Below are 230,686 nucleotides of genomic sequence, written 5' to 3'. Positions count from 1 at the left end.
CTGCACCTGCGTAATCACGACGATGCCGCCCGCGTCTCCGGAATGAACGAGGTTGCCTTCATCGACAAGCCGGATGCCCGTTCGGCCATCAAACGGTGAGACGATCGTCGTGTATCCGAGGATCGCGGTCGCGTTCTCGATCGCGGCGGCATCGGCTTTGATCTGTGCCGTCTGCTGCGCGACAAGCGCGACCTGCGTGTCGATCTGCTGCTGCGAGATGGCCAGCGTGCCGACCTTCTGGTAACGCTCGAGATCCTTTTTCGTGTTGGCGAGCAGCGCTTCGTCCAACGCCTTCTTCGCGATGGCCTGATCGAGCTGCGCCTGATAGGTTACGGGATCGATCTTCGCCAAGACGTCGCCCTTCTTGACGTCCTGGCCTTCCTTGAAATTGACGCTCAGAAGGCGCCCGTCGACCTGGGCGCGCACGGTTGCCGTGTTGAGCGCTTTGACCGAGCCAACGCCTTCGAGATAGACGGGCACATCCGCCGTCTCGGCGTTCTTCGCAATGACGGCCACCGGGCCGCCGCCCATCCCCGCGCCGCGCCGGTTGGCGTTCGCGCTCTCGGACACCGGCTGGTGCGTCGCATAGTAAACGCCGCCGGCGATAGCGCCCACAAACACAATCGTAGAAACCCACCGCAGTAGCGTCATCGCCGCTCTTTTCCGCTTGAACCCCGTCGGGCGCCGTGACAGCACGGCACACATCGGCTTTTCGTCCTAACACCCGGATATGAAACGTGCAGTTCGGATGAATCCGTTGCCCCATCGCGTGTGACGTGAATATACGGGCGCCCACACTGCGACATACAACGTACAGTAGGGCGCCGTGACCTAGTCTATCCGGTCGATCTTTCGAATAAGGCCTACTTCCGAGGCCGTTTTATGCTCAGGAGAGCCCCACCGCCGAGCCGCGCCTCAGCACGATACCCAGTATTGTTAAATTAACGACATATTTCGGGGGAGAGCCACGCCGCGCCGAAGCGACCGGCCGGATATGTCATCCTCGAACGGACGATCCCCGGGGGAGGCCGTTCGGGGATCCAGCGTGAGAAGCGCCGAAGGCACGATATTGCGTCTTCGACGAGTCTAACGCTGGTCCCCCGGCCTTTGCCGCGCTCGGCCGAGGATGACGAACAATCTCGGCTGGTCGTCTTACCCCGCCGCCTTCGGCTCGAATTTCAGTGCCACACCATTCATGCAGTAGCGGAGGCCAGTCGGCTTTGGCCCGTCGTCGAAGACGTGACCGAGATGGCCGCCGCAGCGGCGGCAATGAACTTCCGTTCGCGTCATGAAGTAGCTGTTGTCGGTCGTCGTCTCGACGGCGTTGTCGAGCGGCTTCCAAAAGCTCGGCCAGCCTGTGCCGCTGTGGAACTTCGTGTCCGAGGAAAAGAGCGCCAACGTGCAACCTGCACAGAGGTAAGTTCCGGCTGCATCATTCTGATCCAGAGGCGAACTTCCGGCGCGTTCCGTGCCTTGCTTGCGCAGAACGTCGAACTGCTCCGGCGTCAGCTCCTTCTTCCACTCGGCATCGGACTTCGTGACCTCGAACTTCTCGGCGGTCCCTTCAGCGGCAAACCCCGAAGCGGACTTGAGCGTTGCGAACCCCCCGGCCAGGGCTATGCCCAGCCTCGAAAAATCGCGCCGTGAAAACATGGCTCGTCACCTTGGTTTCGTTTCCTTTTTTCGGCGCCCTAAACGCCGTCTTGCCGGAGAGTACGAAGCCTCTCTCTTTTTCGTTTCAGCCGTTGGCCGGCTTTTCTGACCTCAAATCTGTATCTCGAGCCGCTTCTCGACGGTGATTTCCGAAGGGCTGAGGCGGCACCTATAGCAGAGCATTTCGACTCCGGAAGCTGCGGCTGTCTGAAATGCCGCGGCATAAGCGGGGTCGATATCTGCCGCGACCGAGAATTGCTCGGCGTCGCTGCGCTGCACAAGAAACACCATGACGGCGCGATGGCCTTCCTCGACCATGCTGGCGAGCTCGCGTAAGTGCTTGGCGCCCCGATCCGTTTTGCTGTCGGGGAATTCGGCCTCGCCTGCATTGCGCATCAGGTGCACGTTTTTCACCTCGACGTAGCAATTGTGAGGACCCTTGCCGCCCGACAGCAGAACGTCGATCCGGCTGTTGACGCCATATTTCACTTCGCGCCGCAGCGACCCATAACCGGCGAGTTCCGGGATCAGTCCCTGCTGAATGGCTTCCGTCACGAGGCCATTGGGACGGCCTGAATTGATGCCGACGAGATGCGGCCCCTGGCCGAGATCGGCCTCGATCATTTCCCAGGTATGGCGATATTTCCGCGTCGGGCTGTCGCTTTCGGACAGCCACACCCGTGATCCGGGCGTCGTAAGCCCGAGCATGGAGCCCGTGTTGGGACAGCTGGCCGTGATCGTGACGCCGTCGGCTAACGTCACGTCCGCGAGGAAGCGTTTGTAGCGTTGAACGAGAATGCCGGGAATGAGGGGATGTGCAAATTTCATTGCCACGCCATATCGGCGAACGAGAGCAACCAGCAAGTGTTTTCGTGCCGCGACTTCAGATGCTAAGACGAGAAGGCAATGCAGACATCGGCGAGCGGGACCTTGGCTGAAGAACGGATCGTGACGGCAGCACTGCTCGTCATCGGCGACGAAATCCTTTCCGGACGAACGAAGGATCGGAACATCGGCGCGGTTGCCGAGCATCTGACCAATATCGGCATCAGGCTCCGCGAAGTTCGCGTCGTGCCCGACGACGAGGACGCTATCGTCGCCGCCGTCGATGCCCTCAGAAACCGCTACGATTATCTCTTCACGACCGGCGGCATTGGCCCGACCCACGACGACATCACGGCGGACACCATTGCCAAAGCGTTCGGCGTGCCGATCGGCGTTGACGCGAGAGCCGAGAAAGTTCTTAGCGACTACTACGCGGCCAAGGGACTGGGCCTGACGCCTGCGCGCCTGCGCATGGCGCGGGTACCGTCGGGAGCCGACTTGATCGAAAATCCGGTTTCAGGCGCGCCGGGCTTTCGCATCGGCAACGTCTTCGTCATGGCCGGCGTGCCAGTAATTGCCGAGGCGATGCTGCAAAGGGTGACGCCGGACCTGAAGACCGGCGCCAAGCTTCTGTCCGTGACCATTCCGGTCAACCGCCCGGAAAGCGAGATCGCCGACGTTTTTTCCGCCCATCAGCAGCTTTATCGCGACGTCCAGATGGGAAGCTATCCGTTGCTTCGCGACGGCCGCCCGGCATCCGATCTGGTGTTGCGTTGCTCGGATGAGGACCGTCTCGCCGAAGCCGCAGCCACGCTGAAGGTAGCCTTGCACCTGTAGCGAAGCCGTCGCCCGCGTTCGGATCTTCGAAACAAGCGCCGGTTGGCGATGGGCCGCAAAACGCGGCCCGTTTGCTCAATTCAGCCGTACCCGCTCGCTCTCGTCGAACTCAGCGGAGCGCGCGTTCGACGTCGTGGGCGCGTCGCCGCCAAAAAGATCGTACTGAACGTCGAGAGCATCGAGGAACGCTGCGGCCATGTCGAGAAGCGGCCCGAGAGCAATGCGCTTCGCGACAAGAAAGTTGTCATCGATCGTCAGATCCGAGGCGACGCGTACGGCCGGTGCGTCCGGCGCGATGAGGCCGCGGCTGCGGACATAGGCAACGATGCCGTCGGCGGTGTCGAAGTCGGTGCTCCGCGCATCGCCGCTTTCCTCGACCGCGTCGAGCAGAATGGCGGTGCCAGAGACGAAGAGCTTCGCAATGGTGCGGAAGCGGTCGTCGCATTCGGCGAGCGAGCTTGCGTGGGAGCGGGCCTTCAGCACGCGGGCGACGAGCATGAGCTCGAGGCTACGAACCTCCTCCGCCAGCGAGCGCTGCCGCACGATGAAGTCGCTCGGATCGGAAGGCGTCTCCGCCAGTGCCCGCCAGTCGCCGCCGCGCGCCATCAAGTCCTCGCCGGCGGCCAGCGCGGCATCGAGATGATCGGCGAGCATGTAGACCGACAAGGGGGCCCGCATCTGGTGTGCCATCTCTAACTCCGCATTCCTCAAGATTTATCTGGGCGGAAAATGCCCTGATTCGTGAGGCACTAACCAGCTTCACGGGAATCGGCCGAGGGACAATGGGGAGCGATGAGGATAAGGTGTGGACCGTGCTGACGAACTTATCACGAATGCGATAAAAACGGCGAAAAACCGGGCATCTTTTGGCGATCCGAGGGAATCTCGCTTGCGAGAGACCGGTCCTGAATCGCACGATTAAGCCGAGGATTAGCGCCTCTCAATCAGCATAAGGCGCCGCGATATTCACAACTCTGTCACCGAAAGAATACGAAAACGGCGTTGCGGCACCCCTACAACCCGAGTTTGAGCCTGCGCCGAGGCCAAAAATGTCTCGGCATCGACCTTCCGGACAATGCGCCGGACAGGCGTTTTTTCCGGTGCGCTTCGCGGCACGAGCACTTTCAGTTCCTTTGTGACCGCCTTCTCGGCTGGCTTTCGGCTGACCTTCGGAACCGTGATGACCTTGCGGCTGCGGGACTCCTTCAGCCGGATATCGAGCCTTGGCGCAACCTCGCCGAGCCTCCGTGCACGAAGCACCATCGATTTCGTCGCGTTCTTTCCCACAACGCCGGGAGCAGCTGTCGCCTCAGGCTCCGGCGCCGGACCTTCGCTGAATTCGGACGGCGTCAGAGGCATCGGCACGTCCAGGAGAGCCACCTGATCGAACGGCGGCGGTGCGGGCGCGATCGGTTCCGCGGGTGCTGTGACGAGCTGCGGCGACAGCGTCGCCGCAATACTCGGCTTTTGCAGCACCGTGGGCGGTGGCGTTGGTGCGAGGGTTGCCCCGATGCTCGGCTTCAGGGGCGTGCGGACTGAAGGCTTTGGCGCTTCGGCTGTTTCGGCGATCTGCCTATAGGCAGCAGCAACAGCTCGGGAGACGTTGGTCGTTGTAGACTCGGCGGATGATCGCCGCGAAGCGTAATCGCGGGCGGGCGCCGGCTTCGGCACATTTGCGGCCGGCAGAGGGCGAGCCTCCGCGTGAGGGACTTCGGAGACCGGAAGGGTAGGGGCCGGCTCCGGCGCGGTAGCTGGGAGCGGCGCCGCGGCCGCTTTCGGTGTAACCGCGTTTTCCACGCGCTTCAGCGCCGCGTTCGATGATCTTTGCGCTCGGGAGCGGCGGCCAAGCCAGGAAAAAAACCGGAAAACGAGGCCGCTGGCGATGACGAAGAGCAGGGCCCAGGCGAGGACGGCGACTTCCGGCGGCAAGGGAACCTCCAACGGCAACGCTACGCTGAATAACGTCCCCAAACGCTCGCGCGCGTCAACTGTCAGCACAAAAATTATTCACGCGAGCGGCGCCGAACGGCAGCGCCATGAAAAAAGGCGCGGCCTACGGGCGCGCGCCTTTCCAAACCAGTTCTGATCTTTGACTGATCAGAACACTTTCGAGAATACGAAGTAGAGCGAGCCGGCGAGAACGACCGAGACCGGCAGCGTCAGCACCCAGGCCATGATCAGGTTGCGCACGGTCGCCCACTGCAGGCCCGAACCGTTGGCGGCCATTGTTCCGGCGACACCCGACGACAGAACGTGGGTGGTCGAAACAGGCAAGCCGTAGGCATCGGCGGCGCCGATGGTCGCCATGGCGACGAGTTCGGCGGATGCCCCCTGCGCGTAGGTCAGATGCGTCTTGCCGATCTTCTCGCCAACCGTCACGACGATGCGTTTCCACCCGATCATCGTGCCGAGACCGAGCGCGATCGCGACCGCGACCTTCACCCAGAGCGGGATGAAGCGCGTTGCCTTGTCGAGCGAGCCCTTGAACGCGGTGATCGCCTTGACTTCGTCGGGTTGCAGGTTGTTTGCCTTGTCCTTCAGCAGGAAGCGAAGGGCTTCCGACGCCAAGTACATGTCGTTACGGACGTTCGAGACGGCGCCTGCGGGCACCTTGTCGAGCGTGCCGTAAGTATCGACCTGCTGGGAGATTTCGCGCACCAGAACCGCAAGGCTCGGATACGTGCCCTCGTTGATCGTGCGCGCCGAGATGTAGGCCTCTACGGCCGGGCGCGGGTTGCCGAGTACGTTATAGCCCGACGCCTGTTTTTCGATCACGGTGGCGGCAGCCGCAGCGTTCGCCTTGAACTCGACGATCTGCGTCGGAGCCGGCGTCCGGTTCAGAGCGTAGGCCATCGGAACGGTACCGATGAGGATCAGCATGATGAGGCCCATGCCCTTCTGTCCGTCGTTCGAGCCGTGCGCGAACGAAACGCCAGTGCAGGTGAGGATCAGCAGGCCGCGGATCCACCACGGCGGCGGCTGCTTGCCTTCCGGTTCCTTGTAGAGCGCGGGATTGCGGAGAACGAACTTCAAGATGAGAAGCAGCAGTGCCGCGAAGCCGAAGCCGACGAGCGGAGATACGAGCAGCGAGGTGCCGATTTCTTGAGCCTTGCCCCAGTCGACACCCGAGGTGCCGTTGCCGCCATGCAGCAGCGAGTTGGCGACGCCGACGCCGATGATCGAGCCGATCAGCGTATGTGATGACGAGGAGGGGAGCCCGAGCCACCACGTTCCGAGGTTCCAGATGATGGCCGCAATCAACAGCGCGAAGACCATCGCGAAGCCGGCGCTGGAGCCGACCTGCAGGATGAGCTCAACGGGAAGCAGCGAGATAATGCCGAAGGCGACGGCGCCCGTCGAAAGCAGCACGCCGAGGAAGTTGAAGAAGCCGGACCAGAGCACGGCGACGTTGGCGGGCATCGAGTGCGTATAGATGACGGTCGCGACCGCGTTGGCCGTATCGTGGAAGCCGTTGACGAATTCGAAGCCGAGCGCGATCAGCAAGGCGACGCCGAGCATCAAGAGCGGCAGCCAAGTCGTAACCGGAACCTCGGCGGCCGAGATGTCCTGATAGAGACTGTAGGCGGTGAAGAACAGGCCACCGGCCAGCAGCGCAAGAAAAATGAATACCGTAATAGTGCTAGTGCCGTGATCGAGATTGGGCTTGCTGCTTGGTGTGCCCGCCCCCGCCAATCCACCGTTCAACGCCACGTCAGACATGATTGAATTGCCCCCCAAATACGCATTTCCGGGGCGAAATAGCGCTGCGCATATTTCAGTATCATGACATTTAGATGTGACGCGAAGAGAAGGAGTTTTGCCTGACTTTCTTGGCGGGAAAAGTTCTTAACTCCCTAGCGCTGCGACGCCGGTTGAGAGCCCACTTTCGCCCAGTAGCAAATCTCCTGCTTTGAGCCGAGTTTGCAGCGCCGGACTTCTCGCGCGTCGCCTTTGGATACCTCGAGCGCGTCGTGCTTTGCGGGATGGGCCGCTGCGATGTCAGGCGCTATCGCCGATATGAGCAACGTCCCCAGGCATGCTGCAAATACGAACGACATCCTTTTCGACAATTCGCGAAACGTGAATGCGCGCATAGCTAAATCCCCCATTTGAGATCGGCCCGCCGCGGTGCCTCGCAGTAGGTCAATAAATAGTATCGTATAATATAACAAACGAAGTGGCAACTGCGAGCCGGGAGTAGAGCGAGGGTAGTGAACGCCGGACCCAGGCCCCGCGGGCGCGCAAAGCAAATTACCTTCGGAGCATTTCAATTCTTCTTCTTTCTCTTTTCGGGAACCCCTCCGTAGCGTGGCAGAGCAGCTCAGGACCAGGCTGTGAGCACCTCTCGGGGAGAGACCAAGAATGAAGATCGTGAAATTGATTTTGCTCGGAGCGTTCGCTCTGGGGGCGAGCGTGTCTGCGCAGGCCGCGACATCGGCGCCGAAGCTACATGCACATGGCTCGGTTGCGACCCTCGCCAAAGCCGACAAGGACGAGAAGAAGAAAAAGGCCGCCCATGCGCACCACGTGAAAAAGCACAAGGTCGCGCAAGTGCAGCCGAAGAAGCCCAAAGCGCACAAAGTTCACGCGCACAAGGCTAAGAAGGACAAGGACAAGCACTGACCCCTGATCGCGTTCCGGCCGGGGGGCGGGATAGCGTTATCAGCCGTCAAGGGCACTTTCCGTTTTCGCGTTCGGAGAGTGCCCTTGGCGGGTTTTTGTTTTTTGGGGCAAATCCTGAAACACCGTCATCCCGGCGAAGGCCGGGATCCAGACAAGCCAAAAACAAACAAGGCGCCACTTGCGAGGCGCCTTGAAGGAATTCGGTCGTCTTCGACGAGACGCACGCTAGATCTCGGGACGCGTTGGCGTGGGGCTACGAACTGATTTTTGATCGCGTGGAATCTGAGCCCTATTTTCGAGCCTGTTCAAGAGTCCAACCTTCTTCTGGATTGAGAGCCAAGTCGAAATGGCGAACAAAATCGCAAAGGTATGTGCCCCCCAAAGGCAATCCAAAAAAGCAAAATATCAGAAACACCATACCAATGCCGGGGGCTTGATAGCCAGCGTCCACCCCAGCGTTCCAAATCGCGATAGACCAAACTAAGAAAATCGGAATCCAAAGAAGGTACGCCGCTGTTAGCATCCATCTCTCATCGGCGTCTTTGGACAAGTAGGTTCTTTGAGCGTGCCAACGCCTTTGTACTTTTCTGCGGATGAAATACAGCAATAGCAGTAGGCTATAGACTATTGAACACAATGAAATCACTGCCAGCGCGAACGGATTATTCTTGAGAAATGATTCGGCGGGCAACGTAACGAAGCCCGAAATGATGCAGACGAGACCGACCATGTCCACAGCGAACCCGACCGCGCCCGCTATAAGAGCAAACATTTCACCGTTCGGGCTCTGGGCTGCTTTGTTTCGCGATCTCGCTGCCATTTAGTTTCCTCCAATACGCACGAAGAACAAGAGGTGCCGACTGGGCCGGCACCTCGCAAATACTCAGCTGCACCCGCTCGTGCTGCCGCACGTGTCGCACTTCAGGCAGGTGCCGTTCCGCACCATCGTGAAGTTGTGGCACTCGCTGCACGAAACACCTTCATAGCCACGCAATTTCGCTTCCGAGACGCGCTGCTTGAAGAGCTCCGACTTCGTCAGAACCGGACCTGACGAAACCGCCGCGTGCAACTCTTCGCTCGCAACCGAGAGAGCGTTGGCGCCGTGCGTCAGCGTCTGCTCGACGTAGCGCGACGTCACATCGTAGCTCTCGCTTTGAACGGCGGCCGCACCAAGCGACGATGCCTTCGCTCCGGATACGTTCGTCGTCGTCCGGCTCGCGAGGCGAACGACCGGCGCGCCGCGCACGAGACCCTTCGACACCATCTTCGTCACGCTTTCCGGCAGATCGAACGCCAGCTGCTCGTCCGTCGTGTCGTCGCTAGAGCCGAGACCCGTCTCACCGACGATCTCGCGCGGATCGACGTGCGCGAGGTCGTGACGGCCGAGGTACGACACCGCCAATTCGCGGAAGATGTAGTCGAGGATCGACGTCGCGTTCTTGATCGTCTCGTTGCCCTGCACGAGGCCGGCCGGCTCGAAGCGCGTGAAGGTGAAGGCCTCCACGTATTCCTCCAGCGGCACGCCATATTGCAGACCGAGCGAGATGGCGATGGCGAAGTTGTTCATCAGCGAGCGGAAGGCGGCGCCTTCCTTGTGCATGTCGATGAAGATCTCGCCGACGCGGCCGTCATCGTATTCGCCGGTGCGCAGATAGACCTTGTGCCCGCCGACGGACGCTTTCTGCGTATAGCCCTTGCGCCGGCCCGGCAGCTTGTCGCGGCCCTGCGCCTTCTCCTTTTCGAGGTAGATGACGCGCTCGACGATCTTCTCGACGATCTTTTCCGTTACAGTTGCCGTGCGTGCCGCCATCGGCTGCGCCATCAGCGCGTCGGCGGCTTCCTCGGCATCCTCCACGTCGTCGCCCAGGATCTGGCTGTTCAACGGCTGCGAGAGCTTCGAGCCGTCGCGATAGAGCGCGTTGGCTTTAAGCGCCAGCTTCCACGACAGCATGTAGGACTGCTTGCAATCCTCGACTGTCGCGTCGTTCGGCATGTTGATCGTCTTCGAGATGGCGCCCGAGATGAACGGTTGCGACGCCGCCATCATGCGGATGTGGCTCTCGACCGACAGGTAGCGCTTGCCTTTCTTGCCGCACGGATTGGCGCAGTCGAACACCGGCAGATGCTCGGCTTTGAGATGCGGCGCACCTTCGAGCGTCATCGCTCCGCAGACGTGCTCGTTCGCAGCGTCGACGTCGTGCTTCGAAAAGCCGAGATGCGCGAAGAGATCGAATGACGGATCATTGAGCTTGTCGGCCGGAACGCCGAGTTTGCCGGTCATGAACTCGTCGCCGAGCGTCCAGCGGTTGAACACGAACTTGATGTCGAACGCCGTGCCGAGACCCTTCTCGATCTTGGCGAGCGCGTCATCGGTGAAGCCGCGGGCTTTGAGCGTCTGCGTGTTGATCGCAGGTGCTTGAGCAAGCGACCCGTGACCGACGGCGTAGACTTCGATCTCCGCAATCTGGTTTTCGCGATATCCGAGGGCGCGCAGCGCTTCCGGCACTGACTGGTTGATGATCTTGAAGTAGCCGCCGCCCGCGAGCTTCTTGAATTTGACGAGCGCGAAGTCGGGTTCGATGCCGGTCGTATCGCAGTCCATCACGAGGCCGATCGTGCCGGTCGGCGCGACGACGGTGGCCTGCGCGTTGCGATAGCCGTGCTCCTGGCCGAGTTCGAGGGCGCTGTCCCAGGCCCGCTTTGCAGCCTCTCCCAGGCGCTCGTCCTTCAACGACGCGTGGTCGAGCGGAACGGGTGCCGTTGCAAGCTTCTCGTAGAACTCCGATTCACCGTGCGCCGCGCGGCGATGGTTGCGCATCACCCGCAGCATGTCCTGCGCGTTCGGTTCGTATCCCGGGAACGGTCCGAGTTCCGCCGACATTTCCGCGCTCGTCGCGTAGGCGACACCGGTCATGATCGCGGAAATCGCGCCGCAGATCGCACGGCCCTCGGTCGAGTCGTAAGGAATGCCCGCCGACATCAGCAAGCCGCCGATGTTCGCGAAGCCAAGGCCGAGCGTGCGGTAACGGTAGGACAGTTCAGCAATCTGGCGCGACGGGAACTGCGCCATCAGCACCGAGATCTCGAGCACGATCGTCCACAGGCGGCAGCCGTGCTCGTAGGCTTCGATGTCGAACGACTTATCGTCCCGGCGGAAGCGCAGGAGATTGAGCGACGCGAGATTGCACGCCGTATCGTCGAGGAACATGTACTCCGAGCACGGATTCGAGGCGCGGATCGGCCCCGACTGCGGGCACGTGTGCCAGTCGTTGATCGTCGTGTGGAACTGGATGCCGGGATCGGCCGAGGCCCACGCTGCGAAGCCGATCTGCTCCCAGAGATCCTGGGCGCGGATGGTTTTCGTGATCTTGTCGTTGAGCCGGGCGCGAAGGTTCCACTCCTTGTCGTCGGCGACGGCATTGAGGAACTCGTCGGTGACGCGAACCGAGTTGTTCGAGTTCTGCCCGGCGACCGTCAGATAGGCCTCGCTGTCCCAGTCCGTGTCATAGGTGTCGAACGCGATATCCTTGTAACCCTGCTTGGCGAACTGGACGACGCGCAGGATGTAGTTCTGCGGAACGCCGTCGCGCTTGGCTTCGCGGATCGCGATCTTGAGCTTCGGATTTTTCGTCGGCTCGAAGCAGGCGTCGCCCTCGGCTTCGCAGTTGACGCAAGCCTTCATGACGGCCTTAAGCCGCTTCTGGCAGATCTTCGAACCGGTAACGAGGGCCGCAACCTTCTGCTCCTCGCGTACCTTCCAGGTGATGTATTCCTCGATATCCGGATGATCGACGTCGACGACGACCATCTTGGCCGCGCGGCGCGTCGTGCCGCCGGACTTGATGGCGCCCGCCGCACGGTCACCGATCTTCAGGAAGCTCATCAGGCCCGACGAGCGTCCGCCGCCCGACAGCTTTTCATTGGCGCCGCGGAGCGAGGAGAAGTTCGAACCCGTGCCGGAGCCGTATTTAAAGAGACGCGCCTCGCGGACCCAGAGATCCATGATGCCGCCCTCGTTGACGAGATCGTCGGCGACGGACTGGATGAAACAGGCGTGCGGCTGCGGATGCTCATAAGCGGACGACGAGTGGACCAGCTCACCCGTCTGATAATCGACATACATGTGTCCCTGGCCGGGGCCGTCGATGCCGTAGGCCCAGTGCAGGCCGGTGTTGAACCACTGTGGCGAGTTCGGCGCCGCCATCTGCATCGCGAGCATATAGCGAAGCTCGTCGAAGAAGGCCTGCGCATCGCTTTCGGACGTGAAGTAGCCGCCCTTCCAGCCCCAATAGGTCCATGTGCCGGCGAGGCGGTCGAACACCTGCCGCGCATCTGTCTCGCCGCCGAAGCGCTCATTCTCGGGAAGTTCGGCGAGCGCGGCTTCATCCGGAGCCGAGCGCCAGAGCCACGAGGGAACCTGCGTCTCTTCACAACGGCGCAAGCGACGCGCCACGCCGGCCTTGCGGAAGTATTTCTGAGCCAGAATGTCTGCTGCCACTTGGCTGAAGTGCTCGGGAACGTCGAAGCCAGCGAGCTTGAAAACGACAGAGCCGTCGGGATTCTTGATTTCGGAGGTCGCACGCCGGAACGGGATCGAGGCATAAGGCGAGTTTCCGGCTTCAGTGAAACGCCGTGTAATCTTCATAGGTAGGTGCCCCCGAGATTTCGCGGCAGACGGACCTTGGTCCACTTGCCGTATGGAATGGAACGCCTCGAATCGGACCCTGCTTTCCGATACTTGGCGGGATGACAACGCATGACTGACGCACACAAACGGGCCGAGTTCAGAGCGCACACCTCCTGCACCAGCGACGACGGTCGATGACCGCGATCTGCCGGCGTTTTGCCGACCACAAAGGTGTTTGATGGCGACGAGGTGCTCGTGCGCTACTCTGAACGCGACTGGAAAGAACGCTTGAAAACGGTTGGTCTCAACTCGGCGATAGCGCGATCCACAACTCCCCCTTCGGACCGTCGCACGTTCGCCGCACAGTCACAAAGCTAGGACGATTCGAGCCGCACGTCACGCATTCTGGGATATATATTGGGGTGGCAGAGGCAACAGAGCACTACATCTAGTGGTGTTAGCAACTTCCAGCGGGTCGCCCCAAATCCGGCGCAAACCCTTATGTTTCACCTTGATAAAATCGCGTCCGCCATGTGGACGAAGGTGAATGGAGCCGTTTTGCTCAGCCGACGGCCAAGAGCTTAGTGCGATTCCGCATCTCCGATGTTGCGCCACTGCATCGCCTCCCTACCGTCTGGACATGTGCACTGCAGAGCAGCTAAGTCCAACGCCAGCGGCGGCGAGAAAAAGGACCCTAAGGACATGAGCTTACTCAGCGAGATCTTCAGCTGGTGGGGCGGCAACACCTGGGGCACGAGATTCTTCACCTGGCGCAAAGGCAAGCTCGTCGGCCAGGACCAGTTCGGAAATCGCTATTTTGTGCAGAAGAGCGGCGTCGGCCCGCTTGGCGTTCCGGCGCGCTGGGTCATTTATCCGAAGCTCTCCGAGGCAAGCCAAGTGCCCCCCGAGTGGCACGGCTGGCTCCATTACACGGTTGATACGCTGCCGACCGACGAGCGCTATCAGCGGCGCCCCTGGGAGAAGCCGCATCAGATGAACCTGACCGGCACGCCGGGCGCATATCGTCCGAAAGGCTCGATCCTGGGCAAGGGCGAGCGCGCGAAGTCGACCAGCGATTATAAGGCCTGGAAGCCGCACTGATCGCGCCCATCGAAAATTCGCCCGTTTTGAGGCCCAAGCGATGGCCTCGCTGGGCAAGCGCCCCCAACTGGATTTTGAATTGAGAACGCCCTTGCTTTTGAAACTTGCGCCGAGCGTAGGGCCACTCCGGCGCAGAATGGCTGCCGTGTCGCTGCCGTTTATGCTCGCCGCCTTGACGAGCGTCGCATCGGTGCCCGCCCATGCCGATCGCATTGAAAATCAAGTCGCGGTCTTTTCCGCGCTCGACAAGGTTACGGCCCACATTTCGAAATTCGAAGTGGCGATCGGCCAGACGTCCGTCTTCGGTGCTTTGAAAATCACGCCCCGCGCCTGTTATTCTCGTCCGCCGACCGAAGAACCCAAGACCACGACATTCGTCGAGATCGACGAAACGCAGCTCGACGGTTCGGAAAAGCGGATCTTCACCGGCTGGATGTTCGCGGAAAGCCCCGGCATCTATGGCCTCGAGCATCCGACGTATGACGTCTGGCTGACGGAATGCAACAAACCGAGCCGGACCATCGCCGAACAGCCGCCCGCGGGTACGCCGCGCACCGTCACCGAAGCGCCTGCAGATGCGCCGGGTCAGGCTGCACCTGAGACGGGTTTTCAGGATAACGGCGACGCCGCCGCCGATCAGGATTTCCGCCGCCGCGTTCGCCGCTAGAACTGCCAGCGAACTCAGAGCCGCTTTCGCGAACCGTCCATCCTTGGTCAAATCGAATGGCGACTATCGCTGACCGTCACAAGGTCCGTGTGTCCAAAGCCTTTGGAATAGTCGAGAACGGAGATGACGGCTGGCGTGACGCGGAAAATGCAGATGTCTTCTGGCTTTGGCATTGCGAACGTTAGGCCAGCCTGCTGCGGATATTTATTTGGAAGCTTGGCCAGTACTTTCTCGGCCTCGCTTCGATCCGTGACCGCCTCCGCGCGTGCCGCCATCGATAGTCCTTCGATTTGCATGAGCTGGGATGCGTCGTGGCCTATCGTCAGCGACACGCGATTGTCATGCGCGAGATTTGCCGCTTTTTGACTGTCTTTTGCGCAAAGAAAATAGAGCAACAAGCCCTCGTTGACGTAGCCGACAGTGGTGGCCTGAGGCCAGCCGTCAGGCCTCACCGTCGCGACCGTCATGATCCTGTTCTGGTCGAGAAGATTCAGAATCTTTCGTCGGATGCCTTCATCCATAACGAGATCTCCATCGCGTGGCGCAGCCATAGCCATTACGCATACTTCGTGTTCAGGCGCAGCTTCTCACGCTCCGGCGATGCCCGACATGCTCTAGATCAAATGCCTTCGGACGTTGGCAGTTAGAACGCCGCCATCGTCATCCTCGGACGAGCGCGGCAAAGCCACGTCGAAGTCCGGGGATCCAACGTTAAGAGGGTTGAAGACGCAATATCGCGCCACCGGCGAGTCTAACGCTGGATTCCCGATCGGCCTCGCGCCGCTCGTCCGCTCGAGAATGACGAAGGCCGCTATTCCGCCAGTAGCTTGGCCACCTTCGGCGCGAAATACGTCAGCACGCCGGAAGCACCCGCGCGTTTGAACGCAAGCAGGCTCTCGAGCATCGTCTTGTCCGGATCGAGCCAGCCTTTTTCAAACGCCGCAGCGAGCATCGCGTACTCGCCCGACACCTGATAGGCGAACGTCGGCACGCCGAAAGTGTCCGATACGCGGCGCACGATGTCGAGATACGGCATGCCCGGCTTCACCATCACCATGTCCGCGCCTTCTTCGAGATCGATGGCGACCTCGCGCAAGGCTTCCTCGCTGTTCGCCGGGTCCATCTGATAGGTGCGCTTGTCCCCCTTCAGAAGCCCCGACGAGCCGACGGCATCCCGGAACGGACCATAGAACGCGGACGCGTACTTGGCCGCGTAGGACATGATCTGCGTGTGCTTGAAGCCCGCCGTTTCGAGCGCGCTGCGAATGACGCCGATGCGTCCGTCCATCATGTCGGACGGCGCGAGAACGTCGGCGCCCGCTTCCGCTTGCACGAGCGCTTGCTTGACGAGCGCCACGTTCGTCTCGTCGTTTGCGATTTCGTCGCCGATGAGCAAGCCGTCGTGTCCGTGGCTCGTGTAGGGATCGAGCGCGACGTCGAGAATGACGCCGAGATCGAGTTTCGCGGCCTTGATCGCGCGCGTAGCCCGGCAAACGAGATTGTCCGCATTGAACGCTTCGAGTGCGTCCTCGCTGCGCTTCTTCGGATCGGTGAACGGAAAGAGCGCGATCGCGGGAATGCCGAGATCGACCGCCTGGTTCGCGGCCTCCACGATCAGGTCGACGCTCAATCGTTCGACGCCGGGCATCGACGCGACAGGCATGCGCTGGGCCGTGCCATCGACGACGAACAGCGGCCAGATCAGGTCGCTCGCCGACAGCTGGTTCTCGGCGACGAGCCGGCGCGACCATGGTGTCTTGCGGTTGCGGCGCATGCGAATTGCCGGAAAACCGCCCGAAAGGAATTCGGGGCTCCCACCGCCGCCGTTATCGATGCTGCGGGCGGTCGTGCGCGTTCGGGAAGACATGAGCAAAGGTTCCTAGGCAGAAGGCGGCGACTTCCGGGCCGCCTGAAGTTCAGCCGAAATTCGGCCGACATTGGACACGAGCCGCGCTCCTGCGCAAGCCGCGCGATGCAGGGCAGGAATGCCGCCGAAGACATTAAAGCCGATGCTAATCCAATCCGACTTTCGCAGCTAATCGCAGATTTTGGTAAACTTCCGCTCCGCCATGTCGACGTGGAAATGGTTGCGGTGATCCGCGTTCGCTTCCGGCCCGAGCGTCGTTCCAAAAATCCGGCAGGCGGCCTTGTGCGCTTCGTGCAGGAAGGCCTGTACCTCGGCATCCGGAGCAGGGCTCGCAGCGAGCGCCACCTGCGCCGCCTTTTGCGCGAGAGCCCCCTTTTTGCCGGGCTTCACCACCGGCCCGCCCAATCTGTTCGGAACGGCCGCTTCGGACGTCGCCACAAGTTTGGCGCTTCCCGACGCCGGCACCCCTTCGATGATCGTCGAGCGTGCGAGTTCGGCAGCGGCAGCACCGGCCGTCAAAGGCACAGCCAGTGGCAACGCGGCTTGCACGGGATTGGCCGCGGTTCCCGTTCCCGCAGTCTTCGCGGCGGCCTCGTCTGCTGCGCGCTTCGCCGCCTCCGCTTCGGCCAGAATTTCCCGTTGCGGCTTGCCCCAGTCTTCCAGCACTTCGGCGGTCTTCGTCGTCGCGGTTATGAAGCCGCCGATATCGAGTGCATTCGCCAAGCCGTGCTCGCTGAGCTTCGTTTTCTTGCGCCCATACGCGTTGCGGCACGAATAGGAACTCATCGTCTCGATCGTGACGATTTCCGATTTGAGATGCTTGCGCGCGAGCGGCTGCACGTCGTTCTCGAACCATTGGGTGAGCGCTTCCGCGAGATCGCAAGTCACGATCGCCGGCGGCGACAACGCCACCTGCGGTTTCTCGCCGATGCTGACGAGTTCGACGGGGGCGGGCGCGCCGCACGCGCCTTCCTTGATCGGTTCATGCGGCAAGGCAACGGCGTGGATGCGCTTCAACACGATAGCGCAGTGTGCCTTGGCATCCGCGACCTCGGCCGCTGACCACGCGGGCGGCTTCGGTGCGGCTTCAGCCGAAGCTTTCGAATCGGCCTCCGGTTTGGCTTGCTCTCCGGGCTTTGCGCCGGCGTTTTGCGACGAATTGGCGTCCGTGTTTGGAGCAGGCTGCGCCGGCTTCGCGGAGTCTGCCGCCGTTTGAGAAGGCGATCCCGCCGCCTGTGCATCGGCCTTGCCGGCGCCGGATGTGGCATCTGGCGCCGGAGGCACAGCCTTTTGCTTCGCCTGAGCATCGCGAGCCGTGCCGGCGGCAAACAATGACAAAACCAAGATGGCCGCAGCGATGATGAGCCGGAAGCTCGATCGGTGGGTGCTGCCGTATGTGCGCGCGGGCGTCGTCATTTCTGTCTGTACATCCTTGGCGAGCGCTCTAAAAAGCCGGCAACAGGCCCATCCGGCACAGGGTTAATAGTTGCAGAATTCCTCTTGCAGGCCAAGGTGCTAACGAACCTCGGCTTGGGACGCGATTTCGATGCGGCGCAGATTTGCAGAGGGTAAGATGCAGCTTATAGCCGCAAAATATGGCGGGTTCAGATGAAACACGCCATAGCATCGCAACAATCATTCGAATCGTTGACGAAATCGTCGGGACGATACTTACAGAGCTTGCCGTGAACGAACAGAACATTGACCTCAGAACGGCCACGGCCGAGCAGCCGTTGAAGATCGTTGCCGCGCAGTCTCAGGCGCTGCAGACGTTCACGCTTGACCGGCCGAACGCTCTCAACGCCCTCGATGACGAGATGTGCCGGACGCTGGCGAGTATCCTCCCGCGCGTTGCTCGCAACCCCGACGTCTATATCGTGGCGCTGCTCTCGAACCATCCGCGGGCATTCTGCGCGGGCGGCGATGTCCGCGCGCTGTCGGCCGCTGCGAAGCGTGATATCGAGACGGCCAAGACCTACCTCCGCACGGAGTATTCGCTGAACTGGCTTCTCGAATGCTTTTCGAAGCCGACCGTGTCGTTCGTCAACGGGCTGTGCATGGGCTCCGGCGTGGGCCTGACCGCGTACAACACCCATCGGATTGCTGGCGAAGGCTTCAAGTGGGCAATGCCGGAAACGAAGATCGGACTTTTCCCGGATGTCGGAGTTAGCCGCGTCTTGGCGAAGATGCCCTGGCCCATTGGCATCTATCTGGGATTGACCGGCCGCACGATTGGCAGCGCAGACGCGCAATGGCTCGGCCTCGTTACCCATTGCATTTCGTCGACGCATTTTTCGGGCATTCTCGACAAATTGAAGGATGCCGAGCCGGTCGATCCGATGCTCGATGGTTTGCATGAAGTTCAACAGCCCGGCGATTTGCAGAAAGACAAGGGCCATATTATCGAGCATTTTTCCGAACCGACGCTCGAAGGTATTTTGCGATCGCTGACCAACGCCGAGGCCAAAGGATCGGAATGGGCGCGGAAAACGCTGGCGGATTTGGGCAAGTGCTCGCCGATATCACTGGAGATCACGGTCCGCCATATCCAGTCGGCGCTGTCGCTAGATATCCGGCAGACCCTCATCGAAGACTATCGCCTAGCGGTGCGGTGCCTGAAGGGCCACGACTTCCACGAAGGGGTTCGCGCGCTACTTATTGAAAAGGATGGCGATCCGTCGTGGAAACCCAAACGCTACGATGCGAGTATTGCAAGCGCAGTCGATGAATATTTTGCGCCATTGCCAGATGGTGAACTGGAATTGCCAACGAGATCAGAAATGCAGGCAGCACGCGTTTAAGTTTTACTGGCCGCGTTGCTTCGAATTCTCTTCGCTCCGTAAGGGAGAAATTTACCAATCTGGAATTTTTCGCCTGAGTTTTGGTTAAAAATTTATTCCAAAGACACCCCCCTACTATTCTTTTACTATATCTATTTAGCCGAAATTCAGGCCTCCGAGTTATCAATTTGTCAAAACCCGGGCCAACCGGGTGGCGTCAACATTTGTGAGGCAGGGTTATGAGTTTAGCGTACGATATGGCGCGTCACCGCGCGCCGGCCCAGGAAGAAGGGTTTCGCGGTGAGTATCTTCAGGCGCTCCGATTGATCGAGCGTCTGCACCGTCTCCTCCTCGACGTCATCAAGGACGAGTTTGACCGTCGCGGCGGAGCCGAGCTCAATAGCGTGCAGGCCTTGCTCCTCTACAACATCGGCGAGAGCGAGCTGACGGCTGGCGAGCTCAAGACGAGGGGTTACTACCTCGGGTCGAACGTGTCCTACAATCTGAAGAAGCTCGTCGACATGGGCTACATCCACTACAAGCGGTCCGATACGGATCGCCGGTCGGTGCGTGTCAGCCTGACCGACAAGGGCCTCGAAGCGCGGGACATCGTCAGCAAACTCTATCTTCGCCAGCTGGGCTCGGTGCAGACCGTCGGCGAAGTCTCCAATGAGGACGTCAAGGGCCTGAACAAGGCATTGGTGCGCCTCGAGCGTTTCTGGTCGGATCAGATCCGCTACCGGCTCTAATTACGGCTGACGCCAATAACCTGCTCTAAGCGCGGTCGCCGGACCGGCGCACGGGGACTTCTTTGCGAGATGCAGAGAAGTCCCTTTTTTGTTTTGTCCGTGTCCAAGTTGCCCGGACCCGCAGCTACCACATGTCAAATACTCCAAACTCAGATAGTCTGGCTCCAACGAAATTCGCAATCGCAAGCGTCGGGGGACGGCGGTGGACCTGGGGAAGCAGAAGTCTGGGGCAGCGGGCGGCCGTTCGCGCCGACGCCTCGCCAACATCCTGACCATTGGTTTCGTTGCATTATCGGCCGCCGGCGGGCTCGGCGGCGGCGCGTCGGCTCAGAGCTTAGGCTGGTTCAATTTCGGCCCGACCGGCAATGACGGCCCTTCCTATTCGACCAATCGCGCCGATCCGGATTTCGTCCGCGAATGGGAGGCGAATCCGCCGAAGGGGTACGCGACTCTCGCCAAAGCCAACATCGAAGCGACCAAAATGGCGGTTCGCCAGTACACGATGATCGTGGGGAAGGGCGGCTGGCCCCAAATTCCCGAGCCGGCGCCGAAGACGCTTCGCGACGATCTCATGCAGTACGGAACGACCCGTCCCGACGTTGCGCTGTTGCGTGCCCGCCTCGCAGCCTCCGGCGACCTCAGAAGCGCCAATACAACTTCGAATTACTTCGACAACGACGTCGAGAAGGCGCTGCAGCGGTTCCAGGCCTCGAACGGCCTGACGCCGACGGGGATCGCCGATAAACGGACAATCGTTGCTCTGAATGTGCCGGCGGATGTGCGCCTGAAGCAATTGAAGATCAACCTGACGCGCCTGCAGGAAGCCATCCCAACGACGTCGAAGCGATACGTCGTAGTCAATATTCCTGCGGCCCAGATCGAGGCCGTGGAGAATGGCGCGATCGTCGCCCGCTACGCCGGCGTCGTCGGCAAGCCCGAACGTCCGACGCCGCTTCTCAAGACGCCGATCACCGACTTGAATTTCAATCCGATGTGGCGGCTGCCGCCGACGGTTATTTCGGAAGACCTGATCCCGCGTGGGCGCGAGATGCAGAAGAAGGGCCAGAACGTCCTTGTGAAGTTCGGCATCGACGCCTACGCAGGCGGCAAGAAGGTCGACCCGCAAAGCATCAACTGGGAGAAGGTGACGCCGGGCACCTACACGTACAGCCAGCAGCCGGGCAAGGAGAACCCGCTCGGGTTCCTGAAGATCAATTTCGACAGCGCCCATTCCGTCTACATGCACGACACACCGTCAGATCGGATTTTCGGCCGCAACTTCCGTTCCGAAAGCTCGGGCTGCATCCGCGTCCACAACATCGAGAATCTGGCCGCCTGGCTGCTTGCCGACCAGAAGGGCTGGAATGCCGACCGCATCGCCCAGATCAAGGAGCAGGGCGAGCGGATGGACGTCCGCCTCAAAAAGCCCGTTCAATTGCTGTTCGTATATATCAGCGCCTGGGCGACGGAGGACGGCGTTGTCCAATTTCGGCGTGACATTTACCAGAAGGATGGTATCGGCGAGGTCGCATCATCCTATTAACTTCCCAATGGCAGCGTAGGGCTGGTGTGCGCCAGCCTCAACCCGGCTTGCTGCCGGGGGGCCGGCTGCCAAATTAAGGGGCTCGGCCAGACGAAAGTGCTCTCGGAGCCTGACCAAATTTTCATCACCTACGCGACGAAACGGCACTGGTCCTTTGGCGTCCCTGGGTTCATAAACGGACCAAAATAATGAATGCCGTGCTTATGGGAGCGGAAATCGACTGATGAATTACGAGCAGATGCTCTCAGAGGCCCTCGATACCGTAAAGCGCGAGGGGCGTTATCGGGTTTTCGCTGATGTGAAGCGTCGCCGCGGTGCGTTTCCCAAAGCCGATGTCGTCAAAGGCGAAGACGCAAAGCAGATAACCGTTTGGTGCTCCAACGATTATCTCGGTATGGGCCAGCACCCGAAGGTGCTCGCCGCAATGCACGAGGCGATCGATCTCGTCGGCGCCGGTTCCGGCGGCACGCGCAACATCGCCGGCACGACTCATTACCACGTCGAACTGGAACGCGAGCTTGCCGATCTCCACGGCAAGGAGATGGCACTTCTGTTCACCTCCGCCTTCGTCGCCAACGAAGCAGCCCTTTCGACGCTTGCTACGCTCTTCCCGGGCTGCGTGATCTTTTCCGACGAGAAGAACCACGCGTCGATGATCGCCGGCATCCGCAACGGCCGCGGACCGAAGCAGATCTTCGTCCACAACGACCTCGCCGATCTCGAAGAGCGGCTCAAGAAAGTGCCGCGCGATACGCCGAAGATCATTGCCTTTGAAAGCGTCTACTCGATGGACGGGCACATCGCTCCCATCGCCGCGATCTGCGATCTGGCGGAAAAGTACAACGCACTCACGTATCTCGATGAGGTGCACGCGGTTGGGCTCTATGGCCCGCGCGGCGGCGGCGTTGCTGAGCGCGAGGGCGTCATGCATCGCGTCGACATCATCAACGGCACGCTCGCCAAAGGCTTCGGCGTCATGGGCGGCTACATCGCGGCGTCACGGACGCTCTGCGACGCGATCCGTTCCTATGCCCCTGGCTTCATCTTCACGACCTCGTTGGCACCCGCAATCGCGGCCGGCGCAGTCGCGTCGATCCGGCATCTGAAGACGAGCAATGTCGAGCGTGAAATGCACCAGGAGCGCGCGCGCACGCTGAAGCGCCGCTTAGTAGCCGCTGACTTCCCCGTCATCTCAGGGCCGAGCCACATCGTGCCCGTGCTGGTGGCCGATCCGGTCCGCTGCAAGGCGCTGACGGACGTGCTGCTCGACCGCTACGGTATCTACGTTCAACCGATCAACTATCCGACGGTTCCGCGTGGCACCGAACGCCTGCGGCTGACGCCATCGCCTCAGCACACGGACGCCGATATGGAGCATCTCGTCGGTGCTCTTTCCGACCTCTGGTCTCAGTGCCCCTTGGCGCTGATGGAAAGCCTCGCGGAAGCGGCGGAGTAAGCCGGCCGCGATCGTCTCAGGTGCGCTGCAAAACCCCTTGCCCGCGCCTTTATTACGCGGGTTCGGATGGTGTTGAGCGCTGGCGTGAGAGCCCGTACTATGATTGAAACCGCGACCGGCCGGGCTTGCTCCAGGCTACCCGCCAGCGCTACAAAACACTTCCCAAAATAGAGGAAAGCCCATGTCGACTGCACCGGCCGCAGCAACTTCGCAGACCTCCCGCTTCTTCAAGGCGCACCTGTCCGAGACCGATCCTGAGGTCTTCAGCGCGATCCAGAAGGAATTCGGGCGTCAGCAGAACGAAATCGAGCTGATCGCTTCGGAAAACATCGTCTCCCAGGCCGTGCTCGACGCTGCAGGTTCGGTCCTCACGAACAAGTACGCCGAAGGCTACCCCGGCAAGCGCTATTACGGCGGCTGCCAGTACGTCGACATCGCCGAAGAGCTTGCGATCGATCGCGCCAAGAAGCTCTTCAACTGCGGCTTCGCCAACGTGCAGCCGAACTCGGGCTCGCAGGCGAACCAGGGCGTGTTCAATGCGCTCGCAAAGCCCGGCGACACCATCCTCGGCCTGTCGCTCGCAGCCGGCGGTCACTTGACACACGGCGCGACCGTCAACCAGTCGGGCAAGTGGTTCAACGCTGTCCACTACATGGTGAAGCCGGATACGCATCTCATCGACTTGGATGAAGTGCGGAAGCTCGCGCACGAACACAAGCCGCGCATCATCATCGCCGGTGGCTCGGCCTATCCCCGCAAGATCGACTTCGCTGCTTTCCGCGCGATCGCCGATGAAGTCGGCGCGCACTTCCTCGTCGACATGGCGCACTTCGCCGGTCTCGTTGCTGCCGGTCTCATCCCGAGCCCGTTCCCGCATGCGCACGTCGTCACCACCACGACGCACAAGACGCTCCGCGGTCCGCGTGGCGGCATGATCCTGACCAACGACGAAGAGATCGCGAAGAAGGTCAACTCGGCGATCTTCCCTGGCATCCAGGGCGGCCCGCTGATGCACGTCATCGCCGCGAAGGCCGTTGCCTTCGGTGAAGCGCTGCGTCCCGACTTCAAGGTCTACATCAAGGGCGTGATGGATAACGCCAAGGCGCTGGGCGAAGTGCTCGTCCAGAACGGCTTCGCGCTCGTCTCCGGCGGCACCGACACGCACGTCGTGCTCGTCGACCTCCGTCCGAAGAAGATCACCGGCAACAAGGCCGAGAAGTCGCTCGGCCGTGCGCACATCACCTGCAACAAGAACGGCATCCCGTTCGACCCCGAGAAGCCGATGGTGACGTCGGGTATCCGCTTGGGTTCGCCCGCCGGCACGACGCGCGGTTTCGGCGTCGCCGAGTTCCAGGAAGTCGGCCGCCTGATCACCGAGGTTCTCGAAGGGCTGGCGAAGAACGGCGAAGAGGGCAACGCCGAGGTCGAAGCCGCCGTCAAGGCGAAGGCGACGGCGCTCTGCCATCGCTTCCCGATCTACGCCTAAGTCGACGGCGCGAGTAAGATAAATTCAGAACAGGGCCGCGCAGCTTAAGCCGCGCGGCCCTGTCATTTCAGCTAATAATCATGCGCTTTTCCAGCGCGCGGCCGCCTCGGCAACACGCGCCCCGAACTGTTCCGCTGTCTGCCTGTCGTGCTGGGGTGGCGCAACGTCCGGACCTTCGTCCGCATTTGCCTGGGTCATAAGACCGAGAAATGATCCGAGTCTGTTAATGCTGGCTGGAGACCCGGATTTCGTATTGTAACCCGGCATCATTCCTGTACCGACCCAGACCATCCCGTGTTGAGCGGCAAATATTGAGAATTGCGTAAGCGTTGAAAGTTTATCGCCCGACCAGCTGGCCGAATTCGTGAAACCAGCAGCGATCTTATCTTTCCATCCCCGCACTGCCCAAACTTTCGATGAAGCGTCCATGAACTGCTTCATGCCGGCCGAAGCGGTGCCCATGTAGGTTGGCGCTCCAAAGACGATGGCGTCCGCGTCAGCAAGTTCGGCCCAAGGTCCGGCATCTGGCGCAACGAGGTCGTCCGCTTTGTAGATTCGTGCTGTCGTACCTGGCACGGCTTCGGCGCCTTTCGCCACGTGCTGAGCGACTACGGCGGTATGGCCGTACCCTGAGTGATAAACTACGGCAACATTGGTCATGAACCATTCTCCGCTCTTGCGAGATCCCGCTGCCGGATATACGAGATAGGAACTGGTGGTAAAGTACGCACCTTTTAGTAACTAGGGTGGCAAATGCTCGGCACAAATCCCCTGAAGCGGTTCAAGGAAGAAGCAGAGAAGCAGGGCGCGCTCGCTGCAAACATCTATGCGGAAGCCTGTCCGTCGCGTGCGCTACTTGAACTCGTCGCAGACAAATGGACGCTTCTCATCATGCCCGCTTTACGGCGCGGTCCCATGCGCAACGGTGACCTGATGCGGTTGATAGGCGGTGTTTCGCAGAAGATGTTGACGCAGACGCTGCGGACGCTTGAAAGCAATGGGCTTGTTCGGCGCATCGATCATATGGAAGTGCCACCTCGCGTTGAATACGAGCTGACGGAATTGGGGCGTTCTCTTGCTGATACGATACGCAAGCTCGATTCGTGGGTCGAAGTTCATATCGACGAGGTCCACACGGCGCGTGAGGAATTCGAAAAGCGGGAGCGCGTCAGGAATCGGTAACCAGTCTTCCCGTGTCGAGGCGCCCAAGCCAATTCATCCATGTGAATTCGGTTCACAAGCGTGCTTCCATAAGGGATAACGCGCGGCCACGTGCTATACGATTCATGTGCTGCCACGAGGAGCTGAAGGATGCGCTGTCCATTTTGCGGAAGCGAGGATAGCCAGGTCAAAGACAGCCGGCCGTCGGATGAAAATTCGGCGATCCGCCGGAGGCGCATCTGCGCCGATTGTGGTGGCCGCTTCACGACTTTCGAGCGCGTTCAGCTTCGCGAATTGACCGTCCTCAAGCGTTCGGGCCGCAAGGTCCTGTTCGATCGCGATAAGCTCTTGAAATCCATCTCGGTCGCGATGCGCAAGCGTCCGTTCGAGCAGGAGCGGATTGACAGGCTCGTTTCCGGCCTCGTGCGCCAACTCGAAAGTTCGGGCGAAACGGAAATTACGTCTGCCGAGATTGGTGAACTCGTCATGGCGGCCTTGCGCGAACTCGATCCTGTCGCGTATGTGCGCTTCGCGTCCGTGTATCGCGATTTTCGCGACGCTGCGGATTTTCACGCGGTTCTCCGTGAGCTGGCGAGCAATGCCCACGATCCGCTCGATTTGACAGAACGGTTCGGAACGCCCTCCCTCGACGAGATCACGATCCAGAAGAAGCACTGAGCAGGTATGTCGAGTCCCCGAGGTTGTGCGTTCGACGACGAGATGATGGCAGTCGCGCTGCGTATGGCCGAGCGCGGGCTTGGCGCAACCTGGCCGAATCCATCCGTCGGCGCCGTCATCGCGAATGAACAGACGGGCGAGCTGATCGCGCGTGCACGGACCGCCAATCGCGGCCGTCCGCACGCCGAGACGACTGCGATCGCAACGGCAGGCGACAAGGCGCGGGGCGCAACCATCTACGTCACGCTCGAACCCTGTTCGCACTACGGCCAGACGGGCCCCTGCGCCGACGCAATTGTTGCTTCAGGATTGAAGCGCGCCGTCGTTGCCATCGAAGATCCCGATCCGCGCGTCGCCGGTCGCGGTCTCGACCGGTTGCGGGACGCCGGCATCGAAGTCGTTCGCGGCGTCGGCGCAGCCAAAGCGCGGTGGATCACGCGCGGCCACGTCGTTCGCATCACCGAGCGCCGGCCGTTCGTCTCGCTGAAGCTCGCACTCGATGCAAATGGCGATATCGCCCGGGGTTCCGGTACTCAACCCGTCTGGGTGACGGGCGAAAGATCGCGCGCTCACGCCATGGTGCTGCGAAGCGAGTTCGACGCCATCCTTGTCGGAGCTGCAACCGTCAGGGACGACGATCCGGAATTGACGTGCCGGCTGCCGGGCCTCTTCGATCGCTCGCCGGTGCGCGTCGTTCTATCACGCTCGCTCGATCTTCCGGTCGAAGCCAAGCTCTTTCAAAGCGCCGCGAAAGTACCCGTTTGGCTGCTGACGGGCCACGGCGGCGATGCGGATAAGAAAAGCGCGATCGCCGCAAGCGGCACGGACATCATCGAATCCGGCGTCGTCGGCAACACCCTTTGGCTACCTTCGATCATGGAAGCGCTCGTCGCGCGCGGCATCACGCGATTGCTCGTCGAAGGCGGCCCTGCGATCTGGCGTTCCTTCGCGAACGCGTCGCTCGCCGACGAGATCGTTCTTTACATGGCAGGGAAGCCCACCGACGTTGACGCGCAGAATGCAGTCGCGCGCTGGCTCGGCCCCCTCGGCACAACGGTCGTTGAGCGGCGGGCAATCGGCACCGACACGATGTGGCGGCTTCACCGCCTCGCGGACAAGGCCTAGCGGACAAGGCCCAGCTGACAAGGAAGGACGCTGATCAGATGTTTACCGGGTTGATTACCGATGTCGGCGAGGTGATCGCCAGATCGCCTGGCGGCTTTACTTTGAAAACGGCCTATAGGCTCAAGCCGGAAGAAACCGGTCTTTCGATCTGCTGCGACGGCGTCTGTCTGACCGCGACCGCCATCAAGCCGCTTGCCGATGGCGCCGAATTTACCGTCGACGTTTCGAACGAGACGTTGGCCAAAAGCACGCTCGATAAGTGGCAACCTGGCCGGCGCGTCAATTTGGAACGGTCGTTGCGGGCCGGCGACGAGCTCGGGGGCCACATCGTCTCTGGCCACGTGGACGGTATCGCCAAAATCATCGCCATCACCAGCGACGGCGAAAGCAAACGCTTTCTTTTGGAGGCGCCCGAGCATCTTTCCCGCTATATAGCCCCCAAGGGGTCCGTGGCGTTGGACGGCACCTCGCTGACCGTCAACGAGGTTGCGGAAGCCCGTTTTGGCGTCAATCTCATTCCGCACAGCTTGACGGTTACGACGTGGGGCGCGAAAACCCCCGGCGATCTGGTCAATCTGGAAGTCGATGTGTTCGCGCGCTACGTCGCGCGCCTGATGGAGTTTCGCCCATGATGACGGGCTCGACGAATTTGCAGTCCACTCACAGCGGTAGCGCGCTCTCGCCGATCGAGGAGATTGTCGAGGAGATGCAGAACGGCCGTATGGTCATTCTCGTCGATGCCGAGGATCGCGAAAACGAAGGCGATCTCATCATCCCGGCGCAAATGGCGACGCCCGACGCCATCAACTTCATGGCCAAGCACGGCCGCGGATTGATCTGCCTCGCGTTGACCGCGGCTCGCGCCAAGGATCTCAATCTCGATTTCATGGTGCGCTCGAACGGCTCGCGCAACCGCACGGCCTTCACGCAATCGATCGAAGCGCGCGAAGGCATCTCGACAGGCATCTCGGCATTCGATAGGGCGCGCACGATCGCGACCGCCATCGATCCGTCGAAAGGCGCGGCCGACATCGTCTCGCCGGGCCACGTTTTCCCCCTCATCGCGCGCGATGGCGGCGTCCTCGTCCGGGCTGGTCACACCGAAGCATCGATCGATCTCGCGAAGCTCGCAGGCCTCACGCCGGCCGCCGTCATCTGCGAAGTGATGAACGAAGACGGCACGATGGCGCGCATGGCCGATCTTGCCCGCTTCGCCAAGGTTCACGGTCTAAAGATCGGCGCCATCGAGGATCTGATCGCCTATCGCCTTAAGAACGATCGCATCGTGAAGCGAGTCGCGCAAACGCCGGTCGAGACGACGAGCGCCGGCAACTTTGATCTTTACGTCTACGAGACGACGGTCGAATGCGGAGAGCATCTGGCGCTCGTCAAAGGCAATGTTGGGAAGGGCGGCCCGGTCCTGGTGCGCGTCCACGCCGTCAACGTGCTGCACGACGTGCTCGACATCAATGGCCACGGCGAGACCGGTTCCGTCGTCGAACAGTCGATGCGCGCCATCGAAGCCGAGGGCCGCGGCGTCATCGTCCTCATTCGTGACTTGCGTCCCAAATCCGTGTCTGATTGGGTGACGCGGAGAAACACCCCCGGCGCTCTCGCGGACCTGAGCAAGGAACGGCGCCAAGTCGAAATCGGCGTCGGCTCGCAGATCCTCGCCGATCTTGGCGTCAAGGACATGGTGCTTCTCACGACATCGCCGCAGCACGTCTACGTCGGCCTCGAAGCATTCGGGCTGCGTGTGACCGGAACAAGAAAAATCGAGTAGCTCGACACATGGTTCAGAAAGCCCCAGGAGCGGCGCGGGAAGATAATGGCGCGGCTCCCATTCGCGCGCATATCCTTCTCATCGAAGCGCGTTTCTACACCGACATTGCCGATCTGCTCATCGAAGGGGCGATTGCCGAGTGCACCAAACGCGGCGCGACCTACGAGCGGATTGCCGTTCCGGGCGCGCTTGAAATTCCGCAGGTGCTGTCCGCAGCAGCGGAGGCTCGGGAGGCCGGACGAACGGCGTTCGATGGTGCGGTCGCTCTCGGTTGCGTTATTCGCGGAGATACGGGCCACTATGATATCGTCTGCAACAATGCGAACCATTGGCTGATGGATGTGGCCGTGCGCCAGAACGTTCCGGTCGGCAATGCCATTCTCACCGTCGAAACGCGCGAGCAGGCGTTGGTGCGCGCTGAAGGCGGTATTGCCGGTAAGGGCGGTGACGCCGCCCGCGCGTGCTTGCGATTGATCGAGACGAAGCGCGCTTTCTGGGGAACGCCGGCATGACCGCCAAAGGCAAGTCAAAGCTGGCGGAAATTACGCCGCGGACGGCAGCGCGGATCGCGGCCGTGCAGGCGCTTTATCAAATGGACATGGCTGGCACGGACGTCAACGACGTCATCGCCGAGTTCATCGAACAGCGTTTTGAAGGCGATAATCGCGACGAGGTCCTGGCGATCGCGGACCGGGTTTTCTTTGCCGACATTTTGCGGGCGGTTCTGCGTCGTCAGCGCGAGATCGATCCGATGGTGGACGAGCAGCTCGCGACCGGCTGGAGCCTCGTGCGCGTCGATTCCATTCTGCGCGCGATCCTGCGCGGCGGGGTTGCCGAGCTTCTTGACCGTGACGACGTTCCGGCGCGCGTCGCCATAAACGAATACGTCAACGTCGCGCACGTCTTCTTCTCAGAAGACGAGCCGCGAGTCGTAAACGGCGTGCTGGACAAGATCGCGCGACGGGTTCGGGGCCACGAATTCGTAAGGCGGGTAACGCCATCCTGAAGATGTAAGCGCGCGAGCGCTGGGCTTGGAAAAGATGCCGCCATCGCACGCCGCAGAACCAGGAACCGCGGGCCGGATCGAAAGCGAAACCGATCTCATCCAGACCTATTTGGCGCCCCTCGCTGCCGGCGTGCCAGGCGCATTCGGACTTCGCGATGACGCGGGATTGATCTCCCCCGAGCCAGGTACCGATCTCGTCGTCAGCAGCGACCCCATCATTGCCGGCGTACACTTTTTCCCGCATGACGCTCCGGAGGACGTCGCCTGGAAGGCGCTCGCCGTCAACGCTTCCGACATGGCTGCGAAGGGCGCGACGCCGCTCACCTATATTCTGACGCTCGCTCTGTCCGAGGCGCCAGCCCGCGACTGGATGGCGAGATTTTCGGAAGGCCTGAAAAAAGCGCAGGACAGCTTCGGCTGCCGTCTTTTGGGCGGCGATACGGATCGGACGCCCGGTCCCCTCTCGATCGGCATCACGATGCTGGGCTCGGTGCCTGCTGGCAAATTCGTCCACCGTCAGGGTGCCCGAAGCGGAGACCATGTCTTTGTAACGGGAACCATCGGCGACTCGGCGCTGGGGCTCGCCGTTCGCAACGATCCGTCGGCCTTCGAAAAGGTCCTTAGCGATGAAGAACGCGCATTCGTGCTCGACCGCTATCTCCGTCCGCGACCCCGGCTGGCGCTCGCCCGAACCCTCCGGGATCACGCCTCGGCCGCGCTCGATATTTCCGATGGCCTTGTGAAGGATCTTGCCCGGCTCGCCGGACCGTCGGGAATTTCTCTCGAGCTGGATACCGTTCCGGTCTCGCAGGCCGTTTCAACGGCGCTTGCCCATGACGCAGGTCACGCCCGGCTCGTCCTCGCAGGAGGGGACGACTACGAACTCATTGTCGCAGTTCCGCCAGGCTCCGTGGCAGACTTCACACGCGGCGCGGAGATGGCGGGAATCGCCATCGCGCAGATCGGCATCCTTGAAGCCGGTCGGCCGCTCGAAATACGGGATGCGAACGGAACGCCCGTGGACGTCAAGCGGTTTGGTTACGACCACTTTGGCGGGTAAGTCGCGCAGCCTCGAGCACCAGATGATGAGCGGCAAGTGCGCAACACAGACCTGCATTTTGGTGTCTGTCTGCGACGGGTTCGCTTTGCTAGATCGTCACTGTTTGGCCATATGCGTGATGGCAGTTAAGTGGCTGAAAAGGCACGTATGCTGCCGTATAGATGAACACTGTCGAAATTCAAAAGCGTGCCGCGCGGAATTTTTATAACTGGTACGCATCGTTTTACGGAAAGCCGGACAAGCGGGATGAGGGATTTGATTTTGACGTCACGGGCGGGAGCTTCGGTTCTGCGAACAGGCGCGCTGGTGCTGCTTGCTTCGATCCTTCAAATCCTTCCGCAATTCGCGACGCCGGGACACGCCCAGATCAGCATCTGGGATCAGCTGCAGGGACCGAGCTACGGCCGTGGCGCAACCGATGCGCCGCCTCCGAAAGCCGATACGCTTGATGATCTGCGGCCGGACGCAACGCCATGGCGCAGCGACGTCATGGTCAACGCCATCGCGGCGGCAATCGAGCGCTATCAGAAAATCGTCGATAGCGGTGGCTGGCCCGTGGTTCCGCAGGGCCGCATGTTGCGCGAAGGCGACGACGATCCGCGCGTACCCATTTTGCGAAAGCGCCTCAGGATCAGCGGCGACATGCCTGCGAAAGGGTCCTATTACGACTCCGAGACGTTCGACTCCGAGCTGACCGATGGCGTGAAGCGCTTTCAAAAGCGCAACGGCATTCGTGAGACGGGACGCATCGAGCAGTCCGTCTATCCGGTGCTGAACATCACTGCCGAGCAACGTCTCGCGCAGCTCAAGCTCAACTTCGACCGTCTTCGCGGTCTGATGATCGGCGTCGAAGAGCGCTACGTGCTGGTCAACGTCCCGGCATTCCAGCTCGAAGCCGTTGACAAATTTGAGGTGCAGCTTCGCCATCGCGTGATTGTCGGGCGCCCCGGACGCGAAACGCCCGATGTGAAAGCCTCGATCAAGGCGCTCAACTTCTTCCCATATTGGCGTGTTCCGGAGAGTGTTGCGACGCTCGATCTCATTCCGCGGCTTCGCAAAGAGCCGGGCTATCTCGCCGAGGAAGGCATCCGCGTCTATAACGGCGTCAACGGGCCGGAACTCGATCGCAATACAATCGATTGGTCGTCGCCCCAGACCGCCAACTACAAGTTCAAGCAGGACCCGGGCGAAAAGAACGCCCTTGGCTTGCTGCGTTTGGACATGTCCAATCAATACGGCGTCTATATGCACGACACGCCGATGAAGAACCTGTTCGACCAGCGCAGCCGCGCCTTCAGCGCCGGATGCGTTCGCGTAAAGAACGTCTTCGATCTCGGCGATTGGGTCGCGCATTACGAGCCCGGCTGGGAGCAGCCCGGCCGTGTCCGCCAGCAGCTCGACACCGGCCAGCCAATGGAGCTGAAGCTGACGCGCCCGATACCGGTGTACTTCACCTACATCACGGCATGGGCTGAGCCCTCCAACGGCTCGATCGAATTCCGTCCCGATATCTATGGCCGTGACGGCGCCGCGATGCAGACGTCCTATCAGCGCGACGCCGACGATGCGCCGCCCGCATCCGCCGCCGCCGCTCTCGCGCCCTGATCTACCGCAGCAAGCTCGATCCCGGCAGGGATCGGCTTGTGACCTCGCGGAGCACGAAGCTCGAATGCAGGCGGGAGATGCCGGGAAGGCGCGAAAGCTCCTCTTTGTGGATCCGCTCGAAATCCGCGAGATCGCGCGCGAACACCGTAATCAGATAGTCGTCCTGGCCCGACATCATGTAGCAGGACACGATTGACGGCGCCGCCGCTGCCGCCCGTTCGAAAGCCGCCAGCAGATCTTCGTTTTGGCTCTCGAGGCTGATCTGCACGACGACCATCATCGTGAGGCCGAGCGCCTTGCGATTGATTTTGGCCTCATATCCCGCGATCACGCCCGATTGCTCGAGGGCACGGATGCGGCGGGCGATGGCCGTCGGCGACAGCGGGACGCGCTGCGCCAGCTCGACCTGGCTCTGACGGCCGTCGGCAAGAAGAGCGGTTAGAATCGCCTTATCCAGCGCGTCCATGGCTACTTCCGCCATTTTTCTGCGTCCTTCAGCCAATTTTCAGCGATTCTCGTCGTATTTCGGCTCTATGACAACCAGAATTGCTGGGTAACGGCGCGTCTTTTGTGTCAACCATGCAACATAGGGAGCATGAGGGGTCAAAGACGATGCGGATCGGTGTTCCAACAGAAATTAAGCCTGATGAATTTCGTGTGGGTCTTGTCCCAGGCTCCGTTCGCGAGCTGACGGCACGCGGCCACGAGCTCATCGTCCAAGCCGGCGCTGGAGCCGGCATTTTCGTCGACGACGCCATCTATGAGAGGGCCGGAGCCCGCATCGTCCCCACGGCGGACGAGGTCTTCGCCGCCGCCCAGATGATCGTGAAGGTTAAGGAGCCGCAGCCCGTCGAGTGGAAGCGCCTGAAACCCGATCAGATCCTGTTCACATATTTGCACCTTGCCCCGGACGCGCCGCAGGCGATTGGGCTGATGGAGTCGGGTGCCTCGGCCATTGCCTACGAGACCGTGACGGACCCCGCAGGTGGCTTGCCGTTGCTGGCGCCGATGAGCGAGGTCGCTGGCCGTCTTTCAATTGAAGCTGCCGCCGTCGCTCTCCGTCGTCCGACGGGCGGACGTGGCGTGCTGATGGGCGGCGTTCCCGGCGTCAAGCCGGCAAAGGTCGTCGTGCTCGGTGGCGGTGTCGTCGGAACGCATGCCGCGCGGATGGCCGCTGGCCTCGGTGCCGAAGTTTCCATCATCGACCGTTCTCTTCCGCGCCTTCGTCTGCTCGATGAAATGTTCGAAGGCCGCGTCCGCACGCTCGCCTCGACGATGGAGATGATCGAGAACGAAGTGCTCGCGGCCGATGTCGTGATCGGCGCCGTGCTAGTCGCGGGCGCGAGTGCTCCGAAGCTCGTCACGCGTGCAATGTTGAAGGACATGAAAAAGGGCGCCGTTCTCGTCGACGTGTCGATCGATCAGGGCGGCTGTTTCGAAACGTCGAGGCCGACGACCCATGCCCATCCGACGTTCGAGATCGATGGCGTCATTCACTACTGCGTCGCGAACATGCCGGGCGCCGTTCCCGTCACCTCTGCGCAGGCCCTCAATAATGCAACGCTGCCATTCGTCATTAAACTTGCGGAAAGAGGCCTTGCGGCTTTTGATAGAGATCCCCATCTCGCAGCAGGATTGAACGTCAAGGAAGGCCGCATCATGCATCAGGCTGTTGCGGCATCTCTCGGTTTCGACAGCATAGAGACCAGTCGCAAAATTCGTCTCGCTGCGGAATAAAATTCGAGACCCCCGTGCCGCCGGAACCCTCACCGGTGGCCATCCGCCGGTCGCTCCTTCCCCCCAGGAGCGGCCGGCTTTTCTATGCCGGACTTGTTCTCGCGAGCGTTTTATCGGCGACGATTCATCCAATGCCTGCCTTCGAATTGTCGCGAACTCACCTCATGTTTCCTCAATGATTCAGCAAGACTTGTGATCGTTTCGCGGCATAGCGACGGATCATTCCGTGGGCTGCGTTTGGTGGGACAGGAACATCGTTTTCGGTGGGAACGCATCAATGATCAAACTGAACAGATTCATCGCATCGTCGCTCGTCGCCCTGACCATGACGGCAACATTTGTAGCAGCCGGACAAGCAACTGCAGCACCGTTCAACGCGGGCGGAGCAGCGATTTCGAAGTCCGCTGGCCCCGTCACCAACGTTGGCTGGCATGGCGGCGGTTGGGGTTGGGGTCCGGGAGCATTGGTTGGCGGCATTATCGGCGGCGCACTGATCGCGTCGGCAGTTGCCGAGCATCGGGCCGATCGTGTCGACATGGATCGCTGCGCACGGGACTTCCCTGAGTTCAGCTATCGCACCGGCACTTACATCGATCGCCGTGGCGTCGAGCGTGTCTGCCCATATCTTCGCTGAAGTCGCGTCCGGAACTTTGCCGGGATCTTTGCAGCCGTATCTTCCGGCGGCCGCGAGATCCAACTCCTGACCGGACCGAGTATCTCGCGTACGAAGAAAAAATGCGGCGCCGGATATGCCTGATCCGGCGCCGTATTTTATGCGTCTCCGACGACGCGCCGTTATTTCAAGCTCGGGAAATTGAACTCCGCACCCTTGCGGATGCCCGCGGGCCAACGCGCAGTGACCGTCTTCAGGCGCGTGTAGAAGTGCACGCCTTCCGGCCCGTAGATCGCATGATCTCCGAACATCGACCGCTTCCATCCGCCAAATGAATGATAGGCGACCGGAACCGGGAGGGGCACGTTGACGCCGACCATGCCGACTTCGATGCGGTCGGCGAAGGCGCGCGCCGTGTCGCCGTCGCGCGTGAAGATCGCGGTGCCGTTGCCGTATTCGTGCGTATTGATCAGGTCTGCAGCCTCGTCGTAGTTCTGCGCGCGAACGACCGAGAGCACCGGCCCGAAGATCTCCTCGCGGTAGATCGACATATCGCGCGTGACGCGGTCGAACAGCGTGCCGCCGAGGAAGAAGCCGTTCTCGTAGCCCTGAAGCGTGAGGCCGCGGCCGTCCACGACGAGCTTCGCACCTTCCGCCACACCCTTGTCGATGAGGGAGGTGATGCGGCGCTTCGCATCGGCCGTCACCACAGGACCCATCTCAGAGGCTGCATCCGTCGATGGGCCGACCTTCAGATTGGCGACGCGCGGCGCAAGAGCTTCGACGAGCTTGTCTGCCGTCTTCTCGCCGACCGGAACCGCAACCGAGATCGCCATGCAGCGCTCGCCGGCCGAACCGTAGCCCGCGCCCATGAGCGCGTCGACTGCCTGATCCATATCGGCATCCGGCATCACGATCATGTGGTTCTTCGCGCCGCCCAGGGCCTGCACGCGCTTCCCGTTGGCCGAGCCGCGGCCGTAGATGTACTGCGCGACGGGCGTCGAGCCGACGAATGAAACGGCCGCGATATCCGGATGATCGAGGATCGCGTCGACGATCGTCTTGTCGCCGTGCACGATATTGAAGACGCCAGGCGGCAGGCCCGCTTCCTGGAACAACTCCCAGATCAGCATCGGTGCGGACGGATCGCGCTCCGACGGCTTCAGGATGAACGTGTTTCCGCACGCGATGGCGACGGGGAACATCCACATCGGCACCATGGCCGGGAAGTTGAAAGGCGTGATGCCCGCGACGACGCCGAGCGGCTGACGATCCGACCAGCTGTCGATATCCGGCCCGACGTTGCGGCTGAATTCGCCTTTCAGAAGATGCGGAATTCCGCAGGCGAAATCGACGACGTCAATGCCCCGCGCAAGCTCGCCGAGCGCGTCCGCGTGCGTCTTGCCGTGCTCGCGTGAAATGGAACGCGCGATCTCGTCCGAGTTCTTTTCCAGAAGCTCCTTGAATTTGAAGAGCGGCCTCACGCGCTTCATCGGCGGCGTCGTCCCCCACGATTGAGCGGCAGCCTTCGCAGCAGCGACCGCCGCATTCAGATCCTCGACGCTCGACAGCGGAAGCCGTGCAACTTCCTCACCCGTCGCCGGATTGAAGACGGGCATCGTGCGCGCGGCATGGACGGCGGCGCGGCGGCCGTTGATGGCGTTCTCGATCATGTGCATTGAAGGCTCGTTTCTCTTTTGGATTTCCGACGTCGCCGAGGCGCCGCTTAGTTCATCGACTTCAGCACCTTCGTGAAGATGTCGAACAGCTCGTCGATCTCGCTCTTCGAAATGACGAGCGGTGGCGACAGCGCGATGATGTCGCCCGTCTGCCGGACGAGAAGGCCCGCCTCGAACGCCTTGACGAAGCGCTCGTAAGCGCGTTTTCCGGGCTGTGCCGGATCTGGAGCGAATTCGATGGCGCCGATCAGTCCGATGTTGCGGATGTCGATGACGTGCGGCAGCCCCTTGAGTGCATGGACGCGCTCTTCCCAATACGGCGCAAGCTCGGCGGCGCGCGTCAGCAAGCCTTCGTCGGCATAGGTGTCGAGCGTGCCGAGCGCGGCCGCGCAAGCGACCGGATGGCCCGAGTACGTGTAGCCGTGGAACAAATCGATCATCCACTCAGGCCCGTTCATGAACGCGTCGTGGATGTGCGATTTGACGAACACAGCGCCCATCGGGACGGTGCCGTTGGTCACGCCCTTCGCCGTCGTGATGATGTCGGGCGAGATGCCGAAGTAATCGGAGCCGAACGGCACGCCCAGGCGTCCGAACGCCGTGATCACTTCATCCGCGATCAGCAGAATGTCGTACTTGCGCGCGATGGCTTCGAGGCGCTTCAGGTAGCCCTTCGGCGGAATGAGCACGCCGGTCGAGCAGGCGACGGGCTCGACGATAACCGCTGCGATCGTCGAGGCATCGTGCAAGGCGAGGAGACGCTCGAGATCGTCGGCAAGCTCAGCGCCGTGCTCGGGCTCGCCACGCGAAAAGGCGTTGCGCGCAAGATCGTGCGTGTGGCGCAAATGATCGACACCGGCGACGAGCGAACCGAATGTCTTCCGGTTCGGACCGATACCGCCGACCGACATGCCGCCGAAGTTGACACCGTGATAGCCGCGCTCGCGGCCGATCAGGCGCACCTTCGCGCCGTTGCCCTTCGCCCGGTGATAGGCAATCGCCATCTTCAGCGCGGTTTCGACCGATTCCGAACCGGAGTTCGTGAAGAAGACGTGGTCGAAGCCTTCGGGCGCGATATCGACAAGGCGCGTCGCGGCTTCGAATGCCCGCGTATGGCCCATCTGGAATGTGCCGGCGAAGTCCAGCGTCTCGACCTGCGCCTTGATGGCGTCAGCGATCTTCGGACGGCAGTGACCGGCGTTGACGCACCAGAGACCCGACGTGCCATCGAGAACCCGCCGACCGTCATTTGTGATGTAGTGCATGTCCTTGGCGCCGACGAAGAGACGCGGATTTGCCTTGAACTGCTTGTTCGCGGTGAACGGCATCCAGAACGCTTCAAGATCGTTCGGTTTGATTTGGACGTTCATGGTCTCTCTATCCTCTACTTCGCCGGTCGTGACGGTGCTTCCCGCGAAGGGAGCCGCCGTGGTCAAATGTCAAGCCGCGCGCGCGATGGCATCCGTCAATGCCGCCTCGAAAACGTCCATGCCTTCGCGAACCAGTTCGTCGCTCGCGGTCAGCGGTACGAGAAAGCGGATGACGTTGCCGTAGGTGCCGCAGGATAGCAGGATCAGGCCGCGCTCGTTGGCAGCCTTGAGCAGGGCCGCCGTGAGTTCGGGCGCCGGCTCGCCACTCGCTTTGTCCTTGACGAGCTCGACCGCGCACATGGCACCGAGGCCGCGAACATCGCCGATGCAATTGAGGTTGGAGTTGTTCTGCAGCGCCTTGCAGCGATCGATGATGATGTTGCCGATGGCGTTGGCGCGATCGCAGAGCTTTTCGGATTCGATCACGTCGATCACGGCGTGAGCGGCGGCGCACGCTATGGGGTTGCCTGCGTACGTGCCGCCGAGACCGCCAGGGTTCGACGCGTCCATGACATCGGCGCGCCCGACGATGGCGGAAAGCGGCAGACCGCCCGCGAGACCCTTCGCCATGGTGACGACGTCGGCTTTGACGCCATAGTGCTCCATCGCGAAGAGCTTGCCGGTGCGTGCGAAGCCCGTCTGGATTTCATCTGCGATCAGCAGGATACCGTGATCGTCGCAAAGCTTCCTGAGCGCGACCATGAAGTCCTTCGGCACGATGTTGAAGCCGCCTTCGCCTTGCACTGGCTCGATGATGATCGCGGCGATGCTCGACGGATCGGCCGTATGCTTGAAGAGCGACTTCAGGCTCTTCAGGCTCTGCTCGGTGCTGACGCCATGATAGAGGTTCGGGAATTCGACGTTGTAGACGTCGGACGGAAACGGTCCGTATCCCTTTTTGTACGGCACGACTTTGCCGGTCAGCGCCATGCCCATGTGCGTGCGGCCGTGGAATCCGCCCGCGAACGAAATGATACCCGAACGGCCGGTGAACGCCCGCGCAACCTTGACGGCGTTTTCGACCGCTTCGGCGCCCGTCGAGATGAGCATCGTCTTCGCTGGACCCGGAACCGGCGCGATGGCGTTCAGGCGCTCGGCGAGGCTGACGTAGTTTTCATAGGGCGTAACCTGGAAGCAGACGTGGCTGAATGCCTTCAACTGCGCTTCGATCGCTGCAACGACGCGCGGGTGCTGATGCCCGGTGTTGACGACCGCGATGCCCGCGCCGAAATCGATATAGCGCTTGCCGTCTTCGCTCCAGATCTCGGCGTTCTTCGCCGTCTTGGCGAAAATTTGCGTCACGTTGCCGACGCCGCGCGGAACCGCAGCGACACGACGGGCCTGGAGTTCGGCTGAAGTAGCCATGGACGATCCTTCGTATCCGGTATTGAGCTGAAGTTCTTGGCGGTCAGCGGAGCAATAAACGAATTGGCCCGCCGATACTTGACTGCTAGGCGCTGATCCCGCCAAGGCAGATGAATTTCGTCTCAAGATATTCGTCGAGACCCTCCTGCGCGCCCTCCCGGCCGAGACCCGACTGCTTGATACCGCCGAACGGCACGACCTCGTTGGAGAAGACGCCTTCGTTGACGCCGACCATGCCGGCTTCAAGCGCTTCCGCCACTCGCCAAGCCCGAGAAATGTTCTGGCTGAACAGATAGGCCGCAAGGCCGAACGGCGTGTTGTTGGCAATGCGGATCGCGTCCGCTTCCGTCTCGAAGCGGAAGATCGAAGCGACCGGCCCGAAGATTTCCTCGGAAGCAAGCGCCATCTCGGTCGTGATGCCTGTCACGATGGTCGGCGAGAAGAACAGTTTGCCGTGATCGTCGCCCTTGCCGCCCATCTCGATCTTCGCGCCGTGCGAAACGGCGTCGGCAATCAGCGAATGCACCTTCTCGATGGCTTCACCGTTGATCAGCGGCCCGATGGTGGATTTGGCATCCCGGCCCGGAGCAACGACGAGCTTACTGGCGGCAGCCTTGAGCGCGGCGACGAACTTGTCGAAGATACCGGCCTGCACGAGGATGCGGTTGGCGCAAACGCACGTCTGGCCGGCGTTGCGAAATTTCGAAGCCATCGTGCCGGCAACCGCCTGATCCAGATCGGCGTCGTCGAAAACGATCAGCGGCGCGTTGCCGCCAAGCTCGAGCGTGAGCTTTTTGATCGTATCGGCCGACTGGCGATAGAGGATGCGGCCGACCTCGGTCGAACCCGTGAACGTCAGCTTTCGGACGCGGTCGTCTGCGGTCAGAACCTTGCCGCAGCCGGGACCATCGAGCGTCGTGATGACGTTGAACACGCCCGCCGGAACGCCCGCATCGACGGCGAGCTTGGCCAGAGCGATCGCGGAAAGCGGCGTCTCTTCCGAAGGCTTGACGACGATCGTGCAACCGGCGGCGAGCGCGCAACCGACTTTGCGCGTGATCATCGCGATCGGGAAGTTCCAGGGCGTGATCGCCGCGCAAACGCCGATCGGCTGCTTGATGGTGACGTAGCGGCGCGACGCGACCGTGGTCGGGATCGTATGGCCGTAGGCGCGTTTCCCTTCTTCAGCGAACCACTCGATAAAGGATGCGCCGTAGACGACTTCGCCGCGCGCCTCGGTGATGGGCTTGCCTTGCTCGGCCGTCATCAGCTGTGCCAGTGCTTCGGTCTCTGCGATGATGAGATCGAACCAGCGTCGCAGAATTTGCGCGCGTTCCTTGGCGGGCTTTGCAGCCCACGCCGGGAACGCCTTCGCAGCGGCATCGATCGCGCGCTTGGTGTCGTCCGGCGTCAGATCCGGCACGTCCGCGATCTTCTCGCCCGTCGCCGGATCGAGCACCGCGAACGTCTTCGGCGAGTTAACCCACTGCCCATCGATCAGCGCGGAGGTCGGAAATGGGGTCGAGGGTTTGATATTCATTATTGTTGTCTCCGGGAAACGTCAGAACGTGATCGAGACCGACTTCAGGTCGGCGTACTTATGAAGGGCGTGAAGCGAGCGGTCGCGGCCGAAGCCGGACTGCTTGAATCCCCCGAACGGCATCGTGATATCGCAGCTGTCCCAGCCGTTGACCCAGACAAGACCGGCTCGGATCTCTCGCGCGGCGCGATGCGCAAGCGAGATGTCCTTCGTCCAGAGACCGGCGGCTAGACCGTAGTTGGTGTCGTTGGCGATCCGGATCGCATCGTCCGGCTCTTTGAACCGGACGACGGCGAGCACGGGGCCGAAAACTTCCTCGCGCGCCAGCGTGTTCTCGGGCTTGACCTGATCGAACACCGTCGGCTCGACGTAGAAGCCGCCGCTATCGGCGCGCGTACGGTTGCCGCCGAGCGCGAGGGCGCCGCCCTCCTGCTTTGCCGTCTCGATGTAGCGCAGTGCGGTCTTCATCTGCTCTTCACTTACCATCGCGCCGGATGTGGTCGTTGGCTCAAGCGGATCGCCCGCAATGATTTTGCGAGCGACCGTTATGAGCCGGTCGAGGAAATCATCCGCTATAGATTCCTGAACAAGGAGACGAGACCCGGCAGTGCATACCTGCCCTGAATTATAGAATATGCCCCACGCAGCTTCCGTGACGGCGCGGTCAAGATCGGGGCAATCTGCAAAGATGATGTGCGGAGACTTGCCGCCGAGTTCGAGACTGACGCGCTTCAGATTGCTCTGCCCCGAATACTGCATCAGAAGCTTGCCGACGGCGCCCGATCCGGTAAACGCGATCATGTCGACGTCGTTGTGCAGTGCGAGAGCCTTCCCGGCTTCCCCGCCGAACCCTGGCACGACGTTGAGAGCGCCGGGAGGCAGCCCTGCTTCGAGCGCCAGTTCACCGAGCTTCAACGCGGTTAGAGGCGACTGCTCGGCAGGCTTCAGAACGACGGAATTTCCCATCGCCAGCGCCGGAGCGACCTTCCACATCGCCATGTGCAGCGGAAAATTCCACGGCACGATGGCGCCGATGACGCCAAGCGGCTCGTGAACCGCGTATGAGAAGCGATCCGGCGCCTCGGGGCCGACCTCGCCGTAAATCTTGTCGATCGCCTCGGCGTAATAACGGAGCGTCCGCACGGCGTTCGGAATATCGCCGCCAAGCGCATTCGAGATCGGCTTGCCGACGTCCAGGCTTTCGAGAACGGCCACGGTCTCGATATCGCGTTCGATCAGCTCCGCGAGCTTGAGAAGTTTTTTCTTCTTTTCGCGATAATGAAGTTTTCGCCACGATCCTTCGTCGAACGTCCGGCGTGCGCTTTTGACGGCGGCATCGATGTCGGCCACGCCGCCGCGCGCGACGCGATTGAGGATGCGCCCATTCCGCGGCGTGACATTGTCGAACGTTTCGCCCGAAACGCTGGCGACGAGCTTGCCGTCGATAACGGCCTCACCCGGAATCCTCATCGAGTGCGCGACGGCTTCGAAGTGTGCGAGCGATGTCATGACAGATTTGCCTTATGCAACTTGAGCGTACCATTCGTAATCGAGCGCGGTGACGATGCGCTCGAACGCGATGCGCTCGGTCTGCTTCAACCTATAATATACGTCCTGGAAGGGGGCGCCGAAGGCCTCCCGAACAATATTCGACGTCCGGAATTTCTCGAGCGCGTTGACCCAGGCAGTCGGCAGCGCGCTACCCTCGAGCGTCTCGGCGTTGCCCTCGGCGTGTGGGCCGGGATCGATGCCATTCGTGAGGCCGTGGCGAATGCCAGCCAAAATCGCGGCGACGACGAGAAACGGGTTGGCATCCGCTCCGGATACCCGGTGCTCGATGCGCGTCGCGGCGCCGGAGCCGTGAGGAATGCGCAGCGCGACTGTGCGGTTGTTGAAACCCCAATGCGCCGCCATCGGCACGTAGGATTCCGGCACGTAACGGCGATAGGCGTTGGCGGATTGCGCCCAGATTGCCATGAAGTCCGGCATCGACTGGCAAAGTCCGCCGATCGCCTGCCGGAACATCGGCGCCATCGGATCGCCTGCGAAAAGGTTCCGGCCTTGGCTGTCGACCAGGCTGACGTGAATGTGCATCCCCGAGCCGGTCCAGTCATGATGCGGCTTGGCCATGAAGGTCGCGTCGAGATCGTGAGCGCGCGCCGCTGCCTTGACCGCACGCTTCAGCAAAAGGCCGTCGAGCGCCGCCGACATGGCATCGCTGTGCTTCAAGTTGATCTCGAACTGTCCGGGGCCGGATTCCTGCATCACCGCATCGACGGGCAGGCCCTGAGCTTCCGCAATCCGGTAGACGTCGTCGATGAACGGGCCGAGCGTATCCATTTCCTCGAACTGGAACGTCATCGGCCGTTCGGGATCGGCGGAGAGACCGGGCGGCGTCTGCAGCGTGAAGTTGCCATCGGGCGAACGGCGCGTGACGTAGAATTCAAGCTCCACGGCAACGACAGGCTTCTGTCCGGCAGCGGTCAACCGTTCGACTTGTCCTGCGAGCACGCCGCGCGGACACATATCGCAGAATTCAACGGGCACCATCACCGCTTGCCCATGCGTACCCGCGCCTGCCGGAACGGGCTTCAGCGTGCCCGCAAGGATGCGGAATGGAATGTCGTGGTCGCCCGTTTCCCAAAGACGGCCAGTCTCCGCGATCGAATTGCCGCGCGGGTCGAGCACGTAAACCGATGCGGGAAGAAGCAGGCCGTTCTTCGCAGCCCCAACGAGATCGCCGCGCCGGACACGCTTGCCGCGCGCCATGCCGTTCATGTCAAAGAGGATGATGTCGATCCACGTGACGGTTGGATTGGCGTCGAGAAATGCCGTCGCCTCTTCGATGGTGATGAAAGTGTCCGTCGTCATGCGGCCTGTCCTTTGGCGATCTTGCCTCTCGCAGCGTCGCCGAAGCGGCGGAACAGCGCCAGGGATTGGGGATTTGAGTGGATCTGCCACTCGGGATGCCATTGCACGCCGAGCGAAAACGGATGGCCCGAAGGCGCGCGTGCAGCTTCGATCAGCCCATCTTCGGCGAAGGCTTCGGCGACGAGCGGCTTGGCGAGCGTCCTGACGCCCTGTCCGTGCAGCGAATTGACGACGATCGTCTCCTGCCCCAGCCACGTCCTGAGTTCGCCCGTGAGCTTGACCGGATGGCGGGCCGCGAACATCACGTCGAAATCTTTGACCTGCGGCTCGCGGTGATCGGCGTAGTCATCGAGCGCATGCACAGCCTGATGCAGTGTGCCGCCGAGCGCCACGTTGAGCTCCTGGAAGCCCCGGCAAATCGCAAAGATCGGCAGCTTGCGCTCGATCGCCGCCGGAATGAGCGGCAAGGTCACCGCATCCCGGTCGCGATCGATCGCGTCCGGGAGGATCGGGTCTTCGTCGCTGTAGTGCTCCGGGTGAACGTTCGAGATCGCGCCCGTCAAAAGAATGCCGGACGCGACGTCGAGAACCGAGCCGATATCGGCAAGCCCCTTGCCGACCGGCAACAGGAGCGGCTGGCACTCGGAGCCTTCTGCCACCGCGATGGCGTATTTCCTCACCGCGACGTCAGATACCAGGCCGCCGACGGTTTCGGTACTACAAGGAATGACGACGATGGGACGGCTCATGCCGCAAGTTCTCCACGCACGTCTGCGAGCGTCTGATCGAGTGCCTTCTGGATCACCACGCCGGCTTCTTCGAATTGCGCTTCCGTCCAGATCAGCGGCGGCGCGCATACCATGGTGTCGTAAACGGCACGCATGATGAACCCTTCGCGGAAGAAGTGGTCGCGGCAGATAAGGCCGACGCGACCCGGATCGTCGAAGCGTTTGCGCGTTTTCCTATCGGCGACGAGTTCGATCGCGCCGAGCAGACCGACGGTGCGGACCTCTCCTACGAGCGGATGATCCTTGAAGCGCGCAAAAAGCTTGGCGAGCGCCGGACCCGTCGTCTCCTTTACCTTCGGAACGAGCCGGTCGCGCTCCATGATTTCAAGGTTCTTCAACGCCACGGCGCACGCAACGGGATGGCCCGAGAACGTGTAACCGTGATTGAAGTCGTCGTCCTTCGACATCAGCGCTTCGACGATCTTGTCGTCGACGAGAACGCCGGAAAGCGGAATGTACCCGGACGTCGCGGCCTTCGCGAACGTGATCAGGTTCGGCTTGAGCCCATAGAATTCCGACGCGAACCAGGTACCGACGCGGCCGAAACCTGTGATCACTTCATCGGCGAGCAGCAGGATGCCGTATTTGTCGACAATGCGCTGCACTTCGGGCCAATAGGTGGACGGCGCAATCTTGACGCCGCCTGCACCTTGAACCGGCTCGCCTGCAAATGCTGCGACGTTCTCCGGTCCGCAGCGAAGAATTTCTTCCTCGACGGCGCGCGCCGCGCGAAGTCCGAATGCCTCCGGCGTCTCGCCAGGGAACGAGTCCCCATACCAGTAGGGGTCCATCACATGCCGGAACCCTTCGTAGACCGGATAGCTGTGCTGATGGACGTGACTCATGCCGCCCATCGAACCGGCGGCGATGGTCGAGCCGTGATAGGCGTTCTTGCGGCTGATAATGATGCGCCGTTTCGGTTCGCCCTTGAGCACCCAGTAATGACGGATGAGGCGGATCGCCGTGTCGTTGGATTCCGATCCCGACGAGCCGAAAAAGACCTGATTGATGTGCGGTGGCGCCAGTTCCGCGAGCTTGCGGGAAAGGGCGACGACCGGCGGATGCGTCGTCTTGAAGAACGTATTGTAGAACGGTAGCTCGACCATCTGGTCGTAGGCGGCCTGCGCCAGCTCTTTATTTCCGTAGCCGATGTTCGTCGTCCAAAGGCCGGCCATCCCGTCGAGGATGCGCTTGCCTTCGCTGTCGATGACGTACGGACCTTCGCCCTTGACGATCACGCGGACGTTCTGTGCGGCCCGGAGCGACTGATGATCGGAGAACGGGTGCAGGTGGTGCTGTGCGTCGAGGTCTTGGATCTGCTTGGTCTGAAATCGGTTGGACACGGGTCTTCCCTCCAGCGGAATAATAGATGAAGGCCGGTATGCCGGCCGGCGCGAATGAAAATGCTGGGAGACGTCAGTGCGGCGTATAACCGATGCGGGCACAAAGCCTCAAAAGCTCGCGCTTCGGATGAGGAGCGCGCTTTCCGGAACGCGCGGTCTCGTTGCAACCGGTGGAAGCCGATGCACCATTTGAAAAAATAGCCGGGAGCCGGATATCCGACGGCGCCATTCCAGTTATTCCCTGGCCGGTCGCACCATTTTCGATGCGGCGCACTCGATCACTAACGATAGCGTTACTTGCGTCTTCAACGGCTTGGAGAGTATTCTCTACAGTGTAGAAGTCAAGGGCCGTCGGAATGACAGAGCTGAAATCTAGGGCGCGGCGGGGAGTAGAGAAATCGGAAATTCTCGACGCCGCGTTTACCTTGTTCGCGAGCGCCGGCGAGCAGGGATTTTCGATCCGCAAGCTCGCCGCCATCGTCGGCGTCGATCCGATGACAATCCTGCATCATTTCCGCTCGAAGGAAGAACTGCTTCGCGCCATCGCCGACCACGCCTTGCGCGGAGTCGAAATACCCGCAGCGACGACAAATTGGCAAAACGACCTCAAGGCCGTCGCCAACGCCTACCGGATGCTCGCGCACCGTCATCCGCGCGTTTTTCATCTTCACTTTCGCTATAACGCGACCGGCCCCGCCGACCACATATCGAGCGAGATCGTTTATTGCGCATTGCGGCAGGCCGGACTTGCCGACACCCAGGCAGCGGGACTGGGGCTCGCATTTTACGCGTTCGTTCTGGGCTTTGCGCTCGCCGAAACCGAAGGCCTGCTGCGTCCGATAGGTGAGAGCGAAGAAACGGAACTCCAAGCCCTCGACGCCGAAACGTACAAAGCGACTCGCGCGCTCATTCCCGCGCTGAAGACGCTCGACCCCGATGCCGCGTTCGACGATGCGATGAACGCCTTCATCTCGGGCGTCGCCGATCTCTCGAGGCACCGGCCTGACCAATCCTCACTCAACCCAAAATCCGGTGCTGCTTCGCATTAACGTGCACTGCAAACAGGCGGATGATGGTCGAGTAAGCACGATTTGAAGCTTGCGCAGAAAGCGTCAAAGGACATTATTGAGGACAGCGAACGGGAGATCGGAGAGGGCCATGTATAGGGTGCATGCTGGCGGAACGACCTACACATTCTCGTCCCTGAAAGAGCTTTTGGCCAAAGCCACGCCACCGCGATCGGGCGATGTGCTGGCGGGCGTAGCGGCGACATCGGCCGCCGAGAACATCGCCGCCAAGATGGCTCTTGCCGACGTGCCCCTGAAGCAGTTTCTCAATGAGGCGATCATTCCGTACGAAGATGATGACGTTACGCGCCTCATCATCGATACGCATGATGCGGCTGCCTTCGCTGCCGTCGCGCATATGACGGTTGGCGAATTTCGTGACTGGCTCCTTTCGGAAAGCGCGACGCCGCAGAAAGTGTCCGCGCTCGCCCCCGGGTTGACGCCGGAGATGGTCGCCGCCGTCTCGAAGATCATGCGCAATCAGGATCTCGTGCTCGGAGCCAAGAAGGCGCACGTCATCACGCGTTTCCGCAATACGATCGGACTTCCGGGCCACATGGCCGTGCGACTGCAACCCAACCACCCGACTGACGACAAGAAGGGCATCGCCGCCTCGATCGTCGATGGCTTGATGTACGGCTGCGGGGATGCGGTCATCGGCATCAATCCCGCGAGCGATAACCTGACGGCGATCACCGATCTCCTGGTGATGATGGACGACATCATCCGCCGCTTTGAAATTCCGACGCAAAGCTGCGTGTTGACCCACGTGACGACCACGATCGACGCCATCGCCAAGGGCGCGCCGGTCGATCTCGTATTCCAGTCGATCGGCGGCACGGAGGGCGTCAACGCGTCCTTCGGCGTGACGCTCGCGCACCTGAAGGAAGGTCGCGAAGCCGCGCTCAGCATCAAGCGCGGCACCGTCGGCGACAACTGCATGTATTTCGAAACGGGGCAGGGCTCGGCCCTGTCGGCGGACGCGCATCACGGCTGCGATCAGCAGACGATCGAAGCCCGCGCCTATGCCGTGGCCCGTCAGTTCAAGCCACTTCTCGTTAACACTGTCGTCGGCTTCATCGGTCCCGAATATTTGTACAACGGCAAGGAGATCATCCGCGCCGGACTCGAAGATCATTTCTGCGGCAAGCTGCTCGGCCTGCCGATGGGATGCGATATCTGCTACACGAACCACGCCGAAGCCGACCAGGACGATATGGACATCCTGCTGATGATGCTCGGCGCCGCGGGCGTCAACTTCATCATGGGCATCCCGGGCGCTGACGACATCATGCTGAATTACCAGTCGACGTCGTTCCACGACGCGCTCTACGTGCGCGAGGCGCTGGGCCTCAAGCGCGCGCCGGAGTTCGAGGCGTGGCTCGCCCGCATCGGCGTGACCGACACAACCGGCCACCTCGCGCCGCACAGTTCCGGCAATCCGCTTCTCACACACGCACAGGCGCTGGCGGCATGACCATGACAGAGGATCCCTGGGCAAATCTGAAGCAATTCACCGACGCGCGCATCGGCCTTGGCCGCTCGGGCGCCGCGATGCCGACGCGCGAAGTTCTGAACTTCGCTCTCTCGCATGCCATGGCGCGCGACGCGGTGACGTCGCCGATCGATTGGACTCCGATCGAAAAGGGTCTGTCGGCGCTCGGCCTTCCGACGTTGCGAATAGCGAGTGCCGCCGGCGATCGCTCCGAATATCTGCGCCGCCCCGATCTTGGCCGCCGCCTGTCTGATACCTCGCGCGAGGCGCTCGTGCGCGCCTCCGAGATCGAAGCCACGAAGCCCGATCTGGTCATTCTCGTCGGCGACGGACTGTCGTCGCTCGGCGTCGCCGCCAATACGCTCGCGTATATGTCGGCGTTCATGCCCTATGTCGTGAAGTCCGGCTGGAAACTATCGCCCGTGCTGCTGGCCGATGACGCCCGCGTCGCGCTGGGCGACGAAGCCGGTGAGATCCTCGGCGGCAAGGCTGTGCTCGTGCTGATCGGCGAGCGGCCGGGCCTGTCCTCGCCCGACAGCCTCGGCGTCTACCTCACTTTTTCGCCGCGCGTCGGCATCAAGGACGCCGACCGCAACTGCATCTCGAACATTCGCCAACGCGGTCTGTCTTACGATGAAGGCACGTTCAAAACCGCGTGGCTGCTGCGCGAAGCCTTCCGGCGCGGCCTGACCGGCGTCAACCTGAAGGACGAATCCCAGTTCCTGATTGATGCTGAACCGGGCCCCGAACTGATCAAATAGTTCGGCACGTTGCTTCCGCGCACGGTGGGGAAGAGGTTCGCTCTTCCCCTCATTTCGCGAGGGCCCTGCTGATGATCCTCAAACCGCCGTAAAGCAGTTGTCGACGAAGAGGTGGGCGCCGTTGACGAAGCTCGCTTCGTCGCTCGCCAAAAAGAGTGCGGCCCGAGCAACTTCTTCCGGTTCGCACAACCGGCCCTGCTGAACCGCGAGCGCGGCTTCGGACGCGTCGACGCCAAGTTTCGACAGCTCGGCGACTTCGCGCAGCCCGTGAGGTGTCGCAACGAAGCCCGGGCAAACCGCGTTACAGCGGATACCTCTGTCGCGGTATTCGACGGCGATCGACCGCGCGAACATATGGCATGCGCCTTTCGACGTATTGTACGCGGTCTCCAAAGGCGTTGCCGCGATGGCCGAGATCGAAGAGGTGCACACGATCGAGCCGCCGCCCATTTCCAGCATTCCGGGCAGCACCGCTTGCGTCATCAGATACATGCTCGTGACATTGACGCCCATCAGCCATTCCCACTCTTTGAGCGACGTCTCGAGGAACGGCTTGATGATGATCGTGCCGGCGTGATTGAAGAGCACATTGGCTTGTCCGATGGCCGAAGTCACCTTCGCGACTGCCTCATTCACTTGCCCCTGGTCCGCCACGTCGGCGGCGGCGAAAACGGCCTTTCCCCCGGCGTTGTTTATCTCGGCGACGACCGCGCGCCCGGCCTCTTCGTTGCGGTCGATCACGCCGACGGCCGCACCTTCCGCCGCGAACAGTCGGGAAGAGGCGCCGCCCATCCCCGTCGCTCCGCCTGAGATGATCGCAATCTTACCCTTTAGCCGGTCTGCCATTGTCTTACTCCTGTCGAGACGTTTGGTGGCATGTGTAACAGATGCGGGCCGGATCGATTGATCCGGCCCGTACCATTTTTTGACATCTAGAGGTCTTAGCCCGTCAGTGCGTTTCGCCGACAGCCGCCTCGGCCGCTCTGATCTCAGCCTGGCGCTTCGCGATCACATCGCCGATCGGCGGTCCCTGGAAGCGCTTGCGCTCCAGGAGAAACCAGATCAGCGCCGTCAGGACGACGAACCCGACCGTGATGTTGAGCGCCCAGTCGTTCGGCGGCTGCACACCGATGACGAAGATCAGGATCATCGAAAGAATGGAGAGAACCGCAAACAGGGAGTAGGCCGGCCTTCCAATGTTCCACGGACCCATTTTGGGCCACTTCGACGTGCCGTAGGCGAAGAGGCCGAGGGCAATCGGAATGGCGAAGGAGAAGAACAGGAAGATGACCGTGCACGATACGACGATCGTGTAGGCCGACGTTCCGGCAATCGAGACAACCGAGGCACCCCAGACGAAGAGCCAGGACAGGATCGCTCCGGTCCAGATGGCAATGACTGGCGTGCGGTGCTTCGGTGAAACCTTGGCGAGAGACTTGGAGAACGGCAGGCCGCCGTCACGCGCGAACGCGAAGATCATCCGCGAGGCGGATGTCACGGTCGCCAATCCGCAAAGCAGCTGCGAGACGAAGATCGCGAGATAAAGCGCTTCTTTGATACCACCCGGGACGCGCTGGTCCATGGCCCAGAAGAAGACGTTCCAGCCCTGTTTCGCGGCGTCGTCCATGTTGGGGATCATCAGCACGAAAGCCCCGAGCATGATGTAGCCGAAGACGGCCGACCAGAGCACTGAAGTCACCATGCCCTTCGGCACGGATCGCGCGGCGTCGACGGTTTCCTCCGACGTATGCGCGGAAGCGTCATAGCCCGTAATCGTATAGATCGGCAGTAAGAGGCCGAGCAGGAAGACCCAGCTGTCGGACACCGACGGCCAGACACCGCCGCCCGCATCGCCCGAATAGTTGTGGAATGTGAACAAGCGGCTGACATCCCAGCTCGGCGCGAAGATCAAACAGACGGCTGCGAGCGCCAGAGACGTCGCGAAGATCAAGTAGCCAGAGAAGTCCGTCAGTTTCATCGTCAGGCCGATGCCGTAGTGGTTGATCAGCGCCATGCCGCCGGTGATGATGGCGAGGAAAATCGTCTGGTTCGTCAGGTTGTTCTCGATGCCGAGGTTCGGAAAGGCACCTTCGAAGAACGTCCACGTACCGGCGTTGATCGCGCCGAGGACGGTGATGAGGCCGAGAAGGTTGAACCAGGCGGTCAGCCATCCCGTGAAGCGGTTGCCGAGGATAGAACCCCAGTGATAGAGGCCGCCGGCCGTTGGATATGCTGAGCTGATCTGAGCCATGCAGATGGCGAAGACGCCGGAAACCAGACAGCCGATCGGCCAGCCGATGCCGATGCCGATTCCGCCGGAGCCCGACGTCGCCTGCGCCAGCGAGTTGATGCCGCCCGAGAGAATGCAGATGATGGAGAACGAAATCGCGAAGTTCGAAAACGTATGCATGCGCCGGGAAAGTTCCTGCGCGTAGCCCATCGAATGTAGGACTTTTACGTCCTCATCGACCACTTTCGGTTCGGTGGATGACATGTGAGGTCCCCAAGAAATTGTTCCCTTTGGGAAATCTTGGGCGACGTGACGCTTTTCGTCACTCAAGCGTGACGGCGTCCAATTCTTCCGTGGCCACTCTGGTAGCAAGCCGAGAAAAGGTCAATCGCTGGGCAAGGCCAAATAGTGGGCAAACTTTGCCTCGGCCGCACGACAATCATGCGGTCCGAGGTTCGGAAGCGGGGTCCGCCAGACGGTCGAACGTCTATTGATCAGATCTGACCTTTGCGACTTGATCCGTCAGCGGCTCTATCCGGTAGATCGAGGCTTCGGAACTGTCGGTCAACAAATAGATGTACCCGTCCGGAGCGACAGCGACGTCGCGAATACGCCCAATCTTATGGTGGAGATAGCGTTCTTCCTTGACGACTTTTCCCGAGTCCATTCGGAGCCGGATCAGGCATTCCCCGACGAGCGTTCCGATCAGGAAGTCCCCGCGCCAGTCGTCGGGCATGACGTTGCCATAGTAGGAAACAAGACTGGCCGGAGCGACCGATGGTACCCAAACATATACCGGGTCGACCATGCCTGGAGCCGATGTTTTGTCCGAAATGACTGACCCATCGTAGTTAACTCCATAGGTTACGAGCGGCCATCCATAATTGCTGCCGCCGGTAATGAGGTTCAGTTCGTCGCCGCCTTTCGGACCCTGCTCGATTGACCAGAGCTGACCGTCTCCGACGTTACCGATCAATCCCTGCGGGTTGCGATGCCCGTAGCTGTAGATCTCCGGTAGCGCGTCGCTGCGTCCGACGAACGGATTGTCTTCCGGGATCGAGCCGTCGACATTGATGCGGATGATCTTGCCGCCGTCGTCGAGCAGATCTTGCGAGCGCTCTTTCTGGAAGCGGTCGCCGATCGTCAAATAGAGAGCCTTGTCCGGCCCGAACGCCAGACGTCCGCCGATCTGGTCGAGCCCGCTTACGGCTGGCCGGCTCTCGAAAATGACCTGCTTGTCGACGAGGTTCATGCCATTGAGGACGGCGCTGGCAATTCGTATCGTTCCGGCTTCCGGAGTTCCGTGCATATAGGAGAGAAACAAACGGTGGTTCTTCGGGAATTCCGGATCGACGAGTACGTCCAGAAGCCCTGAGTGGCTGCCCGAAAGAACCGTCGGCACGCCTGCGATACCTGCCGGCAGGAGCATGTCGCCCTCGATGACGCGAAGGCGTCCGGGCCGCTCGGTGACCAGAATTCGGCCATCAGGCAGGAAAGCCATCGCCCAAGGGCTTTCGAGTTTGTCGGCGATTTTGCGCAACTCGAACGGGAACTCGCCGTCTTCGATCTCGCGAACATCGGATTGAGGCGGGAGCGAATCGATATGCCGATCATCGCTGCCGATTTCCGCGCGGGCGGTTTCCGGCGCACCGAGGACGAATGCAGCAAAAAAAGCCGTGGCAAATCCGGAGCGGATGCCAAGCCGCCGCCCTAGGGCCGATGTCACGCTGTCCAAATTACCCCCGTCCTTTTTCTTCGTCTTTTCGGATGATTACAGATTTGTGATACTTTTAAGACTATGCAGAAAGAGGGCGCAAGCAAGCCCAAAAAATGAACGTTCAATTCATCCCGTCAAATTCAAGCGTTCATAAAAAGCTCTGTGGCCGATCTCTCGCATCGCGATCGCCTGCCGGAATGTGGAGGTTCCTCGCCCGTCGAACGATCGAACTCCAGAACTTTGCCGTGCCGTCTTCAGCGTGCGAGAGTTACGGGCAACCCGATGCTGCTGGCTCAGAATTCGCATTCTGACGCCGCGCGCTATCGGCCCTTGGATACTCGTCAATGGATCTCGGCTTAAGCCGCTTGCCGCTTGCATTTCTGATCTCCATCGCTCTGCTCGGGGCATGCCTTGCGCTTCGTATCGCCGATCCCGAGCCGGTGGCACGCCTCAGGCTCTCGGTTTTCGATTCCTACCTCCGCGCATCGCCACGCCAGGCCGACCCGGCATTCCCCGTGCGCATCGTCGCGATCGACGAAGCCTCGCTCGCGCGGATCGGCCAATGGCCATGGCCGCGCTCCAAACTCGCCACGCTCGTATCGAAGCTCGTCTCGGCCGGCGCCGCATCGATCACGTTCGACATGGTCTTCGCCGAGCCCGACCGGCTTTCTCCGGAAGAGCTTCTGCGCTCCCTGGCGGATGATGTCGGGCAGGTGACTGCACTCGCGGACTTGGGACGGCTTCCGTCCAACGACACGCGTCTGGCGGCCGCCATCGAAGGCGCGCCCGTCGTTTTGGGGGTCGCCGGAAACGCGGACAGGTCCGGCAAGATAAGTCCTTATCCTGCAGCTGTTTCCTACGCGGGCGACGATCCTTTGCTCTTCGTCCACACCTTCGCAGGCGGCGTGGAAAATCTGCCGGGCCTCACGAAGAGGGCCCGCGGTGTCGGCGCCGTCAATTGGTTGCCTTCGAGCGATCAGGTCGTGCGGCGCATACCGCTTCTCGTTTCGATCGGCGGCTCGCTCTATCCCTCTCTCTCGCTCGAAGCACTTCGGATCGGCACGAAGCAGTCGACGATATTCATCAAGTCGTCGGGCGGAAGCGGTGTCGAAGCCCTCGGACAAAAAACGGGAATAGAGAGCGTCCGCGTCGGCGACACTGTTCTTCCGTCCGATGGACGAGGCGAGTTGTGGCTGAAGTTCGCGCCGAGTGATCCGAGGCGTACGATATCGGCGTTGAGCATTCTCGACGGCACCGCAAATGCCGCCGATATAAAATCCCGGCACATGATTATTGGCGCAACCGCGACGGGCCTTCTTGACCTCAGGGCAACGCCGCTCGAGCCTGCTGTTCCCGGTGTCGAAGTTCATGCACAAGCTCTAGAGCAGATGCTCTCGGGCAATCACCTCGTCCGCCCGGCCTATGCTACAGGCGCTGAACTCGCATTCCTTTTGCTCGTCGGCACACTGGTCGCTTGGCTGATCGAACGATCGGGCGCTCTGCGCGCCGCAATCGCCGGATTGGCTTCGATCGCCGCCATTATAGCGGTCTCGTGGTACGCTTTCGTGGATGGCGGATTGCTATTCGACCCCGTTTATCCCTCGCTTTCCGTGGCGCTTCTTTATTTCGGCGTTTCGCTCACGAGCTTCGTAAAATCCGAAATTCAGCGCGGCGAGATCCGTTCAGCCTTCGGCCATTACGTGGCGGCACCGCTGATCGAGGAACTCGTGAAAAATCGGGATAAGCTGAAACTCGGCGGCGAAACGCGCGAAGTCACGCTCCTCTTTGCCGACGTTCGCGGCTTCTCGAAAATTTCGGAAGGGATGCGCGCGGATGAATTGATCCGCTTCGTCAATCGCCTTTTCACGCCGTTGACGGATATCATCCTTGGCCACGGCGGCACCATCGACAAGTTCATGGGCGACGCGGTTATGGCGTTTTGGAATGCGCCGGTGCACGATTTAAAACATGCTGCCAACGCCTGCCGCACGGCGCTCGCCATGCTGGATGCCCTTGGCTCTCTCAATGCGAGCTTTGAAGCGGAAGCCGCCGCAGCGGGCTTGCCGTTTTCGCCCGTGCGCATGGGCGTCGGATTGAACACGGGAGAATGCGTCGTGGGCAACGTTGGTTCGCCGCAGCGCTTCGACTACTCGGTTCTCGGCGATGTGGTGAACGTCGCCGCCCGCTTCGAGGAAGCGACGAAAACGTTCGGCGCCCGCATCGTCGTGGGTGAACGAACGGCTGCGCAAGCGAGCGAATTTGCCTTTTTGGAGCTCGGCGCCGTCACTCTGCGCGGCAAAGATCGCGCCGAAAACGTTTTCGCGCTACTCGGTGACGAAACGTATGCCGCGTCCGAGGAATTTCAAAATGTGAGCCGCGCGCATGCCGCCTATCTTGCCGCTCGCCGGTCGGGTGACAACGCTCGAACAGAGGAAGCGCTTGCGGCCTGCACGCGCTTCGCCCCGCCAGACATGATCGCCTACTATCGCACCCGAGCTGGCGAAAAAATTCGCCCCGAAGCGTTGAACGGCTAGCAGTGCACTGAGGCGTAGAGATCGAAAATCAACGGCCGCGGCCGCCATAATTTCCGCCGTCGCTACCGCCGCGATGACCGCCGAAACCGCCCATCCCGCCGCCGATGACAATGCCCATGCCGGTCATGCAACCCGGGCAATCGTCACCATATCCTCCATCCCCTTTCGGCTTTCGGGTCACAACTTTTTGCTTCTTCGGTTCGGTCTTGCGCGGTGTCTCGGCCTTGCGCGTCTTGATCGGCGGCTTGGTCTGGATCGGCGCATGCGAATTGATGCACGGCTTCGCGGGGACGTCGGGAAATGAGGCCTCGATGATCTGCGCGCGCGTCAAAAGCGGATTGGGGTCGATCGAGGGCGTATTAATGACAAACGGAAACGCCGTATCGAACGCAACCGAATTGCCGTCGGGAAGCTTCGACCAATTGTAAGGACCCGAGACCGTGCCGTCGCCGTCGATGCGCATCATCTGTCCCGGCTGATCGAGAACCCGGCAGACGCTCTTTTTGCCGGTCGCCTCGAGCGCGCCTTCGTGCAGCAGCACCCACACCGATTTATCAGGCAGAATGTAGGTATCGAAAATCGTGCCACGCACCGTTATCGATGCGTTCGGCGTGTTGATGACGTAGGTCGGCTTCGTCGCAATGCCGGTGATGAAGCGAAACGCACCCTTCGCCATGTTGAGAATGATCGAGCCGGTCTTCTTGTCGCTGTCGTAGACGAATTTATCGAGCACGAGGCGCGATCCTGGGCCAAGCGCGAGCTTCGTGTCATCGTCGAGCTTGAATTCGCCTTGCGCGTCCGTGTTGACCTCGATGATCTCGTCCTGATGAACATCGTCGCCGCGCGCGAGCTTGCGCTGTTTCTCCGCGAAGTCTGCCATGACGATGTTGGTGATCACGATGGCATCGCCGATGCGCTCGCCCGAAGCAGCGCACGCCGGCTGAAGATGCGTCGCGACGATACCGCCGGTGGCTGTCAGGGCGACAATCGCAAGCTTCTTCCAAGAGGATCTCGGCATGGCATGGTCCCCAATGCAACTCTGTAAGCGCTATGCAGTCAAAGAATAGCACAGTTGCGCTTGGCAGGCTTGTTTATCGGATGTTCAATTAATGTCGATGTTCCCCGCGTGACATGCCCCGATTTGCAATGGGGAAAATTCTTTAAACTCTGATGGATTCCAAATAGCGCTGCAACTATAACTGTCAAATTGGAACTTCTGAAAAACGTGTCGACAGCCAAGCGGCAATGATGGCCGCTTCGATCCTTGCCGATGTTCACGAATTCCTCGAACCAATGACGCATTGAACAGTTGTGGCCTTGCGAAACGCAATTGCGATCGCATGTCATGAATGTCTCATTCGTGATGACTATCCAAACTTCGAAAAAGCAAGCGCCGTGCATTGCCCGGACGCGGAGCAAGGGAACCCCCATGATTGACTGGAAGCCGTTGAGCCGTTTGGCCGCTGTTCTGTTCGCGGGCGTGGTGACATTCGCCACTGAAGTCCCGGCAGAGGATTTGAAGCCGATAGAAATTCCCGGGGACCGAGCCTATCCCGAGAGTATGTCGGCGGCGTCCGACGGAACGATTTACATCAGCAGCCTAGCTTCCGGCGGCGTGGCACGCGTGAAGCCCGGATCCGCGAAAGCCGAACCCTGGATCAAACCGGGTGCATTCGATACCCGCTCGACGTTCGGCGTCCTCGTCGATGAACCTGCGAAAACTCTTTGGGTTTGCTCCAATGACGCCTCAGGCCTGGGCGTTCCCGGACCGTCGAGCGTCGCGGGCGCGCATTTGAAAGGCTTTGACCTCGTAACCGGCGAAGGCAAACTCAGCGCCGCATTTCCCGGCAAGGCGACGATCTGCAACGACATGGTCGTCGCTCCCGACGGCACGGTGTACGTGACGAACACCGCCGCGCCGCAAATTTTGCGCCTTAAGCCCGGAGCCAAAGAACTCGAAGTTTGGGTCGAGAACGATCTTCTCGTTCCGAAAAATGGCGCCGGTCTCGACGGCATCGCATTGGGCGAGGACGGCAACCTCTACGTCAACACTTTCGGTGGTGGTGAATTCTTCCGCATCGATGTGAAAGATGGAACACCCGGCACGGTGTCGAAGCTGACGACATCACGCCCGCTGAAGTTTCCGGATGCTCTGCGGCGGCTCACGGGCAATACGTTCCTTATGGCGGAAGGCAGCGGCACACTCGATCGGGTGACCGTGGACGGCGATAAAGTCACTATCGAAACGTTGAAGGATGGCCTCAACGGCCCGACGTCTCTCGCGAAAGTCGGCAACACCGTCTGGGTCGGCGAAGGTCAGCTTCCCCACCTCTTCTCACCGAAAGAGAACGGACCGCCGAAGCTGCCTTTCCAAGCCGTGCCGGTAACGATTGGCAACTGAACAATGCTGCCCGGGCTTATGTCCGGGCGGCTTCGATCTCTCATACAGGAGTTCAGCCATGCAACCTGCCGTAACAAAGCGCGCTGCAGTTTTTGCCGTGCCGCTAGCGCTCGCTCTCGGTTTGCAATTTGCCGACACGCCCGAGGCGAGCGCTGAAACTTGCCCGAGCGACAACGCCGGCCTCAGTCTGCCGAAGGGGTTCTGCGCCACCGTCTTCGCCGACAATATCGGCCACGCTCGCCAGATCGCCGTCGGCAAGGATGGCACCGTCTACGTGAATACGTGGAGCGGCGTCTATTACAAGAACAACGACCTGCCGTCCGGCGGCTTCGTCGTTGCGCTGAAAGATACGAAGGGGTCCGGTACCGCAGACGTCGTCAAGCGCTTCGGTGAAACGCAGGCGGAAGGAGGCAAAGGCGGCACCGGCGTCGCTCTCTACAACAATTACGTCTACGCGGAGATCAACGATCGCATTGATCGCTATCCGTTGAAGGATGGAGAGATCGCGCCTGAAGGCAAAGCCGAAACGGTTCTTTCCGGCATGCCGATCAATGGCGACCATCCCATGCATCCGTTCATCATCGACAGCGACGGCAATTTGTTCGTCAGCATGGGGTCCGCGACCAACAGCTGCGAAATCAAGAACCGCATGCCGCACACGATGGGCCATGAGCCGTGCATCGAATTGGAGACGCGGGCCGGAGTCTGGAAATACGACGCCAAAAAGATTGGTCAGAAATTTTCGCCCGCCGAGCGCTATGCGACGGGCATCCGGAACGGCGAGGGCTTCGATTTCGATTCCGCGGGCCAGCTTTACGTAACGCAGCACGGACGCGACCAGCTGCATGAGAACTGGCCGGAACTCTACACCGCGCAACAGGGTTTCGATCTGCCGGCTGAGGTCGTTGTCGCATTGAAAAAGGGCGGCGATTACGGCTGGCCGCATTGCTACTTCGACGGCGAGCAGCAGAAGCTCGTGCTCTCTCCGGAATACGGCGGCGACGGCGGCAAGAAAGTAGGACGGTGCGCTGAAAAGCTCGGGCCCGTCGCATGGTTCCCCGCGCATTGGGCACCGAACGATATGAAGATCTACAAGGCTCTCGCGTTCCCCGAGCCCTATCGCAACGGCATGTTCATCGCATTTCACGGCTCGTGGAATCGCGCGCCCGCTCCGCAAGGTGGCTACAACGTCGTCTATCAGCCGTTTGCTGAAGGTAAGCCCACGGGCAAGTTCATCGTCTTTGCGGACGGCTTCGCTGGCGCTGAGAAAAATCCGGGCGGCGCAGCGCACCGGCCGTCGGGACTTGCAGTCGGGCAGGACGGCGCACTCTATATTTCGGACGACGTCAACGGTCGCGTCTGGCGCGTCACCTATTCCGGCGATCCGAACTCGAAGACGCTTGAAGCGGCGCCCGAAATTCAGGCACAGGCGGCCAACTCGGGTCAGGCTTTGCCGCCGGAGGGTATACATCCCGAGGCCGGCGCCGTAGCGGCGCTGCCGGTGCCGCCGGGCTCGACCGCCGATCAGGTCGCGCTCGGAAAGAAAGTCTTCGATGGTGACGTCGGCGGCGCGACATGCGCCGGATGTCATGGCGCGGGCGGCGTTGGCAGCCCGGTCGGCGCCGATCTCACGTCGGGAAAATGGTTATGGAGCGATGGTAGCGTCGAGGGCATCACCAAAACTATTTTGGCAGGAGTGCCCGAGCCGAAGGAGCATCCCGGCGCCATGCCGCCGAAGGGCGGCGTCGAGTTGTCGGATGAACATGTGAAAGCCGTCGCCGCTTACGTCTGGGCGCTCGGCAATCAGAAAAAGTAGCAGACTTGAGCGCGCTGCCTTTCGAGGCGGCGCGCTCATCTCCGATCAGAACAAGCGTGCGCCGTTCGGCACCTTGATGTCGGGCTTGAACATCACGACCTCGCCGCTTTCATCCGGAAACCCGAGTGTCAAAACTTCCGACATGAACTTGCCGATCTGGCGCGGCGGAAAATTTACAACCGCCGCCACCTGCCGCCCGACGAGCGACGCGCAATCATAATGCCGCGTGATTTGCGCGCTCGATTGCTTCACGCCGATGCCGCTGCCGAAATCGATTTTGAGCTTCAGCGCCGGCTTTTTTGCTTCCGGATAAGGCTCGGCGGCAACGATCGTACCGACGCGGATATCAACTGCGAGAAACTGATCGAACGTGATCGTCGCCGCAGCGGTGGCATTGGGATCTTGAACCAGATGCATGGTACGGCCTCTGCAATTATGAAAGCTTGCCTGTTAGAAATTGCGCTTCACCGTTTCCAAACGACCAGTCGGCATCCGTATTGATGACGAAGTTGACCATCACATCGCTCGGCGCGATGCCGCAACGGCTGGAAAGCGCCTCCGTCAGTAGACGGTAGAATTCCTGCTTCTCTTCGGTTGAACGCGGCCGGCTCGTCACCTGAATGAGAACGACTTTCTCGGTACGTTCGATGCCGAGGCCTGTATCCTCGATCCGCACGCGGCTCGGCTCGTGCTCGTGAACAATCTGATACCGGTCGCGAACCGGCACCTTGAACGCTTCCAACATAGCGTCGTGCGCCGCATCGAGCAGCGTCGCGATCTCGGCGTCGGTGCGGCCCTTGATGAGATCGAATCGAAGAAATGGCATAGGGTAATTTCCTTAAGGTACGATTGCTGAAAAACGTTACGAGCGGACGCCGGTCTCGACGACGAGACGGCCGCGCACTTTTCCGGCGAGAAGATCGCCCGCCGCTGCGATCGCCTGATCCAACGGAATGATGCGGGTCATGCCATCGAGCTTGCCGAAATCGATCTCGCGGGCAAGACGCTCCCAAGCCGTCATGCGATCCGTAATCGAGCGGTAGACGGAGTTGATGCCGACGAGTGTAACGCCGCGCAGAATGAAGGGGGCGACTGTCGTACGGAAGTCCAAGCCTTGCGCAAGGCCACATGCGGTGACGACGCCGTCGTCCTTCATGCTCGCGCAAACGTTCGCAAGCGTGTGGCTGCCGACGCTATCGACGGCTCCCGCCCAGCGGGCCGATTGCAGCGGTCTGCCCGGCTCCGACAGCGTTTTGCGATCGATGATCGTCTTCGCCCCCAGACCTTTGAGGTACTCGGCTTCTTCGACACGGCCGGTCGAAGCGGCGACATCGAAACCGAGACGCGAAAGAAGGAGAACGGCAACGCCGCCGACGCCGCCACCCGCACCTGTTACGATGACCTCGCCTTTGTCTGGCGTGACGCCTTGGCGCTCGAGCGCCATGACACAGAGCATCGCTGTGTAACCTGCAGTGCCGAGCGCCATCGCGCGCGCCGGGCTCAAGCCTTCGGGAAGCGGAATGAGCCAGTCGCCCGTTACGCGCGCATATTGGGACAAGCCACCCCAGTGACTCTCGCCGACACCGAAGCCGTTGAGCAGAACCGCATCGCCTGCTTTGAAACGCGCGTTGCTGCTCTCTTCGACGACGCCTGCGAAGTCCACGCCCGGCACCATCGGGAACGAACGGATGATTGGCCCCTTGCCGGTAATGGCAAGGCCGTCCTTGTAGTTGAGCGTCGAATGACTGATGCGGACGGTGACGTCGCCCTCAGGCAGCGCCGTCTTGTCGAGTTCTGCAAGACGAGGCGTTGCGCGCTCACCGTCTTTCTCAATCAGGATCGCCTGAAACATTTCGCGCCTCCGTGGGGTTCGGCGCGTTTACTCCCTTGCACGCATTGGACGCAAGATGCGAAACGGCCGCCATCGCTGGCGGCCGTCACTTTCGCATGAGAGCTATGCAGCGCCTCACATTTTGACGCGCTTTTTCTCCGGATCGTAGAACGGGAACGGCACGACCGTTGCCTTGAAGCGTTTCTGCAGGCCGTCGAGCCGTCCGATTTCGAGCGCCGTTCCGAGTGCGGAATGCGTAACGTCCACGCGCGCGAATGCCAGCGTCTTCTTGAGAAGAGGGGATCGCATCGCGCTCGTCACCGCGCCGACGTTCGCCCGGCCGACGAAAACAGGATCTCCGTGCGAGGGCTTCTCGTTGCCCTGGATCTCGAGGCCAACCAGTTTTCGGAGCGGATTGGCCCGCCGCTTCTCGATCGCCGCCTTGCCGATATAGTCCTCTTCCTTCTTCGTCGGAACGGTAAAGCTGATGCCGGCTTCGAGTGGATCGGTCGTCGAGTCGAAATCATGACCGCCGAAGACGAGGCCGGCTTCGATGCGGACCATGTCGAGTGCATCGAATCCGAACGGCTGAATTTTGAACGGCGCGCCGGCTTCCATAATCTTATCCCAAACCGCAGGCGCATCCTTGGGATGGCAGAACACTTCGTATCCGAGCTCGCCCGTGTAGCCCGTTCGCGAGACGAGAACCGGAATGCCCGCCACGCCACCGATGCGTCCGACCGTGAAACGGAAAATACCGAGTTCCTGCATCGTCGGCCGGCCGGGCGGTGTCTCGATGATCGACTGCAGAATTTCCCGCGACTTCGGTCCTTGGACGGCGACGTTGTTGATTTCGGCTGTCGCAGTCTTGAGGTGCACATTGTAGTTGGTCTTGGCGAGCTGCTCTTTGAGCCAGATCAGGCTTGCATCGTCGCCGCCGACCCAGCGGAAATTGTTCTCGGCCAAACGGAAGAGCGTTCCATCGTCCACCATACCGCCGTGCTCGTAGCACATGGGCGTATAGTAGATTTGCCCGACCGAAAGCTTGCGAACGTCGCGCGTGATGAGCCCTTGCAGGAACTGCTCGGAATCCGGCCCAAGCACTTCCATCTTCCTGAGCGGCGACAGGTCCATGATGACCGCACCCTCGCGGCATGCCCAATATTCTTCGATCGCGCCTGCGTTCGCGTAGCAGTGAGGAACCCAGAAACCGCGATAGTCGCCGAAGTTGCGGGTGAGGGCTGACGTGCGCGGGTGAAATCCCGATTCTCTTGTCAGCTGCATTGGTGCATCCGGTGCCATTCTGTATCCGATCGAGCGCTTGAACGGGGTGTTCTTCGGGTAGACCCGAACGTGTATTTCAGTGAGGTTCCAGCCGTTCGACGCATCGATGTCGGCTGGGCAGGCAGAGGTGCCGCAGACGAGGTCCGTCAAAGCACGCATCATCACGTAGTCGCCGGGACGCGACCAAGGTTCGTCGGACCAGATGTTGTTGTGGCAGTCGACGTTGGTGTTGAAGAAGAAGTTGATCGCGGGCCAGCCCCTGTAGCTGCCGATCGGGTAATCCTTCAATGCGTTATTGAAGTTATCCGAGCAGTTCGGATGCCCAAAGTAGCCCATGTCTTCATAATAGCGCGTCGTGCACGCGAGGTTGAACGTATCGTGCCGGCCGACGGTGTCCTGCACGACCTCGACCAGCGGATTGCGGTCGCGATCGAAGAATTTCGAGAACAGACCGGGCTTCGGATAAGCCATGCCGGTCATCGACCGCGTGGTGGTGGAATCGAGGCCGAGCACGTTGCCCTTGTCGAGTTCCTTGCGGTTGAAAGCCAGGAAGTCGGAGCATTGGCGCCCCGCGACGTCGATGATCTGAATGTATTCGCCTTCGCAAACCTCGAAGCTTTCGGCGCTTGCGATGTTGATGCGAATATCGAGACGCGGCTCGGCGATGGGGTCCGGCAGCTTGGCTTCGTTGAGAAGGCGCGGATTGGCGCGTTGGATGAAGACCAGAATGTCGGTCGCAGGCGTCTGATCCCAGACGACCATCGGTTCCGCCGGCGCGCCGAAGACAGCGAGGACCGGCCGTTCCACCTGCAGCGCGACGACGTCGCCCGGAACGCAATCCGGTCCGAGCACGCTCGCAGCCTTGGCGTGTCCGATGTCGAGCCCGCGCCGGAACAATCCGAAGCGAACGCGTTGTGCGTCTTCGCTATCGGCTTCGAGCGCGCGCTGAATGCCAGCGGGCTTGCCGCGTCCTTTGAGACCGAGCGCCCCAAGATCGCTCTTGCCGCCCGGCGCGAATGCCGCGATCTCGACGCCTTGCCCGCCTTCGAGCGGACTGAGCTCGACACGGTCTCCCTTGTCGAGTTCGAAAACGGCGGTGCCGCCGCCTTTCAAAACGTACCGTTCGACGCCCGGCTCCAGTGACGATTGTCCTGGAACGAAGAGTTTCGGCCGGGCAGGGGACGTGAGAACCGCATCGCTGCTCATCTTGCCCTCTTATCGGAATGGGGTGATGGACCAGCCGCGCGCGGCCGGTCCACTTTTCGGCTGCTGATGATGCTGCCAGTTTTACTCGGCAGCGACCATTTTCGTCGGTTGGTTGAGAAACGCTTCCATCGAGTCGTCGGCAGCTTTCATCCAGGCCGTGTGATGGATGGGTGCCTGCGTGCCGGTCAGCACCGATTTGTGCGAGCGATCGCGATAGGTCAGGATATCTTCCATCTTGTGATGTTCCCACTCCTTGAACATCCTCGCGACGGTGTCGACGTCGAGGCGCGGATAGTCCGTCGGCGTGATGAGATCGCGGACATACTCTGTCTGGAAGTCGATCGCAGCGGTGGCGTCCGGGAGGGCTTCTTCCATCTCGGTCCACTTCTGGATGTCGGCGAACATATCCGACTTCGGCGGCAACTTGATGCGTCCGAGCACGACGTCGCGCGCATACCATGCCTGCGCGTCGAACATATTGAACGTGTAAAACTGATCCTGCATGCCGATGTACATCAGCTTCGGATTGTCGATCCAGAAAATGCCCTTGTAGAGGTTCGGCGGATAGAGCCGGTTGCGGGACTTGAGGCGCAGCGAGTCTTCCATGAACGGATGGTGATGCAAGTAGCCCGTACACAGAATGATCGCGTCGACGTCCTTTTTCGTGCCATCCTTGAAGATGGCGGTTTTGCCTTCGACGCGTTCGAGCAGGGGAACTTCGTCCATGCGGGCAGGCCATTTGAAGCCCATCGGCTTCGTGCGCCACGAGAAGGTGACGGACTTGGCGCCGTACTTGTAGCACTGAATGCCGATGTCTTCCGACGAGTAGCTGGCGCCGACGCACAGAACGTCTTTGCCAGCAAACTCGTCCGCGGAGCGGAAGTCGTGCGAGTGCAGCGTGCGCCCAAGGAAGTGAGTGAGACCCGGGAATTCCGGAATATTCGGCGTCGAGAAATGGCCGCTGCCGCAGAAGACGTAGTCGAACTCCGATGACGTGAGCGTATCGGCGACGAGATCCTTCACCGTGACGGTGAACTTTTGCGTTTCTTCGTTGAAGGTGACGTTGCGAACCGCAGTGCTGAGCTTGATGTAGTGCATGATGCCGCTGCGTTCGATGCGGCCCTTGATGTAGTCGTGCAGCACAGCCCGGGGCGGAAACGACGGTATCGGACGCCCGAAGTGCTCTTCGAACGAGTAGTCGGCGAACTCCAAGCATTCCTTCGGTCCGTTCGACCAAAGGTAGCGGTACATGCTCGCGTGAACCGGCTCGCCGAACTCGTCCGTGCCCGTGCGCCACGTGTAGTTCCAGATACCGCCGCAATCTTTCTGCCGCTCGTAGCAGACCATTTCGGGGATATCGGCTCCTTTGCGCCGCGCGCTTTCGAACGCGCGCAAAACTGCCATGCCACTGGGACCGGCACCGATAATAGCTATTCGCTCTGCCATGTTGTGTCCTTCCGAGAATACATTCGCTAGGATTTTCTTGCTTGCTAAGTATGTTGACTAGGCTTTGTCGCGCGGATGCGTGCGGAGGCGGAGAGGGTCGTAGAACGGCATCCGCACTACGGTCGCCGGCCAGTCCCCACCGTCATGAACAACGAGTTCCGTGCCGAGCTTTGTATAAGCAGGTTCGATTTGCGCCATCGCCAGCGACTTCATCAGATGCTTGCTGTACGTCGTGCTGGTGACGACCCCGACCTGCTTGCCATTGGCCGTGATCTTGGAGCCGGGAGCGATCGCTTGCGTATGGTCGACCTCGAGGCCGGCAACGAGGGTGCGCTCCTTGCCCTTCTTCTCAACGAGCGCCTTCTTGCCGATGAAATCCAGCTTCGAGAGATCGACGGTCCAATCGGCTTTCACTTCCCAAGGCGTCGTATCTTCGTTCGTCATCTCGTATGGGAAGAACAGCAAGCCGCCTTCGAGACGCACGATGTCGAGGCATGCCCACGACACCGGAATGAGGCCTTTGTCCTTGCCGGCAGCCAGGATGGAATCCCACATCTTGTGAGCATCCTTGGCGGTGCAGAAGACTTCATAGCCAAGCTCGGCCGAATAACCGCCGCGAGCCAGACGGACGGGAGTACCAAACAGCGTCGACTTTCCGTGCTTGAAGTAGCCAAGCCCTGCAAGATCCATCGGCGTGTGCGGCGCAAGGATTTCGAGCGAAAGTGGGCCTTGCAAAGCGAGAATATGCACATCGTCATCCCGCTCGACCTTGACGTCGTACTTCGGCGCGAGCGCTCTGATCGCCTCTTCGACCTTTCCTGCGCCGTGCGAGAGACGGTACTCGGTCGGGCTGTCGACATAGATGAGAACGTCGTCGATTAGGCCGCCATTTTCATTGACGATATTGGAAATATGCGAGTCGCCGGGCTTGGCTTTGGAGACGTCGGACGTCAGCACGTAATTGAGCAGCTTCGTCGCGTCGGGACCCGACACGTTCAAGATCTGCAGCGAGGAAACGTCGAAAAGGCCGGCCCGGCAACGCACGGCTTCGACTTCCACATAGGGATCGGTTGCATACGTTTGCGGAAGCGGCATGTTGTTCCACGACACGGAGTCGAGATCCCCGCCGTTCGCCCGGTGGCGATCATTGAGAATGGACTGGCGTGGCAAATCGGCTAGGGACATGAGCACTACCTCTTGCTTGTTTTTTGATAGGTTCTGCGTGGGGTCTGTCGTCGAAAGGATTACTTAGTCCGGACCTCCGCCAGGTGAGGTCGGGGCGCCGTCGTCGTATTTCGAAAGGTAAGCGATTGCCATTTCGCGGAAGCGGCCAAGGCTTTTGTATTCAACGAGTTCAGGCGGTAGCGAACGTAGAACGCGCGGCAGGCGGCGGCCCCATTTCGGCACCGTCACGATCTGCTCGAGGCTCATCAGATAGCCGCGAATGGAGAACAGGATCGCGTTCGACCGCGGCAGTCTGAAGAGCCCCTGCATTTCGACGCGCAGATGCAGCTTCTTGCCGATGTTCTCCGGCGTGACCGTCATGCGGTCTTGGCCCCACTTGTGAAAATTTTCCGGGCTCGTATCGAGACGCGGATTGATCGTCATCGTCCAATTCAAGCGGCGAACCGGCTTGCCGATCTGCAGATTGAGAAGGAATTTGAGTGCGCGCTCGAACACGCCGGCTTCGTGCGCCAGTGGCACGGGACCGTGCCATTCGAAGAAGTTCATGCCGACGTCGAAGTCGAGCGACCAGTCGGCCTGTGAGGTGATGATGCCGGCATCCATCCAGAGCTGGTTATCGCGCTGGTCTTGGATCGAGAAATCGCCTTGCACCTGCCGTCCGATATATTCCATCGGCTCGAAGGGCAGCGTGCTCGCATCGAGGAACGTGAACTTCTGGTCGATGCCGAGCGGCCGGTTGATCCAATGCCACGCGGAGCCGTTGCGGTGCAGCGTGAAATGCTCGGGGTAATCGCGCGCGAGCGACGTCATGAGGAGCTCGAGCATGTCCCACTGCGCCGTCATCATGTGYGGCAGAGCCTGACATCGGAGGGGATCGGCTTCGAGAACTAGGGCGCGATCGCGCATTTCGGAAACGTAGTGCTCGTCGACATCGAAGAGGAATTCGAAGGGAGATCCCTTCGGACCCGGTGTGTGCGGTTCGATGTTGACCGAGTACCGATATTGATCCTCGATGAATGGAAACGGAAAGCGTCGAATGTTCTGAGGACTGTTCGTGTACGTGAAATCGTCTCGAAAAGTCTCGTCTTTGAATGTCAGTCCCATACCAGGGTCTCCCGGGAAGAATTTTTGAAATTGCGCATCAGAGATCGAGCGTGATTGATCCGGTCGGAATGCGAGACATGCAGATCATGATCTTCTTGCCGCTGACCTTCTCAGGCTCGGTCAGGTAATGGTCGTTGTGCTCGATGAAGCCGTCGCAGGAGAGAACCTCGGTCTGGCATTGACCGCATGCTCCGCCACGGCAGAGAAACGGTGCGTCGACGCCATTCTCTTCGAGAGCTTCGAGAATGCTCTGGTGGCCGCTCACTACGATTTCGCGACCCGAACGGGCGAGCTTGACGACGAACGGCTTGCCTGGAGGCGGAGCACTGAACTGTTCGGAGTGCACGTTCTCGTCCGGCCAACCGAGCAGCTTCGCGGTTTGCAAAGCCCAATCGATCATCGGCTTTGGCCCGCAGGCGTACATATGCGTGCCGAGACGCTGACTGCTCAAAACGGTCTCGAGCGGGATCAGCTGGCCCTGATCCTGGCGATAGACGTTGACGCGCGAACCGTAACGCGATTGCAGATATTTGCAGTAGGCGCCGTCTTCGAGCGAACGAACGCCGTAGTGAAGCTCGAAATCCGCATGAAGCCCGTCAAGCTCATTCATCATCGCCATGAAGGGCGTGATGCCGATGCCGCCCGCAACGAACACATGTTTCTTTGCGAGCTTGGCCGGAGGAAAGAGATTGAGCGGCTGCCCGATCTCGAGTTCCGAACCGACCTTGACGTTCTCGTGCATGAACCTCGAGCCGCCGCGTGACGGGTCGACGTTCAAGACGCTGATCTGATAGCTTGAGGTATCGGTAGGCGAACCCATGAGAGAGTAGGGATTGCGCATCAGTCGATCGCCCGAGTGCATAACGACCGATATGTGCGAGCCGCCCGAAAATTCCGAGAGCGGAGCATTATCGATATCGACCAGCCGAAAGCGCTTGATGCGGTTTGCCACCGGCTCGACCTCGGCGACACGAACGCGCCGGAGAATATTTCCGCTCATTGGTACAAGGCCTCCGTCGGAGGAATGTCGCCTGGAACTTCCGCGTCGATGCACACGCCCTGGAATGCGGCGAGGCGGCGGGAATAATGATCTCGGACCAGCAAGGTGATGCCGCAATGGCTGCACTTCACTGGGTTCGTCGTAACGTTCTCGATGAAGGTCTTGCAGTGGACGCATTGCACGCGGCGCATCAGCGTGCCGCGATGTTCGGTCCGGATCGACAGATGATCGATCGAGAAATCGCCGCCTGCCTGCACGACGAAGCCGATGAGAGGTTCGGAGCCTGCCGCATACAGGCGCAAGCCCATGGGGGCTCCGTCGAGCAACTGCCGCAGACGCGCGATGCCGTCCGCGAGGGTTGCGATGAATTCGATGGTCGCTGGCTGAAGCTCGCGAGCTATCGCTTGCCGATCCTTGTCCGCAAGAGTGTCGGCGAGAATGACGGTCGTGCGTTTCGCGAAGTTTTCGTCAGCGCGCGAAAGCAACTCGGCGACCGCCTCCGCCCCGGCCCGGTCCGAGACGATGATGTTGCTGCGCGCATTGAGATCCGGGGTAAGACCCGGATAGATTGGCCGGCTTTTGATCGTGCTTAGTGTCATCAAGAGCTCCCTGTTCCCGTCAAAGCCACGTGGGGCCTGCGGAAAGTGATCAGAGCAGACCGGAGCGGTGGAGGAAACCGCCCCGGCCCACATTTTCTTTAGGCAGGTAGCTGGAAGAACCAGTTCGAGGCGAGGACGACGACCAGACCGGCCGCGAGGACGAAATAAGGCAGCACCCCGGCTTTCCGCTTTTTGAGGTCGCCCTGAGTGAGCCCCAGATCCTCCAGCATGTGGGAGGGGAAGACGCCCTTATCCTGCACGTAGTGCCGGAAGCAGAAGACCGGAATGATCAGCGACGCGGTGATGAACCCAGCCCAAAGGGCGGCAGGGTTCCAGACCTTCGCACCGGCACCCATGAAGACGGCGTTGACGAAGGCGAACAGCGCACCGAGAGCGAGCACGAACGTCGGTGCGCGCCACGGACGAGGAACGTCTGCGTTGTCGATACGATGGATCCAACCCGAATTGAGGTTCAGGAAGTTGAAGATGATGTACCCACAGTTGGAAACCGCGAGGATGAAGAAGAAACTCGTGGCGTCCGCACAGGCGATAGCGAGGACCGCAAGATTGATCACGAGATCGGTCCACATCGCGCGCGTCGGTGCACCATGTTCGTTGACGTGGCTGAGGTAGCGCGGCAGCCAGCCGTCGCGCGAACCCTGGTAAAGCGTGCGTGACGAACCTGCCATCGCGGTCATCAGGCAGAGCATGAGGGCCAGGATCATCAGCATCACGAGCAGGCTCGTGAGCAGTCCGCCGTGCCCGACCATGTTGGCCATGGCCGCTGCCACGCCGGAGCCATCGACGATCGACGGCTCAAGCATGCCTTCGAGACCCAGAACCCCTTGGAAGGTGAAGGGCACGAGCGTGAAGAGCACGAGGCAAAGCAGACCCGAGTAGAAGATTGCCTTGAAGGTATCCCGGCCCGGATCGCGGAACTCACTCGTGTAGCAAACCGCCGTTTCAAAGCCATACGTGGACCAAGCGGCGATGAACATGGCGCCGAGAACGAGTGTCCAGCCGGCGATGTCCCAATGGCCCATCTCTGGTGCGTAGGCGGCCTTCAGCGGTTCAAGAGGCGTGAAGTTCGACCAGTTGATCTGGCCGGTGAGTATGGGAACAACACCAACGATGAGCATCGGTATGATCACTGCGAGGCCGATATATTTCTGCACGCTCGCGGTACCGAGAATGCCCCGGTGCTGAATGGCGAACGTGATCAGCATCAGCACCGCGCCGATGAAGAACGCGGCGTTGAACGAGAACGACACCGGTCCGAGCGTTCCATGGAAAAGGGACCAGTTGCGAACCGCCGGCGTCAGCGCGGCGACGGCATCCGACGAAAGCAGAGCGGCGACAGCGTCCGCAGCCGTTTTGCCGTGGTTGGCTGCAAGCCACTCCGCGATGCGAGGCGAATCCAGCGGGATCGAGTTGGCGTGAGCGCTGACCCACGCGGCGACTTGCGGCGCGTCTGCCGGCGGTATGGCTGCCAGAGAATTCAGAATATACGCCGCCGCGATCGAACATCCGAGCGAGAGCACCGGCGACCAGGCGAACCAATTGCACCAGACCGACAGAGGCGCGATCAGCTTTGAATATCTGACCCAAGCAGCAGCGCCATAGACCGATGCGCCGCCCGATTTATTGGGAAAGAGACCGGCAATTTCCGCGTAAGTGAAAGACTGGATGAAGCCCATGATCATTGATGCGAACCAGACGAGAAAGGCAACCTTTCCCGCGACGCCCGCGATTCCGCCGATCGAAAACAAGACGAGAGCAGGGACGCCACTTGCGACCCAAAATGCTCCCCTCCAGTCGATCGCTCGTACGAGTTGACCGGACGGAGCGTTAAGCTCGCCGCCCGCAGTTAGCGTTCCAGTTTCTGTGGCCATGATCGCTCCGACGAAGCTTGTTTATTGATTGATTCGTACAGTGATTGATCCCTGAGTTGGTCCAGCGAGCATCGCAATCGCATGGCCCAAAAGAACACGTCCCCCCCGTCGGTAGCGGCGTTAACGAGACGCAAGTCGATGATTTTGCGACGCAAACCAATTTAAACCAGAAATTACCGCAATTGATCCGACGGGGCCATGTTATGGAACGACGAATTACCTGCAAGCCAAAAAAATCACCAAAAGGAAACGCTTTTGACCGTTTCGCAGGCACAAAAACCAGATTTCATCGGTATTTAGGGCGGTTAGATATTATATCGCAGTTGCGAACCTACTTTGGGTAATATTGGTCGAATTCGGTTGCATTCTGTCGGCGAAAAGCGAATTCTGTTTGTTATTAGGGGGATCGGTAAATCTCTTCCGAAATTGAAATTATGCGCGCGCCTGTGGATCAAATCGAAAATTGGACGCAACAAACCATCAGTGCTTTCATGGCATTGAGCCGTGCAGAGATAATTTCTGCCGCTCGCTCGTGGCTTCGGGCGGAGGCAACGCTCGAGGGCGCAACGTCTCCCGCACCAGTCATCGCTGCATGCCGTTCGAACTCCGGCATCGCGCATCTGATCCTCGAGAACAGCAATGAAGCGGACGTTGCATTTCGCGAAGCCGAGGAGCATTGGCGGCAAGCGATCGAGAGCGTCGCGACGCTCGACGTGCCGTTGACGGGCACGAGTTCATTTCACTTCCGCCTCGCAGCAAAAGTTCCGCACGCGTTGATGGAAGCGCGCCGGCGACGATATCGCCACCTCGCTGAAGTCGCGGGCGCAATCACGCGCTTCAACCATCTCTTCGTTGATGCGGCCAATATCGAGTCCGGACTGGTCGCCCGTCGGATGAGCGAGCTGGCATCGATCCTGAGCGAAATCCTGGGTCCGGCCTCGGCCGAGGTCTGCCTGCTCACGATGACTGGTGCTTCGCTGAACGGCGCCGCGACCTTCTCCCCTTACGGCCGAAAGAGTGCCGAATTCGCTCGCAGTCCTCCCGCGCTCGCCAACGGCCTCTCGTCGGATCGCGCGATTTTGGAAGCCGCCGTCGCGCTCACCGCCTTGCTTGGACTTCCGGCATTTCTTGCGATCGAGCATCAGCGGAAAGCCGCCGAAACCCATTCCCAGTGTCCGAACCTCACATGAGCCTGAGCTGAAACATGTCTGAAAGCCACGAACTCGAAGCACCGCCTTGGATCGACGACTTGACGAGGCATCCGCTCGTCACGCCGCGCGTGAAGGAGATCGCGACGAGTCTTTTTGCCCGGTTTGCTTCGGGAGAATATCAGTTCGGAACTCGAATTCCGGCCGAACGGGATTTGGCCGATGCCTTCGGCGACAGCCGTGCAACGATACGCCAGGCCCTCGAATTCTTGGCAACATACGGCATCGTCGCGCGCCGTCCGGGAAGCGGAACCTTCGTTTCATATCAAAGAAAACGTTCGCCTCACGAGGGTAGCAACGGACGGACATCCTCGTTCCTCGATGTCGATCAGCTCGCCGAAACGGCCTCACCGTTTGCGATGAATATTGCAAGCTCGATTCTTGCGCCCGAGATGACACGTCTCGCAACGATCTACATGTCGTCGCGCGATATCGCGGATCTTCAAAGCCAGCTCATTCGCTTGGAAGCGATCGTCACGGAAGCCGGCACGTTCGCGGTATACGAACAAGAATTCATGATGACCATCGCCCGTGGCACGCACAACTCGCTGATCACCACGATGTACTCCATTCTGCACGAGGTGCGCCGCAATCCGCAGTGGGCCGCGGCACGCCAGCAGGCGCTGACGCCGGCGAAGATCAAGAGCATCCAGCTCATGTTCCGATCGCTATACGACGCCATCGAACGGCGAAACGTTGAAACCGCCGTCGAGATCATCAAGATCTACGTCGCCAACGCCCACGAAGACATGATCTACGAATCGTGAGCCGTCATCCGGTCGAGCATCTCGGCGGAAGCTGCAAGGTGCTCGCGCTGGTCCCACATCAGGTTCATTTCCCGCATGTGCTTGACCAGGATCGACCGGTGCTTCGACCACCAGTCCGCGACTGAGCCGTACTCCTGAATTCGCGCCTTGCCGTTGATGATCGCGACGACAGGCCAATCCCCGACGAGCGCGTTATCGATCCCGAACAGATCCTTGCCCCACCATATGGCTTCACCGAATGCGTGCTGGCCGATGCCGCCGACCTTCATCGCAGCGAGAACGGAGAACGGCTCGAAAGTGCGCGCCCGCTGCACGGCTGATTTCCAAAGTTCAAGCGTCGAAGCGTATTCCCACGACACCGCGCTCCACGTACCCGGAAAGCGACGGCAGAATTCCTCGTAGAATTTGCCAGGCTCTTCAAAGTTCACATGGCCATCGTTGAGGCGAGGATCGTCGAAGTCCGGAAATTGAAAGACGAACCCTTCCATGAATTCGACGCTCGTCCGCCGGATGAGCTCCGGATAGTTGTCACATGTGCAGGACAGAAGGCGGCCGCGGAATCCGCGCTTGAATGCTTCGATCGTAAGCGCATGGACAAACGGCTCATAGGCCGTATCCCAACAGAGAATGTCTGGCTTCTTTGCCATCATCTCTTCGACGATCGGTCCGAAATCAGTGGTTTCCGGCTCGAATAAGTGCTCGGCGACAAGCTCGATGCCGGCCGCTTCGAAGGCCGCTTTATAGGTCGCTATCGACGGCAGGCCGTGAAGATCGCGCTGCGCGCACAACGCCGCGGTCTTAAGTTCGGGGTGCGTCCGCTTCAGCCATTCGACGCCGGTCACATTGTAGATTGGATGGACCTCGCTCGGCGCAACAATTGTCGGCACGTCCGGGGAAAGGTCACTCGGCAGAAGCGTTGTGACGAGCATCCGGTGTTTATTGATGAGCCGTCTGATGTCTCCCATAAGGTCATTGCCGCCGATCATGAGGATGATCTTTACGCCGTCCTCAAGGATCAGCTTCCGCGCGCCCTGCAGTGCCCGGTCCGGATCATAGTTGGTGTCGAACGGGATGAGTTCGAGCATGTATTTTCGGTTGCCGACTTTCAGGCCGCCGGCGGCGTTGATGCGCTCGACCCAAATGAGGCTGCCATTGATGCCGGGAACTGCCCAAGCTTTGAGCGGCCCCGCGAGCGGAGCGAGGAACCCGATCTTCAAAACCGTTTGAGACCCGATCCCGAAGTCTCTCATTGCAACCGCCAGAGCCGATGCAACAGTGCTTCTGGGTCTAACGGCCATGGTCTGGCTTTACCGGACTTGAAAACTTTCGGGGCACTGGCTCAGCTTCTTGGCAACTTGCCGGGGCCGCGCGCCATCGCGTCAGCCTCCGCACTCAGGAACTTACGCTGCCGCTAAGGCTGGCGCTAGGTCTTGTTGATGGTGTCGCACAAAGAAGTCGGAGTGCCGCTCTCTGCAGCGAAACTCGGGGAACGTCTGAGCCGCTGTTAGCGAGTAGCCCCAGTGGTCGCGATTGCAGACGTTTCGATCTGCGGAGCCGGCTGCGCACCTTTCGTGGCCACCTCGACCTGATCGCCGCGGACTTTCGTCAGGAAGGCATCGAGGCTCGGACCCCAGAGATCCCAGCCTTGGCGATCGTCGGCAATGGAATGGCCGTCGCTGCCATACGCTGGAAGAATATGCTCTTCCGCATTACCCCCCGCACGATTCCAGGCTTGGGCCAAATCCTCCGCGAGGGCCGGTCCGAAATAGCTGTCGTTTTCGGAGTAAAACCAGATCGTCGGCACGTGCGCCTTGCCACCGTATGCCTGAGCCGCCGAAACGAGATCCGGCCTGCCGCAAACGGCGTTGGAGCGGCCATAAGCGTGACCGCCGCGCCCGCCCGCAAAATTCACGATGGCCTGCACCTGCGGAAGATTGCGCGCAGCAAGCGCCAGCGACGCCCAACCGCCGGTCGAGACACCGGCGACAATCGTTTCCTTCGGAGCGACGAACGATTGTTCGCTCATGTATTTGATCGTCGCCGCGATATCGTCGGCGGCGATATTGCCTGACAGGAAATGATTTGGGTGGTCGCATGTGCCGATCGCTTCCGAGAGCGAGCCACCAGTCGCGCCATGCCCGCGACGCTGCGGCAGCACGACGGCGTAACCGCGCTCGACGAACCAGCGCGACAGCCAGTAGTAGACAGGCATGGAGACGGCGAGGCGCGTTGCTTCGTCCGTTCCGTGATTGATCACGACGAGCGGATATTTCTTGTTTGGTCCCGAAGGGTCGGCCTCGGGGCGGAAAACCGTCGCGCGCAGCACGCGTCCTTCTTCGCCGCTCGGTAAAATCCACAGCTGCTCGCGCATGCGCGGCCCTTCAGGCCCGAAAGAGCCGAACTGCCGATCGTCAGCTCTTGCCGGCCAGCACGCGAGCACGGTCAGCGTCATCAGCGCGGCGATCAGAATTGATTGGGTATTCACAAGCCGGGCCGATCTGCCCATCGATTGGGACAGAAAATCTCCCCTCAGGAAATTCATTAAAAGTTCCCCACGCGACTGCAACTTTGCGTCGCACCATTGGAGGGCGCTCACGCGCCGACGTCAAGAGCCTGAGCGACACACCCGGATTTCGTGCACCAAATGCCGATTTTACAGCGCATTTTGCACTCTGGGCGTGACATTCGTGACCGCACCCGGTCGCACAATCTCCGCATTTCACCCGGCGCGGAAGAAGGTCATTTGACGCTGCAAAAAGAAAGCGCCGGGAACATGCCCGGCGCTCGTGATCGTTCGTCGCCTCAGCGGCGTATTATTACCACCAGCACAGGCCGATGCAGTAGCCGTCTCCAGGCACGTGGCGGCGGCGATAGGTCGGCTGAGTGTAGGTCGAGTACGAATTGTAATAGTAGTGACGGCGATACGGATAGTAGCCGTGCTCTGCGTAGTAGCGATCACGCCACTGCTGATAGTCGGACTGACCGTCGGTCGGCACCTCGTGCTCCTCGCGCCAGGCCCGATATTGCCAGCCCCGTTCGCGCCAGTTGTAGCCGTAGTAGCGGTGATGCCGATGACGCCAGTAGCCGTGGCGGTGACGCCAGTAGCCGTGACGCCAGCTGTGGCGCCGGAAGCCGCAGTGGCGGTAACCGTGACGCCACCAGCAGCGATAGCGCGCTTGCTGAACGGTCCCGGACTGCTCGGCCTTCAACGTCAAAACGTTGCTCGTGAGCACCGCGGCCCGCGCCCGCGGAGCATTGGCGCCGAATAGAATGGCCATCGCGCAGCTTAACGCGATGAGCGAAAGCAAATTTTTCATAGCTCCCCTCCCAATCGATTTTACCCCCGGCGACGCCTGACGCCGTTCCGAGGACAGTACCCTCTGGATACAGCACTTGGGAAATGTCCGTACAACCCCAAACCCGGGCAAATGAACCGATCCAAAGCCGCTTGTTACGGCACTGTGGCTCGTTCGCGCCACCATGGCGTTGAACGCTGAGAAGGGAAAGGATGGCAGGAGGGATGACGGCCGGACCGAGCAAGCGTCCGCCATACGCTCAATTGTTGCGGACGGCTTGCCAGACTTTCTCGTCCCAGAGACGAATTCCGCCCGTGATGCCTGCATCATTCGAGGCAATGCGGACATTGTCCGGCAAATCATCGGTGCCGACGTCGGCGGCATTGCCTCCGCCGAGATACAGCATGTCGTAGTGCAGTAGAGAATAGACGATCTTGATCGTATTCCGCACGCGGCGATTCCACTTTTTGTCTCCGTGCGTGCGACGGGCTTCGGCGCCGATGTATCCGTTATAGGTCTCATCCTTGTGAATTGGATGATGCGCAAGCTCGAGGTGAGGGGCAAGCGCGCCATTGGTGAACACCGCGCTCCCAACTCCCGTGCCGAGCGTGAGCACGACTTCAAGTCCGTTCCCCGCCACGATCCCAAGACCTTGCACCTCCGCGTCATTGAGGAGACGAGCAGGCTTCCTGAAGCGCTGTGCTAGAACGGCCTCCAGCGGATAATCACGCCACGTTTCGATCTCGAAATGGGGTGCCGTTAGAACGCGGCCGCGGCGAATGACACCGGGAAAGCCAATGGAAATTCGTTCGCTGGGAGGAAGCCCTGACGTCAGATCGGCAAGCGCGTTCAACAGGATTCCGGGATGACACGGATCGGGCGTATCGACCCGCACCCGCTTCACGAGCATCCGCCCCGCATCGTCGAGAACCGATGCCTTGAGGCCGGTGCCGCCGACGTCGATTGCCAACGTGCATAAGCCGGTTCGACTTGTTGTCTGATTTGGCCTTGCCTCGTTCATCTCTAAACCACGGGTTCGATGGCAGCTTCGTCCGCGAAGATCCGCAGCGTGCCTGCCGGTTTGAGATGCGCGGCGGGCAGACTGGCGTCGCCGCTGCAAAGCCGGTTCAAGATCGAACGTTTCCCTTTTCCTTCGACCAGAAAGGCTACGTTACGGCTGCTCTCGAGGGCTGGATACGTGAGGGTAATCCGCGCCTCGGACTTGGCACCGATGACGGCGGCAACCCAATGGATCCGCTCGGCGAGCGCGGCCGTGCCAGGAAACAGTGACGCCAAATGCCCGTCCGGACCCAGACCCAGAAAAGTCACGTCGAAGAGCGGTCGAGCCGGGTCGAGCCGCTCTGCGCCGTAAAAAGATTTGAGTAGGCGCTCATAATCATAGGCGGCCGCCTCGGGGCTGCTGCTGCCGGTCGGAATCGGATGGACGTTGGCATCAGGGATCGGCACGCGCGAGAGTAAAGCTTCCCGTACCATGCGGTAATTGCTGAGCGCATTGTCCGGAGGCACAAATCGCTCGTCACCCCAGAACCAATGCGTTCGCGACCAGGGAAATGTATCGCGATAAGGCGGACCAGCGAGACATTGGTAGAGTCGCCGCGGCGTCGCGCCGCCGGACAGATCGATGGCAAAATCGCCGTGTTTCGTAGTGGCCAATTCAAGCAGCCAGTTCGCAACCCTCACCGCCAACGCGTCCGCATTGGCGAGAATTTCCAGGTTCGCCACGAACGGGTTGGTCAAGGACGTCTCCTTCTGTCCGGTCCCCAAACTTGGGATGTCCCGGTCACGAACTTCTTGCATTGGCAGGAGCCAAAACAAATTTTTGCACGGCTTTGGCGAAGCCCTCATTCTCGTTGCTGTCCGTGACGGCACTCGCCCGTGCTTTCACCTCGTCGCTGGAATTGCCCATCGCGATGGAAAGGCCGCTTTTGGCGAACATGAGAACGTCATTTGGCATGTCGCCGATCGTGGCGATTTTGGCGGGCGCGATGTCGAGAAACTTGGAGAGCGTCGCCACCACTGTTCCCTTGTTGGCCAAGGGATGGGTCACGTCGAGATAATACGGTTGGGAACGTGTGGCGCTCGCCGCGTCTCCTAGCGTGCGCTGCGCCGTCTTCTCGCACGCGGCGACGCGGTCCAGATCGTTCGACACACCGACAACTTTCACGGTGTGAGCAAAGTGCGCGTCGGTAAACGATGCGACGACCGTTGGGTCGAATTTGACCGTCCACGTCTCGCGCGCCACATGCGGCGCATTCGGATCGCGGATCAGCCATTCGTCTTCCGTATAGACCCAAGCGTCGAGTCCCTGGTCGAGAAGAATGGCGACGGATTGCTTCGCCGTCTTGGGATCGAGCGGGTGACTTTCGATCACCGAAAGATCCGGATTGACGAAGACGCCGCCGTTGAAACCGGCGATGGGATTTCTGAGTGCCAACGGAGAGATCAACATCGACATGCCACGTGGCGGCCGGCCGCTCGTGATCGCAAATCCGATACCGGCATCGCGTAGCTCGCGAACGGCAGCCTTCGCCGCGTCCGTCAGCACTTTGTCGTGAGTAACGAGTGTGCCGTCGACGTCGGCCAGAAGAAGTTGGATCGCCCGCTGACCGCTCATGGCTTGTTGCATCCAGTGGGACTGATCGGCCGCCACTCCCGGCCGCCGTCATTGTGCAACAAATCGTTGGCGGTCTCCGGACCGTCGCTGCCGGACTCGTAGTTCGGAAAATCGGCCTTCTCGGCAGCCCAGGCGTCGAGGACCGGTTGCACGATGCGCCAGCCGTGCTCCACCATGTCGGCGCGCATGAAGAGCGTCGGATCGCCGATCATCACGTCATAGAGCAGCGTCTCGTAGCCGACATTCGGTTCCTTCGCGAACCAGTCGCTGTAGTGAAAGTCCATCTTGACGGCAGCGAGGTTGACAACCGGCCCGGGCCGCTTGACCTCGAATTGCAGCGAAATGCCTTCGTCCGGGGCGATGCGCAGCACCAGCCAGTTGGGCCGCAAGCATTCGACGGGCGTATATTGAAATGCGGTGTACGGTGCTTGCTTGAAGCAGATCGCGATTTCCGTATCCCGTCGCGACATGTGCTTTCCCGTGCGCACATAAAACGGCACGCCTGCCCAACGCCAGTTATCGATATCGAGTTTCATCGCGATATAGGTTTCGACGTTCGAATCTGTCGCTACATTGGGCTCATGCCGGTAAGCCCCGACCTTTTTGCCCTTCACCTTGCCGGCTCCGTATTGGCCGCGCACGGCGCATGTCGCAGACACCGGCGCCATTGCCGCAAGCACATCGGCCTTTTTATCGCGGATCGCCTGGGCATCGAAACCGGTCGGAGGCTCCATCGCGACCATCGAAAGCAACGAGAACACGTGATTGGGGACCATGTCGCGCAGTGCCCCGGTCACCTCGTAGAACGACCCGCGCTGCTCGACGCCCACCGTCTCGGCCGCGGTAATCTGTACATGATCGATACGGTCGCGATTCCAGATCGGCTCGAACAGTCCGTTGCCGAAACGGAAGGCCATGATGCTCTGGACCGTGTCCTTTCCCAGAAAGTGGTCGATCCGAAAAATCTGGTCTTCGTTCAGTGTGCGCAGGATCTGCGTATTCAATTTGCGGGCCGAGTCGAGGCTATGGCCGAATGGTTTCTCGATGACCACGCGGCGCCAAAACTTCGCCTTTCCATTTTTGTCCTCGGTCTGCTGTGTGAGCTTGGCGTCGCCGAGGTAATCGATCACCGTGCCGAACAGGCGATCGGCAACCGCGAGATAGAAAATGGCATTTCCTTCGGTGCCGTGCGCCTTTTCCGCATTGGCAAGCACACCGCCAAGCTTCTGATAAGCTTCGGGCTTGGTCAGATCGCCCGCGACATACGACATCTTGTCAGCAAGTCGCTTCCAAGCCGCGTCGTCGATATGATCGACTTCGAACTCGGTTACTGGATTTCCAACATAGCTCTTGAGAGTGTCGTAAAGATAGTCTCGCCAGCTGTCGGATGTTCCCGGCTTCCGCCCCACGCCTATGAGCGCGAATTCTTCCGGCAGCACCCTGGTGCGCGAGAGATTATAGAGCGCGGGAACGACCAGCCGTTTCGTAAGGTCGCCGAAGGCGCCGAAAATGACCATGGCGCACGGATCAGCCGGCTCAGGCTGCCGCGCTGGTGGACACTGAAGGACTTGCGCGGCGTGGTGTTTTCGGATCGGAGCCTTTAACGACATCGAGCTAATCCGTTGGGTTTTACGATGCGGCCCGCCCTTGCGAATTCATTGTCTTCGGTTCGGGATCAAGCGGCTCGCTTCCTTCGATATGGCCACCGAAGCCCAGGCGCATCGCCGAAAGCATCTTCTCTCCGAACGTGTGCTGCCCACGTGACCGGAAACGCGCGTAAAGCGCCGTCGAGAGAACTTCCGCAGGAACGGCTTCTTCAATCGCGGCTTCGACGGTCCAGCGGCCTTCGCCGGAATCTTGAACGAAGCCGGAGAAACTTTTGAGCTGCGGGTCTTTCGCCAGTGCCGCGGAGCTAAGATCGAGCAACCAGGATGTAATGACGCTTCCGCGCCGCCAGACCTCTGCGATGTCCGGCATGTTGAAGACGAAGCGCTCGTCGTCCGGCAGGTCATTGGAATCTTTGTTGCGAAGGATGTCGAAGCCCTCGGCATAGGCCTGCATCAATCCGTATTCGATGCCGTTGTGCACCATCTTCACGAAGTGCCCGCTGCCGTTCGGTCCTGCGTGGATGTACCCGTGCTCGGCGCGGGGATCGGCTTTTTCCCGGCCGGGAGTGCGCGGAACGTTACCCAAGCCGGGAGCAAGCGCCGCAAAGATCGGATCGAGGTGATCGACAGCCTCCTGCGGGCCGCCGATCATCATGCAATAGCCGCGATCGAGACCCCAGACGCCGCCGGAGGTGCCGCAATCGACGTAGCGGATCCCCTTTTTGGCGAGCGCCTTCGCACGCCTGATGTCGTCCTTGTAGAAGGAATTGCCGCCATCGATGATGATGTCATCCGGCGCCAAAAGGCCGCCGAGATGCTCCACGGTCTGCTCTGTTATTCGGCCGGCAGGCAACATCAGCCAGACAGCGCGCGGCTTCTCCACGAGCGCCTTCGTCATGTCCTCCAGCGACTCGACTGCCGTCGCACCTTCCTTGGCCAGAGCATTGCGCGGCCTGGCGTCGGCATCGAACACGACGCAGCGGTGCCCCGACTTCATCAGCCGGCGAGCGATGTTACCACCCATGCGACCCAAACCGATTACGCCGATTTCCATTTCAGTCATCCTCAAAGCTCGTTACCGAGCGCCTCGTCGACGGCACGCGCGAACTCCGCAAGGCCTGCATCAACGTCCTTGACGTGAACGCGCAGCGCACGCCGCCCTCGTTCGACCAGCACATCGAGATCGCCGCGCGCCTGCGCCGCCTTCACGACGCCGAAGCTGTACGAGTGGCCGGGCACGTCGATATCGATTGGATCGTCGGCGGTAAGTTGGAGAAAAACTCCGGAATTCGGACCGCCCTTATAGGCTTGGCCGGTGGAATGCTGGAAGCGGGGGCCGAAGCCGAGGCAGGTCGCGGCGTGGGTACGATCGCGGATGCGCGAACGCATCGCCGTCATGGCTCTGATATGCGCCTCGTCGCGCCAGATGTAGGGGAGCAAAGCCACATAGTCACCAGCCTCCACGCGTCCGAAATGGCTCCTCAGATATCCGGCCAGAGTATTGTGCCGGCCGAGCTCGGCGGCATTGCGCGGATCGGCGTAGAGCGCGATGCCGTTCTCGCGAAAGATCGGCTCTTCGTCGGGCAGCCTGTGCGATTTCTCGTAAGCTTCCGTCAGCGCGCTCGTCTTGATCTTGCTCGCTTCGACATCCGGCTGATCGAAAGGATTGATACCGATGATCTCACCGGCCACTGCGGTTGCGATTTCCCACCGGAAGAACTCTTGGCCGATGTGCCAGAGGTCCTTGACGCGGATTTTAGCAATCGGGTGGCCAGCTCTTTCGAGCGCATCCACGGCTTGCTGCTGTGACGACGCCGCGCGTCCGTCCAGTTCGAGGTAAGCGAAGAAGCGGTCGTCACCATAATGCTCGGGAGTGGTCGGCGGCTCGTCCGCCAGCGGAATGAGACCGCGACCATCTTTGCCTGTGCTTTCGGCCAGAAGCTGCTCGAGCCACGCACCGAGATCGGCGATTTCCGGCGAGGCAATGATCGTGACCTTGTTGCGGCCGAATTGCTGTGCCGCAACGCCCAATGCGATGCCGAGCTTCACGCCGGGATTTTCGGAAGGCGGAACATCGGCGCCGCAAGCGCGCTCCATCGGTAGTGTCGCTTCGAGAAGCCGCTTGACGTCGAGACCCATGGCGGCGGCCGGCACCAATCCGAAGTTCGAAAGTACGGAATAACGGCCGCCGATCGAGGGCACGCCGTGGAAGATGTGAGCGAACCCGAGTTTCTTGGCGCGCGCTTCCAGCGACGAACCCGGGTCCGTGACAGCAACGAAATTCCGAGCCGCCTTTTTCTTGGTCCCGACAGCGGTGGCGACGCGATCGAGGAAGTAGTCCATAAAAAGGTTTGGCTCCAGCGTACTGCCGGATTTGGAAGAGACGATGAACAGCGTCTTGCCGAGTTCGACGGAGCCTTCGATGGCCTTGATCTGCGCGGGATCGGTGCTGTCCAGCATATGGAAGCGCGGCCAGTCGGACTGGTGACCGAACGTCTCGCTCAACACTTCCGGACCGAGACTCGAGCCGCCCATGCCAAGCAGAACCACATCGGTGAAGCGGCGTTCTTTCACGTCTTCCGCGAAACGCCGCAAGGGAGCGGAGTCGCCAAGTTCATTCTCGACGACGTGCAGCCAGCCGGTCCACTTGTTTTCGTCCGTTCCGGTCCAAAGCGATTTGTCGCCGGCCCACAGTCGCCGAATGAGTCCTTCCCTACGCCATTTCTCGAGCTCATTTTCATAGGCCGCTTTCATCTCCGGGGTACCCGGGACGATTTGCAGGCCGTTCCGATGGCTTTCGAGCAGCGTGCCGCGACGCCGTGCTATCGCTGCAAAGAGCTTGTCGAACGCGTCCGCGAACTGTTGCACGCCGTCCTTCACCAGTTCATCCGTAACCTCCGGCAGCGAGATACCGTGCTCGGCGAGCGCGGCAAGCACCGCGCGCGCGCCTGCCACATCCTGTTCGATGGCATCGGGTGTTGGATTTCCGTGGTCGCGATAAGCGTCCATCGTCGCGGGCGGAACGGTATCGACCGTCTCCCGGCCGATCAGACTGTCGACATAAAGCGTGTCTTTGTAGGCCGGATTTTTCGTGCTGGTCGAAGCCCAGAGGAGACGCTGCGTCCTCGCGCCCGAAGCAGCAAGATCGTTCCAGCGCGAACCTGAAAAGAGCGCCTTGTAACGAACGTAAGCGAGCTTCGCATTGGCGATCGCCGTCTTGCCCCGCAGCTTTTCTGCGGCCTTTCGGTCATCGAGCTTGTCGAGCCGCTTGTCGACGGCAGTATCGATGCGGCTGACGAAGAAGCTCGCGACGCTGCCGATCTTTGAAACGTCGCCTCCCGCCTTTTTCAGATCTTCAAGGCCGGAGATATAGGCTTCTACGACCTGCTCGTAGACGCTGACGGAAAACAGCAATGTGATGTTGATGTTCAGTCCGCGACCGATCAGCTGCCGGATGGCAGGTATGCCAGCAGGCGTCCCCGGTACCTTCACCATCAAGTTAGGCCGATCGACGGCCGCCCATAGGCGCATCGCTTCCGTGACCGTGGCCTCCGTATCGTTGGCGAGATAGGGCGAGCATTCGAGGCTCACATAACCGTCGCGATTATCGGCTTTGTCATAGACTGGACGCAGCACGTCCGCTGCGGCGCGGATGTCGGCAATCGCCAGATGTTCATAGATGGTGGAAATGCTGTGGTCGGCCCGCGCCTGAAATTCCTTCAGCGCCTCCGCGTACTCATCGGTCTCGCCGATGGCCTTTTCGAAAATCGAGGGATTCGATGTGACGCCCTTCAATCCATCGCGCTCGATCAGTCTGCCAAGCTCTCCGCTTTCGATAAGGCTGCGCTTCATATAATCGAGCCAGAGCGATTGGCCGTATAATTCGAGCTGCTTCAGCGCGTTCATGCCGCTTTCTCCTTGGCCAAGCCGAGCTGTTGCTTCGCCACAGCCAGTACGTTTTTCGGTGTAAAGCCGAACGCCTTCATCACATCCTTGATTGGTGCCGAAGCGCCGAAGCTGTGCATGCCGATCCTGGCGCCGGTCGGCCCCACATAGCGATCCCAGCCGATGACCGAGCCCGCCTCGACCGAAACGCGCGCTTTGACGGCGGGCGGCAGCACGCTGTCGCGATAGGCCTGATCCTGTTGTTCGAACAATTCCCACGACGGCATGCTGACGAGGCGCGCCGCAACGCCTTCCTGTTTCAGCGTTTCGTAAGCTTCCACGCAAAGCGCAACTTCGCTGCCGGTCCCGATCAGGATCACCTGAGGTTTGCCGCGGTCGGCATCGGCCATGACGTAGGCGCCGCGCGCAACGCCTGCCGCGGACGCGTAACGCTTGCGATCGAATGTCGGGACAGGCTGCCGGGTCAATGCCAGGCAGACCGGGCCATGCGCCGATCCAACGATGACACGCCAAGCTTCGGCGACCTCATTGGCATCGGCAGGCCGGAGCGTAACGAGGCCGGGTATGCTGCGCAGCGCCACGAGTTGCTCGATCGGCTGATGCGTGGGCCCGTCCTCGCCGAGGCCGATCGAGTCGTGCGTGAAGATATAGATGACAGGAACGTCCATCAGCGCACTGAGGCGGATGGCGGGCTTCGCGTAGTCGGAAAAGGTCAGGAAAGTCGAGCCGTAAGCGCGGAGCTTGGATAGCGCGAGCCCATTCAGAATGGTGCCCATGGCATGTTCGCGAATTCCGAAATGCAAATTGCGGCCGCCATATTTACCAGCTTCGAAATCTCCCGCCGCTTCGAACGTCAGACGCGTCTTCGTCGAAGGCGCAAGATCAGCCGAGCCGCCGATGAGCGAGGGAACATGCGCTGCGATGGCATTCAGAACCTTAGCCGATGAATCGCGCGTCGCGAGCCCTTTCGGATCGGCGGCAAAGCTCGGGAAATCAGCGTCCCATCCGCCCGGAAGTTGGCCTGTCTGCAATCGTTCTATGTCGCCGCTGACGTCAGGATATTTGGACCGATACGTCTTTACGAGATCCGACCAGTCCGTCCGAAGTTCTCGCCCGCGCCGCCCTATGTTGGCGCTGAAGTGCTCACGCACACCCTCGGGAATGAAAAACTGGGAATCCTCGGGCCAGCCATAACTGCGTTTCGCCAGGCGGACTTCTTCGGCGCCAAGCGGTTCGCCGTGCGCGGCGCTCGTATCGTGCTTATGCGGCGCGCCGTAGCCGATATGGCTATCGACGATGATCAGTGTCGGTACTTCGCGCGTATTCCGGAAGATCTCGATCGCCTCCGCGATCCGCTCGCAGTCGTTGGCATCGCCGACATGCAGAACGTTCCAGCCGTAAGCACGGAAACGCGCGGCAACATCGTCGCTGAACGCCAGGTCCGTGTGGCCTTCGATCGTTATGCGGTTGCTGTCGTAAATCCAGCAGAGGTTGCCGAGCATCAGGTGGCCGGCGAGCGACGCTGCTTCGCTCGCGACGCCTTCCATCATGTCGCCGTCACCACAGAAAGTATAAATGTCGTAGTTGAAGATCTCGAGGTCCGGCTTGTTGAAGTGCCGGGCCAGCCAGCGCTCGCCGATCGCCATTCCGACGCTCATCCCGCAGCCTTGGCCAAGAGGGCCAGTCGTCGCCTCGACGCCGGCGGTGCGATGATATTCAGGGTGGCCCGGACAATGACTGTCCAGCTGGCGGAAGCGCTTGATGTCTTCGAGAGTGACGGCGAGTTCGCGGGAGCTTTGATTGTTCCTTACGCCGGCAAGATGCAGCATCGAATAGAGCAGCATCGAAGCGTGTCCGTTGGACAGCACGAAGCGGTCTCTGTTCGGCCAGTTGGGATCATCCGGATCATAGCGGAGAAATCGCTGCCACAACGTATAGATGACCGGCGCAAGCGCCATCGGCGTGCCGGGGTGGCCGGACTGCGCTTGCTGCACCGCGTCCATGGACAGCGTGCGGATCGTATTGATGCACAGTTCGTCGATGGGTTGATTGCCCGCGGAATAGCTCCCTGTCTTCGTGGCGCCACGGCTCATGACCGCATTCCGTGTCCTCGCAATCGCGGCAGCCTTGCAACTTGGCCCACCGACTTCTCCGGCACCAGAAAAGGCGCGTTGGCTTTAGGGAAACTCCACGCTTCCGAGGCCGGTTAACTTCCCCAAAGGCAAACAGACCCGCCCTGAATTGGTTCCACGTCCAGCCGAAGCCGGAGCTGCCGCATTTTCGATTTTTTCGATTTAAACCGCAGGTACATCAACGATGACCCCGCATGCAATTTTTCAAAAATCCATCTGAGCGCGTTCGTGCGGCGATTGGCGGTCCTGCATATATTCATACCTGAAAGGGCCTCACAAATGGCGTTTAAGGTTCAGGTCGGGCCAGCCCAAATCGCGATCCATCAGGGACAGACGGTCTTAGTCACCGCACCTGATGGACAGGTGAACTCGCCCGGCAATCATGGAATGTATTTTCGCGACACCAGGGTCATCAGCGCTTGGGCGATCTATACGAACGGCGAGCCCTGGGACCTCTTGAATGGTGGCGCTGTCTCGTCGCACGCCGCCCACATCGTCCTCACGAACCAAGCCTTCATGAGCGAGGACGGCCCGATTCCAGCGCGCACGCTCGGGCTGAAGATCGGCCGCCACGTCGAGGGAGGGATGCACGAGGACATCGATATCACCAACAACGGTTTGAAGCCCGTGCGCTTCAATTTGGAAATCGCGATCCGTTCAGATTTTGCCGACATCTTCGAGGTCAAGGGTGATGAAATCGTGCGGCGCGGCCACATCACCACCTCATGGACGCCGAAGCGGCAGCTGCTTCGGATTGCCTACCGCAATAAGGATTTCTGCCGTGAATTGATCGTTCGGGCTGGCAAGGGGAACAACACGCCGGCAACGAATGCGAATGGACGGCTGAGCTTCGATATCGCGCTGACGGCCGGCGAAAGCTGGCATAGTTGTTTGAGCTACGAGCTTATCGATGGCGAAAGCCACATCCGCGCCCCGGGGTCATGCGCCGATGCCAGTGAAACCACGTCCCACGCCAAAAAGGTGAGCGATTGGCAGCGAGCCGTTCTGAAAATCACCACCAGCAACGAGGAGTTCTATCGCTGCTATAATCAAGGCGTTATCGACATGGCGGCTCTTCGGCTCCCGCTGAAGGGCACCGATCGCATGGTGTTCGTTCCGGCCGCCGGCTTGCCTTGGTTTGTCGCCCTATTCGGCCGAGATACGTTGATCGGTTCATTGCAGACGTTGATCGTCTATCCGGAATTCGCCACTGGAGCACTCGAAGTATTGGGGCAATATCAGGCGACGGAACGCGACGACTATCGCGATGCTGAGCCAGGCAAGATCCTCCACGAACTGCGCTACGGCGAACTCGCGCATTTCAAGCTGATCCCGCACACGCCCTATTACGGCACGGCGGACGCGACGCCCCTGTACTTGGTGGCGTTGCACGCGACGTGGCGGGCGACCGGAAACCGCGCGCTGATCGAGCGGCAATTGCCGAACGTCGAGGCCTGCCTGTCGTGGATAGACAAGTACGGCGACCGCGACGGCGACGGTTTCCAGGAATATCAGACACGCTCGAAAGCCGGTTATGAAAACATGGGATGGAAGGATTCAGGCGATGCCGTGATGTATCCCGATGGCACGCTCGTGGCCGGGCCGAAGGCGCTGTGCGAATTGCAGGGTTACGTCTATGACGCCTGGCTGCGCACGGCCGAGATCTACGATGAGCTCGGCAACAAGCGGCGCGCCAACGCACTGCGCAAGAAGGCGGCGGATCTCTACGAAAAGTTCAACGATGCGTTCTGGGACGAGAGTGCCGGCTTCTACGCCTACGCTTTGGACGGCGGCAAGAAAAAGGTCATGACGGTCGCGTCGAACATCGGACAGTGCCTGTGGTCAGGAATTATACCGCCGGAACGCGCCGAGATTGTTGTGAGGCGCCTGATGCGGAAAGATATGTGGAGCGGCTGGGGCATCCGCACGCTCTCGGCGGATCATATCTCGTTCAATCCCTATGATTATCAGACAGGAGCGGTATGGCCGCACGACAATTCGCTGATCGCATTGGGAATGCGCCGCTACGGCTTCGCGGCTGAGGCGGCGATGGTGGCGAGGGATATCAGCGGCGCGGCTAGTCATTTTCTTTTGAACCGGTTGCCGGAACTCTATGCCGGATTGCAACGCGACGGCACGAGTTTCCCCGTACAATATCTCGGCGCCAATGTGCCTCAAGCGTGGGCGGCGGGGGCACCGTTCATGCTGCTGCAGGCAATGCTCGGACTGCAGCAGGATGCGCCGCGTGGAAAATTGTACGTCGACCCCGCTTTGCCCGACTGGCTGCCCGACGTCACATTGAAGGATCTGCGGTTAGGCCGTTCGCGTTTTGATATCCGCTTCTGGCGAGACGGTAAGGAAACCGCCTTCGAGGTGCTGAAGGGAAAACGAAGCGCCGTCGAACGAATGAGCATCGAAGTGTGGGGAAGCATCATGGGTGAGCGGTGTGGCCAAGCCTGATCGGAGGATCGAGGACTATGCGCTCGTCGGCGATTGCGAGACGGCTGCGCTCGTCGGGCGCGACGGCTCGATCGATTGGCTGTGCTGGCCCCGGTTCGACTCGAGCGCCTGCTTTGCGGCCCTGCTCGGCGATCCGGAGAATGGGCGCTGGCTCATAGCTCCCAAGGAGGCGCCGCTTCGGACCACCCGCCACTACATCGATACCTCGCTCATTCTGGTGACGGTATTCGAGACCACGACCGGAACTGTCGAACTCGTCGACTTTATGCCGCCGCGCGACGGAATTGCCGATCTCGTCCGGCTGGTTCGCGGTGTGCGCGGTCAAGTCGATCTGCATACCGAATTCATCCTGCGCTTCGATTACGGCTCGATCGTGCCGTGGGTCGAGCGTCTCGACGGCAAAGGTCTGCGCGCGATTGGCGGACCCGAGATGGCAATACTCCGGACGCCGATTCCGTTGGAGGGTCGAGATTTCACGACAGTCGGCGAATTCACCGTCAACGCTGGCGAGGTTGTGCCGTTCGTCTTGAGCTATGGTCCCTCGCACTTGCAACCCCCGGACGGCGTGGATCCTGAGCGCGCATTGCAGGAAACCAAAGCCTTCTGGCACGCGTGGTCTAACCGCTGCACCTCGGAGGGCTGCTGGAGTGAACCCGTCAGACGCTCGCTGTCGGTACTGAAGGGGCTAACCTACGCGCCGACCGGTGGCATCGTCGCGGCGGCCACGACTTCGCTGCCCGAAGAGGCGGGCGGTGTGCGCAATTGGGACTATCGCTACTGCTGGCTCCGAGATGCTGCCTTCACGCTGCGTGCGCTGGGACGCGCCGGTTATTATGAGGAGGCACGGGATTGGCGTGATTGGCTGTTGCGCGCAGTCGCCGGAAGCCCCGATCAGCTCCAGATCATGTACGGGCTTGGCGGCGAGCGTCGCCTGGCTGAATGGGAGGTGGACTGGCTTTCGGGATTTGACGGCGCGCGCCCGGTCCGGATCGGCAATGCAGCCGCAACGCAGCTTCAGCTCGACGTCTTTGGTGAAATCGCTGACGCGATGTTTCAGGCTCACAAGCATGGTATGGCGCCGGTGAACCGATGGTCGGCGATCGCACGGGCTTTTCTCGATCATCTCGAAACGATTTGGCGCGAGCCGGACGAGGGCATTTGGGAGGTGCGCGGGCCTCGCCAATGCTTCACGCATTCCAAGGTCATGGCCTGGGTTGCATTCGACCGGGCCGTGAAATGGGTCGAGCAGCTTGGCGTGGAAAGTCCTGTTGAGCGGTGGCGCAAAGTGCGCGATGCGATCCACGACGACGTCTGCCGCTATGGTTTCGACAATGAATTGGGAAGCTTCGTTCAGGCCTACGGATCGAAGGTCCTCGATGCCAGCCTTCTCCTGCTTCCGATCGTCGGCTTTCTGCCGCCCTCCGATCCGCGGATCGTGGGCACGGTTCGCGCGATCGAGCGGCGTCTCCTCGTCGATGGCCTCGTCTTCCGCTATGACACCGGCAAAACCGACGATGGATTGCCGCCCGGCGAAGGCGCGTTCCTCGCTTGCAGCTTCTGGTTCGTCGACAATCTGATCCTCCAAGGTCGCGCCGCGGAGGCGCGCAAAATGTTCGAGCGGCTGCTTGCGCTTCGAAACGACGTCGGCCTTCTCGCGGAGGAGTATGATCCGCGCGCGCGACGCCAGATGGGAAATTTCCCGCAAGCGTTCAGCCACGTCTCGCTCGTCAACACCGCCTACAACTTGGATCTCTGCGAGAAGCGTTCAGAAGAACGCGTTTGATGACGCCTGAAGGATGGCCTGCGAGACATGACTGGAGGTCGAGATGGATGATCGAGCCATACGCGCAGCACTGGAACGCCATTGGGTTGCTTCCGACGCGAACGACTTCAAGGTCGAGCATGAGATCTACCGCGAGGATGCGGTGCTTGATTATCCCCAATCGGGAGAGCGAATCCGCGGCCGTCGCAACATTCAAGAAAGCCGATGTCTCCAGCCGAACAAGAAGCGATTTACGGTTCAGCGAATTATCGGCCGCGGCGATCTCTGGGTCACCGAATTAATACTCACCTATGACGGCAGACCATCTTACACGGTGAGCATCATGGAATTCCGCGACGGACAGGTGGCGAACGAAACTCAGTATTTCGCCGATCCGTTCGAGCCGGGACCCTCGCGCGCTCATCTTGTCGAGCGAGCAGGCGAGTTGAGGTCGTCCTGAACGGGGAGGAAGCAGAACTCGGTGCCGTGACGGTTAGACCCCAATATTGTGTATAGCCTAGGTCGTTGGTCACTTGCCGGGAGAACGCTCCGCGCCTGGCACGGACAGCACCCGCTGGAGCAGACCAAGGCTATGCTGTTTTGGCATTGTCGTGAAACCGTAATGTTCCGCCATTAGCCTCCCCGGCACGTCGGTGTGGGGATACGTGTGCTGACGCTTTTTTCTTGCAGTGATGATGCTTCAGCGGGCCGAACCGAGATCCCGACCGGATCGCAATACCCGAAGTCACTGGCGTCGTTGCGCTACGCTGTGGACGCTTGGTCTTGCCCTGACGGGATTGATCGCGACAGCGCGACCCGGAAACGGCCAATCGGCAGCGAATGAAACGCCGATCGAGTTTTCAATCCCGGCGCAACCACTGATCTCGGCGATCAGCCGTTATGGTGATGCAACCGGCAGCGAGGCGCTTTATGATGCAAGCCTCGCGATCGGCCGCGTCTCGGGAGACGTGCAGGGTGTATTAACGCCCTCCGAGGCGCTGCAAAGGCTCTTGGCCAGAACGGGTCTCTCTGCGCGGTTTGTTGCTGAGGGGACCTTCGTTGTTTTGCCGGCGCCGCCAGCAACCGATCAGGCGACGGCGCAATCATCGTCGCCTGCGTATCACCGTTACTATGCGCTCGTTCAAGAGAGCCTTCTGGATGTCCTATGTCAATTGAGTGGCGCTCGTCCCGGGCGATATCGGATGATCGCCGTGTTCTGGATCGCGCCCAGCGGCGCGGTTGAGGACGCCTGGCGGATAGGCACTGCGGGGAGTGCGGACGCTGATCAGCAGATCGATACTGCGCTGCGCAAAGTCAGGTTCAGGGAGCCGCCGCCTGCGGGCTTCGCACAACCGGTCCGGATATTGATCGTGCCGCAAGCCCCCGGCGTAAACCCAGGCTGCGCAAGTGCGGATGCCCGCCTGCGAGCGGCCGGTGGTGCGCGATGAGCGACAACCCGCTGACCATCATGCGCCGGCTGTTCGTCGACGGTTACGATGAACTGAAAGCGCGATTGACGCAGCGCCTGGGCTCCGCCGATCTGGCCGGCGATGCGATGCACGATGCATGGCTGCGCCTCGCTCGAGCGGACTCGGTCGGCGCCGTCCAGAGCCCGGCTAATTATCTGTTCCGGGTCGTGCTGAATGTGGCCGACGATCACCGCCGGCGGGAGAAGCGCCACAGGTCGGCGATTGACATCGAAGATGCGCTGGAGGTTCCGGACGAAGCGGCGACGCCGGAAGAGATATTGCTGGCGCAGTCCGATCTGGCTGCGTTCCAGGCGATTTTGGAGGAGCTTCCGGAGCGTCAGCGTACCATCTTCCTGGCGGCGCGGATCGGCAACATGCCACGCCAGGAGATTGCTGATCGACTTGGCATTTCGCGGCGTTCTGTGGCGAGAGAAATTCTGCTTGCCCACAAGCATTGCCTCGCGCGCTATTTGGAATTGAAGGGCTAGTGTTGCACTTTCGCCCCCCGAAAAATGTCTTAGTAGTAAGGCCCGTTGGAAGCGCCGGTTGGCCCATGAGGGCAACCGCGGCGAGGAGTGCAATAGTGGGATGAAAGACCATCGCCGCACGGATCTGAACCCCATTCAGGACGAAGCCGTCGGCTGGGTGCAGAAACTCGTATCCGGAGAAGCGACGCCGGCAGAGATCGAGGCCGCAGAGCGTTGGCGCGTGCAGAGCCCAGCACACGCCGCTGCATTCGACGCGGCCGAGCGCGTGTGGAGCGAGTTCGGCGCTGCTGGCCGCGCCTTGCATGGTCTCAAGGGGGATTTCGCCAGCACACTGGACACGCTGGGCAAGAGCCGCAGAACTCTAAATCGCCGTGCGGTGTTGGGCGGCGGTGCTGCTACGGTCGCGGTTGCAAGCGTCTATGGCGTAATCGACCCGCCGCTTGGACTTTGGCCATCCTTGTCCGAGCTCAATGCTGATTACCGCACAGGGACGGGTGAGCAGCGCAATGTCACATTCGCGAACGAAATAGCGATCAACCTCAATACGCAGACAAGCCTTGCGGTACGGACCGCGACGGTCGCGGAAGATCGCGTTGAACTGGTTTCCGGGGAGGCGTCTTTCGCAACGCCATTCCGCGGAGCACGCTCCCTCGTGGTGCTCGCAGCGAATGGCAGAACGGTTACGGAATCCGGCAAGTTCGATGTCCGTTACACGACAATCGGCGAACGATCGCCCGTAAGCGTGACCTGCTTTGGAGGCCGGGTGCGGATCGAGCACGGGGCTGACGTCGCGGATCTTCAGCCAGGGCAGCGGGTCCGCTACGACGATGCCGGGCTGGGCCAAGTTGCTGCAGTCGATCCGGTTGTGGCATCGGACTGGCAGCGCGGTATCGTCGAGTTTCATAACACCCCTCTCACCGAGGCCGTTGAAGAAATCAATCGCTATAGGCCCGGACGCATCGTCCTGATGAGCAAGACGCTAGGGGAGAAGCAACTCAACGGCCGGTTCCGCATCGACCAGATGGAGAAGGTTCTGTTGCAGCTGGAATACGCTTTCAATGCCAAACTCCAACGCCTTCCAGGCGGAATCGTGCTTTTGAGCTGAGCCGTTTGCAGGCCAGCGGAAAACTTCTCAAAAAATCTTTCCCGAAGCGTGGCTCAACGGTCTTCGGGATTCAGTCTTGCCAATGAGACCTCTTCGTTACCCGAGGCGGCGGCGAAATTTCGCTGCTGCATCGGTGGCTTATTGTTGGCTGAAGGAGCCGCCCGATGACCGTCACAGTTTCTACGTCCTCCGTCAGCTCCGCCAATCGTAACGCGCGCCGCGCCGCGCTCCTCACCAGTGTGAGCGTGCTCGCATTGTTCATGGCGTCGCCGGGTGCTGCCGCCAATCCGCTGGCGAGCGGGAATAACCTACCGACCCCGTCGGCGGCGGCGATTGCGGCGGCGCAGTCCGGCCAGCAGGAGGCGGCCCGGGCCGCCCGGGCGGCACAGAACTCGCTGACGCGCGCGACGCTGGCGATCCAGGCGATGCAGGCGACGCAACAAGCGGCGCGCGACGCCGCGCGGGCGGGGCTCAACGCGATACCAGGCGGCATCCCGAATGGTCTGGGCGTGGGCGGCTTACAGATCGGCGCCGGTGTGAAGCTACCTGACGGCAGTGTGAACGGACAACTCTGGCAGGGTGCGAAACTGCCGACCCAGTTCACGGACGGCGACCGCACCAAGGTCGGTATCGAACAGACCCAGGCGAAGGCGATCCTGACCTGGGACACGTTCCACGTCGGTGCTGGGACTGACCTGACCTTCGATCAGAAGGGCAATTCCAACTGGGTGGCGCTGAATCGCGTGCTGGGGACGGATGCGAAGCCGAGCCAGATCCTGGGCAATATCAAGGCCGACGGGTCGATCTATGTGATCAACCAGAACGGCATCGTCTTCGGCGGCGCGTCGCAGGTGAATGTCGGCGCGCTGATCGCCTCGACTGCGAAGATCTCCAACGAACAATTCCTCAACAGTGGCATCTATTCGACGCAGTCGGGCACGAGCTACGTGCCGAGCTTCACCGATGCCAGTGGTTTGGTGAAGGTCGAGGCGGGTGCGCTGATCACCACCAACGCGCCAACCTCGGTGACGTCGGGCGGCGGCTTCGTGCTCTTGATGGGCAGTTCGGTCGAGAACGCCGGTTCGATCACGACGCCGCTCGGTCAGACGCAGCTTGCGGCGGGCGATGATTTTATCCTCCGCCGCGGTGTGGGCACTGAAGCGAATGCATTCTCGACCACGCGCGGCAACGAGATCGCGCCGATCATTCGCGCGGGCAGCCTCGCCGGTAGTGTGACGAACAATGGTCTGATCTTCAGCCAGCAGGGCGACATTACGCTGGCGGGCCGCACCATCACCCAGAACGGCATCCTGGTCTCGACCACCTCGGTCAACGCCCGCGGCACTATCCATCTTTTGAACTCGGCGACCGATGCGTTGGGCAGCGTAACTCTCGGCGCTGACAGCGTCTCGACCATTATTCCCGAACTCGACAGTGCAGCAACCGCGCTCAACAGTCAGCGCGACGCGCTGATCGCTGAATCCGCCACGCAGAACATCGCGCGGTTGAATGCAAACTTCGGGGCGTTTGACAATCTGTCGAAGCTCGCCGACCGGATGGATCAGTCGCGCATTGAGATCGTCACCGGCGGCAACACGGTCTTCAGGTCCGGCTCGCTGACCATCGCGCAGGGCGGCCAGGTTGCGGTCTCGGCCGGTAATCGCGTCTTCACCGAGGGCGGCGCCACCATTGACGTCTCGGGCGTGCGCGACGTGCTGTTGCCAATGTCGGCCAACAACCTCAAGGTCAATATCCAAGGCAACGAGCTGCGGGACTCGCCGCTCAACCGCGATCAGAACTACCTGAAAAACGCGGATGCCTGGATCGACATCCGCGACCTGATTTTCGTGCCGAAGGGCACCGGCGGCTACGACAGCGACCGGTACTACACGCCGGGCGGGCTACTCGAGGTTGGCGGCTATCTCGCCAACACGGCGCACAAAATCGGCGAGTGGAGCGCGCTCGGCGGCACCATCACGCTGTCCGCGCCGGAAGTCATCGCGCAACAAGGCTCGATCTTCGATATCTCCGGCGGCTCGGTGCGTTACGCCGGCGGCAACATCCAGACAACGAACTTCCTCGGCAAGGACGGGCGTCTCTACAACGTCAACGACGCCCGCGCCGACATGACGTTCTACGGGCTTGGCGAGGGCTTCGTGCGGTCGAACAGCCGCTGGGGGGTGACGCAGGTCTGGAGCAGCCCGTTCGGCAAGGGGCGGGTGTCGACGCGGTGGGAGGACGGCTACACGGTCGGCCGCGACGCCGGCAAACTCATCCTCTCGACACCGACCAGCATCTTCGAGGGCAAGATTCTCGCCGATGTCGTAACCGGCGATCGCCAGATCAACGCGCGTCCCGTAGGCACCACCGATGGCTACAAGCTTGCGCAGACCCAGGCGGCGCTCAACGGACAGTTGCTGCTCGGCCGGTACACCGCACTTGGTCTGAGCAACGCCTACACTACCGATGTAAAGTTCGGCGATATTGCCTCGATTACCGAGAATCTTGACGCTGCCGCCGTCCTGCCGGCCGAGCGCGCCAACACCGCTTGGCTCGATTCCGGCCTGATCAACGACGCACGCCTTGGCGGTCTGAACATCGCTACCCAAGGCTCGATCATCGTCGATGCGCCGATGACGCTGGCCGATGGCGGGCAGGTCAAGCTGGTCGCTTCCACCGTCGACATCAAGGGCGACATCACCGTGCGCAGCGGCAGCGTCACGGTCACCAACATCCTCAAGCCCGACACACCGTCCGCCAGTCCCATCGTGCTTACGGCGGGCGGGCAGTCGCAATTGGCATTGCACGGCGGCGCAACCATCGACGTGCGCGGCCTTTGGAGCAATGCGCTCACGGATCCGGCCAATCTCTCGGGTCTTGCCTATCTCAATGGCGGCGATGTCGTCTTCGATTCCACGCAGAACGTGACGATCGCCTCCGGAAGCAACATCGACGTCTCCTCCGGCGCCGCTGTCCTGGTCAACGGCAAGACCAAAGGCGGCAAGGGCGGCAACGTCACCCTGATCGCCGCCGACGCCAGCGCTGGAGCAGCCAGCACCAGCGGCACGCTCGTTCTCGACGGCGATATCAAAGCCTACGGCGTCAACGGAGGTGGCAAGCTCAAGGTCGGCACGGCTGCAGTCCTCATCACATCTGCAAACGTAGCACCGGTGGCCGATCAACTGGTCTTGAGTCCGGATTGGTTCCGTAAGGGCTTCGCGCAATACGACATCAACGGATATGACCGTCTGACAGTTGCCGACGGCACGCGGCTAGATGTCGAGATGCCGGTCTATCGCTTCACCAATGGAAGCTTTGCCGCGCACGGGCGCGATCCGAGTGCCGCGCTTGAACTCTGGACGCCGCCGCTATTCCTGGATGATCCGGGCAACCGGAAACTTATCCAGCGTGCTGGGGCCGACGTCGTGTTGCAGTCGAATCGTGCAAACGCTGGCGGTGCAATTGTTATCGGCACGGGCGCGGCGATCAATGCTGATCCGGGCAGCAGCATCACCCTCCAAAGCCCCGGCCAGATTAACGTCGATGGTACGCTGCGTGCGTCCGGCGGCGCGATTAACATTTTCCAGATAAACTCGGCGTCGACTGCTTCAGGGTCGGCGAACCCGGTCCCGGGTCAAAAGTCGATTCTGATCGACGATCACGCCTTGCTGGACGTAACAGGCAGCGCAACCACCAGCGTCGATGTTCGCGGATTGCGTTACGGCATCATTCGTGACGGTGGCAGCATCACGATCGGCGCAGAGACCAAGCGGGACAATGGTGCCGGCATCGCCCAGGCTGCGGATGCATTCGTTGTCGTGAAGTCCGGCGCAGTGCTCGATGCCTCGGGTGCGAGCGGAGTGATTGATCTTCCCGATGCCGCCGGAGGTTTCACAACAGTCGCAGTTGCGAGCAACGGCGGCAGCATCGCGCTTAACTCGTTCAACGGGCTTTATCTTGATGGCACCATGAGAGCCGCATCCGGCGGCGCTGGTGCATCGGGTGGTACTTTGTTTCTGACGCTCGAAACCGCGCGCTACAAAGACGCCCTATCCGTGCCAGATGACGTTCGGTTCATACGCGAACTTGTCATCGGCCAGAACGACGAGCCAAGCATATCCGGCGCGCCTTTCCAGATCGGCACGGCACGGATCAGCGCCGATCAGATTGAGCGGGGTGGCTTCGATAGCTTCTCCGCCTATGCTGACGTGATCCGTTTCGACGGCAACGTCGATCTCTCGCTGGCCCGCAGCATCGAACTCTATCATTCGGTACTGACCGGCGACGGCTCCGGCATGTCGGTAAGGCTGGCGGCTCCGCTGGTGCAATTCAAGCCTGCGGCCAACGTGTCGCTCAGCGGCAATCCGGTTTACCCGAAGGCTATCGGTTTGCCGTCGCAACGGCCGACGAGCGCCACTTTGGTCGTCAACGCCGACCTGATCGATGGCTATGCCATGCAGGCTCGCGGCGTAGCGGGATCATTGCCTCTGCTGGACGGCAACCGTGCGTTTGACTATGCCGGCTTCGACCAAGTGACCTTGAACAGCCGCGGCGACATCCGTGTTGTCGGAGCGCTAGTGGGCGGCAGGATCCTCGAGCTGAATGCTGCCCAGATCTATCCGGTGACGAATGCCGACGCGTCGATCGGGGCAACCGATCTGGTCCGCCTTGGTCGCAGTACCGCACAGACCCCAGACTTGCCCTATTCGGCGTTTGGCAAGCTAACGGTCTCCGGCAAGGTGATCGAACAGGGCGGCGTTCTGCGCGCGCCGCTCGGTAAGATTACCCTTGGTGCAGCAACTTCGTTCAACGCGTTGTCGCCGCCGATTACTGAAACGGTCACGCTTCTGCCGGGCAGCATCACGTCGGCCAGTGGCAGCGGACTTGAGCTGCCCTATGGAGGCACGGTTGACGGCATTACCTATCTCTACGCGGGTGCTGCCGTAACCGCGCCATTCGAGAACTTCGGTTCTATTCTGTCCGGTGTTGTTCTGGCAGGAAAGTCCTTCACGGTCGCCGAAGGAGCCCTCCTTGATCTGTCGGGCGGCGGCAATCTGCGCGGTGCTGGCTTCATAAGCGGCCGCGGCGGTTCGGTCGATGTGCTGACGACCCCGCTTGTCAATGCCAACCCGGCCATGACCTATAGCGCCAAAAATAATCAGGTCTATGCGATCCTGCCGGGCGTGCAGATGGCTTATGCGCCGATCGGCGCTGACGCCGGCGCATCGCCGTCCATCGGACGACAGGTCACGATTCCGAACGGCATACCCGGGCTTCCCGCCGGCACATATACGTTATTGCCGGCGCGCTATGCGTTGATGCCCGGCGCCTATCGCGTCGAACTTGGCGCGAATGCATCGGTTGCATCCGGTGCCCAGCAAATTGCACCCGGCACCTGGGGGATACAGGGCTATCAAGGGACGGCGAACACCGGTGCGCGCGATGCGTTGCCGACGCAAATGATCGTCACTGCGGGCCAGAGTGTACGCACATATTCACAGTACAACGAAACCGGCTATGCCGAGTATCTCCTCGGCGAGGCAGCCCGGCTCGGCTCGCCGCGCCCGACTCTGCCGGTCGATGGAAAGACATTCTATCTCAGCTATGCGGCTCAGCCGTCAGTGACCGCGCCAGCGCTCACTTTCGATGGCAAGGCGGTGTTTGATCCCGGCAAAGGTGGATATGGCGGCACACTGAGGGTTGACAGCCTCTACTATCCGCAAATCAATCTCGAAGTTACCGCTGCAGGGACACAGGGCACAGCAGGCTACATCTCGATCGAGGACAAAGATCTCAACGCCATCGGCGCGACGCGCATGTCGATCGGCAGCTTCCAGAACTATGTTAAGGATCTCGGTTACGTCTCTGCCGGAAGCTACATCAACGGGCTGGTACTGCGCGAAGGCGTGTCCCTGCGCGCGCCTGAGATCATTCTCGGTGCTGGCCGAGGCGGAATTACGATTGAAGATGGGGTGACGCTCAGCACCATCGGACAAACCGGTGTCACGCCCATGTCCGCTGACGGCGGCTTCAGTTACAGGATTTACGACTCTTCGAACAGCATTCTGGCCATCTCGAACAGTCTGCTCAACTTCGTCGGCACGGAGCAGCCGAGCGGCAGCAATCCCGGTATCAGCATTGGCAAGGCCCAGCTCTACACCGAAGGTACGCTGGCGTTTGTAACGTCCAGTGGCAGCAAGCTCGCTCTTGATCGCGACTTGAGATTTGGCGCGAAGTATTTGTCATTCGCGGTGCCCAGCATCAACATTGGCGAGAATACAGCCATAGATGCTGCCGCCGCTGCTCATGTCCTGCCGGATGGATTGATCCTCAATCAGCAGGTTCTGACGCGATTGCTGCAAGGAAACCAAGGCGTCGGCGTGCCCAAGGTGGAAACGTTGATCCTTTCGGCAGGACAGTCGATTAATTTCTTTGGCAACGCATCGCTTAACACCATCGATCCGTCGACGGGGAAATCGAGCCTTGCCGAATTGGTACTCAACACACCGGCGATCTATGGCCTCGGCGCGGCCGGTGACAGTGCAACGATCACCACGGGCACGCTAATCTGGAACGGTGTCAGCGACGGCGTTCAGCGCGGAGGCAGCAGACAGCCCGGCAGCCTGCCACCACCTGCTGTTATCCCGGGTGGGCCAGGAACGGGTAGCGGTACGCTCGACATCGTCGCCGACGAAATCGTTCTCGGCTATCGCAAGTTCCTGCAGCCCGATACGCAACTGACGCTGGACCGGCTCGCGCTTGGATTCTCGAGCGTCAACCTGACCGCCAGCACCAGGATCACGGCGAACAATCGCAATACTCTGTCGGTCTATAGCAGTGGCACCGATGCGGCCTCCTACGTTGGCGGCACGCTCAATCTGATCACGCCGCTTTTGACCGGTGACGCGGCTTCCGTTACGCGCTTCATCTCGGGCGGTGCGCTCAATCTGTCGGCGCCGGGCGGCGCGACGGCCACGACGACTGATGTGCTCGGCGCCGAGATCGGACTCAAGGGCCAAACCGTCACTGTCGCCAGCACGATTGCATTGCCGAGCGGAAAGCTCAGCATCGAGGCCGACGGTGACATCCTTCTGACTGACAGCGCGCGCCTCGATCTGGCCGGCCGCGAAGTTACGATGGTCGACGTAAAGAAATACAGTTGGGGCGGCGACGTTGTCCTGAATAGTGCGCATGGCAACATCGCGCAGTCGGCGCAGTCGGTCATCGACCTGTCAGCGCGATACAATCGCGGCGGTACGCTGTCGGCCACGGCGATTGATGCGAGCGCAGGCAACGTTACGCTTGCCGGAAAGATTCTCGGCACGGCAACGGGTGTCTTTAACGCGAGCGGCACGCTGGTGCCGTATCTCGGCGCGTCGATCGATCTGCGCGCGCAGACCATCGCGGATTTTTCCGCCCTCAACGCGCGTCTCAGCGACGGTGGCGTTTTCGGAGGCCGCAGCTTCCAGTTCAAGAAGGAAGGCTTCAACCTTGTCATCGGCGATGAACTGAAAGCCAACAACATCAACGTATCGGTCGACGGCGGCAGCCTGACGGTCAATGGCCGCATCGACGCCAGCGGCGCGCAGGTCGGAAGCATCCGTCTCAGCGCGCGCGATGAATTGACGCTTGGCTCATCGGCGGTCCTCGACGCCCATGGCACGCAATTGCGTGTCGACAGTTATGGCCAGCCGATCGATGCACCTAACCGGGCAGTCGTCGAACTGACTACCACCAATAATGCCACCGGTGCTGCGGGCTGGATGAGGATCGCATCGGGCGCGACCATCGACGTGCGCTCCGCAGACAGCAACGCGCGCGGGACAGTGACGCTGAACGCGCCGCGTCTCACCGAGACCGGCGGCGACATCGCCATCGACGCCACGGGACCGGTGACGGTACGAGGCGCGAAGAGCATCGCAGTCAATGGCTTCTGGACATATTCGCCAACCGACGCCGATGGAACCATTGTGCAGGACAACGGCGGGACCAACCCGCTCGGCGCCGACGGATCGATCGGTCTTAACCAGATCGATCAACGCAACATTATTTTCATGAACGCGGCTGCGGGCAACACCGGCCTGCAGAACCGGCTAGCTGGTTTGTCGTCCTACGGTTCGGCGTTCCATCTGCGGCCCGGCGTCGAGATCAATAGCAAGGACACGCCCAACGGCAACCTGACGGTCAAAGGCGATCTCGATCTTTCCGGTTTCCGCTACGGCCCCAATGCAAACTCCGCCATCCGTGGTTCGGGCGAGGTCGGCATGCTGGTCATCCGCGCCAGCAACAATCTGACCGTCAAGGGCAGCATCAATGACGGCTTCGCGCCGCCACCCGCGACGCCGGATGACAATGGATGGATGATCTCGACATTTATCCGTCCCGGCGAGCCGTTGCCGTCGGACATTAGCGGAGGCAACGGTCTGGTTTTCGAGATCGAGTATCAGATGCCGGACGATGGCAGCTTCGTGATCACGACCGACGGCAGCTGGTACGATTCATCAACAGGCCCCGTTCCGGCCGGATCGGCCGTTGAGTTCATGTCGTTGACCGCTGGTTCTCCCAGCCCGTTCACGGTGTCTTCAACCGAGCCGCGCCCAGAGCCGGGCAAGGTCTGGGCGGTGGCGCCGATGCTGGCCGCGGGATCGCAATCCTGGTCGATGCGGTTGGCTTCAGGCGCTGACATCGCAGCAGTGAACAGTCGCGCGCTTCAGTCCAGCAAGACGGGCGATTTGGTGCTCGACGATGAGCACTTCAGCGGACCGTCGAAGAAACAGCTTGCGGCCAGTGTGATCCGCACCGGCACCGGCGATCTCGATCTGCTGGCCGGCGGCAATTTCAACATGAAGACCTTGTTCGGCGTCTACACGGCGGGCACTCAGTCGCCAAATGTGAGCCCAGCTTTCAACCAGCCGCGTGGCACGGAAAGCCGCGACAGCGGCGGTGGCGGGTCCGTGCTCGGGGCACGCGGCAGCGATTACGAGTCTCTGGTGGCGGGGCCGTCCAGCGTTTACCAGGCATGGTATCCCGAGCAGGGAGGCAACCTGCTGGTCAAGGCGCAGGGCGACATTACGGGCTTCAACACGGCGAGCAGCGGCAGTCAATTGCCGTCGACCAATGTCGGCAACTGGCTGTGGCGTCAGGGGGGTAACCTGTCGGGCCTGCCGACGGCCTGGTGGATCAACTTCGGCACCTATGTCCTTCCGTTGACGTCAAGCGGCGCGACCCAATACCAGGGAATCGAGCCACAGCTCGCCGCCTTCACCGGCTTTGGCGCTCTGGGAGGCGGCAATATCGCCATCGATGCTGGCCGCAATGCCGGTGTCATTACGGGAATTGGAACATTTCAGGACAAGCTCAGTCAGGGCCTGACTGTCGCTGTCGGCGGCACGGGGCGGCTGATCGACGGGCGTCTGGTGCAGACCGGCGGCGGCGATCTGTCCATTAAGGTCGGCGGGGCACTCAACCCCCTCGACGCGGGTATCAATCCGAGCCGGTCCGACGGCGGGATTTCGCTGTTCGGCGGCAACGACACCTTGCGGGCCGATCTCAATGGTGTCGTCACCAATCTGCGCGGCGCGCTCAACATCGATGCGGGTTCGATCGGCCGCATCGACCTTGGTTATGGCAAAAACCGTTACGAGTTTAAAGTCGATCCTCGCCCGATCGATCTCACCATTCCCAATGCCGCGCGCTCGAATGGCGGGCCATTGCTGGTAGTCGGTGACGCCGCCGCGATGTTCACCTCGCGCGGCGATCTGGTGTTGTCGGCGGTCAACGATCCGGGCCGCACGCCGCAGCAGAACGCGACGCCATACTCCGTCTCCGTGAATGGCGTGACATCGTCGTATACCGGTGGTGGCTATTCCTGGTTCTCGCTGTGGACCGGTAACACCGCGATCGACCTGTTTGCGGCCGGCGGCAATTTGGCGCCGACCACCATCGGCGTGAACGGCCCAACCACAATAACCTCAACCGCTCCAGCACTTAGGACGAGCGGCGACTATCCATCGATCCTGCGTGCGGTTGCTGCGGAAGGGAACGTCTACTACGGCGCACAGCTCTATGATCCGAACAATGCCTACACGACGTCGCTGGTGCTGGCGCCGTCGCCGCGCGGTCAACTTGAGATTCTGGCGCAGGGTTCGATCTTCACGCTCGGCATGCCCATCGATATGTCGGGCGCGGATATGAGCGTGCTTCCGACGCCATTCAATCCCGCGTTTTACGGCGGCGCAACGATGAGGGACCCGCTCTTCGACAATACGAGTCAGGCCGGGGCTGGCAAATTTTTCCCCCTCTCGCTGTTCGCCTTTGGGCCGAACACCGTCGTGGGCGATCTCCATGCCGGCGATACAGAGCCGCAACGCTTCTATGCCGTGACCGGCGACATCGTCGGTCTGCGCACCGGTGAAATTCTCGATTTCACGATCGGTGGAAGCATCGCCTCACCCAAGCCGGTCAACACCTGGTATGTCGCGGCCAAGCCGGTGCGCATCATCGCCGGACGCGACATCGTCGGTGCCGGCCAGCAGCCTCGTGACTACATCAACGGTAGGCCTCAGTACGTTGAGGGCAACTACGGCGCTCAGTCGTCCGGCAACATCATCTATCACGCGAACGAGAGCGACGTCTCGGTGATCTCGGCTGGCCGCGATATCCTCTACGCCAACTTCCAGGTGGCCGGTCCCGGCACGCTGGAAGTTTCCGCGGGACGCAACCTCTATCAGGGCGACAAGGGCGCGATCACATCGATCGGTCCAATTGCGATCGGTGACAGCCGCCTCGGCGCCGGCCTCGCGGTGCAGGCAGGTATCGGTGTGACAGCGCCGGACTATGCCCGGCTCGCCGCGCTCTATCTCGATCCGAAGAATCTCGCGGCCGCCGGCACGCCGCTCGCCGATCAGCCCGGCAAGGTCGCGAAGACCTACGAGCAGGACCTCGTTACCTGGCTCAAGGACCGTTACGGTTTCGCCGGTACGCAGGACGAGGCGAAAGCCTATTTCGACGCGCTGGCTCCCGAACAACAACGCGTCTTCCTGCGGCAGGTCTATTTCGCCGAGCTGCGCGCGGGCGGTCGCGAGTACAATGATCAGACCAGTTCGCGGTATGGCTCGTATCTGCGCGGGCGCAGCGTTATCGCGGCCCTGTTCCCGGATCAGGATGCGAACGGCAAGCCTATCCAGCGTTCCGGCGATATCACCATCTTCGGCGGCTCCGGTCTGCGGACACTGTTTGGCGGCGGCATTCAAGTGCTGACGCCGGGCGGGCGTTCCGTGATCGGCGTCGAGGGACAGGTCCCGCCGGCATCGGCAGGTGTCATTACCCAGGGCTCGGGCGATATCGAACTCTACAGCAAGGGCAGCATCCTGCTTGGTCTGTCGCGCATCATGACCACCTATGGCGGAAGCATCCTGGCGTGGTCTGCGGACGGCGACATCAACGCTGGCCGTGGCGCCAAGACAACGGTTCTCTATACGCCGCCAAAGCGCGTCTACGACAATTACGGCAACGTTACGCTCTCGCCACAGGTGCCGGCTTCGGGCGCCGGCATCGCAAGTCTCAATCCGGTGGCGGGCGTCCTTCCTGGCGATATCGATCTGATCGCGCCGCTTGGCACCATCGACGCCGGTGAGGCCGGCGTTCGCTCATCAGGCAACGTCAACCTCGCGGCGCTACATATCGTCAACGCGGCCAATATTCAGGCGCAGGGCAACACCACCGGTGTGCCGCAGATCCAGGCGCCGAACATTGGCGGCCTGATGGAGGCCTCGGATGCCTCGGGGGCCGCGGCCAAGCAAGCGACCAACCCGGCCCAGTCCGGAGCTTCGGAGCAACCGTCGGTGATCATCGTCGAGGTCATCGGCTTCGGTGGCGGCGAAAGCGATGATGAGAAGGAGAAGCGTAAGCCGCAAAGGCAGAGCAACCTCAACTACGATCCCAACAGTACGTTGCGCGTACTTGGCAATGGCGAGATCACCTCCGAGCAAACAAAGGCGCTGACGGACGAAGAGAAGCGCCTTCTCAGCGAAGGCGAACGACGGAGACTATGAGCGCCCAACTTATGAGGAGTTCCGTCCTCGCGGTTTCCGATCAATGTCGAAGACCCTCAACCATCTCCACACGCGGCTGACGACTATGTCGTTTGCCGCGTGTGCGGACGCGGGATGCGTAGCTTGCGCAAGCATATGCGACCACGCACTCCTCGTAGACGCCATTTCTTCAGCCGCCGGGGTAGGGCCCGGATCGTTCTTGGCGAGACACGTTTGGCTTCATATCCAAGAAGAAGCATTTAGCCGCACCGAACACTCAAGATTCGCCCGAATTTGTCGATTTGAATATTCACGCGATCGTTGCGGCGATCCATAATGCTTGCCCTACCACGCTCTAGAATGCGTGCAGGAGCGGCAGCGCCGGATTGCAGCAAGATCTGTTGCTCCAAATCAGCGGAAATTTTTCGACCCCTGAAAATATCCTCGGCCTCTCTCGAGAGATGGCAAATTTTATTCGGTGGCGGAGATTCGGCGTGGCAGGCACAGGAAAAGATTGCAAGGCATAATACGACTTGGATTTGCATTGCCCCGCGGCCGGCATATGCCGTTATTGACAGCCTCCAGGGGCATTGCCGGCAACTCGGCAAATCCAATTCCGACGTACGTCGCCCGTAATGTCCTGCATCACCATGTCTTGGCCATTTCGACAAGCGCTACTTGACTCCTGTGCTTCGGTGCCAGGTCCGTCAATAGGACCTAAGTAATTGAACGAAATCGTACCTTCGAGGAGGCGGGGACGCGACTCTGGGACTATATCGTAGGGTTTGCAACCTCGATACCTTCCGGCGAAAACCGGTCCGCCGGAGTCGCCTTGGCAGAAGCCGCTCTTTATTGGCCCTCCCTGCTGAGGCGAGAAGCTCAATTGGCTGCTGTCTCGCGCAACCGGCACTGGCCAAGTGAGATTGAACAATCCCAATGTGCCGTTGTCGGCATTCGAATATCCATAACCTGCAATTGTCGTTGCGGCAGCGAACTCCTGCGGTTTTGCGAGCGCTGCCGGTTGCACCGCTTGGGCCGGATAGGCAGTAGCAAGCTCTACGAGGGCCAAGTCGTTTGCGAACTGCGGGCGCGACTGCGCGCCGCCATACTTGCCAAACACTACAACACGTTTGGCAAGCCGTGGTCTTTGATCTCGCGCAAGTAGTTTGGCGTTGCTCGCGTCGGCGACCACGGCCGATATCAATTGAGAGCCTGAATCCGGCGTCCAAACGAAATCTTTATCGGCGCTTCCGGTTTGAGAGGTCGTGCTTTTCTCTCCGATGAAGCAGTGAGCGGCGGTCAGAACGAGATCCGGCGCAACAAGTGTGCCCGAACAAAGATCCTGAGCCTGGTTCGTGAACTGAATGACAAGCTTGATGACTTCGGGAAACTGCGAGATCGAATATCTCTCGCAGCGGCGACCGTTCGTTAGTGAAGCACCTTCGCAGAAGGGCGACTTTGTCTTGAGATTGTCAAAACCGATATCGCAGTCTCTAAGCCCACTATCGAGATCCAAGAAATTCATTGGCGTCACGCCGGAAGTGGCAGACTGCGTAACAATGGCCGCCGCGGGAGCCGAATAGGCGTTTGTAACTTCGACGGGATTTCCCGGGGTAGCCGGCGTTATTAAAATTTGAAGAAGCGGTGCCCCCGTAGACTGCGCAGTTGAGACTGTCGACTGCCTGGCGGCCGCGCCAACTCCCAAGCCCGGATCGACGATCGTTGGATCTCGAGGGGGCGTAATCAGAACGGCCGCCCCCACTCCATTGCCCGGATCCGTTATCGGCGGAGGGGGGCGCCGCATGATCACTGCGGCTCCGACACCGTGGCCGGGATCGGTGATTTCGCTCGCGGGCTGGATGGCAATGAGGTTGCCGGATCTTTTCCAATTGTTCAGCGATGATGGGGAATCGATCCCAGTTCCTGGAACGACGATCTCGTTGAGGTGGGTCTGGGCTAGGCAAGGAAGGGATAGCGATGTCAAAAAGGCAAAACACAGAGCCTGCAGCGGCCGTCGGTCGCTAAAGCGCATGGTTGTCTCCCCAGAATGTACTTCTACCTCGAGCTACAGACCGCCCTTTCCGTTCGGCGTCCCAACGCCTGTACAAAAATCCCAGCCGAGGGCGGAGTTATAGGCGCCATGCGTGCCGAGCGAAGGGCCACAGGTTCCGGTCTGGATATCGGTGAATTTGTTGGAATTGGAGTAAATGAATGCCAGTTCGTCGTTCCCAGAGGCTGCGAACCGACCGGCATTGTTGGTTATTGCGGCGACAATCGGCGCAGCCGCACTGGTGCCGCCGACGACCATCCAGCCTTTATTGTCCCGGGCGGATGAGTTCGTCGAATCGTAAACCCAGACACCGGTCGCTGGATCGGCGACCGCTGCGAGATCGGCCACACCCCGGCGGTTTCCGATGATGGCGGTGAGGGAAGATTGGTACTGCGGGATGAATTCCGCGGAACTCGGACCGGCCCCGGCGCTTGTCCAAGGCGTTTCATTGATAAAATTGCCCGATGCGTCGCGATTGATTGTGGTCCCGCCAACCGCTACGACCAGAGGCGACGTTGCAGGAAAACTAACGCCTGGCACATCACCCGTCGAAGCGAAATAGACGATGCCGGCGCGGTTGAAACGTGGGTCGTAGTTTAACTGGGTCGGAAACTCGTTGCCGCCCCAACTCAACGAAATCTCACCTCCGCCAGCACTCGCGATCAGATCACTCGCCTTATCGACGGCAAGAAATAAGTCGTCATAGGAATTGGTTTTCGCTTCGACCAAATAGATTTTGGCCGCGGGGGCGAGCGCATGCACCCATTCGACATCCAGGCAAATCTCTATCTCCCAACCCTTATCGTTGTCCGGCCGGCTGCCGGAAGCGAATACGACGTCGAGATCCGGCGGCGGCAAGCCGAAGCGCTGGCTGAAAGTCGCGAGATCCTGCTTTATCGCCGGAGCATCGTAGGCGTCGACGATGGCGACGGCTTTCGCCCCGCCGATGACGTCCCTGCGCACAACATTTGGATTACAGCCGTCGCTGCGCGGAACGAGCCCGTAGATGCAGGCAATCGATGCCGGTGTTTCGACGAAATTTGCTGTAGGCGGCGCAGCCGCCGGCGTCGGAGGCTCGATGGCAACGTCCGGGACAAATACTGCGATGTTCGTGAAGGCATGCGCATGACCCTCGAGGCCAGCAATGAGGGGCTGCGGCTTTCGGATGCTGGATTCAGGTCGCCATATGGCGCCGTGCAGGCTCGTATCTTCGGCCCAGGATCGTTCGGAGGCGGCAAAATAAACTGCGACGAATATCAACAAAAATGCTGCCGCGGAGCAACGCATGAACGACCCCCTCAACATTGAATAAAATACCGCGCAGCATTAACAACCAAGAGATCAAAAATCAAGAACAGTGTACTGATAATTAGCGCGCGTATTCGATGGCGCGTCGATGTCTCTTCGATGACAAAGACGGCGCCCGCCAAAATGTGCTCGAACGATGAGGTGATCCTTAGCGGTCCGAAGGCGACCGCGTCGTGTCGTCCGGCGATTGAGGCAATTTCTTTTGATCAAAGAAATCGCTTGGCGGCGGCTGTGGCGTATCGGTGCCTGCGGGTTTGAACGTCCGAATGTTGGTGTGTCCGCGCGAGCCGACATCACCGGGCTTCCCTACGCTTGACCCCGGAATCGTTACGGTGCCTCCAGGCGTTGAGTAAGAACGATCGCCGTCCGCGACAGCAGAGTTCGAAGAGACGGCAATCATCAAGATCATGAGGTAGCGATTGCACATGTTTTGCTTCCCGCTGACGTCACCCTCTGCCACATGGTGTCGGTGGTGAAGCCTTCAAGGCCAATGGCAGAACGTGACGAGCCTCCTTTGAAGTCATCGTAAGACATGCGCAATCGCAGTCGCTTTGAGCAAGGTCAAGTTCACGGCCCAACAACTGGGTCTAGTGATCTCCCGGTGCCGCACCGCAGCAAAATCCTCATGTGATGGTGGCGACGGTGACCGAATATACTCGGCGGCGTTCGGGAGCATGGCGACCTTCGATCGTCAGTGTCCACAGGCCCAATAGCCGCCGATGCGATTTAGACGCGATGGGTCAGAAGCGGACTCCCGAGGCCAATTAGGATAGACGTTGCCCGAGGTCCCGGCCTTTTGGAACAAGTGTCAAACTTGGTAGCGAGGTCAGTCAATAGTCTTACGGCGGTCCGCGTCAACTTGAGTCCGCCATTGCTTTACGAGATCGCGTCGACGACCGGGATAGCGTTCTGTCTTTAGCTTGATCTTCTCGATCCGATCCGTCCGGAATGAGCGGAAATCTTTTCTCATTTCGCACCAGCCGGCAATGATCCGCCGGGAATCGAAAAATGCGATGCCAATCGGCCAGATGATCCGCATGGTTTTGGTGCCTTTCGGGTCGCGATACGAAATGGAAAGTTTGTGTTGGTCGCGCATGGCTTGGCGTACGATGCGAAGATCGACGGCTTCAGGCTGTTTCGGTCTGCGTCCTACGTGAAAGGCATTGTCGTCTAATTTGTGCCGCAGCTCCGAGGGGAGGACTGCAGCGATTTTTGCGAGCGCGTCACGCGCCGCCAGCGCGAACTCATCATCGGTCTGGCGAGATACCCATTGGGCGCCGAGCGCCAAAGCTTGGATTTCTTGCTCCAAGAACATCAGCGGAGGAAGGAGGAACCCGGGTTGCAAGACATAGCCGAAGCCCGGCTCGCCCTCGATTTGCGCGCCCAACGACTGCAAGTCGGCGATGTCGCGATAAATCGTTCGCAGCGACACGCCCGCCTCAGCCGCAAGATCTTTGCCCGATACCGGGTGACGGTGCCGCCGCAAGATTTGCATGACGTCGAATAGCCGTTGGCTTTTGGACATAGAGCAAGTCTAGCACACGTCCTGCCAAAAATTGGCAGCAATTCGCCGCTCGGCCGCGAGCGGCGCGGTTTTGAATGGACCAGACGATATTCACATTGCGACCAGCGCCTTGCCGGCGAGCTTGCGCCCAGATTCGAGCGCCGTGATGAGCGGGATCGCATCGTTCAGAAGCACGGTCTCGGCGACCGGCAAGCGAAGCTTTCCAGCTCCCGCTGCACTGGCAAGGTCGTCAAGGATATCGGCCCGCGCGGTGCAGACGATCGGCTTGAGTTGCCGGTTAAAGATCGCACGGATGAACTTGATCGGCGTTGGATTGATATCGAGATATACTCCACCCTGACGGAGCAGACCAAGCCCGACAGCAACCGTCATCGTCCCCGCCGTATCGTAGACGACGTCGAAGCGTTCATGGATCTTCGACAGATCGGTGGTCCGATAATCGAAGAGAGGCTGAACGCCCAGGTCACGGGCTCGCTGTATCGCCTGCGCACTGCACGTCCCCGCGACGGTCGCCCCGATCATCTTTGCAAGTTGCACCGTGGCCTCGCCGACAGCGCCGGTGCAGCCGTTGACAAACACGTGCTTGCCGGATTTCAGACCAGCCTTGTCCACGAGGCCGTTCCATGCAGTGACCCCCGGTGTAGCTAGGCAGGCCGCGTCCTCAAACGAGACCGAATCCGGCTTCCTGGCAACGAAGTTTTGCGGGGCGATCACGGCTTCGCCAAGCGCGCCGCCATCCTTGATCCGCGCCATGCCGAACACGGAATCGCCGACCTTGAAACGCGTTACGCCTGTGCCGATAGCGGTCACGATGCCGGAGAAGTCGCTGCCCATCACGCGGGGAAATTTCTTCCCCGTCATCATTTTGAGATCGCCATTGCGCACCTTCCAATCGATGGGATTGATGGCAGCGAACTTCACCTTGACCGCAACTTCGCCGAGCCCCGGAGCCTTCAGCTCGAAATCTCCGAGCTTCATTGTTTCGGGGCCGCCATAGCTAAAATATTGAATCTGTTTCATGGCCGATCTGCCTTAGTGCGGTTGGGTAGTCGCCATGTAGGCGGCAAACGGAGCCGCGTCGTAGATCACTACGGTCGACGCGATCTTGCAGTTCTTCACCTTGAGAAGTTCTGCGACGACGGCGTTGGCAACGGGATGGGTGTCCGCGTTGTAAACGACAACAGCCTGCTCATCGTCGCCGTAGACGCCGAGAATCGTGACCTTCTTTAGCATGCGGGCGAACCCGCCATGGAACTCGCGAAACTTCTGGGTTCCGGTAATCTGCCCGATTGGCGAGGTGCAAATAACGTCGTCCGCCGAGACGGAAATAATCGCATCAACGTTCTTGCTGGCGATGGCCTCGACATAGGTCTCGGCGATTTGCAACGCCTTGCCGCTGCTTTGGTTGGTCATGGTCTTTCCTTTCAGTGATTGGGTGCGCTGAAAGAAAGCCTAGGGCAGACCAGTGACAGATTCTGGCAGTAGACAACCAACTGCCCACGCCGCACTAGCAGACGTGGGAAGTCCGCTTTGGGCCAGGAGCGGACCATCAGCCGAAATTGCCATACGATCTTACGTACTGATCCCAGGCGCCTGGCGGATGTATCGAGGGTCAGAGATTTGATCGAACATAAATTTCGCCAGGTCCTCGCGGGTTACAGTTAGGGAGTGCCGGGTATGGCCATATAGTCCCACGTTGAGATGCGCGGATGCGGGACTGTTCTTCAAGAAGGCCGCACGGAGCATCGTCCATTCCAGATCCGACGCCCGTATCGCTTTGGCGAGCCCGAGGATGTCGTCATAGGAACTGGGCATCATGTGCTTGATGAGCAGCGCGGGAAGCCAAACCTTCCAGTCAAAGCCATCACCGGGGTCGACCGCCGTGCCGGTGGAAACGGCGATAAGGCGTTGCACATTCTCCTCCTTCATCGCCGAGATGATGGCTTCCGTAGCGTTTGTGATCGGTAAATCTTTCGGGTGCTGTAGCTTCGTCGGCCCAAGCGCCGACAAGACGGCACTAGATCCGCGGACGGCTTCTTTTAGAAGAGCCGTATCTGTCAGCTCACCGCGGACGATGTGCAATCTCGGATTTTCATAAGTGCTGCCTGATCGCGCAAAGACGGTGGCCTCGACGCCGCGTTTCAAGGCCTCATCGATCAAGTACCTCCCGATCTTTCCGGTGGCACCGAAGAGAGTCACTTTCATGTTGCACCTATGAACAGATGATTTTCGAGACCACGGCGAACTACGCTATGCTCAGCCGTCCGTTGCAGCTCAGCGCGCGCTGTCGATGATCGAGCCTCCATCCGGTGTGAGCGTGTAGCCAGTCAAAAACTGGGCATCTTTGCTCGCCAGGAACAGCACGACCGGCGCGATGTCTTCCTCTGGCGATCCGAAGCGGCCAAGCGGGTTGGTCGGCGGCGGCACGTTTGTCTCCTTGCCCCAGGTGTCAGCCAGAGGCAGGACATTGTTGACGGTGATCTTGTCGGGAGCCCACTCTCGCGCGGCCGTTCTGGTGAGGGCCCGCACGGCCTCCTTAGCCATATTGTACGGGCCATAACCTGCAAAGCCGATGATGCCGGCCATAGAGCCGAAGTTGATGATGCGCCCGTCTCCACTCTTTTTCAGGTATGGGTAGGCGGCCTGCATGGTTCTTAAATAGGCAATCGGGCCCATCTCAAAATTGCGCTGCAATTGCTCAACCGAGAGATCGATGATGGATGAAAAAGGCGCGGAGGGATCGAAGGCATTGTTCACGAGGATGTCGATGTTGCCGAAGACGGCAACAGTCTTCTCCACCGCCGCTTCGATTTGATCCGCATTGCCGATGTCGGCGACCACCCCGATTGCCACCCCGCCGGCGGCCTCGATATCCGCGACGACCGCATCCACGTTTGCGGGGGTTCGGGATACGACAGCAACCTTGGCGCCTTCCGCTGCAAATAACTTCGCCGTGGCGCGGCCGATTCCGCGACCAGCTCCTGTGACAATGGCAACTTTTCCATAGAGGCGGCCCATAGCTTTGTCCTTTCGATGGTGAGTTGACGGTACGGCTCGAGTCAGCGCATCGCCGCTTGCACGTAGGGCGATGGGACTTCGCGAGCGGCGTTCTGCGTCAGGAACGATGCGGACAGCAGAACAAGACCCACCGCAGCCGGTAATGCGCCACTCGGTTTGCGGACGCCGAGATGTGCCAGACCCGACAGCAGCAGGTGGAAGAATATGCCTGCATAAGCGAGGTCACTGAGCGCCACGTTGAAGCGTGAAAGGATGGCCACCGGGCCTAGCACCTTTACGACGATCATGACCGGCACGAGATAAGCGGGGTATCCAAGCCCGGCGAGCACCTGCCGGACCCAATCGCCTTTCGTCACGTACAGAAAAGCTGAACTCAGATAGAGCAGCGAGAGAAGAATTGTGCTGATCCAGTAAATGTAAATTGCGGCCATGCTGTCGTCCTTGTCGCGGTTCTTCACAGGGTCTCTCGTCAATCAATATGAAAGTCGTTGGGTATTTCTCATGCACGAACCCCACTAAGATTTGAAAATGTGCGCCAACACGGATATTGGCAAGTAGGATGAATAACTTGCTGTTAGTATGGAAAAGCAGACCATGGCGAATGAAGAGATCAACATGCACGAAGAGATGCGGCGCGCGTTCGCGCTGCTCTCAGGCAAGTGGAAACTTGAGATCATGTGGCTGCTCAATCAGCGGGTCTATCGCTTCGGCGAACTACGCAAGGCGATCCCCGGCATCACGCAGCACATGCTGACGGCGCAGCTGCGCGAACTAGAAGCAGATGGGCTCATTTCGCGCACAGTGTTCCCGGAAGTGCCGCCCCGGGTCGAATATGAGATCACCAAAAAGGCGCGCGGGCTCGGCCCCACGATGGAGGCGTTGACGGCCTGGTGGACCAAATATGGAAAGAGCGTTCCTGCAAAGTCGAGTGCCCGTGACCGCAAAGTCAAGGGCGGCTGAATCCACCCTTTTCGGGAGTGCGTATTCACTCGGTGAGAGTTCGCGCGCAACCGAAGATGAGGACACCGCCCATTCAAAGCCGGGTTCATCCATGTCCGCTTGGGGTCAGGAGCAGTCGTCGCAGAGATTTCCGATCGCAGTACGCTATCTCGACAGCAGAGAGAAGCTGGCCCCGGTTCTGATGGTACCTAAGGGCCAAAATCGGAAATCGCCTGTCGAGGTCTTCACAGCGGCGGCTCGTAGGCAGACGGCGGTGGCTACCGCCGGCAGGGGTTACGCAGGCACGTTGCTCAGACGCTCCTGAGATGGGTTGGAGAGTTCCGCATCACCGGCGCCCTTAGGCTCCTTGATGCGGAACCACGCCACGTAGAGCGCAGGCAGGAACAAGAGCGTCAGCACGGTGCCGACAATGATGCCGCCCATCATGGCGAACGCCATCGGACCCCAGAACACCTCGGAGGAAATGGGAATCAAGGCCAGGCTCGCGGCGGCCGCGGTCAGCAGGATCGGGCGCATGCGATGCTCCGTCGCTTCCACAACGGCATCCCATGGAGCGCGCCCCTCCGTGAGCAGATCCTCGATCTGCACGATCAGGATCACGGAGTTGCGGATGAGAATACCGATCAGCGCCAGCACGCCGAGGATGGCGACGAAGCCGAGCGGCGCCCCGCTGGGCAGCAGCGCGCCGACAACGCCGATGAGGCCGAGCGGAGCCACGGCTACCACGAGAAATAGGCGCTGGAAGCTCTGCAGCTGCACCATCAGGATCGTCGCCATCACGAAGAGCATCATCGGAACGACCGCAGCGATGGGGCCTTGGCCCTTGGCGCTTTCCTCGACCGCGCCGCCCGTCACCACAGCGTAGCCTGCGGGCAGCTTATCCTTGAACTTTTCGATCTCCGGCGCGAGCACAGCGACGATCGTCGCGGGCTGCGTAGCATCCAGGATACCGGCCTTCAACGTAATGGTTGGCATGCGCGTCCGCCGCCACACAACAGGCTGTTCCAATTCGTAATGGAAGGTGGCCACCGCCGCGAGCGGGACTGGCTGCCCATTCGAACTCGCAAGTTGCAGGTTTTGGAACGTTTCGATCGAGCCCCGTTCGGAGCCCTGCGCGCGGCCCACCACGTCGACGAGATAGATGCTGTCGCGTATCTGCGTGATGGATGCCCCGCCGACGACGCTGTTCAGGGTCGTTGCGATGTCCTCCGACGTGATGCCGAGGAGACGCGCTTTGTCCTGCAACACATCGACCTTGATCACGCGGGCCGGTTCATTCCAGTCGTACGTGACATCGCCGACGCGGGGATCGGCTCCCACGATCGTGGCAAGCTCCTGCGAAAGAGCCCTGACGGTCGCGATGTCAGGTCCGCTCAGGCGATATTGAATCGGACGGCCGACGGGCGGCCCGATGTCGAGCAACTTGACGAACGCATCCGTGCCGACGAACTCCCGTTTCAGATAGGCCTCGAGCTTGGCCTTGAGGCGATTGCGAGCTTCCAGGTTCTTCGTCACGATGATCGTTTGTCCGAAGGAGGGATGCGCTGGCTGCACATCGAACGATAGCACGAAGCGCATCGCACCCTGTCCGACGTAGGACGACCAGTGCGCCACATCGGCATTGCCCGCGAGCGCCTCCTTCTCAAAACGCCCCATCTGGGCTGCCGTTTCGGCAATCGAGCTGTTTTGCGGCAGGTTCCAGTCGACGATCAGCTCGTTGCGGTCGGAGGACGGAAAGAACTGCTGCTGCACGAATCCCATGCCCACGACGGAAAGTGCAAACGCGGCCAATGTCACGAAGATCGTGAGCCAGCGCCGCCGCATGCAGAACCGCAGCAGCGATGAAAAGAGCGAGGATAGCAAGCCAGGTTTGTCGTGGTGCTTTTTCATAGTCTCCGGCAATAACCATACGCCGAGCAGAGGGGTGAACAGCACCGCCACGATCCACGACACGAGCAGCGACACCGCGAGAACGACAAACAGCGTGAATGTGAATTCGCCTGCGGCACTGCCGTTGAGGCCGATCGGGATGAAGCCTGCGACCGTGACAAGCGTGCCCGTGAGCATCGGAAACGCGGTCGATGTGTAGACGTAGCTCGCGGCCTTCTTGAGGGGATCGCCCAATTCGAGACGCGCCACCATCATCTCGACGGCAATCATGGCGTCGTCGACGAGCAGCCCAAGTGCGATGATGAGCGCGCCAAGCGAGATGCGCTGCAGGGTGATGCCAAGGTACTCCATAACCACGAAGGTGATGGCAAGAACGAGCGGGATCGAGAGGGCGACAACAAGACCCGCTCGCATGCCGAGGGAGATGAAGCTGACAATAAGAACGATCACGACGGCTTCGAAAAGAGCTTTCGTGAACCCCTTCACCGCTTCATCCACGATCAGCGGCTGGTCCGACACGAGATGAACGCCTACACCGACCGGAAGCTCGCCGGCAATCCGGGCCATCTCCTTGTGCAGCGCCTCGCCGAACTCCAAGAGGTTGGCTTTGGGCTTCATGCCGATGGCAAGACCAATCGCCGGTTGGCTGTTGTAGCGAAACAAGGACGTCGGCGGATCGGCGTAGCCGCGCTTGATGGTCGCGACGTCGCTCAACCGGAAGAACCGATCATTGATCCTCAGGTTGACGGCCTCGAGGCTCTGCTCTGAGGCAAACTGTCCGCTGACGCGAACACTGATGCGTTCGGCTCCCGTTTCGATGACGCCCGAAGGGGTGATCGCGTTCTGGGCCTGCAAGGCCGCCAGAACCTCCTGCGGGTAACGCCATAGGCCGCTATCTCGCGCGGCGAGAATTCGAGATACACAACCTCGTCCTGCGCGCCGACAATGTCGACCTTGCCGATATTGGGCACTGTCAGAACCTTGGCTCGAACCTGCTCCACATAGTCCCGTAATTGCCGCTGGCTAAGGCCGTCGGCAGTGAACGCGAAAATGTTGCCGTACACGTCGCCGAAACGGTCATTGAAAAAGGGACCCACGACGCCTTGCGGGAACTCGCCCTTGATGTCGAGGATCATGTTGCGGACTTGCACCCACGTCGGCGCGACGTCGGCGGCCTTTGTGGTATCCCGCAGGTTGAGAAAGATCGTGGTCTGGCCGGGAGTCGTGATTGACCGGGTGTAGTCGAGAGACTCGAGCTCCTCAAGCTTCTTCTCGATGCGATCCGTGACCTGCTGCGTCGTTTCCTCGACGGAGGCTCCCGGCCACTGGGCCTGGATGATCATCGTCTTGATGGTGAAGGCCGGGTCTTCTTCCCGCCCCAGGTTCAGATAGGAAAACAGCCCAGCCAATGAGAACACGATCATAAAATAAGTGACAAACGAGCGGTGCGCGAGCGCCCACTCCGACAGATTGAACGACTTCATGAGCCCGACGCTCCGTTCTCGAACTTGACCTTTTGGCCAGGCGATAGGCTGTTGACGCCGGCCGTTACGACGCGAGTCCCGGGTCCAAGGCCTGCGGACACCGTGATGGAGTGCTCGTCTCTGGAAGCGATGGTCACTTGCCGCTCCGAGATGCTGTTGGTCGCCTCGTCGATGACGAGGACCATGGATTGCCCATCCCGCTCGAGAAGTGCCGAGAGCGGTAATCGCACGACGCTCGATGAACCTGCCCATCCCTTGATCGTTGTGGTCACCGTCGTGCCGAGCCGGAACGTGTCCGGTGCGTTTTCGAGCGTAATGCGCACGCGCCGGGAGCGGGTCACGCTGTCGGCTTCCGGAGCGATCTCACGAACGATTCCGGTGACACGGACGCGTTCATCGAGCTGAAGCGCCACGTCGAATTCCGTTCCAGGCTTCACCGCGCCGTTAACGCTTTCCGGGATATCGACCACCGCCTCGCGGACATCGGGCTTCGCTATGGTCACGACGGTCTCGCCGGCGGAGACGACCTGACCTACCTCGGCGCTGACAGCCGTCACCACCCCATCGAAATCGCTCTCAAGCTGCGCATAGCCAAGCTGCTCCTGCGCCTTCGTAAGGCTGGATTGCGCGCGCACCACTTCGGCTTGTGCCGCAATGCGCGTTTGTTCGGCTGCTTCGAACGTTGCCGGCGACGACACGGCGCGATCGCGCAGCGTCTGTTGGCGGCCCTCGGTCGCCGAAGCGTTTGTGAGCTGGGCTTGTGCATTGGAGAGGCCCGCGCGCTGGATGCGAACGGCAAGTTCGAGCGCTGTCGGATCGAGTGCGGCAACGCGTTGCCCCTTGCGCACCAGATCGCCCACATCGACGTCGCGCGTGATGACGCGTCCGATAACTCGAAAGCTCAAATCCGTACGGTAGCGGGGCTCTATGGTTCCGACGAGTGTGAGCAATGACCGGGGCTCGGCGGAAACGACTGTCGATAGCACCGGGCGGGGCGGCGGAGCTGGCTTATCCTGGCTCTCGCTGCATCCCGTCAGCGGAAGGAGCGTCAGCGCGATCGGCAAGATGACGAAGCGGGTCATCGTGAGCAGGAATGCCGGAAGCGACGGTTGAAGTGCGTGTGTCATCAGCCAGCCTCCGGTGCCAGAGCGACGATCTGATTGGGTCTAAGAATCTTTGCGCCGGCGGTGACGATGCGTTCGCCGGGCTTAAGCCCGGCGTCGATGACGACGTTCTTGGTCTCGTAGGCCTCGATCTCGACGGGCTTGAGAGAGACGGCGGAAGAGTTGGGATCCACGACCCAAACCGCGGGCTTGCCCGCGAGCGCCGAGAGAGCAGTCCAGGGGATGACGACTACTTGCCTAGCCTTTGTCGTCGCGGAGCCGGACACCAGCGCTCCCAATGTGAAGGCCAGCGGGGGATCATCGATGGCGACCTTGACGCGGACGGTGCCTGATTTCGTATCGGTGCTGGGCGAAACTTCTCGAATTGTGCCGATCGCTGTGACGGTGGGGTCGGACACCAAAGCGAGGTGGATGGTGGGTGCGGATGGATTTTGGAGGAAGGCCGCCTCGTAGACATAGAAAACCGCATCTCGCGGTCCATCCTGGGCCAGTGTGAACATGGTCTGAGCGGCTTGCGCCACTTGCCCCACTTCGGCAGTCCGCGCGGTGATCACACCCGCGGCACCGGCCCGCAGCTCGGTGTAGGACAACGCATCGCGCGCGGTGCCGAGCTGAGCCTTGGCGGATTCGAGCGATCCTTCGGCGGTGCGCAGAGCCTCTTCCGCCTGATCGTACTCCCGCCGCGTCGTAAACCCGTCCTTGATGAGGGCCTTTTGCCTATCGAAGGCGGTCGCGGTCTGACGCACGCGCGCCTCGGCGGACTGTACCGTCGCCTCCGCTGACACGACGTCGGCGTTCTGTTCCTTTGGGTCGATGCGGGCCAGGACCTGGTCTGGCGTGACGCGGGTGCCGACATCAACCAAGCGCTCGCTGATCCGTCCGCTCACCCGGAAGGACAAGCCCGTTTGCACCCGGGCTTTGATCTCGCCGGTCAGCGCGACGTTGGGGGCATAGTCCGTGAACGCGACCACCTGGGTCCGCACAAGGGGCGGCGCCTTGTGGGCCGCTGAATGCTGATCGTCACAGCCCGAAAGGCCAACAAACAGCATAAAAAACAAGGCCTTTGCAATTTGAGCGCGTGTCATCACACCCCCCGAGTTAGCCCGCATAACTTCACTGACTAATCGGTCATTTATTGTTGACTTTCTGGTTAGTCAATAATAAATAAGATTGACCAGCTTGTCACACATGAAGGGAACCAATGACCGGAACGGCCAGAGCGCGGCGCAAGGCGGAACGTCCGGGCGAGATACTCGATGCGGCCTTCGAGGAATTCGTTTTGCGCGGTTACGAGGCGACCCGCCTTGAAGACATTGCTGCGCGCGCCGGCGTTACGAAGGGAACGATCTATGTGTACTTCGAGAACAAGGAGCGGGTGTTCGAAGCCCTCGTTCGCGACCTTGAGAAATCATTGCGTGAGCAGATCGAACCGTTCTTCGAGGATCGAGGCGAGCCCACGGCACAATCAATTCGTGCCGATCTGACGATGCTTTATCGCGTCTGCGCGAACGACAGGCGTGGCCGCGAGCTGTTGCGGCTGCTAATTGCAGAGGCTGTACGCTTTCCCGATCTTGTCGACGAGCACTACCGGAACCTTGTCGGTCCGATGTTCGAGAGGTTGGGTCAGCGGCTGCGCCGAGGCGCGGCGATCGGAGCCTTCCGCGACGCACCGGCCGTCAATTTCCCCGAGCTTCTCCTCGGGCCCGCGCTGTCGCTTCACATCTGGAAGCTGCTGTTCTCTGACCGCAAGCCGATCGATGCCGAGCAGCACTTCGAGGCGGCACTTGATCTGCTCCTGAGGGGATTGCTACCGCCAAACATCTGAGGCTGGGTGGCCAGAAAAAGTAGTGGGGCATCTCCTTGGCAAATCACGCCGCGTGTGCTCACCGATGCGCTGGCTGCTGGCCGAGCCGAAGCAAAGCGCGCGTTCGATGCCATGACCATGCGGAAGATCGAAGTCGCCGCAACAGAAGCGGCGCGGCGCGGTTGAAGTCTGGTCAATAGAGTAATGCCCAGTGAAGGCGTCGCAGAGTCACCAGGCGCCGCGAATGGAAATCGATTAAGCTATTTTCTCATCCACGGCGCGCTCCTTATCGCCACCGAGAGCGCCGCTTACATCGCCGACCGGTTGCGAAGCGATAACACCGGCGCGAAAGCGAAGCCGACCCCATCAGCGTATGATCTCCAACGCTAACAGCTATCGTTCAAAAGAAATCTCCACAGAATGAGCGCTTTCTTCCGGAAGCCCCGGATTGCTGAGGCTCGAATTCTTCTTGGTGTTACACCGGCACAACCGGATGGCATTCCTGATGCGAGCATCGTCGAGACGGTGATTGAAGTCACCGACAAGAGGAATCTGCCAGACTTGGTCTCCGAAGCCAACCGGCAACGCATCACATCAGCAGAAACATCAAATACTGCAGATTTTGGAAGATCCGTAATTTTACGGAGGGTTTCGTACAGAGGCTAAGGGTCGGCCAGTTGTCAAACAACGTCTGCAACAACGGAAAGGAGTTTGGGCAAATTTAGCAATAGGGGGTAACACGTGAGGCTTTCAGTCATTGTTAGTGCCATAGCGTTCGGTGGTTTAGCGGCTTCGGCAAATGCCGCTGACCTTGGTGGGGCCAATGCGTACGGCGCCTATAGTTCGCCCGGCTCTCCCGCCCCTCTCATCGCCAACTTCTTCGATGGGGCAGCGCCTGGCTCCATGACGGTCGCAGGGATTACCGTCTATGGCGCGGTCGACTACAGCGCCGTTTACAACTCGCACGGCGCGACTCCAACCGGCTCTCTCTATCAGGGCTCGCTTTATCAAATCTCGAAGATCAGCGGGGGGCCGCAATTCAACGCTACCAACAATGCCATGAGCCAATCGTTCGTTGGCGTGAAGGCGAATGAAAAGCTTTCTGACCTTTTCGGTGTCGACTCTCTGACTGGCTGGTCGTTCATCTCTGATGCGCAAATCGGATTCGATCCGGCCTGGGGGGATATTGCCGACGTCTGCAGAACGCTACGTATGAACAACGGCCTCGGCGCTTTTCCTCTTGAGCAGACCGCAAATCTCGATGGCAGCCGTTGTGGCCAGATCTTCAATGGAGTGCTTTACGGCGGTATCAAAAACAACGACCTCGGCCAGTTGACGTACGGCCGTCACAACTCCCTATTGAACGACGCTCTCGGTGCTTATGACCCGGAGGCCGGTTCGTATGCATTTTCGCTGTTCGCTTTTTCGGGAACCGTTGGCGGCGGCGGCGGCGCCACCGAGGATGCGCGGTGGAACAACTCGCTTCGCTATGCGAACACCATCGGTATATTCCGAGTGGCTGGCATGTATCGGTTCGAAGGCATGGAACAGGGGGGTGACGCGTATTCGGGCAATCTTGGCGTCGATCTACCTGGTGCGCTCAAGGGCCTTTCGATCGACGGGGTTTATGCCCACTTCAATAATGCCATCGCAGCCAGCAACCTGTCGGCCGGCGACTGTGCTGCTCTTGCGACCAGTATTGCGGCCTGTCAGAGCCTCGATATCTTGAGCGCCACTGTATCGAATAACGACGTCTGGTCGATCATGGCCAAATATAATTTCGGCCATTTCGGTTTCGACAACGTCACTGCCATGGGTGGCTATGAACACATCAATTTCTCCAATCCTGATAGCCAGCTCAATAGCCTGACCACAATCGGGGGCTATCAGCTGTTTGCGGGAGATGTGAACTACAATAAGTATCTCTCCGACAAGCAGCTCGATCTATTTTGGTTCGGCGGCAAGTGGGCGATCACGCCGAAGCTGACGGCTGCGGCTGCCTGGTATCATTACGATCAGAACACGTTTGTTACGAATTCCGGAACGAGCACCACTGCCTCAAACTGCAACGGCAAGTCAGGGACCGCTGCAAGCGGGAACTGCGCCGGCTCGTTCGATTGGGTTAGCGCCTCGCTGGACTATCAATGGACAAAACGGCTCGACGTTTATGCCGGCGTCTCGTATTCGCAGGCCGATGATGGCTTGGCCAGTGGCTTCACTTACACCAACACTTGGAACCCCGCTTTTGGCGCTCGCTTTCGGTTCTAACGACGCACTCTGAAGCGGCACGCTTTTGCTGAGCGTCTCGCCAAGCCGCAATTCCACGCAAGTATCTCTCTCTTTCGCAATCACACTCCAGGCGCGGCTCCGGCCGCGCCTTTCTTTTTTTCAAAGGCTCGCGGCAGAGCAATTGAATTGCGACCTCATCCCCCGGGAGACTGCCACGGTATTTCTGCGGATGTGTCTGCGCTTGCGTCAATGGGCGGACGGTACCGAGCGGAATTACGCTCTGTAATCGGACCAAGTAATTTTGTCGGTGATGCCAATCCAATTACGAGGACGTTGGCCTGTATCCCCGTCGTTGGGTCCGCGAGCATCGAACCGATCAACCTCGGACAGGGACCATTACGATGTTTAAGCCCGTCGCCGCTTCCATTTCACTTCTCGCGCTAGGATTCGCGACCGCCGCAAGCGCTCAAGGACGATGTGACGGAGACTTCCAGATGGTCAACGGAAGCTGGGTTGCCACGAGATATTGTCAGCGCATGGCGGCGGAGCGCGTCGCGCACGCCGAGCACGCGCACATCACGCACCACACGGTTCGTCAGAGCGACGAAACGCCGGAAGAGTTTTGCCGTTGGCACAACGGCGAAATCGAAACCGAAACCTACTGCTCCAGCTACAACGACTGATCCAAAAGCGACGTGGAGACCGATATGAATCGCATGCTGAGTGCAGGCGCGATTGCGCTCGCGTTTTCCACTTCGGTGGCCATGACGTCAGCGGAGGCAAGATCGCTCTGCGACGGAGATTTTGAGCGCACAGCCAACGGCTGGGTCTCGACGCCCCGTTGTCAGGAGCATGAGGCGGCCAGGGTCGCCCGAGAAATGCATCAACGTCTGACCGATCGTACGGCCTCGCCCAATGATGTGACTCCCGACGAATTCTGCCGCGGCAACAACGATATCAGGGTTTCAACCTTCTGCGCAGCTTACAAAGACTAATAGCGCTCGGTGCCGCCTTGAGGGTGATTCCGGTTGGCTCTAAGTGAACCGACCATCTCCTCCAGGCGCACCGCAATTCTTACGAGATCGGCAATATTGCGAGCTCCCGTTCTTTCCATTACCCACGCCCGATACGTTTCAACGGTACGCGGGCTAATTTTGAGCGCGAGGGCTATTTCTTTGTTGGAGAGGCCTTTTACGGCCATATCCATCACTTGCCGTTGTCGATCGGACAGCTCGTTGATGCGCGCCGCAAGACGGATAGTTTCCTGATCCTTATGGCGCTGATTTTCGGCTTCTCCGATTGCCGAAGAAATGCTCTCGATCAAGCGATCGGGAGAGAAAGGCTTCTCGATAAAATCGTGCGCGCCTGCCTTGAGAGCGGAAACAGCCATGGCAATGTCGCCATGGCCTGTAATCAGCACAAGGGGGACCATCGGCCATTTCTTGGCAAGCTCTTTCTGCAGCTCCAGACCCGTCATGCCAGGCATACGGATATCGCAAACGACGCACGACGGGAGTTGTTCGCCCTGTAAAGCACACAGAAACTGCTCGACGGAGGAAAAGGAATAGACGCCAAATCCGCGATTGCTGAGCATCAGGGACAACGAATCTCGAACCGGTTCGTCGTCATCTATGATCGCGATTGCCGAGGCTAACGTCACTGCCCTGTCCCCCTTGGAAATGAATTCAACCGAATACGAACGAGGGCGCCGTTGCCATCGTTTTCCAGAAGAAGCTCGCCTCCGTGTCCTTCGACGATCGTTTGGCTGAGCGAGAGACCCACCCCCAGGCCGTCCCTTTTGCTCGAAGAGCGGATGCCGGCTTTTCGAAGATCAAAACCCGACGGAAATCCGGGTCCGCTGTCCTTAATTCGGATTTCGATACGGTTGCCGTCGATATTGCTGGCGCTGACATTGATCAATCTCTCTTTCGATGGATCGTTGTCGCTCATCGCATCGACCGCGTTCGATATGATGTTCATCAAGACCTGCTCGATTTGAAGACGGTCGACTGCAGCATTGCGTATGTCACGAGGAATTGCGACCTTCACCGAGGCGCCCGTCCGCTGAAGATTGGGCTCCAAAAGATCAAGCGCTTCCCGTATGAGCAGATGGGGATTTTGCTCGCCGATCTGTCTGCGGCCGAGCCTGATAAAATCGCGAAGGTTTCGAACCACGGCCGCCGTCCGATCGACTTGGCTTGCCATTTTCGATGCCGCTTCTATCGCGATCGAGCGGTCGCCTTCGCCTTTAGCTAAGTATTCCTGGACGAGACGGGTATAGTTCGAAATAGCGGTCAACGGCTGGTTGATCTCGTGAGCGATGGCGGTCGTGACTTCGCTGGCACTTCCCAACCGGAAAATTTGGGAGACCGATTCCTGATTAAGCCGCAGCTCCTGTTCGAAGCGGCGGCGGTCAGTCACGAGGCCGCCGATGGAGAGACCCGTGAACGCAAGAACGAGCATCAAGGACTGGTAGGTCGTCACGCCTGCGAGCTGCGGGCCTGAAATGAGAAGCGCGAGGACGAGGCCGACCTCAGTCGCAAGAAGCCCGTAAGTCGCGCCCTTCAGGCCATGCCTGAGCGCGACCCAGATGATCGGAAAGAACACCACATTGAAAAGGCGGAAGTGGGGAAGGCTGGAAAACCCGAAAGCTAAACCGAGAGCCGCTAAGATCGCGAGTCCCTGAATACCCGCTTCGAGGGTCGGCTTTGGAATGCCGCCCGCATTCGCGACGATCAGGATGAACGGCGTGATGATCGAAATGCCGATCAGGTCGCCAATTGCGTATCTAAAAATACTGTAAGGAATTTCGGCCGTGGTGAGAACGCTTGAGGCAGAAAGGAGCATTACGGAGGCGGACGCGACGAGGGTCGCGCTTACGATGGCGATTGCCTCAAGCGCGAGAACGTCACGAAGCGATGCAAGCTTGATGTCGAATTGCCACCGCGACTGCTGAATCCAGTTAAGCGCCACGGCATATCCTCCGCCGACGATGATTGGCGACAGCAACTGGACGAGAGATGGCAGTTCGCTGCGCAGAATAAGATTCGACGCGGCGACCGCGAGCAGGAGATACGGCCAGAACTGGCGTCCAAACACCAGGAAAGCTGCGAAAGTCAGGCCTGTCTCTGGGCTCCATGGCACGATCCCAAACGACGGCGTGGACGAAATGATGCTCAACCAGCCGAGCACGATGTAGGCGACAATGTACGCAGGGCCGATCAACCATATCGGGGTAGCTTGCATACGGGCCATACGATTCGCATGCATTCTTTCTGTTACGACCACCTGCGACATCGTACTTTTCCTACACTGCCTAGCGCGTCGCCACTCCGTACGTGTCCGGAGGCTTAGCCACGGACGGTGCGCCACGCAAGCGAACGGCCGGAATTTTCCTGAACGATGATGCCTTGGATATATGCGGATGTCGCTGCTCGCTTTGCGCCGCGCAGTGCAACATGACGTGGCTGCAATCAAAGGGTGAAGCCAAAGAGAATCCGCGGAATACGCGATCGCTTACGGGAGATAAATTCCCGAGGTTTCAGCGAGTGCGTCATGCAGTTCTGCATGATCCTCGCATGATTAACGAGCGCGAAGCAGCTCTTGCGGTTACCGGAGAACGTTGAACTGATGTCGCTGCCACGCTTCTCTCTTACGCATCCTCATTCGGTAGTAGCGATCATTATCCTCGTTTGCCTGCTCGGCTTCGGTGCGGTATCGCGCATGCCGACGGACATTTTTCCCGAAATCAACATCCCTGTGGTCAGCGTCGTTTGGACCTACAGCGGCATGAGCGCGGAAGAAATGCAGGATCGTATCCTCATCAAGCACGAGAGGCAGATGGCGTCTCTTGTCGATGATATCGAGCGCATCGAAGCAAACAGCTATACGGGTGTTGGCGTTATCAAAGTCTACCTTCACGAAGGCGCGGACGTGAGCCGCGCCATTACGCAGCTTTCAAGTTGCGCGCAGACGGTCCTGAAGAGCATGCCGCGCAACATCACGCCGCCACTTATCGTTCGTTACAGCGCAACTGACGTTTCCGTCATCCAGCTAAGCCTCGCGAGCCGGTTCTTGCCGGATTCCCGTCTGACCGATCTCGGTCAGCAGGTGCTACGGCCTAACCTGGCGGTCGTGCACGGTGCCCAGGTTCCGTATCCATATGGTGGCAAAATCCGAGTCATCATGGTGGATCTCAATCCCAACGCATTGCAAGCGCGTGGACTGACGCCGGCCGACGTCTCCGATGCGCTGGCGAAACAGAACATCATTGTTCCGTCAGGCGACGTCAAAGTCGGTGCCAAGGATTATCCGGTGACGATGAATAATACGCCCGAGGTAATTTCGGCGATTTCGAATTTTCCCATCAAACAGATCGATGGCAAAACGATTTTCGTTCGCGATATCGCCGATGTTCATGACGGACACCAAATACAAACGAACTCGGTCAGCCAAAACGGCGCGCCGGGCGCGCTCATGCTCGTACGAAAAACGGGCGGGGCATCGACGCTCGACGTCATCAATGGGGTCAAGGCGGCGCTACCGAATCTGCGACGCATGATGCCGGATGGCGTGTCGATCAAGACGATTTTCGATCAGTCGATCTTCGTGAAGGCCGCACTCAACAGCGTTGTGATGGGTGGCTTAATGGCCGCCGGACTGACCGCGTTGATGATCCTCTTGTTCCTCGGCAACTGGCGGCTCACGATCATCATTCTGGCATCGATCCCGCTGTCGATCATAGCAGCGTTGCTGATGCTCTACCTCGCGGGACAGACACTTAATACGATGACACTCGGCGGGTTCGCGCTGGCGGTCGGCATACTTGTCGATAACGCGACGGTCGTAATCGAGAATATCGAGCGGCACGTCGGATTGGGCGAGGAACTCGAGGAGGCCATACTGAACGGAACATCGGAAGTCGGAATTCCGACGCTTCTTTCGACGCTATCGATCGGTGTCGTTTTCGTCCCCGTCTTTCTTCTTACGGGTACCGCGAAATACCTGTTCTCGCCGCTGTCGTTGTCGGTCATCCTCTCGCTTTTTGCCAGTCTACTTCTGTCGTTCACCCTCGTCCCGGTGCTCTTCAAATATCTGATGCGGTCACAGGTCGGAAAGCATAGCAGCGGTCACGCCAATACGAACAAGGGGTCGCGCTTCAATCCTTTTAGCATCATCCATCGTGGCTTCGAGCGCGGCTTCAGTGCGTTCCGCGAACGATATCGCAATGCTGTTTCATGGTGCGTCAACCACCCATTTCCAACGGCGGCATTCTTTGCCGTTCTGCTCGGCGTTACCATGCTTCCGCTGCGAAGTCTCGGAATGGACTTCTTCCCGCAGATCGACGCGGGGCAAATGCGTCTGCACGTTCGCGCGCCACCCGGAACCCGGATCGAAGATACGCAAAAGTATTTCAGCGAAGTCGAGGACACGATACGCAAGATCGTCGGCAACGATCAGATCGACGTCATTCTTGACAACATCGGGTTGCCTTATAGCGGCATCAACATTGCGCTGAGCGATACCGCGACGGTCGGTCCGATGGACGGCGAGATTTTGGTGTCATTGAAGGAAAAGCATACGTCCACGCCCGTTCACATTGCCGACCTTCGCCGAAAACTGCCCCGCCTCTTTCCCGAGCTTCAGTTCTTTTTTCAACCGGCCGACATCGTCAATCAGGTATTGAATTTCGGTCAGCCGGCACCGATCGACGTTCGCGTCTCGGGACACGATGCCGATATGACGTTCGCGCTTGCCTCGAAGATTGCGCGCGATTTGAAATCTGTGCCTGGCATCGTTGATTCTCACGTCTTCCAGGTGCCGGATGCGCCGGCCATCAAGGTCGATGTCGACCGGACGAAGGCGCGAGATCTCGATCTCGAGCAACACGGGCTTGCAAATGATGTGCTTGTCACCCTCAATTCGAGCGCACAAGTCTCCCCGAACTTCTGGCTGAACCCGCACAATAACGTCAGCTATCCGCTCGTCGTCCAAACACCGACATATCGCGTCAAATCGACGAAAGACCTGTGGACACTTCCAGTAACGCCTCCTGGAGGCAAAGAATCCCAGCTGCTGATGAACGTCGCGAAGTTCGGGCGGACGAAAGTCCCGATGGTCGTGTCTCAGCTCAACATCGCGCCAGTGTTCGATGTGGACGCGGATGTCCAGGGCCGCGATCTCGCCTCTGCGGCGGATGCCATTGATAAGCTTCTCTCGAAGGATAGCCCTGACGCTTCAAGCGGCATCAAGGTGACACTCAGCGGCCAGATTGAGACGATGCGCGAGAGCTTCACGGGGCTTTTTGGAGGCATGGGACTCGCGATTGTCCTCGTCTTCCTGCTTCTCGTGATCAACTTCCAAAGCTGGCTCGATCCGCTCATCGTTCTTATGGCTGTCCCGTTCGCGCTCGCCGGCATCGTATGGATGCTATTGATTACTGGCACGCATGTCAGCGTTCCGGCCCTTATGGGCAGCTTGATGTGCATAGGACTGACCACGGCAAACGGTATCCTCGTCTTGACCTTCGCAAACCAGCAAGCCGAGCTGGGCGTCGATCCGATGCACGCGGCCATAGAGGCCGGCTATACGCGCCTGAGGCCTGTCCTGATGACGGCCGGCGCCATGATCCTCGGCATGATTCCGATGGCACTAGGTGTTGGTGAAGGCGGCGAGCAGAACGCGCCCCTCGCCCGGGCGGTCATCGGCGGTCTTTTGCTCGCGACAGTCGCGACGTTGATCTTTGTTCCCACTCTATACCGGCTTCTGCGCCGCGACACTTCTCGGAAAACCGAACACCGGAGGCTGCCCCTTGCGCATGCTTAGAAAAGGCGAAACGTCCGCCAACGTCATTGAATCGGAAGCTTCGGAAGCGGATCCACTCGCGCCCGCGGATTTTCCATCGAAAGATTGCCTCGCAACGGTGGCGGCGGAAGAGTATCCGAAATCGACCGGGCGCTGGATGATGTTGACTGCGCTCGTCATTGTGTTTGGGTTGACAACAGCATTCTTCGAAGTCAGCCGCATCAGGGCGCGTGAGACTGATACTCTCGAGCAGGAAACGCGAAAAGCGGCCTCAACGTTGCCCTTGGTTGATGTGGCGACAGCGAATGCGGGCCCAACATTCAAATCTCTCCTTCTTCCTGGCGATACGGCCGCTTGGTACCGAACGACGCTCTACTCGCGGGTCAACGGCTATCTTGCCGATTGGAAGGTCGACATCGGAGACCGGGTGAAGAAGGGCCAATTGCTGGCAACAATCGAGACGCCTGATCTTGATGCCCAGTTGGCTGCTGCGCGCGCCGAATTGGAAGCCGCGAAAGCGGAGGCGAAGGTCCGGCGCGCTGATGCCGACTTTGCGAGCAGCAGCTATGATCGCTGGCGGAATTCGCCGAAAGGCGTCGTTTCGGACCAAGAACGCGAAGAGAAGAAGGCCGCGAACGACAGCAGCATCGCCAAACTCAATGCCGCGACGGCGCAAGTCGCCGTCGACCAGGCGAAGGTCGATGGATTGATGACTCTTACGCAGTATAAGAACGTCACGGCGCCATTCGACGGCATTGTCACGGATCGTCGCGTCGATCCCGGCGACTTAGTAACCGCGGGAAGCTCGGCGAGCACGTCGCCGCTGTTCGTCATCCAGCAGACGGACAAGATTCGCATCTTTTCGCGAGTCCCGCAGGGCGTGGCCGAGGGACTTTTCGTCGGGTCAACCGTGAAGATCATGACGGCCGATGGAGCGGACCGCGCTTACGAGGGCAAGATTGCGCGAACGTCGGCCTCCGTCGATCCACACGCCCGGACCACGCTCATTGAGGTGGTCTTGCCGAACACGAACTATGCTCTTTCACCCGGCATGTACGTCTGCACAGAATTCCACGTGGCGCAAGCGCCGAGTATCGAAGTTCCGGCCGCGGCAATTCTGTTTCGCGCCAAGGGACCGCAGGTTGCCGTCGTCGAAGATGGAAAGATCACTTTCAAGAACGTGACTATTGCAAGCGATGACGGCGATAACGTCGAACTCGCGTCGGGCATCGAAGTCGGAGATCGTGTGGCGCTCAATATCAATAGCCAAATTTCGGATGGCGACAAAATCGCGATCCACAACGACACGCCCAAGGCTCAGAGCTGATGGCGCGTCGGGGGGGACTTAAATTTCTGCTGGCGATCCTGGCCGGGGGGCTATCGGGTTGCGCAGTTGGGCCGGATTACCTGCTCCCGCGTATCGGTGCGCCGGGAATGTTTACGACCAGCAGCATCGCCGATCAGAGCACGACAGAGTCGAGTGTCCAATCCGCGTCGCCTGCGATCGTTCAGTGGTGGACTCTCCTCAAGGATCCTCAACTCGGATCGCTCATCGAACGTGCGATCGCCGCCAACCCGGACATCGAGATAGCCGCAAACCACATCCGCGCCGCTCGTGCGAATGAAGTCGCCGTTCGCGGTCTCGCTTTGCCCTTCGTCGAGGCCAATGCCGCGGCTGGTCGCGGTACGGGTACAAACTCGACGAAGGGGCGTGTCGCCGGCCCCCTCAATGCGGCGACGAACACCGCCGGTCTTAAAGAGATCACGCACGTCGCTGGTTTTGACGCCGGCTGGGAGCTCGACCTTTTCGGCAAAGACAGGCGTGCCTACGAAGCGGCGCAATACTCGACGGACGTCGCAGTCGAGCAACGACACGCTGTTCTCGTCTCTGTTGTCGCCGAAGTCGCCAAAGCCTATATCGAGACGCGCGGCGTTCAGGCCAAGATCAAAGCCTCGAATGAGAACGTGGCGCGCGCGCAGAGAACTTACGAACTGATGAAGACGCGGTTTGACCGCGGCTTGACGAACGAGCTGGATTTGAAGCTCGCGTCACGTCAGCTTGCAACACTGAAGGCGGAGCTTGCGCCGCTCGCCGCCGACGAATACGACGGCTGCGCACGCATCGCCGTTCTTCTTGGCACGTATTCCGGTGGCATTTGCCAGGAGCTTAAGAGCGTCAAGAAAATTCCGGTAACTCCGGATCGGCTGAAGACAGGCTTGCCCGTTGACGTGATCCGTCGAAGGCCGGATGTGCGAGCCGCAGAGCGGCAGCTTGCCGTCGAGACGGCGAGGATCGGCGTCGCTGTGGCGGATCTATTCCCGCGCGTGCAGATCACGGCTGGCGGCGGCCTTCAAGGACAAGGCATTGGTGTCGTGCCCGTCGTGACCAAGAGCATCTACTCCGTCGGACCGTCGGTCTATTGGCCGCTGCTCGATTTCGGTGCGCTCGACTCGCTCGTGCACATCCAACAGCTGCAGACCGACACGCAATGTCTGACTTATAAGCGCGTGATCATCTCGAGCGTCGAAGAAGTCAACGTGGCGCTGTCACGATATCGGGCCGCGATGGCGACGCTCAGGTCTCTCGCCAAAGCCGTGAAGGAAAGCAAAGGTGCCGTCGACCTTTCGACCGAGCGTTACGATCGAGGCGTGACGGATTCACTCTATGTGCTCGATGCCGAACGTCAGGACGATGAGCTTGAGCTTCAGTACGCCCAGGCGAAGGCCGATGCGGCGATTGCCTTCATTGCAGTTTACAAGGCTCTTGGCGGCGGTTGGGAAATGTTCGACCAGGACTTGCCGGCGCCGCGCGCCCTTCCAGCGGTCCTCGCGGCATACGAACATTTGCACGACCGTTGAAGGACGAGCTCGTCTGTGCTCTTCCTTTTGGCAAAGGGGGCGATTTATTTTGAGGTCGTCGCGATCGGTGAGTTTGGCGAACGAAGCTGAGCGCCGCGTGCCCTATCGAGCGCGAGCTTGTTTACGATAGCTGCATTGTTCATGGGATCGACTTCGAGAACATGATCGAAATCGGCTTCAGCGTTCTGCATGTCACCGGCAACAGCACGGGTGTTTCCGCGCGCGATGTAAGCGTTCAGGAAATTGCCGTCGAGAGCTATCGCGCGATCATAGTCGCGGATTGCATCCTTCGAGCGGCCGACGGCCTTGAAGCTATTCCCGCGATTGAAGTACAACCGCGGCTCATTGGGTGAGATCTCAACCGCGCGATCATAGTTTGCAATTGCGCCGTCAAAATCCCCCTTGGCTTTGTAGATATTCGCTAGGTTGTTGTAAGCTCGCGTGGCAAGCGGGTCGAAATATATCGCTTTGCGATTATCCGCTATGGCGTTGTCGTAATCGTGCTCCGAAGCAAACGCGATCGCACGTGCTTCATAGGCGTCTGCATCTTGCGGCGAGAGCGCGATCGCAGTGCTGAAATCGGAGATCGCCTTCCCAAGGTCATTCGTCGCGAAATATGCGAGTCCGCGATTGATATAGGCGATCTTGACATTCGTGGAATTTGAAGTGCCGCTCTCGATTACCGCCGTGCACGCGAAGATATGCTGTGACGGCGTCGGTGCATCGGAGCACGGGTTTGCGCTTTCGGCAAAGGATGCGGTCGAAGACAAATATGCTCCGGCTAGCATCGCGAAGACACTAGCCGACTTGCGCAACAAACGCATTTCTCATCGTCTCCGATAATTCCGCGATCGGGACAGGGTCGCGGCGATATCAGATGCTGCTTTGGTCTCGAAACAGCCCCGGCAATCCCCTGTTTGCTTGTGTTCCTGCCCGCTGCTGTTGAACTTTCATAGGTCCGTATGAATACGGACCAGAATTCCCCGAGGGCGCGCTACCGATACGACGGCGACCGGTCTCTCACGATATAGCGATATGAAAATAGATATCGGGGGGCCTCTATGGGGAAATCGAAAGCTTTTGGAATGCCACTTGGTTTGGTCGCATTTTGCGTGTCTCCGGCCACGGCCAGCGACTTAGCAGGTTCCGCACTACGGGACCTGAACATGCCGGCCCCAAGCTACCTTAGGGCCACATCAGACGAGGATGCGACTGACGCCATACAAGAGTTTTTTGCCCGCTGGCAGCAAATCGCGCACGCCGCCAAAGCTACGCAGCCCGATTGGATGACGCCGCTCGCGACCGTGACGCCGAGGCTCGAACAGGAGTTTCGTTCCGACCAATTTTTCGAGCAAATGGGCAACGGCGGCCATCTCAACGTCTACGATGGGGGCAAGGGCTTCGAATTCATCCCGACGATGACTAATGAAGTCCTGATCAATCTTCCACCCTACGATCAACGGACGCACGTCAAGCAGGCCTCAGGTTGGGGCGATTGGCCTGCATTCACCATCAAACAACGTCTCATCAGCGCGAACAAGCAAGACGGCGATTATATCGTGACGGCCTTCTTCGGCGTTCAAGCACCTACGGGCGACGATCCGTTCACCAATGATGCCTGGGTGGTGACGCCGACACTCGCAGCGGGCAAGGGATGGGGCGATTTCGACATCCAGGCGACAGTCGGTGTTCCAATTCCCCTCTCACATGAAAGCGAGATTGGAACCTCGATCGTGACGAACGTCGCCTTCCAGTACCACATCGGCCAGTACTTCTGGCCGGAGTTCGAAGTCAACTATACCCATTGGGCCGACGGCGCGCGCAGCGGTAAAGATCAGGTATTTCTGACGCCAGGGCTCATCCTCGGCCGATTCAAAGTTTGCGACGACAGTAATTTGATTGTCGGTGCCGGTTATCAGTTCGCGGTCTCTCCGAAAACCACGTCGCCCGTTCTCACGCCGACTTACGACAGCAACTGGATCATCACGACAAGGCTCTCGTTCTGATGACGTCCATATCGTAGATCTACCGAGGGGCTCGCCAGCCGTTCTGAGATAACGCAATTCGCTTATAGTCGGGCCGTTAAAGACCCCAACTTCGGCCCAGCTTGAACCAAGGCTGGGCTTTTTTCTTCCTTTCGCAATTCCGTCGAAGAACTTCCGCTGTCGCCTCGATAGTGAGCATTGTTGACATGGCCCGCCCAGGCGCGCTGTCGAATCTTTCTCGCGCGGCAGAGATTGGCCGCACTTCCATTCCTACAAATACCTTCCCGTTGCTGACTGGCCGGCGCCGGCGGGGCTGCAGTTCCATATGCTGGGTGCTTTGGCTGAGTTTGAGCGGTTGCTAACTAGCGAAGATGAGCGGTGACGCATTGTAAAACATGAATGTCGCGAGCACGTTCGTAGCTCATCGGTATACAGACATGGCGAGTTCTTCGGCTAAGGGCCAGAAGCGGACATTCGTCGCGAAAAAGGGCGAGCTGCGGGCTCAGCCGTTTGCATTAGGCCGAATGCCTGTGGAGTCTTGGTGATAATTTCAAGCTCCCCACAAGCTTGGTTGCCGAGTTTGAAACTTACGTCAGCCCGCTTCATCGTCTCGGAGACGGACCGAAAACGTCGCGAATTTGTGTCAGTAGCTCAAGGTAACTGACTCAGTCCTGCAGTTTCTAACCGTTCATCGGATGATCAAGGGGGCCATAAAGCGGCCGCCGCGTTCTTACTCTCGATCTCACCCGTGAAGTTTATCGCAAGCGAATTTGGCTCGCTGGCACGTCGACAGAGAGTGATCGCACTGATGACGGCCTCCCCTCCGATTTGCGAAAATCTCGCTGAATTGTTTTTGCACGCGCAGATCTATCATGCGGCGAATCTGTCATCTGAAGCCGAAGCCTTATGTCGCCGCATCCTGGATCTCGATCCCGGGCATGTCTTTGCGCTAAAAATGCTAGTCTTAATTCTTCTCGATAAGGGAGACGACACCCAAATTGAGAGCGTTCTCCAAGAACATCTGAAAATATATCCAAACAACGGGGCAAGCCTGCAAGGGTTGGGGCAGCTAAGGGCGCGACAGGGCGATGACGAGGCCGCGGTAACCCACTTTCGCAGCGCCGGCGAAAATCTGCCTCTTCACGCTCCTCTCTTCAACGACCTCGGCGTGTCTTTGAATCGATTGGGGAGGATGACGGAGGCGCTCGAAGCGTTTGAACATGCAGTTCAAGTCGCGCCCAATTACGAGTTGGCTCACAGCAATCGAGGCATGGCGCTTTTAGATTGCGGGAGATTCGATGAGGCCATGCATGCACTGTTAACGGCGTTGATCAACGCTTCGCCGGACCCAAGTGAAGCTCGTACGTCAATTCTTCAAAATCTGGTGAAGGCCGCAGACAAATCTGGAAAGCTACACCTAGCCGAGCCAGTTGTACGCGCCGAGGTTGAAAACAATTACTCCGCCGGAGCCGCCGAACAACTGGCTTTCCTTTTAGATTCGTCTCAGCGCTCACACGAGGCGAAGAGTGTTCGAAATCATCATGCGCGGCGAGCCGGCGTTAAATGGAGCGGCGCTACAAAGGAATCCAAAGCGACCGTTCTCATACTTGGCGGCGTCGGCGGAAATCACGTGCCGACTCGTTATCTGATCGACTCAGAAATCTTCTCATCAATCTCGGTCAGTCTCCTGACCGTCGATCAGCCCGACGCTCCCCTCGGCTTCGTTGATATTGGAGTACTGGAACGTGCAGATGTAATTTTTAATGCTTTGGGAGATGCGGATGTTGATGACGGGCAACTGCTGTCGGTTCGCGCAGTTTGTGAAAAATTGAACAAGCCGCTTCTCAATCCGCCCGAACAAGTTCTTCGAACAGGCCGTGATCATGCCGTCGAGCTATTTGGTGATATCGCGGCGCTGATCGTGCCAGCTACCTCAAGGAGGACGCGAGCAGAACTCGCCGATCTGTCCATCGACGCTCCGCTGCTTGCGCGGCCGATAGGTGATCATGGCGGTGAGCGCTTGGCCTTGCTGCGCAATGAATCGGAAAAACACGAGTACTTAGCTCGCAATCGACACGAGCAACTTTTGTTCACATCGTTCTACGATTTTCGATCATCCGACGGCTATTGGCGCAAGTATCGACTGATCTTCGTAGATCGCCAAGTGTATCCGTACCATCTTGCGATCGGAGAAGATTGGCTCGTACATTACTGGCGCGCTGGAATGGCGCGGGCAGAGTGGAAGAAGAGAGAAGAGGAACAGTTTCTGGCCGATTGGCGAGCCGTCTTTGGCCCTTCGGCCGCAAATGCCGTTGAGGAAGCCGCCCGTCGACTGAATCTCGATTATTGCGGGATGGATTGCGCTCTGATGAATGATGGCACCGTTTTGCTCTTTGAGGCCAACGCTTGCATGTTAGTGCATCTCAACGAGCCAGCAGCTGCATTTCCATATAAGCATCGGTACGTGCCGAACATCCGCGATGCCTTTACACGGCTGGTGCTTAAGTGCGTGTAGAGACATCCCGCCGAGTACACGACACCGTCTCCGACTAGCTTCCATCAGCCCTCGTCGCACGAGCGTAAATGAGGGAATTTGAAAAAAAGCCTTGTCTAAAGGACACTGGTTAGCCACCAGGATTACAATGATGCAGGCGGTTCTGTGCCTGCGTCGAAATGATGACGCGCCACATTTTCACAGCGCGCGATCTGGCCGAATCCGTGGTGATGATTGCGGAATATCGCCGCTGGTATCGCACGCTGCTCTGAAGGAACACGGACACTGCATCCATTGAGAATGCGTAGCACATCCCCATACGGGCGGCGTGCTGCGTAAAACCCCTTCATCAAGTCTAAGCCCCGAAGCTGCGGCAGCCCCCCGCTTGGGGTCAAATTAGTTGCACGAACGCATGCCGGTTTAGCAGGTTCTCGAATGTCTCGAGGCGATTAAGCTGCTCTTGATAAGGTCACCGGGGTAGGTTCCGAGATCCTTCGGGGACGACACATAGATTCACACGTCTTAGGTTGCACTCGTTGAATTATTTTTTCCGGCCGAAGTCCGTCAGCTCCACCGTATCGTTGCGGATGATATGCCCGCCCTGGCGAACAATCAAACTGCGCTTCGCCCAATGATCCAGCTCGGGGCTATACCATGTCTTCTGCGTGATTTCGCTGAAGCGCGAGGGAGTCCTATTATTCCGCTCTGTGAATTTTGACTCGATGATGAAGGTGTCGAATGCTCCAACCTTGGTCGTCACCGTCTCCTTGCCGATGACATGGGCGCTGCCACTCCGCTTAAACGTTACGCCCGTGTTTGAATTCTGGCTGTTGCTTGTGAACTTCCACTCGGCATTGACTGCCAACGGTAGCCGAACGCCGGTTCCGTCATTCGGTGTATAACGGAAGGCCTCGTCCGAGAGTATGTTCCATGATCGATCGTAAACAATAACTCCCGACCGTCCGTTGCCGACAATGTCAAAGCGTATGGTGACGTCATTTTTTGACAAATCGGTAATCAGGACAGTTCGCGTTGCCGTAAGCTTGCCGCTGATCTCGTCGGTAACTTGATAGGTCCAGTGGTCGCCGACGGCCGGGTCTTGCATGTTTGCGGCCGCTGGCGGAGTCGAGTTTGTCTGGGCGGCAGGGTCATCCGCTGCGCCGGCGGACGAGATTAAAAAGAGGAACATGACTCCCGCGAACAATGAGCGCAACATTGTAAACTCCGGAGATAAAGCTGGCGGGGATAATGACGTTCAGCGTCGGCCGCAATCGACGAGCGCGAGGGACAAGTTCTGGGTAATGTGGCCGTTCTCCTCTACCTTCGTTGTCCTTTTTACCCAATGATCAATCGAAGGCGCATACCATGACGTCAAGGTCTCCAGGTATTTCTTGGTGGGATTGTTGATGTTGTGCGCATTGATCACGGTCTCAATCTTGAATGTATGAAATGTCCCGGCATCTGTTGTTATCGTCTCCTCGGCCTCGACCTTTGATGAGGAGACACGCGCCTCAGTCGCACTGCGTCCTTGGAACACAAATGTGTCCTGACGCCCTTGGAACAGAGCTGTGTCGTGGCTTTTCCAAGTGCTCCCCACCTTCAGTGGCAACTTCACGCCGGTGCCGTCCCCTGGGGTGAATTTCCAGACAGGACCATTTTTTATATTCCAGAGATTGTCGTAGACGAAGGACGCAGCCGAGGGCCCGCCAACTGTTTCGCTCCGCACGCTGATTTCGGTCGGCGTGATATCGGTGATAGTTTCGGTGTAGGTGTTTTTGAGAGTTCCCGTGATCTCATCATGAACTTCGTACGTCCAATGATCGCCAACCATTGGCTGATCCATCGCAGCCGCGTCCGACGTGTCAGCGGCGGACGTACTGGCGTCAGGTCTTCCGTCAGTCGGAGCTGTTTGGGCGGTGGTCGGACCGGATTGAAACGCGGCAAGCGATGCAACGAGGATTGCGGCAGCAAAACACCGCCGCCTCTGACTGGTTCCTTCGAGAAGAGTTCTCAAAGCACCCCCCTGCGCCCTGTGCAGTTGCGGGCGTGCCATAGCACCACCACGTGATTACGCCCATCGTCCAAGTGGTAGAGTTGACGCGCGGTTGCCATAGAACCGCAGCCGGCGATCTTTCCTGGCTGGAACGGGAGCGTGATCCGCAAGGCGAGCGCGAATTGGTAACGATGAGCAAGGGTTTCGCGCTCCTGCAGCCCGGCAAAGCCCCGCGCCGTGTTACGAATGTCCGAGACGACAAGATCCTGTCGAGCTGGTTCTGGAAGCCGTCATTCGAGCAACGCCGTTGCCTGGTGCCCGCGTCTTCCTACTGCGAGCCTGATAGTGGCGAGCCTGCGAAGCGGCATTGGTTTGCGGTCAATCGCGATGAGGACCGGCGTCTGTTTGCGTTTCCGGGAATTTGGCAGCGCTGGGTTGGGCCCGTGAAGAAAGACGGCCCTACCGTCGAGCTGGACGTCTACAGCTTTATGACTACGGCGCCGAACGCGCTGACAGGCTCGATCAATCACGAACGGATGCCAGTGCTGCTGTCGAAGGAAGACGAATTCGAAACGTGGCTATCTGGGTCGCCGTCAGAAGCCTTCACGTTCGCGCGGAGCTATGATCCCGCCGCGATGCGGATCGTTCAAAGCGGCTTCGACAAGGAAGATCTGTTGGGGCGCCCGAGTGCAGAACTACCGATTCTGTTGTGATGAGGGGCCATGATGCCGATGCTCGGTTTCTGTTACGATCCTTCGTAGGCACGACATGGCGTAACTTCAGCTTGGAGAATTTCAGCGGCGCGCTTAAGGCCAGCCTCAAAGCCGTCTTCAAAGCCATCCCGATAGCTTAATTGGTTCGACTCTCCGAGCACTGCGTCGATGGTCTCTTTTGAGTAATTCATCCTATATAGATACAGGTTCTCAAGGGCCGCTTTTGCTGCCTCACGTTGATTTTCCATCAAGCCTCCATCGCGTCGTTGGGAGCGCAAGATGGTTCGCTAATTTGATTGCTGAAATGTTAGCGGTTCCAACCTGGTGTCTGTTTCGCGCACTGTGCTCGTGTCATTCAGGATGGCTGGGGCAACTTTTCCGCGATCAATCCATGCGCGGAGTGACGCTGCGCTGCGCCGGTTAAGGAAAAGCTGAACCCTAACGCCTTCGCGGCTCCGGCTTGTAGAGCGCGTAGAGCCATTCCGGCGCGACACGCTGGCGTAGCGCACGACAGCAACCGCTTCGAGCATAGCGTCTCTATCGGAGAGATCCGGCACCACTTCTTTCATCGCGGCAATCGCGGGCGTCATCAACGCCAGCCGGTATGGGCCGAGATGGCCTGTTCCTCGTTTTGGTCGAGCAAATGTCAGAAGAGGTTGTCGACTCGAAACGAATAGCCAAGACCAAAGATGTAAGATGGTGCGGCGGCGTTCAGACCAAACGCAGCATGAAAGTCAATCTGCTCAGTTTTTGTGAGACGGTAGGCACCGCCTGAATTCAACATAAGTTGGCTTACTCCGCGCTCGGGGTAGTCGCCTACGTATTCGACGAATACATCGGCATGCTCGCCGATCTCCTTCTCCAACGAGAAGGTTGTCTCGGTGATGATCTTATTGTCTGAGTTTAACGGTGAGAAGAATGCGGTATCCATGCCGTTTAGAGCCCACCCGCCGCCAAGTTCCCATGACCAGGGAAACTGCAAATAAGGTTGGACCCCGCGGCCAGCGATGCTTGATGTCCCGGTCGGCAGGGCTGTCCCAACCACGACCGAGAGATCGAATATTTTAGGCACTGGACTTATCTGCCACTTGATGGCCGGAGTTACGTCGGTTGCGCCCGAGTTCGCTTTACCGCTGAGCACAGCGAAGTAGTTCGGAATATCAACTAATACTTCGAGGCACGGCGCGATGCCAAGGCGAAGCCTACTATTGGTGCCATCAAAGATGGTTGCGCCGTCGTGTCTACTCAAATTGACGCCGTTCTCGCTTTGAAAACTACCTGTCGGTACGACGAGACTCGAATTGGTCACATCAGGCCGATCGGTAGCAATTTCGTCTTTGCTCGTTGGGCATCCGTCAGCGGCTATAGTGGGGGCGCTAAAACCCACCAACAACAAAAGCCCCATCATCAGCAACGGAATAAATGATCTGGCAAACATGAGGCGTCCAGCCAAGGTTTGCATCTCGTATCACTTTAACCGGCTCTGGGGTTCCATCGCATTTCGCGAGGCTGACTTCACATTTTCCGTGTGATATTCAAGCCACAAAATTAGCCCGGGGCCATGCGAAACCTCCGGATTCGAACTTCGCTTAGGACTTACAACGACTCCAAAATCTGCTCGGGCGTGTAACCGAGCGCGGCATTCCAGATGATGTGAATTTCACTGTCTGCGGCCTTCACGAGACAGCCCGGCAGGCTCTTGGCAAAAATCTCATCGAGCTTTTTCGCCACGGCGTTGCACGACAGCGAACTTTGGGCTGGCAGGCTGAAACTGAACGAGCCAACCGGGCTCACGTAGCCGTCGCCCAAGCCGATGCTTTGAAGGTAACGATCAAAATCGTCACGCTCGAAGCCGCTGCGACTGGCCGAGAGCTTCGTCTTTTTCAACGCGCCGCTTTTGGCGAGCCGATCCACCTGGCGCAGCGATAGCCGTAAGGCCGTGGCGACTTCGGCGCGCGTGACGTGATCAGGTAGCGGCTTTCCCATGTCATCGAGATTCGGTGAGTCGCGGGTAGCCGACAACCGTCACCTACCGGGTCACCAGCGGGATATTCAGAGACTTCGGGGTCTTTGGTAAAATTCGCTAAGATATTGTTTCTATTGGCTCCGCGGGTAGGATTCGAACCTACGACCATCCGATTAACAGTCGGACGCTCTACCACTGAGCTACCGCGGAATGCCGGAAAGCGCCCCGCATAGCAGAACGTATCCGCGCTGGCGAGACCTTCGGGTCATTTTGTTTGGCGCTTCCAACGTCACATGGCGGCGACAAGTGGAAGCACGCATCTGGAAGGCGAAGACCCGGCGCGAAATCGGCGTGGCACGCGCGGGTTCAGTGTCCTCCCGACGGGGGTGGTTGGTAGCCTTCTTTGGCGGGACGCGCAAGGGCCGAAACCTGCCATGCCTGCGATTGCGTGGGCCCATCCGCGCCGGCCGGATTCATGATAGCGTCGCGGGCATTTCGTGAGAGATGTGCGCGTGCCGTGATGATCCGCGGCCCGAGATGTTGGAATCCGTTCGAATGAGCAGTTTCTCGATTGTATGGCCAGCGATCGCCACGGCGTTTCTGGCGTCTTTGGTCGAGGCGGTCGAAGCCTTCACGATCGTCCTTGCCGCCAGCACGTTCCGAGGATGGCGGCCTGCAATCCTTGGCTCCGTGATCGGCATGGCGGCGTTGGCATTGATTGTTGTCGCGCTCGGACCGCTTCTCAGCCTCTTTCCCATTCACGCACTGCAATTCGTCATCGGCGTGCTGCTTTTGCTCTTCGGCATGCGATGGCTGAGGAAAGCTATCTTGCGCGCTGCCGGCATCATTGCGCTCCACGACGAGACGCTCGCCTTCGCCAAGGAAACGGCGAACATTCGCGGTGAAGCCGAACGCCAAAAATCGCGCCTCGACTGGATTGCGGGCCTGACGTCGTTCAAGGCCGTCTTGCTCGAAGGTCTCGAGGTCGTCTTCATCGTCATCGCGATCGGTTCGGTGCGAGACATGATCTGGCCCGCCAGCATCGGCGCACTCGCGGCATGCGCTCTCGTTCTGATGATTGGACTTGCCCTTCATAGGCCGCTGTCGCGCGTGCCCGAAAATGCGCTGAAATTCGCGGTCGGCATCATGCTATCGGCATTCGGCGTATTCTGGACTGGAGAAGGGCTAGGCATCGCTTGGCCCGGAGAAGACCTCGCGATCCTCGAATTCGTCGGCGTGTTCTCAATCACCGCCTTCGCGCTTTCGGCGTTGTTCCGGCGGACAGGCGCAAGGATTCCTCAATGACGGCGATGCGAGAAATCCTCAACAGCCTGATCGGTCTTTTTCTCGACGACGAGTTCATGGCCATCGCCATTCTTGCCGTTGTTGCGGCGACCGCCTTTCTGACACTCGGACTTGCAGTTCCGGCATGGTGGGCAGGCGCGTTCCTGCTTCTCTCCGTGGTTTTGGTTTTGGCAGGAAGCGTCCTGCGAACGGCGCGAAGGACAGCGCGGCGAGACTGAAGGGGAAATATGGGAGCCGCGCCGTTGGGAAGCGGCACCGCATCCAGAGCCCACCTGAGCGACGCATCGCGGGGCGGTGTCAAAACCGGCGGTTTCGAACACTGCTCCCAAAAGTCTCGGACTGCCGGCGAGAGCAGTTCTTCGGCGTCGAAATGAACCGGTTTTCTATGAAGATTTATGGAGGCCACGCCCGGAATTGAACCGGGGTACGCGGATTTGCAGTCCGCTACGTAACCACTCCGCCACGTGGCCTCTCTGCGTTCGAGCGGCTGTCTCTATCCCGGCTTGAAGCGGAAACCGAGAGTTTCGGAAATGCTTCCGCTGAACCAAGACGGGACACCCGCCGACCGAACGGGCATCTAACATAGACCAGTCTCTCCTTACAAGCCGTTACGGCCGCGAACGAAATATCCACATGCGACGGCGTTCCCATCGCGCTCGGGTGGCGCGTCGTCTATAGAGATATTCTCGACGAAGGAATCTCGCGGGCGGGGAGACGAGCGATGGCGGACGTCGCATTGCAGCGCAGGAATATGGTCGAAAGCCAGATCCGTCCGAGCGACGTGACCGACCGGCGCATCATGGCGGCCATGACGGAGATTCCGCGCGAGAGATTTCTTCCTGACCGGCTTGCGAGCCTCGCTTATAGCGACGAGCTGCTGACGATTGCGCCAGGTCGGGACACCTTGCCACCGCGGGTGCTTGCGAAGCTCATCCAGCTTGCAGAGCTCGATGCCGGCGACAATGTGCTCGTGATAAGCGAGACGGGCTACGCCGCAGCCCTTGTCGCGCAGATGGCGAATAAGGTCGTGTCGCTCCTCGCCGACGGAGAGGCCGTCAAGGCCGCCAAGGAAGCTTACGCTTCGCTCGCAATCGGCAATGTCACAGCTGTCACCGGCGCAGCCGCATCGGGTTGGGCGGCTGCCGCGCCCTACGACGTCGTACTGATCGAAGGCGGCATCGAGAAGGTGCCCCGCGCTATCGAGGAGCAGATACGCGAAAACGGCCGCTTGGTCTCGATCTCGCTAAATGACAAGATTGGGCGCGCCGTCGTCCTGCATAAGCGGGCAGGACTGTTCGCGAGGCGCGATGCCTTTCAGGCCGCCGCGCCTCTAGTTTCTGGTTTTGCAGAGGCTCGGCCAGCGTTCGTCTTCTGATTGTTCGCGTCGTGCTGCAAACGGGTCACAGATAGGTGTGTTTGCGCGTATATCGACGGGATTTATTAGGTAAAGAGTTAAGGGGAAGCCTCGGGGGAAGCGCGAAAAAAGCAACTCTTTCGAGGAAATTAGCGGAGACCACTGGCGTGGCGTGAATAGCGCCATAAGTTATCCGTCGGACTTCATGGGGCTGAAACCGTTTAGTCGACGTTGTTCGAATCGGCTAGACGGAATGATTGGGGGGCCACTCTCTTCAGTAGGGGCTGTGAGTGGTATCAGGTGAATTCAATTGGCTAAAAGCAAAGTCAAAGTAGCACGCAACGACGCGACCTCGGTCGGGCGTTACGCTTCGAAAGCCTTGTTGGCTTTCACGATCGGCATCGCCATGACCGCGACAGTGCACGCGGAGACGTTGCTCGACTCACTGACGGCCACGTATCAGTACAGCCCGACGCTCGACTCGGCACGCGCGACGCAGAGAGCGCGCGACGAGGATATTTCGCGAGCGAATGCCGGCTACCGGCCCGACATCAACTTCTCGGCCAACGTCGGGCGCCAGCACAACACCACGGTGTCTCCGGTGGTTGGCGCAACGACAAGCTCCAACACCTCTCCGCGAGGATATGCCATTGACATGGTGCAGCCGCTCTTCACCGGCTTTCGTGTCACCAACGCCGTCAACGCAGCCGAAGCCAACGACCGCGCCGGGCGCGAAACGCTGAGGCAGACCGAGCAGCAGGTTCTGCTCGACGCCGTGACCGCGTTCGGTGACGTGACCCGCGATCAGGCGATCGTGAAGCTCAACGAGAACAACCTGAAGTTCCTCGACGCCGAGTTGAAGGCGCAGCGGGATCGTTTCAGCGTCGGCGAAGTAACCAGAACCGACGTTGCGCAGTCCGAAGCACGTCGCGCGCTCGGTCAATCGAGCCTCGACCAGGCCAAAGCCAACCTGAAGTCGAGCCGCGCCATTTTCGAACAGGTCGTCGGCCACCCGCCGGCGGGACTTGTGGAAGCAAATCCGAACACCAAGCTCGTCCCGCGCTCGCTCGATGAGGCCATCGCGATCGGCACGAAGGAAAACCCGCAGGTCGTACAGTCTCTGTATCTCGAGCAGGCGCAGCGCTTCACAGTTGACCAGATCCGTGGCGAGCTGCTCCCTCAGGCGCAACTTGAAGCAAATTATACGGATCAGTTTGACCCCTCGCAGGGTATCGACGAGGCGTCCTCGGCGTCCATTGTCGGCCGTGTGAACGTCCCGATCTATCCTGCGGGCGGCGAAGTCTACGCCCGCGTGCGGCAAGCCAAGCACAATCATATTGCGGCGCTTCAGCAGATCGAAGTATCGCGCGCGGCATCGCAGTCGCAGGTTGTGCAAGCCTGGTCGCAATTGCAAGGCTTCAAGGCCCAGCAGGACTCGGACAAGGCTTCGATCGTTGCCAACACCACGGCTCTCAACGGGGTCAGGGAAGAGGAACGGGTGGGCCAGCGCACCGTTCTTGACGTGTTGAACGCGCAGCAGGAACTGCTTCAGTCGCAGGTGAACCTGGAGACAACGAAGCGGAACATTCTCGTCGCGTCCTACACCGTTGTTTCCGCCATCGGCCGTCTAAGTGTCTCCGAGGTTGGCGCCGCTACGGCCGTATATAATCCGGAAGTTCATTACCTCGAAGTCCGCAACAAGTGGTTCGGACTGGACATCACCCACGGCGACGGCCGCCGGGAGCATGTGGACGTGGCGCCGATCAAGTGATCGGCGCCGAACTTATACTTTGCCAGGGCTGGATTTTTTGCCCGAAAGATTTAGATTTCAATGTGTGCCGCCGCCTTGAGAGCGCCGCTCTCCGGGGATAACTGCTCGTGAGATCGTTGCGGATTTTCCGCAACCTGACACCATGCTGGATCTCGGAAGGACCCTGGTGAGTCCAAGAGTGGGCAAGAGCGGGTGGGGTGCGGTGAGTTCGCTATGCTGTCAGCGAAGACGGCCTAATTGCGAAAAAGGTAGGGTATGTCGAGACTTGAATCCACAGCCGAGCCGAGTATGGAAGAAATCCTCGCCTCGATCCGCAAGATCATCGCGGAGGATTCATCGGGTCTGAGATCGCCGTCTTCTTCGCCGTCATCCCCGACGTCTCCACGAACGGGTGCCCCGTTTTCTCCGGCGGCCCGACCAGCGGCCGCGCCGTCGCCCATGCCGCAGCGTGGATTTATGTCGCGCGAGGCTTTCCTGAAGTCGTCGCAGCCGATGGATCCCGAGCCGGAGATCAAGCCGGCCCACACGCCCTCAAGTCCATCACGCTCCATCGATGCGCGGCGTGACACCGGCGCCGCTGCAATCAAGGCCGAGCAACGGTCATTCACGCCCATCGAGAAAAATGACTTCCACGAGGTGGAGTCCGTAGCGAAGCCGCACAACGGATCTGCGGCGCGAGACAGCGTGTCGATTGAAACGATAACGATCGAGACGATTTCGATCGAAACCGTCGCCAAAAAGACCGAACCCGCAGAGAAGCACGTCGTGCTCGATGCCGAGCCGGTCGAAGTCCATCCCGTAATCGAATCCGATGCGGCGCGAATTGAGGCTCAACTGACCGAGCTGTTGAGTGACGATCTGAACGCCCTGCGCGAAGGTCGCGACGCACCGGCCGCAGATGCCATCGTCGCCAAGGAAAAATCGTCGTTCGAAAAGCCGGTGAAGGCGGCGGCAGATCGCAGCGAGCCGGCCGACGCCGCCGATCCATTTGCCTTCGATCTTGGCCCGTCTCCTTTCGCCAAAGCGGCGCCCGAGCCGGCGCCCGAACCCAAGCTTGAGCTCATTCCGGAGCCGAAATTCGAAACCAAGGCCGAGCTCAAGTCTGAACCGAAGATCGAACCGAAGCTCGAACAGAAAATCGAGACGAAGCCCGAGCCGAAGTTGGAACCCGCGCGGCCGATCGAAACGTCGCCAGTGGCGCAGTCACCGGCGACGCCATTCGAACAACCGCGTAGCCCCGCATGGCCGCCCCGTTCAGGCGACCAAGAAACGCCCGTGAACGGCGCGGTTAACGGCTCGCACGCAGGTCATCTTATCGAAACGGCCAAAGACCCGGTCTTCGGACACGCGGAGCCTGCGGCCCCGGTGCCACCGCCGAAGCCGCGTCAGACGTTTGTCGTCCCGAGCGTGTCCGCCACTCTCGGACCGTCGCGCCAGCTCGAACCGCTCTCGAACGCGTTCCGTCCGGTCTTCGGCCTCAGTCACCAGGAAAAGCCGCTTCCGACAGCCGAGCTTGCGCCCGAGCTTGCGCCCGAGCCGCCGCGCGTGCCGGAATCCGTTCGTGAACCCGTTCGTGAACCCGTTCGTGAACCCGTTCGTGCACCGGGACCCGCGCCATCGCCGGAGTTCGTCCGCGCCAATCCCGCGCCATCGGCTGCACCGGCACTTCGCAGCGAAGCGAGCGACTCCGCTCTCCACACCGGGGATTTCCCCCCGCTCTCGACCGAGTTGAGCGGCGATCGTCCGATGGAAGATGCGGTCGCCGATCTGCTGCGGCCCTTGCTCAAAACATGGCTCGCCGAAAATATGCCCAAAATTCTCGAGCGGGCTCTTCGCCGCGAAATGACCGAGCGGCTGCTGCCAGGCCAAAAGAGCCCCCGCGAGTAGTCCATTGATCAGCGCCGGAAATCCATCTCCATGAAAATGGAGGTGCGCCGGCGCTTATCCACACCTCCTGTCGCTACAACAAATTTTTTCTTGCGAGTGGCTTTCGCCACACGGTTGCCGCGACCTCGCCGTAGGTTTTTCTTGAGCGGGGGGACGCTTCGATCACTGCGTAAATGATCGGGACGCCCGCTACGTCACTGGGTTGATGGGGCGCATTTCAAAAAATCTCATCTGTCCAGATGCGACGAACCGGAGGGGCATCAACGGGGCTGCCGACGCGGTTCTGCGAATTTGAAGTTCGTACGCAGAAGAGGAAGCGTCATGACAATGATGAATGGTGCGAAGCACGACGTCGAAGACATTCTGGCATCGATCCGGACCAGCATCGCCGATCGATCTCCGATGTTCGAAAGTGAGAAGCGCGAAGTCCGCATCACGACTCTGCGCGGGCGAAGCGCGATTGCAGATGAGGCCGCGGAGTTCGAGCTGCCGGCAATTTTCAAGACAGCGGCACCGAATACCTCCGAGCGGCCCAATTTACTTGGGAGGCTGAGTGAAGCATTGGCATCAAGTGGACAACATGAGCGCGATCGCTCCCGCACGGTAATTCCGTTCGAGCCGGCCCACGGCCGCATGATCGAGCCGCCGCCGGTCACCCTCCATCCTGCCAAGGAAGATGACGCCGCCGCGGTCGAGAAGATCACCCACGAAAACGACAGCATGAAGCGCAACATGCCGACGTTTTTTGACACCCGCTTGAATCGCATGAGCGCCATGTCGCAGCCGGTCGAGGAGCCGCGGGTCGAAGCCGCGCCGAAGCCCGCCGCCGAGCTTCCGCAACCGCCCCGGCTGCCCGAACTTCACGTATCCGCCGAGCATCCGTCTGAGGGCGTAGATGACGTGGCTGCCCAGCTTTTGCGGCCCATCCTGAGACAGTGGCTAACCGAGAACATGCCCAAAATCGTCGAAAAGGCGCTCTTGAACGAGGCCGGGAACACCCCGCCAAAAGGGCCCTCGCGTCGTTGACGCGAGGACCAACTACAACCGGACAAGTTCCGGCCATTGGGGAGCGACGGTTGACAGCCGGCGAAGGTCGGCCGTACCACCGGGGTCCAAAACCTCGGCCCGATAGCTGATAAGCGACGCTCCCTCCAATGCTTGAAAAGACTTTTCGACCGGCCGAAATCGAGCCGCGTATCAATTCCGAATGGGAGAGGGCCAACGCCTTCAAAGCCGGACGGAGTGCATCAGGCGGCAAGAACGCCGCCTATTCGATCGTCATTCCGCCGCCCAACGTCACGGGCTCGCTCCATATGGGGCACGCCCTGAACAATACGCTGCAGGACATTCTCGTCCGCTTCGAGCGTATGCGCGGCCGCGACGTTCTCTGGCAGCCGGGAACGGATCACGCGGGCATCGCGACGCAGATGGTCGTCGAGCGCCAGCTCGCCGCTGAGAAGCAGCCGTCGCGCCGCGAACTTGGCCGCGAGGAATTCCTGAAGCGCGTTTGGACGTGGAAGGAAGAGTCGGGCGGCACCATCGTCACGCAGTTGAAGCGTCTCGGCGCCTCATGCGATTGGACGCGCGAACGCTTCACGATGGACGAGGGCCTGTCAAAGGCCGTCGTGAAGGTCTTCGTGCAGCTCTACAACGAAGGGCTGATTTACAAGGACAAGCGCCTCGTCAACTGGGACCCGAAGTTCCAGACCGCGATTTCCGACATCGAAGTCATACCTGTCGAAGCGCGCGGCAAGTTTTCTTGGTCGAAAGACAGCGGCGAGCCGTTCGACGCGGCGGCGCTTGCGAAGGTGCTTGCGAAAGAACCGAGCGGGCACATGTACCACTTCCGCTATCCGCTGGCGGAGAAGGTCGCTGGATACGACAAGGACTACATTGTCGTCGCGACGACGCGGCCCGAGACGATGCTCGGCGATACCGGTGTCGCCGTGCACCCCGATGACGAACGCTATGCGGCGCTGATCAAAGCCGGCGCCAAGGTTAAGCTGCCGCTCGTCGGCCGCGAGATCCCGATCGTCGCTGACGAATATTCCGATCCCGAGAAGGGCACCGGCGCGGTGAAAATTACACCTGCGCACGACTTCAACGACTTCGAGGTCGGCAAACGTCACAATCTAGCGCCGATCAACATTCTCGACGCCTTCGGCAAGATCAACGATGAGGCGCCGGAGACTTATCGCGGTCTCGATCGCTTCGACGCGAGGAAGAAAGTCGTCTCCGACATCGACGCGCTGGGCCTGCTCGAAAAGATCGAGCCGACGGGTCACACCGTGCCGCACGGAGATCGCTCGGGCGTCGTCATTGAGCCATGGCTCACGGACCAGTGGTACGTCAACACAGGCGAGCTTGCGAAGCCCGCAATCGCCGCTGTCGAAGGCGGCAAGACCAACTTCGTCCCGAAGAACTGGGAGAAGACCTATTACGAATGGATGCGCAACATTCAGCCCTGGTGCATTTCGCGCCAGCTCTGGTGGGGTCATCAGATTCCGGCATGGTACGGACCGGATGGCAAATACTTCGTTGCGGTCGACGAAGACGAAGCCAAGGTTCTGGCGAATAGACACTACAGCCAGGACGTTCTGCTGACGCGTGACGAAGACGTTCTCGATACGTGGTTCTCCTCTGCGCTCTGGCCGTTCTCGACGCTTGGATGGCCCGACGAGACGCCCGAACTCGAGCGCTATTACCCGACGAGCGTCCTCGTCACCGGCTTCGACATCATTTTCTTCTGGGTCGCCCGAATGATGATGATGGGCCTCCATTTCATGAAGGAGGTGCCCTTCAAGGACGTCTACATGCATGCCCTCGTTCGCGACGAGAAGGGGCAGAAGATGTCGAAGTCGAAGGGCAACGTCATGGACCCGTTGGTGCTGATCGACGAGTTCGGCGCCGACGCATTGCGTTTCACGCTCGCGGCCATGGCGGCGCAGGGCCGCGACATCAAGCTCGCGAAGTCACGCGTCGAAGGCTATCGCAACTTTGCAACGAAGCTCTGGAACGCCTCGCGCTTCGCCGAAATGAACGAGTGCGTGCGCCAGCGCGATTTCAATCCGAAGTCGGCATCGCTGACCTTCAACAAATGGATCGTCGGCGAAGCCGAACTGACATCCAAAGCGGTCACCAGTGCGCTCGAAGCCTACAAGTTCAACGAAGCCGCGGCCGCAATCTATGACTTCGTCTGGGGTCAGTTCTGCGACTGGTATCTGGAATTGATCAAGCCGGTGCTGGCGGGCGACGAAGATGCCGCCAAAGCCGAGACGCGCGCCGTGACGGCCTGGACGCTCGATCAGATCCTGAAGATGCTGCATCCGTTCATGCCCTTCATCACCGAAGAGCTTTGGACGCACATGGTCGAATACGGCGTGAAGCGCGACAGCCTTCTCGTCCTCAGCCAGTGGCCCAATCTCGACGGGCTCGTCGAAACGGACGCCGTCGAGGAAGTGAATTGGCTGGTGAACCTCATCTCCGAAATCCGCTCGGTGCGGACGGAAATGAGCGTGCCCGCCGGCGCGAAAATTCCGCTCGTCATCGTCGGCGCTGACGACAAGATCCGCGAACGCGTCCGCCGCAACGACGAAACATTGCGGCGCCTCGCGCGCCTCGACGAAATCGACTTCGATGAGTCGGCCCCGAAGGGCGCAGCGCTGATCGTGGCCGGTGAAACGACGGCGGCGCTGCCACTCGCTGGCATTATCGACATGGCGGCCGAGAAGCGCCGCCTCGCCAAGGCCATCGAAGGCGCCGAAGGCGACCTGAAGAAGATGGACGCCAAACTCTCGAACCCGCAGTTCATCGAGCGCGCCAAAGAGGAAGCGATCGAGGAAGCAAAGGAGCGGAAAGCCGAGTTGGAAGCCGAGATCATCCGCTTCTCGGCCGCCCTTCGCCGCATGGAAAGCGTCTGAGAAGCGCTTCCGATTTGCGGGCTACTTGTAGAAGGCGCTCGGCGTCGTGCCGAAGTGCCTTCTAAACATCGCTGTGAATGCGCTCTGGCTCGCGTAGCCGCTGTCCACCGCAACGTCGATGATTTTATCGCCGCGAGCGAGACGTTCGAGCGCTGAGAGCAAACGCGCCTGCTGACGCCACTGTCCGAACGTCAGCCCCGTTTCCTTCAAAAATAACCGATGTACGGTTTTGGACGTCACGCCGAAGCGATCCGCCCAATCCCCGGCCGTGCTGATGTCGTCTGGAGACAGCAGCAGAGCTTCGCAAATCGTTCTCAACCGGATGTCGTCAGGCATTGGAAGATGTAACGGCAGCACATTGAGCTCGCGCAGCTCATAGAGGAGAAGCTGCATGAGGCACTCGTCGCGCGAGCCACTTTCGTAATCGACAGGAACCTTCACCGCAGCAACGATCAGTTCGCGCAACAGGGGACTTACCGCAATCACGCAGTTGCCCTGGGGCAGGTGAGGCGAGGCATCCTGATCCACAAAAACGGTGCGGATCTTCACGTCTCCGCGCATCTCCACTTCGTGCTCGAGCCCAGCCGCCAGCCACACCGCACGATTGGACGGGACGACCCAGGAGCCCGCCGACGAGCGTACGATCATGACGCCCGAAACGGCGAAGAGAAGCTGCGCGCGCGGATGGCTGTGCCGCCCCGTCGAAGAACCGCTCGGGTAGTCGACTTCCATCGCGGCCATCGGGCGAGCGGTCGCGTGGAAATTCAAGTGGCGTGAAAGAAGGTCTTCGAGCATGTCCCAATCTCGATAAGATTGGTTACCCTAGCGTGAGACTGACCGATCCGAAAGCCCTACGACCCAAAGCCCATTTCGTAGGACTACGGACATCACATCATGCTTAGCCAAAGACTCGCTTTCCTCTATCCGTTCCTCGCCATCGTTCTGTGGGCCGGCAACGTCATCGTCTCGCGCCTGTCGGCGCACACCATCGGACCACAGGCGATCACGTTCTATCGTTTACTGTTCGCGGTCATCCTCATGAGTACGTTCGTCGGCCGAACGGCGTGGCGAAATCGAACGGCGATCTGGCCTCATATCGGCGAGTTCGCGATTCTCGGCTTTCTAGCGATGTGCCTGTTCCAGAGCCTCTCCTACCTCGCTGCCGAGACGACGACAGCAACGAACATGGCTGTGTTTACGGCACTCACCCCGCTGCTGACGGTGGCGCTGAGTGCAGCGCTGCTTGGCGAACCGCCGACGTATGGCGTGGTCTTTGGCGGCGCCCTTTCCTTCGGAGGCCTTCTTTATCTCGTAAGCGGCGGCGACATCTCCGCATTGCCGAGAAATGGCATCCACCCCGGCGACGCGCTGATGCTGATCGCGGCGTTTGTCTATGCGCTCTACGGCGTGTTGCTGAAACGCTGGGACCTGCCGATCACCGGATGGCAATCGACGTACATGCAGGCGCTCTGCGCATTGACCGCGATGTTTCCTGCATTCCTCGCGACCCCCGCGCCGCTCCGTCAGCTGAACGCCGAAACGCTGCCGTTGATTGCGTATGCAGGCGGCCTCGCGTCGGTCGTGTTGCCATTTCTCTGGATCCGCGGTGTGCAGCAGCTCGGACCGAACCGCTGCGCTGTGTTCATGAACCTGCTGCCGGTTCTGACCGCTGCGGCGGCGATCGTGATGTTGGGAGAGCCGGTGAAACTTTTCCACGTCATCGGCGCAACGCTGACACTTGCAGGGGTCGGATGTGCACAAGCGTTTCGGAAACCGATAATCGCCGCAGCCGACGTGCCACGAGCGAACAGCGGGTGACGAGGTTGGAAACGGCGCGTCTTAGAGCGCGCCCTGTTCCGCACTCGTAAAGCGCTGCACCGCGTTCTTCGCCGCCGTCAGGAACTTGATCCGGAGCTCCGTCAGCTTCCATCCGGCAGGACGTAGCTCGAGCTTGCCAAGATAGACCCGCGTCGGATCGAACTTGTCTTCCATGTCGATCTCGAAGCTCGTCGCGCTCGTGAATTCCGCCCGCTTCACGCGAGCCCACGCGCGCGAGATGCGATCCATGATCGGCAATGTCTTCGCTTCGTCCTCGCTCGCGACCAGATCGCGATACTTGGCCCGGAGCGTGAAGAGCTGCGGAAGTCCCTCGGGCGTCACGTACTTGTCGACAAGACCGTCGACGGCGCTCTGTCCGAGGTAGGCTTTGAAGCGCGTCCAAAGCCCGGTGCTGGCGGCCGGATCACTCTCGGGATCGGGAAGGTTCAGCGCGATGCGTGCAATCGACGGCTTCAGTGTTTCGCGCACCGTCGGCCACTCGATGGCGGTCGAGAGATAGTCGGCATTGCCGTTGCGAACGGCCTCGCGAATGCTCCAAGCCGTCGCGAATGGCGACCCTATGTAGATCGAAGCGGCGAGAGCAGCAAATCCGACGACGAAGTAAACCGGCTTCATGCAAAGTCCTGAGGCTGGCGCGCACATTGGCGCCGTCATGCTCTCTTTACGGACCGATTCTGACGAACTTCGGGCTAGGGAAGCGGTTGCCCACCGTCAGTTTCGAGACTGCCGCTACGTCGCTTCGTCCGCAGCGCGCGTTTTATTGCATATGGATTTCAGGCTCTGCCAGTCGCCGGCATCAAGCGCAGGGCTCGCGGGATAATCGTGCTGCGCGCCGACAAGCCGCGCACGTTCGGCGGCCGGCGGATGCGTGCGGAACCAACTGAAGGCGCCCGGGCTCTTGTCGCCCTCGTCGGCCTCCATCTTCACCACGCGCGTAAAGAAATTGCCGAGTCCTTTCGGAGAGATGCCCGCGGCCTTGAGCAGTTCCAAGGCATGCTTGTCGGCTTCGCGTTCGGCGTCGCGCGAATAGCCGAGCTGCGCCAGCATGAGCCCAACGTTGGCGAGACCGCCGCCCGTCGTACCGCCAAGCATGACTTCGAGCGTCGCGCCGAGGCCGATGCCCCGGATGATCGCGGCCTCGGGATGCATTTCGATCCCGTGACCCATTTCATGCGCCAGAACGCCTGCGGTCTCGTCCGGACTTTGCGATTTGTCGAGCAGGCCCTTGGTAAGGACGATCTGCCCGCCCGGCACGGCAAAAGCATTCATCAAGGACCAGTCATAGACATGGACGTTGAACGGCACATTTGCCGGGGCGCCTTGCGAGAGCCGGTCCGTCAACCGCTTCAGGGCGGCCAGCCCGGCCGGGTCGATGCATTCCTTGTGGCCTTCGGTCATCGATTCGCGCGTCGTCTTGCCGAGCCGTTCGCGCCAGCTGTCAGGCAGCGCCTTGGCAATCGATTTTGCCGGGCTGAAGCCAGACATGTAGCCCAAGAAAAACAGCGCTGCGAGGATCGCGAGGAGAACGAACCACATTCGTTTTTCGCGAAGCCAGGCGGCGCGCGCGGAAAGCTGCGGTGCCCGTTCCCTAAGGTCCGCTGCGAAACGGGCCCCCTGGACGAAAAGCGAAGCGCCGGGCTCGTCTTTCGAAGTCAGCAGAACGTCGATCGCGTTGGGCCGTATTGGTTCTTCGGAGCGCAGCGCGCCGTAAGTCCAGATATGGCGCCGTTGGCCGGAGCCAAGGTCGACCTCGACGCCGGTCACGCCAAGCGACGCCGCGCCGTCTAGCGGTGGCGAACCCCGGCGGGCAATGAAGCGGCAATAACTCGTGGCAGTCGGACTAGGCTCGGCGCCTGATGACATGGAACCACTTCCGCGAAGGTTGGGGCCGATCGATCAACACTAATCGCGCCCGGCCGTAAAGAAATGTCTCGCGCACGACAAACTCGGGCCCTTGTGGCGTCGAAATCTCAGCCCAAATGGCAGTCCAACGGCCATCGTCGACGCAAAGGCCCGGAGCAGATTTTACAGCAGCGCCCGGGGCCGTTAACGATATTTGGCGACTTGCATGGCTGTTGTGGCGGTTTAGCAACTCTCCGAAAACGCCACGCCACTTTCGAGCCACAATGACCGCGCACCTGCTGACAGCTCCGCTGTTAATGCAGCGTCACTTTTTATCAGGCAGAGCACTTTCGCCGAGCCCCCGCGACTGGCATCCCTGCCGCATCCAAAGTCGGATGTGTGGATAGGGCGAGGATGCCCAAAGAGGAATAAATGGACGCCAAGACGTTCGATAAATCGAAGTTGCCGAGCCGCCACGTAACGGAAGGTCCGTCGCGGGCCCCGCACCGTTCCTACTACTATGCGATGGGGCTGAAGGAAGAGGACATCCACCGTCCGTTCGTCGGCGTCGCATCCTGCTGGAACGAAGCCGCCCCCTGCAATATTTCGCTGATGCGCCAGGCCCAGTCTGTGAAAACGGGCGTCACCGAGGCCGGCGGCACACCGCGCGAGTTCTGCACCATTACCGTCACCGACGGCATCGCGATGGGCCACCAGGGCATGAAGTCGAGCCTCGTCTCGCGCGAGGTCATCGCCGATTCGATCGAGCTGACCATTCGCGGCCACTCGTATGACGCTCTCGTCGGCGTCGCCGGCTGCGACAAGAGCCTTCCCGGCATGATGATGGCGATGCTGCGCCTCAACGTTCCGAGCGTCTTCATCTACGGCGGATCGATCCTGCCGGGCCGCTTCAAGAGTCGCGACGTCACCGTCGTCGACGTTTTCGAAGGTGTCGGCATGCATTCCGCGGGCAAGATGTCGGACGCCGACCTGCACGAACTTGAGTGCGTCGCCTGTCCGTCGGCCGGCTCGTGCGGCGGTCAGTTCACCGCGAACACCATGGCCTGCGTGTCGGAAGCGATCGGCTTGGCCCTCCCGGGTTCGGCGGGCGCACCTGCGCCCTATGAAAGCCGCGATGCGCTGGCGCTTGAAAGCGGCAAGGCCGTAATGCGCCTCATCGCCGACGGCATTCGTCCGCGCGATATCTGCACGCGCAAGGCCTTCGAGAACGCGGCCATCGTTGTTGCCGCGACCGGTGGCTCGACCAATGGTGCGCTTCATCTTCCCGCCATGGCGAACGAAGTCGGCATCGATTTCGATTTGTTCGACGTAGCCGAGATCTTCAAGCGCACGCCTTACATCGCCGACTTGAAACCCGGCGGAAAGTACGTCGCCAAGGACGTCTACGATATCGGCGGCGTTCCGCAGATCCTGAAGGCTCTGCTCGAAGGCGGAATTTTGCACGGCGATTGCCTGACCGTGACCGGCAAGACACTCGCTCAAAATCTCGAGAGCGTCCAATTCAACCGCGATCAGAAAGTCGTATTTCCGGTTTCCAATCCCATCACGCCGACGGGCGGCGTCGTGGGCCTCAAGGGCTCGCTCGCACCCGACGGCGCGATTGTGAAAGTCGCAGGTCTCAAAACGCTGAAGTTCCGCGGTACGGCCTTGTGCTTCGACTGCGAAGAAGATGCGTTCCAGGCGGTCGAGGATCGGAAGTACAAGGATGGCGACGTGATCATCATCCGTTACGAAGGGCCGAAGGGCGGCCCTGGCATGCGCGAGATGCTGTCGACGACGGCGGCACTCTATGGCCAGGGCGCTGGCGACAAGGTCGCCCTGATAACGGATGGACGCTTCTCCGGCGGCACGCGCGGTCTCTGCATCGGCCACGTCGGTCCGGAAGCAGCCGTCGGTGGCCCGATTGCGCTCGTCGAGAACGGCGATGTCATCGTGATCGACACCGAGAATGGCACGCTCGACCTCGAGGTCAGTGAGGAAGAGCTGGCGAAACGGCGCAAGAATTGGAAGGCACCGCCCAACATGTATCAATCGGGCGCGCTGAGAAAATTTGCGGACCAAGTGGGACCGGCGAGGTACGGCGCCGTAACCCATGCGGGAGGAAAGGCGGAAGTTCACTGCTATGCGGACATTTAGGCTTGCACTTGCGGGAAGCATTGCGTCTCTTCTGATGCTCGGCTCGGCGATGGCGGAAGACGTTGTCTTCCGCACGCCGGACGATGCAATGAAGCAAGGAATCTCGGCGTTCAACGGCGGCTACTACGAGCTGGCGTTGCCCGCCTTCGAGGCGCTCGAGCCCTCGAAGCCGCAGATCGCGCGTTTCTACATGGCGCGCATCTACGGCGATAACGAAGGCGCGTATACCGATCACGGTAAAGCTTTCAGCTTGTACAAGTCGCTTGCAGACGAATTGCAGGACGTCGATCCCGACGACGATTCGCTCGCTCCTATCGCCGCCAAATCTCTGACTGCCGTTTCGATGTATTTGCGAAATGGCATGGCCGGCGCGGGCGTGAAGCCCGACGTCGAGCAGGCAAACCGCGCTTTGCAGCGTGCCGCCCTCACGTTTAACGATGAAGACGCGCAGTTCGAACTCGCCAAGGTGTTTTTGCGAGGCGAGGGGCCGGATATTTCGGTCGCCGGCTTCGAAGATCCGTCGAGCAAGATTGCGAACGGCCGCCATTGGCTGTCGCGGCTTTCGCAGGCAGGACATCCCGGCGCCCAAGCCTTCCTCGCCGATCTGATGTGGCGCGGTAAGTTCGTCGAAAAGAATCCGACGGCAGCACTCAACCTCATCGACGTCGCCGTCGCCAACGCGCCGCCGAGCGAGCGCGTGTGGATCGAGGATATCTATCAGAACATCTTCTGCAATGCGGGCGAGGGCGTTCGTCAGCAGGCGACGGGACGCGTCGCCGAATGGCATAACCTGTATGGCCGCCGCCCCGCTGTGCGCGACGGCAAGGACGGCCTCGACGATTTATCACCCGAACCGGTGAGAACCTGCGCCAATGGCGAGCTGGTGCGTCCGATGGGTGTCGCGATGCCGATCCCTGCACCGCAAGTGATCTCGTCCGGGCCATCGGTTTCGCCGCAGCGGAACGCCGTCATTCCTGCGGGAGCGACGACGCTGCGTCCGGCGGCAGCGCAGTCCGCGCCAGCCTTGTCGTCATCGTCGCCGATGCTTGGACTGACCCCGGGCGGCGCCACGGCCCGCTGAATTCACCCACGTTCGGCGGCCGCCTTCACGAGCGAAGCTGCCGAACGGATCGCCACGCTTTCAAACGCGTCACGCCGCGAGCTTGATCCACACCGGCACGTGGTCGGAGGGCTTCTCCTGCGCCCGCGTATCGCGATCGATGCCAGACGAACGCAAAAGATCGGCGGCCTGGCTCGACAGCAGCATGTGATCGATGCGGATGCCATCGTCCTTCTGAAATGCGCCGGCTTGATAATCCCAGAACGTGTAGACGCCGGGCCCTGGATGGCACGCGCGCGTCGCATCGGTGAAGCCGAGATTGACGAGCGTTCGCCAGGCGGCGCGGCTCTCCGGCTGAAACAGCGCGTCGTTGACCCAAGCCTGCGGACGTTTCGCATCCTCGTTTTCGGGAATGACGTTGAAGTCGCCCGCAAGGATCAGGGGCATTTCGTCTGCGAGCAGCGCTGCCGCCAGCGCCTGCATCCGCTTCATCCACGCAAGCTTGTAGGCGAATTTCTCGGTTCCGATCGGATTGCCGTTCGGCAGATAAAGCGAGACGACGCGAACCATGCGATCGCCGAGCGCCACGGACCCTTCGATCCACCGCGCATGTTGATCGGCGTCGTCGCCGGGCAATCCCCGCGTCACGTCCTCGAGCGGAGATTTCGAAAGCAGCGCGACGCCGTTGAAGCCTTTCTGGCCATTGGTCGCGACGTTGTAGCCGAGGTCCTGAAATGCCGATGTCGGAAAGCCCTCGTCGACCGACTTGATCTCCTGCAGGCAAACGACGTCGGGCGAATGCTGGCGCAGATAGCCGAGCGCCGATTCGAGCCGCGCTTTGACGCCGTTGATATTCCAGGTCGCGATGATCATGGCGAGGGCGCGCTTCAGTGCGAATTGAACACCGGTTCGCGCCGGGGCGGCGCGGCAAACCGCCGATCAGATGTGCCATCCAACCGGCGACAAATCAAATCCGGATCGCTCAGATCGAGAAACTGGTGCCGCAGCCGCAGGAAGCCGTCGCCACGGGGTTCGTGATCTTGAAGGCGGCGCCGATCAGGTCGTCGACGAAATCGATCTGTGCGCCTTCCATATACTGCACCGAAACCGGGTCGATCACCACGACTGCGCCGTTCCGCTCGATGACGAGGTCGTCATCGGCGTGGTTGCCGACGAGATCGAACTTATATTGAAACCCGGAACAACCGCCGCCCTCGACCGAAACGCGCAAAATGGGCGCTTCCGCCTCGGTTGCGGTGATTTCGGCGATTCGCGTCGCGGCGCGTTCTGTAACGGTAATGGTCATCGGGCACCGATCGGTTGCAAGTCGTTAACCGGCCAGCTCCTACTAGCGGTGGCGGTACGCAACAGATAGGAAAGCGCCAGACGAAGTCAAATCCTAAGCGCATCGAACGATGGTAGCGAGTCTCAAACCGGCCGCCGAGAACCCGGATTACGGGCAGAATCTGAAGCCCGGAGAACGCTTGCCGGCCCCCTATGCCGCGAGCGCCGTTGCCTCCCGCGGCCGCTATCACCCCGAATCGCAATGCGGGAGCCGCAGCCCGTTCCAGCGCGACCGCGACCGCGTTCTCCATTCCACGGCCTTCCGCCGCCTGACCTACAAGACGCAGGTCTTCCTGCCGCACGAGGGCGATCACTTTCGGACGCGGCTGACGCATTCGTTGGAAGTGGCGCAGATCGCCCGCACCGTCGCGCGCCAGCTTCGCCTCGACGAAGATCTGGCGGAGACGATCGCGCTGGCGCACGATCTCGGGCACTCGCCGTTCGGACATGCAGGCGAGCGGGCGATCGATACCGAAATGCACCCCTACGGTGGCTTCGACCACAACGCCCAATCGCTTCGCGTCGTGACGACCCTCGAGCGCAAGTATCTGGCATTCGACGGGTTGAACCTGACCTGGGAAACGCTCGAAGGGCTGGCGAAGCACAACGGCCCTGTCCGCGCGGACTCGCCCGTCGCCAAAGTCGCGCGCCACATCGAAGCGTGGAGCCCTTTAAAGCTCGAACAATGGCCGTCCGCCGAAGCGCAAGTCGCAAGCCTTGCCGATGACATTGCCTACCTCTCGCATGATGTCGATGACGGGCTCCGCGCTGGACTGATCACGTTCGAAAAGCTCGATGGCGTACCGTTGGCGGGACCGATCGCGAACGAGGTGAGGGCGGTCGCGAGAGACGCCGAAAACAGCCGGGCCATTTACGAAGTCACCCGTCGTATGATCACGGCGATGGTTAGCGACGTGGTCGCCGAAAGCCGCCGCCGCCTCGCGGTATCGGCCCCTCGATCGCCCGATGACATCCGCGCCGCCGGGCAGGCCGTGATCGCCTTCTCGGACGCGATGACCCTCGATCTCGCGCACCTGAAGAGCTTCCTCTTCGCGGCCGTTTACCACCACCGGCGCGTGCTCGATGTTATGGAGAAGGCGGAGAACGTCGTCCGCGACCTATTCCGGAAATACAATTCCGATGCGGCGACCCTGCCTGCCGGATGGCGCGAAGCGCTGCGGGGCCTCGACGACCGCCATCGGGCCCGCGTCGCTTGCGACTTTCTGGCCGGGCAGACCGATCGCTACGCGCTCGCGGAACATCGCCGCCTGTTTGACGCCACCCCGGAACTGGGATAGGCGCGCTATACCCCCTCTCCCCATTCCCCTTCGGAATGGGGAGACGGCCGGGGTGAGGGGCAGCCGCTTGTTCAGTGCAAGTTGCGGCCCCTCACCCTCACCCTTTCCCCGTAAAGACGGGGCGAGGGAACCCAAGCATTTAGGATTCCTATGAACGTTTTCGCTGATGTCGTAGCCCGCGTCCAAACTGCGCTGACGGAGCTTCAGTCCGAGGGAGTTCTGCCCAAGGACATTGCCCTTCCGGCCTTCGACGCTGAGCCCCCGCGCGACACAAGCCACGGCGATGTCGCCGTCAACGCCGCGATGGTGCTGGCGAAGCCCGCGAAGATGAAGCCGCGCGATATCGCGGAAGCGCTGAAGGCCAAGCTTGAAGCAGCGCCGGGCATTGCGAAGATCGATGTTGCTGGTCCTGGCTTCTTGAACATCACCTTCAAGAATGACGTCTGGCAATCGCTCGTCCGCACGATTTTGAAAGAGGGATCGGCCTACGGCGCTGGCGGAACGGGCCACGGCGAGAAACTCAACGTCGAATACGTTTCTGCAAATCCGACGGGGCCCATGCACGTCGGCCATTGCCGCGGTGCTGTCTTCGGAGATGCGCTCGCGAACCTGCTCGTCTTCGCGGGCTACGATGTGACGCGCGAATACTACATCAACGACGCCGGCGGCCAGGTGAACGTGCTCGCACGTTCCGCCTTCCTCCGGTATCGCGAAGCGCTGGGTGAGAACATCGGCGCCATCCCCGAAGGGCTTTATCCCGGTGAGTATCTGAAGCCCGTCGGCGAAGCGCTGGCCGCCGAGCACGGCCCGTCGCTCCTCAACATGCCGGAAGAGCGCTGGCTGCCGATCGTCCGTTCATTTGCCATTTCCAAGATGATGGAGATGATCAAGGACGATCTCGCCGCCCTCAACATCCGCCACGATGTGTTCTTCTCGGAAGCGTCGCTGACGTCGAACGGCCGCGATCAGGTCAGGGCCGCGATCGAAGTTCTCCGGCAGAAGGGTCTGATCTACGAGGGCACGCTCGAAAAGCCCAAGGGCCATGACGACAGCGAGTGGGAAGACCGCGTCCAGACGCTTTTCAAATCGACGGCCTACGGCGACGACGAAGACCGCGCGCTGCAGAAATCCGACGGCAGCTACACCTACTTCGCGGGCGACGTCGCATACCACTACGACAAGCTGCAGCGCGGCTTCCGCCATCTGATCAACGTCTTCGGCGCCGATCACGTCGGCTACATCCCGCGGATGAAGGCCGCCGTCGCCGCGCTGTCGGACGGTGCGGCCGATCTCGATGTGAAGGTCGTACAACTCGTCAGGCTCTTCAAAGCCGGCGAGCCCTACAAGATGTCGAAACGGGCAGGCACCTTCGTCACTCTGCGCGACGTGGTCGATGAAGTCGGCCGCGATCCCGTCCGCTTCATGATGCTCTACCGGAAAAATCAGGAGACGCTGGACTTCGACTTCGCGAAAGTGACGGAGCAGTCGAAGGACAACCCTGTCTTCTACGTGCAATACGCGCATGCTAGGGCCGCAAGCGTGCTGCGAAACGCGGTCGAGCAGGTTCCCGGCTTGGACGTGTCCGTCGAGGCGTTGGAGAAGGCCGACCTTTCGCTCCTGACCGATGCGGGCGAACTCGATCTGGTCCGTCGCTTGGCAGGTTTCCCGCGGTTGGTCGAGGGCGCGGCTGCTGCCCACGAGCCGCATCGTGTTGCCTTCTATCTTTACGATCTCGCCAGCGCTCTCCACACCCAATGGACACGAGGCAACGATTCGCCACATTTACGTTTTATTCAGCCAAATGACGGGGTTGCGACGTCGGCAAGGTTGGGGCTGATTTTCGCGACAAAGACGGTGATAAAATCGGGGCTTCAAATCCTCGGCGTCGAGGCGCCCGAAGCGATGCGCTAAAGTCTCGAATCGACGATTAGGCGCAACCACGATTTTGCGCCCCACTTTAAGGGGGTTTCCGCGATGTCATCGCAGAACGCATTTCCCGGGCCGAACGCCGGTAGGCTGGCTGCCCGCCCCAATACGCACACGAGCAGCTCTCAGCCGCCCTGGGTCAATCCACAGGCGCAAACCGGCCGTCCACAGCAGCAGCCCGCCGATAATGGCAGCGGCTGGCCCGGCCATCAGCAGCCCCAGCAGCCGGCATCGGGCTATCCGAGCTTCCCACAACCGGGTTTCGGCGGCCAAGCTCCCGAGCAGCAGCCGGCCTATGGCCAGTGGAGCGAGCTCCAGCCGTCGCAAGCGCCGAATCGCGGGAACTATGGCGGCTACCAGCAGCACGCCGCTGCGGGACAGGCGGACCCCTACGCGCCGCAGTTCGAACCCTACGTGCCGCCGTCGCGGCCAAGCTTCGCCCCGCAGCAGACGGCACAGCCACAAGCCTACGGAAACCAGCAGCAGGCGGCGCAATGGCCAGCCCAGGATCACGATCCGCATGGCTTCGATAACGGCGGCTTTGGCCAGCCGGCCTTCGCGCCGCAACCCGCCCGGCAGCCCGCGCATTCGGCGCAAACGTTCGGCCAGCAGCAGTATCACGAGAACGAATTGAGCGCGGCCGACTGGGCCGGCCCCCACGACAATTTCGCCCATGACCCCTACCAGCAGAATCGCGGCGACGCTCATCTCGGCTTCGGTCAGGCCGAAGGCGGCGAGCTGGAGCCCGTCTATGGCGAGGAAGACGTCGAGTACGAGGATGAAGAAGAAGCGCCGCGCGGCCGCCGCCCGCTGATGATCGTGGCAGCGCTGATCGGCGCGATCGTGATCGGCGGTGGCATGGCTTACGGCTATAAGAAAATCACCGGCGGAGGCAATCCGCAGGGCGACCCGCCTGTCATCAAGAGCGCGGAGTTCCCCTCGAAGACGAAGCCGGCCGATGCCGGCGGCAAGCAGTTTCCCTATTCCGATACGAAGATCATGGGCCGTCTTGGCGACGGCACATCGCAGGCTTCGGCGCAAGAGGCGAACAATTCTGACGGCTCCTCGTCGGGCAGCTCCGACACCACGGCGAACGCATCCGCGACCGACGATAATAACGGCGGCGCGCGGAAGGTTTCGACCCTCGTTGTCGGCCGCGACGGCACCATTCAGGCTCCGCCGCCCGCGTCTGAGCCGGATCACGGACCTCAGCAGGGCTTCAGCGGCGTTCCTGGCACGTCGCTGGTCGACTTCGGCCAGCATCAAGGCACCGCACCGGCCACGAGTGGGCCGCCCGTGCGCCCCACGCCCATGAACGCAGAGGCAGCGCCGGCCGCAAAGAAGGTGAAGCCCGTCAAGGTCGTGACGGTCAATTCTCCCAATACGACCGGCAGCACCGGCAGCGTGGATGACACGGCCGATGCCCCCGCGGCGCCGGTCAAGAAGCTGAAGAAGGTCGCGCGGGCCCAGCCGACGGTCGAAACCGATGCCACGGCGGATGCGCCGCCGGTCGTTCAGTCTTCAAGTGGCGGCGGAGTCGGGTTCGTCGCAGTCTTGGCGTCGATTCCTCGCTCTGACTCGAGCCGCATCGACGCCCTGAAGCGCTTCGCCGATATGCAGCAGAAGTACGGCAGCGCACTGGCGGGTAAAACGCCGGACGTCGCGTCTGCCACCCTGGCGAAGGGCGCCTATGACCGCCTCGTCGTCGGTCCGCCCGGATCGCGGGAGGAGGCGAACAATGTTTGTTCGCAGCTGAAGGCGCAAGGGTACAAGGATTGCTGGGTCACCTCTTACTGATCGCGTAAGCATCCGTGATATGTCTCCGGCTGGTGCACCCGCACCGGCCGGTCGCGTTTAATAGCCAGGACATTCGGCCCCGGAGGGCCAAGCTGCGATGGTCGCAAGCCTGATTGTTGGCCTCTCTGGCGTCGCCTTGATGGACGACGAACGACGCTTTTACCGCGATGTACAACCCGCCGGACTGATCCTGTTCGCGCGCAACGTCGCCGATCGCGAGCAGCTGAAGCGGCTCGTCGAAGACGTCCGCGATGCCGTCGGCCGGAGCGATTTTCTCGTCCTGATAGACCAGGAAGGTGGCCGCGTTCAGCGCCTGAGACCGCCGATAGCGCGCTCGCTTCCCCCCGCCGCCGCCTATGCCAAGTTCTATGCGCGCGATCCGGAAGCGGCGAAACGCGCTGCCTTCACCGTGGCACGGCTGACGGGTGAGGAGCTTCGGACGTTCGGCATTACGATGAATTGCGCGCCGGTCGCCGATCTTCCCGTCGACGGCTCGCACGAGATCATCAGCGACCGCGCCTATGGCTCGACCGTTGGCGAGGTCGTCGCCCTGGCCCGGTCGGTCGCGGATGGGTATCTCGCGGGCGGTGTCGTTCCGGTGATTAAACATATTCCGGGTCACGGCCGGGCGACTGCCGATAGCCATTTGTCGTTGCCCGTCGTCGCGACGGCGCGCCCAATCCTGTCGGAAACGGACTTTGCGCCGTTCAAGGCGCTCGCGAATATCCCCGCCGCGATGACCGCCCATGTCGTCTATTCCGCGATCGATCCGGCCAATCCCGCCAGCACCTCGGAAATCGTGACGAGGGAGGTCATCCGCGGCGAGATCGGCTTTGATAACCTGCTGATGAGCGACGACCTCAGCATGAAGGCCCTGAGCGGACCGATGCGGGCCCGCGCCGAAGCCGTCATTGCCGCAGGGTCCGACCTCGCGCTCCATTGCAACGGCGATATCGAGGAAATGCGCGCGGCCGCGGAAGGCGTGGCACCGCTTCAGGGCCGAGCCGCCGAGAGATTTGAGCGCGCTTGCTCTTGCATCGGCCGGATCGAACCTTACGATAGGGAGGAGGCTCTACAACTCCTCGCCGGCATCCTGGGCCAGCAGACTCCGGTTGTCTGAATCAGTGTAGTGTCGCGGCTGCGCCTCAAAATGAGAGCGGCGCCGCCACAGGAAACATAATCGAGACGCGATGGACGAGACGGCAACGCAAGGCGAAAGCGGAGATTCCGGCTGGGACGCTTCAGGCCTTGAGAACATGCCGGCCGGAGACGATGCCTTCGTCGTCGATATCGAAGGTTTCGAAGGCCCGCTCGACCTCCTGCTGGCTCTTGCCCGCACCCAGAAGGTTGACCTGACGAAGGTTTCGATCCTCGCGCTCGTCGAGCAGTATCTGGGTTTCATAGCCGAAGCGCAGCTCCTGAAGCTCGAAATCGCTGCCGACTACCTCGTGATGGCGGCCTGGCTGGCGTATCTCAAATCGCGCCTTCTTCTGCCGAAGGAAAAGGACACCGCCGACACGGCGACGGCCGAAGAGCTGGCGCAGCGRCTTTCCTTCCGCCTGACGCGGCTCGAAGCGATGCGCGACAAGGCCGCGATATTGCTGACGCGTCGTCGCCTCGACCAGGATGTCTTTGCGCGCGGGGCGCCAGAGCACATCAAGGTTACGCGCGATACGACCTATACCGCGACGGTCTACGACCTGCTCAAAGCCTACGCCGATCAAAGGAAGCGAACCATCCGCGTCGTCCACGTCGTCAAGGCGCGGCGCGTCTGGTCCATCAAGGAAGCGCGGACCCGTCTTGAAAGGCTCGTCGGCGCAACGGAAGGCGACTGGGCGCAGCTCGACCTTTTCCTCGAGCAATACCTGCCGAGGAACGAAGAAGAGCGTTCAGCACTTGCAAGTTCGTTCGGCGCCACCCTCGAGATGGCTCGCGAAGGGCTGATCGAGCTTCGGCAGGATGAGCCGTTCGCGCCGATCTACATGCGCAAACGCGAAGCGGGAGCGGTTTGGGAAAAGATCGGCTAGCAGCGCCGGAAAGATATGGGGGCTAGAAAAAAGCCATGGTTCCGCCGAGACTGACGCTAGTGTCGGATAATACGCGCGAGAAAACCGAAACGGTCCGAAACGACGACGCGGAAGCGGCGCTCGACAGTGGGCCCGCGTCCGCGCTGAGCGACCCTGATGCCGCTGTCGATCATCTTTCGAAAAGTGCAGATCGCGAGAAATTGCGCCGCCTCGAAGCGATGCTTTTTGCTTCTTCCGCGCCGCTCGATGCCAAGTCGCTGGCCCGCGGCCTCGACGCCGGCGATGACGTCCACTCCCTGCTGATCGCGCTGCAGGCTGAATACAAAGATCGCGGCGTGGTGCTCGCTCGCGTCGCGGGCCGCTGGCAGTTCCGCACCGCCGACGATCTGTCGTTTCTGCTTGAACGGCAGCAGAAGGAGGAACGGAAGCTCTCGAAGGCGGCGCAGGAAACGCTGGCGATCATCGCCTATCATCAACCCGTCACCCGCGCCGAGATCGAAGAGATCAGGGGCGTATCGACGTCGCCCGGCACGCTCGACGTGCTGATGGAAACCGGCTGGATCCGCCCGCGCGGCAGGCGCCGGGCGCCGGGCCGGCCGCTGACCTATGGAACGACGGAAGATTTCCTCGTCCATTTTGGTCTCGACAATATCAAGGACCTGCCGGGTCTCGCCGATCTCAAGGCTGCGGGCCTCCTCGACGCCAACCTGCCGCCAGGCTTCACCGTGCCGTCTCCGACGGACGTCGCGGCGCTGATGCCGGATGAGCTTCCGCTGACCGACGACGGCGACGAGGAGGAAGAAGAGCAGGAGACGCTCCCTCTGGAGCTTCAGGGCGACGAGGGTGAAGAGGGCGAGACTGCGAAGGACGAGCCTGCGAACGAAGAGGGCAAGGACTGACCGCCTTCACCGCCCCGCCACTGGCAATATTACTTATCATTAATTTGGACCGCGACGGACGGTTGCTGTCAAGCCAAGCGGGCCTAAACCGCCATGGCGATTACAAATTTTGGGAACTCGGCGTTCTCCCGCCTCATCCGCAATCCTTGCCCCGCCCTGGCGGTTCTGCGATAAGGACTTAGATACGAAGAAGCGTTCAGCTGCTGGCCAGTGCCAAGCTGCCGCCGAGAGGTCTTTCAATGGGTTTAAGCGCGCAACATATCCTCCTTCTCCTCGTCATTGCTCTGCTGCTTTTTGGCCGCGGCAAGATTTCGGAGTTGATGGGCGACGTCGCCAAGGGCATCAAGAGTTTCAAGAAGGGCATGGCCGAGGATGATGATCCTGGGGTCAAGCCCGCGCCGCGTACGATCGAGAACGAAGCCGTGAATCCGGACCGCACGAAGGTCGGATGATCCCGTCACGTTCATAAGTTCGCGGCTGGTCCCGACAAGGTTGCTCGATGTTTGATATCAGCTGGAGCGAGCTTCTGATCCTCGGGATCGTGACGCTGGTTTTCGTCGGCCCGAAGGAACTGCCGGTCTTCATGCGGACGATAGGCCGCTACGCCGGCATCGTGCGCCGCCATGCCAACGAGTTCAAAGGGCAGTTCGATGCCGCCATGCGCGAAGCCGAGCTCGACTCGATGCGCAAGGAAGTCGAGCAGATGCAAAACTCGATCAACTCGGAAGTCATGAAGGCGAAGGCGTCTGTCCACGACGCCAGCGCAGCATCAAACATAGAGCCGAACGCAAGCACGCCTCCGGCGGCATCGTCGCCTGCCCCGCCCGCACCAGCCGATACCCCGCTGTTGACGCCAGCCGAGCCGCCGCGTCCGGCCCCGCCGCAGTCGCCATCCGAAGCGCAAGTGCTGCCCGAGAAATCGTCTTCCACCGCCGAGCGGACGGAGTCCTAGCGCGATGCAGGAGCGGTTACCGCCGTCGGCGACAGGCCCGGGCATCGAGCCCCTGCGCGAAGGCCAGGAGGACATCGACGCCAGCAAAGCGCCCTTGCTCGATCATCTGATCGAATTGCGTCAGCGGCTGATCTGGGCGCTCTGCGCCTTCGTCGTCATGTTCTTCCTCTGCTTCGCGGTCGCCGGCCACATCTACAACGTGCTGGTCTGGCCCTACATGTGGGCATCCGGCAGTGACCACGTGAAGCTGATCGCGACGCACTTCCTCGAACAGATCATGACCCAGGTGAAGCTCGCCATGTTCGGCGCGGCCTTCCTGTCGTTCCCCGTCGCCGCGACGCAGATCTATAAGTTCGTCGCGCCCGGCCTCTACAAGAACGAGCGCCGCGCTTTCCTGCCGTATCTGATCGCCACGCCCGTGCTGTTCGTCATCGGCGCGATGATGGTCTACTTCGTTGCGATGCCGGTGCTGATCCGCTTCTCGATCGGCCTGACGCATATGTCGGGCGAGGGCGTACCCGAGATCGAGCTGCTGCCGAAGGTGTCCGAATACCTGTCGCTGATCATGACGCTGATCTTCGGCTTCGGCATCGTCTTTCAGCTGCCGGTCGTTTTGACGCTTCTCTCGCGTGTAGGGTTCGTGACGTCGGACGCTCTAGCGAGGGGACGCCGTTACGCCATTGTTGCAATCTTCGCTGCCGCCGCGCTTCTGACCCCGCCCGACGCCCTGAGCATGTGCATTATGGCGCTCCCGACGATCGGGCTATATGAAATCTCGATCCTTGCAGTACGCTTCGTCGAGAGACAGCAGGCAAAGGCGAAGGCAGCCGCTTCCTGAGCATTTGCGCCTTTTGGGAAAGCTGTCCAAAGCGACCCTGGACCGGGCCAAAAGCATCGTATAGGACGGCCCGATAGCTCCGACGCGAAGAGGCCTCCCCGTGTTCGACATCAAATGGATCCGAGACAACGCCGCGACCTTCGACGAGGGTCTGCGCCGGCGCGGGCTCGAGCCGCAATCAGCCAGCCTTATCGCGCTCGATGAGAAACGCCGCGCTCTGCTGACGTCGCTGCAGGAAGCGCAGTCGCAGAGGAATGCAGCGTCCAAGGAAATCGGCAAGGCAAAGGCCACGAAAGACGAAGCCACCGCCACGCGCCTGATGACCGAGGTCGCCGAGCTCAAGCAGTCCATCGCCAAGGGCGAGGAGGACGAGCGCCAGCTCGACGCCGAAATTCGCGACGCACTTTCCGTCATTCCGAATACGCCCCGTGAGGAGGTGCCGTTCGGAACGGACGAGACGGGTAACGTCGAAGTGCGCAAGGTCGGCACGCCCGGCACGTTCGACTTCACGCCCAAGCAGCATTTCGAGATCGGCGAAGCGCTGGGCCTGATGGACTTCGAAGCCGCGCAGAAAATTTCTGGCGCCCGCTTTGTCGTGACCAAAGGCGCCATCGCGCGCCTCGAACGCGCCATCGCCAGCTTCATGCTCGATTTGCATACGGGCGAGTTCGGCTACACCGAAGTCAACCCGCCGTTGCTCGTCAAAGATCAGGCGGCTTACGGCACAGGTAATCTTCCAAAGTTCGCTGAGGACCTCTTCAAGACGACGAACGATTTCTGGCTCATCCCAACCGCCGAGATCTCGCTGACGAACCTCGTGCGCGAGCAGATCCTCGACGAAGCGCAGCTGCCGAAGCGCATGACCGCGTGGACACCGTGCTTCCGCTCCGAAGCGGGCGCCGCCGGTCGCGACACGCGCGGCATGATCCGCCAGCATCAGTTCTCGAAGGTCGAACTCGTCTCCGTTGTTACGCCGGAGAAAGCGCTCGAAGAGCACGAGCGAATGACGTCGTGCGCCGAGGAAGTCTTGAAGCGTTTGGGCCTGCCGTTCCGCACGATGCTTCTGTGCACGGGCGACATGGGCTTTGCCTCGCAGAAAACCTACGACATCGAAGTCTGGTTGCCGGGCCAGAACACGTATCGCGAGATTTCCTCGTGCTCGGTGTGCGGCGATTTCCAGGCCCGGCGCATGGATGCGCGCTATCGTCCGAAGGACGGTGGCAAGCCGGTTTACGTCCACACGCTGAACGGCTCGGGCCTCGCCGTCGGACGCACGCTGATCGCCGTTCTCGAAAACTATCAGCAAGCCGACGGCAGCGTCGTCATTCCCGATGCACTTCGTCCCTATATGGGCGGCTTGGCGCAAATACAGAAAGCGTAACGTCTTCCCATGAGAATTCTGATCACCAACGACGACGGCATCAATGCGCGCGGATTGGAAATCCTGAAAGCCATCGCACTCGGGATTTCACCCGATGTGTGGACGGTCGCGCCGGAAACGAACCAATCGGGCACGTCGCATTCGATGACGCTGCACACACCGCTTCGTTTGCGCTCGCTCGATGATCGCACCCACGCCATTGCAGGCACCCCGACGGATTGCGTGATCATGGCCGTGCGTCATGTTCTGAAGGGTCAGCCACCTGATCTGATCCTGTCGGGCGTAAATCACGGATCGAACCTCGCTGAGGACATCACCTATTCGGGCACGGTCGCGGCGGCGATGGAAGGCGCGATCCTCGGCATCCCCTCGATCGCGCTGTCGTTGATGATGGGCTTTGAAGAAGGCTCGCGGCGAGCGATTTGGGATACGCCGCTCGCGCACGCGCCTTCGCTGATCAAGAAGCTGCTGCAGGAGAAATGGGCGCCGAAATCGCTCATCAACATCAATTTCCCGGATGCCAATCCGGACGAGATCAAAGGTGTCGCCGTCACCTCGCAGGGCGTTCGCGATCAGGCGCTGCTCGATATCGATAGCCGCTCCGATCCGTGGGGCACGCCGTATTTCTGGTTCGGATTCGAACGGCGGAAATCGACGCTCATTTCCGGGACCGATCTTGCGGCCATTGCGCAAAACAAAATTTCCGTCACTCCGCTGAGCATCGATCTGACCAATCACGGCGCGTTGAAATCGTTGAGCAGCCGGCTGAAGTGATCGGATTTTGCCCCCGCTACAACTCCGCGAAAGTCGCCAGATTGACGAAATCCCTCCGCGAATAGAGCGCAATCCTCAGCTATTCCGATAAAACTCCGGCGGTGTGCAACGCACCGTCGAAAGTCACCGTCGTTTCCAACGGGCCGCTTTTCTGTGGGGCAGGGCACGCGGCTCTTACCGCAAGCAGTGCAACTCGGGGCATCAAATTTAAATCGCACGGGGGACGTTTACTCCCCGTTAACCGGTTAAAGGTTAATGGATGGTGCGAGTAGAGGTGCGTACCATGATGAGTTGTTTTGGCGTAGGCCGGTGCGGACGCTTGGGCCTCAAGTCCGCGAGCGCCGTTTCTCTAATAATTGCAAGCGTTACCCTCGCGGGGTGCAGCGCGGACGTTACGCGCTTCGATAGCACGTCATTCAATTTTAACGATGATCCGAGCACGGCCAGTGTACCGGTTCCGCCTGAGCCGGTGCACACGAGTTCGTTAAGCGATAACCAATATCTCGGCGGTTCGTCGCCACGCGGACCCTATGGCGCCGGCGCTTCGTCCGTTCAGGTCGCCGCTCTGCCCGACGCTACGGGGGATCATGGCGCGCCCTATGCGCAGCCGCCGCCTGCCACATCACAGCCGGTCACGTCGCAGCCTTATCGCCCGGCAAAGCCATTTGCCCGTGCGCCGCGCGAGGAGACGCAGGCCCGCGACACGGCTCCCGCTTCACAGGCGGCGCCGCTCGCCAAGGGTGAAATGATCGAGGTTCAGCCCGGCGATACGCTCTATGGGCTGTCGCGCCGCCATCAGGTTTCGCTCACCGAATTGACGTCGCTGAACGGTTTGAGCAACCCGAACCTGAAGCCGGGGCAGAAGCTCTATCTTCCGGCCGCTGGCGGCTCATCCGATCGCAGCAGCGTCGCCGCTGCGAAGGCCGTCGAGGCGGCAACGCCCTTGCCCGCGCCGCTCTCTCCCGCCGCGCCTGATGTCGCCGCGCGCTACAACGCGACCTACACCGTGCGACCCGGCGACTCCCTCTATGGCATCGCGCGGTCGAACAAGGTGAAGTTCGCCGAGCTTCAGCAGGTGAACGGCATCAGCGATCCGCATCGCGTGAAGCCCGGTATGGTTCTGAAAGTTCCGGGCGACAGCCCGCGCGATACCCCGGTACATGTCGCCGCGGTGACACCCGCGCCGCTGCCGTCCACGTCGCCGCCTGCCGCGGCTTCAACGCCCGCGCCTTCCGCCGCCCCGTCGGCGACCGCTGAGGTGCCGCCGATCGTGCCGAGCCCTCCTGCGCGCTATGGCGATGCCACGACGATGCAGCCGACCGTCATCAATGGCGAAAAGCGCGTCGCAGCGCTTTCCGACAACAAGGCGACCGACGCGTCTCCTGACATTGCACCCGCGCCGCCAGCACCGGTCGCCGAAAAGGCGGCTCCGGCGGATAAGCCCGCGGCGCCCGAGGACAAAGTCGCGGTTTCAGTTCCGGCTTCGGTCGCCGACTCCGCAGCCAACACCGGCAAGCTGCGGTGGCCGACGAGCGGCAAGATCGTTGCAGGTTTTGGCGGCCGTCCCGACGGAACGCACAACGACGGCATCAATCTCCAGGTGCCGCTCGGAACCGAGGTCCACGCGGCGGAGTCTGGCGTCGTTGCCTACGCCGGCAGCGAGCTCAAAGGCTATGGCAACCTCGTGCTGCTTCGCCACGACAACGGCTGGGTCACCGCCTACGCGCACAATGACGAATTGCTTGTGAAGCGCGGTGACAAGGTCAAGCGCGGACAGGTCATCGCGAAGGCCGGCAAAACCGGCTCCGTTGATCAGCCGCAAGTCCACTTCGAATTGCGTCAAGGCTCGAAACCGGTCGATCCGATGCCGTATCTCGAAAAGCTTTGACGCTGACCTCTAGCGCGGGGCAACGCGCTGGCACTGAGGGAAGACTGGGGGCCGGATCGATCGATCCGGCTCTCTTTTTGTTGGCTCTACGTCATCCTCGGCCGAGCGCGCCATCGGCGCGCCGCTCCAAGGACGACGAAAGAGGTCAGACCTTATCCGTCGAAGTTCGCGTGCGCCCCGCCAGATCCTGCACGTATTGCCACGCGACGCGGCCCGACCGCGCGCCACGCGTCGTCGCCCATTCGAGAGCGTCCCGCCGCAATTCATCGTCCGCGACCGCGATGCCGAAGTGCTCGACATAGGCTTGGACCATCGCGAGATAATCGTCCTGGCTCGCATTGTGAAAGCCGAGCCAGAGTCCGAAACGGTCCGAGAGCGACACTTTCTCTTCGGTCGCCTCGCCGGGGTTGATGGCCGTCGCCCGCTCGTTGTCGATCATGTCGCGCGGCATGAGGTGACGGCGGTTGGATGTCGCGTAGAAAATCACATTTTTCGGACGGCCCTCGATGCCCCCATCGAGCACGGCCTTCAGCGATTTGTAGCTCGTGTCGTCGTGATCGAACGAAAGATCGTCGCTGAAGACGATGAAGCGGAAGGGCGCGGCCTTCAGAATGGCCAGGCACTTCGGCAGCGATCCGATATCCTCACGGTGGATCTCGATGAGCTTCAGTCCGCCGCTGAGGCTCAAGGCATCGGCATGCGCCGCTTTGACGAGGCTCGATTTGCCCATCCCGCGTGCGCCCCAAAGCAGCGCGTTGTTGGCCGGAAAGCCTGCCGCGAAGCGCCGCGTGTTGTCGAGCAGAATGCCCGCGGTCCGGTCGATGCCCTTGAGAAGCTTCAACGGCACGCGGCTAACCTCCGGAACCGGCTCGAAGCTCGCCGTATCGGCTTGCCACACGAATGCGTCGGCTTTGGTGAAATTGGCGGTCCGGAGCGGGGCGGGGCTCAAACGCTCGAGAGCGTCGGCGATCCGTTCCAAGAGCGGGCGATTGGGATCTGCATCTGTCATTAAGGATTTCCAGAAGGCTGAAGGCCCGGCGCGCTATCCGCCGGAAAAAGCGTGTTTAATCGTTGCCCGATCCAGTGCCAACGGCCTTTCATGGGCCTATGCGAGGTTGCAAAAGGGTTTCGGACCACTATAGTCCGCCCGAATTTGAGGGGGCTCATCCCTCCGGACCATTGGGATCCGGGGCGGTAGTGCTTATTTCAATCGCATCCGGAGGACCATTCTTTCCAATGTTTACGACTTCCGCATTCGCGCAGACCGCCGCAGCCAGCCCGATGGACCCACTCGGCGGCCTTCTGATTCCGATGCTGGCGATGCTGGCGATTTTCTACTTCCTCCTGATCCGTCCGCAGTCGCAGCGCGCGAAGCAGCTTCGTGAGCGGTTGAACGCCGTCCGGCGCGGCGACACGGTCGTCACCTCCGGGGGCATGGTCGGCAAGGTTACGAAGGCCTCCGACACGAGCGACGAAATCGAAGTCGAACTTGCCGACAATTTGAAGGTCCGCATCGTCAAGGGCACCCTTTTGGAAGTCCGCACGAAGGGCGAACCTGTCAAAGACGCAACGTGATTGAACGTCTTCATCGTGCGAGAACGTAGCTGCGCCCAGATGCGCAAGTTCTGATCCGCGCATCTCCTAACGTCTGAGACCCTGTTCCGATGCTGCAATTCACACGCACGAAAATCATTCTGATCATTTTGACCTGTCTCGCAGGCTTCGCAATCGCGATGCCGAACTTCTTCGCAAAGGAAACGGTCGCATCGTGGCCATCCTTCGTGCCGAAGAAGCAGCTGCCTTTGGGGCTCGACCTTCAGGGCGGCGCGCATCTTTTGCTCGCAATGGATCAGGACGAGATCAAGAAGGATTGGATGAACAACCTGCGCGATGAATCGCGCAAGCTTCTTCGTGATGCGAAAATCGGCTTCACCGGCATCGGCATCCAGGGCACCCAGCTCGTCGTCAAGCTCGCGAAGCCCGAGGAACGGGACGCGGCCATCAAGCAATTGGACAAGGCGAGGCAATCGATCGGCAGCGCCGTGCTCGGCACCGGCGGTTACGATATCTCCGTCACGGCCGGCAATGACGATGGCACCATCATCGTAAAGCCGACCGAACCGGGCCTCCGCGCGCGTATCTCAAACGCGGCCGCGGCTTCGATCGAAACGATCAATCGCCGCGTCAATAATCTCGGCACCTCGGAATCGACGATCGTGCGGCAGGGCACTGACCGCATCCTGATCCAGTTTCCGGGTCTCAAGGACACCAAGGACTTGAAGGCGCTCATCGGCGAAACGGCCAAGCTGACCTTCCATGAAGTCCATCCCTCGCTCAGCGCCGAGGAGGCCAAGCAGACGAGCATCCCTCCGGGTTACAAGATCTACCCCGGCGACAGGAGCGAAGGCCCCGCAGAATATCTGCTGCGCGAACAGCCTGTCGTCCAGGGCGACGACCTCGCCGACGCCCAGCCGGGCTTCGACAACCGCACCAACGAGGCGGTCATCAACTTCCGCTTCAATCAAAGCGGCGCGCGCAAGTTCGGCAACTTCACGAAGGATAACGTCGGCAAGCCCTTCGCGATCGTGCTCGACAACAAGGTGCTTTCCGCACCCGTTATCCGCGAGCCGATCCTCGGAGGCTCCGGCCAGATTTCCGGCAGCTTCAACGTCGAAAGCTCGAACCGCCTCGCCGTTCAGCTCCGCTCCGGCTCGCTGCCTGCGAAGTTGACGATTGTCGAAGAGCGGACCGTCGGTCCGTCGCTCGGTGCCGACTCGATCGCCGACGGCAAGCGCGCCGGTATCATCGGCGGCATCGCGGTCATCCTTCTGACGGTCCTTGCCTACGGGACGTTCGGCATCTTCGCGTGCGTCGGTCTGCTCGTGCACTTGATCTTGACGCTCGCCCTCATGACGCTCATCGGCTCGACGCTGACGCTGCCGGGCATCGCTGGCTTGGTCTTGGGTGTCGCGATGGCCGTCGACGCGAACGTTCTGATCTATGAGCGCATCCGCGAGGAATTGCGAACGGGCAAATCGCCGATTGCCAGCATCGATGCGGGCTTCCAGCGCGCCTTCGTGACGATCGCCGACAGTCAGCTGACGACGCTGGCTTGCGCGCTCATCATGTTCTGGCTGGGCTCGGGTCCGATCCGCGGCTTCGCCGTGACGCTGACCATCGGCATTCTGACGTCGATCTTCGCGTCCGTGACGGTCGTCAGGCTGCTCATCTCGTTCTGGCTCAAGGCCCAGCCGAAGGGCCGCATCCAAATCGTGCCGGTCTAGGAGACCACTTCCGTGTTGATGAAACTTATACCGGTCTTCAAGGGCTTCGACTTCTTCCCGCACGACCTGAACTTGCCCTTTATGAAGTTCAAGGGGCCCGCGCTCGTCGCATCTATTATCGCGATGGCTATATCCATAGCGCTGTGCGCGACGCTCGGCCTGAACTACGGCGTCGACTTCAAAGGCGGATCGCTGATTGAACTGCAGACGAAGAGCGGCAATGCTGACATCTCGTCGCTGCGTGAGAAGCTCAACGCTCTGGGTCTCGGCAACGTGCAGATTCAGGAGTTCGGCACGCCGAACGACGTGCTCGTGCGGCTCGAGGAGCAGCCAGGCGGGGAAACCGCTCAACAGCCCGCCGTACAGAAGGTGATTGACGCAACGAGCGCCGACTATGTGCAGCGTCGTGTCGAAGTGGTCGGCCCGGCCGTGTCGAGCGAATTGCGCATGACGGGCTTCATCGCCGTCGCCGCGGGTATCTTGGCGATTGTCGCCTACGTATGGTTCCGCTTCGAATGGCAGTTCGCTCTCGGCGCCGTCGTGGCGTTGTCCCACGACGTCCTCTTGACCGCTGGTATCTTCTCCCTGTTCCGGCTCGAATTCGATCTGTCGACCGTCGCCGCGCTTCTGACCATTCTCGGATACTCCGTGAACGACACCGTCGTCGTGTCGGACCGAATTCGTGAGAACCTCCGCAAGTTCAAGAAAATGGAGCTGAACCAGCTCTTGAACCTTTCGATCAACGAGACGCTGTCGCGTACAATCCTGACCGGTGTCACTGCGATCGCGGTCCTGGTCTCGCTCTACATCTTCGGCGGCGAAGTCATTCGCAGCTTCAACCTCGCAATGCTTTTGGGCGTCGTGATCGGCACGTACTCGTCGATCTTCATCGCCGCCCCGCTATTGGGCTACCTCGGCGTCAAGCGGGATTGGAGCGACGCTGCTGCGAAGGCAGTTGCCGCGACCAAGACGAGCCGCGCCAAGGCCTGATAGGCGGCGCGAACGAGGAACGCCGCCGTTATGACGCCCGAGGTCGCCCGCTACCCCTATGAAACGGCGATCACGGCCTACGGCAACGGCGGCTTCCGTTTCGCGGAGATGAGCCATCGCGGCTCGATCATCTGCGTGCCGAGCGGCGTCTATGCCTGGACCGCGACAAGCGCCGAAGCGCTCGACGAGAAAGACATCGACTTTATCCTGAGCCGCCTGGAGCCTCCGATCACGGTTCTGCTCGGCACGGGCGAGAAGCAGCTTTGGCCTTCGTCCGAGGTCTATTCCGCATTCGCGAAAGCCGGCGTCGGCCTCGAGCCGATGTCGACAGGAGCCGCGGCCCGCACGTACAACATCCTGATCGCAGAGAAACGAACGATCGCAGCGGCGCTGATCGCAGTTCCGTAGAGCAATTCCAGCAAAAGTGTGCAACGGTTTTGCGTCTGGAATTGCGTCAAAACAAAAGGCAAGAGCGTTTTCGCGATTCAAAGAAAAGCGGAAACGCTCTAGCGGCCGTCCGAAGTAGCGCCTCCAATCCGCGAGTGACGTGTGAGCAACTCCGATACGCGAGCGATCGACTTCGATGCGGTGCGCCTCGCCGCGCGAACTCATGCGCCTGATCGTTTCTACGCCGCGCTCTTCGCACCCCACGAGGCACGCGAAGATCTCATCGCACTCGCGGCATTTACCGGCGAGATCGAACGCATATCGCGTCTCGTCAGCGAAGCCGCTCTCGGCGAAATTCGCGTTGCGTGGTGGCGAGACTCTTTTCTGAGCCGGGGAGAAAGCGGGCGTTCCGGCAATCCTGTGCTCGATGCCTTTGCGGAGGTCATCCGCCGCCGTGCGCTTTCCCTCGGAGCTATCGAGGATTACCTCGCGGCCCATGCGGACGCTTTTTACGGCGAGGCCCCGGCGGACGACGCCGCCCTGGCGAGATCAATGCGCGTCATCGACGGCACGCCGTTCGTATTTGCGGCTGCGATCCTCGACGTCACCATAGATGAGCCGTTGCTCGCTGCAGCGTCCCGGGCTTCCGGCTTCGCCCGCATCGGCCTGGAACTACCATATGCTCTGATGAGACACCGCGCGCTGCTGCCGATGGCGCGCTCTCCAAACCCTTTCGGACCCGATGAGCCGCAAGACTGGCGTCCGCAAACGGCATGGCTCGTAAGCGAAGGACGCAAAGCACTTGCCGAAGTCCGCCGCCAGCTGAAGGGCAAACCCAAAGCCGCAGCAACGGCTTTATTGCCGCTTGCCCTCGTGGAGCCCTATTTTCGCGCTTTGCAGAACCCTCGACACGAGCCGGCGCGCGACATCTTGGAAATCGCGCCTATCGCTCGATTGTGGCGTATTGCACGCGCGCATTGGTCAGGTCGCGTCTGACGGCCAAGCGAAGAGGGCAGATGGGGTTCATCTCAAGACGTGGGCTGCGGGCACTCGCAGCGGGGCTGGTCTTTTCGCTTTTGTGCACGGCCGGAAGCGTTCTTGCGCCCGATCGCGCCGAAGCCGGCTCGCCCGTCATCACCTGGCGGCTTGAAAACCCGTTCCGCTTCTTCACCGACCCTCATGATACCGAAGCCCATCGCGCCACCTATCGCGCATTGGGCCCGTCGGAACGCTCCACCCCGGTCTTGTCTGGCGAGCACGCGCTGCAAAGCGGCGACCGCGACGGCTGGGCCGCATCGATGTTCGGCAAGACGTGTTGGAACAACAATCGCTTCAAATGCGATGCCTACGACGATTACATCAACCCGTCGAACCATGCCGTCATCGTTCAGGTGACGGGCGTAGATGATGCATCCTCGCTTTCATGCAGATGGCTGACGGCACCGCGTGGCGACGCCAAGAATCCTCGTGGCGACGCCATCACCCAACCGTGCAACGAGCCGGCGCGCTTCGTCGTTCCGTATCCTGGCGGCATGATGGTCACCGTCGAAATCGGCGGCCGCGAGATTGCGAAGCAGCTGATCAAGGTTCGCGACATTCTGATTGCCGGCATGGGAGACAGCTTTGCTTCTGGCGAGGGCAATCCTGATCGCGCCGTCCGCTTTTCCCGCGAGCGCTCGTCGGATTACAGCACTGTCGGATTCTACAGCGGGCTCACTGGATATCCTTCGCGCATCGGCCCTTGGCGCGATCTCGGCGATAAGGCCTTCATCAAGGAGAATGCGCGCTGGCTCGATCAGGCCTGCCACCGCTCGCTCTATTCCGAGCAGTTGCGGACAGCGTTGCAACTTGCCATCGAAGACCCGCACCGCGCCGTAACGTTCGTCGGCGTGTCGTGCGCGGGCGCCGAAATCACCGACGGATTGTTTCTGCGCTACAAGGGCAACGAATGGGTGCCGAACCCGCCGCGCCTTTCTCAGATATCGGCGGTCGCCGAAGCGCAGTGCGGAAACAACCAGACGCAGACTCTCGATCTGCCTGAAGCCTATCACATGAACGGGACCATTCCCGAACTGCAGAACATCATTCTACGCAAGTGCCCGCAGGATGACGCGCGCAAAATCGACCTCGTCTTGCTCTCCATCGGCGGCAACGACATCGGCTTCTCGCGGCTTTTGGCGAATGCCGTCCTCTCCAACGAATCCCTGCTGCGCGAGCTTGGTGGCTGGCTTGGCCAAGTGCACGGCGAGGCGGAGGCGTCCGCTGAGCTCAGTACGTTGGGCGTGCGCTATAAGTCACTCAATCGCGCCATACACAGCATTCTGTACGTGCCCTGGCAGGAGAGCGACCGCATTTTGCTCGTCGCCTATCCGGGCCTCGCCCTCGAAGGTGACGGCAGCCAGATGTGCGCCAGCGGCAACTCCGGCATGGAAGTCGTGCCCGACTTCCAGTTGGACCGGACCAAATTGAAGCTCGGCACTTGGTTTGCCGACAAACTGCACCGGCTCATGCGCGACAGCGCCTTCGAGTTCGGCTGGACATTCGTCGAAACGCACCGCCGCGCCTTCATCGGCCGGGGCATATGCGCGGGCTTGAGCGTCGAAGGCGTGAGCGAGGTCGACGACCTTAGGCTTCCGCGCAAGATCGACGGCGCATGGTCGCCCTACAACCCGGCCGATTATCAGCCCTATGCCGCACGGCAGCGCTGGTTCCGTACCCCGAACGATGCGTTCATGACGGGCAATTTCCACGTTGCCGCCGGTTTGCTGACGAAGGTTCTGCGCATCGAGCCTTTCGCACCGTTCCAGCTCATCCTGGCATCGACGTACTCGGGCGCCTTCCATCCGACCGCCGAAGGCCAGGCCGCAATCGCCGACGCTGTCGTCGACAAAGCGCGCGGCGTGCTGGCGAAATACGGTGCGGGGCCGGATGCCGACCCGGCAGGCTACACCGTGCCGTCCCCCGACGACGTGCCGCCGCCCGCCGTCGCCGAACCCAATGCGCAAATCCCGGACATCAATTCGGTGTTGGCTAAGCAGCCCGCCATCGGGAACGGCGCGACGAGCGCATTGCCGGCGAAGCCCTCGGGCCCGCTCAACGCCCTGCCTGCTGCGGGGCCAGCGGACCCCGATGACGCGGACACGCCTTCCGGCGGCCCGACCGTCGGCGTGACGTCCGGCCCGGAAGACCAAACGCCTTCGGAAGCCGTCGTCGGACGGCCCCCGACGGAGACAGCAGTCGTTCCGGCATCGTCTCCGCCGCCGCCCGCACCAGCGGGTACGCCCATCGAGATCCGTCCGCTCAATCGCAGCACGCAGCCGACGGTATCTGAACCGGCGCCAGCAGCCCCACCGGCAACGCAAACGCCGCCGGCTGACGCGCCGTTCACGCCGCAACGGTTTGCACCGGCTTCCGGCGGCACGACCGGCGCACAATAAAATCCCTAGGCGGACCGTTTCGCCGGCGTCGCATCGCCGAGCCAGACCGCGAGATCGGCAAGCGCGCGGCGCGACATCGCCCGCTTCTTTTCCCGCCCGCGCTCCGGCCCCTTGAGCCGCTGACCCTTTTGGTCGTGCGTCGGGTTAACGTCGAGATCGGGAAGCAAACCGTAGTTGATGTTCATCGGCTGGAATGATCGCGCGGCGCCACGCTCGGCATCGTCGCTGACAATATGTCCGCCGGTGATGTGATTGAGGAGCGCGCCGAGCGCCGTCGTCGCGGGTGGCGCAACTGAAGCGGCACCCGTCGCATCCGCCGCTGCAAAGCGGCCCGAAAGCAAACCGATCGCTGCACTCTCGATATAACCCTCGACGCCGGTGATCTGCCCCGCAAAGCGCAGGCGCGGCATCGCCTTGAGCCGCAGCGAACGATCCAGCAGCTTCGGCGAATTAAGATACGTATTGCGATGAAGGCCGCCGAGCCGTGCGAATTCCGCGTTCTGCAAACCCGGGATCATCCGGAAGACGCGCACCTGTTCGGCGTGCTTCAATTTCGTCTGGAAGCCAACCATGTTCCAGAGCGTGCCGAGCGCATTGTCCTGGCGAAGCTGAACGACCGCATGTGGCCAGCGTCCCGTGCGCGGATCATCGAGCCCGACTGGCTTCATTGGCCCATAGCGAAGCGTCTCGCGGCCGCGCTCCGCCATGACCTCGACGGGCAAACAGCCGTCGAAGTAGGGCGTGGACGCTTCCCATTCCTTGAACGACGTCTTCTCACCCGCGAGAAGTGCATCGATGAACGCCTCGTATTCGTCTTTCGTCATCGGGCAATTGAGATAATCGGCGCCGGTTCCCGCTGGTCCCGCCTTGTCGTAACGCGACTGGAACCACGCAATCGACGTGTCGATGGAATCGCGATGAATGACCGGCGCAATCGCATCGAAGAACGCGAGCGAGTCTTCGCCCGTCAGCGTCGCGAGCGCTGCACTCAGTGCCGGTGACGTCAACGGTCCCGTCGCAACGATGACGTTCGTCCAATCTTCGGGCGGTAGGCCGTCGAGCTCGCCGCGCACGATCGTGATCAGCGGATTTGCCGAAATGCGCGCCGTTACTTCCGCCGAGAAGGCATCGCGATCGACGGCGAGAGCGCCGCCGGCCGGCAGCTTGTGCTGATCCGCAGCCGCCATGATGAGCGAACCCGCACGGCGAAGTTCCTCATGCAGCAAGCCGACGGCGTTGTTCTCCCAATCATCTGAGCGGAATGAGTTGGAGCAGACGAGCTCAGCGAAGCCGTCGGTCTTGTGCGCTTCCGTGGAGCGAACCGGCCGCATCTCGTGCAGCACGACGGGCGTGCCAGTCGCCGCGATTTGGTGTGCCGCCTCCGAGCCCGCGAGCCCGGCGCCAATGACGTGAACGGCGGATGTCTTAACGATATGCACGGCGGCTCCACAGCCTGGGAACGAAGTTCCGGTGAAAATTTTGAAGCGAATTGGCCCGGTGCCGATTGGCGATGTGCACGCGGCACCTCAGTGGCCTATCGGTCGCTATTTAAGCGGGGCCGCCGGGGCTTGCAACGAGTTATGCCGCTGCCGCTGCTTTCGCTCGCGATTGCGGGCCTGCGACGAGCGTCTAAGCCGATTTTAACCCGTGAAATAATCCCACGTCAGCTTCGCGTTGAGCGCGATGATTGTCACCGCGATGATGCCCGCCGCGGCCGTCAGCCAGCGCGGCGAGACGAGATCGCCAAGCTTTTTGCGGCTCGCCGTGAACTGCACGAGCGGCACGATTGCGAAGGGAAGCTGCAGGCTCAGCACGACTTGCGAAAGGATCAACAGCTTTGCCGTTTCCGCCTCACCATAGAAGAGGGTGACGCCAGCCGCCGGCAAGAGCGCGACGGAACGCGTAATGAGCCGCCGCTGCCAGGCTGGCAGCCTGATGTGCAGAAAGCCTTCCATGACCGTCTGGCCGGCGAGCGTCGCCGTAACGGTCGAGTTCATGCCGCAGCACAGAAGCGCGATGCCGAAAAGCGTCGGCGCGATCGCCGATCCAAGCAGTGGATGCAGCAGAGACTGCGCTTGTCCGAGTTCCACCACCTCCGTGTTTCCCGATTTATAGAACGTGGCGGCGGCGAGGATCAGGATCGACGCGTTGATCAGCAGCGCAAAGCACAGCGCGACGGTCGAGTCGATCGTCGCGAATTTCAAAGCTTCTCGCTTCTCTTTCGTCGAAGTACCGAAAGCGCGCGTCTGGACGATGGCCGAATGCAGGTAGAGATTATGCGGCATCACGGTCGCGCCGATGATGCCAAGCGCCAAATAGAGCATCTCGGGATTGCGCACGATGTCCGTCGTTGGCGCGAAGCCGCGAATGACGGCGCCCCATTCCGGATCCGCGAGTGCGATCTGAACGGAAAAGCAGATGGCGATGACGCCGAGCATGGCGATGATGAAAGCCTCAAGGTACCGGAAGCCGAGCCGCTGCAAAAGCAGCACGACGAAAACGTCGAGGGCCGTCAGCAGAACGCCGATCTCGAGTGGAATCCCGAACAGAAGATTGAGGCCGATGGCCGTGCCGATGACTTCCGCTACGTCCGTCGCGATGATTGCAATTTCGGCCAGAAGCCAGAGCGGGAAGGCGGCCCATTTGGGATAGCCGTCGCGGCACGCCTGCGCCAGATCGCGTCCGGAGCCGATGGCGAGACGCGCGCAGAGTGATTGCAGAATGACCGCCATGACGTTCGACAGAAGCGCGACGAACAGCAGCGCGTAACCGAATTTCGATCCGCCGGCGATCGACGTCGCCCAATTGCCGGGATCCATATAGCCGACCGCGACGAGGTAGCCGGGGCCGAAAAACGCAGCGAGACGTCGCCAGTAACTCGCATGGTCCTGAACCCGAACGGTCCGGAAGACTTCGCCCAGCGAGCGTTCCTCCACGGGTTTCCGCCAGCTGCCGTCGGCTGCCCTGGCAGCTTCGGCGGGAGGGGCTACGGTTCCCGTGCGGGCATCCATAAAGTCACCTTTTGCAAATGACAATCATTCGCAACTAGAGTGCTTGAGAAGCGGGCGCGCGTCAAGAACGGCGGCGGCCCGATTGCTGTGACAAATGTGGTTACCGCCGAAATTGGGATAAATCGCGAGATCAGGGGGAATGCGGCGGCATCACGGTGCTGCCGCGGTCTAGCCAACGCCGTGCCCGCGTGGTCCACCATAAGCCGCATGAAGCAGCGATTCCGCCGGTGATGCCCGAAATGTGGTCCCCCTATAAAAACCGTCTGAGGCGCGACCTCGAGCGCTGGCAGTCCAATGGATGGGTCAGCGGTGAGGGTCGGGCAGCAATCCTTGCCGACGTCGAGAGCAGTGGGCGTGAAGTGGGGCTCGCCCCGGCGCTCGGAATTCTCGCCAGCGTCCTCTTCGGGTTCGCCGCGATTTCGTTCGTTGCCGCGCACTGGGAGGACATGCCCCGGCTCGGGCGCCTCCTGTTGCTACTCGCCACCATCTGGGCGGGCTATGGCGCCGCCGGGTGGCTTGGGGCGCGCGGCCACCCTCTGTTCGCAGATGCCGCGATACTGTTCTCAGCCGGAATGTTCGGCGCCAGCATCATGCTGATCAGCCAGATGTACAACATCAGCGGCAATCCGTCGGACGGCGTTTTGATGTGGTGGGTCGGGACGCTTTTCGCCGGTGCGATGCTGCGATCCAATCCGGCACTCGCCCTCGCGATGGTTCTCGTCTGCGTCTGGTCGTTCTTCGAAACGTCGGAGAAGAACGGTGTCCATTGGGCATTCCTCATCGGGTGGGCGCTCGTCACGGCCGCCTTCATTTGGCAACGCTGGCGTCCCGGCCTTCATCTTTCCGCACTCGCATTGGCGATGTTCGTGATCTCGCTCGGCTATCAGCTGAGCGGCGGCCATCAGCATGGTCTCGTTGCCGTCATTGGCGGCCTCGCCGCCGCGGCCGCCGTCGCGATGGAAAAGCTGCAACCGGACCTCGATGCAAAGCTCGATCACATCGCCGCCCCGCTCTTTTCGTACGCGCTCGCCGTCGCCTTCGCCGGACTTTTTGCGCGGCAATTCCTGGTAGTGCCGCCGCTCGGCGATCTTATCGCCCTGGCCGTGGTAGCGCTCGCACTGATCCTCGCCGCTATCGCCTACGCCTTGTCGACCGGTAACCGCGGCGCGCTTTGGATCGGCTACATCGCCTTCTCTGCCGAGATCCTCGCGCTGTACAGCGTCACGGTCGGTTCCATTCTCGGAACATCGCTGTTCTTCCTGGTTGCGGCGATCATCGTTTCACTCCTTGCGTATGTGGCATTGCGCTTGGCCAGGCGGAGCGCAGGTGCAGGGCGTCCGGCATGATCAGCAAACAAAAATGGGTCTGGCCGCTGCTTGCGGTCGTGGCGATCGCCCAATCGGCGGCGCTCTTCGACATGGTCTACGCGCGCGATCGCCTTCTGAAGTCGGGTCAGGAAATCACGCTGGCCGTAAAGCCACTCGATCCGCGCGACATCTTTCGCGGTGACTACGTGACGCTCGGCTATGACATCAGCACGCTCACGAAGTCGACCACGGAAACGGATCCCGACTTCACCGGCTTTTCGGTTGGCGCACCGGCTTATGTCACGCTGGCCTTGGGCTCGGACGGCAAGTGGACCGAAACGCATGTCGGCAACCGGTACCCATCCAAAGTCGCGCCCGGAGAGGCCGTGATCAAGGGACGGGTCAAATCGGCCTGGCAGGACGGAAACACCGCAGTAACCCGCATAATCGTCCGCTACGGCATCGAAAACTACTTCGTTCCCGAAGGCACGGGCCGCGTCTTGGAGGACAAGGTCAGATCGCATGAGATTAAGGCGATCGTCGCGGTTGCCGCCGACGGCACGGCAGCCCTCAAAGGCCTGATCGTCGACGGTGAGCGGCACGAAGACCCACCGCTTCTTTGAGGCTTCAGGCGGGCCCGGCCACCTGCTATGAGGCGGCCGGATAAAAAACCGGAAATGGAGACCTCAAGTGACCGTCACCCGCTATGAAACTTCACCCGTCTATTCGAAGGTCACCGAGGCCAACGGCTTCGTGTTTACCGCAGGCGTCATCCCGACGGATCTTTCCAAGGACGTTGAAGGCCAGACCGCCGAAGTTCTGACCGAGATCGACCGCCTGTTGGCGCTCGCCGGCACGGACAAGACGAAAGTTCTGCAGGCGACCGTCTGGCTCAACGACATCCGCCACCGCGACGGCATGAACAAAGCCTGGAGCGCATGGCTCGATGGCAAGGGCGCACCGGCACGCGCCTGCGTCGAAGCCAAGGTCATCGATCCGAGGATGCTCGTCGAGATCTCGGTCGTGGCGGTCAAGTAAACTCCACGTCCAGATTCGAAATTGCCGAAGCGCGATTGAAGTATTTGCGCTTCGGTAACAACCTGTGCCCCGATTGCCTCTCGCGTGGAAATTCCTTTCCCGTCCGCTTGAAAAGCTATCGAGGAGCACCGCTGAATCTGCGAAATACGCGACGGGGGGTCTGCCCTCGATTGTCTTCGGAGACGGGAAAAAATGATTCGCTTCGGATGGATGAGGCCGGCGCTCGCCGTGGCCGCGCTTTTTGCCTGCGCCGCTCCTGCGTTCGCTGACGACACGGGCGTAGCGGCAATTCACGAACAGCGGCGCGAGGGCGGTCGCACCTGCTTCGTCGACCATTACCACTATGGCTCGAGTGCTGGACAGTCGTCGAAGAAGGCCGCTCTTGCTGTCGGCATTAAATCTTGGGCCGATTTTACCGATTTCGAATATGGCTCGGACTGGGCGCACTGGGGCCGCGCATCGAGCAAGAGCGTGAAGTGCTCTCAAGCCGGCCCCGGCGGTTCGTGGAGCTGCGATATCAGCGCCAGACCCTGCCGCTAGAGACGTAAGATTTTCGGGATCTAAGAAGGCCGCGCTTTCGAGCCGGCCTTTTTTCTTGTTTTCCGAACGAGGATCGCGGCGTCAGCCCCGGCCAAGTGCGCGCGCGAGCACGCGTCGCACGATCGAAACGATCCAGCGAAGAAGAAACAGCTTGATCATCGTGCCGACGACGCCGCTGTTCGAGCCGAGGAGGTTCCCGAGGATCGAACGGATGACGCTTTCGAGGGAGCCGCCATCGGGGCCCGGAACCTGCTGACCACCGCGCCGAACGATATCGGGAAGCCGGCTGTACGGATTATCGTCGTCAGGCTCGGACGCGGGACCGGGATAACGGCCACGCCGCCCAAGACCCGGAATGTCGTCGTCCGGAACCGGAAGAGGGCTGCCGCCGTCGATCGGGCGCGATGGTCCGGGCGTTTTATCCGGTCCACTCCCTTCGAAAGGCGGCCGGTCATTCGGCTTCGAGTAGGTGTTTCCCCCGATAGGCGGAAACGTGTCGCCCGGCATGGGCAACGGGCTTCCGCCTGCGCCGGAAAACCCCGGAATGGTGCTCGCGACCTTTGCAATCGCGGGGCCTGATTGCCTTTGCAGCTCACCGATCACCAAGGTCGCGACCACGGGCAGAAGCTTTTGGACGGTCGGCGCGTCGACTCCGGAGCTCGATGCCGTTCGCGCAGCGATCCCGCGGCTCACATGCTTGTTGCCGATCAGCACATTGAGGATCTGATCACCGTTCGCGACAAGCTCTGGCGAGGTGAAACCCGCGCTGTCGGCCGGTGTCCGGGTCGCGCCTGGAGCCGTAACGAGAGAAACCACATCGGCCACGCCGCCGCGCGAGAGCATGGAGCGTTGAATGCGCGCCTGCAGTTCATCCGTGAGTGATTGAACAGCGCGTTGCGCGCTTTGCTCGTCGATGCCGTAGGCGCCGGCAATTTTTCCAATGAGTTCTTGTCCCGACGCACTCCGGAAGCTGTCATCAATGGTCACGCCGGTCTCCGGTGATTGTCGAAGTCAGACCTGAACTTACTAGCATGGCGGCAAGCGACTGCCAGCCATCCGGATACGTATCCGCCATACAAGTTACTGCCATATCGTGCATCGAGAGCACAGGTGCTCGCAATTTCACTGGTGCGAAGAAGGTACAGTGATACACGCGAAACCGCACAGGCACGTTCCGCGTTCGGAATGCGCTGGGTCTACGTCCGGAGAAGACGTCCGGGGGAGAATGACCCATCTGGGAGAGAGCAATGCGAAAGCTTGTAATGTCGTTGTCCGTGCTCGCCGGACTTCTGTTCGCGGGAGCGGCCCCAGCATCCGCCAATGCGGCTGCTGGTCTAACCGCTATGCAAATTCAGGTCGACAAGTCTCCGGGCCTCGTCACTGAGGCCCGCTATCATCGTGGGTGGCACCGCGGATGGCGCCATCATCGCCGCTGGGGTCGCGGTTTGTATTTCGGATTTGGGTGGCCCTACTACTACGGCTACTATCCTCGCCATCGCTACTACTATGATGACGACGACTATTACGGCGGCCCGTATTACGGGTACTATGGTGGCTACAGGCACCGTCACTGGCGCCATCACGGCTGGGGCCACCGTGGCTGGGGTCATCGTGGCTGGGGCGGCCGTCACCATGGCTGGGGCCACCACGGACATGGCGGTCATCACCGCCGTTAGAATTGGCCTAAATTCAAATACGTGACTTTCGAGCGGTCCGCGCAGGAACATCTGCCCGGACCGCTTTTTTGCGCGTGTTAGGTGCTCGTCCGAGTTGCAACACTGCGACACTTTTGGCATGGTCCGCCGCGGCTCTCCGCCGACGACGCAATAAGGAGAGAGGAAAAAGAAATGCCGGGGGCGGGATAGCTGTTTCGGCAGCGCCTGAAAGCACCTGGAATGCGGGCCCGATCAAACGGGCCTCGATAGGAAGCGTGCCAAAAGGGACCACTCAATGAGCAATATACTTTGGGGGATCATCGCCTGCGGGGCGTTATCGATCCTCTATGCATTCGTGACAGCCAAATCCGTGCTGAGTGCCGACCAGGGCAATGCCCGGATGCAGGAAATCGCGGCAGCTGTCCGCGAAGGCGCACAGGCATATCTCAACAGACAGTACCGCACGATCGGCATCGTCGGCGTCGTCATCTTCATTTTGGCATGGCTGCTTCTTGGGCCCCTTCAGGCCGTCGGATTTTTGATCGGCGCAGTTCTCTCGGGCCTCGCCGGCTTCATCGGCATGAACGTCTCGGTCCGCGCCAACCTTCGAACCGCCCAGGCGGCAACCGTCTCGCTCGCCAAGGGTCTCGACATCGCCTTCAAGGCCGGTGCGATCACTGGCCTTTTAGTTGCGGGATTGGCGCTGCTCGGCGTCGCTGCATACTACGCGTTTCTGACGCTCGGCCTTGGCAAGGAAGCCGGTAGCCGGGACGTCGTCGACGCGCTCGTCGCGCTGGGCTTTGGCGCCTCGCTCATCTCGATCTTCGCCCGTCTCGGCGGAGGCATCTTCACGAAAGGTGCGGACGTCGGCGGCGATCTCGTCGGCAAGGTCGAAGCTGGCATCCCCGAGGACGATCCGCGTAACCCCGCAACCATCGCCGACAACGTCGGCGATAATGTCGGCGACTGCGCGGGCATGGCGGCGGACCTTTTTGAAACCTATGCCGTGACCGTCGTCGCGACGATGGTCTTGGCCGCCATCTTCTTTGCCGGCCAGCCGAACCTCGCGGCCCTGATGCTCTATCCGCTCGCCATTTGCGCGGCCTGCATCGTGACCTCGATCGTCGGCACCTATTTCGTGAAGCTCGGCACCAACGGTTCGATCATGGGCGCTCTCTATCGCGGCGTGATCGCATCGGCGGTTCTGTCGATCCTCGGCCTCTACGTCGCCACCCAGTACGTGCTCGGCGGTTTCGGAGATGTCGGCACGGCAGCCGGACAGACGATCTCGGGTTGGAACCTGTTCCTCTGCGGTCTCGTCGGCCTCGCGCTGACCGGCCTCATCGTCTGGATCACCGAATATTACACCGGCATCGGCTATCGCCCGGTGAAGTCGATCAGCCAGGCGTCAGTCACAGGCCACGGCACCAACGTGATCCAGGGTCTTGCAGTCTCGCTCGAAGCCACTGCCCTCCCGACGATCGCCATCGTTGCGGCCATCATCGCGACCTACAAGCTCGGCGGCCTCTTCGGCACGGCGATCGCAACGACGACGATGCTCGGCCTCGCCGGCATGATCGTCGCGCTCGATGCCTTCGGTCCGGTGACGGACAACGCCGGCGGCATCGCCGAGATGGCCGGCCTGCCGAAGGAAGTGCGCCGTTCGACCGACGCGCTCGACGCGGTAGGCAACACGACGAAGGCCGTCACGAAAGGCTACGCGATCGGCTCCGCCGGTCTCGGCGCCCTCGTGCTCTTCGCCGCCTACAATTACGACCTGCAGCACTTCATCGCCGAGGGCAATGCTCCCGGCGCGACGGGCTACCAGTTCTTCAAGGACGTGCAGGTGAACTTCGGCCTCGACAACCCCTACGTCGTGGCTGGCCTTCTGCTCGGCGGTCTCATCCCGTTCCTGTTCGGCGGCCTCGCCATGACGGCTGTCGGCCGGGCGGCGGGCTCGATCGTCGAAGAGGTGCGCCGTCAGTTCAAGGCTAACCCCGGCATCATGAAGGGCACGTCCAAGCCGGACTACGCACGCGCCGTCGACCTGCTGACACGTGCGGCGATCAAGGAAATGATCGTACCGTCGCTGCTGCCGGTTCTCTCGCCGATCGTGCTGTTCATCGTCGTCAACGCCATCGCAGGCAAAGGCGCGGCATTCTCCGCCGTCGGAGCGATGCTGTTGGGCGTGATCGTCACCGGCATCTTCGTCGCGATCTCGATGACATCGGGCGGCGGCGCCTGGGACAACGCCAAGAAGAGCTTCGAGGACGGTTTCGTCGACAAGGACGGCGTCAAGCACGTCAAAGGCTCGGAGGCCCACAAGGCGTCCGTTACCGGCGATACCGTCGGCGATCCCTATAAGGATACGGCGGGTCCGGCCGTCAACCCGGCGATCAAGATCACCAACATCGTGGCGCTGCTGCTGCTCGCAGTGCTTGCCCACTGGTGATCGGCAACTGAGTTCAAAACGTCGAAGGCCTCGGAGTGATCTCCGGGGCCTTTTCTATTGCGACTGAAGCACGATGATGGCAGGGACTACCCGACGAGGTTCGGATCTTCGCTGTCGTGCTCGTGCCCAATGGCCTTGAGCAAGCGCTTATCAAGAAGCGCGGGCTTCAGGAGTACCTTTTCCGAGTGGACATCCTTGACCGCCGATCGCGGCACGACGAACTCGCCGGCATTCTCCACGTAGATGACGACTGAGTTTGGCGTGACTTCGCGGACGGCGCCGATGCCGTCTTTGCCGTCTGCCAGAAAAACCATGAACCCAACTTCGATGTTTTCGGTCATGCGATACCCCGGCGCAATTGCGTTGAGGGCCAGCAGCGGAACGAGGCGCCGGCACCGCCGTTGAATCTGTGTCTTTCACAGCGGCGTTTCAAGCGCGCCGCCGGGGTGATGGTACTATGCGTCGCGAACGGCGCATTGGCCGAGGCTAAGCCAAACAGCTGCTCAGCCGCTGCCGAAGAGCTGTTGCTTGCCGAGGTTGCGGAACAGCTGCTTCAGGATGCCTTCATCCTTGCCGCCAGGGGCAGGCGTTTTCCGGCTGACGAAATCGAAGATCTTTCCGTCCTTAAGGCCGTAGTTCGCGATATTGTCGACAGTGCCGCCCTGATTGAAATAGACCGCCACCACTTGCCGATCGGTCTCGGTCGGAAGGAAAAACGATTTCTGGCTGTCGGTGCTCGAGATGTAATAAAAGGCGCGGCCGTCACCGACCACGGCCGTGGTCGCCGGCGTGCCGAGGGCGGTGCGCACTTGATCCTGGCTCATCCCGGGCTGTACGGCCTGAAGATCCGTCGCCCGGAACTGCTGGCCATGCTTGGTGATTGTCGGCGTGCCGCATGCACCAAGCATGATGGTTGACGCAACGACAGCCGACGCGACCAACCCCGAGCGGAATATCGCATTTAAATGCCGACTTCTTTGGCCGTACTGTCTCATTTGAACTTTCATTGGCGCGAATCTCTTCGCCCTATCGCCGTCGTGTGTTTAGATTGAGCGCCAGAAGCCGGCAACTGCACGCCCCCGTGGCCGCCCGGCATGATCCCCAGACATTTGCTCTGCCCATGCTGCTAACCGAGGAAACCGATGATGTTGCGATGGCTGACGCAGCGAGCCGATAACAGCCGCAAAGCAGAAGAGCTTTATGGCAGTGTCGTGACCGCAGCGCGGCAACCGGCTTTTTACGAAACTCTCGGTGTCCCGGACACACCGGAAGGCCGATTCGAGCTGGTCGTCCTTCACCTTTTCCTGGCGCTCGAAGTCCTGCGCGCTAAAGGAACCGCAGCAGAAGGGCTGGTACGCCGGACGATCGAGGCATTCGTCATTGATATGGACGATTGCATGCGCGAGATGGGGGTGGGGGATCTAACCGTGCCGAAGAAGGTTAAGCGGGCAGCCGCGGCCTTTTACGAGCGCGCCACGAGCTACCGCCGTGCCTTGGACGAGGCAGGTTCGCCCGAACGCGGATGGCCTGAGCTGTCCAAAGCCCTTCGCGGCTATGTTTACGGCGGCTCGGCCGAGCGGGGAGACGACGCGGCGGCCCTTGCGGTCTATATGCAGGCCGCATCAACGGCCCTGTCGGACCATGCGTTCGATGTATTCGTAAACGATGGCATTGCGAGCCGGCTGCTCGCGTCCGCCACAGCAAAAAATAAGGTTTCAACGACGTGACTGACCAACTGAATTGGATCGAAAAATCGGCCGAAATTCCGGCCGGTGGATTGCAGCGCGACCGCATGGCGGCGCCCGCCGAATGCCAGGCCCTGGCGCAAGCCCTCGATATCCTGAAGGTCGATAGCCTTTCCACGAACTATCGCATCAACGCGATCGCCGGAGACGGATACCGGCTGCGCGGAACGCTCGCAGCAGTCGTGGAGCAGGCCTGCGTGGTGTCGCTGGAGCCCGTCGCGGGCAAAGTAAATGCCGAATACGACGTCGAATTCTTCCCCAAGATTGACGCACCGGAGGACGAGGAGGAAGCAACCATTCTCGGTGTCGCCGACGTCGAGCTGCTCGAGCACGGCGTCATCCCCGTTGGGCGCATCGTCTACGAGACGTTGTCTGCGTCCCTCGATCCCTATCCGCGCCGCCCCGACGCCGAGTTCAATTGGCAGGACCCCAAGGCGGGAGAGCCCGAAAAATCGAACCCCTTTGCGGCCTTGTCCAAGCTCAAGCCCGACCGCTGATCACGACGGCTGGCACAACCTGACGCACGGCCCGGCGCCCCTATATGGGGAAAAAGTCAAGCGAAAACCGGAAGATGTGAGTGCTTCTGTCACGAGGCGCGTTTTCGCCTTGTGGGCGGGCCCTAAAAGGATATGGTCTCGCCGAATTTCGGGGACAGATAGACCCATGCCGGGTCTGGCACTACTCCTCTGTGCCAATACGATTTCAACGGCAATCGACAAGAAATGGCGAGCCCAAAGACTATTGCACTCGACGCAATGGGTGGCGATCACGGTCCGGAGGTTGTGGTCCCCGGGGCGGCATTGTCGCTCGAGCGCCAGCCTGCGTTGAGTTTCATTTTATACGGCAACCAGGCACGTATCGAAGCCGCGCTTGCGCAGCACGCGGCGCTTCGGGCGAAGTCGCGTGTCGTCCATACCGATCACGTCATTGCCATGGACGAGAAGCCGAGCCAGGCCCTGCGGCGTGGCAAGGGCTCCAGCATGTGGCTGCCGCTCGAAGCAGTGAAAATGGGCGAGGCGGACGCAGCGGTTTCGGCCGGGAACACCGGCGCGCTGATGGCCATCGCGAAACTCGTGCTCAGGCCCATCGCCGGCATCGAACGCCCGGCCATCGCAGCAATCTGGCCGACCATCAAATCGGAATGCATTGTCCTCGACGTCGGCGCCAACATCGGCGCGACCTCGGGCCAGCTGGCCGATTATTCGTTGATGGGCGCCGCGATGGCGCGCGCCGTGTTCCACATCGAAAAACCATCCGTCGGTCTACTGAACGTCGGCACCGAGGAAATGAAGGGCAACGAGGACGTCAAGGCCGCGCACGCGCTGCTGAAGTCGGTCGATGCCCTGCCGCTCGAATACAAGGGTTTCGTCGAAGGCGACCAGATCGGCCGCGGCGCAGTCGATGTTCTGGTTGTCGAAGGCTTCGCCGGCAACATCGCATTGAAGACCGCAGAGGGCACGGCGAAACAGATCAGTGCCTATCTCCGCGCCGCAATGACGAGTTCCGTGCTGAGCAAGATCGGCGCCTTTCTCGCGCAGGGCGGATTTCGCGTGCTGAAAGACAAGATGGATCCGCGACGCGTCAACGGCGGTACATTTCTCGGCCTCAACGGCATTGCCGTGAAGAGCCACGGCGGCACCGATGCCTTCGGATTCGCGAGCGCCGTCGATCTTGCGTACGAGATGGCCGATTCCGGACTGATCGCGCGTCTGACGGCGGATATCGACAGTTTTCATCATAGACTTTCGGCAGCCGGCGGCAGTTCGCAGCCGCAAGGCGCAGCCGGCGGTTCGCTCGGAAAGGCATAAAATTGGCAGTCCTCCGCTCCGTCATCCGTGGCGTCGGCGCGCATCTTCCGAAACGCGCCGTGACCAACAACGACCTCGCGAAAATCGTCGATACGAGTGACGCCTGGATCCAGGAGCGATCCGGCATCATCACCCGCCATATCGCCGATGAGAACGAGCTGACGTCCGATCTCGGTGCGGCGGCCGCCAAGCAAGCCCTGGTGCGGGCAGGGATCGATCCGGTCGATATCGATCTCATCGTCTGCGCGACCGCGACGCCCGATCGAACATTCCCGGCGACCGCGGTGAGAATCCAGCAGATGCTCGGCGTGACCAAGGGTGCCGCCTTTGATGTCCAGGCCGTCTGCTCGGGTTTCGTTTACGCGATGACCGTCGCCGATAACTTCCTGAGGCTCGGCCAGTCGAAGCGCGCTCTCGTCATCGGCGCCGAAACCTTCTCGCGCATTCTCGATTGGTCGGACCGCTCGACCTGCGTTCTGTTCGGCGACGGCGCCGGCGCCGTGGTGCTCGAAGCGCAGACGCAACACGGGGCGCGCGACGACCGGGGAATCCTCGCCACGAAAATTCGCTCGGACGGCCGTTTCGAAGATCTCCTCTATGTCGATGGCGGCCCCGGATCGACGAAGACCGTCGGTCACCTCCGCATGAATGGCCGCGAGGTCTTCCGGCATGCCGTTCAGAAGATTTCGGGCGTCATCGAAGAGACGCTGGTTGAGACGGGCTATGCTCCGGACGAGATCGACCTGTTCATTCCCCATCAGGCCAACAAGCGCATCCTTGACGGGATCGCCAAAAAGCTCGGTGTCGCGCCAGAGAAGATCGTGATGACGCTCGACCGGCACGGCAACACCTCGGCGGCATCGATCCCATTGGCTCTCAATGACGCATTCGAGGCCCATCGGGTCAAGGAAGGCAGCCTGATCCTCATGGAAGCCATGGGCGGTGGCTTCACCTGGGGCGCCGTTCTCGCCCGCTGGTAGAAAATTGGTGCGCTGCAGCGTAGAAAGTCGTGCCTTTTCAGTCGCTTGATTGCCCCTCCCGTTGACCCCGCGACCAACCGCCGCTACCATTGCCGGTTGAAACAGGTTGTTCGGCTGGGAGAACGAGATGGTGGGCAAGACGTTGACGCGAGCTGATCTTGCGGAAGCCGTCGTTGAGAAAGTTGGGTTGCCGCGCAACGAGAGCCAGGATCTCGTCGAGCGGGTACTCGATGAGATTTCCGGGAGCCTAGCGGAGGGCGACGCGGTCAAGCTTTCGTCCTTCGGCTCGTTCGGCATTCGCCAGAAAGGCGAAAGGGTCGGACGCAATCCAAAGACCGGCGAGGAAGTTCCCATCACGCCGCGGCGCGTTCTGGTGTTCCGCCCGTCGAACATCATGAAAGATCGTATCAACAAAGGTCACGCGAAGCGCTGAGTTCCGATTGCATCGCGATCGGACTGAGCGTTCAATCGCCGAAGGTCTGGCACGCGCGAGGGCGGTGATTCCATGAACAAGTCGGCGGAAGCTTTTCGCACGATCGGAGAAGTGGCTGACGAGCTGCAAATCCCGAAACATGTGCTGCGCTTTTGGGAAGGAAGGTTCCCACAAATCCGCCCGATGAAACGTGGCGGCGGCCGCCGTTACTATCGGCCGGAGGATATGGAGCTTCTGCGCGGCATCCGCGCCCTGCTTCACGCCGAAGGCTACACGATACGCGGTGTCCAGAAAATTCTCCGTGAGCACGGCGTCGAGCAGGTGAAGGCTGCAGCCCACCGCGCCGCGGCGGCACAGGCTGCAATGCCCGCCGAACCCGCAAGCCGGAAACGGGGCCGTAAGCCCGTCGCAAAGGCACCGGCCGAACAACCGGGCAAGGCGCGAGAGGAAACCCCAGTGCCGGCGAACGTACAGATCCTGAGCGCAATCCGCGAACTCGAGATCGCGCGCGCGATCCTGCTTGGTCAACCGCTCAATGCCGCCGACGGCCCCGATGATTTGAAGAAGTCGCGTGCAGGCCGGTCATAAGGAACAAGGTGCGGCCGCTACCGTGGGCGATTTCGAAGTCTTCTTCGTTGATCTCGTCAAATCCGCATCGCTTTTGGAAGCGGAAGAGAAGGCAACACCCCGGCTCTCCGCGTCGGATATCGCTCGCGTCGCATCCATGTCCGGCGATAGCGAAGGACGGCGGCTCTGGCGCAACGCACGCATCGCGACCCGCGTCGTGCTCGAACGCGCGGGCGGTTCCGGCATCCGCCAGGCCGACTTCGAGATCGAACCGGGCGGCCGACCAAGACTCGCCGCGGGATCTCCGTGGTTCAACGTTTCGCACACCGGCGGAGCGGCGCTCATTGCCGTCTCGAAGAACACGCCGGTCGGCGTCGACCTCGAAAGAAAGCAGCGCAGCCTCAAGATGTCCGGCGAGAGACGGCAGCGGATCATCGCCTCCGCTCAGCGCTTCGGCGCCGATCGGCAGCTGTCGGCAATACACGACGCCGACGTCATGACGGCATGGGTGCGTCTCGAAGCTGCCGCCAAAGCGCTGGGCATCGGCATCGGTCGGCTGCTGACGGAGCAGGGCGTCGTCGGCGGCAAAGGCAGAAACCAACCGCAAGATACCGGATACGGACTCGCGGTCAGAAATCTCGAAGCCGGCGACGAGTACGTCGCGGCAATCGCCGCCGAACGCCTTCCGGAAAAGCTGGAAGTGCTTCCGTTCCCGGCAAATGACCTCGCAGGGTTCATCCCGCGACGATCATAGGCGCCGGAAAATAGTGCCCGCGATCAGGGCGAGTAGCCAAAGATCTGATACGGATTGCTGACCGTCTGCTGCTTATGGCGACGGTAGCGTGGCCGCGATGGAACATCCGCCTTCGCTTCGACCTTGGGCTTTGCATCGGAGGCCTCGACGCCGCTCTTCTTGCCGCTGGTCGCCGCAGGCGCCACCTCGAAAGCCGTCGCCGACGGATCTTTGACCGCGAGCAGGATGTTCGACTCCAGCGGCCGCCAGCGATAACCGAGGCTGAAATCGATCGGCGTCGCGCGCTCCTTCGCAAAGACTTCTTTGAGCTTCGCCTGATATTGGCCGCCGAAGAGACTGATCGGACCGACATACCGGCCATACGGACGGAGCTGCCAGCCCTGTGCGAAGAAGCGCACCGGAATTCCGGAGTCGTCCTGAAGCAGCGACACGCTGTGCGAAAGCAGGAAGTCGCGAACGGTCGAGAAATTATCCGAATGCATCAGATACGACGCGCTCTTGATGAAGCTGTCGCCGTGCCCGAGCTGATCGCAAAACGTAAGGAATCCGCTCGTCTTGATGCCGCTGTCCGACAGGTCCGTGCTGAAGTAATAGAGCGTGCGTTTCTTGCCGACGTCCGGGTCGGAGAAAATGATCTTCGCGCCCTTGCCGGTCGGATTGGCAATCTTCTCCTCGACCGGATGCAGCGTGCCGTCGCTCTGAAGATCGAACAGCTCGATGTCGTAGATCGTCTTGCCCGAGCGTGCCAGGAACGTCATCAGCACAGGCAGCGTGCCGTTGAGCTTCGCGCGGCTGAAATCGACCTTCATGAACTTCGTCTGGAAGAAGCTGTAGCTCAGCACGGAGCTCAGCGACGAGCGAAGGTCGCGAAGCGAGCTTGCAATCTCGCCGCGAGAGAACTTCCGCAGATCCGGAATGGCACCCGGAGGCTCCAGGCCCGCCATCACGTAGGTATCGGCAGACGGAAAGAAAGCGTCCGCGTAGAGAAAGTCAGGGCCGCTGAAAAGATAGAACAGCACGGACTGCCGCGTATTGAAATCGCGCGAGACCATGGTCCGGATCTTCGTCAGCTGGCGCTTTTCGAGATTGCTCCAAGCCTCGTCGAAGCCGCTCGCGTACTGTTTCCAGTAGCCGTCGTTCGTATACGTATTGAGAGGCGATCCCGCCGATGGCGGCAGCCCAGCAATGAAACGGGCCGTATCGTTGATGCTGGCGCTCGGCTCGGCCTGCGCCGATGGGCCAAGAACTGAGAATGCGATAGCCACTACGGCGATCGCAACGGTGACCAGCATTCTAGCCATGTTTGATCCTATTAAGGCCTTACGTCACTCACCGAACGCTGTTGGGCAAAGGCATAAACCGCCAATCCCGTCAGCATGATGGCAAGACCGGCCAGCGACTGAAGAGGACGCTCGACGACGAGGTAGTACATCATGAAAGAGGTCACACCGAGGAAGATCAGTGGTGTGATCGGATAGCCCCAAGTCCGGTAGGGCCGCGGAAGGTCGGGCGACGTCCAGCGCAATACGATGACGCCGAGCACCGCCAGGAAAGAGCACAGCGTGAGGCTGAACTGGATCGTGTCGAGAATAGCCTCGAAGCTCTGCGTCATGAGCAGCAGGCTGACGATGCCGAGCTGCAACAGAATTGCCGTTCTTGGAACCCCGTCGCTTGTCGTGCGCGAAAGCGCGCGGAGCATCGCATGATCTTTCCCCATCGCCATGGTGACGCGCGGCCCGATCCAGGTCATGGCGCTGATCGAAGAAATGAGTCCGATACAGATCAGGCCGCCGACGATCCTCCCGCCGAACTCGCCGAAAATGTGCTTGCCGGCGACGAGGGCAACGTCTAGCTGGCCCGCCATCGCCGAGATCGGCGTCGTGTAAAGAAACACCGCGTTGAGCGCGACATAGCTGGTGATGACAATCAACGTCGCCGCCACAATCGAGCGCGGCAGGCTGACGGAGGGCTCGCGAATTTCGCCGGCGATGTAGGTCGCGGCGTTCCAGCCGGTATAGGCATACATCACGAAGACCAGGCTCACCGCGAAAGGTGCGCTCGCGATGTAGTCCATGTCGGCTGCCGACGGCGCGAACGAAATCGGCTGCGGCGTCCCGTAGACAAGCCCCGCGACGATGAGCGCCAGGATGAGGGCGCCTTTGACGATCGTCGAGATGTTCTGGAACTTGCTCGAGTGCTTGATGCCACTGAGGTGGACGGCCGTCACGATCCAGACGACCGCAAGCCCGAGAAACAGGGGCGAGATGTCCGGAATGATCGCTTTGAAGTAGACACCGAATGCCATAGCCGCGAGCGCGATCGGCGCCGAGAAGCCGAGTGTCGCGGATATCCATCCCGCCAGGAATCCAACAGCCGGATGATAGATGCGCGAGAGAAAATTGTATTCGCCGCCTGAGCGTGGGAACGCGGCCGCCAATTCCGCGTAGGCGAGGGCGCCGCAGAGCGCCGCAACGCCACCGACGATCCAGAGCAATAGCACCGGAAATGCCGAGGGAATGCTCGCGACTTGAAAGCCAAGGCTGGTGAAAACGCCGATACCGATCATGTCGGCGACGGCGAGAGCGGTCGCAGTTACCGTCGAAACTGTCCGGACGTCGATCCGCGGGGCGATCGAGGACGGGGCGGGCATGCTGGCGGCAGTTGTCATTGATTGAGCTTAACCGTGACCGATTCGTGGGACACTATTGACTCGGGTGCGGGGCAACAACTGCCGATGGAACATGTTAAAAGCCCGTTGCTAAAATACATCTAGAGCGTTGCACGGAGGGTTCGGTTCACGTCATGGCCGCAGTGGGTCATAACGTCGTCACTTTAGTGTTCGCCAGCGTATCTCACGAATTGGACAACTTTGGACATTAGAGCCACGCATCGATTTATTGCCGAATCATGGCTGACTATTCTGTTTGAGGGTAAACGCAACTCTAATGAAGATGACGGAGCGTCGGAGCGCATGGCGCCGCCGAGAATAGACTGCGGGCGACGACGATTTCTTGCGCAAGCTCTCGGCGCAAGCCTCGCATGGACGTTGAATGCTTCTGAGTCTGTCGCGGCCAACAAGACGGCCAAGCATCCTGCCGCGCCTTCCAAAACACAGGTTCAATCGAGAAGCGGCCCGACCAAGACCGCAAAAACGACTCTCGTCCCCTTCGATACCGCGCCTTTCCCCTATCACGGGACCATGCCGGGTTCGAACGCGCCGTTTCTCAACGTCGATGAAAACGGCCGCAAGGGACATCGCACCGGCTCTGGCCGCGTTTATTGGGAAGATCAGACCTACAACGATAATCGGGTGCTTCTGCACATTCCGAAGGGCTTCGATATCCGCCGCCCGGCGTTGATGATGGTTTTCTTTCACGGCCACGGCGCAACGCTTGAGCGTGACGTTCTCGCGCGCCAGAAAGTTCCCGACCAGATCTCGGCATCGAATGCGAATGTCGTTCTCGTCGCGCCTCAACTCGCCGTCGATGCCGCGGACTCGAGCGCCGGCAAATTCTGGCAACCCGGCGTCTTCGGACGGTTCATCGGCGAGGCCGGACAGCAGCTCGCGCGCCTGCACGGCGATCGCAAATCGCTCCGCACCTTTGCGAGCATGCCGGTCATCATCGTCGCCTACAGCGGTGGATACGTCGCGGCTGCGTCCGCGATCGAGCGCGGCGGATTGAAGAAGCGCGTTCGTGGCGTCGTTCTATTGGACTCGCTTTACGGCGACCTCGATAAGTTCGCCCATTGGATCGAGGCGGATCCATCGGCGTTCTTCGTCAGCGTCTACCTTGGCTCCACCCGCAATCAGAACGCCCAGTTCGAGGACATCCTTGCCGCGCACGACGTCGACGTCAGTCCGCAGATAAATACCCGGCTGGCCACCGGCGGCGTCGCGGTTGTTCCGGGAGGCGATGGCCGCCACCGGGATCTCGTAACCCATGCCTGGGTGGACAATCCGATTATCGATATCCTGAAGCGATTGCCGGAATACCGTCGTTAAGCCATCGGGTGCGCCAGGGATTTCGCGATCCCGAACCCGCGGTTTGAGCCTGAGAAACCAAGATGCGCAGGCGCCGGGTACATCGTCCTTGACGGGGGTGATCGTTCCGGGTACCCAACGCCAAGATCGACCGGCCAAATCGGCCGGGTGGCCTCCCTGACCTGAAGTTCAGGCAGATGCCATCGAGATTTCCAATTCGGAGCGTAGCGCAGCCTGGTTAGCGCACCAGTCTGGGGGACTGGGGGTCGGAGGTTCAAATCCTCTCGCTCCGACCATTTTTTCAATGACTTGCAGAATTCGCAACTCACCCTAGGAATCGCTCGTGTCCCGATTGATGGGGCCTTGCTGGTGTTTTGCAACTCGCAGATCTCGCGGCCATGAGCAAGCCGTTTCCTGAGCATGTAACGCGCGCTGAGGCAGCCCAAGTGCTGCGGTTGAGCTTGCGCCAGGTCGACCGCTTAGCTGAAACGGGAAAGCTCAAGAAGAAGAAGCCGAGCGCGAGCCGAAGCGGCTTTGATCGTGAAGACTTCGACCACTACCTCAAGAGTTTTGTGCACTAAGCGCCGAGAAGAGTCTTCGCTCGGCAGCGCTTCGATCGTCTACCAGGGTCATCCGTATTGGGCGAAGCATTTCCCTAGCTGCAGGGTTGCCGATAACGAAGACAAGCCAGTGACAGAAGCAGACAAATTTGCCCGATTGGAGGGTGTTTCCTTGTCGTCGAGGGCCAAGCGCGAAGTTGATCGTTCAGGTCCCGTAAAGGCCACGAGCCGGCCTTTAGAGCTTAATCCCGACAAAAGTTCCTCGGCAAAAGTCGACGTACTGACCACCTGGTTTCATCGCCATATCAATACGTGGCGCAAGCCCATCGAACTGTTCTAGCACCAAATCGAAGCCAGCACTTAAAATGGCCTGCAGCAAGGCTTCTCGGGTGGGCCAAAAAGACTTCCCGTTCTTCCACGACGTCCACCGCGCACTGTCTAGAGCCGCCTCGTCGAATTCTCCGTCGTATTCGCTATACCAGCGGCCTGTTAGTCCATCATTTTCAGCAAGATCTGATAGATCGAACTTAGCTTGGTTTTCCCCAGCGAAGTGGGTCTGAACGATCAAAAGCTTATTCGTCTGCTTTGCGAGCATCTTAAGAAATGTGTTGGGCCTATCGAGGTGATAGAGCAACCCACAGCAAAACGTGACGTCGAACTTCCCATAAGTCGGAAGGTTCCACGCATCGTCTTTCACGAAGCGCAGGTTCGGAAGACTGAACGCCGATCGAACGATCTCGCAATTATTGAAGTTGCTTTGGCGCGCTTCAACGCCCAGGCAATCCAGTCCAAGCTTCGCAAATTCGACTGTGTAGCCGCCTTCTAAACATCCCAAGTCCGCAAGACTTACGTTTTCGAACCCGTTCGGGAAAACAGCTTCAATCATTCTCTTCGCTGAAAGGAACCATGGATAGGTCTGCATCAACCCGCCCGCTTGCGGGAAGGTCTGAGTTCCGTCGGGCAATTCGATATTGTGAGCCGTGAAATTCAAAACGATCTCCCCTTGGAATTTTCCAGTATCTTACATCGAGCACCGCCGCAGATCCAACTTTGACGTTTAGATCGTATGTAGATGGAAGTCATTTCAGGGCCGATGTGTCTGTCGACAGTTTGCTCGCATGGAAGTTGACCAGGCCCGGCAGCTTGCGTAACTGGAACGATAACGAATGGCAATTGCACCGCGCCTCAAAAGACCGCCCGAAAGAAGCCATCGACACATTTCTTTCGTGGTGCTCTGCTGAACTCGAGGTTCTCCATCGCGGCTACCAGGTCGTCATAAGACGCACACCGAGGCTTGAAGGGTTCGCATTAATGGCCGCACGGCCTCTTTTGATTTATGGCGCAGGCGGTCATGCGCGCGAGGTCTTGGGAATTGCACGTGCGGCTCTGAACGTAGAACCTGTCGCATTGCTCGATGACTTCAATCCGGGCCGCACTGTGTCAAACGTCGAGGTCATCACCTACGCCGACGCCATCACGCGATTTCCCGACGCCAATATTCTCATCGCCATCGGCGACTCGCCTGCCCGGAAATCTCTTTATCATCGCGCCCTCTCGGATGGTTTGACCCCACTGACCCTTCGTGCCCCCGGAGTCTGGATGTCCTCCACCGCCTCGGTCGGGCCAGGCAGTCAGATATTTTTCGGAACCGCAATATCGGAAAATGTGGTGATCGGTGAAAATGTGATCATCAATTTTCACTGTTCGATTTCCCATGACGTGGTGATTGCAGATCACTGCACGCTGGCCCCCCGCGTGACGTGCGCGGGGAATGTCGCCATCGACTGCTGCGCGACCATAGGCGTGGGCGCAACAGTCATCAACGGATCTGCAGGAAAGCCTCTGAAGATCGGAAGAAATGCCTTTGTCGGCGCGGGCGCAGTGGTTATCTCAGACGTCCCAGCTGAAACAGTTGTGGCAGGAGTTCCAGCGCGCCCTTTGCGATCCAGTGCATAGGTTCATCGGAGTCAAAACGTGTCCGCCACGCTGCCACTGTACGTCACGACGCCGTCAGTTCCCACAGAAGCCGAACTTGTAGCACTCTTGCGGACAGCCCTTGAGTCCCGGCGACTGTCCAACGCAGGCCCCTTGAACCATCAACTGAAGCTGCGGCTCAGCGAGATGATCAAAGTGCCCCATCTTTCCCTGACCTCAAATGGCACCGCTGCCATCGAAGTCGTGGCGCGTGCCCTCGAGTTCCGCGGAAAAGTCATCACCACACCTTTCACCTTTCCAGCCACGGCGGCCGCGCTGATCTGGACGGGGGTGACGCCGCTGTTTGTGGATGTCGAAGAGGACTTCCTGACCATCGACCCCGACGCGGTCGAGCAAGCGATGGAGGACAACGTATCCGGCATTCTCGGCGTCCACGTTTATGGAAACCCATGCGACGTCGTCCGGCTGGACGCCATCAGCAAGAAACACGGAATTCCCCTGGTCTATGACGGCGCCCACGCCTTCGGGTCGACGTACAACAATGTCGATGTGTCCCGATATGGGGATGCCACGACATTCAGCTTTCACGCGACCAAGATTTTCACCACCGCCGAGGGCGGCGCAATTTGCGTCAATTCGCCGGAACTCCACCGCAGGATTGAGTTGCTTTCGAACTTCGGCATTGAATCCGAAGACTCGGTCGTGGATATCGGCATCAATGCCAAGATGAGCGAAATCCATGCTGCCTTTGGCTTGGCCAATTTGCTCCATTATCACGATGATCTCGAGCGGCGGCGCGAAATCCGCGATTGCTACGACGAGGCCCTCGCCAATGTGAAGGGCATTTCCATTTTGCGAGACCGGCCGGGCATTTCAGACCGCTTGCAGTACTATGTGATAAGGGTCCGGGACGGCAAAAGAGATAACGTGCAGCGAGATCTCAAATCGTGCGGTGTTTTTGCACGACGATATTTCTATCCTTTATTGTCCGATATCAAAGCCTATCGCCGGGTTTGTCCTTCCGCCTCCAATAGCTTTCCAAATGCATCCCGTGCAGCAGCCGAAGTGCTTGCTCTTCCATTATCGGCCAATATGAAAAAGGAAGACGCCTTCCGCGTGGCAAGCATCATCAAGACTTCAATATCATAATGGCTGAAATTACTGCTCTTATTTTGACCTATAATCAGGAACGCACGATCGAAGCGGCGATGCGGAGCGCAATCGCCCAGTCCGAGCACCAGGACATCGAAATCCTCGTTTCGGATGACGCATCGCCGGATTCAACCTTCGAAACGGCCAAGGCGGTTGCGGCTCGTTCACCCTCCATACCCATTGAGGTCAGGCGAAATCCGGCCAACCTCGGAACCATGCGGCACTACCGCCACGTCATCAGCACGATCACGACACCCTACCTCGCCATTCTCGAAGGCGACGACGTTTGGACATCGCCAACAAAACTCGTTCGCCAAATTGATTGCCTGAAGCGGATGAGCCATGCCGCCTTCTGCTTTACGGCATGCGAAGTTACCGAAGATCAGCTTTCGCGCTTGCATCCGGCTCTCGCGCACACACGGCGCTACTGGAATTTGGGCGTTGTCGATCTGCTCTTTGAAAATAGCCCGTCGACCTTCTCCAATTGCATGTATCGAACCGGCCAGCTCCAGAGTGTCCTCGATCGTGTTCAACACGTCCGCGGCTTCGATTGGATCGTCAATCTCATCCTCGCCAGCAAGGGGCCAGTCATTTTCGATCCAACGCCCTCCACGCGCTACGTGCTGCATGCGGAAGGACAATGGTCGCGCTTGTCGGCACATCAACGCAAATCGATGATCGGCGATACGCTGAGCGCATTCGACGAGATCACCGATTTCGCCTACCAACCCTTCGTCATCGAGGCGCAGAGGAAATTCGGCATGGGGAATGCTTGATGCTAATTTCAGTCGTGGTGCCGTCCTACAATCACGCGCCGTACATTTCCCAAACCATCAGCTCGATCCTCTCTCAAACCTCCGCGCCATTGGAGCTCATCATCGTCGATGACGGCTCGTCCGACGGCAGCCGGGATATCCTGAAGAAAATTGACGACCCTCGTGTCCGCATCAACTTGCTCGAAAAGAATGTGGGCGCCTGCGCCGCCATGAACATCGCGGTGCAGATGACGCGCGGCGACCTGGTCGCAGTCTGCAATTCGGACGATTTGTGGGAACCCAATAAACTCGAGCGGCAACTTGCTGTCATTCACCGCTCGCCTCAAATTGGCGCCGTGTTCACCAATGTTTCGTGGATTGATCAGGACGGCACCAACGTTCCAAAGGACCGAAAGGTGCTATGGAATGTGTTCACGCAGCCGAACAGATCCCGGGGACAATGGACAAATAAGCTGGTTTTGAAGGGCAACTGCCTATGCCACCCCTCGGTCCTCATTCGACGGGAGGCCTACGACCGCGTTGGCTATTACGACAACAGATTTCGCCAACTGCCCGACTACGACATGTGGCTTCGGGTTCTCCAGAAGTATGACATTTTCGTGCTTGATGAGCGCCTCGTCAAATTCCGCTGGTTCGCCAACGCAAGCAACGCATCAGGCGCGACAAGCACAAATGCACGGCGCGACGTCAATGAACGTGCCTTGATCGTGCGCAACCTCATCGCAAGCATGGATACCGAGTCCTGGCTCAATAGCTTCGGGTCTACGAAGCCGATAGAAGATGACACCGATCTCCGGATTGAGAAGACTCTTTATCTTCTCGACAGCGCTCCGAACATCGAAGGTTTGTACCGTAATATCGGCTTGGAATGGGCCTACGAACTCCTGGGGACACCGGTATCGGCCCGACGACTTGAAGAAAAATACGCCTTCAATGCCTTAACATTCCAAAAACTGATGGGAGCTAAATGCCTATGGCTCCCAGAATCCGTTTCTCCGCAGCCGGCATTGCGATCCGATGCAAGCGGCCCCCCATTAGAAGCCGTTACCGACCCGAGAGCCTTTCGGACGCCGGAGCTTATCGAGGCGTTGAAATACCGCTTTAAACTCTCCGCGCGGCGCCTCACGAAGCGCTACCTTGGCAAACGGTCCGGCTGATGCGCGTCGTCGTGCACGTCGGCGCTCATAAAACCGGCACCACGGCGTTGCAGGACTTTCTGCTGACCCGCTTCAGCGGACTAGAGAACCCTACGCGATGGTATCCGCCACCGAGGTCGCATGAACCTGGTCACGCACTGATTGCTAGCGGACAAGTGCGCGGTACACGGATGTCCGATTCCTAGCTGTCTGGCGATGTCGGTGGGCCTGCGTTTATCGATATGGAACTTTTAATGATAAATCTGCAAGAACTGAACAGGCTTGCCAATTCCATCCCGGTCGATGTCGGCGGCGGCAGTGCGATTGAGAAAATCGGTGTGATGGCGGCACTGGCCGACCGGCTTTCTCTGCGCACGTTCATCGAGATCGGGGTTTATCGCGGCCGCAGCTTTTTTCCCATCGCTTTTTTTCTCTCCCGTCGCGAGGGCTACAGTTATGGCATCGATCCATATACCCGGTTCGATGCGCAGGAGTACGATCTTCCCGAAGCCGTGGTTGACGCCGTCAACAAATTCTTCGAGGAAACCGACTACGATGCGCTGTACACCGACGCCCTGCGGCGGCGGGACGATTTTCGCCTTTCGCAGAGCACCGAAATCATTCGGCAGACCTCGCAAAGGGCGATCGAATATTTTCGCGATCAATGCATCACGGTCGATATCGTTCATATCGACGGCAATCACGACACCAAATTCGTGATGCAGGATGTCGAGCTTTATATCTCGTTGCTGAACCCCGGCGGACTTCTGATCATTGACGACACCAACTGGGATTCGGTCAAGCCGGCGCTCGCCTATGCCGAGCAACGGCTCACGCTGATTTATCGGGCGGACACGTATGCCGTTCTGATCAAGGCCCATCTCGAAGACTCCCGAAAAAACGAGTTGTCAAAGCTTTGCTCGACGATCGAGCGGGAGGCATTGCGCCTGAAGGATAATAACGAGCCATCGTCCAAGGTGTCGGTTTCCATCATTACCTACAATCAGGAAGCGCAGGCGCGGCTGGCGATCAAGGCGAGATGGAAGGAATGGCGGAGACGTCTCCGCCCGTTTGAGCTTGTTATTGCGGACGATGCCTATCCGCATCCGCAATCGGCGTTTCGGCTCGAAGAGTACGACGCCTACCTTAAGCACTTCAAAAAATCCGTAGTTTATACGACCGGTAGGGCATTCACATTTTTTCGCGAGATCAGGTCGGTTACAGACGTCATCCGCGCTCATGAATCGGATCATCGCGGCGCGAGCGGCAGAATCACAATTCTCGACCGGAACGAACCGGTGCGCAGCAGGCTCGCCTATTCGATATTCGCCGGGAATGCCTGGGAAAACATCGAATATTTCGAGCGCAATCATCTGCCGTTTGTGTTTACGCTCTATCCGGGCGGATCGTTTTATATCAACGATACTGCCTCCGACGAGCGACTGCGGCGGGTGTTCGGGAGCAAGATGTTCCGGCGCGTGATCGTCACCCAGAAAATCACGCGCGACTATCTTCTGGAAAAGAATTTCTGTCCGCCGGACAAGATCGAATTCATCTACGGTGTCGTGACGCCGCGGATTAATCTCGACGGCGCGACGCGCGAGCACAGTTATTTCGGATTTGGAAAAACAACTCTCGACATCTGCTTCACTGCTCACAAATACACGCCGGACGGGCACGACAAGGGTTATGACTTGTTTTTGGAGGTCGCGAGGCGTCTGGCGGCGACGTTGCCGGAATGCCGCTTCCATGTCGTCGGCGGATTTAACGCCGAAGATTTGCCGATCGACGGGCTGGAGGACAGGATCACGTTCCACGGTGGCCAGACCCAGGAGTGGCTGTCCCGCTTCTATCAGGACAAGGATATCATCCTGCTCTGCAACGTACCGTTCGTCATCGCCCCGGGCGCCTTCGATGGTTTTCCGACCGGTTGCGGATCGGATGCGATGCTCAACGGCGTGGCGCTGTTCTGCACCGATCCGCTCAAACTAAATCTTGAGTTCGAGGTCGAACGCGATCTGGTCATCGTCCCGCACGATGCTGATGTCATCGTTGAGCGGCTGATGTGGTATCGTAACAATCCCGCCGCGCTCAGGAATATCGCCGAGGCTGGCAAAAAACGTGCCCTTGAAGTTTATAGCTTCGAAAGTCAGATCAAACCGAGAATCGACATTCTGAAACGGGAAATCGGAAGGTTGCGTTCTTGGCTTTGAACCCTATCGCAACGTCCGTAGTACTAGAGTCGTGGAAAGCTGGCTTTTACCGAACTGGGGGCGGAGGTTCAAATCCTCTCGCTCCGACTATTTTTTAATGACGAAGTACTTTGATTGAGCGACGTCCGCGCACGGTGTCGTGTGTCGACAAATCAGAGGCCCACATATCGTTATACATTTTTCTTCGTAGACGCTTTGCACGCGCTCCCTATTTTGCGCCTTCCATCTCTACCACCGTCGGCAGTGCAAAAATCACAAGAAATTGGGTCCTTCTGCGCATGGCGCAAAAGCCAACGTGCGCAAGAGCCTTTGAGAGACGCGAGCTGCTCGCGCCAATCGGAATCCCACGCGCGCGGAGTGAACAATCATGTCGACCGGTCCAACCCCTGATGAGGGCGAGGCGGAAACCTTTCATCTTTGGGTGTTCTCCGACGCACATGTCGCGACGGATCGAGCCGTGTCGGCCGCCATTCGAAATGGAATGGGCTTCATTCCCCCCGCCGGTTATCCGGAGAGTCTCGCGACGGCGTTGCGCCTGTCGGAAGAGGGAGGCGAACTTGGCGGTCCGGCGTTTCGCTGGGATATCGCGCTCGATCTTGGAGACAATGCCGGGCTTTGGGATCTTCCCGACGACGAGCAAGGCAAGGAGGTCGTCCGCCAGCTCGGCGTTTTGAAACACCATAGGCGCGAGCAGATCTATCCTGTCGCCGGCAATCACGATGCTTCGCCGGGAGCGGCAGCCTCGAGTTTAGGCAAGCCAGACAACTGGTGGTTTCGCAAATGGGTCGATCCGGTCGGCGAAAGCCGCGAGACATCGGGTGTTGATGCGCAGCGAAGGCCATATCCCATCAAAGGAACGTGGGAGCGCTATTCTTTCAAAGTCGGCAACATCAATTTTCTGATGATGAGCGATCGCAACGACCTGCCGTATCCGGTCGGGCGGCAGGAATTCGGCGGCGGCTCTCCGGCCGGCGCAGTGACAGGTGAAACGTGGGCGTGGTGGAGGCAGAAGGTGGAGGAGGCGCGCAACGAGATCGTGATCAGCTGCCACCATCACATGCTGCGAGAAACAACGGTCGCCTCGGGCGATTTCGAAGGTGTCTCGCGTTACCCTGATGGCCGCTACCGGCATGGACGCTATCACGGGGTCGATGGCGTGCCGGAGGGCGCGTCCTATCTCTACTTCGTAGACGACGAGCCGAAGGCACAAAAATTCGAGCGGTACCTCGAGCAGAATCCGGGTTCCGTTGATATCTGGCTCGGCGGCCATACGCATACTTATCCGGATGACGTCGTGAACGGCCGCAGCCATGTCGAGCGCAAATGGGGGACGAGCTTCGTCAATTGCGCGCAACTATCGAAATATCATTCCTTCGTGACGTGTCCGCCTATGAGCCGCCACTTCACTTTCACGGCCGGCTCCCGGCTCGTTCGCGTGCGGCTTTACCTGCATGACGACAGTTACGCTCCGCAAGGCTGGCACGCGCCGTCGGAGCGTGTACTGGAATTGAGCCGGCCGTTCGTACCCGATCGCAATCCGCAATCGTGGCGAACGGGCGAAGATAACAGCGGCTGACGATATCTGCGGTCACGCATCTAAGCATTGCAATATTTCTTCGTTCCGGCGGGTCATGACCGGTCGTAGTGCGAGGGGCTGTCCATTAGGGGGATGCCGCGCACTTCTCAGTGTCGCGCCAAATTGAAAGAGCGATGATAACACTGAAGGCGCAAGCTCCGCGGCTCGTGCACCTCGTTGAGGATGCCGATTCTGCCCATGCCACAGAGACGGTTCCGGCAGGCCCGCCTCGCTTGCATCTCAAGAACGCCACGGTCGACTTCGGCAACCGCCAGTGGCCGGCGGTCGAAAATGCGTCGCTTGCAATCGGCGCTGGAGAGTTCGTCGCTTTACTCGGGCCGAGCGGCTGCGGGAAATCCACGCTTCTAAATGTCTTCGCTGGATTTCAAGCGCCGACGAGCGGCGACGTCCTCCTCGACGGCGAACCGCTGCGGGGCCCTTCGGCCAAATGCGGTGTCGTCTTTCAGAAGCATTCGCTCTTCCCCTGGAGGTCCGTTCTGGAGAACGTCGCCTTCGGACCGCGTCGCCTCGGACTTCCCAATCCGCTAGGTATCGCCCGCGATCTTCTCGACACGGTCGGCCTCCGCGATGTCGCGAGCGCTTGGCCTTCGAGCCTTTCGGGCGGCATGCAGCAGCGGGTCGGTATAGCGCGAGCCCTCGCGACGCGGCCGCCGGTGCTGCTGATGGACGAACCGTTCGGCGCCCTCGATGCGCAGACGCGTGCGTTGATGCAGGAAGAGTTGCTGTCGATCTGGGACCGGCTGCGTCCGACGGTTGTCTTCGTAACGCACGATATCGAAGAGGCAATTTTCCTGGCCGATCGTGTCGTCGTCATGCAGACGCGGCCAGGCCGGATCGCACGGGAATTCGACGTTCCGTTTGCGCGGCCGCGAGCCACCGGCGTCATGGACGAGCCTGCCTTCATCGAACTCCGCAGAGAGATCTCCGAGATCATCCGCGCCGAAGCAAGAAAATCATTCCGATGACGCGACGCTTGGGACGGATTGCGAAGATCGGTTCGGTCGGCGCCCCGCTGTTGTTGGGTGCTGCCGGCATTGCTGCCTTCCTCGCTCTTTGGACGTTGGCTTCCAAGCATCTCAACAACGCCGTCTTGCTTCCGACGCCGCTTGCCGTCTTGGAAAGCTATCGCGAGTTGATCGCCAACGGATCGCTCGCGCAGGACGTCAAGGCCAGCATCGTTCGTGTTTTCGCAGGCTTCCTGCTCGCTGCCGGACTTGCTGTTCCTCTCGCTCTTCTGCTCGCATATTCGCGTATTCTTCGCGGTCTAGTGATGCCCCTCGTCGCTTTGCTGCGTCCCATCCCGCCCATCGCGTGGATTCCCCTCGCGATCCTCTGGATGGGCTTGGGTGATCCGCCGAGCTATTTCATCACGGCTGTTGCGGCTTTCTTTCCGATCTTTCTGAATACGTTCGTCGGCGGCACATCCCTGCAGCAAGAACACGTCAATGCTGCGCGATCGCTCGGAGCGGGTACACCCGCGCTTCTGCTTACCGTGATGCTGCCCTCGGCCCTGCCGATGATTGTGACCGGCCTTCGAATTGGCCTCGGACAGGCGTGGATGGCGGTCGTAACAGCCGAGCTGATCGCTGCTCAATCGGGGCTCGGCTACATGATTCAGATCAGTCGCCTCGATCTCGAGACGCCGCGCGTGCTCGTGGGCATGACCGTTATCGGACTGCTCGGCGCGACGATGATCGGCGCGCTCGGATTGATCGAGCGCCGCCTGATCGTGCCTTGGAATTATCAGCGCTAAAATGGGGGTTTAATACGATGTCACGTGCATGCCTGGGCGTTCTCCAAACGCTTGCAATCGGATTGCTGGGATTATTCGCGTCTCAGGGCCCTTCGTGGGCCGAAGATGCAAAGATCCGCATCGGCTATCCGTCCGGCATGAATGGTCAGGTGCCGGTCGTTCTTGACAAGGCCGGCATTGCCGCCAAGCATCAGCTTGCTGCCGAATTCACCGGATTTCAGTACGGGCCGCCGATGCTGGAGGGTCTGGCTTCAGGCAATCTCGACGCGATCGTAACAAGCTTTCTTCCTCCATTGTCGATTTCCTCCAAGTCGCCAGGCTCGGTGAAGTTCGTCGCGACGCTCGGGCAGTCGAGCCATTCGCTCTTGGTGCCGAAGGATAGCCAGGTCAAGTCATTGGCCGATCTGAAGGGCCGCAAGATCGGCGTCTCCTTTAATTCGGAATCCCATCTCGATCTCGTCGTCAGCCTGAAGAGCAGCGGGCTCGATCCGAAAGCCAACGTAGAGCTCGTCAATTTGCAACCGAACGAACTGCCTGCTGCGTTGGAAAAGGGGTTGGTCGACGCCGCTTTGATCCGGCAGCCGCAAGTATTGCGGTTGGAGGAAAGCCTTGGTGCCAAGCCCATCCAGACATGGCCGTTCCGCTTTACGTCGATTGTGCGAACGGCATATCTCACCAGCAACCCCGAAGCCGTGAAGCATTACGTCGATGCGCTGAAGGAGGCGGTGCTGTTTATCGCGACAAATCCCGATCAGGCCAGCGCCTGGTTTGCCGAGTCGCAGCGCATCGATCCGGCCGTGGTGAAAAAGCTCGCGGGTGAAAACCCGCTCTATGCCGCAAAGACTCTCGACGATATCAAGATCGAGGTCGATGATAACTTCAAGAAGCTCCTAGGCGAGCGTCTTGCGGCGGCGACGGAGAATGGCTTCGTCAAATCGAAGCTCGAACCTGCAGACCTGTTGCCCTGATGGCTCGCGCATTCATCAGGTTCGCATTACGCGAACCTGATGAAGAGCGGCGATGTCCAGAGTTTTTCGTCGTCGGTCTGACGGCCGAAGAGGTACACCGGCCGGAAGCCATGCGGTCCGTTGGTGGCATCGATCGCGATCTCACCCGAAATTTCGTGCGGCAAGTCCAGATCCGTCAAACGCTCGAGTGCCAGGAACAGGTCGGCCCCGCCGAGGTCCTGGCGCAATTTTCCCTGTCGCAGCAGCTCGGCGCCCGTCACATCCCACTTGAACTCCGGGCAATGAGCAAACGCACTCGTGGAACGGGCGGCGTTGATTTTTGGATATTCGCCGATGGTGCCTTCGATTGAAATCTTGGCATCGGGCAATCCGCTCGCATCAATCTCGATGATGTCGGCGTCGCCATACGTTTCCGAGTTGAACACGACCTCAGTCGCTCCGCGCCGCCAGGCCGTCTCTTCGGGATGCTCGAAGCCGTGGGTCTTGATCGAATGGATGGTGGCGTTGGTAATCTTGAGAACGCCGGACCAACGCGCCGCACGATAGCGGTCCCTGACGCGAGCGCCGCCCCAGCGAAAACGAAAGCGGCGCGTGCTGTAGCCTGCCTCGCGTTGAAGGTCGCGCTCCCAGAAAATCCCGCTGTGGTCGTGGGCTGCAATATAGTCCCAACCGGCGCTGCCGAGTAAGCGATAGTTCAGCCGTAGCGGACCATTGGCAATGAACTCATCGCCTTGGATATGATCGTCTGCTGAAAGCAGTCCCACAAGGCGCTCGCCGGTGGTTGCCCACGTGTGGCGCGCTCGCAAAGCCTTGGCAATGCCATCCCGTGTCAAAGCAGGCGAAAGGATGCCGGTCAGTCCGCCTTTGACGCCGAAGACCGCAGCTCCCGGCGCGCCGCCCCCGCAGCGTCCCCTGTGCTCATCACCCGCTGCCGATGCGCCGAGCTTATAGCCGCGCGAAATCGCATCCTGATAGAACCAACCGAAATGGCCCCAAGTCGAACCTACCTCGATGAGACGTTCGAGTTCGGGGTTGTGCCAGTCGAGATTTGCGCGACGGCCCCCGACATGCGGGATCAGCAGATGGCCTTCGGGGTCGCCACCGTAAATGTCCCAGAGCTTTTCGAGTGGCCACACATGCGGCTCGATCGTCGAGCTTTTCATTCCGTCATTCCACTCGAACGAGCGTGCGGAATCCCCGCTTTGCGTGAACGGAAACGCGGGCTTTCCCTCATGCAGGAAAATGACATTGTGATCGCCGCCAGCGCATGAGTTTCCGCACCATTCCGTGCCGGGGAAGCAGACGAACGAACCGTCCGCGTGAAGCGTCCGAATGAGATTGACCGCGTTGTTCCAATTGCTTTCGCTTATATTGAAGTCGTTGGCCGTGTAGCCGAGGACGTCCAACCCAGCGACATCACGCCCGTATTTGAGATTGTACTCGGTGTTGTTGATGCCGACCGTATCTTCGGAGTGAACGTGAAGGTCGGCAAACCACGCGCGCGGATGCCTGAAGGTTGGATCGACGCGCAAGGCCACTCGAGCTTCGGAAATATTGGGCAGGTCGAGCAAGCGTGCGGTGATCTCGATTTCGCCGCTGCTTTTCCCCGTCGGCAGATCAAATTTGGCGACCGCCCAACCCTCTGCGGGCAGCGAGAATGTCTTGCCTTCTCGCTCGCCGTCCGGCTTCGAGGTGATCGACACTTCGACCGTGCGGCCGAGATCAACGCAGCAATTTCCCCATTTATCGAAGGTTCGGATGCGGACCGGGACGCTTTCGCCTGATCGCGCAATGCGAGGCGTTGCGATCGACAGCACCGACGGCTTGCCGGGCACGAAATCGATTGTGACATCGCCAGGGACGGCCGCGAATTTCGATGTGCCGAGAGGATCGATGAAGGCGCGAAAGATGAAGCCGCGCTCGGTGAAGGTTTGAACGCGCGTGCCCGGGCCGCCTCCACGCCGGTCGCCGAGACGAACGGTGATGCGGTCACCCGGATTGAGATAGCCGTCGACGATATCGATCAGGAGTGCCTTTTGAAATGGCCGCTCATGCCCCTTTTGATCGAAGCTGATTTTTAAAGCCTGAACGGTTGCGGGACTCTGCCCTTCGACCGTCGGTCCAGCCGTATATTCCGCCGATACGAAGTTCGCGCCCGTGGGATCGTCCGTTTGGAAAAGGGCCCAGTCCGTATAGAACTTGAATGCGATCTTGAGGCGGGCGCCGTCGGCAATCCCGCTGGCGCCGACGGTATAGTCGAGGACAATCTCATCCCAGTCGCCCGTCACGAGCGTGTCATGCGAGCACTTCAAGACGCCGAGGAACGGAAAGCTTTGCACATGCTGGCGAAGCCCGGCGGGACTAGTACGTCGATCGGCAGCAAACAAATTTTTTTCGGGTCGATGTCCGTCTTGCAAGGTGTTTTCCCAATGAGGCAGCGGGGTTCGCGCCTTCTATAGAGCGCAAGAGAGAACGCGCCACGGAAAAAGATTTGCGATTGTCCGATTGTGATATTCGTCGATCGCAATGATCTACCGAAGCTCCGCAACAATGGAGAAATGCCAAGTCTCTTGCGGCAGCTGAGGAGGTAGGAGCGCCGGCGATTCTCGAAGACTTCGGCGATTTATGGGAGTGCGTAAATTGAGGAGGATCCATCAACTCGCCGATTGTTCCGCATGCGAGAGGCCGGCGATTCAGAGGTCTTGATCCGAATGTCCATTGCGGTCGACGGCACGGCCGTCGCGATCGCACGCAATACCCAGACACAGCCGATCGGGCCGAAGATATCCTGGACTTCGCCGCGGTTGGCGGTTGTTGGCTGACCGGGAGACGTCATTATCGCATGGCGAACATTCGTATCGCCCGCACGGGTGGCGCCTTGGCAACTTGAGAAATAATAATGTGTGTGAAGAATCGTCTGTCAATTGCGCGACGCCCGGTGTATGCGGTCCAACTGCGCCCAGTAGTCCGGCTTCATTTCAAGCTTCACACACGGGGCGCCCTTTAAAGGTGTCGAAAGCTCTCGAGTTAGTCCGAACGTTCTCGGTCGTCAGGCCGAGGATAAATCAAGCGCGAAGTATTCGATGACGATGCAGTGCGTCGAAATGGTTGCAAACGATTTGCCCCGGCTGATTTCGGCAAATGCGTGCGGAATTTTATTGTGCGTGATGTGATGTTAACGTTGATTTTGAAAGGCATTTTTTATGGATAAATTGCCGATCTCCTGTTTCATCATCGCCAAGAATGAAGCCGATCGCATCGCCCGCACCGTTCGTTCCGTGCGACCGTGGGTCGATGAAGTTGTCGTCGTCGATAGCCAAAGCACCGACGATACCGTCCGCGTTGCCGCATCCGAAGGCTGCCGCGTGATCACTCAGCGATGGCTGGGTTTCGGCGGTCAAAAGCGATTCGCGGAAGACCAGTGCCGCAACGATTGGGTGCTGAACCTCGATGCGGATGAAGTCATCACGCCGTCGTTGAGGAGAGAAATCATCGCGCTCTTCGCGCACGTAAAGCCGTCGCGTGTTGCTTACAGCATGCCGCTGGAACTCGTTTATCCGAATACCAAGCGGCCGAGACGGTGGGCGCGCGATCACCACTACGTGCGTTTGTACGATCGCCGCGTCGTAAGGTTTCGCAATTCCAAGGTCCACGACACAGTGGTGACTGACGGGCACGCCGTCGGCATACTACGGGCGCCCGCTTATCACTATATGTTCCGCAGCTACGAGGACCTGAAGCGAAAGCTCGGCGAAAGGATGCAGCTCTCCGCCAAGCACGCCAGCTCGTCGCCAGCGGCGCTCGTGGCGCGAATGGCCCTCGAGTTCCCGGTAAACTTCTTCAAATATTATATCGGCCGGCGACATTTCACGGGAGGTCTGAACGGCCTGCGGTATTCATGGATCCAGGCCGACTACCGGCTGCTGAAGATTTTTCACATGTGGCGCGACAGAAGTTCTGGCCGGCGGTCGCCGGAGGCACCGGAAACCCCTGGCGGCCCTGAAAATTTCGAAGTTGAAGCCTGAGCCGATGCCACAGTCCTCGGCGGCAGAATTGCCACTATACGGCAAGCGGTCCGGGCCTTACGACAAAGCCATTGGCACGGGGGCGAGGGTACCGGTGTTCGATGCGAGTATGAGCGTCCGTTGACTTTGGCAGCATGGCCAATCAACGTAGCCCCCGGCCGGCGAAAAACACACGCGGATTCCTTTTACGGGCGACATAGAGAAGCGGATGCCGACGACCATTGATCTTCTGAAGCGGCTGCTGAGGGAAAACGGCCGCGAATATGCTCCGCAATACGCGCTCGTGGTCGTTTGCATGTTGCTGGTTGCCGGCATGACGTCGCTAAGCGCCTACGTGCTGAAGTATGTGATCGATACGATTTTCGTCCATCAGGATCGCGCCGCTCTCGTCGGAATCACCGTCGGCATTGTTGCGATATTCGTCGCCAAAGGGTTCGCCGCCTACTTCTCCGAGGTCGTTCTCGGCAACATCGGCAATCGGCTTGTCGCGCAGACGCAAAAGCGCATGTTCGACCATATGCTGAAAGTCGATATGGCTTTCTTCCAGCAGTACACATCGAGCGACCTTGTCACCAAGATGTCGTATAACGCCAACGCCGTCAGGGACATGCTGAATATGGTGTCGCTGAACCTCGGGCGGGATCTTTTCACGATCATCGGCCTCGTTGGAACGATGATTGTACTGGATCCGATCCTATCGGCCATTGCGCTGATCGGCGGCCCCATTGCCGCGTTGTCGTCGCGCAAAATGGTCGAGCGCATCAAGAAGGCGACGCGAAGCGAAGTCCATTCTTTGGCTGGAATTATCCAAATCACGCGCGAAGTGAGTCAGGGCGCGCAGGTTGTGAAATCGTTCCAGCTCGAAAATAAGATGCGCAAGCGCATGTTCGAAGCGATCGAAGCCGTTCAGCGGATATCGAACAAGATGCTCGCGATTGGCGCCGGCGTGAATCCGCTTATGGAAACGATCGGCGGCTGTGCCGTCGCCGCTGTCGTTTTTTATGCGGGTTGGCGCAACCTCTATCACGGCGAAAGTCCCGGACAGTTCTTTGCATTTATCACCGCGCTGCTGATGTGTGCCGACCCTGCGCGCCGGATTTCGCGCGTTCAGCTTCAGTTGGCCACCGCGTCCGTCGGCGTTCGCATGATGTATGAATTGATGGACACTCCCGCGCGCGAGAGCGAGCCGCCCGGCAAGCCCGAGCTTCAGGTCACGAGCGGCGAGATCGTGCTCAGCGATGTTTCGTTCCGGTATCTTCCGAACAAGCCCGTGATCAACGGCATGAGCTTCTCTATTCCGGCCGGCAAGGTGACGGCGCTCGTCGGCCATTCCGGGGGAGGAAAATCAACTGTATTCGCCCTGCTGCAAAGGCTTCGCGAACCTGACTCCGGAGTCATCACGATCGACGGTCAGAAGATTACCGATGTCTCGCTTGTATCGCTCCGCCACAACATTTCGGTCGTCGGCCAGGATTCGTTTCTCTTCGAAGGCTCGATCATTGAGAACATCAGGGCCGGCCTCGACAGCGCATCCGATGAAAACTGCATCGAGGCGGCGAAAGCGGCAAGCGCTCACGAGTTCATTACGTCCTTGCCGCGCGGATACGACAGCCAGGTCGGCGAACTCGGTACTCAGGTTTCCGGCGGTCAGCGGCAGCGCATCGCTCTTGCGCGCGCTTACCTCAAGAGCGCTCCGATTATCCTCCTCGATGAACCGACGTCAGCGCTGGACAGCGAAACCGAAGATGCCATTCAGCGCGAGCTGCGCAACCTGACCAAGGGGAAGACGACGCTCGTCATCGCCCACCGCCTGTCGACCATTCTGCATGCCGACCTCATCCATGTGATCGAGGCGGGGCACGTCATCGAAAGCGGATCGCACGATCAGTTGATCGCGAGTGGCGGCGCATACAATCGTCTGTTCAAGCTGCAATTCGCCAAATATCTCGAAAACAAATCCTCGTTGGCGCAAGCGGTCTGATCTCGCTCGCACGCGACCTATGCGAACTTTCGGCCGTCGGCCCGCGAGTTGTGACAGGGCCGTGACGCCAGCGTACCCTCCACGACTGGGCCTGCCCCTGTGAATGCTCCGAGTGTTGCTCTCGGGCCACGGATCATCTCCGCCAATTCGGCTATCTCAAGACGTCAGAGTTAGCGTGGGGATTGAGTATGCCGGATGCAGCCCAGCCGAATTCGACCCAGCCGAGCCTGATCAGCCGAACGATCGACTACATCCTCGGCCGCAACACGCTGATCGGCGTCGCATCGTTCATGCTGCTGATCATTTCCGGCTACGCGACTTGGCACGGCATGCGCGACTTCATCGTCGGCGTATCCTCGACCGCCGCCGCACCAGCCGGAGGCCTGTCGATCTCCAACGATGTACTCGTGGCCGCGGTTGTCATCGCGCTGACGTTCCTGCTGTGGCTGACGCTCCGCGAGACGTTCGGTGCCAAGCGGCGCCTCCGCGAACGCCTCATCACGTTTCCACTCTACGTATTCCTTGCGATCTGGTCGATTGGCTTCGGCTACGGCTTCTGGTGGAGCCTGATCTCCGGCGAAGAAGCAACGAAGACGGGGCTCGCCGGACTGCAGGAGGATGCTCGCGACGCCAGCGCCGCGGTTGCAGCACGGCTCGACGCGGTGCGCGGTCAGCTTGATAGCGTCGTCACGTGGTCCGACAGCCAGATGTCGCGCGAAGAAACGAGCGGCGGCAGCTGCGGCGTCGCCTCGGGCGCCGGCAAGGGCCCGCTCTACAATGCGCGCAGAAGCGTGCGCGATGCCGTCAGCGCACTGCGCGATGGTATGACTAGGTCGTGGCTGGAACCGGTGCAGGCCGATGTCCAGTCGCTCCGTCAGGCGGCCGATGTGCTCGGTGGCGCGACGATCGAGGAACGCCAGCGCAACTTCGAGAACAAGGCATCCGAAATTCGCGGCCTTGCGCGGAACATCGCGGCGCGCAGCAACCAGCTCGGTCAATCGACCGCTTCCGAAATGCGCGCACTCGCCGATTCAGTGTCGCAGCCGCCGGGCAAATCCGGATCGTCCTGTTACGATCCGACGCTTGGCGAGCGGTTGCGCGATGCCGCAGCGCAGGCCGATCAACCCGCCGAGTTGAAACTGCGCGCCGCCGTTTTCAACGAAGGCCCGGCAGGCGTTGCGAATGCCGTCAAAAATCTTTGGAGCAATATCGGCGCCTACACGGCGAGCGCGTTTCGCTATCTGGTATCGGGCGGCAAGGTCGTCACCGCAGGGCATACCGATGAGGGCGAACCGATCACGGGACGGGATGTCATCGCGCTTCTGGCGACGATCGGCATCGACATGGGCCTTCTTGCCATGGCCATCATCAATCCGCCGCGTGAGCCGCCATCCGTCCGCCCCTCAGGCACGCTCGCCCGTCAGATTCGCGACGCCATCGATACGGCGATCAATCGCGCGCCCGGCGCCGATCTCGAATGGGTTCGCCGTCACTTTGTTCATCACAACAAGGCCTCGTACCTCGTAATCCCGAACCTCTACAGTTGCGATCCCGACAATGAGGATGAAGCCGCGAAAGGCATGGCCGTCAATCAATTGGCAGGCGTGCTGAGCGACCTCGATCTGGTGCGCTGGCCGAAGGGCGGGAAGTGGTGGCTCCTTCAGGAAAACGAACTGCAGAAATTGAAGAAAGAGGAATCGCAGGGAAGCGATACCGACTTGACGGCCATCCGCAAGAAATGGGCGGAAGAGCAGGGGCTCGCGGGCGAAGATCTAAAGCAGTACCTCGACAAGCGGACGGTCCGAAATCACGGGCTTTTCTCGAAGGCCGAGCGCGCGTTGCAGATTGCGGGCTGGAGCGAAAAGGCGCGGAGCGACATCGAGATCTTCAAGCTCGTCGATTCCGAGGGGCTGACCCCGCTTCTGATGGTGCTGAACGAACCGAGCCGCCCCAGGAGCGAAACCTCGGCACAGGCTGAAGCCGCCTAGAGCAGTTCCAGCAAAAGTGTGAAACGGTTTCGCGTCCGGAATTGCGTCAAAACAAAAGGTTAGAGCGTTTTCGCGATTCAAAGAAAAGCGGAAACGCTCTAAGGCTCTCCACGCTTACCGCGCGCCGGTTTCGGAAACTCTTCGCAGCCAGTCGAGAACTTCGGCCGGGCCCTGAAACGCCGACTCGGCCTCCGAGAAATTCTCGCCGGCGACTTTCAAGCCGTAACCGCCAAGCGCCTCGGCCGCCCGGAACGCGTCGACGTCCGCAATGTCGTCTCCGATCATGATGGGAATGCGGCCCGTGAACTTCGGCAAGGCGGCGAGCGTCCTGAGGGCGCGCCCCTTCGAGAAGCCGACCGGCAAAACCTCGACGACTTTTCGGCCTTCGCATATCGAGAATTGATTGGGATATTTCGGCACGAGCGCTTCGATCATTATCATCAAGGATGACTGCAGCTCCGGCGCGAGCCGGTAATGGAGCGCGATCCCGGTGCCCTTGTCCTCGTAGACGATGCCCGGCAAATCCTCGGCAATCTTCTTGATGTCGGCCGTGAGCACCGAACTGAATTTCGGCGTCAGCGTCTCGATTTTTCCGTTGTCGGAAAATCTCATTTCCCCGCCATGCACGCCTCCGGCGACGAACTTTGCCGGATGAAGCAGCCGATCCGCTTCTTCCAAGGAGCGTCCGGTGACGATGGCGAGCGCGCCGTGCAGGCGTCCCGCAAGCATATCCAGAACTTCTGCAAGGTTCGGCGGCACGTGCACCGTCGATGGTGTTAGCGCGACATCGAGAAGGGTGCCGTCGATGTCGAGGAAAAGCGCAACCGGCTCGTCGCGATCAATAAGCCGCTCTACGGTCTCGCGCGCGGCGACGGCACGTTTGTGCGTCGTCAATGCGATGTCGTCTCTGGCGGTGCTTTTCTTTAATTGCTGTGTCAAACCACTGCCCCCTGCTCAGATGGAGAAGCTGAATAGCGGTGCCGCGCTTGCCCGTTCGATTTCTTGCTCCAATGCCAGCCTGTCGAGAAGGCCGGTCTGGGTATCGATGAACTTTACCACGCTGGCGGCATTGATCGCCGCTGCGCTCAACGCGCGCGCCGGATCTTTCGTATCCGCAAGATAGCATGCGAACGTAGCTGAGAACGCGTCACCGGCGCCCGTCGTTGCCGCTGCGACGACATGCTGCGCCGTGCGATAATGAAGTTCCCGTCCGCGCGCGATGAAAGCGCCATTAGCGCCGTCCGTTAACACGATGACGCCGACACCGAGTTCTATCAGTGCGCCGAGAAACTTTGCGAGTGACATCTCGTAACCGCCGCTGCGGAGCCCGCGCTTCGCTAGAGGCGGCACAGGTACGTCGTCTTTGGGAACCAAAGGCGCACCGCCTTCTCCGAAAGACTGCAGGAGATGCGGCATTAGCGTCTGCGCTTCTGCACGGTTTACGCAGAGAATATCGATGTGTTTGAGATTGTGCCAAAAGTCGTCGAAGCGGGCCGTCAGTTGCCTGATGCCGGGGTTGACCGCGAGCAGCGCGCCCGCGGCTTTCGCCCGTTCCACGACGAGCGGATAATATCTGGCCGATTCATTGCTGAGATTGGCAACGTAAACGAGATTGCGTCCCGCAAAGGCCTCGGGCGGCAGATCCTCAGCTTCGACTTTCGTGTTCGCCCCGCGATACGTGAAAACGGCCGCATTTCGTTCATGCGACGAGATGATGACCGATGACCCCGTCGGCTCGCTCTTGTCAACGGCGATCCACGACACGTCTATGCCTTCGGCGCGCAATAGGTGGAGTATGATTTCCCCCTTCGCGTCGTGGCCGATCTTGGCGATGATCGACGTTTGATGACCGAGCCGAGCGGCCGTGACGGCTGCGTTTACTGCGCCGCCCCCGCAACTCGATGCAATTTCCTCCGCCTCGGTCTTGTGTCCTTCCTCAAGAAGAAGGAACGAGCTTTCGGCGTTGCGCATCTTGACCTGTTCGATCTTGTCGCTCGCAATCGTGACGATCGTATCAACCATTGCGCCGCCAATGGTGAGGACGTTCATCTCGACTCCGTGGGTGCCCCGACAAGATCGCTCGTCTGCCTGAACCACTGATCCATCTCGGAGCGCCAAAGACGCGCGCCGCCTGCGATGCCGCTCGCCGGCGGAACGACGCTCGCCCACGGAGGGAGAGCGAAGTTGATCCGCCGCGAATTTCCGCCGCCGACGAAGAGGTGATCGACGTTTGTTAAAGCCTGAACTTTGGCGAGCACGTGCTTCGCACGTTCGTTCCACGCGTCGTCGCCGAGCGCCAGGTAGGCGGCGTGACCGATGTATTGGTCGTAGTTCAGATCGTCGTTCGCGTAGTGCTGGCCGAGTTCGAGCCCGAAGAAGGCGGAGCCGTTACAGAACAGGGCGCAACCCATGCCCGTGCCGAACGTCAAAACGCATTCGCGGCCCGGACCCTTTGCGATGCCCAAACCGTAGACGATCGCATCGTTCAGCACGCGGACGGGAACGCCGAACGTGCGCTGCAAGGCGGCTTCGAGATCGAATTCGTTCCAGTGATGGGTGCCGAGATTTGGTGCCGTCTTGATGTGATCGCGTCCGACGACGCCGGGAAATCCTACGGAAACGCGCCCGAATGTCGGCAGCGTCTTCACGACGTCGCCGATGAGGTCGACCAGCGCATCCGGCGTACTCGGCTTCGGCGTCTGCGTCGTGATGAAATCCGAAATCAACACGCCCGAGGCGTTGACGGTTGCGGCCTTGACCAGCGTGCCTCCGATGTCCACGCAAAGGATGTTCGGATTGGACATGGCATCATCCCCGCTGGGAATGGTTATTCTTTCTATGATGACACCCATTATGTCACCACATTGGCCGCGAAGCGGCTAGGTGGATTGTTTTTCTTGGCCGTACTTTGCAATCGCTCCAGAGCTTTCCCCATTTCCGAAGACGACTTCGGCGCTCGTGCAAGCCGGCGTTGTCCGGCCTTTATCAGTGCCGAAAAATAGCTGCGGCTCCAGTCGTTTGAGTCGCTTTTCCGAACGATGTCGAAGAGATGCGCATGACGCGCGCAGCGTTCCTCGACCGGCATTTCAAGCGCGATCCGCAAACCGTGAACGAGGTCGCTGAGGTCGTAAGGGTTGACGAGTACCGCATCGGTGAGCTGCTCCGCGGCGCCAGCGAACTTGGACAAGATGAGAACTCCCGGGTCGGCCGGGTCCTGACAGGCGATGTACTCTTTCGCGACGAGGTTCATGCCGTCCATCAGCGGCGTAACCCATCCGATCCGCGATGCGCGATAGACGTCACGAAGCTCGGCACGCGGAATGGTTCTGTGAATGTAATTGATCGGAACCCAGTCGAGCTCGCCGAAGCGGCCATTGATCGAACCGGCGAGAGATTCGAGCTCGGCCTTGATGTCGGCATAAGCTTCAACGCTTTCGCGCGTCGGTGGCGCGAACTGCGATAGCACGATGCGCCGGCGGTATTCCGGATGTTCTTCCAGGAATCTCCCGTAGGATTTGAATTTCTGCGGCAGACCCTTGGTGTAGTCCAGCCGGTCGATGCCGATGATCCGGTTCGTCTCCGAGGTCTCGGCGGCCTTCAGTGCTTCCGCTTCGTTGGGGCCGAATGCGAAGTCTGCAGGATCGATGCCGACAGGGAAGCATCCAATGTCGAGTTCCGCCTCGAAAACGCGAATGCGGCCCGATGGCAGAAGCCTGCCGAATACGCTTTGCTGGAAGAAATCGATCAAATTCCGCACGTCGGACTGGGTCTGCAGGCCGATGAGATCGTAAGCGCTGAGAGCCTTGGCGATCTCCTTGTATTCCGGAATGGCGAGCAGGGCCTGGGCGGGACCGACAGGGATGTGCAGGAAGTAGCCGATTGGGTTCTCGATGCCGAGCTTACGCAACTCGAGCGCCATCGGCAGCAGGTGATAGTCGTGCACCCAAATGACGTCGTCAGGTTCGATGAGCGGAGCGAGATGACGAGCGAACCTCTCGTTCACCGCGACATAGCGGGAATAATATCCCGCCTCGAACTGCGCGAGATCGAGCCGGTTATGAAACACGGGCCACATGACCGAGTTCGAATAGCCGAGATAGTATTCGTTGTAGTCATCCGTCGTCAGCGGCTCGGTCACCGTGGTGTGGCCATCGACTCTCGCGACCTTCAATTTGAGTGAATCGGAATTATCGATTTGTCCGTCCCACCCGAACCAAAAGCCGTTTTGCCGAGCGAGGGTGTTGTAAATCGCAACTGTGACGCCGCCCGCCTGCTGGGCCACATTGAAATCGATGACACGGTTCGAAACCATGACAAGTCTGGCCACGAGACCTCCTTCCATCCGACACGCGAGCTTAGGAAAAGCCAGCCCCCGAGCGGCACTACGCTTTGTCATAAACCCCCGGTAATGCTGTAGGTTCCCTCTCTGCGGCCATGCGCAGCGTTCTTGTCCTGTTCCGCGGTAACAGCATGTCGTGCAGCGCTGTTTTCGGCATGCATTCGTTGCCACAGCCCGCCGCTGGCGCTCGCCTGAGCGCGCATTTCGTGATAGCTTTCTGCGGAACGCAAATGGGGGACGGCGACGGCTCTACAGCGCCGCCGGAATGCTGGATGAAGGCGCAGGGCCGTTCGGGGGTGAATGGTTCAACTCGTCGATAATCTGATCGAACGTGTGTTTCCGCGCCTTAGGCGCCGGCCACACCTAGCCTATCCAGTAGCAATGGCAATTTTTGCCATCGCTGCGTTTGCGCGGTTGGGCCTGACGCGATGGCTGCAGGACAGCGTACCTTTCTTGACCTTTTTTCTGGCGGTTCTCCTGGCATCGCTCATCGCTGGAACCGGGCCCGCATTGATCGTCGCCGCAGCCTCATTTCTTTTCAGTTGGTACTACTTTCTTCCTGGTCCCGGGTGGAGCCTAAATCCCGCGGCGATTGCGTCCCTCGGAAGCTTCACGATACTGTCTTGCCTCATCATTGCAGTCATCCATCTCCTCAATCGCAAAGTCGAGGGGCTGATGAATGAGCGTGCGCGCAACGAGGCATTGTTTCAGGATAGCGCGCTTGGCGAACTACAGCTGGAGCAGCTTAACATCGAACTCCGCCACCGGCTGAAGAACACCTTCGCCGTCATAGCTGGCCTCGTCAGCCAGTCGGCGCGGTTTAGCCGTGACGTGGACAGTTTCGCGCAGTCGCTATCCGGCCGCCTCTCGGCGATGGGGAACGCGATGGACCTGATCGCGACGCGCAGCTTCGTCGGAGCTTCGCTGAAGGAGCTGATCGTTGAAACGTTGAAACCGCTTGTGCCTCCCGGCGCGCGCCGGTTTGACATGGGCGGACCCGACACAGTCATTCCCGGCGATGTTGCGAGCGCGCTCGCTTTGACACTTCACGAGCTTGGAACGAACGCTATCAAATACGGCGCCTGGTCGAACGAGCGCGGAGCGGTCAGCGTGAAGTGGATGCTAAGCCGGATCGACGACGATGAATCGTCCTTCGAACTCGTCTGGGACGAGCGCGGCGGCCCGCGCGTTCAAGCCCCGGAAAGACGCGGTCTCGGAACGACGCTGATCGATAGCGGCTTTCCGAGCGCCCAGGTCGAGCGCGAATTCAACGAGCATGGCGTCCGTTGCCGCATCGTCGCCGTGTTGAAGCAGGCGACGACACGGCGGACACGCGGCCGCGCGCCCTCGCTCAGTTGACGTTCAGCGATCGGCGCGGACTGATCAGGCCCGCAGCGGTAAGATCGTGCTCGGCCGGCTCCTGACCCTTGGGCGTGGTGTCATGTTTTGCCGGCCTTCCGCACCATGCATCTTCCCAAGTCCGCGAGAGCGTCATCGCCGAATTGATCATCCCGGCCATCGAGTAGGTCTGGGGAAGGTTACCCCACAGCTGCCCGGTTGCAGGATTGAGGTCCTCGCTCAAAAGCCCGAATGCGTTGCGTTTCTTCAGAAGCTCGTCGAAGAGTTCGCGTGCCTCATCCTTTCGACCCACGGACGCGAGTGCGTCGATGTACCAGAACTGACAGGCGAGAAATGCCGATTCCGGCAGGCCGAAATCGTCTTCGGCCGCATAACGCAGCATCAAGCCATTGCGCATGAGTTCGCGGCCGATGGCGTTGGTCGTCTTGACGAACCGCGGATCCGTGGGCGGCAGGAAGCCCAGATCACCCAATAACAGCACGCTAGCGTCGAGTTCGTCGTGATCGAATGCACCGGTGAAAGAGCCACGCTTGTCGCTCCAGGCTCGGGTGAGAATCTCCGCGCGGATCTTGTCGGCAGATTCCTTCCAGTGGACCACACGGTCCGGCAAGCCGAGAAGCTGTGCTATGCGCGCAAGGCGATCGCATGCCACCCAGCAGAGCAGCGCCGAGTGCGTATGAATGCGCAAGCGTCCGCGATACTCCCATATGCCCGCGTCTGGCTCCAGATAGAGACGCCGCGCATGCTCTCCGAGAAATTCGAGTTCGCGGAATAGACTGACGTCGCCCATCCGCGGCAACCGCTGATCTATGAACATCTGCGCGACACCGAGGATCACGCTGCCATAGGCGTCATGCTGCAGCTGGTCGGATGCGAGATTGCCGACGCGCACGGGACCCATGCCGAGATAGCCCTGCAAGTGCGGCGCGATCCTTTCCGCGGCCGTATCGTTGTGAACGATCCCGTATACGGGTTTCAATGGGCTTTGCGTATCGGAGACGACGGTCGTGATGTAATCGAGATAGTTCTCCATGGATTGCGTTGCGCCCAATCGATTGAGTGCGCGGATAACGAAGTAAGCGTCACGCAGCCAGCAGAAGCGGTAATCCCACGTCCTCGGCGTGTTCGGCGCTTCCGGGATCGACGTCGTCAAGGCGGCCGTGATGGCGCCCGTCTCCTCGAATGTGCAGAGCTTGAGGGAAATCGCGGCGCGTATGATCTCGGGCTGCCATTCATAGCTGACGGCAAGACCCCTGACCCATGTCACCCAGAAATCCCGCGTGCGTTCGAGAAACTCTCTCGACATCGAATCGATCGAGCTTTCGATCGGTTCATCCGAGCCGATCACGAGCGTCGCCGGATGCGTTAGCGAGAACGACGTCTCGTGCGCGATGTAGGACACGGGAAGATCTGTCGTGAGGCGAACGGCGGTGGTGCCGCAGAGATACCGGATGTGGTTTGATCCGTGCGACGCGCTGCACGCAGGCTGCCCATAATTATACGTAGGTCTGACGCGAACCGAGATGCGCGGCAGCCCTCTCAGCGGCTCGATCCGCCGAATGAGTTGCGTCGGATGAAAGGATCTGTCGTAACGCCAGAAGCGCGGGCAGAAATCCGTCACCTTCACGCTGGCGCCGTTGTCGGCGATCAGGATCGTTTCCAGAATGCAGGTGTTGCGTATGTAGTAGGATTGCGC

At 60.3% G+C, this 230,686-nt stretch carries 185 protein-coding genes, 3 tRNA genes and 3 pseudogenes (2 of these 191 only partly in view); 103 read left to right on the top strand and 88 right to left on the bottom strand.

The genetic code is table 11. From position 1 onward, the window contains the following. The 3 genes from AB4Z24_RS11050 to sfsA all read right to left on the bottom strand — a co-directional run. Positions 1–651, bottom strand: the beginning of a protein-coding gene (locus AB4Z24_RS11050; protein WP_441708227.1) for an efflux RND transporter periplasmic adaptor subunit. Its footprint begins 711 nt before the window's first position; only the first 651 of its 1,362 coding nucleotides appear in the window; its start codon is at positions 649–651; its stop codon lies off the left edge, out of view. A 501-nt stretch (positions 652–1,152) separates the two neighbouring features. Continuing rightward, positions 1,153–1,653: a peptide-methionine (R)-S-oxide reductase MsrB gene (gene msrB / locus AB4Z24_RS11045; protein ID WP_441708226.1), complete on the bottom strand. Its 501-nt coding sequence runs from the start codon at positions 1,651–1,653 to the stop codon at positions 1,153–1,155. Between the two features lie 111 nt (positions 1,654–1,764). Then, entirely contained in the window at positions 1,765–2,481 is a 717-nt protein-coding gene (gene sfsA, locus AB4Z24_RS11040; RefSeq protein WP_441708225.1) for a DNA/RNA nuclease SfsA, read from the bottom strand. Between the two features lie 78 nt (positions 2,482–2,559). Here sfsA and AB4Z24_RS11035 point away from each other — a divergent pair, with 78 nt between their 5' ends. Continuing rightward, the gene (locus tag AB4Z24_RS11035; RefSeq protein ID WP_441708224.1) at positions 2,560–3,315 is read left to right on the top strand and encodes a competence/damage-inducible protein A; all 756 of its coding nucleotides are present in this window, start codon (positions 2,560–2,562) and stop codon (positions 3,313–3,315) included. A 75-nt stretch (positions 3,316–3,390) separates the two neighbouring features. Here the strand turns inward: AB4Z24_RS11035 and AB4Z24_RS11030 are convergent, their stop codons facing one another. From AB4Z24_RS11030 to AB4Z24_RS11020, 3 genes are all read right to left on the bottom strand, one after another. After that, positions 3,391–4,005 (bottom strand): hypothetical protein, encoded by a 615-nt coding sequence (locus AB4Z24_RS11030; protein WP_441708223.1) that lies wholly within the window; start codon positions 4,003–4,005, stop codon positions 3,391–3,393. A 276-nt stretch (positions 4,006–4,281) separates the two neighbouring features. Next, a complete protein-coding gene (locus AB4Z24_RS11025; RefSeq protein WP_441708222.1) occupies positions 4,282–5,313 on the bottom strand; it encodes a hypothetical protein in 1,032 nt (343 codons plus the stop codon). Between the two features lie 99 nt (positions 5,314–5,412). Further along, on the bottom strand, positions 5,413–7,035 hold the full coding sequence (locus tag AB4Z24_RS11020) for an inorganic phosphate transporter (protein ID WP_441708221.1): 1,623 nt from the start codon (positions 7,033–7,035) through the stop codon (positions 5,413–5,415). A 642-nt stretch (positions 7,036–7,677) separates the two neighbouring features. On the opposite strand from AB4Z24_RS11020, the gene AB4Z24_RS11015 reads away from it, so the two are divergent. Further along, positions 7,678–7,938: a hypothetical protein gene (locus AB4Z24_RS11015; RefSeq protein ID WP_441708220.1), complete on the top strand. Its 261-nt coding sequence runs from the start codon at positions 7,678–7,680 to the stop codon at positions 7,936–7,938. 289 nt (positions 7,939–8,227) lie between these two features. Here the strand turns inward: AB4Z24_RS11015 and AB4Z24_RS11010 are convergent, their stop codons facing one another. Together AB4Z24_RS11010 and AB4Z24_RS11005 are read right to left on the bottom strand one after the other, a co-directional pair. Beyond that, positions 8,228–8,758, bottom strand: a complete 531-nt coding sequence (locus AB4Z24_RS11010; RefSeq protein WP_441708219.1) for a hypothetical protein — start codon at positions 8,756–8,758, stop codon at positions 8,228–8,230. Positions 8,759–8,821: 63 nt separating this feature from the next. Then, positions 8,822–12,583, bottom strand: a complete 3,762-nt coding sequence (locus AB4Z24_RS11005; RefSeq protein WP_441708218.1) for a vitamin B12-dependent ribonucleotide reductase — start codon at positions 12,581–12,583, stop codon at positions 8,822–8,824. Between the two features lie 684 nt (positions 12,584–13,267). On the opposite strand from AB4Z24_RS11005, the gene AB4Z24_RS11000 reads away from it, so the two are divergent. Together AB4Z24_RS11000 and AB4Z24_RS10995 are read left to right on the top strand one after the other, a co-directional pair. Further along, positions 13,268–13,666: an NADH:ubiquinone oxidoreductase subunit NDUFA12 gene (locus AB4Z24_RS11000; RefSeq protein WP_441708217.1), complete on the top strand. Its 399-nt coding sequence runs from the start codon at positions 13,268–13,270 to the stop codon at positions 13,664–13,666. Between the two features lie 136 nt (positions 13,667–13,802). Then, entirely contained in the window at positions 13,803–14,333 is a 531-nt protein-coding gene (locus tag AB4Z24_RS10995) for a DUF2155 domain-containing protein (RefSeq protein WP_441708290.1), read from the top strand. A gap of 47 nt (positions 14,334–14,380) precedes the next feature. Here AB4Z24_RS10995 and AB4Z24_RS10990 read toward each other — a convergent pair whose 3' ends face one another. The 3 genes from AB4Z24_RS10990 to AB4Z24_RS10980 all read right to left on the bottom strand — a co-directional run bounded on the left by AB4Z24_RS10990 (position 14,381) and on the right by AB4Z24_RS10980 (position 17,616). Beyond that, entirely contained in the window at positions 14,381–14,854 is a 474-nt protein-coding gene (locus AB4Z24_RS10990) for a pyridoxamine 5'-phosphate oxidase family protein (protein ID WP_441708216.1), read from the bottom strand. A gap of 290 nt (positions 14,855–15,144) precedes the next feature. Next, on the bottom strand, positions 15,145–16,200 hold the full coding sequence (hemB, locus tag AB4Z24_RS10985) for a porphobilinogen synthase (RefSeq protein ID WP_441708215.1): 1,056 nt from the start codon (positions 16,198–16,200) through the stop codon (positions 15,145–15,147). A gap of 168 nt (positions 16,201–16,368) precedes the next feature. Beyond that, positions 16,369–17,616 carry an extensin family protein gene (locus AB4Z24_RS10980; protein ID WP_441708214.1) on the bottom strand — a complete coding sequence of 416 codons (1,248 nt, stop codon included), beginning with the start codon at positions 17,614–17,616 and terminating at the stop codon, positions 16,369–16,371. Between the two features lie 269 nt (positions 17,617–17,885). Here AB4Z24_RS10980 and AB4Z24_RS10975 point away from each other — a divergent pair, with 269 nt between their 5' ends. The 5 genes from AB4Z24_RS10975 to glyA all read left to right on the top strand — a co-directional run bounded on the left by AB4Z24_RS10975 (position 17,886) and on the right by glyA (position 24,214). Continuing rightward, a complete protein-coding gene (locus AB4Z24_RS10975; RefSeq protein WP_441708213.1) occupies positions 17,886–19,001 on the top strand; it encodes an enoyl-CoA hydratase/isomerase family protein in 1,116 nt (371 codons plus the stop codon). Between the two features lie 218 nt (positions 19,002–19,219). Further along, the gene (gene ldtR, locus AB4Z24_RS10970) at positions 19,220–19,729 is read left to right on the top strand and encodes a transcriptional regulator LdtR (RefSeq protein ID WP_092867414.1); all 510 of its coding nucleotides are present in this window, start codon (positions 19,220–19,222) and stop codon (positions 19,727–19,729) included. Between the two features lie 202 nt (positions 19,730–19,931). Continuing rightward, on the top strand, positions 19,932–21,272 hold the full coding sequence (locus AB4Z24_RS10965) for a L,D-transpeptidase family protein (RefSeq protein WP_441708212.1): 1,341 nt from the start codon (positions 19,932–19,934) through the stop codon (positions 21,270–21,272). 223 nt (positions 21,273–21,495) lie between these two features. Beyond that, the gene (gene hemA, locus AB4Z24_RS10960; RefSeq protein ID WP_290990817.1) at positions 21,496–22,728 is read left to right on the top strand and encodes a 5-aminolevulinate synthase; all 1,233 of its coding nucleotides are present in this window, start codon (positions 21,496–21,498) and stop codon (positions 22,726–22,728) included. Between the two features lie 181 nt (positions 22,729–22,909). Beyond that, positions 22,910–24,214 carry a serine hydroxymethyltransferase gene (gene glyA / locus AB4Z24_RS10955; RefSeq protein ID WP_441708211.1) on the top strand — a complete coding sequence of 435 codons (1,305 nt, stop codon included), beginning with the start codon at positions 22,910–22,912 and terminating at the stop codon, positions 24,212–24,214. Positions 24,215–24,292: 78 nt separating this feature from the next. On the opposite strand, the gene AB4Z24_RS10950 is transcribed toward glyA, so the two are convergent. Continuing rightward, positions 24,293–24,874, bottom strand: coding sequence for a flavodoxin family protein (locus tag AB4Z24_RS10950; protein ID WP_441708210.1), 582 nt, complete (start codon positions 24,872–24,874; stop codon positions 24,293–24,295). A 93-nt stretch (positions 24,875–24,967) separates the two neighbouring features. Here AB4Z24_RS10950 and AB4Z24_RS10945 point away from each other — a divergent pair, with 93 nt between their 5' ends. The 9 genes from AB4Z24_RS10945 to AB4Z24_RS10905 all read left to right on the top strand — a co-directional run bounded on the left by AB4Z24_RS10945 (position 24,968) and on the right by AB4Z24_RS10905 (position 32,632). After that, on the top strand, positions 24,968–25,396 hold the full coding sequence (locus AB4Z24_RS10945; protein ID WP_441708209.1) for a winged helix-turn-helix transcriptional regulator: 429 nt from the start codon (positions 24,968–24,970) through the stop codon (positions 25,394–25,396). 129 nt (positions 25,397–25,525) lie between these two features. Beyond that, positions 25,526–26,053, top strand: coding sequence for a transcriptional regulator NrdR (gene nrdR, locus AB4Z24_RS10940; protein ID WP_441708208.1), 528 nt, complete (start codon positions 25,526–25,528; stop codon positions 26,051–26,053). Between the two features lie 6 nt (positions 26,054–26,059). Beyond that, on the top strand, positions 26,060–27,178 hold the full coding sequence (gene ribD, locus AB4Z24_RS10935; protein ID WP_441708207.1) for a bifunctional diaminohydroxyphosphoribosylaminopyrimidine deaminase/5-amino-6-(5-phosphoribosylamino)uracil reductase RibD: 1,119 nt from the start codon (positions 26,060–26,062) through the stop codon (positions 27,176–27,178). A 38-nt stretch (positions 27,179–27,216) separates the two neighbouring features. Continuing rightward, positions 27,217–27,810 carry a riboflavin synthase gene (locus AB4Z24_RS10930; protein WP_441708206.1) on the top strand — a complete coding sequence of 198 codons (594 nt, stop codon included), beginning with the start codon at positions 27,217–27,219 and terminating at the stop codon, positions 27,808–27,810. Beyond that, on the top strand, positions 27,810–28,961 hold the full coding sequence (gene ribB, locus AB4Z24_RS10925; RefSeq protein ID WP_441708289.1) for a 3,4-dihydroxy-2-butanone-4-phosphate synthase: 1,152 nt from the start codon (positions 27,810–27,812) through the stop codon (positions 28,959–28,961). The genes AB4Z24_RS10930 and ribB overlap by 1 nt, the downstream gene beginning before the upstream one ends. An 8-nt stretch (positions 28,962–28,969) precedes the next feature. After that, positions 28,970–29,473 carry a 6,7-dimethyl-8-ribityllumazine synthase gene (ribH, locus tag AB4Z24_RS10920; protein WP_441708205.1) on the top strand — a complete coding sequence of 168 codons (504 nt, stop codon included), beginning with the start codon at positions 28,970–28,972 and terminating at the stop codon, positions 29,471–29,473. Further along, a complete protein-coding gene (gene nusB / locus AB4Z24_RS10915) occupies positions 29,470–29,967 on the top strand; it encodes a transcription antitermination factor NusB (RefSeq protein WP_441708204.1) in 498 nt (165 codons plus the stop codon). Before ribH ends, nusB begins: the two co-directional genes overlap by 4 nt. A 34-nt stretch (positions 29,968–30,001) precedes the next feature. Then, on the top strand, positions 30,002–31,027 hold the full coding sequence (thiL, locus tag AB4Z24_RS10910) for a thiamine-phosphate kinase (protein ID WP_441708288.1): 1,026 nt from the start codon (positions 30,002–30,004) through the stop codon (positions 31,025–31,027). A gap of 246 nt (positions 31,028–31,273) precedes the next feature. Beyond that, positions 31,274–32,632 carry a L,D-transpeptidase family protein gene (locus AB4Z24_RS10905; protein ID WP_441708203.1) on the top strand — a complete coding sequence of 453 codons (1,359 nt, stop codon included), beginning with the start codon at positions 31,274–31,276 and terminating at the stop codon, positions 32,630–32,632. A gap of 1 nt (position 32,633) precedes the next feature. On the opposite strand, the gene AB4Z24_RS10900 is transcribed toward AB4Z24_RS10905, so the two are convergent. Continuing rightward, a complete protein-coding gene (locus AB4Z24_RS10900) occupies positions 32,634–33,113 on the bottom strand; it encodes an Lrp/AsnC family transcriptional regulator (RefSeq protein ID WP_441708202.1) in 480 nt (159 codons plus the stop codon). Between the two features lie 131 nt (positions 33,114–33,244). Between AB4Z24_RS10900 and ald the strand changes: the two genes are divergently transcribed. Together ald and AB4Z24_RS10890 are read left to right on the top strand one after the other, a co-directional pair. Beyond that, entirely contained in the window at positions 33,245–34,369 is a 1,125-nt protein-coding gene (gene ald, locus AB4Z24_RS10895) for an alanine dehydrogenase (RefSeq protein WP_441708201.1), read from the top strand. Positions 34,370–34,646: 277 nt separating this feature from the next. Continuing rightward, positions 34,647–35,003: a hypothetical protein gene (locus AB4Z24_RS10890; RefSeq protein ID WP_441708200.1), complete on the top strand. Its 357-nt coding sequence runs from the start codon at positions 34,647–34,649 to the stop codon at positions 35,001–35,003. A 161-nt stretch (positions 35,004–35,164) separates the two neighbouring features. On the opposite strand, the gene AB4Z24_RS10885 is transcribed toward AB4Z24_RS10890, so the two are convergent. The 8 genes from AB4Z24_RS10885 to AB4Z24_RS10850 all read right to left on the bottom strand — a co-directional run bounded on the left by AB4Z24_RS10885 (position 35,165) and on the right by AB4Z24_RS10850 (position 45,938). Beyond that, a complete protein-coding gene (locus AB4Z24_RS10885) occupies positions 35,165–36,661 on the bottom strand; it encodes a CoA-acylating methylmalonate-semialdehyde dehydrogenase (protein ID WP_441708199.1) in 1,497 nt (498 codons plus the stop codon). Positions 36,662–36,708: 47 nt separating this feature from the next. Next, positions 36,709–38,031, bottom strand: coding sequence for an aspartate aminotransferase family protein (locus AB4Z24_RS10880; RefSeq protein ID WP_441708198.1), 1,323 nt, complete (start codon positions 38,029–38,031; stop codon positions 36,709–36,711). A 69-nt stretch (positions 38,032–38,100) separates the two neighbouring features. Continuing rightward, complete coding sequence (gene gabT, locus AB4Z24_RS10875) at positions 38,101–39,396, bottom strand: 4-aminobutyrate--2-oxoglutarate transaminase (protein WP_441708197.1); 1,296 nt, start codon at positions 39,394–39,396, stop codon at positions 38,101–38,103. Between the two features lie 85 nt (positions 39,397–39,481). Then, positions 39,482–40,936: an NAD-dependent succinate-semialdehyde dehydrogenase gene (locus AB4Z24_RS10870; protein ID WP_441708196.1), complete on the bottom strand. Its 1,455-nt coding sequence runs from the start codon at positions 40,934–40,936 to the stop codon at positions 39,482–39,484. Positions 40,937–40,957: 21 nt separating this feature from the next. Next, a complete protein-coding gene (locus AB4Z24_RS10865) occupies positions 40,958–42,445 on the bottom strand; it encodes an aldehyde dehydrogenase (protein WP_441708195.1) in 1,488 nt (495 codons plus the stop codon). A 12-nt stretch (positions 42,446–42,457) separates the two neighbouring features. After that, the gene (locus AB4Z24_RS10860) at positions 42,458–43,807 is read right to left on the bottom strand and encodes a glutamine synthetase family protein (RefSeq protein WP_441708194.1); all 1,350 of its coding nucleotides are present in this window, start codon (positions 43,805–43,807) and stop codon (positions 42,458–42,460) included. After that, on the bottom strand, positions 43,804–44,556 hold the full coding sequence (locus tag AB4Z24_RS10855; protein ID WP_441708193.1) for a gamma-glutamyl-gamma-aminobutyrate hydrolase family protein: 753 nt from the start codon (positions 44,554–44,556) through the stop codon (positions 43,804–43,806). Before AB4Z24_RS10855 ends, AB4Z24_RS10860 begins: the two co-directional genes overlap by 4 nt. Then, complete coding sequence (locus AB4Z24_RS10850; protein WP_441708192.1) at positions 44,553–45,938, bottom strand: aspartate aminotransferase family protein; 1,386 nt, start codon at positions 45,936–45,938, stop codon at positions 44,553–44,555. Before AB4Z24_RS10850 ends, AB4Z24_RS10855 begins: the two co-directional genes overlap by 4 nt. A 356-nt stretch (positions 45,939–46,294) precedes the next feature. Between AB4Z24_RS10850 and AB4Z24_RS10845 the strand changes: the two genes are divergently transcribed. The 3 genes from AB4Z24_RS10845 to eutC all read left to right on the top strand — a co-directional run bounded on the left by AB4Z24_RS10845 (position 46,295) and on the right by eutC (position 49,261). Continuing rightward, entirely contained in the window at positions 46,295–46,987 is a 693-nt protein-coding gene (locus tag AB4Z24_RS10845) for a TetR/AcrR family transcriptional regulator (protein ID WP_441708191.1), read from the top strand. Positions 46,988–47,096: 109 nt separating this feature from the next. Next, positions 47,097–48,482 (top strand): ethanolamine ammonia-lyase subunit EutB, encoded by a 1,386-nt coding sequence (locus tag AB4Z24_RS10840; RefSeq protein ID WP_441708190.1) that lies wholly within the window; start codon positions 47,097–47,099, stop codon positions 48,480–48,482. Between the two features lie 2 nt (positions 48,483–48,484). Next, positions 48,485–49,261: an ethanolamine ammonia-lyase subunit EutC gene (gene eutC, locus AB4Z24_RS10835; protein WP_441708287.1), complete on the top strand. Its 777-nt coding sequence runs from the start codon at positions 48,485–48,487 to the stop codon at positions 49,259–49,261. A gap of 78 nt (positions 49,262–49,339) precedes the next feature. On the opposite strand, the gene AB4Z24_RS10830 is transcribed toward eutC, so the two are convergent. The 3 genes from AB4Z24_RS10830 to AB4Z24_RS10820 all read right to left on the bottom strand — a co-directional run bounded on the left by AB4Z24_RS10830 (position 49,340) and on the right by AB4Z24_RS10820 (position 53,217). After that, positions 49,340–50,107 carry an SDR family NAD(P)-dependent oxidoreductase gene (locus tag AB4Z24_RS10830; protein WP_441708189.1) on the bottom strand — a complete coding sequence of 256 codons (768 nt, stop codon included), beginning with the start codon at positions 50,105–50,107 and terminating at the stop codon, positions 49,340–49,342. A 103-nt stretch (positions 50,108–50,210) separates the two neighbouring features. Then, entirely contained in the window at positions 50,211–51,755 is a 1,545-nt protein-coding gene (locus tag AB4Z24_RS10825) for an amino acid permease (protein WP_441708188.1), read from the bottom strand. A 223-nt stretch (positions 51,756–51,978) separates the two neighbouring features. Beyond that, positions 51,979–53,217, bottom strand: a complete 1,239-nt coding sequence (locus AB4Z24_RS10820; protein WP_441708187.1) for a PQQ-dependent sugar dehydrogenase — start codon at positions 53,215–53,217, stop codon at positions 51,979–51,981. A 335-nt stretch (positions 53,218–53,552) separates the two neighbouring features. On the opposite strand from AB4Z24_RS10820, the gene AB4Z24_RS10815 reads away from it, so the two are divergent. Further along, positions 53,553–55,742 (top strand): CHASE2 domain-containing protein, encoded by a 2,190-nt coding sequence (locus tag AB4Z24_RS10815; RefSeq protein WP_441708186.1) that lies wholly within the window; start codon positions 53,553–53,555, stop codon positions 55,740–55,742. A gap of 28 nt (positions 55,743–55,770) precedes the next feature. Here the strand turns inward: AB4Z24_RS10815 and AB4Z24_RS10810 are convergent, their stop codons facing one another. Then, positions 55,771–56,760, bottom strand: a complete 990-nt coding sequence (locus tag AB4Z24_RS10810) for a FecR family protein (RefSeq protein WP_441708185.1) — start codon at positions 56,758–56,760, stop codon at positions 55,771–55,773. Between the two features lie 411 nt (positions 56,761–57,171). Here AB4Z24_RS10810 and AB4Z24_RS10805 point away from each other — a divergent pair, with 411 nt between their 5' ends. Beyond that, positions 57,172–58,143, top strand: a complete 972-nt coding sequence (locus AB4Z24_RS10805; RefSeq protein WP_441708184.1) for a Vgb family protein — start codon at positions 57,172–57,174, stop codon at positions 58,141–58,143. A 58-nt stretch (positions 58,144–58,201) separates the two neighbouring features. Then, positions 58,202–59,959, top strand: a complete 1,758-nt coding sequence (locus AB4Z24_RS10800) for a c-type cytochrome (RefSeq protein WP_441708183.1) — start codon at positions 58,202–58,204, stop codon at positions 59,957–59,959. A 45-nt stretch (positions 59,960–60,004) separates the two neighbouring features. On the opposite strand, the gene AB4Z24_RS10795 is transcribed toward AB4Z24_RS10800, so the two are convergent. From AB4Z24_RS10795 to AB4Z24_RS10750, 10 genes are all read right to left on the bottom strand, one after another. Then, a complete protein-coding gene (locus tag AB4Z24_RS10795) occupies positions 60,005–60,376 on the bottom strand; it encodes a tRNA-binding protein (RefSeq protein WP_441708182.1) in 372 nt (123 codons plus the stop codon). 16 nt (positions 60,377–60,392) lie between these two features. Beyond that, positions 60,393–60,785: a tautomerase family protein gene (locus AB4Z24_RS10790; protein ID WP_441708181.1), complete on the bottom strand. Its 393-nt coding sequence runs from the start codon at positions 60,783–60,785 to the stop codon at positions 60,393–60,395. Between the two features lie 36 nt (positions 60,786–60,821). Then, positions 60,822–61,811, bottom strand: a complete 990-nt coding sequence (gene acuI, locus AB4Z24_RS10785) for an acrylyl-CoA reductase (NADPH) (RefSeq protein WP_441708180.1) — start codon at positions 61,809–61,811, stop codon at positions 60,822–60,824. Between the two features lie 114 nt (positions 61,812–61,925). Beyond that, positions 61,926–64,280, bottom strand: a complete 2,355-nt coding sequence (locus tag AB4Z24_RS10780; protein ID WP_441708179.1) for a DUF1989 domain-containing protein — start codon at positions 64,278–64,280, stop codon at positions 61,926–61,928. An 81-nt stretch (positions 64,281–64,361) separates the two neighbouring features. Then, positions 64,362–65,726, bottom strand: a complete 1,365-nt coding sequence (locus tag AB4Z24_RS10775; protein WP_441708178.1) for an NAD(P)-binding domain-containing protein — start codon at positions 65,724–65,726, stop codon at positions 64,362–64,364. A gap of 57 nt (positions 65,727–65,783) precedes the next feature. Continuing rightward, positions 65,784–66,911, bottom strand: a complete 1,128-nt coding sequence (locus tag AB4Z24_RS10770; protein ID WP_441708177.1) for an aminomethyltransferase family protein — start codon at positions 66,909–66,911, stop codon at positions 65,784–65,786. A 63-nt stretch (positions 66,912–66,974) separates the two neighbouring features. After that, entirely contained in the window at positions 66,975–68,015 is a 1,041-nt protein-coding gene (locus AB4Z24_RS10765) for a heme-dependent oxidative N-demethylase family protein (RefSeq protein ID WP_441708176.1), read from the bottom strand. A gap of 37 nt (positions 68,016–68,052) precedes the next feature. Further along, the gene (locus AB4Z24_RS10760) at positions 68,053–69,015 is read right to left on the bottom strand and encodes a PDR/VanB family oxidoreductase (RefSeq protein WP_441708175.1); all 963 of its coding nucleotides are present in this window, start codon (positions 69,013–69,015) and stop codon (positions 68,053–68,055) included. Further along, a complete protein-coding gene (locus tag AB4Z24_RS10755) occupies positions 69,012–69,614 on the bottom strand; it encodes a dimethylamine monooxygenase subunit DmmA family protein (RefSeq protein WP_441708174.1) in 603 nt (200 codons plus the stop codon). Before AB4Z24_RS10755 ends, AB4Z24_RS10760 begins: the two co-directional genes overlap by 4 nt. Positions 69,615–69,712: 98 nt before the next feature. Further along, entirely contained in the window at positions 69,713–71,506 is a 1,794-nt protein-coding gene (locus tag AB4Z24_RS10750) for an APC family permease (RefSeq protein ID WP_441708173.1), read from the bottom strand. Between the two features lie 491 nt (positions 71,507–71,997). Here AB4Z24_RS10750 and AB4Z24_RS10745 point away from each other — a divergent pair, with 491 nt between their 5' ends. Continuing rightward, on the top strand, positions 71,998–72,696 hold the full coding sequence (locus AB4Z24_RS10745) for a hypothetical protein (protein ID WP_441708172.1): 699 nt from the start codon (positions 71,998–72,000) through the stop codon (positions 72,694–72,696). Positions 72,697–72,710: 14 nt separating this feature from the next. Further along, positions 72,711–73,481 carry a FadR/GntR family transcriptional regulator gene (locus tag AB4Z24_RS10740; RefSeq protein ID WP_441708171.1) on the top strand — a complete coding sequence of 257 codons (771 nt, stop codon included), beginning with the start codon at positions 72,711–72,713 and terminating at the stop codon, positions 73,479–73,481. Here the strand turns inward: AB4Z24_RS10740 and AB4Z24_RS10735 are convergent. The 10 genes from AB4Z24_RS10735 to tkt form a co-directional block, all read right to left on the bottom strand. Further along, a complete protein-coding gene (locus tag AB4Z24_RS10735) occupies positions 73,469–74,731 on the bottom strand; it encodes an ABC transporter substrate-binding protein (RefSeq protein WP_441708170.1) in 1,263 nt (420 codons plus the stop codon). The two genes, AB4Z24_RS10740 and AB4Z24_RS10735, sit on opposite strands and share 13 nt — an antisense overlap. A 254-nt stretch (positions 74,732–74,985) precedes the next feature. Further along, the gene (locus AB4Z24_RS10730; RefSeq protein ID WP_441708169.1) at positions 74,986–76,023 is read right to left on the bottom strand and encodes an alpha/beta hydrolase family protein; all 1,038 of its coding nucleotides are present in this window, start codon (positions 76,021–76,023) and stop codon (positions 74,986–74,988) included. A 274-nt stretch (positions 76,024–76,297) separates the two neighbouring features. Beyond that, a complete protein-coding gene (locus AB4Z24_RS10725; RefSeq protein ID WP_441708168.1) occupies positions 76,298–76,798 on the bottom strand; it encodes a hypothetical protein in 501 nt (166 codons plus the stop codon). A 238-nt stretch (positions 76,799–77,036) separates the two neighbouring features. Further along, positions 77,037–77,747, bottom strand: coding sequence for an ROK family protein (locus AB4Z24_RS10720; protein ID WP_441708167.1), 711 nt, complete (start codon positions 77,745–77,747; stop codon positions 77,037–77,039). Between the two features lie 53 nt (positions 77,748–77,800). Beyond that, positions 77,801–78,535 (bottom strand): 6-phosphogluconolactonase, encoded by a 735-nt coding sequence (pgl, locus tag AB4Z24_RS10715; protein WP_441708166.1) that lies wholly within the window; start codon positions 78,533–78,535, stop codon positions 77,801–77,803. 43 nt (positions 78,536–78,578) lie between these two features. Beyond that, entirely contained in the window at positions 78,579–79,412 is an 834-nt protein-coding gene (locus tag AB4Z24_RS10710) for a Cof-type HAD-IIB family hydrolase (RefSeq protein WP_441708165.1), read from the bottom strand. Further along, positions 79,409–81,022, bottom strand: coding sequence for a glucose-6-phosphate dehydrogenase (gene zwf / locus AB4Z24_RS10705; RefSeq protein ID WP_441708164.1), 1,614 nt, complete (start codon positions 81,020–81,022; stop codon positions 79,409–79,411). Before zwf ends, AB4Z24_RS10710 begins: the two co-directional genes overlap by 4 nt. Positions 81,023–81,041: 19 nt before the next feature. Then, a complete protein-coding gene (gene gnd, locus AB4Z24_RS10700; protein ID WP_441708163.1) occupies positions 81,042–82,073 on the bottom strand; it encodes a phosphogluconate dehydrogenase (NAD(+)-dependent, decarboxylating) in 1,032 nt (343 codons plus the stop codon). An 11-nt stretch (positions 82,074–82,084) separates the two neighbouring features. Further along, positions 82,085–84,925, bottom strand: coding sequence for a bifunctional transaldolase/phosoglucose isomerase (locus AB4Z24_RS10695; RefSeq protein ID WP_441708162.1), 2,841 nt, complete (start codon positions 84,923–84,925; stop codon positions 82,085–82,087). Continuing rightward, positions 84,922–87,018, bottom strand: a complete 2,097-nt coding sequence (gene tkt / locus AB4Z24_RS10690) for a transketolase (RefSeq protein ID WP_441708161.1) — start codon at positions 87,016–87,018, stop codon at positions 84,922–84,924. Before tkt ends, AB4Z24_RS10695 begins: the two co-directional genes overlap by 4 nt. Positions 87,019–87,336: 318 nt before the next feature. Between tkt and AB4Z24_RS10685 the strand changes: the two genes are divergently transcribed. From AB4Z24_RS10685 to AB4Z24_RS10655, 7 genes are all read left to right on the top strand, one after another. Continuing rightward, positions 87,337–89,517: an amylo-alpha-1,6-glucosidase gene (locus AB4Z24_RS10685; protein WP_441708160.1), complete on the top strand. Its 2,181-nt coding sequence runs from the start codon at positions 87,337–87,339 to the stop codon at positions 89,515–89,517. After that, the gene (locus tag AB4Z24_RS10680; protein WP_441708159.1) at positions 89,495–91,300 is read left to right on the top strand and encodes a glycoside hydrolase family 15 protein; all 1,806 of its coding nucleotides are present in this window, start codon (positions 89,495–89,497) and stop codon (positions 91,298–91,300) included. Before AB4Z24_RS10685 ends, AB4Z24_RS10680 begins: the two co-directional genes overlap by 23 nt. A 43-nt stretch (positions 91,301–91,343) precedes the next feature. Next, positions 91,344–91,739 (top strand): nuclear transport factor 2 family protein, encoded by a 396-nt coding sequence (locus tag AB4Z24_RS10675; RefSeq protein WP_441708158.1) that lies wholly within the window; start codon positions 91,344–91,346, stop codon positions 91,737–91,739. Positions 91,740–91,974: 235 nt separating this feature from the next. Continuing rightward, positions 91,975–92,727 (top strand): STN domain-containing protein, encoded by a 753-nt coding sequence (locus AB4Z24_RS10670; protein WP_441708157.1) that lies wholly within the window; start codon positions 91,975–91,977, stop codon positions 92,725–92,727. After that, entirely contained in the window at positions 92,724–93,236 is a 513-nt protein-coding gene (locus tag AB4Z24_RS10665) for an RNA polymerase sigma factor (RefSeq protein ID WP_441708156.1), read from the top strand. The genes AB4Z24_RS10670 and AB4Z24_RS10665 overlap by 4 nt, the downstream gene beginning before the upstream one ends. A gap of 100 nt (positions 93,237–93,336) precedes the next feature. Beyond that, positions 93,337–94,341, top strand: a complete 1,005-nt coding sequence (locus AB4Z24_RS10660) for a FecR family protein (protein WP_441708155.1) — start codon at positions 93,337–93,339, stop codon at positions 94,339–94,341. 164 nt (positions 94,342–94,505) lie between these two features. Continuing rightward, positions 94,506–106,394, top strand: a complete 11,889-nt coding sequence (locus tag AB4Z24_RS10655; protein ID WP_441708154.1) for a filamentous haemagglutinin family protein — start codon at positions 94,506–94,508, stop codon at positions 106,392–106,394. 547 nt (positions 106,395–106,941) lie between these two features. Here the strand turns inward: AB4Z24_RS10655 and AB4Z24_RS10650 are convergent. From AB4Z24_RS10650 to AB4Z24_RS10605, 10 genes and pseudogenes are all read right to left on the bottom strand, one after another. Next, complete coding sequence (locus AB4Z24_RS10650) at positions 106,942–108,405, bottom strand: trypsin-like serine protease (protein ID WP_441708152.1); 1,464 nt, start codon at positions 108,403–108,405, stop codon at positions 106,942–106,944. A 33-nt stretch (positions 108,406–108,438) separates the two neighbouring features. Next, positions 108,439–109,710, bottom strand: coding sequence for a S53 family peptidase (locus AB4Z24_RS10645; protein ID WP_441708150.1), 1,272 nt, complete (start codon positions 109,708–109,710; stop codon positions 108,439–108,441). A 169-nt stretch (positions 109,711–109,879) separates the two neighbouring features. Then, the gene (locus tag AB4Z24_RS10640; protein ID WP_441708148.1) at positions 109,880–110,158 is read right to left on the bottom strand and encodes a hypothetical protein; all 279 of its coding nucleotides are present in this window, start codon (positions 110,156–110,158) and stop codon (positions 109,880–109,882) included. A gap of 399 nt (positions 110,159–110,557) precedes the next feature. After that, on the bottom strand, positions 110,558–111,019 hold the full coding sequence (locus tag AB4Z24_RS10635; RefSeq protein ID WP_441708286.1) for a helix-turn-helix transcriptional regulator: 462 nt from the start codon (positions 111,017–111,019) through the stop codon (positions 110,558–110,560). Positions 111,020–111,139: 120 nt separating this feature from the next. Then, a pseudogene (locus AB4Z24_RS10630) lies at positions 111,140–111,226 on the bottom strand (HTH domain-containing protein); the annotation flags it as partial. A 120-nt stretch (positions 111,227–111,346) separates the two neighbouring features. Beyond that, entirely contained in the window at positions 111,347–112,276 is a 930-nt protein-coding gene (locus tag AB4Z24_RS10625) for an NAD(P)-dependent alcohol dehydrogenase (RefSeq protein ID WP_441708146.1), read from the bottom strand. 12 nt (positions 112,277–112,288) lie between these two features. After that, complete coding sequence (locus AB4Z24_RS10620) at positions 112,289–112,669, bottom strand: nuclear transport factor 2 family protein (protein WP_441708144.1); 381 nt, start codon at positions 112,667–112,669, stop codon at positions 112,289–112,291. Between the two features lie 159 nt (positions 112,670–112,828). After that, positions 112,829–113,461, bottom strand: coding sequence for an NAD(P)-dependent oxidoreductase (locus tag AB4Z24_RS10615; RefSeq protein WP_441708142.1), 633 nt, complete (start codon positions 113,459–113,461; stop codon positions 112,829–112,831). 69 nt (positions 113,462–113,530) lie between these two features. After that, on the bottom strand, positions 113,531–114,274 hold the full coding sequence (locus tag AB4Z24_RS10610) for an SDR family NAD(P)-dependent oxidoreductase (protein WP_441708140.1): 744 nt from the start codon (positions 114,272–114,274) through the stop codon (positions 113,531–113,533). A 41-nt stretch (positions 114,275–114,315) separates the two neighbouring features. Beyond that, positions 114,316–114,705 (bottom strand): DoxX family protein, encoded by a 390-nt coding sequence (locus AB4Z24_RS10605; protein ID WP_441708285.1) that lies wholly within the window; start codon positions 114,703–114,705, stop codon positions 114,316–114,318. Between the two features lie 148 nt (positions 114,706–114,853). Between AB4Z24_RS10605 and AB4Z24_RS10600 the strand changes: the two genes are divergently transcribed. Beyond that, entirely contained in the window at positions 114,854–115,234 is a 381-nt protein-coding gene (locus AB4Z24_RS10600) for a winged helix-turn-helix transcriptional regulator (RefSeq protein ID WP_441708138.1), read from the top strand. A 273-nt stretch (positions 115,235–115,507) separates the two neighbouring features. On the opposite strand, the pseudogene AB4Z24_RS10595 reads toward AB4Z24_RS10600, so the two are convergent. From AB4Z24_RS10595 to AB4Z24_RS10585, 3 genes and pseudogenes are all read right to left on the bottom strand, one after another. Beyond that, positions 115,508–118,608 (bottom strand): annotated as a pseudogene (locus tag AB4Z24_RS10595) (efflux RND transporter permease subunit). Further along, positions 118,605–119,735: an efflux RND transporter periplasmic adaptor subunit gene (locus AB4Z24_RS10590; RefSeq protein WP_441708136.1), complete on the bottom strand. Its 1,131-nt coding sequence runs from the start codon at positions 119,733–119,735 to the stop codon at positions 118,605–118,607. The pseudogene AB4Z24_RS10595 and the gene AB4Z24_RS10590 overlap by 4 nt, the downstream one beginning before the upstream one ends. After that, positions 119,735–120,817, bottom strand: a complete 1,083-nt coding sequence (locus AB4Z24_RS10585; protein ID WP_441708134.1) for an efflux RND transporter periplasmic adaptor subunit — start codon at positions 120,815–120,817, stop codon at positions 119,735–119,737. Before AB4Z24_RS10585 ends, AB4Z24_RS10590 begins: the two co-directional genes overlap by 1 nt. Positions 120,818–120,933: 116 nt before the next feature. Between AB4Z24_RS10585 and AB4Z24_RS10580 the strand changes: the two genes are divergently transcribed. The 4 genes and pseudogenes from AB4Z24_RS10580 to AB4Z24_RS10565 all read left to right on the top strand — a co-directional run bounded on the left by AB4Z24_RS10580 (position 120,934) and on the right by AB4Z24_RS10565 (position 124,448). Beyond that, entirely contained in the window at positions 120,934–121,557 is a 624-nt protein-coding gene (locus AB4Z24_RS10580) for a TetR/AcrR family transcriptional regulator (RefSeq protein ID WP_441708132.1), read from the top strand. Beyond that, positions 121,547–121,722, top strand: a pseudogene (locus AB4Z24_RS10575) (VOC family protein); the annotation flags it as partial. The gene AB4Z24_RS10580 and the pseudogene AB4Z24_RS10575, both read left to right, overlap by 11 nt. A gap of 555 nt (positions 121,723–122,277) precedes the next feature. Then, complete coding sequence (locus AB4Z24_RS10570; RefSeq protein ID WP_441708130.1) at positions 122,278–123,804, top strand: porin; 1,527 nt, start codon at positions 122,278–122,280, stop codon at positions 123,802–123,804. Positions 123,805–124,259: 455 nt separating this feature from the next. After that, positions 124,260–124,448: a hypothetical protein gene (locus AB4Z24_RS10565; protein WP_441708128.1), complete on the top strand. Its 189-nt coding sequence runs from the start codon at positions 124,260–124,262 to the stop codon at positions 124,446–124,448. A gap of 308 nt (positions 124,449–124,756) precedes the next feature. On the opposite strand, the gene AB4Z24_RS10560 is transcribed toward AB4Z24_RS10565, so the two are convergent. Beyond that, positions 124,757–125,425: a response regulator transcription factor gene (locus AB4Z24_RS10560; protein ID WP_441708126.1), complete on the bottom strand. Its 669-nt coding sequence runs from the start codon at positions 125,423–125,425 to the stop codon at positions 124,757–124,759. Continuing rightward, positions 125,422–127,020 (bottom strand): MASE1 domain-containing protein, encoded by a 1,599-nt coding sequence (locus tag AB4Z24_RS10555; RefSeq protein ID WP_441708124.1) that lies wholly within the window; start codon positions 127,018–127,020, stop codon positions 125,422–125,424. Before AB4Z24_RS10555 ends, AB4Z24_RS10560 begins: the two co-directional genes overlap by 4 nt. Before the next feature lie 375 nt (positions 127,021–127,395). Between AB4Z24_RS10555 and AB4Z24_RS10550 the strand changes: the two genes are divergently transcribed. The 3 genes from AB4Z24_RS10550 to AB4Z24_RS10540 are packed head-to-tail and all read left to right on the top strand — an operon-like array spanning position 127,396 to position 133,428. Beyond that, on the top strand, positions 127,396–130,590 hold the full coding sequence (locus AB4Z24_RS10550) for an efflux RND transporter permease subunit (protein WP_441708122.1): 3,195 nt from the start codon (positions 127,396–127,398) through the stop codon (positions 130,588–130,590). Beyond that, complete coding sequence (locus AB4Z24_RS10545; protein WP_441708284.1) at positions 130,583–131,896, top strand: efflux RND transporter periplasmic adaptor subunit; 1,314 nt, start codon at positions 130,583–130,585, stop codon at positions 131,894–131,896. The genes AB4Z24_RS10550 and AB4Z24_RS10545 overlap by 8 nt, the downstream gene beginning before the upstream one ends. Continuing rightward, on the top strand, positions 131,896–133,428 hold the full coding sequence (locus tag AB4Z24_RS10540; protein ID WP_441708120.1) for an efflux transporter outer membrane subunit: 1,533 nt from the start codon (positions 131,896–131,898) through the stop codon (positions 133,426–133,428). The genes AB4Z24_RS10545 and AB4Z24_RS10540 overlap by 1 nt, the downstream gene beginning before the upstream one ends. 44 nt (positions 133,429–133,472) lie before the next feature. Here the strand turns inward: AB4Z24_RS10540 and AB4Z24_RS10535 are convergent, their stop codons facing one another. Further along, positions 133,473–134,252: a tetratricopeptide repeat protein gene (locus tag AB4Z24_RS10535; protein ID WP_441708118.1), complete on the bottom strand. Its 780-nt coding sequence runs from the start codon at positions 134,250–134,252 to the stop codon at positions 133,473–133,475. Between the two features lie 342 nt (positions 134,253–134,594). Here AB4Z24_RS10535 and AB4Z24_RS10530 point away from each other — a divergent pair, with 342 nt between their 5' ends. After that, positions 134,595–135,434 carry a hypothetical protein gene (locus tag AB4Z24_RS10530; RefSeq protein WP_441708117.1) on the top strand — a complete coding sequence of 280 codons (840 nt, stop codon included), beginning with the start codon at positions 134,595–134,597 and terminating at the stop codon, positions 135,432–135,434. Positions 135,435–136,161: 727 nt separating this feature from the next. After that, on the top strand, positions 136,162–137,928 hold the full coding sequence (locus AB4Z24_RS10525) for a tetratricopeptide repeat protein (protein ID WP_441708115.1): 1,767 nt from the start codon (positions 136,162–136,164) through the stop codon (positions 137,926–137,928). 520 nt (positions 137,929–138,448) lie between these two features. Here the strand turns inward: AB4Z24_RS10525 and AB4Z24_RS10520 are convergent. Beyond that, positions 138,449–139,096, bottom strand: a complete 648-nt coding sequence (locus AB4Z24_RS10520) for a hypothetical protein (protein ID WP_441708113.1) — start codon at positions 139,094–139,096, stop codon at positions 138,449–138,451. 66 nt (positions 139,097–139,162) lie between these two features. After that, positions 139,163–139,738 (bottom strand): TapB family protein, encoded by a 576-nt coding sequence (locus tag AB4Z24_RS10515; protein ID WP_441708111.1) that lies wholly within the window; start codon positions 139,736–139,738, stop codon positions 139,163–139,165. Positions 139,739–139,971: 233 nt separating this feature from the next. On the opposite strand from AB4Z24_RS10515, the gene AB4Z24_RS10510 reads away from it, so the two are divergent. Next, entirely contained in the window at positions 139,972–140,613 is a 642-nt protein-coding gene (locus AB4Z24_RS10510) for an SOS response-associated peptidase (RefSeq protein ID WP_441708109.1), read from the top strand. Between the two features lie 32 nt (positions 140,614–140,645). Here AB4Z24_RS10510 and AB4Z24_RS10505 read toward each other — a convergent pair whose 3' ends face one another. The 4 genes from AB4Z24_RS10505 to AB4Z24_RS10490 form a co-directional block, all read right to left on the bottom strand. Next, a complete protein-coding gene (locus tag AB4Z24_RS10505; protein ID WP_441708107.1) occupies positions 140,646–140,861 on the bottom strand; it encodes a hypothetical protein in 216 nt (71 codons plus the stop codon). 398 nt (positions 140,862–141,259) lie between these two features. Then, the gene (locus AB4Z24_RS10500) at positions 141,260–142,051 is read right to left on the bottom strand and encodes a transporter (RefSeq protein WP_441708105.1); all 792 of its coding nucleotides are present in this window, start codon (positions 142,049–142,051) and stop codon (positions 141,260–141,262) included. Positions 142,052–142,209: 158 nt separating this feature from the next. Beyond that, the gene (locus tag AB4Z24_RS10495; RefSeq protein WP_441708103.1) at positions 142,210–142,599 is read right to left on the bottom strand and encodes a hypothetical protein; all 390 of its coding nucleotides are present in this window, start codon (positions 142,597–142,599) and stop codon (positions 142,210–142,212) included. A gap of 115 nt (positions 142,600–142,714) precedes the next feature. Then, positions 142,715–142,789 (bottom strand) — tRNA-Asn (locus AB4Z24_RS10490). A gap of 345 nt (positions 142,790–143,134) precedes the next feature. Between AB4Z24_RS10490 and AB4Z24_RS10485 the strand changes: the two genes are divergently transcribed. Both AB4Z24_RS10485 and AB4Z24_RS10480 read left to right on the top strand, forming a co-directional pair. Next, positions 143,135–143,884, top strand: a complete 750-nt coding sequence (locus tag AB4Z24_RS10485) for a COG4280 domain-containing protein (RefSeq protein ID WP_441708101.1) — start codon at positions 143,135–143,137, stop codon at positions 143,882–143,884. Further along, entirely contained in the window at positions 143,881–144,102 is a 222-nt protein-coding gene (locus tag AB4Z24_RS10480; RefSeq protein WP_441708099.1) for a hypothetical protein, read from the top strand. The genes AB4Z24_RS10485 and AB4Z24_RS10480 overlap by 4 nt, the downstream gene beginning before the upstream one ends. A 178-nt stretch (positions 144,103–144,280) precedes the next feature. Here AB4Z24_RS10480 and AB4Z24_RS10475 read toward each other — a convergent pair. After that, positions 144,281–144,354 (bottom strand) — tRNA-Cys (locus tag AB4Z24_RS10475). 251 nt (positions 144,355–144,605) lie between these two features. Between AB4Z24_RS10475 and AB4Z24_RS10470 the strand changes: the two genes are divergently transcribed. The 5 genes from AB4Z24_RS10470 (at position 144,606) to AB4Z24_RS10450 (ending at position 152,816) form a co-directional block, all read left to right on the top strand. Beyond that, complete coding sequence (locus AB4Z24_RS10470; RefSeq protein WP_441708097.1) at positions 144,606–145,259, top strand: protein-L-isoaspartate O-methyltransferase family protein; 654 nt, start codon at positions 144,606–144,608, stop codon at positions 145,257–145,259. Between the two features lie 289 nt (positions 145,260–145,548). Then, positions 145,549–147,009, top strand: a complete 1,461-nt coding sequence (locus AB4Z24_RS10465; RefSeq protein WP_441708095.1) for a TolC family outer membrane protein — start codon at positions 145,549–145,551, stop codon at positions 147,007–147,009. Positions 147,010–147,264: 255 nt separating this feature from the next. Beyond that, positions 147,265–148,896, top strand: coding sequence for a DUF2497 domain-containing protein (locus tag AB4Z24_RS10460; RefSeq protein ID WP_441708093.1), 1,632 nt, complete (start codon positions 147,265–147,267; stop codon positions 148,894–148,896). 321 nt (positions 148,897–149,217) lie between these two features. Next, positions 149,218–149,922, top strand: coding sequence for a DUF2497 domain-containing protein (locus tag AB4Z24_RS10455; RefSeq protein ID WP_441708092.1), 705 nt, complete (start codon positions 149,218–149,220; stop codon positions 149,920–149,922). 128 nt (positions 149,923–150,050) lie between these two features. Further along, positions 150,051–152,816: a valine--tRNA ligase gene (locus AB4Z24_RS10450; protein ID WP_441708090.1), complete on the top strand. Its 2,766-nt coding sequence runs from the start codon at positions 150,051–150,053 to the stop codon at positions 152,814–152,816. Between the two features lie 21 nt (positions 152,817–152,837). On the opposite strand, the gene AB4Z24_RS10445 is transcribed toward AB4Z24_RS10450, so the two are convergent. Further along, a complete protein-coding gene (locus AB4Z24_RS10445) occupies positions 152,838–153,611 on the bottom strand; it encodes an AraC family transcriptional regulator (RefSeq protein WP_441708088.1) in 774 nt (257 codons plus the stop codon). Between the two features lie 99 nt (positions 153,612–153,710). On the opposite strand from AB4Z24_RS10445, the gene AB4Z24_RS10440 reads away from it, so the two are divergent. Beyond that, the gene (locus AB4Z24_RS10440) at positions 153,711–154,634 is read left to right on the top strand and encodes a DMT family transporter (RefSeq protein WP_441708086.1); all 924 of its coding nucleotides are present in this window, start codon (positions 153,711–153,713) and stop codon (positions 154,632–154,634) included. 21 nt (positions 154,635–154,655) lie between these two features. Here the strand turns inward: AB4Z24_RS10440 and AB4Z24_RS10435 are convergent, their stop codons facing one another. Together AB4Z24_RS10435 and AB4Z24_RS10430 are read right to left on the bottom strand one after the other, a co-directional pair. Continuing rightward, the gene (locus AB4Z24_RS10435) at positions 154,656–155,270 is read right to left on the bottom strand and encodes a DUF2939 domain-containing protein (protein WP_441708085.1); all 615 of its coding nucleotides are present in this window, start codon (positions 155,268–155,270) and stop codon (positions 154,656–154,658) included. A gap of 114 nt (positions 155,271–155,384) precedes the next feature. Further along, positions 155,385–156,518 carry a M48 family metallopeptidase gene (locus tag AB4Z24_RS10430; RefSeq protein ID WP_441708083.1) on the bottom strand — a complete coding sequence of 378 codons (1,134 nt, stop codon included), beginning with the start codon at positions 156,516–156,518 and terminating at the stop codon, positions 155,385–155,387. Between the two features lie 411 nt (positions 156,519–156,929). Here AB4Z24_RS10430 and ilvD point away from each other — a divergent pair, with 411 nt between their 5' ends. Beyond that, the gene (ilvD, locus tag AB4Z24_RS10425) at positions 156,930–158,654 is read left to right on the top strand and encodes a dihydroxy-acid dehydratase (protein WP_441708081.1); all 1,725 of its coding nucleotides are present in this window, start codon (positions 156,930–156,932) and stop codon (positions 158,652–158,654) included. Beyond that, positions 158,641–159,735, top strand: coding sequence for a tetratricopeptide repeat protein (locus tag AB4Z24_RS10420; protein ID WP_441708080.1), 1,095 nt, complete (start codon positions 158,641–158,643; stop codon positions 159,733–159,735). The genes ilvD and AB4Z24_RS10420 overlap by 14 nt, the downstream gene beginning before the upstream one ends. A 69-nt stretch (positions 159,736–159,804) precedes the next feature. Here the strand turns inward: AB4Z24_RS10420 and xth are convergent, their stop codons facing one another. Further along, on the bottom strand, positions 159,805–160,587 hold the full coding sequence (xth, locus tag AB4Z24_RS10415) for an exodeoxyribonuclease III (protein WP_441708078.1): 783 nt from the start codon (positions 160,585–160,587) through the stop codon (positions 159,805–159,807). 109 nt (positions 160,588–160,696) lie between these two features. Then, positions 160,697–161,020: an iron-sulfur cluster insertion protein ErpA gene (erpA, locus tag AB4Z24_RS10410; RefSeq protein WP_441708076.1), complete on the bottom strand. Its 324-nt coding sequence runs from the start codon at positions 161,018–161,020 to the stop codon at positions 160,697–160,699. A 109-nt stretch (positions 161,021–161,129) separates the two neighbouring features. On the opposite strand from erpA, the gene AB4Z24_RS10405 reads away from it, so the two are divergent. From AB4Z24_RS10405 to AB4Z24_RS10350, 12 genes are all read left to right on the top strand, one after another. Continuing rightward, positions 161,130–162,356 carry a deoxyguanosinetriphosphate triphosphohydrolase gene (locus AB4Z24_RS10405; protein WP_441708074.1) on the top strand — a complete coding sequence of 409 codons (1,227 nt, stop codon included), beginning with the start codon at positions 161,130–161,132 and terminating at the stop codon, positions 162,354–162,356. Positions 162,357–162,506: 150 nt separating this feature from the next. Then, complete coding sequence (argS, locus tag AB4Z24_RS10400; RefSeq protein WP_441708072.1) at positions 162,507–164,267, top strand: arginine--tRNA ligase; 1,761 nt, start codon at positions 162,507–162,509, stop codon at positions 164,265–164,267. A gap of 63 nt (positions 164,268–164,330) precedes the next feature. Beyond that, a complete protein-coding gene (locus AB4Z24_RS10395) occupies positions 164,331–166,079 on the top strand; it encodes an SPOR domain-containing protein (protein ID WP_441708070.1) in 1,749 nt (582 codons plus the stop codon). Between the two features lie 97 nt (positions 166,080–166,176). Next, on the top strand, positions 166,177–167,199 hold the full coding sequence (nagZ, locus tag AB4Z24_RS10390; protein WP_441708068.1) for a beta-N-acetylhexosaminidase: 1,023 nt from the start codon (positions 166,177–166,179) through the stop codon (positions 167,197–167,199). Positions 167,200–167,269: 70 nt separating this feature from the next. Continuing rightward, the gene (locus AB4Z24_RS10385) at positions 167,270–168,106 is read left to right on the top strand and encodes a segregation and condensation protein A (RefSeq protein WP_441708066.1); all 837 of its coding nucleotides are present in this window, start codon (positions 167,270–167,272) and stop codon (positions 168,104–168,106) included. A 35-nt stretch (positions 168,107–168,141) separates the two neighbouring features. Further along, complete coding sequence (gene scpB, locus AB4Z24_RS10380; RefSeq protein ID WP_441708064.1) at positions 168,142–169,005, top strand: SMC-Scp complex subunit ScpB; 864 nt, start codon at positions 168,142–168,144, stop codon at positions 169,003–169,005. A gap of 239 nt (positions 169,006–169,244) precedes the next feature. Beyond that, positions 169,245–169,457 (top strand): twin-arginine translocase TatA/TatE family subunit, encoded by a 213-nt coding sequence (locus tag AB4Z24_RS10375; protein ID WP_441708062.1) that lies wholly within the window; start codon positions 169,245–169,247, stop codon positions 169,455–169,457. A 47-nt stretch (positions 169,458–169,504) separates the two neighbouring features. Continuing rightward, positions 169,505–169,957 (top strand): Sec-independent protein translocase protein TatB, encoded by a 453-nt coding sequence (tatB, locus tag AB4Z24_RS10370; RefSeq protein ID WP_441708061.1) that lies wholly within the window; start codon positions 169,505–169,507, stop codon positions 169,955–169,957. A gap of 4 nt (positions 169,958–169,961) precedes the next feature. After that, a complete protein-coding gene (tatC, locus tag AB4Z24_RS10365) occupies positions 169,962–170,795 on the top strand; it encodes a twin-arginine translocase subunit TatC (protein ID WP_441708059.1) in 834 nt (277 codons plus the stop codon). 100 nt (positions 170,796–170,895) lie between these two features. Continuing rightward, entirely contained in the window at positions 170,896–172,176 is a 1,281-nt protein-coding gene (gene serS / locus AB4Z24_RS10360) for a serine--tRNA ligase (RefSeq protein WP_441708057.1), read from the top strand. Between the two features lie 9 nt (positions 172,177–172,185). Further along, positions 172,186–172,950: a 5'/3'-nucleotidase SurE gene (surE, locus tag AB4Z24_RS10355; protein ID WP_441708055.1), complete on the top strand. Its 765-nt coding sequence runs from the start codon at positions 172,186–172,188 to the stop codon at positions 172,948–172,950. A 283-nt stretch (positions 172,951–173,233) separates the two neighbouring features. Beyond that, positions 173,234–174,838 carry a LysM peptidoglycan-binding domain-containing protein gene (locus AB4Z24_RS10350; protein ID WP_441708053.1) on the top strand — a complete coding sequence of 535 codons (1,605 nt, stop codon included), beginning with the start codon at positions 173,234–173,236 and terminating at the stop codon, positions 174,836–174,838. Between the two features lie 145 nt (positions 174,839–174,983). Here AB4Z24_RS10350 and AB4Z24_RS10345 read toward each other — a convergent pair whose 3' ends face one another. After that, positions 174,984–175,847 (bottom strand): ATP-binding protein, encoded by an 864-nt coding sequence (locus AB4Z24_RS10345; RefSeq protein WP_441708051.1) that lies wholly within the window; start codon positions 175,845–175,847, stop codon positions 174,984–174,986. Positions 175,848–176,074: 227 nt separating this feature from the next. Between AB4Z24_RS10345 and yajC the strand changes: the two genes are divergently transcribed. From yajC to AB4Z24_RS10315, 6 genes are all read left to right on the top strand, one after another. Further along, complete coding sequence (gene yajC, locus AB4Z24_RS10340) at positions 176,075–176,413, top strand: preprotein translocase subunit YajC (protein WP_290991012.1); 339 nt, start codon at positions 176,075–176,077, stop codon at positions 176,411–176,413. An 89-nt stretch (positions 176,414–176,502) separates the two neighbouring features. Then, positions 176,503–178,122, top strand: coding sequence for a protein translocase subunit SecD (secD, locus tag AB4Z24_RS10335; protein WP_441708049.1), 1,620 nt, complete (start codon positions 176,503–176,505; stop codon positions 178,120–178,122). 18 nt (positions 178,123–178,140) lie between these two features. Beyond that, positions 178,141–179,112: a protein translocase subunit SecF gene (gene secF / locus AB4Z24_RS10330; protein ID WP_441708283.1), complete on the top strand. Its 972-nt coding sequence runs from the start codon at positions 178,141–178,143 to the stop codon at positions 179,110–179,112. Positions 179,113–179,142: 30 nt separating this feature from the next. Further along, on the top strand, positions 179,143–179,520 hold the full coding sequence (locus AB4Z24_RS10325; RefSeq protein ID WP_441708047.1) for an Mth938-like domain-containing protein: 378 nt from the start codon (positions 179,143–179,145) through the stop codon (positions 179,518–179,520). 141 nt (positions 179,521–179,661) lie between these two features. Next, complete coding sequence (locus AB4Z24_RS10320) at positions 179,662–180,495, top strand: squalene/phytoene synthase family protein (RefSeq protein WP_441708045.1); 834 nt, start codon at positions 179,662–179,664, stop codon at positions 180,493–180,495. A gap of 20 nt (positions 180,496–180,515) precedes the next feature. Then, complete coding sequence (locus AB4Z24_RS10315) at positions 180,516–182,936, top strand: hypothetical protein (protein WP_441708043.1); 2,421 nt, start codon at positions 180,516–180,518, stop codon at positions 182,934–182,936. A 5-nt stretch (positions 182,937–182,941) separates the two neighbouring features. Here AB4Z24_RS10315 and trmFO read toward each other — a convergent pair whose 3' ends face one another. Further along, on the bottom strand, positions 182,942–184,375 hold the full coding sequence (gene trmFO / locus AB4Z24_RS10310; protein WP_441708042.1) for a methylenetetrahydrofolate--tRNA-(uracil(54)-C(5))-methyltransferase (FADH(2)-oxidizing) TrmFO: 1,434 nt from the start codon (positions 184,373–184,375) through the stop codon (positions 182,942–182,944). 201 nt (positions 184,376–184,576) lie between these two features. Next, on the bottom strand, positions 184,577–185,947 hold the full coding sequence (locus tag AB4Z24_RS10305) for an Nramp family divalent metal transporter (protein WP_441708040.1): 1,371 nt from the start codon (positions 185,945–185,947) through the stop codon (positions 184,577–184,579). Positions 185,948–186,186: 239 nt separating this feature from the next. On the opposite strand from AB4Z24_RS10305, the gene AB4Z24_RS10300 reads away from it, so the two are divergent. The 4 genes from AB4Z24_RS10300 to AB4Z24_RS10285 all read left to right on the top strand — a co-directional run bounded on the left by AB4Z24_RS10300 (position 186,187) and on the right by AB4Z24_RS10285 (position 188,832). Then, complete coding sequence (locus tag AB4Z24_RS10300) at positions 186,187–187,293, top strand: DUF2157 domain-containing protein (RefSeq protein WP_441708038.1); 1,107 nt, start codon at positions 186,187–186,189, stop codon at positions 187,291–187,293. After that, a complete protein-coding gene (locus AB4Z24_RS10295; RefSeq protein WP_441708036.1) occupies positions 187,290–187,877 on the top strand; it encodes a GDYXXLXY domain-containing protein in 588 nt (195 codons plus the stop codon). The genes AB4Z24_RS10300 and AB4Z24_RS10295 overlap by 4 nt, the downstream gene beginning before the upstream one ends. A 67-nt stretch (positions 187,878–187,944) precedes the next feature. Further along, positions 187,945–188,292 (top strand): RidA family protein, encoded by a 348-nt coding sequence (locus AB4Z24_RS10290; protein ID WP_290991035.1) that lies wholly within the window; start codon positions 187,945–187,947, stop codon positions 188,290–188,292. 192 nt (positions 188,293–188,484) lie between these two features. Beyond that, positions 188,485–188,832: a hypothetical protein gene (locus AB4Z24_RS10285; protein ID WP_441708034.1), complete on the top strand. Its 348-nt coding sequence runs from the start codon at positions 188,485–188,487 to the stop codon at positions 188,830–188,832. A gap of 81 nt (positions 188,833–188,913) precedes the next feature. On the opposite strand, the gene AB4Z24_RS10280 is transcribed toward AB4Z24_RS10285, so the two are convergent. Continuing rightward, positions 188,914–189,819: a DUF937 domain-containing protein gene (locus AB4Z24_RS10280; protein ID WP_441708032.1), complete on the bottom strand. Its 906-nt coding sequence runs from the start codon at positions 189,817–189,819 to the stop codon at positions 188,914–188,916. Between the two features lie 260 nt (positions 189,820–190,079). On the opposite strand from AB4Z24_RS10280, the gene AB4Z24_RS10275 reads away from it, so the two are divergent. Together AB4Z24_RS10275 and AB4Z24_RS10270 are read left to right on the top strand one after the other, a co-directional pair. Continuing rightward, positions 190,080–190,508 carry a VrrB protein gene (locus AB4Z24_RS10275; RefSeq protein WP_441708030.1) on the top strand — a complete coding sequence of 143 codons (429 nt, stop codon included), beginning with the start codon at positions 190,080–190,082 and terminating at the stop codon, positions 190,506–190,508. Positions 190,509–190,782: 274 nt separating this feature from the next. Next, positions 190,783–192,939, top strand: coding sequence for a sodium-translocating pyrophosphatase (locus tag AB4Z24_RS10270; protein WP_441708028.1), 2,157 nt, complete (start codon positions 190,783–190,785; stop codon positions 192,937–192,939). An 86-nt stretch (positions 192,940–193,025) separates the two neighbouring features. Here the strand turns inward: AB4Z24_RS10270 and AB4Z24_RS10265 are convergent, their stop codons facing one another. After that, a complete protein-coding gene (locus AB4Z24_RS10265; protein WP_441708026.1) occupies positions 193,026–193,280 on the bottom strand; it encodes a hypothetical protein in 255 nt (84 codons plus the stop codon). A 162-nt stretch (positions 193,281–193,442) separates the two neighbouring features. Beyond that, on the bottom strand, positions 193,443–193,847 hold the full coding sequence (locus AB4Z24_RS10260; RefSeq protein ID WP_441708024.1) for an outer membrane protein assembly factor BamE: 405 nt from the start codon (positions 193,845–193,847) through the stop codon (positions 193,443–193,445). Between the two features lie 234 nt (positions 193,848–194,081). Between AB4Z24_RS10260 and AB4Z24_RS10255 the strand changes: the two genes are divergently transcribed. From AB4Z24_RS10255 to AB4Z24_RS10225, 7 genes are all read left to right on the top strand, one after another. Next, positions 194,082–194,666, top strand: coding sequence for a ubiquinol-cytochrome C chaperone family protein (locus AB4Z24_RS10255; protein WP_441708023.1), 585 nt, complete (start codon positions 194,082–194,084; stop codon positions 194,664–194,666). Continuing rightward, positions 194,663–195,181: a YceD family protein gene (locus AB4Z24_RS10250; protein ID WP_441708022.1), complete on the top strand. Its 519-nt coding sequence runs from the start codon at positions 194,663–194,665 to the stop codon at positions 195,179–195,181. The genes AB4Z24_RS10255 and AB4Z24_RS10250 overlap by 4 nt, the downstream gene beginning before the upstream one ends. Before the next feature lie 225 nt (positions 195,182–195,406). Continuing rightward, positions 195,407–196,492, top strand: coding sequence for a phosphate acyltransferase PlsX (gene plsX, locus AB4Z24_RS10245; RefSeq protein ID WP_441708020.1), 1,086 nt, complete (start codon positions 195,407–195,409; stop codon positions 196,490–196,492). Between the two features lie 2 nt (positions 196,493–196,494). Beyond that, positions 196,495–197,472 carry a beta-ketoacyl-ACP synthase III gene (locus AB4Z24_RS10240; protein WP_441708019.1) on the top strand — a complete coding sequence of 326 codons (978 nt, stop codon included), beginning with the start codon at positions 196,495–196,497 and terminating at the stop codon, positions 197,470–197,472. 127 nt (positions 197,473–197,599) lie between these two features. Then, positions 197,600–197,905 carry an integration host factor subunit alpha gene (locus AB4Z24_RS10235; RefSeq protein ID WP_290991056.1) on the top strand — a complete coding sequence of 102 codons (306 nt, stop codon included), beginning with the start codon at positions 197,600–197,602 and terminating at the stop codon, positions 197,903–197,905. A gap of 72 nt (positions 197,906–197,977) precedes the next feature. Beyond that, positions 197,978–198,493, top strand: coding sequence for a MerR family transcriptional regulator (locus AB4Z24_RS10230; RefSeq protein WP_441708017.1), 516 nt, complete (start codon positions 197,978–197,980; stop codon positions 198,491–198,493). After that, a complete protein-coding gene (locus AB4Z24_RS10225; protein ID WP_441708015.1) occupies positions 198,477–199,226 on the top strand; it encodes a 4'-phosphopantetheinyl transferase family protein in 750 nt (249 codons plus the stop codon). Before AB4Z24_RS10230 ends, AB4Z24_RS10225 begins: the two co-directional genes overlap by 17 nt. A 23-nt stretch (positions 199,227–199,249) precedes the next feature. On the opposite strand, the gene AB4Z24_RS10220 is transcribed toward AB4Z24_RS10225, so the two are convergent. Together AB4Z24_RS10220 and AB4Z24_RS10215 are read right to left on the bottom strand one after the other, a co-directional pair. Beyond that, positions 199,250–200,527, bottom strand: coding sequence for a hypothetical protein (locus AB4Z24_RS10220; protein ID WP_441708013.1), 1,278 nt, complete (start codon positions 200,525–200,527; stop codon positions 199,250–199,252). Positions 200,528–200,538: 11 nt separating this feature from the next. Next, a complete protein-coding gene (locus AB4Z24_RS10215; protein ID WP_441708282.1) occupies positions 200,539–201,876 on the bottom strand; it encodes an APC family permease in 1,338 nt (445 codons plus the stop codon). A gap of 321 nt (positions 201,877–202,197) precedes the next feature. On the opposite strand from AB4Z24_RS10215, the gene AB4Z24_RS10210 reads away from it, so the two are divergent. From AB4Z24_RS10210 to AB4Z24_RS10200, 3 genes are all read left to right on the top strand, one after another. After that, positions 202,198–203,229, top strand: a complete 1,032-nt coding sequence (locus AB4Z24_RS10210; protein ID WP_441708011.1) for an alpha/beta hydrolase — start codon at positions 202,198–202,200, stop codon at positions 203,227–203,229. 197 nt (positions 203,230–203,426) lie between these two features. Next, a tRNA-Pro gene (locus AB4Z24_RS10205) sits at positions 203,427–203,504 on the top strand. A 102-nt stretch (positions 203,505–203,606) separates the two neighbouring features. After that, positions 203,607–203,789, top strand: coding sequence for a hypothetical protein (locus tag AB4Z24_RS10200; RefSeq protein WP_441708009.1), 183 nt, complete (start codon positions 203,607–203,609; stop codon positions 203,787–203,789). A 214-nt stretch (positions 203,790–204,003) separates the two neighbouring features. On the opposite strand, the gene AB4Z24_RS10195 is transcribed toward AB4Z24_RS10200, so the two are convergent. Beyond that, positions 204,004–204,759 carry a class I SAM-dependent methyltransferase gene (locus tag AB4Z24_RS10195; RefSeq protein ID WP_441708007.1) on the bottom strand — a complete coding sequence of 252 codons (756 nt, stop codon included), beginning with the start codon at positions 204,757–204,759 and terminating at the stop codon, positions 204,004–204,006. 134 nt (positions 204,760–204,893) lie between these two features. Here AB4Z24_RS10195 and AB4Z24_RS10190 point away from each other — a divergent pair, with 134 nt between their 5' ends. From AB4Z24_RS10190 to AB4Z24_RS10150, 9 genes are all read left to right on the top strand, one after another. Continuing rightward, positions 204,894–205,724 carry an acetyltransferase gene (locus AB4Z24_RS10190; RefSeq protein ID WP_441708005.1) on the top strand — a complete coding sequence of 277 codons (831 nt, stop codon included), beginning with the start codon at positions 204,894–204,896 and terminating at the stop codon, positions 205,722–205,724. Between the two features lie 18 nt (positions 205,725–205,742). Beyond that, positions 205,743–206,852: a DegT/DnrJ/EryC1/StrS family aminotransferase gene (locus tag AB4Z24_RS10185; protein ID WP_441708004.1), complete on the top strand. Its 1,110-nt coding sequence runs from the start codon at positions 205,743–205,745 to the stop codon at positions 206,850–206,852. Further along, complete coding sequence (locus AB4Z24_RS10180; protein WP_441708002.1) at positions 206,852–207,631, top strand: glycosyltransferase family 2 protein; 780 nt, start codon at positions 206,852–206,854, stop codon at positions 207,629–207,631. The genes AB4Z24_RS10185 and AB4Z24_RS10180 overlap by 1 nt, the downstream gene beginning before the upstream one ends. Next, a complete protein-coding gene (locus tag AB4Z24_RS10175; RefSeq protein ID WP_441708000.1) occupies positions 207,631–208,788 on the top strand; it encodes a glycosyltransferase in 1,158 nt (385 codons plus the stop codon). Before AB4Z24_RS10180 ends, AB4Z24_RS10175 begins: the two co-directional genes overlap by 1 nt. Before the next feature lie 233 nt (positions 208,789–209,021). Further along, positions 209,022–210,980, top strand: coding sequence for a class I SAM-dependent methyltransferase (locus AB4Z24_RS10170; RefSeq protein ID WP_441707998.1), 1,959 nt, complete (start codon positions 209,022–209,024; stop codon positions 210,978–210,980). A 367-nt stretch (positions 210,981–211,347) separates the two neighbouring features. Further along, the gene (locus tag AB4Z24_RS10165) at positions 211,348–212,556 is read left to right on the top strand and encodes a metallophosphoesterase (protein ID WP_441707997.1); all 1,209 of its coding nucleotides are present in this window, start codon (positions 211,348–211,350) and stop codon (positions 212,554–212,556) included. A 134-nt stretch (positions 212,557–212,690) separates the two neighbouring features. Beyond that, positions 212,691–213,542: an ABC transporter ATP-binding protein gene (locus AB4Z24_RS10160; RefSeq protein WP_441707995.1), complete on the top strand. Its 852-nt coding sequence runs from the start codon at positions 212,691–212,693 to the stop codon at positions 213,540–213,542. Then, complete coding sequence (locus tag AB4Z24_RS10155; protein WP_441707993.1) at positions 213,539–214,330, top strand: ABC transporter permease; 792 nt, start codon at positions 213,539–213,541, stop codon at positions 214,328–214,330. The genes AB4Z24_RS10160 and AB4Z24_RS10155 overlap by 4 nt, the downstream gene beginning before the upstream one ends. A gap of 17 nt (positions 214,331–214,347) precedes the next feature. Then, positions 214,348–215,298, top strand: a complete 951-nt coding sequence (locus AB4Z24_RS10150; protein ID WP_441707991.1) for an ABC transporter substrate-binding protein — start codon at positions 214,348–214,350, stop codon at positions 215,296–215,298. A 26-nt stretch (positions 215,299–215,324) separates the two neighbouring features. On the opposite strand, the gene AB4Z24_RS10145 is transcribed toward AB4Z24_RS10150, so the two are convergent. Next, on the bottom strand, positions 215,325–217,637 hold the full coding sequence (locus AB4Z24_RS10145; protein WP_441707989.1) for a hypothetical protein: 2,313 nt from the start codon (positions 217,635–217,637) through the stop codon (positions 215,325–215,327). 864 nt (positions 217,638–218,501) lie between these two features. On the opposite strand from AB4Z24_RS10145, the gene AB4Z24_RS10140 reads away from it, so the two are divergent. The 3 genes from AB4Z24_RS10140 (at position 218,502) to AB4Z24_RS10130 (ending at position 223,292) form a co-directional block, all read left to right on the top strand. Then, positions 218,502–219,323, top strand: a complete 822-nt coding sequence (locus tag AB4Z24_RS10140) for a glycosyltransferase family 2 protein (RefSeq protein ID WP_441707987.1) — start codon at positions 218,502–218,504, stop codon at positions 219,321–219,323. Positions 219,324–219,531: 208 nt separating this feature from the next. Beyond that, positions 219,532–221,304: an ABC transporter ATP-binding protein gene (locus AB4Z24_RS10135; RefSeq protein ID WP_441707985.1), complete on the top strand. Its 1,773-nt coding sequence runs from the start codon at positions 219,532–219,534 to the stop codon at positions 221,302–221,304. Between the two features lie 188 nt (positions 221,305–221,492). Next, positions 221,493–223,292 carry a hypothetical protein gene (locus AB4Z24_RS10130; protein ID WP_441707983.1) on the top strand — a complete coding sequence of 600 codons (1,800 nt, stop codon included), beginning with the start codon at positions 221,493–221,495 and terminating at the stop codon, positions 223,290–223,292. A gap of 114 nt (positions 223,293–223,406) precedes the next feature. Here AB4Z24_RS10130 and otsB read toward each other — a convergent pair whose 3' ends face one another. The 4 genes from otsB to AB4Z24_RS10110 are packed head-to-tail and all read right to left on the bottom strand — an operon-like array spanning position 223,407 to position 227,619. Then, a complete protein-coding gene (gene otsB, locus AB4Z24_RS10125) occupies positions 223,407–224,231 on the bottom strand; it encodes a trehalose-phosphatase (protein ID WP_441707981.1) in 825 nt (274 codons plus the stop codon). 15 nt (positions 224,232–224,246) lie between these two features. Beyond that, positions 224,247–225,341 (bottom strand): carbohydrate kinase family protein, encoded by a 1,095-nt coding sequence (locus AB4Z24_RS10120; RefSeq protein ID WP_441707980.1) that lies wholly within the window; start codon positions 225,339–225,341, stop codon positions 224,247–224,249. Beyond that, the gene (locus tag AB4Z24_RS10115) at positions 225,338–226,096 is read right to left on the bottom strand and encodes an ROK family protein (protein ID WP_441707978.1); all 759 of its coding nucleotides are present in this window, start codon (positions 226,094–226,096) and stop codon (positions 225,338–225,340) included. The genes AB4Z24_RS10120 and AB4Z24_RS10115 overlap by 4 nt, the downstream gene beginning before the upstream one ends. A gap of 47 nt (positions 226,097–226,143) precedes the next feature. Beyond that, positions 226,144–227,619, bottom strand: a complete 1,476-nt coding sequence (locus AB4Z24_RS10110; protein ID WP_441707976.1) for an alpha,alpha-trehalose-phosphate synthase (UDP-forming) — start codon at positions 227,617–227,619, stop codon at positions 226,144–226,146. 312 nt (positions 227,620–227,931) lie between these two features. On the opposite strand from AB4Z24_RS10110, the gene AB4Z24_RS10105 reads away from it, so the two are divergent. Then, positions 227,932–228,990 (top strand): HWE histidine kinase domain-containing protein, encoded by a 1,059-nt coding sequence (locus AB4Z24_RS10105; RefSeq protein WP_441707974.1) that lies wholly within the window; start codon positions 227,932–227,934, stop codon positions 228,988–228,990. On the opposite strand, the gene AB4Z24_RS10100 is transcribed toward AB4Z24_RS10105, so the two are convergent. After that, positions 228,983–230,686 carry the 3' portion of a glycoside hydrolase family 15 protein gene (locus AB4Z24_RS10100; RefSeq protein ID WP_441707972.1) on the bottom strand. The gene runs 207 nt beyond the window's last position, so only the last 1,704 of its 1,911 coding nucleotides appear in the window; the start codon falls outside the window, past its right edge; it ends in the stop codon at positions 228,983–228,985. The genes AB4Z24_RS10105 and AB4Z24_RS10100 overlap by 8 nt on opposite strands.

Source organism: Hyphomicrobium sp. 2TAF46, from assembly GCF_052114865.1.
Taxonomy (GTDB): domain Bacteria; phylum Pseudomonadota; class Alphaproteobacteria; order Rhizobiales; family Hyphomicrobiaceae; genus Hyphomicrobium_B.
Note: the sequence above shows the minus strand (reverse complement) of the source record. Positions and strands in the feature narration are given on the sequence as shown.

What these genes read in the sequence shown, in the direction of transcription:
- AB4Z24_RS10650 (WP_441708152.1), bottom strand. Translation starts at nt 108,405, where the DNA reads ATGCGCTTTAGCGACCGACGGCCGCTGCAGGCTCTGTGTTTTGCCTTT.
- AB4Z24_RS10950 (WP_441708210.1), bottom strand. Translation starts at nt 24,874, where the DNA reads ATGACCAATGTTGCCGTAGTTTATCACTCAGGGTACGGCCATACCGCC.
- sfsA (WP_441708225.1), bottom strand. Translation starts at nt 2,481, where the DNA reads ATGAAATTTGCACATCCCCTCATTCCCGGCATTCTCGTTCAACGCTAC.
- AB4Z24_RS10350 (WP_441708053.1), top strand. Translation starts at nt 173,234, where the DNA reads ATGATGAGTTGTTTTGGCGTAGGCCGGTGCGGACGCTTGGGCCTCAAG.
- AB4Z24_RS10995 (WP_441708290.1), top strand. Translation starts at nt 13,803, where the DNA reads ATGGCTGCCGTGTCGCTGCCGTTTATGCTCGCCGCCTTGACGAGCGTC.
- AB4Z24_RS11030 (WP_441708223.1), bottom strand. Translation starts at nt 4,005, where the DNA reads ATGGCACACCAGATGCGGGCCCCCTTGTCGGTCTACATGCTCGCCGAT.
- nusB (WP_441708204.1), top strand. Translation starts at nt 29,470, where the DNA reads ATGACCGCCAAAGGCAAGTCAAAGCTGGCGGAAATTACGCCGCGGACG.
- AB4Z24_RS10375 (WP_441708062.1), top strand. Translation starts at nt 169,245, where the DNA reads ATGGGTTTAAGCGCGCAACATATCCTCCTTCTCCTCGTCATTGCTCTG.
- AB4Z24_RS10855 (WP_441708193.1), bottom strand. Translation starts at nt 44,556, where the DNA reads ATGAGCCGTCCCATCGTCGTCATTCCTTGTAGTACCGAAACCGTCGGC.
- AB4Z24_RS10770 (WP_441708177.1), bottom strand. Translation starts at nt 66,911, where the DNA reads ATGTCCCTAGCCGATTTGCCACGCCAGTCCATTCTCAATGATCGCCAC.
- AB4Z24_RS10655 (WP_441708154.1), top strand. Translation starts at nt 94,506, where the DNA reads ATGACCGTCACAGTTTCTACGTCCTCCGTCAGCTCCGCCAATCGTAAC.
- AB4Z24_RS10665 (WP_441708156.1), top strand. Translation starts at nt 92,724, where the DNA reads ATGAGCGACAACCCGCTGACCATCATGCGCCGGCTGTTCGTCGACGGT.
- AB4Z24_RS11005 (WP_441708218.1), bottom strand. Translation starts at nt 12,583, where the DNA reads ATGAAGATTACACGGCGTTTCACTGAAGCCGGAAACTCGCCTTATGCC.
- hemB (WP_441708215.1), bottom strand. Translation starts at nt 16,200, where the DNA reads ATGTCTTCCCGAACGCGCACGACCGCCCGCAGCATCGATAACGGCGGC.
- AB4Z24_RS10450 (WP_441708090.1), top strand. Translation starts at nt 150,051, where the DNA reads ATGCTTGAAAAGACTTTTCGACCGGCCGAAATCGAGCCGCGTATCAAT.
- AB4Z24_RS10405 (WP_441708074.1), top strand. Translation starts at nt 161,130, where the DNA reads ATGGTAGCGAGTCTCAAACCGGCCGCCGAGAACCCGGATTACGGGCAG.
- AB4Z24_RS10435 (WP_441708085.1), bottom strand. Translation starts at nt 155,270, where the DNA reads ATGAAGCCGGTTTACTTCGTCGTCGGATTTGCTGCTCTCGCCGCTTCG.
- AB4Z24_RS10845 (WP_441708191.1), top strand. Translation starts at nt 46,295, where the DNA reads ATGACAGAGCTGAAATCTAGGGCGCGGCGGGGAGTAGAGAAATCGGAA.
- AB4Z24_RS10840 (WP_441708190.1), top strand. Translation starts at nt 47,097, where the DNA reads ATGTATAGGGTGCATGCTGGCGGAACGACCTACACATTCTCGTCCCTG.
- AB4Z24_RS10105 (WP_441707974.1), top strand. Translation starts at nt 227,932, where the DNA reads ATGGTTCAACTCGTCGATAATCTGATCGAACGTGTGTTTCCGCGCCTT.
- AB4Z24_RS10750 (WP_441708173.1), bottom strand. Translation starts at nt 71,506, where the DNA reads ATGGCCACAGAAACTGGAACGCTAACTGCGGGCGGCGAGCTTAACGCT.
- AB4Z24_RS10865 (WP_441708195.1), bottom strand. Translation starts at nt 42,445, where the DNA reads ATGACATCGCTCGCACACTTCGAAGCCGTCGCGCACTCGATGAGGATT.
- AB4Z24_RS10550 (WP_441708122.1), top strand. Translation starts at nt 127,396, where the DNA reads ATGTCGCTGCCACGCTTCTCTCTTACGCATCCTCATTCGGTAGTAGCG.
- AB4Z24_RS10600 (WP_441708138.1), top strand. Translation starts at nt 114,854, where the DNA reads ATGGAAAAGCAGACCATGGCGAATGAAGAGATCAACATGCACGAAGAG.
- AB4Z24_RS10775 (WP_441708178.1), bottom strand. Translation starts at nt 65,726, where the DNA reads ATGGCAGAGCGAATAGCTATTATCGGTGCCGGTCCCAGTGGCATGGCA.
- ribD (WP_441708207.1), top strand. Translation starts at nt 26,060, where the DNA reads ATGTCGAGTCCCCGAGGTTGTGCGTTCGACGACGAGATGATGGCAGTC.
- AB4Z24_RS10645 (WP_441708150.1), bottom strand. Translation starts at nt 109,710, where the DNA reads ATGCGTTGCTCCGCGGCAGCATTTTTGTTGATATTCGTCGCAGTTTAT.
- AB4Z24_RS10135 (WP_441707985.1), top strand. Translation starts at nt 219,532, where the DNA reads ATGCCGACGACCATTGATCTTCTGAAGCGGCTGCTGAGGGAAAACGGC.
- ilvD (WP_441708081.1), top strand. Translation starts at nt 156,930, where the DNA reads ATGGACGCCAAGACGTTCGATAAATCGAAGTTGCCGAGCCGCCACGTA.
- AB4Z24_RS10980 (WP_441708214.1), bottom strand. Translation starts at nt 17,616, where the DNA reads ATGACGACGCCCGCGCGCACATACGGCAGCACCCACCGATCGAGCTTC.
- AB4Z24_RS10870 (WP_441708196.1), bottom strand. Translation starts at nt 40,936, where the DNA reads ATGAATATCAAACCCTCGACCCCATTTCCGACCTCCGCGCTGATCGAT.
- gnd (WP_441708163.1), bottom strand. Translation starts at nt 82,073, where the DNA reads ATGGAAATCGGCGTAATCGGTTTGGGTCGCATGGGTGGTAACATCGCT.
- ldtR (WP_092867414.1), top strand. Translation starts at nt 19,220, where the DNA reads ATGAGTTTAGCGTACGATATGGCGCGTCACCGCGCGCCGGCCCAGGAA.
- AB4Z24_RS10210 (WP_441708011.1), top strand. Translation starts at nt 202,198, where the DNA reads ATGGCGCCGCCGAGAATAGACTGCGGGCGACGACGATTTCTTGCGCAA.
- AB4Z24_RS10755 (WP_441708174.1), bottom strand. Translation starts at nt 69,614, where the DNA reads ATGACACTAAGCACGATCAAAAGCCGGCCAATCTATCCGGGTCTTACC.
- AB4Z24_RS10180 (WP_441708002.1), top strand. Translation starts at nt 206,852, where the DNA reads ATGGCTGAAATTACTGCTCTTATTTTGACCTATAATCAGGAACGCACG.
- AB4Z24_RS10540 (WP_441708120.1), top strand. Translation starts at nt 131,896, where the DNA reads ATGGCGCGTCGGGGGGGACTTAAATTTCTGCTGGCGATCCTGGCCGGG.
- AB4Z24_RS10495 (WP_441708103.1), bottom strand. Translation starts at nt 142,599, where the DNA reads ATGGGAAAGCCGCTACCTGATCACGTCACGCGCGCCGAAGTCGCCACG.
- AB4Z24_RS10815 (WP_441708186.1), top strand. Translation starts at nt 53,553, where the DNA reads ATGGATCTCGGCTTAAGCCGCTTGCCGCTTGCATTTCTGATCTCCATC.
- AB4Z24_RS10160 (WP_441707995.1), top strand. Translation starts at nt 212,691, where the DNA reads ATGATAACACTGAAGGCGCAAGCTCCGCGGCTCGTGCACCTCGTTGAG.
- AB4Z24_RS10285 (WP_441708034.1), top strand. Translation starts at nt 188,485, where the DNA reads ATGATTCGCTTCGGATGGATGAGGCCGGCGCTCGCCGTGGCCGCGCTT.
- yajC (WP_290991012.1), top strand. Translation starts at nt 176,075, where the DNA reads ATGTTTACGACTTCCGCATTCGCGCAGACCGCCGCAGCCAGCCCGATG.
- AB4Z24_RS11015 (WP_441708220.1), top strand. Translation starts at nt 7,678, where the DNA reads ATGAAGATCGTGAAATTGATTTTGCTCGGAGCGTTCGCTCTGGGGGCG.
- nagZ (WP_441708068.1), top strand. Translation starts at nt 166,177, where the DNA reads ATGGTCGCAAGCCTGATTGTTGGCCTCTCTGGCGTCGCCTTGATGGAC.
- nrdR (WP_441708208.1), top strand. Translation starts at nt 25,526, where the DNA reads ATGCGCTGTCCATTTTGCGGAAGCGAGGATAGCCAGGTCAAAGACAGC.
- AB4Z24_RS10325 (WP_441708047.1), top strand. Translation starts at nt 179,143, where the DNA reads ATGACGCCCGAGGTCGCCCGCTACCCCTATGAAACGGCGATCACGGCC.
- AB4Z24_RS11010 (WP_441708219.1), bottom strand. Translation starts at nt 8,758, where the DNA reads ATGGCAGCGAGATCGCGAAACAAAGCAGCCCAGAGCCCGAACGGTGAA.
- AB4Z24_RS10805 (WP_441708184.1), top strand. Translation starts at nt 57,172, where the DNA reads ATGATTGACTGGAAGCCGTTGAGCCGTTTGGCCGCTGTTCTGTTCGCG.
- glyA (WP_441708211.1), top strand. Translation starts at nt 22,910, where the DNA reads ATGTCGACTGCACCGGCCGCAGCAACTTCGCAGACCTCCCGCTTCTTC.
- AB4Z24_RS10640 (WP_441708148.1), bottom strand. Translation starts at nt 110,158, where the DNA reads ATGTGCAATCGCTACCTCATGATCTTGATGATTGCCGTCTCTTCGAAC.
- AB4Z24_RS10470 (WP_441708097.1), top strand. Translation starts at nt 144,606, where the DNA reads ATGGCGGACGTCGCATTGCAGCGCAGGAATATGGTCGAAAGCCAGATC.
- AB4Z24_RS10660 (WP_441708155.1), top strand. Translation starts at nt 93,337, where the DNA reads ATGAAAGACCATCGCCGCACGGATCTGAACCCCATTCAGGACGAAGCC.
- AB4Z24_RS10420 (WP_441708080.1), top strand. Translation starts at nt 158,641, where the DNA reads ATGCGGACATTTAGGCTTGCACTTGCGGGAAGCATTGCGTCTCTTCTG.
- AB4Z24_RS10155 (WP_441707993.1), top strand. Translation starts at nt 213,539, where the DNA reads ATGACGCGACGCTTGGGACGGATTGCGAAGATCGGTTCGGTCGGCGCC.
- AB4Z24_RS10305 (WP_441708040.1), bottom strand. Translation starts at nt 185,947, where the DNA reads ATGGATGCCCGCACGGGAACCGTAGCCCCTCCCGCCGAAGCTGCCAGG.
- acuI (WP_441708180.1), bottom strand. Translation starts at nt 61,811, where the DNA reads ATGTTTCAGGCGATCCTGATTGAGAAAGACGGTGAGCGCGCAACGCCT.
- AB4Z24_RS10675 (WP_441708158.1), top strand. Translation starts at nt 91,344, where the DNA reads ATGGATGATCGAGCCATACGCGCAGCACTGGAACGCCATTGGGTTGCT.
- plsX (WP_441708020.1), top strand. Translation starts at nt 195,407, where the DNA reads ATGGCGAGCCCAAAGACTATTGCACTCGACGCAATGGGTGGCGATCAC.
- AB4Z24_RS10395 (WP_441708070.1), top strand. Translation starts at nt 164,331, where the DNA reads ATGTCATCGCAGAACGCATTTCCCGGGCCGAACGCCGGTAGGCTGGCT.
- AB4Z24_RS10215 (WP_441708282.1), bottom strand. Translation starts at nt 201,876, where the DNA reads ATGCCCGCCCCGTCCTCGATCGCCCCGCGGATCGACGTCCGGACAGTT.
- erpA (WP_441708076.1), bottom strand. Translation starts at nt 161,020, where the DNA reads ATGACCATTACCGTTACAGAACGCGCCGCGACGCGAATCGCCGAAATC.
- scpB (WP_441708064.1), top strand. Translation starts at nt 168,142, where the DNA reads ATGGTTCCGCCGAGACTGACGCTAGTGTCGGATAATACGCGCGAGAAA.
- AB4Z24_RS10440 (WP_441708086.1), top strand. Translation starts at nt 153,711, where the DNA reads ATGCTTAGCCAAAGACTCGCTTTCCTCTATCCGTTCCTCGCCATCGTT.
- AB4Z24_RS10945 (WP_441708209.1), top strand. Translation starts at nt 24,968, where the DNA reads ATGCTCGGCACAAATCCCCTGAAGCGGTTCAAGGAAGAAGCAGAGAAG.
- AB4Z24_RS10530 (WP_441708117.1), top strand. Translation starts at nt 134,595, where the DNA reads ATGCCGGCCCCAAGCTACCTTAGGGCCACATCAGACGAGGATGCGACT.
- AB4Z24_RS10170 (WP_441707998.1), top strand. Translation starts at nt 209,022, where the DNA reads ATGATAAATCTGCAAGAACTGAACAGGCTTGCCAATTCCATCCCGGTC.
- AB4Z24_RS10315 (WP_441708043.1), top strand. Translation starts at nt 180,516, where the DNA reads ATGGGGTTCATCTCAAGACGTGGGCTGCGGGCACTCGCAGCGGGGCTG.
- zwf (WP_441708164.1), bottom strand. Translation starts at nt 81,022, where the DNA reads ATGTCGTTAAAGGCTCCGATCCGAAAACACCACGCCGCGCAAGTCCTT.
- tkt (WP_441708161.1), bottom strand. Translation starts at nt 87,018, where the DNA reads ATGAGCCGTGGCGCCACGAAGACAGGGAGCTATTCCGCGGGCAATCAA.
- ribH (WP_441708205.1), top strand. Translation starts at nt 28,970, where the DNA reads ATGGTTCAGAAAGCCCCAGGAGCGGCGCGGGAAGATAATGGCGCGGCT.
- AB4Z24_RS10740 (WP_441708171.1), top strand. Translation starts at nt 72,711, where the DNA reads ATGTCTGAAAGCCACGAACTCGAAGCACCGCCTTGGATCGACGACTTG.
- ald (WP_441708201.1), top strand. Translation starts at nt 33,245, where the DNA reads ATGCGGATCGGTGTTCCAACAGAAATTAAGCCTGATGAATTTCGTGTG.
- AB4Z24_RS10300 (WP_441708038.1), top strand. Translation starts at nt 186,187, where the DNA reads ATGTGGTCCCCCTATAAAAACCGTCTGAGGCGCGACCTCGAGCGCTGG.
- AB4Z24_RS10515 (WP_441708111.1), bottom strand. Translation starts at nt 139,738, where the DNA reads ATGGTTGGCGATCATTGGACGTACGAAGTTCATGATGAGATCACGGGA.
- AB4Z24_RS10930 (WP_441708206.1), top strand. Translation starts at nt 27,217, where the DNA reads ATGTTTACCGGGTTGATTACCGATGTCGGCGAGGTGATCGCCAGATCG.
- hemA (WP_290990817.1), top strand. Translation starts at nt 21,496, where the DNA reads ATGAATTACGAGCAGATGCTCTCAGAGGCCCTCGATACCGTAAAGCGC.
- AB4Z24_RS10790 (WP_441708181.1), bottom strand. Translation starts at nt 60,785, where the DNA reads ATGCCATTTCTTCGATTCGATCTCATCAAGGGCCGCACCGACGCCGAG.
- AB4Z24_RS10860 (WP_441708194.1), bottom strand. Translation starts at nt 43,807, where the DNA reads ATGACGACGGACACTTTCATCACCATCGAAGAGGCGACGGCATTTCTC.
- AB4Z24_RS10445 (WP_441708088.1), bottom strand. Translation starts at nt 153,611, where the DNA reads ATGCTCGAAGACCTTCTTTCACGCCACTTGAATTTCCACGCGACCGCT.
- AB4Z24_RS10725 (WP_441708168.1), bottom strand. Translation starts at nt 76,798, where the DNA reads ATGAAAAATTTGCTTTCGCTCATCGCGTTAAGCTGCGCGATGGCCATT.
- AB4Z24_RS10230 (WP_441708017.1), top strand. Translation starts at nt 197,978, where the DNA reads ATGAACAAGTCGGCGGAAGCTTTTCGCACGATCGGAGAAGTGGCTGAC.
- AB4Z24_RS10760 (WP_441708175.1), bottom strand. Translation starts at nt 69,015, where the DNA reads ATGAGCGGAAATATTCTCCGGCGCGTTCGTGTCGCCGAGGTCGAGCCG.
- AB4Z24_RS10165 (WP_441707997.1), top strand. Translation starts at nt 211,348, where the DNA reads ATGTCGACCGGTCCAACCCCTGATGAGGGCGAGGCGGAAACCTTTCAT.
- AB4Z24_RS10795 (WP_441708182.1), bottom strand. Translation starts at nt 60,376, where the DNA reads ATGCATCTGGTTCAAGATCCCAATGCCACCGCTGCGGCGACGATCACG.
- tatB (WP_441708061.1), top strand. Translation starts at nt 169,505, where the DNA reads ATGTTTGATATCAGCTGGAGCGAGCTTCTGATCCTCGGGATCGTGACG.
- AB4Z24_RS10140 (WP_441707987.1), top strand. Translation starts at nt 218,502, where the DNA reads ATGGATAAATTGCCGATCTCCTGTTTCATCATCGCCAAGAATGAAGCC.
- AB4Z24_RS10265 (WP_441708026.1), bottom strand. Translation starts at nt 193,280, where the DNA reads ATGACCGAAAACATCGAAGTTGGGTTCATGGTTTTTCTGGCAGACGGC.
- AB4Z24_RS10905 (WP_441708203.1), top strand. Translation starts at nt 31,274, where the DNA reads ATGAGGGATTTGATTTTGACGTCACGGGCGGGAGCTTCGGTTCTGCGA.
- AB4Z24_RS10670 (WP_441708157.1), top strand. Translation starts at nt 91,975, where the DNA reads ATGCTTCAGCGGGCCGAACCGAGATCCCGACCGGATCGCAATACCCGA.
- surE (WP_441708055.1), top strand. Translation starts at nt 172,186, where the DNA reads ATGAGAATTCTGATCACCAACGACGACGGCATCAATGCGCGCGGATTG.
- AB4Z24_RS10735 (WP_441708170.1), bottom strand. Translation starts at nt 74,731, where the DNA reads ATGAGAGACTTCGGGATCGGGTCTCAAACGGTTTTGAAGATCGGGTTC.
- AB4Z24_RS10990 (WP_441708216.1), bottom strand. Translation starts at nt 14,854, where the DNA reads ATGGATGAAGGCATCCGACGAAAGATTCTGAATCTTCTCGACCAGAAC.
- AB4Z24_RS10885 (WP_441708199.1), bottom strand. Translation starts at nt 36,661, where the DNA reads ATGCACATGATCGAGAACGCCATCAACGGCCGCCGCGCCGCCGTCCAT.
- thiL (WP_441708288.1), top strand. Translation starts at nt 30,002, where the DNA reads ATGCCGCCATCGCACGCCGCAGAACCAGGAACCGCGGGCCGGATCGAA.
- AB4Z24_RS10625 (WP_441708146.1), bottom strand. Translation starts at nt 112,276, where the DNA reads ATGAAACAGATTCAATATTTTAGCTATGGCGGCCCCGAAACAATGAAG.
- AB4Z24_RS10430 (WP_441708083.1), bottom strand. Translation starts at nt 156,518, where the DNA reads ATGTCATCAGGCGCCGAGCCTAGTCCGACTGCCACGAGTTATTGCCGC.
- AB4Z24_RS10485 (WP_441708101.1), top strand. Translation starts at nt 143,135, where the DNA reads ATGAGCAGTTTCTCGATTGTATGGCCAGCGATCGCCACGGCGTTTCTG.
- AB4Z24_RS10585 (WP_441708134.1), bottom strand. Translation starts at nt 120,817, where the DNA reads ATGACACGCGCTCAAATTGCAAAGGCCTTGTTTTTTATGCTGTTTGTT.
- AB4Z24_RS10500 (WP_441708105.1), bottom strand. Translation starts at nt 142,051, where the DNA reads ATGTTTGCCAGATCATTTATTCCGTTGCTGATGATGGGGCTTTTGTTG.
- AB4Z24_RS10800 (WP_441708183.1), top strand. Translation starts at nt 58,202, where the DNA reads ATGCAACCTGCCGTAACAAAGCGCGCTGCAGTTTTTGCCGTGCCGCTA.
- AB4Z24_RS10130 (WP_441707983.1), top strand. Translation starts at nt 221,493, where the DNA reads ATGCCGGATGCAGCCCAGCCGAATTCGACCCAGCCGAGCCTGATCAGC.
- AB4Z24_RS10270 (WP_441708028.1), top strand. Translation starts at nt 190,783, where the DNA reads ATGAGCAATATACTTTGGGGGATCATCGCCTGCGGGGCGTTATCGATC.
- AB4Z24_RS10275 (WP_441708030.1), top strand. Translation starts at nt 190,080, where the DNA reads ATGCGAAAGCTTGTAATGTCGTTGTCCGTGCTCGCCGGACTTCTGTTC.
- ribB (WP_441708289.1), top strand. Translation starts at nt 27,810, where the DNA reads ATGACGGGCTCGACGAATTTGCAGTCCACTCACAGCGGTAGCGCGCTC.
- AB4Z24_RS10235 (WP_290991056.1), top strand. Translation starts at nt 197,600, where the DNA reads ATGGTGGGCAAGACGTTGACGCGAGCTGATCTTGCGGAAGCCGTCGTT.
- AB4Z24_RS10460 (WP_441708093.1), top strand. Translation starts at nt 147,265, where the DNA reads ATGTCGAGACTTGAATCCACAGCCGAGCCGAGTATGGAAGAAATCCTC.
- secD (WP_441708049.1), top strand. Translation starts at nt 176,503, where the DNA reads ATGCTGCAATTCACACGCACGAAAATCATTCTGATCATTTTGACCTGT.
- AB4Z24_RS10345 (WP_441708051.1), bottom strand. Translation starts at nt 175,847, where the DNA reads ATGACAGATGCAGATCCCAATCGCCCGCTCTTGGAACGGATCGCCGAC.
- AB4Z24_RS10120 (WP_441707980.1), bottom strand. Translation starts at nt 225,341, where the DNA reads ATGAACGTCCTCACCATTGGCGGCGCAATGGTTGATACGATCGTCACG.
- AB4Z24_RS10695 (WP_441708162.1), bottom strand. Translation starts at nt 84,925, where the DNA reads ATGAACGCGCTGAAGCAGCTCGAATTATACGGCCAATCGCTCTGGCTC.
- eutC (WP_441708287.1), top strand. Translation starts at nt 48,485, where the DNA reads ATGACAGAGGATCCCTGGGCAAATCTGAAGCAATTCACCGACGCGCGC.
- argS (WP_441708072.1), top strand. Translation starts at nt 162,507, where the DNA reads ATGAACGTTTTCGCTGATGTCGTAGCCCGCGTCCAAACTGCGCTGACG.
- AB4Z24_RS10610 (WP_441708140.1), bottom strand. Translation starts at nt 114,274, where the DNA reads ATGGGCCGCCTCTATGGAAAAGTTGCCATTGTCACAGGAGCTGGTCGC.
- AB4Z24_RS10880 (WP_441708198.1), bottom strand. Translation starts at nt 38,031, where the DNA reads ATGAACGTCCAAATCAAACCGAACGATCTTGAAGCGTTCTGGATGCCG.
- msrB (WP_441708226.1), bottom strand. Translation starts at nt 1,653, where the DNA reads ATGTTTTCACGGCGCGATTTTTCGAGGCTGGGCATAGCCCTGGCCGGG.
- AB4Z24_RS10545 (WP_441708284.1), top strand. Translation starts at nt 130,583, where the DNA reads ATGCTTAGAAAAGGCGAAACGTCCGCCAACGTCATTGAATCGGAAGCT.
- AB4Z24_RS10535 (WP_441708118.1), bottom strand. Translation starts at nt 134,252, where the DNA reads ATGCGTTTGTTGCGCAAGTCGGCTAGTGTCTTCGCGATGCTAGCCGGA.
- AB4Z24_RS11000 (WP_441708217.1), top strand. Translation starts at nt 13,268, where the DNA reads ATGAGCTTACTCAGCGAGATCTTCAGCTGGTGGGGCGGCAACACCTGG.
- AB4Z24_RS10620 (WP_441708144.1), bottom strand. Translation starts at nt 112,669, where the DNA reads ATGACCAACCAAAGCAGCGGCAAGGCGTTGCAAATCGCCGAGACCTAT.
- AB4Z24_RS10810 (WP_441708185.1), bottom strand. Translation starts at nt 56,760, where the DNA reads ATGCCGAGATCCTCTTGGAAGAAGCTTGCGATTGTCGCCCTGACAGCC.
- AB4Z24_RS10615 (WP_441708142.1), bottom strand. Translation starts at nt 113,461, where the DNA reads ATGAAAGTGACTCTCTTCGGTGCCACCGGAAAGATCGGGAGGTACTTG.
- AB4Z24_RS10730 (WP_441708169.1), bottom strand. Translation starts at nt 76,023, where the DNA reads ATGAATTTCCTGAGGGGAGATTTTCTGTCCCAATCGATGGGCAGATCG.
- AB4Z24_RS10890 (WP_441708200.1), top strand. Translation starts at nt 34,647, where the DNA reads ATGATCAAACTGAACAGATTCATCGCATCGTCGCTCGTCGCCCTGACC.
- AB4Z24_RS10295 (WP_441708036.1), top strand. Translation starts at nt 187,290, where the DNA reads ATGATCAGCAAACAAAAATGGGTCTGGCCGCTGCTTGCGGTCGTGGCG.
- AB4Z24_RS10565 (WP_441708128.1), top strand. Translation starts at nt 124,260, where the DNA reads ATGGTCAACGGAAGCTGGGTTGCCACGAGATATTGTCAGCGCATGGCG.
- AB4Z24_RS10505 (WP_441708107.1), bottom strand. Translation starts at nt 140,861, where the DNA reads ATGGAAAATCAACGTGAGGCAGCAAAAGCGGCCCTTGAGAACCTGTAT.
- AB4Z24_RS10555 (WP_441708124.1), bottom strand. Translation starts at nt 127,020, where the DNA reads ATGGCCCGTATGCAAGCTACCCCGATATGGTTGATCGGCCCTGCGTAC.
- AB4Z24_RS10685 (WP_441708160.1), top strand. Translation starts at nt 87,337, where the DNA reads ATGGCGTTTAAGGTTCAGGTCGGGCCAGCCCAAATCGCGATCCATCAG.
- gabT (WP_441708197.1), bottom strand. Translation starts at nt 39,396, where the DNA reads ATGGCTACTTCAGCCGAACTCCAGGCCCGTCGTGTCGCTGCGGTTCCG.
- secF (WP_441708283.1), top strand. Translation starts at nt 178,141, where the DNA reads ATGAAACTTATACCGGTCTTCAAGGGCTTCGACTTCTTCCCGCACGAC.
- AB4Z24_RS10520 (WP_441708113.1), bottom strand. Translation starts at nt 139,096, where the DNA reads ATGTTCCTCTTTTTAATCTCGTCCGCCGGCGCAGCGGATGACCCTGCC.
- AB4Z24_RS10175 (WP_441708000.1), top strand. Translation starts at nt 207,631, where the DNA reads ATGCTAATTTCAGTCGTGGTGCCGTCCTACAATCACGCGCCGTACATT.
- AB4Z24_RS10580 (WP_441708132.1), top strand. Translation starts at nt 120,934, where the DNA reads ATGACCGGAACGGCCAGAGCGCGGCGCAAGGCGGAACGTCCGGGCGAG.
- xth (WP_441708078.1), bottom strand. Translation starts at nt 160,587, where the DNA reads ATGATCATCGCGACCTGGAATATCAACGGCGTCAAAGCGCGGCTCGAA.
- AB4Z24_RS10150 (WP_441707991.1), top strand. Translation starts at nt 214,348, where the DNA reads ATGTCACGTGCATGCCTGGGCGTTCTCCAAACGCTTGCAATCGGATTG.
- AB4Z24_RS10455 (WP_441708092.1), top strand. Translation starts at nt 149,218, where the DNA reads ATGACAATGATGAATGGTGCGAAGCACGACGTCGAAGACATTCTGGCA.
- AB4Z24_RS11035 (WP_441708224.1), top strand. Translation starts at nt 2,560, where the DNA reads ATGCAGACATCGGCGAGCGGGACCTTGGCTGAAGAACGGATCGTGACG.
- AB4Z24_RS10260 (WP_441708024.1), bottom strand. Translation starts at nt 193,847, where the DNA reads ATGCTTGGTGCATGCGGCACGCCGACAATCACCAAGCATGGCCAGCAG.
- AB4Z24_RS10115 (WP_441707978.1), bottom strand. Translation starts at nt 226,096, where the DNA reads ATGTCCAATCCGAACATCCTTTGCGTGGACATCGGAGGCACGCTGGTC.
- AB4Z24_RS10200 (WP_441708009.1), top strand. Translation starts at nt 203,607, where the DNA reads ATGAGCAAGCCGTTTCCTGAGCATGTAACGCGCGCTGAGGCAGCCCAA.
- AB4Z24_RS10900 (WP_441708202.1), bottom strand. Translation starts at nt 33,113, where the DNA reads ATGGCGGAAGTAGCCATGGACGCGCTGGATAAGGCGATTCTAACCGCT.
- AB4Z24_RS10590 (WP_441708136.1), bottom strand. Translation starts at nt 119,735, where the DNA reads ATGACACACGCACTTCAACCGTCGCTTCCGGCATTCCTGCTCACGATG.
- AB4Z24_RS10825 (WP_441708188.1), bottom strand. Translation starts at nt 51,755, where the DNA reads ATGTCATCCACCGAACCGAAAGTGGTCGATGAGGACGTAAAAGTCCTA.
- AB4Z24_RS10480 (WP_441708099.1), top strand. Translation starts at nt 143,881, where the DNA reads ATGACGGCGATGCGAGAAATCCTCAACAGCCTGATCGGTCTTTTTCTC.
- AB4Z24_RS10605 (WP_441708285.1), bottom strand. Translation starts at nt 114,705, where the DNA reads ATGGCCGCAATTTACATTTACTGGATCAGCACAATTCTTCTCTCGCTG.
- AB4Z24_RS10710 (WP_441708165.1), bottom strand. Translation starts at nt 79,412, where the DNA reads ATGAGCGGTCAGCGGGCGATCCAACTTCTTCTGGCCGACGTCGACGGC.
- AB4Z24_RS10780 (WP_441708179.1), bottom strand. Translation starts at nt 64,280, where the DNA reads ATGAGCAGCGATGCGGTTCTCACGTCCCCTGCCCGGCCGAAACTCTTC.
- AB4Z24_RS11020 (WP_441708221.1), bottom strand. Translation starts at nt 7,035, where the DNA reads ATGTCTGACGTGGCGTTGAACGGTGGATTGGCGGGGGCGGGCACACCA.
- AB4Z24_RS10220 (WP_441708013.1), bottom strand. Translation starts at nt 200,527, where the DNA reads ATGGCTAGAATGCTGGTCACCGTTGCGATCGCCGTAGTGGCTATCGCA.
- AB4Z24_RS10255 (WP_441708023.1), top strand. Translation starts at nt 194,082, where the DNA reads ATGATGTTGCGATGGCTGACGCAGCGAGCCGATAACAGCCGCAAAGCA.
- AB4Z24_RS10830 (WP_441708189.1), bottom strand. Translation starts at nt 50,107, where the DNA reads ATGGCAGACCGGCTAAAGGGTAAGATTGCGATCATCTCAGGCGGAGCG.
- tatC (WP_441708059.1), top strand. Translation starts at nt 169,962, where the DNA reads ATGCAGGAGCGGTTACCGCCGTCGGCGACAGGCCCGGGCATCGAGCCC.
- AB4Z24_RS10745 (WP_441708172.1), top strand. Translation starts at nt 71,998, where the DNA reads ATGGCATTGAGCCGTGCAGAGATAATTTCTGCCGCTCGCTCGTGGCTT.